This window comes from Spirillospora sp. NPDC052269 (assembly GCF_040679435.1).
GTDB lineage: Bacteria > Actinomycetota > Actinomycetes > Streptosporangiales > Streptosporangiaceae > Spirillospora.
This window is the reverse complement of the sequence record NZ_JBFAUU010000011.1, coordinates 1-230,686: the sequence shown is the minus strand read 5'-3', so window position 1 is coordinate 230,686 and position 230,686 is coordinate 1. Positions and strand designations below refer to the sequence as shown.

Below are 230,686 nucleotides of genomic sequence, written 5' to 3'. Positions count from 1 at the left end.
ATGAGGCGCTGTTCTCGTACCGGTTCGGGGACCCGGATGAGCTGAACGCGGCGGACTCGGCGCCGTTCATGCCGAAGAACGTGGTGATCAATCCGTTCTTCGACTGGGCGGACGACCGTCCGCCGCGGACGCCGTACCACCGGACGGTCGTGTACGAGACGCACGTGCGCGGGCTGACGATGCGGCATCCGGGGGTCCCCGAGGAGCAGCGCGGGACGTACGCGGGTCTGGCGCATCCGGTGGTGATCGACCACCTGGTCGGGCTCGGGGTAACGGCGGTCGAGCTGATGCCGGTGCACCAGTTCGTGCCGGAGCACGGCACGGTGGCCCGGGGGCTGACCAATTACTGGGGTTACAACACGATCGGGTTCCTCGCGCCGCACAACGCGTATTCGGCGTCCGGGCAGTGCGGTGAGCAGGTCCTCGAATTCAAGGCGATGGTGCGGACGCTGCACCAGGCGGGGATCGAGGTCATTCTCGACGTCGTGTACAACCACACGGCGGAGGGCGACCATCTGGGGCCGACGTTGTCGTACCGGGGAATCGACAACTCGTCCTACTACAGGCTGCGGGACGACGACCGCCGCTATCACCTCGACTACACGGGGTGCGGGAATTCGCTGAACGTGCGGAGTCCGCACGCGTTGCAGCTCATCATGGACTCGCTGCGGTACTGGATTCTCGAAATGCACGTGGACGGTTTCCGGTTCGACCTCGCGAGCGCGCTCGCGCGGGAGCTGCACGACGTGGACCGGCTCGCGGCGTTCTTCGACCTCGTCCAGCAGGATCCGGTGGTGTCGCAGGTCAAGCTGATCGCCGAGCCGTGGGACGTCGGGGAGGGCGGCTACCAGGTCGGGAACTTCCCGCCGCTGTGGAGCGAGTGGAACGGCAAGTACCGCGACACGGTGCGGGACTTCTGGCGCGGGTCGTCCTCGACGCTGCCGGAGTTCGCGTCCCGGCTGACCGGGTCGTCCGACCTGTACGAGCACAGCGCGCGGCGGCCGTTCGCGTCGGTCAACTTCGTGACCTGCCACGACGGATTCTCGCTCGCCGACCTCGTCGCCTACGAGGGCAAGCACAACGAGGCGAACGGCGAGGACAACCGGGACGGGACGGACGACAACCGCTCCTGGAACTGCGGTGTCGAGGGCCCGAGCGACGACCCGGCGGTGCTCGACCTGCGGGCGCGGCAGCGGCGGAACCTGCTCGCGACGCTGTTCCTGTCCCAGGGCGTCCCGATGCTGTCGCACGGCGACGAGCTCGGCCGGACGCAGCGGGGCAACAACAACGCCTACTGTCAGGACAACGAGCTGACCTGGATCGACTGGGACGCCGCGGAGGACGCCGCGGGCGACCTGGAGTTCGTCCGGATCGCGGCGCGGCTGCGGCTCGAGCACCCGGTGTTCCGGCGGCGGCGGTTCTTCCGGGGCGCCGGCCCCGGCTCGGACGGCCACGACGCCGACATCGCGTGGCTCACCCCGTCCGGCGAGCCGATGACCGACGAGGACTGGAACGTCGGGTTCGCCAAGTCACTCGGCGTCTACCTGAACGGCGAGGCGATCACCGAACCGGACGCGCGCGGACGACGCGTCCAGGACGATTCCTTCCTGCTGCTCATCAACGCGGGCTCGTCCGCCGTCGACTTCACCGTCCCCGGCCCCGAGTACGGCGAGCGCTGGGACGTCGCCCTCGACACCGCGGCCCCCGGGACCGTCGGCGAACGCCCCCGCGTGAAGCCCCACGACGAACTGGAGATCGTCGAACACTCCCTGACCGTCCTCCGCCGTTGCTAGCTGTGGGTCGTGGCGAGGGCGGTGAGGAGGACGAGGACGAAGGTGATGACGGCGACGAGGCCGTGCAGTGTCACGGCGGCTATGGGGAAGGGCTGGTCGGCACCGCGGGCGTGGCGTCCGCCGCCGTTCACGCCGACGAGCCAGCGGGTGAACAGGAGCACCCCCTGGAACACGACGGCGAGCAGGATCGCGAAGGCCAGCCAGGCGGACCAGGGCCGTCCGGTGACGCAGAAGAGGATCCAGGCGCACAGGCCGGTGAGCGCCGACAGCGGGTGCCCGACCAGGACGGCGACAGGGAAACGCGTCACCTTGGCCGGCTGATCGCGCAGGCCGCCCGCCGCCAGCCAGCGCACCAGCAGGTACGCCCCGGCAAGCGCCGCAAGGATCCATGCTCCGAGCGCGGCGAACTCCACCCCGGCTCCCCTCCGTGGGTCGTTCCCCCGCCTCGAGTGTCGCGCGTTCCCCTTCCGTTGACGACCGTTTCGTGAAGATCGCGGCACCGCCCGTGATCAGGACGCGGAACGTTCCACCTGGTAGCGGAGGAACAGGACGCCCTCGTCCTCGTACACGGCGGTCAGGCCGAGGTCGACGGGCGCGTCCAGGCCGGTCAGCAGGCGGGTGTGGAAGCGGGAGCCGAGCAGCGACGGCGCGATGTTGAGGCACAGCTCGTCCACCAGGCCCTCGCGGAGCAGCGCCGTGGTGAGCGCGGGCCCGCCCTCGCAGAGCAGGCGGCGCAGGCCGAGGCCGTCGCGCAGCTCGGTGACGGCCGTCCGCAGGTCAGGCGCGCGGACGACGCGGATCCCGGACGGCACGTCCCCGCCGGACGGCGTGACCACGATCGTCGGGGTCTCGGCGGCGGTGAACAGCGGCAGGTCCCAGGGCAGGTCGAGGGAGCGGCTGACCACGACGATCGGCGCGGGTGGCCCGCCCCGGCGTTCCCGCAGGTCGGACCGGAGGCGGGCGGGGCCGAGGCGTCCGGTGCGGGCGGTCGCGGCGCCGACCAGGATCGCGTCGGCGAGGGCCCGGAGCGTCCGGAACACGCGGAAGTCGGCGTCGCCGCCGAGGCCGTCCGTCCAGCCGTCGGGGTCGGCGACCGAGCCGTCCGCGCTCACCACCATCCCGACGCGCATCGCCGGAACATCCGCGTATGCGTCATAGGGATCGCTCTGTCCTGCGGGTTCGGGCAGCAGTCGGCGCATGCCGAGCACCCTAGCGGGAGCCCCGGCGGGCCGTTCTGTCGGTGCCGGGGGCCATGATGGTGCGCATGGACCTGCCGATCAGCCCGCCGCTGAAGCCGATGCTGGCCAAGGCCGTCAAGACCATGCCCGAGGGCGACCTGCTGTACGAGCCGAAGTGGGACGGCTTCCGCTGCATCATCTTCCGCGACGGCGACGAGGTGGAGCTGTCCAGCCGCGGCGAGAAGCCGCTGACCAGGTACTTCCCCGAGCTGGTCGAGGCCGTGAAGGCGGAGCTGCCCACCCGCTGCGTCGTGGACGGCGAGATCGTCCTGCGCCTCGGCACGCGGCTCGACTTCGACAAGCTGCAGCAGCGCATCCACCCGGCCGCGTCGCGCATCAAACTCCTGTCGGAGGAGACGCCCGCGTCCTTCGTGGCGTTCGACCTGATGGCCCTCGGCGACGAGTCCCTGATGGACCTCCCCCTCGGCGAACGCCGCCGCCGGCTCCTGGAGGCGCTCGCCGACTCGAAGCCGCCCATCCACGTGACCCCCGCGACGGAGTCGAGCGACGTGGCCCGGCGCTGGTTCACCGAGTTCGAGGGCGCCGGGCTGGACGGCGTGATCGCCAAGCCCCTCGCCACCCCCTACCAGCCGGACAAGCGCGCCCTGTTCAAGGTGAAGCACGAGCGCACCGCCGACTGCGTCGTCGCGGGCTTCCGCTGGCACAAGACCGGCCCGATCGTCGGCTCCCTCCTGCTCGGCCTCTACAACAGCGAGGGCCGCCTCCAGCACGTCGGCGTCGTGGGCTCCTTCCCCATGAAACGCCGCGCCGAGCTGGTCGAGGAGCTGAAGCCCTACAACCTGGACGACCTGTCCGAGCACCCCTGGGCGGGCTGGGCCGAACAGGACGAGGCCACCGTCGACCGCATGCCCGGCGCCGTCTCCCGCTGGACGGGCAAGAAGGACCTCTCCTGGGTCCCGCTGCGTCCCGAACTGGTCGTGGAGGTCGCCTACCAGGCCATGGAAGGCGACCGTTTCCGCCACATGGGCCAGTTCCGCCGCTGGCGCCCCGACCGCACCCCCGAGTCCTGCACCTACGAGCAACTGGAAGTCCCCGTCGACTACGACCTCGACGCCATCTTCCACACGCCGCACACAGCGGAGAACAACACCACCCTCCGCAAGAACTGACCGTCACCCCATCGACGTCGCGCGCGACAGCCAGCGCGTCGGACGCACCCGCACGAGAACGGCCTTCGGCGCGAAATCCGTGGTGGACGCGATGTACGCCGCGCCGCCCTCGACCCCGAGGTACCGCTCGGCGACGGCCTGCCGGTCCTCCGGGTCGGCGGGCTCCTCGTATCCGGACACGTCCCCCTCCACGGTCACGTACCGATACGGCGGCGCCTCGTCCTGGATGGTCAACGTGACCCGTCCCGCGGCTCGGATCAGCCGCATCTTCCGGCTGTCTCCCCCAGTGATGAACTGGATCTCGCCGCCCGGCTCGTACAGGTACCAGACCGGCATGGCCAGCGGCGCCCGCCCGTCCTCCGCCGCCACGCTCAGCACCCCGACCCGCTCCTCTGCGAGGAACCGCTCCCGCTCGTCCACCGTCATCACCCGCGTCACGCCGCACTCCCCTCGCCGACAGTGGTCAAGCGAAACAGCGGCCCGCTCCACCCATCCATTCCGCCGTCACCACCCGGCCCTGTCCGAAACCGCCGCGCGACCCATCACAAAACAGTTCGGGCCGGTCCCCCAAGGAACCGACCCGAACCAAAGCTCACGCCACCACACGGTCAGCCGGCCTTGATCTTCCGAACAGGCCTCGCGACCGCCCTTTTCCGTCAAGCCCCATGCACGCCGTGCACGGTCGGTCGCCCCGAGATGCGGCGTTCCCTTTCTCCCGGGTATCGCTGCACGCATTGCACAGCCAAACCGCACGCCGTGCATACCATTGCTCCGAGAAGTTGATCAATACTCTCGCTTAGCTGCAGGTCAACGCGAGGGAAGCACATGGGTTTCAAGCACGGCTCGGCGCGGTTCGCCGGGGTTCTGGGTGTGGCGGCGCTGAGCGTGACGCTGTCGGGCATGATGCCCGCGGCAGCGGACCAGGCGTCGGGCGGGGGTAAGGATGCCGTCGAGTCGGTTCCGTTCAGCCACATTCCCGCCGACATCCGGCAGAAGATGCATGACCAGGAGCCACTGAAGAAGGCCGCGTCCAAGATCTCCTGGGCGATGGAAAAGAACGGACACGGCGGGTTCGCGGGTATCGTCCTGCAACCCAAGTCGGTCGAATTGTGGTGGAAGGGCAAGCTCCCCGCCGCGGTGAGCAAGGCCGTCGGCCAGGCACGCGGCACGGCACCGGTCGAGGTGAAGCCCGCCCGCTACTCCCAGGCCGAACTCAAGGCAGCGGCCGCCGGACTGATCGCCGACATGAAGAAGGACCCGGCCTATCCCATCAGCCAAGTCGCCGGCTCGCTCAGGGGAGACGGACTCGTCCTCACCACCAATAACAAGACCAAGGCACTCGCGGCACAGGCCAAGACCATCTCCGGTGTCCCGGTGAGCTATGTCGAGGGTGACGTCCCCAGCGTCGCCGGCCGGTACGACGACTCACCGTCCTACTACGGGGGTGGCGCCATCCTCAACGACGACATCAAGGGCGACAACAAGTACCGGTGCACTGCGGGGTGGGCGGTCTCCGATGGCAGCGGACACAGCTACCTCTTGACCGCCGGTCACTGTGGCCGCGTCGGAGGCGGCTGGCACAACGGCGCCTGGACTACGGACGGGACCGGCCGGTGGATCGGGCGGGCCGTCCGGGAGAACGTCGAGCATGACCTGCTCCTCATCGACGCCGACTCACAGGGACGTATGTGGGACGGCAGTTGGCGGGGCGACTTCACCAAGGGCGTCATCGGCTGGGACTGGGCCTACGCGAACGAGTGGGTCTGCCAGTCCGGCTCGACCAGCGGCGCCGTCTGCGGAATCCAGAACACGACCAACTTCACCTACGTCGGCTGGTTCAAGCCCGACGCCTACGGCAACTCCGAGTGGTACACCGACTTGGTCGTCGCCCGTCGTACCGACGGCGGACAGCCGGCCCACCTTGGCGACAGTGGCGGACCGGTCTTCTCCACCAGCGGGACCTACGACGTCGTGGCCAAGGGGACGGTCACCGGTATCGACGGCGGCTCCACGCTCTACTACCAGGACTTCGGCACGGCCTGGCGCGACTTCGGGATCAACGCGAAGATGGGCTGACAACGGTCGTCCTCAACACGTCGGTTTCGATGACATGGCAACCCGGGACAGTCGCTTCGGTGGCCGTCCCGGGAGGCACAACGGTCAGGCCGACCACCACGGCCGTGGTCGATTCGAGCATCGGACCCCATTGGCAAGGGACTCACCCGGCGCTCTGCGCGGGACACACCGATCTCGCCGACGAGGGGTCTACGGGCGAGATCTACGATGACCACCATGGAACCGGTCCCCGCCGTCGTCCATCTGGACAGTCCCTTCATCAACTTCCGAGACTTCGACTTCGGCGAGGGCTCCCACGGCTTCCGCTGGGTCGACCTCAAGCGTTTCCGGCTGTCGCCCGAGGCGTTGGACGACCGAGACGTGCTGGCCGCCTTGATCGCGCATCCTCAGTTTCGGGACACCTACGACGGATCCGGCGTCCAGGACTGGCCGCGGCACGGTCAGTGGTGGCTCGACCGCATCGCCCCTGGGACGTACGAGGCCGTCGATGCCGCTACAGCCGTCGACAGCATCCGCTCGTGGGCCGACCAGCATGGCGCCGTCCCAGAACCACTCGCATCACGCCTGCGCCAGGAGATCTACGCCCCGATCCGCGAGGCGACCAGCAGGTACCTTCTGGGACGGCTTCCAGAGGATGCATTCCACGACTACGGCCCCATCCACATCGATTTCCACGAGCTACTCCTCATCAACCGTCCGGCAGCGACGCTCACCCTCCTCGTCGCAGCCGACGACTAACGCCCTCGGCACCGTCAGTTCCCTGTGGTCACGGCCGTCCGACGCCGCGACACTCACCGGCGGCGGATTACCGGCGATCGCCCGGATTTGTTCCGCTGCCAGTAGTGCCCCTCATCCGAGCCGCCGCCGAGTTCCCCCGAGTTCGTGCTGGCCGACTGCCGACATGTCCATAGTTCAGGGCGATGCCTCCCATGCCGGCGCACGGCGAAAGCGATGCGCATCTGCTCAGGCTTCGTTCGACGCGAGATTCTGATCAACGATGTGTCTTTGCTGTTGAAGGACCCGGGGCGCCATCCGGCCGGGCGGTGGGAGGATGCGCCAGCGTTCTTCGCGCATCTCCACCCGCCAGGACCTATGGGCCGTGCTCGATACAAAAGGTCGCGTCGCGACGTGGAAGTCCATTTCTCCCGGGAATCGCTGCACGCATCGCACAGCCGAACCGCACGCAGTGCATACCTTCGCTCCGAGAAGTTGATCAATACTCTCGCTTGGCTGCAGGTCAACGCGAGGGGAACTCATGGGTTTCAAGCACGGCCCGGCGCGGTTCGTCGGGGTTCTGGGTGTGGCGGTGCTGAGCGTGACGCTGTCGGGCATGGTGCCCGCGGCGGCGGACAAGGCATCCGGCGGCGGCAAAGACGCCGTCGAGGCGGTTCCGTTCAGCCACATTCCCGCCGACATCCGACAGAAGATGCATGACCAGGAACCACTGAAGAAGGCCGCGTCCAAGATCTCCTGGGCGGTGGAAAAGTCGGGACGCGAACACAGCGGGCTCGCGGGCATCGCCCTGCAGCCCAAGTCGGTCGAGGTGTGGTGGAAGGGCAAGCTCCCCGCCGCCGTCAGCAAGGCCCTCGGTCAGGCGCGCGGCATCGCGCCAGTCGAGGTGAAGCCCGCCCGCTACTCCCAAGCCGAACTCAAGGCGGCCGCCGCCGGGCTGATCGCCGATATGGAAAAGGACCCGGAGTATCCGATCACCCAGGTCGCCGGCTCACTCAGAGGAGACGGACTCGTCCTCACCACCAAGGACAAGACCAAGGCACTCGCGGCACAGGCCAAAACCATCTCCGGCGTCCCGGTGAGCTATGTCGACGGCGGCGTCCCCAGCCTCGACGGCCGGTACAACGACTCACCGCCCTACAAGGGGGGTGGCGCCATCCTCAACGACGACAACCAAAGGCGTTGCACTGCCGGGTGGGGCGTCATCGACGTCTACGGCAACAGTTTCCTCCTGACCGCCGGTCACTGCGGTCGCCCCGGAGGCGGCTGGCACAACGGCGAATGGTCGGGGGGTGGGACGGGCGAGTGGATCGGGACGGCTTCCCGGGAGCACGTCGGGCACGACCTGCTCCTCATCAACGCCGATTCGCAGGGACGTATCTGGGACGGCAGTAGTTGGGGCGACTTCACCAAGCGCGTCGCCGGCTGGGACTGGGCCTACGCCAACGAATGGATCTGCCAGTCCGGCTCGACCAGCGGCGCCGTCTGCGGAATCCAGAACACGGACAACTTCACCTATGCCGGCTGGTGGGACGACCTCTACGGCAACTATGAGTTCTACTACGACTTGGTCGTCGCTCGTCGTACCAACGGCGGACTGCCGAGCCAGGGTGGCGACAGCGGTGGACCGGTCTTCGCCGTCAGCGGCAGCGGCGACGTCGTGGCCAAGGGGACGGTCACCGCTCACGACGGCTCCACGATGTACTACCAGGACTTCGGCACGGCCTGGCGCGACTTCGGGATCAACGTGAAGATCGGCTGAACCAACGGCCAAGCCCGCTCGCGGTGGGCCGGGATCGGGGCACCGTCCGCGTCGATGAGGGTCCGGCTGGCGGGCGGGTCGTGTGCCCGCGGCCGGTCATCGCGGTGAGCGCGAGGCACAGATAGTTCGTTGACGAATAATTCTTTGACGAACTATATTGCGGCTCACGTTCAGAGCGGCGGCGGTCGCCCTCGTCCTGGGGCGACCGGATCCTCGTCCGGGCCGCCTTGATGCACGGATGGCCTCGCCGACGGTGATCTTCGAGGGAGAGGTCTCGTGGCCGAAGTCCTGAGTCCGCGCGAGGTGTTCCTGAAGCTCGTGTACGGCGTGTGTGAAGGGCGTGAGGAAGAGGTGCTCGGGCTGTACGCCGAGCAGACCCACGTGGAGCACCCGTTCCATCCGCTCGAGGCTCCCCCACTGCGGTCCGTCGAGGAGCTGCGCGCGCACTTCGGGGTCCGTTCTCCGGCCGGCGCCCCCGCGGGGCACACGTTGCTGCGGCGGCCGGCCGGGATCGTCGTTCACGAGACCGCGGATCCCGAGGTCATCGTGGCCGAGTTCCGGTACGAGGGGACCGTGGCGGAGACCGGCGAGGCGTTCGCCTTTCCGGGGATCTTCGTCATGCGCGTCCGCGACGGGAAGATCGTCGAGTCCCGCGACTACCTGGACCACCTGCGTTCCGCTCGGGCTCGCGGGCAGCTCGGCGAGGTTCTCGACGCGGTCAGGGAGCACCACACCGCATGACCGGACCGGCGTCCGCCCGGTGAGGCGGACGCCGGGAAACGCGGGTCAGGGTTGGGCGGTTTCGGCTTCGACGGTCTGGCGGTCGAGGTCGGCGTCGGTGCGGGCGAAGCCCTTGGGCGGGGTGTAGGGGCGGAGGTAGGTCTGCTTGAGGCCGGGGACGCGGTCCTCGATCACGTACGTGGCCTTGGTGGTGGCCGCCGCGCCCGGAGTCCGGACGGTCGGGACGGTCTTGAAGTCGGCCTTCATCTCGTCGCGGCCGATGCGGGTCAGGACGTAGCCGCGCTGGTTCGAGTAGAACTTCAGCGCCGGGTTGTTCTTGAACCAGGGGTGCGTGCCGTCGCCGTCCGTGCCGTCGCCGCCGGTGGTGATGGACGAGCAGACCAGTTCGCTGCCGACGGCCGGGGCGGACGGGTCGTCGTAGTCGAGCTTGAGGTCGCCCGCCCAGTGCGCGTGGACGTCGCCGGTCAGGACGACGGCGTTGCGGACGTTCGCGTCCGTCCAGCCGCGGGTGATGCGCTCGCGGGACGCGGTGTAGCCGTCCCAGGCGTCCATGCTGGTGACCTTGAGAGGGCCGGCGTCGCGGTCGCGCTGGCCGAAGAACACCTGCTGGCCGAGGACGTCCCAGCGCGCGGCGGACCGGCGGAACCCCTCGATCAGCCACCTCTCCTGGACGCCGCCGGTGATCGTCCGGGACGGGTCGTCCGCGGCGGCGCAGTTCTTGTAGCCGTCGCCGCACGCCTGGTCGTCGCGGAACTGGCGGGTGTCGAGCATGTGGAAGTTGGCGAGGCGGCCCCAGCGGACGCGGCGGAAGAGCTGCATGCCCGGCCCCTGCGGCAGTGAGCTGCGACGCAGCGGCATGTTCTCGTAGTACGCCTGGAACGCGGCGGCGCGGCGCTTGAGGAAGCCGGCCGTGTCCGGGGTGTCGGAGTCCTCCTCGGGGACGGCCCCGGCCCAGTTGTTCTCGACCTCGTGGTCGTCGAAGACGACCAGCCAGGGCGCGGCGGCGTGCGCGGCCTGGAGGTCGAGGTCGCTCTTGTACTGCGCGTACCGGTGCCGGTAGTCGGCGAGCGAGACGGTCTCCGGGCCCTCGTGGTCGCGGACGTTGCCGCCCGGGATCGTGTAGTCGCCCTTCTTGTACTCGTACTGGTAGTCGCCGAGGTGGAGGACGAGGTCCGGTTCGTCCTCGGCCAGGCGGCGGTACGACGTGAAGTAGCCGTGCTCGTACTGGGAGCAGGAGACGAAGGCCATCGCGAGGGCGCCGCCGAAGCTGTGCGGGTGCGGCGCGGTGCGGGCGCGTCCGGCGGGTGACACGTGGGCGTCGACGCGGAACCGGTACCAGTACTCGTGTCCGGCGGCCAGGCCGTTCAGCTCGACGTGGACGCTGTGCGCGGACGCGGGGCGCGCCTGCGTCGTCCCGCGCCGGACGATCCTGCGGAACCCCTCGTCCGCCGCGACCTCCCATTCGACCTGGCAGGCACGTGCGGGCATGCCGCCGAGGCCGTCTTCGGCGTGCGGGTCGACGGCCAGGCGCGTCCAGAGGACGAAGCCGTCGTGGTCGGGGTCGCCGGACGCGACGCCCAGCGTGAACGGGTCGCCGGGCAGGCCGCGTCCCGGCTTCGCGGCGGCCGTGGCGGACGGGGCGCCGGACACGGTCAGCGCGCCCGCCGCGCCGAGCGCGAGCGAACCGGCGAGCACGGATCGGCGTCCGAGAACAGGGGTGGGGGAAGCCGCGGCGGGGGTGTGAGGAGCTTCGGGCATGGAGACCTCTCGGGGGGATCCGACGGGTGATCGTCGGACAGCGTTCCGAGCGGCCGTGTCCCCGCCGCGGCCTGCGCGTGACGTGCGGAGGTACACGGGGGAAACGAAAAATGATCTTGCGAAGCGGGACGCAGGAGCCGGAGGGAGTGTTAAACTCGGGAACCTTGGCTCAACTACAGACAATAAACCCAGCCTGAAAACAAGGATAGCAAACGACATGGAGACACGTCAACCTCGTCCCGTCAAGCCGGACGGCGTGTCCTTCCAGGACGAGGGTGGGGCGAGGCCGGTGAACACGGAGAACACGGAAGCGGTGGACGTGGGAGCGGAGGACGTGGTCGTGACTGGCGCGGGGGCTGAGGATGCCGTCCGGATGGCGTTGCGCGAGGAGGCGGCGCGGGTCGGGTACATGTACGCGCGGCTGGACGCGGAGCGCGACGGGGCCGAGCGGGCGCTGCGCGAGGGGCCGCTCAGCGGAGGCGGCTCCGTACTGCAGGCGCACGTGGAGAAGACGGTCGCGACGGACGAGGCGGCGCGCACGCTGTCCCGGCTGCTCGGCGTCGAGCACGGGCTGTGCTTCGGGCGCGTCGACCACCGTCCCGACGTCCCCGGTGAGCAGGGCGACACGTTCTACATCGGACGGATCGGGCTGCGCGACGAGGACCGCGAGCCCCTGCTGATCGACTGGCGTGCCGCGGCGGCGCGTCCGTTCTACACGGCCACGCCGTCCTCCCCCGGGACGCTCGCGCGACGCCGCCACCTGCACACACGTCGCCGCGAAGTGGTCCGCGTCGACGACGAGGTGTTCGACCTCGACGGCCTCGGCGAGGACGCGCGCCGCTCGGTCGTCGGCGAGGCGGCGCTGCTCGCGACGCTGCGGCGCGGCCGGACGGGCCGGATGAGCGACGTCGTCTCCACCATCCAGCAGGAGCAGGACGAGGTGATCCGCTCCGGGCTGCACGGCGTCCTGGTCGTGCAGGGCGGACCGGGCACCGGCAAGACGGTCGCGGCGCTGCACCGCGCCGCCTACCTCCTCTACACCCACCGTGACGTGCTGGAACGCCGCGGCATCCTGGTCGTCGGGCCGAACCCGACGTTCCTGCGGTACATCGAGCAGGTGCTGCCCGGGCTCGGCGAGACCGACGTCGTCCTGACCACGGCCGGCGACCTGTACCCGGGGGTCCGCGCGACCGTGCACGACGTCCCGGACGTCGCGGTCGTCAAGGGCGACCACCGCATGGCCGACCTCGTCGAGGCGGCCGTCGAGGACCGGGAGCGGGCGCCGGAGGGCGGTTTGTCGGTCCCGCTGGACGACCTGACCCTGAACGTGGACGCCGAGGTCTGCGCCCAGGCGAGGCAGCGGGCGAAGGTGCTGCGCGCGCCGCACAACGTCCAGCGGCGGGTGTTCGTCCACGAGCTGCTGGAGGCGCTCGCGACCGACCGCGCCGAGCAGTACGAGCGGATGATCGAGGAGCCGCTGGAGGCGCTGATCGCCGACAGCGGCGGCAAGAAGCCCAAGTGGCTGCTGGAGCTGGAGGAGGACGCGGAGGAGACCCCGCTCCTGGACGAGACGGACCTGCGGCTCGCGAAGGCGGAGCTGTGGCAGCTGCCGCCCGTCCGCAAGGCGCTCGACGAGCTGTGGCCGGAGCTGACGCCGCAGACCCTGCTCACCGAGCTGCTCGCCGACGCCGAGGCGCTCGTCCGGCTGGGCGCGACGGCCGGCCTCACCGCGGACGAGGCGATGGCGCTGCACCGCGAGCCCGGTGCGGACTGGACGGTCGAGGACGTCCCGCTCCTGGACGAGGCCGCCGAGTGGCTCGGGCAGGACGACCCGGCCGCGCGGGCCCGGCAGCGCGCCGCCGCGGCCGAGCGCGCCGAGGAGGAGCGGTACGCGGCCGAGGTCATCAAGATGACCGAGGGCTGGTGGACGTCCCTGATGGACGCGTCCGACATCGCCGGCCGCCACCACGACGACGGCCCGGCCCGCACCACCGCCGACCGCGCCGCCGCCGACCGCGAGTGGGCGTACGGCCACGTCATCGTGGACGAGGCGCAGGAGCTGTCCGAGATGGCGTGGCGGATGGTGATGCGGCGCGTCCCGACGCGTTCGATGACGGTCGTCGGCGACACCGCGCAGACCGGCAGCCCCGCGGGCGCGCGAGGCTGGGGGCAGATGCTCGACCGGTACGTCCCCGGGCGCTGGCGTGAACAGCGCCTGATGGTCAACTACCGCACGCCGGCCGCCATCATGAGGGTCGCCGAGGACGTCCTGGCCGCCGTCGACCCGTCCCAGACGCCGCCCGAGCCCGTCCGCGACGACGGCCCGCCGCCCCGGGCCGTCCGGCTCGACCTCTCCGGCTCTCTCACGGGCCTGGCGGACCTGGTCGCGGAGGACTTCGCGGCCGTCGCCACCGGCCGCGACGGCGAGGGACGCCTCGCGGTGATCTCGTCGCTGTCGCACCACGCCGCCGTCCGCGCCGTCCTCCCGGACGCCCCCGCCGGTGCGACGCCGGAGGCCCTGGACGCCCCCGTCGTCGTCCTCACCGCCGAGGAGTCCAAGGGCCTGGAGTTCGACGCGGTGATCGTGGTCGACCCGTCCGGCATCACCACCGAACGCCCCCGCGGCGGCCACGACCTCTACGTCGCCGTCACCCGCGCGACCCGCAGCATGACCGTCGTTCACGACGACGACCTCCCCGAAAGCCTCTCCCGCCTCAAGAAGTAACCCCACCCCCCAGCCGCCGTGCCGCGCCCCCGCGATCCGGGACGCGGCACGGCCCGTTTCCGGCCGCTAGGACGCCAGGAGGCGGCGGAGGGTTGTGGGGGTTTGGTTGAGGTGTTGGCGGACGGTTCGGGTGAGGTGGGCCTGGTCGGCGTAGCCGAGGTCGGCGGCCAGGACGCTGAGGTTGGTCTCGCCGGATTCGAGGCGGTCGAGGGCCTGGGCCATGCGGACGCGGTGGCGGAAGCGGGTGATGGTGACGCCCAGTTCGCGGGGGAAGGCTCGGCTGAGGCGGTAGGGGGACGCGTCCAGCAGGGCGGCCAGGGAGATGAGGGTGTCGGAGGCGGGGTGGCCTTCGAGGATGGCGTCGCGGGCGGCGGCGACCAGGCGGCGGTCGGCGGGGCGCGGGCGGGTTCGGGACGGGGTGGAGGCGTCGACGGTGTCGCGGAGGGCGGTCGCGAGGAGGGTGAGCAGGTCCTCGCAGAGGGCGTAGTCGATGTCGCCGGTGCGGGCCGAGGCGAGGACGCGGCGGTGGGTCAGGTCGGTGCGGGCGTCGACGTAGAGGGTGTGGCGGTCCGGGGTCGTGGTGTCGCCGGCGAGGGTCCGCCAGAGGCGCGGGGTCACGGTGATGGACGTGCAGACGTCGCCGCCGGACGGGTGGGCGAACTGCTCCTCGTCGTCGGGGGCGCCGAGGTAGGCGCGGGTCGTGTCGAGGTCGGTGTGGTCGCCGGACGCGCGGCGGCGGAAGCGGCCGGTGCGGACGAGGACGAGGCGGTAGGCGTCGTGCACCTCGGCGGGCGACCAGTGCGCGTGGTCGGCGCGGCAGGTCACGGCGCTGACCGTGAAGTCGGGACGGATGGCCAGGGAATCGATGGTGAGCATCTCGGTCATTTCGGGCGCGCAAGGATGTTCAAGACGGGGGCCGCCGGGGTCGGCAGGCTGGTTCGGGTGCGGGGCGTTGGCCTCGCTACTCGTTCTGATGTTCGATTCTAGGAGTTCTCACCATGTCCGTCCTCACCAAGGTCGGCACGGTCATCATCGACTGCGCCGACCCCGCCGCCCTTGCCGACTTCTACCGGAAGGCCACCGGCTGGGAGGTCACCTACAGCGACGACGACGTCATCTACATCGGGGACGGGTCGGGTCCGCAGCTGGCGTTCCAGCGGATCGAGGGGTACGAGGCTCCGATGTGGCCCGGACCCGCCAAGCAGGCGCACCTGGACTTCAGCGTCGCGGACATGGAGGCCGCGGCGGAGGAACTGGTCGCACTGGGCGCCAAGCGGGCCGACGACCAGCCCGGCGACGGCGAGTGGATCGTGCTGATCGACCCCGCGGGGCACCCGTTCTGCATCGCGAGCTGATTTCCGGGAGGCCGGTGCGGGGTTTCCGCACCGGCCTTTCGTCCGGGCGATACCAAGCGTACGCTTGTTTGCCGGACGAACCGGAGGGACGGCGCATGCACGAGTACCGGAACCTGATCGGCGGGGAGCTGCGGGCGGCGGAGGGCGGCGGAACGCTCGACAGCGTGGATCCGGCGACGGGCGAGGTGTGGGCGCGGATCCCGCGGAGCGGGGCCCGGGACGCGGACGCGGCCGTCGTCGCGGCGCGCGCGGCGTTCCCCAAGTGGTCGGGGATGCCCGCGGCCGGGCGGGCGCACTACCTGCGGAAGGTCGCGGGGGTGTTCGCCAAGCACGCGCAGGAGCTGGCCGAGCTGGAGACGCGCGACAACGGCCGGACGATCAACGAGACCGCCAAGCGCGACCTTCCCGGCATGACCTACCTGTGGACGAACGCGGCGGCCGAGTGCGCCGCCGCCGTTGAGGGGCGGACGGTCGACTTCGGCCCGGGGAGCCTCGGGCTGACGCGGCGCGAGCCGTACGGGGTGACGCTCGGGATCATCCCGTGGAACTCCCCCATCTCGACGTTCTCGGCGAAGGCGGCGTTCGCGCTGGCGGCGGGGAACACCGTGATCATCAAGCCGGCGGAGCAGGCGACCGTGTCGTCGCTGCGGCTCGCCGAGCTGCTCAAGGACGTCCTGCCCGCCGGGGTGCTGAACGTGGTGTCGGGGCTCGGCGAGGAGGTCGGCGACCCGCTCGTCCGGCACCGCGGGGTCAACAAGATCAGCCTGACCGGGTCGGTGGAGACGGCGAGGCTCATCACCAAGGCCTCGGCGGACGCGCTGAAGCCGCTCGCGCTCGAACTCGGCGGCAAGTCTCCGAACATCGTGTTCGCCGACGCCGACCTGGACAGGGCCGCCGTCGGCGTCACCACGCAGGCGATCTTCACGGCGAACGCGGGGCAGATCTGCTACGGCGGGTCGCGCGTCCTGATCCAGCGTCCGGTCTACGACGAGATGCTGCACCGGATGAAGGGGATCGCGGCCACGATCCGGCTGGGCGACCCGATGTCGGCCGAGACGACGATGGGGCCGATCGTGTCCAAGGAGCAGTTCGAGCGCGTCACGTCCTACCTGGAGATCGGGCAGAAGGAGGGCGCCGAGCTGGTGTTCGGCGGACGCTCTGGGGCCGAGGCCGTCGGGGACGAGCGGTTCGCGGACGGCTACTGGGTCGAGCCGACGCTGTTCGCGACCGAGGACAACGGGCTGCGGATCTGCCAGGAGGAGATCTTCGGGCCGGTCGCGGTCGTCCTGCCGTTCGACACCGAGGACGAGGCCGTCGCGATCGCCAACGACTCGTCCTACGGGCTGGCGGCCGGGGTGTGGACGGCGGACCTCGGCACGGCGCAGCGGATGTTCCGCCGCCTGGAGGCCGGGACGGTCTGGGTCAACACCTTCCGCAAGGTCGTGTTCCCGCTGGAGGGCGTGAAGGACAGCGGCTACGGGCACGACTCCGTCCTCGCGTACACGCGCGAGAAGGCGGGCCTGATCGAGTTCTGATCCCTCAGCCGTCGAGGACAACGGCGACGGTGCGTGGGCCGCGCCGTCCGGCTCGTCCCCCGGTGACGAGCCGGACGAGGCCCTCGACGTGCGGCGGGCTACCTTCATAGGGGGCACGACGCTGCGTCGCGCCCTGGAGGGAGGACGCGGGGATGAGCGCGGAGACGGGCCGGGCGGCCGCGGATGTGGTGGGGCGGTTGCGCGGGGTTTTCGGGAGCGGGCGGACGAAGGGGCTCGCGTGGCGGCGGGAGCAGCTGCGTGAGCTGCGGGCGCTACTGACCGAGCGGGAGGCGGAGCTCGCGGAGGCGCTGCGCGCCGACCTCGGCAAGGGAGCGGTGGAGTCCTACGCCTCTGAGCTGGGGTTCGTCGTCAACGAGATCGACCACGCGCTGAAGCACCTGGAGCGCTGGACTCGGCCGGAGCGGGTCTCGGTGCCCCGCTCGCTGATGCCCGGGCGGGCCCGGACGGTGCGGGAGCCGCTCGGGGTCGTCCTCGTCATCAGCCCCTGGAACTACCCCGTGATGCTGGCGCTGGCGCCGATGGTCGGGGCGCTGGCGGCCGGGAACTGCGTGGTGCTCAAGCCGTCCGAGCTGGCCCCGGCGACGTCGTCCGCGCTGGCCCGGCTGATCCCCTTCTACCTGGACGACCAGGCGGTCACCGTCATGGAGGGCGCCGTCGAGGAGACGTCCGCGCTGCTGGAGCAGCGGTTCGACCACATCTTCTACACCGGGAACGGGCACGTCGGGCGGATCGTCATGCGGGCCGCCGCCGAGCACCTCACGCCGGTGACGCTCGAACTCGGCGGGAAGAGCCCGGCGATCGTCGAGTCCGGCGTCGACCTGGCCGCGACGGCGCGGCGGCTGGCGTGGGGCAAGTTCTTCAACGCCGGGCAGAGCTGCACCGCGCCCGACTACGTCCTCGCCGTGGGCGACGGGACGGCCGACGAACTCGAACGGCACCTCACCGACGCGATCCACGCGATGTACGGGGACGACCCGTCCGGCAGCCCCGACTACGGGCGGATCGTCAACGAGCGCCACTTCGACCGGCTCACCGCGCTCCTCGGCGGCGGACGCGTCGTCACCGGCGGCGAGCACGACCGGACGTCGCGGTACATCGCGCCGACCGTCCTCGGCGACGTGAAGGCGGACGCGCCGGTGATGGCCGAGGAGATCTTCGGGCCGATCCTGCCGGTCCTGCGCGTCCCGGACCTGGACGCGGCGCTCGCCTTCGTCAACGAACGCGACAAGCCGCTCGCGCTCTACGCCTTCACCGGCGACCCGGAGTCCAAGCGGCGGGTGCTGACCGAGACGTCCTCGGGCGCGGTCGGGTTCGGGCTGCCGAACGCGCACCTGACCGTCCCGGGGCTGCCGTTCGGCGGCGTCGGGGAGAGCGGGATGGGCGCCTACCACGGGCACCGCTCGTTCGAGACGTTCAGCCACGCGAAGGCCGTGCTCGACAAACCGCTCTCCCCCGACACGATGCGGGTCGTCTACCCGCCGTTCACCGCCCTCAAGGAGCGTCTGGTCCGGACCTTCACCTGAGCCGCGTCACTCCGCCGAGTATGAGCGGGACGACGTCGTGGCCGCCGTCCGCGACGTCGTCCCGCGCACGCTCGGGAAACAGGGTCAGGCGAGGGTGATCAGGTCGGCGTGGCCGGCGTTCCAGAGGTCCTCGGTGGCGTCCGGGAGGATCAGGACCCGGTCCGGGCGGAGGGCCTCGACGGCCGCCTCGTCGTGGGTGACCATGACGATCGCGCCCCGGTACTCGGCGACGGCGCGCAGCACCTCGGCGCGGGACGCCGGGTCGAGGTTGTTGGTCGGCTCGTCCAGCAGCAGCACGTTCGCGGACGAGGCGACCAGCCCCGCCAGCGCCAGCCGGGTCTTCTCGCCGCCCGACAGCACACCGGCCGGCTTGTCGACGTCGTCGCCGCCGAACAGGAACGATCCGAGGATCCCGCGCGCCTCGGCGTCCGCGAGGTGGGGCGCGGCGGCGGCGAGGTTGGCCGCGACGGAGCGCTCCGGGTCCAGGGTGTCGTGCTCCTGCGCGAAGTAGCCGAGCCGCAGGCCGTGGCCGTGGACGACGCGTCCGGAGTCGGGGCTCTCCACCCCGGCGAGGATCTTCAGCAGCGTCGTCTTGCCCGCGCCGTTCAGGCCGAGGACGACCAGCCTGCTCCCCCGGTCGACGGCCAGGTCGACGCCGGTCAGGACGTCGTGGCCGGCGTAGGACTTGGTCAGGCTGATCGCGCCGAGCGGCGTCCGGCCGGACGGCGCGGGCTCGGGCAGCCTGATCCGGGCGACGCGCGCGGTGCGCCGGACGGGCTCGGTGGCGGCGAGCATCCGGTCGGCGCGGCGGGCCATGTCCTTCGCGCGGGTGGCCGTGGAGTTGCGGGCGCGCATCCGGTCGGCCTGGGCGTGCAGTGCGGCGGCCTTGCGTTCGGCGGCGGCGCGGTGCCGGGCGCGGCGCCGGTCCTCGGCGGAGCGGTCGGCGAGGTAGGTGTCCCAGCCGGTGTTGTGGACGTCCAGGGACGCGGTGTCCGGATCGAGGTGCCAGACGCGGTTGACCGTCGCGGCGAGCAGGCCGGCGTCGTGGCTGATCACGACCAGGCCGCCCGCGTGGGACGCCAGGAACCCGCGCAGCCAGGCCACCGAGTCGGCGTCGAGGTGGTTGGTCGGCTCGTCCAGGAGGAGGACGCCGGTCTCGCCGAACAGCACGCGGGCGAGTTCGGCGCGGCGGCGCTGGCCTCCGGACAGGGTGCCGAGCGGCTGCCGCATCAGCCGGTCGGGCAGGCCGAGCCCGGCGGCGATCCGCGCCGCCTCGGCCTCGGCCGCGTAGCCGCCGCGCGCGACGAACTCGGCCTCGGCACGCGCATACCGGTCGAGGGCCTTCGGGTCTCCGGACGCCATGGCGGCCTCGGCGGCGCGCAGGGCGCGGACGGCCTCGTCCAGGCGCCGCGCGGACAGGACACGGTCGGTGACGGTCTGGGCGGGATCGGCGGCGGACGGGTCCTGCGGGAGGTAGCCGACCGGGCCGGTGCGGGTGATCGATCCGGCGGCGGGGGCGGCGGCCCCGGCGAGGGCCTTGAGCAGGGTGGTCTTGCCCGCGCCGTTGCGGCCGACCAGGCCGATCCGGTCGCCGGGAGAGATGTGGGCGGTGACGCCGGTGAGCAGGGGGCGGGCGGCGACGCGCACGTCGACACCACGAAGGGTGATCATGGGAAGGACGCTCCGAGACTGGATGAGGACACACGTGTGGCGTGGAAGCGGTGTCGTCCTCTAGTCCATGCGGCGCGTTGCCATGCGCATCACCCTAGGTGATGCCCCCTGGCCAGCGGCAAACGGTTTTCGCGCAAGGGCAACTTGTGCCCAAAAGCCGGAAGAGTTCGTCGGACGGCGACGATGACCGGCACCTGCGCGCGCGAGGAGCGTGTGGCACCTAGAGATCACCGTTGATGATCACGGAGGTGCGGTTTTGACCAGGCGGCCCCTCGCAAGAACGCGCAGAAGCGCGACGCTCGCGGCGCTGACCGGCCTCGCCGTCGTGGCGGCGGCGGGCGCGATGCCCGCCGCGAACGCGGCGCCCGCGACCACGCCGAAGATCGTGGTGAAGGACGGCGTGACGCAGCCCGTCTTCTCCTACCAGGACGCGATCCGCGAGCACGTCTACGTCCAGACGAACCTCGACTCCGACCATGACGGCAAGCCCGACCGGGTGAACGTCGACATCATCCGGCCGCGCGAGACCGAGCGCGGCCTGAAGGTGCCGGTCATCATGGACGAGTCGCCGTACTACGACAACATCGGGCGCGGCAACGAGGGCCAGCGCAAGAAGTACGACGCGAACGGGAACCCGAGCGCGTTCCCGCTCTTCTACGACAACTACTTCGTGCCGCGCGGGTACGCCTACCTCGCCGTGGACATGGTCGGGACGACCCGCTCGGACGGCTGCCCGACCAGCGGCGGGCCGACCGACGTGCTCGGCGGCAAGGCCGTCGTCGACTGGCTGAACGGCCGGGCGAAGGCGTTCACGCCGGACGGCAAACCGGTCGCGGCGTCCTGGACGACCGGGCACACCGGCATGATCGGCAAGTCCTACGACGGCACGCTCGCCAACGGCGTCGCGTCGACCGGCGTGAAGGGCCTCGACACCATCGTCCCGATCTCGGCGATCAGCAGCTGGTACGACTACAGCCGGATGAACGGCGTCAAGTACTGGACGGGCGAGCAGGACGGCCTGGCCGAGACCGTCGACACCCGCTACAAGACCAAGTGCGCCGACGTGCGCGCCTACCTCGGCAAGGCGCAGGACGACGAGACCGGCAACTACAACGCCTACTGGAACACCACGAACTACCGGACGGGCGCGATCACCAACGTCCGGAACGTCCACGCCAGTGTGTTCGCGATCCACGGCGTGAACGACTTCAACGTCAAGGACAACCAGTTCGCCGAGTGGTGGCAGGGGCTGAAGAAGCAGGGCGTCGCGCGGAAGGTGTGGCTGCACCAGCGCGGCCACGTCGACCCGTTCGACATCCGCCGCCAGGACTGGGTGAACACGCTGCACAAGTGGTTCGACCACGAGCTGCAGAAGATCCCGAACGACGTGATGAGCCGGCCGCGCGCGGACATCGAGGTCGGGCCGGACAAGTGGATCACGCAGTCCGACTGGCCCGCGCCCGCCGCCAAGTCGGTCGCGCTGCGTCCCGCCGCGGACGGCTCGCTCGGCCTGAAGCCCGCCACGGGCAACTCGACGGGGTCCTTCACCGACCTGCCGGGACCGGACAACGGCGGGTACACCGAGTCGGACCTGGCGTCCGACCCGACGACCGCCAAGCCGTACCGGGCCGCGTACGTGTCGGGACCGACGCCGAAGTCCCTCCGCATCTCCGGCACACCGGAGGCGAGGCTGCGCGTCAAGATGGACAAGCCGACCTCGAACCTGACCGTCCTGCTGGTCGACTACGGCACCGACACCCGCGTCGACTACCTGGGCGACGGCTCGGGCATCAAGACGCTGACCACGCGCAGCTGCTTCGGTGAGAGCACCGCCGACGACAGCGCCTGCTACCTGGACACCCAGACGACCACGACCACGGCCCCGCTGAACGTCGTGGCCCGCGGCTGGATGGACGCCCAGAACCGCACCTCGCTGAGCGACCCGACGCCGCTGACGTCCGGGAAGTACTACACGATCGACTGGAAGACGCTCAGCCAGGACTACGTGCTCAAGCAGGGCCACCGCCTCGGCCTGGTCATCGCGGGCACCGACTACGACAACACCACCGAGACCCCCACGGGCGCGAACGTGACCGTGGACCTCTCGGGCAGCTCCATCAGCGTCCCGGTCGTCCTGGCTCCGGACGGTGTGACCTCGCAGGTCGCCCCGGCGCCCACGGCCCCGTGGCGCGGACCGTCCAAGGTGAACCTGCCCCGCCAGGAGCGGAAGTTCTTCTAAGGACGTTCTTCCAGAGGGAGTTCTTCTGACCGCCTGAGCGGTCGGGCCGAAGCCCCGGGGACCGGTTCCGGTCCCCGGGGCTTCGGCCTGCCGGGGGTCAGGAGGGGACGCGGACGGTCTTGAGGAAGACCGGGAGCAGCCAGGGGCGGCGGCCGCCGATGACGACCTTGCGGGTGAGCGCGGCCCGGGGTTTGGACATGCGGCCGAACATCATGAGGTTGAAGGCGGCCGGGTCGAAGGTGACGCGGACGTCCGGAGTGCCGTCCGGCTCGTGGGCGGTGATCTCGCCGTTCTGGAGGCGCAGGACGACGGGGTCGGTGTGGGCCGATCGGAACTCCACCGTGATCGGGCGCGCGCGGGGGGCGCCGCCTCCGTCGAGCAGGGCGCCGACCCCGTTGCTCGCCATGCCGACGATGAACTCGCCGAAGAAGTAGGACGCGTCGCGGGACGGGATCTCCCAGGGGCGTCCGAGGGAGGCGGCGATGTCGTGGCCGTGCAGCAGCAGCTCGTTGATCATGTGGCCGACGAGCCCGGCGATCGGGAGCCGCGCCCCGCCGATCCAGGAGACGGTCTCGGACGGGTCCCGGCCCGTGGTCCGGTCGAGCATGAACCGCAGGCACTCGGCGAGGCGGTCGAGCAGGGCCTTGACGTCGCGCTCGGCGAAGGCGTCCAGGACGACGACGTTGAACGCGTGCACCCCGTCCACGGTCATGTCGGGCAGGCGTTCGATCAGGTCGGGGACGGGCGCCGGCGGGGCGTCCGGGCCGATGAGGACGGCGTCCATCCAGGCGATGGCGGTGACGTGGGCGACCGTGTCGGCGATCGTCCATGTGTCGGTGGCCAGGGCGGACGGGTCAGGGGCGGAGGTGACCAGGGCGGCGAAGCGCTCGCCGGTCTCGTGGAGCGACGCGCGGATCTCGTGCCACTTCTCGTGGGCCATGAGGCGAGATGACCACGGTTCCGCGGCGGAGGCAAGGTCAAAGGGACAGGAGTGTCTCAGAGGGGGATGTTGCCGTGCTTGCGGGGCGTCGGGGCGACGGCCTTCGCGCGGAGCATGGCGAGAGCGCGGGCCACCTCGGCGCGGGTGCGCGCGGGGTCGATGACGTCGTCGACGAGGCCGCGCTCGGCGGCGTAGTAGGGGTGCATGAGCTCGTCGCGGTACTCGGTGACGTACTTGGCGCGGAGCGGCGCGGGATCGTCGGCGGCGGCCAGTTCGCGGCGGTACACGACGTTCACGGCGGCCTCCGCGCCCATCACGGCGATCTCGTTGGTGGGCCAGGCGAGCGAGACGTCCGCGCCGATCGAGCGCGAGTCCATCACGATGTACGCGCCGCCGTAGGCCTTGCGCAGGATGACCTGGACGCGCGGGACGGTCGCCTCGCAGTACGCGTACAGCAGCTTCGCGCCGTGCCGGATGACGCCCGCGTACTCCTGCTCGGTGCCGGGGAGGAAGCCCGGCACGTCCACGAGCGTCACGAGCGGGATGCCGAACGCGTCACAGAACCGGACGAACCGGGCCGCCTTCTGCGCCGCGGCCGCGTCCAGGACCCCGGCGAGGACGGTCGGCTGGTTGGCCACGACGCCGACCACGTGCCCGTCGATCCGGGCGAGCGCGCAGACGACGTTGCGCGCCCAGTCCTCGTGGAACTCCATGAACTCCGCGTCGTCCACGAGCTCGGAGATCACCAGGCGGGTGTCGTAGGGCCGGTGCGGCTCGGCCGGGACGATCTCGGCGAGCTCCGGGCGCAGGTCGTCCTCCGCGCCGCGCGGCCCACCGGACGGCGGGGCCTCCAGATAGTTGGACGGCAGCAGCGAGACCAGGTAGCGGACGTCGGCGAGGCAGCTCTCCTCGTCGTCGTGGACGAACGTGGCGACGCCGGTGCGGCCGCCGTGCACGTGCGCGCCGCCGAGCTCGGCGTGCGTGACCCGCTCGCCGCTGACCGCCTCGATGACGTCCGGCCCGGTCAGGTACATCTGCGCGGTGCCGCGGACCATGAAGGTGGCGTCGGTCAGCGCGGGCGAGTACGCCGCTCCCCCGGCGCACGGCCCGAGCACCACGCTGATCTGCGGGATCACCCCGGACGCGCGGACGTTGCGGCGGAAGATCCCGCCGTAGCCGTCCAGCGCCATGACGCCCTCCTGGATCCGGGCGCCGCCGCCGTCGTTCAGCCCGATCAGCGGCGCGCCGTTCGCCACGGCCAGGTCCATCACCTTGTGGATCTTCGCGGCGTGCGCCTCGCCGAGCGAGCCGCCGAACACGGTGAAGTCCTGGGCGTAGACGAACACGCGGCGGCCGCCGATCGTGCCGGAGCCGGTGATGACGCCGTCGGTCGCGGGCCGGACGCCGTCCATCTTCGGGCCCTGCGCCCGGTGCCGCCGGAACAGGTCCAGTTCGAGGAAGGAGCCCTCGTCCAGGAGCAGGTCGAGGCGTTCGCGCGCCGTCCGCTTGCCCTGCCGGTGCTGCCGCTCGACCGCCGGCGCCCGGCCCTGGACGATCTCCTTCCGCAGCCGGTCGCGGCGCTCCCGCAGCGCGTCCATGGCCGGGAGCGCCGTGTCGGCGGGCGGGACCGGCGTGACCGGGTGGCCGTTCACCCGCAGCCCCGCGCCCTTCCCGTTCCCGTTCCCGTTGCCGTTGCCCGGGCGCGGAACGGGTATCGGGACGAAGTCGACCTCGCTCATGGGCGACCGTCCCGGCCGGACGTGAACTGCCCCGGAGTGCGGCCCTCCCCGGCCGGTCCCCGGTACGCCTGCGCGATGCCGAGCCAGCGGTCGGCCTCCGCGCCGGACGCGGTGACGGCCAGGTCGTCGCGGTGCCGCCGCTTGGTGACCAGCAGGCAGAAGTCCTCGGCGGGGCCGCTGACCCGCTGCGCGGCGTCCGCGGGGCCGAACCCCCAGAGCCGCCCGGACGGCGCGGTGATCTCGTAGCGGAACTCCTCGGCGGGCGGGGTCAGGCCGTGCGCCTGGTAGCCGAAGTCGCGGGTCAGGATCGCGAACCCGACCAGGTGGATCAGCCGGTCGGTGCGCTCCGGCCGGACGCCGAGGGCGTCGGCGATGTCCTGGCCGTGCGCGAACGTCTCCATGATCCCGGCGCAGGCGAGGATCGCCGGGGGCAGCGGGTTGACCAGCCACGGCACCGCGCCGTCCTCGGGGAAGGCGGCGAGCGCGTCGATGCCCATGGAGCGGTCGGCGTTCCAGCTCTCGACCAGCTCGCGCGGCGACTGGCGCGGGTACAGGTTCAGCGCGGCGTTGACCGCGCCGTCGAAGTCGCCCTTCGCGCCCTCCACGAGCGCCTGGAACCCGGCGGCGTCGGACGCGGCGGTCCCGGCCAGTTTGTAGATGAACGCCAGGTGCGCCACCTGGTCGGCGATCGTCCAGCCGGGGGCCGCCGTGGGCAGGCGCCAGCCCGCGTCGTCGAGATCGGCCACCAGCCGGTCGATCTGCTCGCTCTCGGCGGTCAGGTCTGCGATGACTGTCTTCAGGTCCGTCACGAGCAGCGTCCTCTCCTGGGAAACCGACTTCAGCATCACCTGGTGGGACCAGGGGTGCGCTATGCGAACGTGCGGTGCCTCACCCGAGGGGCCGGCTGAGGGGTCGGCTGAGGGGTCAGCCTTTGCCGAACTCGCCGGAGACGGCGGGCTCGGCGGGTTCCGGCCAGGGCGGGCCGAGGGTCTGGTGGTCCTTGCGGTCGACGCCCATGAGCTTCAGCGCGGGACCGGTCATCGCGGTCGTGACCAGCGCCATGACCACCATCAGCCCGTACAGGTCCTTGTCGAGGACACCCATGCTCAGGCCGACGCCGAGCGCGACCAGCTCGGTCAGGCCCCGGGTGTTCATCAGCACCGCCAGCAGCGCGGACGTCCGCGTGGGCAGCCCCTGGAGCCGCGCGCCGAGGAAGGCGCCGCCGAACTTGGCCGCGATGGCGGTGAGCAGGATCAGGCCGAAGTCGAGCAGATCGGTCATGCTGGTCTTCGCCAGGTTCACCTTCAGCCCGACGAGGACGAAGTAGGCGGGCAGCAGCAAAACCGTGCTCAGCTGGACGCCGTCCAGCATGGCGGTGCGCGCCCTGTTCCCCTCGCCGCGCGGCATGACCAGGCCGAACAGGAACGCGCCGAAGATGAAGTGCAGGCCGAGCGCCTGCGTGGCCGCCGCCGACAGCAGCACCCCGATCAGGACCACCGCGAGCGCGGCGGGCGAGCGGGCGGCCAGGGCGTCCGCCAGGGGCGACCGGCGCAGCAGCGGCCCCACGACGAGGAACATCGCCACGACGTAGGGGACGGTCAGCGCGATCTGCCAGGCCGTCGCGTCGCCGACCATGGCCTGGACGGCGGCGAGCAGCGTCCAGGCCACCACGTCGCAGATGGCGGCGGTGCTCAGCGCGACCGTGCCGAGGAGCGTCCCGCCCATCCCCCGGTCGCCGATGATCCGCGCGAGGACCGGAAACGCGGTCACCGACGTCGCCACCGCCATGAACAGGACGAATCCGGTCTGGTGCCCGCCCGCGTGGCGGGGCGCGAGGTACAGGCCGAGCAGCGCGCCGAGCCCGAGCGGCACCAGCGTGGAGCCCACCGCCGCGCCGACCGTGGCCCGGCCGACCTCCCGGACCGTCCGGCGGTCCAGTTCCAGGCCGACGACGAACATGAACACCACCAGGCCGAGGTTGGCGACGGCGGTCAGATACGGGCGCACGGTCGCGGGGAACAGCAGGTCGGCGACGCGTCCGTTCATCAGCGTGGGGCCGACGAGGATGCCGACGGCCATCTCGCCGATGACGTCGGGCTGGCCCAGCCTGCGCGCCACCCGGCCCGCGACCCTGGCCAGCACGACGACGAACGCCAGGGCCAGCAGAAACCTGAGGATCTGGGTGTCGGTCACCTTCCCACCTCTCCCACCTGCGACGGGACCGCCGCGCTTCCGGTCCCGCGCGGGACCGGCTCCGAACCGGCGGCGCCCATCCTCGAACAGGCTCCGCGCGGCGGGCTTCCTCTCGATTGCCGTCCCGATCACCCGCCCGGCGGTCCGCCGATCGAACGTCGGGCGGGACGGCGGGCGCCCACGGCCGGACGTCGTGCCGGGCCGCAATCCAGAAGGTGCCGGGGCCCGCGCGGACTGCGACGGTGAATGCCAGTGCGGACAGCGACTGAAGGAGATGATCGGGTGGGCGCCAAGCTAGGCAAGCGCGCGGTACTGCTCGGTGGAAGCATCGCGGCCCTGTTCGCGGCGCGGGCACTGGCCGAGGGATACGAGGAGGTCGTCCTGGTCGACCGGGACGAGCTGGTCGGCGTCCGGGAGGCCCGGCGGGGGGCGCCGCAGGGGCGCCACATCAACGGCCTGCTGGCCGCCGGCTCCCGGACCATGGAGGAGCTGTTCCCCGAGATCACCGCGGAGATGGTCCGGAACGGCTGCCCGCTGACGGACCTGGCGGGCACGGTCCGCTGGTACTTCAACGGGATCCCCCTCCAGCAGACCCGCGCCGGCCTCACCAACGTGGCGGCCCGGCGGCCGCTGATGGAGTGGCACGTCCGGGAGCGCGTCCAGGCGTACGACAACGTCACCTTCATGGAGAAGTACGACGTCCTCGGCCTGGTGGCGAACGACGACAACTCCCGGATCGTCGGGGCCCGGATCCAGCCGCACGGGCGGGACGGCGAGGAGATCGTGCTGGACGCCGACCTCGTCGTCGACGTCACCGGCCGCGGCTCGCGCGCCGCGGGCTGGCTCACCGAACTCGGGTACGGCCGGGTGGAGGAGGACGCGACGAAGATCGGCCTCGGCTACGCCAGCCGCCACTACGTCCTGAAGTCCGACCCGTTCGGCAAGGACCACTCCATCATCGCCGTGGCGTCGCCGGACCGTCCGCGCGGCTGCATCTTCACCAAGACCGACCACGAGACCGTCGAGCTGACGATCTACGGCATCCTCGGCGACCACCCGCCGACCGACCCCGAGGGTTTCACCGCCTTCGCCAAGACCCTCGCCGCTCCGGAGGTCTACGAGGCCATCGTGGACGCGGAGCCGATCGACGACCCCGTCCTCTACAAGTTCCCGACCACGCTGCGGCGCCGGTACGAGAAGCTCGGCCGCTTCCCCGAGGGCTTCCTCATCATCGGCGACGCGGTCTGCACGCCCAACCCCGTCTTCGCGCAGGCCCAGACGCTGGCGGTGTTGGAGGCCAAGGCGCTGCTGGCGCACGTCCGCGCCGGGAAGCTGCCGTCGTCGCTGGACTTCCAGCGCGAGGTCGGACGGATCATCGACCCCGCCTGGGAGATGACCCACGCCATCGACCTCAGCTTCCCCGGGGTCGAGGGGCACCGGGGCGCGAAGCTGAAGATGATGCAGGCGTACATGACACGGGTCATCATCGCCGCGACCGCGGACCCCAGCGTCACCGAGGCGTTCATGCGGTCGGCGGGCCTGGTCGACCTGCCCCAGGCGCTCATGAAGCCCGCCTTCATGATGCGGGTGCTCCGCACCTCAAGCCGTGTGATGGCCGCGGCGAAGGGGTGATCCGGGACGGCGGGAACCTCCTCTCCCGCCGCACCGTGAGCCGGGTCCGGGCCTGCCCCGGATCCGGCTCACGCGCGTCCGTCGACCCGAACCCGGAGGCCGCTCAGGCAGCTCGGGCGGCTCGGGCGGCTCGGGCGGCTCGGAAGGGGCCGGGCACGCGTCAGCGCGGCGTCCGGCCGGTGGCCCCCGATGGGCACCGGCCGGACGCCGCGTCCGTCTCACGTCGTGACGCGCTCGCGGCGGGCTCAGACCGGCGGCTTGGCCGGGTAGAAGAAGCCCTTGCCCGCGACGGCGTCGAAACCGGGGATGGGCTTGCCCGGGTTGAACATCGACACCTGCGGGAACGGCGTGCGGGTCAGGAAGACGTGCAGGTCCCAGAACCGGGGGTGGGCCTCGCCGACCTTGCAGCCGCACTCCTCCGCCGTCGGCGCGGTCGAGCCGGCGGCCTCGCCCTTCCAGTCCTCGGCCGGCGGCACCGGGATGTTCTGCCAGGTGTCGGCCGGGTGGACGCTGCGCTCGTGGACGAACCACTCGGTCGGCTTGACGCACCGCAGGCCCGTGTCCCCGGGATAGGACGGCGCCTTCCCCGGGGTGTACGGCCAGACGTACCCCCAGCCCGCGAGCCGGTAGGGGAAGTTGGGCACGTAGGGCTGCGTGACGTTCGTCGCCTTCGGGTCGGGACGGTAGAACAGCAGCGTCGGCATGCCCGCTCCCTGCATGCCGACGTTGACGATGGTCATCCCGACGCCCTTCATGCTGTTGTACATGTGCGCCAGGGCCGCGAACTGCGTGCCCGTCGCGGAGTTCGGCTTCGCGAGGCGGTCCACGTCGGCCTGGTTCCGCAGCACGGTGAAGCCCTTCAACAGCTTCGACACCCGCCGCTGTTCCGCGGCGAGGGTCATATACCGCTCCACTGGACTGCAGGACGTCCCGTTGTGCTGGGTGACGCCCGGTCGCCCGGCGTCGGACGCGGTGGCCGCGTTGGCCGCGTTGGCCGCGTTGGCGGCGGCGGGCACGGCCAGCGCGGCGATGCCGACGGCCGCGGCGACGACGTGGCGTCGCCTCAGGTGCTCGTTAGCCACGGAGCTTCCCTTCTAGGAGTGGTGCCGGATCCGCACACGACGCTAAGGAGGCGGGGTCCGCGCCACATCCGCCATCGTGCGATCTTCGTCCGCCCAGGCCGGTGACGCGCGGGACCGGGAATGCGCAATCGGGAGGATGTGGCCGGAAAGCCCGGGTGTGACCCTTCTGCTGTGGCCGGAACGGCCAGGCGAACCCTTCTTTTCCGTGGAGGTGGTGGCCGATGAGCGGCGATCTCGGTGAACGGGCGGTCGTCCTCGGGGGGAGCATCGCGGGCCTGCTGGCCGCACGGGTGCTCTCCGAGGCGTACGAACAGGTGGTGGTCGTCGACCGGGACGAGGTGCTCGGCGTGCGGGAGTCGCGGCGGGGAGCGCCGCACACGGTCCACGCGCACGGGCTGCACGCCCGGGGTCACCTCATCATGGAGGAGCTGTTCCCGGGCTTCACCGACGAGCTGACCGACGCGGGCGTCCCGGCCGGGGACCTCGGCGAGATGCGCTGGTTCTTCAACGCGCGCAAGCTGCGTCCGGCGCACACCGGGCTCGTCTCGGTGACCGCGCCCCGTCCCGTGCTGGAGTACCACGTGCGGGAGCGGGTGGCGGCGCTGCCGAACGTCCTGGTCCTGCAGCGGCACGACATCGACGGGCTGGTGGCCGACACGGCGCGCGGCCGGGTGGTCGGGGTGCGGGTCCGGCCGCGGGACGAGGGGGCCGAGGAGCAGCTGCTGGACGCCGACCTGGTGGTGGACGCCACCGGGCGCGGCTCGCGCACTCCCGCCTGGCTCTCGGAGATGGGCTACGACCGTCCGCCGGAGGAGAAGGTCAAGGTCGGGCTCGCCTACACCACCCGGCACTACCGGACGAAGCCCGAGTGGTTCGACGGGGTGCAGTCCATCAACCCGGTGGCCTCGCCCGCCCACCCGCGCGGCGCGTTCTTCGGCCAGGTGGGGCCGGACACCTGCATCCTGTCGCTGACCGGGCTCCTGGGCGACCACCCGCCCACCGAGGACGAGGCGTTCCTGGAGTTCGTCCGCTCGCTGCCGGTGCCGGACGTGTACGAGGCGGTCCGCGACGCGGTGCCGCTCGACGACGCCGTCTCCTTCCGCTTCCCGGCCAGCGTGCGCCGCCACTACGAGCGGCTGACCCGCCTGCCGGACCGGCTCCTGGTCATGGGCGACGCGGTGTGCAGCTTCAATCCCGTCTACGGCCAAGGGATGAGCGTCGCCGCACTGGAGGCGATGACGCTGCGCGAGCACCTGCGCCGGGGCGTCCCCGCGCCCGGGCCGTTCCAGGCCGACATCGCCAAGGTCGTGGACGTGCCGTGGGAGATCTCGGCGGGCGGGGACCTGGACTTCCCCGGCGTCGAGGGCCGCCGCACCCTCAAGGTCAAGATGGGCAACGCCTACATGTCCCGGCTGCAGTACGCGGCGACGAAGGACGCGAAGGTCACCGAGGGGTTCATGCGGGTCGCGGGGCTCATCGACCCGCCGCAGGCGCTCATGAAGCCCGCGATGCTGGCCCGCGTCCTGCGGCACGCCGTCCGGCGGCCGGCGCCCGGACCGTCCTGGCAGGGCGGTGGACGGCCGGCCGGCATGAGCTGACTCCGGCAGTACGACAGAGGGGGCGGGCGCCGCGGCGCCCGCCCCCTCTCCGCTGCCCGGACGTCAGGTGGCGGGCTGCTCCACGGTCTCGGCCGCCTCGGCGTCGGCCTCGGCCGCGGCCTTCTGGGCGCCGAACGGGGGCTGGTTCCGCAGGCCCACGAAGGCGATGACGGCGAGCACCACGTACAGGACCATCGTGACCACGGCGACCACGTGCAGGCCGCTGGTGAACGAGTCCTTGGCGGACGACAGCAGGTCGGTCCCGACCTTGCCCGGCACGTTGGGCGCGCCGTAGACCGCGCCCGCGAGGCCGTTCTTCGACGCGTCCGCGACCGGGCCGGGCGTCCCGGCCGGGATCACCAGGTCGTGGCGGTAGACGGAGGTGCCGACGATGCCGAGGACGGCGACGCCGAGGGCCGCGCCCAGCTCACCGGACGCCGAGGAGATCGACCCCGCCGACCCGGACTTCTCCTGCGGGGCCGCCGACATGACCAGGAGGCTGTTCATCATGCCGACGGGGCTGCCGCCGACGTAGACCAGGATCAGCCCGGTCATCAGGGTGGAGATGCCGGCGGTGGCCGTCACCTGCGTGATGACCACCAGGCCGGCGATCGCGACCACCGAGCCGACGACCAGGATGACCGCGGGCTTGATCTTCTGGGCCATGCCGAGGGACATGTTCCCGAAGATCACCATGGCCACCGACGGGGCGATCAGCCACAGCGCCACGTGCGTCGGGCTGATCCCCTTGACGAGCTGCATGTACAGCGTGACCGTGAGGCCGACGCCGCCCATCACCATGGCGACCACCAGGCCGAGCGCGACGCCCGTGCTCAGCGAGCGGATCCGGAACAGGCCGAGGTCGAGGAGCGGGTGCTCGATCGTCCGCTGCCGCCGGACGAACAGGGCGCCGAGCGTCAGGCCCGCCACGACGGCGACGACCGGCCACACGCCCCAGCCGTTGCGGCCGAGCTCCTTGATGCCGTACACGGTCGGCATGACGGCGCCGAGCGACAGCACCACGCTGATCAGGTCGAACGAGCCCGCCCGCGGGTTGCGCGACTCGGGGATGAGGAACGGCCCGGTGATCAGCAGCAGCGCCATGACCGGGATCGCGATGAGGAAGACCGACCCCCAGTAGAACGACCCGAGCAGCAGGCCGCCGATGATCGGGCCGCCGATCAGGCCCAGCATGATCGACGATCCCCAGGCGCCCATGGCGGCCGCGAGCTCCTTGGGGTTGCGGAACATGTCGGTGATGATCGCGAGCACCGACGGCATGATCGTCGCCCCGGCGAGGCCGATGACGGCGCGCGCCGCGATGAGCGTCGCGGTGGACTCGGCCGTGGCCGCCAGCACGGACGCGACGATGAACAGCGCCGCCCCCGCGAACAGGACGGTGCGGCGTCCGATCCGGTCGCCGAGCGTCCCCATCGTGATGAGGAAGCTGGCGATGACGAACCCGTAGATGTCGGTGATCCAGAGCTGCTGGATGCTGCTTGAGCCCAGGTCCTTCGCGATGTGCGGGAGCGCCAGGATCGTCACGTTGATGTCGAGGGTCGCCAGCATCGTGGGCAGGCAGAGCATCGCCAGCGCCACCCATTGCCGCGCGCCCGCCCGGGGCGCGGATTCCACCTCTGCGGTCATGCTCGTCCTCTCGTCGTCGGGGCCGCGACGGCGGCACGGCTAGGTCACCGGCTCGGTCATGTACGGCTCGGTTATGTGACGACGGTGCGGGACGAAACTCACCGGAGCATCTCCCCGATTGCGGAATCGGCGACCGGTCCCGGACGGGTCAGGCCCCCGGTGCGGCACGCACCGGGAGCCGGGGACGATCGGAGGCCAGGTCAGGAGCCCAGCTCGACGCGGGCGTGGTCGCCCACGACGATCTCGTGCGCGTCCCGGCCGCCCGCGCCGGGGCCGATCACCGCGGAGCGGCCGATCACCGAGCGGCGGAACGTGCCGGTGAAGGCGATCGACGCGCCGTCCAGGACGATCGAGTCGGCCAGGGAGGCCGAGCGCAGCAGGCAGCCCGCCCCCACGGACGTGCCGGGGCCGACCACGCTGTCCACGACCCGCGTGCCGGCGCCGATGACGACCGGCCCGCGGATCCGGGAGCGCACCACCGTGGCCCCCTCCTCCACCACGACCGGGCCGTGCAGCTCGCTGGCCGCGTCCACCGTGCCCGCGACCCGTGGGATCAGGTCTTCCAGGAGGCGGCGGTTGCAGTCCAGGACGTGCTCGATCTCGCCCACGTCCCGCCAGAAGCCCCCGTACTCCCGCGCCCGGACCCGCGCCCCCGCGTCCACGAGCCACTGCACGGCGTCGGTGATCTCCAGTTCGCCGCGGGCGCTCGGCGCGATGGCGGCGACGGCCTCGTGGATCGCCGCGGTGAAGAAGTACACGCCGACCACCGCGAGGTCGCCGACCGGATGCTCGGGCTTCTCCACCAGCCGGACGACCTCGCCGTCCGCGTCCACCTCGGCGACCCCGTACGCGCGCGGGTCGGCGACCTTGCGGACCACGAGCTGCGCCGCCGGGCGCGTCCGGCGGAACTCCTCGGCGATCTCCGCGACGCCCTCCCGCAGGACGTTGTCGCCAAGGTACATCACGAAGTCGTCCTCGCCCAGGAAGGACCGGCCCAGGCGCAGCGCGTGCGCGAGCCCGAGCGGCCGGTCCTGCCGCAGGTAGGTGATGCGCACGCCGAGGCGGGACCCGTCGCCGAGGACCCGCTCGATCTGCCCCGCCCAGGTCCCCACGACGACGGCGACGTCCGTCACGCCGACGTTCCTGATGTCGTCGATCACGTGCTCCAGCACCGGACGTCCGGCGACGGGGATCAGCTGCTTGGGCATGGAGTGGCTGAGGGGCCTGAGGCGGGAGCCGGAGCCGCCCGCCAGCACCAGGGCCTTCACGAGAGGTGCCTTTCGGTAGAGGACAGGTGCCAGTCCCACAGCCGCGCGCCGAGGCGGCGGGCCGCGGTCATGCTCGCCCAGGCCGTGGCCTCGACGAGCGCCCGGTCGCCTGGACGGGTCGCGCGGAAGGCCGCGACGTCCGACGGGACGACCTGGTAGGAGGCCATGGCGGTCAGCAGGGTGAGGACGGCGACGGGCGCCAGGTCCTCGTCCAGCCCGGCGGTCGCCTCACCGACCCAGGCGCGGCTCATGCCGGGCGGCCGTCCGTCCCAGTCGGAGAGGACGCCGCCGACGAGCTCGCGGACCGGTTCGGGCACCGCGCGGCGGCCCGCCGCGTCGATCGCCGCGGCCGACCGGGCGAACGCGTCGGCGACCGTGGGGCTGCCCGCCGCCCAGGCCATGTCCACGGGCAGGACGGCCTCGGGCAGCAGCCGCAGCGACCGCCCTTGGGGAAGGACCGCGTTCGGCCGCAGGAACCGTCCGATCCGGTCGGTCAGCGGGCCGCGCAGGACGCGGGGCACCTCGCTCGGCAGCACCGAGTCCTCGAGGAAGACGTTGACCATCCGGTTGAGGTAGTGGAACGTGACCGCCACCCCGGCCAGCTCGGCCGCCGTCTCCGCGGTGCACGGCATCGGTTCGTCCTGGAGCGCCCACGCGGCGGCCGGACGCTCCTTCCCCGCGGTCGCGGCGGAGTCCCGTTCAGGGGACAGCGTGCGCAGCGTCGAGGTGTGCACCTCCACGCAGTACGGGCAGGAGTTGGACGCCGAGACCGCGGCGGCCACCGCCTCCCGGTCCACCCGGCGGGTGGCGCCGACCAGCAGGGACTCGCGCAGCGTCATCCACGAGGCGGCCAGCGCCTCGGGCGCCGGGGAGTGCAGCGCGACGGGCGGCGCGAGCATGCCGAAGTCCGCCTCGAGCTGCTCGTAGACCTCCGCCACCAGCCCGTCCGCCGATCCGGCGGGAACCGGCCGCACATGCCTGACCTGCCGCACCGACCTTCGTAGCAGCCTCCTCACGGGTCAGCCCGCGAGGTCGCGCGCGAGCCCGGCCGTGCCGCGCCGCGCGCTGGTCTCGCCCTCGGGCGACGGCGCGCCGTAGCGGACGTCGATCCCGCGCTCCCGCGCCGCGGCGACGATGCCGGGGACGGCCCGCTCGGCCAGCGCCGCGATGGTCATGGCCGGGTTGACGGTCAGGGCGCACGGCACCGCGGATCCGTCGGTGACGAAGATGCCCGGGTGGTCGCGGAGCTCGTGCCGGTCGTCCAGCGCGGAGGTGGACGGGTCGTCGCCGATCCGGCAGGACGCCAGCGGGTGGACGGTGTAGGCGCCGACGACGTCGTTGGTCCAGGCCGCGACCTCGGCCAGCCCGTCGCGCTCCACGATGTCCTTGACCTCGGCGTCGGCCATGGCCCACGCGCGCAGCGTGTTGGCCGTGGGGTTGTACCGGAGGGCGCCGCGGCCGAGCATCTGCTGGGAGATCCGGGTGGCGTTGCCCGTCGGGGGAGGCGGCCCGAAGACGCCCTCGTTGTCGTCCTCGATCATCTGGAAGATGGTCAGCCAGGACGACCACTTCCCGAGCAGCTCCTTCTTCTCCGCGCCGAACCACGTCGGGTCCGCGCCGCCCGGGACCTGCGCGAGGATGGTCCCCAGGCCGGGCGGGAAGTAGAGCTGTTCGAGCGAGTAGCGGGAGTATTCGGGGAGCGAGGCGTCCAGCCGGTCCCAGTTGGCCACGCACGGGCCCTTGCCGATCTGGTTGGAGCCGTACGGCAGGCCGTCCTGGCGGCCGAGGCCCAGCACCTCGCGGACGCGGTCCTCGTCGATGACGGCGGTGTTGAGGCGTTCCCCGTTGCCGGAGAAGTACCGGCCGACGGCGTGCGGCATCTTCCCCAGGTGCGGCTCGCTGCGCTGGAGGATCACCGGGGTGGCCCCGGCGCCGGCGGCCAGGATCACCATCTTCGCGGCGATCGTCCCGCTGCCGGTGTGGATCCGGTAGTCCTCGTCGTCGACGACGTCGTAGTGGACCTCGTAGCCGCCGTCGCCGGTGCGCGTGAGGTGCTGCACCTCGTGCAGCGGCCGGATCTCGGCGCCGTGGGCGAGGGCGGCGGGCAGGTAGTTGAGCAGCAGCGACCGCTTGGCGTCGAACTTGCAGCCCGCCATCATCCAGTTGCAGTTGGTGCACTTCTCGTTGTCGATGGCGACCGGGACCGGGTTGGCGGTGCGGCCCGCGTGCGAGCACATCGCGCCCCACAGGCCGCCCGCGTAGGTCACGTCGTTCCAGTCCTGCGTGTGGACGGGCAGCGCCTCGGCGACCCGGTCGTACCAGGGGTCGAGCGTGTCGCGGTCGATCGCGCGCGGCCACATCCGGCGGCCGATGCTGCCGTGCCGCTCGAAGATGAAGCGGGGCGCGCGGGGCATCGCCGCGAAGTAGACGACGCTCCCGCCGCCGACGCAGTTGCCGCCCAGCAGGCTCATGCCGTCGCCGACGGTGAAGTCGAAGATCCGGGTGTAGGACGAGCCGAGCTTGAAGTCGTGCTCGAACTCGTCGCTGCCGAGCCACGGCCCGCGCTCCAGCACCACGACCTTCGCGCCGCCGGCGGCGAGGTGGTAGGCGGTGATCGCGCCGCCGAAGCCGCTGCCGATGACCAGGACGTCGGTCTGTTCCGTGGCGCTCATGCCGGGCTCCCCGAGGGCGTCGTGGCGGGGTGGAGGCGGGCCAGCGGCCTGCCGTAGGAGTAGCGGGGGAAGCGCCACAGCCCATCGGGGTCGGGCTGGGCGAACCCCATGGCGAGCAGCCCTGGATGCCCGTCCGCCATCGCGTCCGCGGTCTCCCGGTGGGCGGCCGAGTCGTAGGCCATGTTGCAGAAGAGCGTCAACAGCACCCAGAACTCCTTCTCCGGGTGGCCGGGCGCGAGCAGCCGGCGCACGAGCGCCGTGCGCTGGAGGTGGGTGAGCGCGACGAAGGGCGGGACGGACGGGTCGGGCGCCAGCCCCTCCTCGGCGGCGTACGCCTCCGCGTGCTCGCCGAGCCGGGTGACCAGGTCGCCGAGCATCGGGGTGACGCCGGTCGCGGACCAGTCCAGCAGTTCCAGGGCCCCCGCGGCGACGGCGCCGGGGCCGTCCGCCGCCCCCGCGACCGCGCGGTCCTCGGGGAAGCGTTTCTCGCCGGGGACGATGGTGTCCGCGAACGCCTCCAGCGTCATCGTCGCCTCCGGTGACCGGCCTGCCATGAGCATCGCCTCCGTCGTCGGTCGGCGGCCCCGGCCCTCGGGCGCCGGGCTCCGCACGGATTCATCGTCCGGGGCGGCCGTCGCGCCGCACATCCTCGGAATTGCCGTGCGGAGAGGGCACCGGAGGGGACGCCGTCGCAGGCGGTCCCCGAGCGACAGCGGTGAGTTTCGGACGCCGGACGGGTCTCATGATCGTGGGAGGGACGGGACGGAGGTGACCACGTGGATGAGAAATCCCCCCGAAGCTCGACGCGGCCCGCCCCGCGGATGTGATCATTTCTGGACGATGACAGGGTGAGTCAGTCCGCCCTGAGATGAAGCGACGGAACGGCGGGGATCGCGTGCAGGCGTTCGTGTTGGTCCCGGGGACCTGGATGGGTCCCTGGATTTGGAAGAAGGTCGCCGAGGGCCTGCGGGACCGCGGCCACTCGGTCCACCTCGTCACGCTGTCAGGACTGGACCGGAGCGGCGGCGAGGACGTCTCCCGCATCGGCCTGGACACCCACATCGAGGACGTCCACGCGGTCCTGCGCGACCTGGCCCCCGAGCGGGTCGTCCTGGTCGGCCACGGCACCTCGGGGATCGTCGCCGGGGCGGTCGCCGACCGCGAGCCGGGCCGCGTCGACCGGACGGTCTACGTGGAGGCGTCGCTCCCGCACGACGGGAGGTCGGCGATCGACGCGTTCGGCGAGCCGCTGCGCGGCGCCGAGCTGCGGCTGATCGAGGAGAACGGCGGGCGGTGGCCGGTCCCGGACGTGGAGGTGGTGGCCGACGACCAGGGGCTGACCCCCGAGCAGGCGAGGTGGCTGACGGACCGCCTCCGCGACCACCCGGGACGCCCGCTCACCGAGCCCGTCCGGCTGACCCGTCCGCTGGAGGAGCAGCGCGCGACCTACGTCGTGTGCGAGCTGGAGCACTTCCACGGGCGGCTCGCCGCGGACGTGGAGCGGATGCGGTCCGCCCCCACCTGGCGGTTCCGCACGCTGGACACCGGCCTGTGGCCGATGGTGTCGGCGCCGGACGAGCTGGTGGCGCTGCTGGACGAGGTCGCCGCCGAGATCGCCCTCGGCGACGCCCTCGACAAGGCCCTCGAGAGCGGCATGGACGACGACACGAACGACGGCGTGGACGAAGCCGTGAACGACGGCCGGTCCCGGCCAGCGTGGGACACGCCCGGGGATGGAGTGGGTCCGCAACGCGGAAGGGGCTAGCCTCCGGGGAGAAATCCTGCCTTTCCGTGATCAGGGGGGATGGGTCCATGGCCGGGGAAGCGTGCCGACCTGAACGCGACGGTGGCCGTGTCGCCACGGCGGGCTGATCCCGAGCTGCGCCTCGCGCTGATCGACATCGGCGCCCGGCTGCTGTCGGAAGGCGGTCCGCCCGCCCTGTCCACGCGCCGCGTGGCGGCCGAGGCGGGCTGCTCCACCCAGGCCGTCTACACCCATTTCGGCGGCATGACCGGGCTCGTCCGCGAGATGGTCCACGAGGGCTTCGACCGCCTCCAGACCCACTTCGCCCGCGTCGGCGACTCCCCCGACCCCGTCACCGACATGGCCCTGCTCGGCCACGCCTACCGGCGGAACGCCGCCCGCAACCCGCACCTGTACGCGATCATGTTCGGCACGACGACCCACACCGGGTTCCGCCTGACCGAGCCGGACCGCCAGTACGGACGCCACACGCTCGCACGGGTCATCCGCACCGCCGACCGCTGCATCGCCTTAGGCCGCTTCACCACCGCGGACCCCGACCTGATCGCCCACCACATGTGGACGGCCGTGCACGGCCTCGTCACCCTCGAACTCGGCGACTACCTCGTGCCGCCCTACGACGCCGACACCTGCTTCGAGTCCCAGCTCGTCAACCTCATGGTCTCCCAGGGCGACGGACGCGACGGCGCGACCCGGTCGGTCGCGGAGGCGTGCCTGCGCGTCCTGAGGTACGAGGAGAGGACGGGCGGCATGCCCGCCCCCTCCTGAACCCCCGTCCAAGGCGGTCGGCCCGGCCGGGGCGCCGGCGCGCGACGCCCCGGCCGGACGTCCGCCGGCGCGTGCTCAGTCGCCCGGCCGGTAGACGAGGGAGACGGCGCCGGTGGCGAAGGTCCTGCTCTCCACGAGCCGCAGCGGGACGCGGGAGGTGAACAGGGGGATCCCGGAGCCGAGCGCGACCGGGTAGACCATCAGGCGGTAGAGGTCGACGAGGCCCTGCTCGGCGACGTGGCGGGCGAACCGCGCGCCGCCGGGGACCAGGATGTCCCGGCCCGGCAGGCCCTTGAGCCGGTCGATCTCCGTGACGACGTCGTGCTCGGCGATCCGCGCGTTGGACCAGCGGGCCTCCTTGAGCGTCGAGGAGAAGACGACCTTCTCGGCCCGGTTGATGAGCGGGGCCTGGGCGTCCGGCGCGGTCGGCCAGTACCGCGCCTGCTCCTGGAAGTTGACCCGCCCGATGAGCTGGACGTCGGTCTCCGACACGTAGTCGATGATCCGGCGCTCCACCTCCTCGTCCAGGTGCGGGAAGATCCAGTCGATTCCGCCGTCCTCGGTCGCGACGAAGCCGTCGACCGAGACGGCCATCGCGAGCACGACCCTCCTCACGGTCTCTCCGGGACGACGAGCGTGGCCTCCGCGAGGGTGAGCGGCCGGTTCGGCAGGACGAGCGGCAGCCCGAACCGCGGGAACAGGTGCGGGTCGAACGCGGTGATCTCCACGATCAGGCCGTCCTCGACGCGCAGCACGTCCAGGACCTGCGCCTCGAACGCGGCGGCGCCGGGCGGCCGGACGTAGTGCGCGACGGCGGGCTGGAGGTTGGCGCGGGTCGGCACGCTGCGCCACTGCCCGGCGTAGAGGGGGGACGCCGGGTCGAGGTACGCGCTGACGCCGGTGTAGAACTCCTGCCGGTCGGCGTAGAAGAGCGGGAGCGGAGGCATGGTCACCCGGACGTCCTCGGCCATCAGGTCGGCCATGGCCTGGGCCACCGTGGTGAGGTCGCCGCGCTCCATGACGTCGATGTAGCGCTTGACGAGGCGGCGCTCGGCGGCGCTCGGGTCCTCCCCCGCCTGCCACTCGGCGCGGCGCGAGGGCAGCCGCTGCTTCAGCGTGGCGCGGGCGCGCTGCAGCGCGCTGTTCACCGAGATGACGCTGGTGCCCAGGATGTCGGAGGTGTCCTTGGCCGGGTATCCCAGCACGTCGCGCAGGAGCAGCACCGAGCGCTGCTTGGGCGGCAGGTACTGGATGGCGGCGATGAACGCCAGCTCGATGGTCTCCTTGGCGACGACGACGGCGTCCGGCCCGGCGGAGCCCTCCGTCGGGGGCTCGATCAGGCCGCCCGGGATGGGCTGGAGCCAGGGGATCTCGTCGGGGAAGTCGTGTCGGGTCGTCCCGCCGACGACCTTGCGCGGGACGGGACGGCGGGGGTTGGCGGAGAGGAAGTCCAGGCAGGCGTTGGTGGCGATGCGGTACAGCCAGGCGCGGAAGGTGGCCCGTCCCTGGTAGGTGTCGCGCTTCTTCCACGCGCGGAGGAAGGTCTCCTGCACCAGGTCTTCGGAGTCCTCGATGGAGCCGAGCATCCGGTAGCAGTGCACCTGGAGCTCGCGGCGGTGCTTCTCAGCCAGATCCGTGAACGCGGCCTCGTCGACGACGAGGGACTGATCTTCACTCATAGCGACGATTCTCATCGAAAAGGTGAGCACTTGGCGAGATGTCTCCATATCACGACATGCTGAATTCTGGCTCGTGGCCGGTTCACCCGCGCCTGGCCCACCGAGCCGAGGAGGACTGCCGACGATGCCCGACACCCCTGAGACGAGGCCCTACACGGGAGCGGAGTACACCGAGAGCCTGCGCGACGACCGCGAGGTGTACCTGGACGGCGAGCGGATCAAGGACGTCACCGTCCACCCCGCCTTCAGCAACCCGGTCGCCATGACCGCGCGGCTCTACGACTCGCTGCACGACGAGAAGACCCGTCCGTTGCTGACCGTCCCGAGGGAGGACGGCGAGGGCTACACCCACCGGTTCTTCACCACCCCGCACAGCGCCGAGGACCTGGTCGGCGACCAGGCCGCCATCGCCCACTGGGCGCGGATGAGCTACGGGTGGATGGGCCGCGGCCCCGACTACAAGGGATCGTTCCTGGGCACGCTCGGCGCCAACGCCGACTTCTACGGGGAGTACGCGGGCAACGCGCGCGCCTGGTACCGGAAGGCCCAGGAGCGCGTCCTGTACTGGAACCACGCGATCGTCCACCCGCCCGTCGACCGGAGCAGGCCGCCGGACGAGGTCGCCGACGTCTACGTCCACGTCGAGCGGGAGACCGACGCGGGCCTGGTGGTCAGCGGCGCCAAGGTCGTGGCCACGGGCTCGGCGCTGACCCACCACACCTTCATCGCGCACTACGGGGTCCCGGTCAAGCGCAAGGAGTTCGCGCTGATCGCCACGATCCCGACCGGCGCGCCGGGGGTGAAGCTCATCTGCCGTCCCTCGTACACGGCGAACGCGGGCGCGTCGGCGGGCGGTCCCTTCGACTATCCGCTGTCGTCCCGCATGGACGAGAACGACTCCATCCTCGTCCTCGACAAGGTGCTCATCCCCTGGGAGAACGTGTTCGTCTACGGCGACCTCGCGAAGGCGCAGACCTTCACGGGCCAGTCGGGGTTCGTCGAGCGCTTCACCTTCCACGGCTGCACCCGCCTGGCGGTCAAGCTGGAGTTCATCGCGGGGCTGCTCGCCAAGGCGCTGGAGCTGACGGGCACCGCCGACTTCCGCGGCGTCCAGACCAGGCTCGGTGAGGTCCTGGCCTGGCGGAACCTGTTCTGGGGCCTGTCGGACGCCGCCGCCCGCAACCCCGTCCCGTGGCGGAACGGGGCCGTCCTGCCCAACCCCGAGTACGGGATGGCGTACCGCTGGTTCATGCAGATCGGCTACCCGCGGATCCGCGAGATCGTGCTGCAGGACGTCGCCAGCGGCCTGATCTTCGTCAACTCCAGCGCGGCCGACTTCGGCAGCCCCGCGATCCGCCCGTACCTCGACCGGTACCTGCGCGGCTCGGGCGGCGCCGACTCCGTCGAGCGGGTCAAGGTGATGAAGCTGCTGTGGGACGCGGTCGGCACCGAGTTCGGCGGCCGGCACGAGCTCTACGAGCGCAACTACGCGGGCAACCACGAGAACACCCGCGTCGAGCTGCTCGCGGCCCAGACGCTCGGCGGACAGCTCTCGTCGTACAAGGACCTGGTCGACCAGTGCCTCGCCGAGTACGACCTGGACGGCTGGACCGTGCCCGACCTGAAGACCTTCTAGTCGAAGCGGAGAGGCCGCACGTCGCATGACGTGCGGCCTCGCGCTTTCGGTCAGGACGGGCGGGGGGCCGGGTGGGCCCAGTGCATCCCGTCGGCCGAGGGCACCAGGCCGCCCTCGCGCACCGGGGCGTACTCGTCGGCGTTCTCGCCGAGCGCCGCCTGGACCTGGATGCGGACGCCCTCACGCGACACCGAGCGGGCCAGCGAGGTCTTCAGCAGGTCGCGGTCCTCGCCCGACTCGACCACCGGCCGGTGGACGAAGTCCGACAGCTCCTGGATGGCCGCGCTCCGGTCCCCGGAGACCAGCGCGCCCTCGTGGGACGAGCCGCCGCCCACCAGTTCCACGAAGGACTCCAGCTCGGTGCCCAGGCCGTCGGTGACCTTCTTGGCCCGCCAGAAGTAGGACTGCTCGTCCTGGTGCATGTCGTAGAAGGCGACGAGGAAGTCGTGGAACCGGGCGTACTCCTGCCGGTACCGCGCCTCGAACTCTTCGAAGCAGAGCTGCTCGGGGACGTCCCCCGACAGCGTCGTGTTGATCGACCGGGCCGCCAGCAGGCCCGAGTAGGTGGCCAGGTGGACGCCCGAGGAGAACACCGGGTCGATGAAGCACGCCGCGTCCCCGGCCAGGACGAGGCCCGGCTTGTGGAAGGCGTCCTGGATGTAGGAGTAGTCCTTGCGGACCCGGACCTTGCCGTACGGCCCCTCGGTGACCCGCTCGGCGTCGGACAGGAACTCGGCGATCATCGGGCATTCCCGGACGAGGCTCAGCAGCGCCTCCGCGCGGTCGCCGCGCACCCGGTCCAGGGCCTCGGGCATCAGGACGACGCCGACGCTGGTCAGCTCGTCGGTGAGCGGGATGTACCAGAACCAGCCCGCGGAGAACGCGACGGCCAGGATGTTGCCCCGGTTGGGCGCGGGCAGCCTCTTGCCGCCGCGGAAGTACCCGAAGAGCGCGACGTTGCGGAAGAACTCCGAGTACTTGCGGTTGCCGCCGGTCCTGGTGTGGATGCGGCTGCCGTTCCCGGAGGCGTCCACGACGATCCTGGCCGAGGTCCGGTGCCGCGCGCCCTTGGAGTCCTGCCAGGTCACGCCGGTCACCCGCCCGTCCGCGTCCTCGATGACGTCGGAGACCGGCGACTCCTCCCGGACGTCCACGCCGTTGGCGCGGGCGTTGTCGAGCAGGATCTTGTCGAAGCGCATCCGCTCCACCTGGTAGGCGGTGGAGGACGGCCCGGCGAACTGCGGCGAGGAGGAGAAGGCGAACGTCCACGGCTCCGGATTGCTGCCCCAGCGGAAGGTGCCACCGCGTTTGACCATGAACGCCGCCCTCTCCAGCTCCTCGGTCACCCCCAGCAGGCGGCAGACTCCGTGGACGGTCGCGGGCAGCAGCGACTCGCCGATCTGGTACCGGGGGAAGCTCTCGCGCTCCAGCAGCAGCACGCGGTGCCCCTGCTTGGCGACCAGGGTCGAGACCGTCGACCCGCAGGGGCCGCCGCCGACGACCACCACGTCGTACTCGCTGTCGAACTCGTTCGTGTCGGTCATTCCAGGTCTCCCCTCAGCTCAGGACGGCGCCGGTCTCCGCGACCGCGGTCAGGAAGTCGCCGCGCGCGACCATGCCGGCCACCTCCTCGATCTCGTCGGCCATGTACCGGTCGTGGTCGAGCGTCGGCACCACGTTCCGGATCAGGTCGTAGGCGGCCCGGCTCGCGCCGCCGAGCCCGTCGCGGCGGCCCGCGATGTCGACCGCCTGCGCGGCCGCGAGGAGTTCCACGGCCAGGATGCTGTCGTTGTTGCGCAGCACGCGGCGGGCGTTCCGCGCGGCGATCAGGCCCATGCTGACGATGTCCTGGTTGTCGCCGTTGGACGGGATGCTCTGCGTGCTGGCCGGGCCGATCGTCCGGTTCTCGGCGACCAGCGCCGTCGCCGGGTACTGCGCTCCTGCGAACCCGCTGTTCAGGCCCGGGTCGCCGGTGACGAGGAACTCGGGCAGCCCGTAGCTGAGGTGCCGGTTGAGCATCCGGTTGGTGCGTCGCTCGGACAGCACGCCGAGCTGGGTGAGGGCGATCGTCACGAAGTCCATGGCGAACGCGACGGGCTGGCCGTGGAAGTTCGCACCGTGGAAGATCTCCATGCCCTCGAAGAAGAGCGGGTTGTCGTTGGCCGAGTTCAGCTCGATCTCGACCTTGGTCCTGGCGTGGTAGAGCGTGTCCCGCACGGCGCCGAGCACCTGCGGGATGCAGCGCATCGAGTACGCCTTCTGCATGTAGACGTCGGTGCGCTGGACGCTCGTCCCGGCCTCCTTGACGGCCTGCACCTGGCCCCGCAGCTCGGAGTGCGCGACCGTCAGGCCGCTGTCGGCCATCAGCGTGCGCAGGTTCGCGGCGGTGTCGATCTGCCCCGGGTGCGGGCGGGCGATGTCATGCCCCTCCGGCTGGAAGGGGCCGGTGGAGCCGCGCAGCGCCTCCACGACCAGGGCGGTGGCGATCTCGGCCTGCCGGACCTGCTCCAGCGCCCGTCCGACGACCAGCGCGCCGAGCCCGGTCATGCCGGCCGTCCCGTTGATGAGCGCCAGCCCCTCCTTGAACCGCAGCTCCAGCGGCTCGATGCCCAGCTCCCGCAGGACGGGGCCGGTCGGGACCTTGCGGCCGTCGCGGAGCACGTAGCCCTCGCCGATGACGGTGGTGGCGATGTGCGACAGCGGCGCGAGGTCGCCGCTGGCGCCCAGGGAGCCCTGCTCGGGGATGGCCGGGATGACGCCCAGGTTCAGGTAGAGGGCGAGCCGCTCGACGATCTCCGGCCGGACGGCCGAGTGCCCCTTGGCGAGGGCGTTGAGCCGGGCCGAGACGATCGCCCTGGCCTCGTCCTCGGCGAACAGCGGCCCCACGCCCGCACTGTGGCTGCGGACCAGGTTGGTCTGCAGTTCGACCTCGTTGGACGGGTCGACCAGCATGTAGATCATCTCGCCGTAGCCGGTGGTCACCCCGTAGACCGGGGTGCCGGCGTTGACCAGGTCCTCGAACTGGGCACGGCTCTTGGCGACGCGTTCCAGTGCGGCCGGCGCGACCTCGCACCGCGCCCGGTCCTCGGCGACGCGCCGCACGTCCGGGATGCTCAGGTTGTGGCCGTCGAATTCGACGGTCGCTGTGGTGTCCAACCGGATCGACCTCTCACTCGTTTCGTGGGCTGCCGCGGACGGGATCGGGCTCGGCGAGAGCCGCCATCCCGGCCAGCGAGGAATGCGACAGGCAGTCCCGCAGGGAGACCGCCGCGCCGAGCCGTTCACGGATCCGCTCGGCGAGCATGGGGAGGAGCAGCGAGTGGCCGCCGGCCGCGAAGAAGTCCTCCTCGACGGTGGCCGGGGCCGCGCCCAGCAGGTCCCGCCAGATCCCGGCGAGCTCCCGCTCGGCGGCCGTCCTCGGCGGACGGCCGCGACGGGCGAGCACCCGGGCCGGATCCGGCAGGCGGAGGCGGTCCACCTTCCCCGCGATGTTCCGCGGGAGGCCCGCCTCCAGGGTGTGGAAGGCGATCAGCCGCATCGAGGCCCCGAACCTCCGGTGGAGGTGCGCGCGCCACGCGTCGGGGTCGGGTGCGGCGGCGTCCACCGGGACGACGTGGGCCAGCAGGTGGGTGACCAGGCCGTGGGCGCCGGTCACGGGGACGACCGCGCACTCGCGGACCGACGGGTGCGCGGCCAGCTCGGTCTCGACGTCGGCGAGTTCGACCCGGTTGCCGCCGACCTTCACCTGGTGGTCGCGGCGCCCACGGAACTCCAGCCGACCGTCCCAGCGCCATCGGCCCAGGTCACCGGTCCGGTAGCAGCCGATCCCGTCGTCCTGGCCGTGCGGTTCCGGCAGCGGGCGGAAGGCGCTCGCGTCGTCGCCGCCGACGTATCCCCCGGCCGTGTACGGGCTGAGGATCACGATCTCGCCGGTGACGCCCGCCGGGCAGGAGCGGCCTCGCTCGTCGAGGACGAGGATCCGGCGGCCGGGGATGGGGCGTCCGATCGGGACGGTCGCCGGGACGGGCCCGGTCACCTCGTACCAGGTGGCCGCGATGGTCTCGGTGGGGCCGTAGGCGTTGAAGATCCGCGCGTGCGGGGCCGCCTCGCGCAGGTCGTTCACCAGCGCTCCGGACAGCGCCTCGCCCATCAGGACGACGCGGTCCAGCTTCCGGGGCCAGCCGTCCTCGCGGTCGCGCGCGGCCCGCAGCAGTTCGGCCGCGAAGCTGGGGACGGTCTGGAGGAACGTGACGCCCTCGTCCGCCAGCCATGCGAGCAGCGCCTCGGGGTTCAGCCTGATCCGCTCGGGGATCACGCACAGCGTGCCACCCACCGCCAGGGTCGCGAAGACCTCGCACAGGCTCGGGTCGTGCTCGGGCGTGACCCACAGGGCCACCCGCGAGCCTCGGTCGATGCCCCACGCGCCGGTCATCCAGGCGGCGAACTGCGCGAGAGCGCCGTGCGTCTGCGCGATGCCCTTGGGCTTGCCGGTCGATCCCGACGTGTACGCGACGTACGCGAGCCGGTCCAGGTCAAGGTCCGGATCGAGGACGGGCGGCAGCGGCTGGACGGCGTCCTCACCGGGTTCAGGGGCGAGGAGGGTGCCGCCGAGGTGGTCGGCGTACCAGCGTTCCAAGGGCGCGTCGGGGGTCTCGGTGACCAGGCACGCGGGCTTCAGCTCGGTGAGCACCGAACGGCCGCGCTCCCCCGCGTCCCCGGACCCGAACCAGACCACGTGGGCGCCGGCGAGGTGAGCAGCCACGGAGGCGGTGAGCTGCGCGGGACCGTGCGCCATGCGGACGGCCACGGGGGCCCCGTCGGCTCCGGCGTCGCGCAGCCGGGCGGCGAACGCCGTGGCGTCCTCCAGCAGAGCGCGGTAGTTCAGGCGTCCGCCCGGCCAGGTCATCGCGTCCCGGCCGGGGTGCCGTCCGAGCAGCGCGTGGACCGGCTCGCGCGGGGCGTCCGCGTCGAGCACGGAGCCCGAGTGCGGAGCGGCCTCGATCCGCGTCTTGTCCTCAAGTGGCAGGTCGCTAATAAGGGTGTCGGGACGGTCGGCGGCCGCTCGCAGAAGCGTCCGCAGGTGGCTGAGCATCGCCGCCGGTGCGGGATAGGCCGGATCCGCGCGGTGGCTCAGCCGTCCGCGCACCGATGCGTCCAGGTCGTCGAGGCTCAGGCACAGGTCGGCGAGCTCCGCGTCGGCCACCGGGTCGGGTTCGACCCGCGCGTCCCCGAGGACGAGCCGGGCCTCCGGAACCGGGGGGACGAACGTTGCGTCGCTCCACGGGACCCGGTCGCGTTCCGCGCCGACTGTGCGGACGACCTCGGTGAACGGTAGGAAACGGTGTTCGCGGGCGTCGGCGTGGGCGCGGTGGACCGCGGCGACCATCGCGGCGAAGGTCGGCTCGCCCTCCGGGCCGCCGCACACCACGACCGGGTTCTCCAGTGGCCCGACCGTGCGTTCGAACCCCGCCGGGCGCGCGTCCATCGGCACGGTGACCGGGATGACGCCGCCGCCGTAGCGGTGCAGCAGACTCTGGAAGGCCGCGAGGAGCACGATCGCGGGCGTCGTTTCGCACGCGCGGGCGAGCGAGGCGACGCGCACGGCGGTCCCAGGTCCCCAGTCGAAGGGCAGCGCGGACGGCGGCCCGGCAGGTTCGGGGTCGCGTTCGAAGGGCAGCACGGGCGGCGGGACGGTGAGCACGCCGCTCCAGTACCGGCGCGCGTCCTGCCACCACGGCGCGTCCCGCGCGTCCCGCTCCCACTCCACGTAGTGGGCGTAGGGTCGCGACCGTTCCGGGCCTCCGGCATGCCGCGACTCTTCGCGCGCGGCCCGGCCGTAGGTCTCGGACAGCTCCTCGACCAGCAGGGACAGCGAGACGCGATCGGCGACGGCGCGATGGACGGCCAGCACGACGCGGTGTTCGCGAGCCCCGGACCGCGTGACGGTGAGGGCGGCGACCGGGCCGGTGGACAGGTCGATCGGGCCGTCGCCGAGATCGAGGTCGGCGCGCGGCGTCGGGACTCCGGCCTCCAGCGGGATCCTCGTCCGGAGGACCTCGTTCCGGGCGAGGACGCGCCGCCACGCCGCGCGCAGTCCGCCCGCGTCGAGGTCTCCGGTCACCCGGAAGCCGCGCCTCAGGACGAGCGCGGACGTGTCGGAGCCGATCCGGTCGAGGAACCAGATCCCCTCCTGGGCGAGGGAAATGGCCGGTCGCCACTGCGCCGGGAAATTCGATACGGCCATTCACACCTCCTTCGACGCTCCGAATCCTCACACGCTCCCGAACGCGGCTGCTTCTCGTGAATTGCGCGGCGATTGCCCAGGTGACCGGGGTGGTGCGGACGTCGAAAGGCAATCGCCAGGATGCGCGGGCATTCCCCCGGACCGGACGATGGACGCCACCGAACAGGCCCCGAAACGCAAGGAGCCGAATGATGGCCGACTGGAGTCCGCAGGAGATCGAGGATCGGGTCAGGGAGATCTGGGCCGGCGTGCTGAACGCGGGAGAGGGCGAGGAGGACGCCACGTTCTTCGAGCTGCACGGGCAGTCGATCTCCGCGGCCCGCATCATCGCCCGGATCGAGGACGAGTTCGGGGTGGCGGTGGACATCGGCGTCCTGTTCCGCGACTGCGACGTCGCCATGCTGACCCGCGAGGTGATGGCCACCGAGCGGCGGCCCTGACCCGACAGAAACCGCTCAGGACAGCAGAAGGCGGGCGGTCCGGATCCCGGGTGCCGGTGCGTTGCCGGTGCCGAGCTGGCGGTGGGGGATCCGGACCGCCCGCGTTTCTGGGTCTCCCGCCGGTCCACACCGGCGGGAGACGATCAGCGCCGGTGCGGACCGGCGCTTGGGAAGGTCAGCGTCTGCGGGCGATGGTCAGGCCGTCGGCGATGGGGAGCATCACCGTGTCGAGCCGGTCGTCCGCCGCGAGCGCCGCGTTGAAGTCGCGGACCTGGCGGGCGCTGGCGCGCATGAGGGCGTCGCCCGCGAGGCCCGGGTCCAGGACGTACCCGTCGAGCAGGACGTTGTCGGCGATCAGCAGTCCCCCCGGCCGCAGCAGCGGCACGGCCAGGGGGAGGTAGTTCGGGTAGTTCATCTTGTCGGCGTCGATGAAGACGATGTCGGCGGTCCCGCCGGGGAGGGCCGGGTCGGCGGGCAGCGCGGCCAGCGTCCGTCCCGCCGCGCCGAGGCGGAAGTCGACGCGGTCCGCCACCCCGGCCTTCTCCCAGTGCTCGCGCGCCAGGCCGAGGTGGGTGTCGGACACGTCGCAGGTGATGACCGTGCCGCCCGGCCCGACCCCCAGGGCGAACGCCAGCGCTGACAGGCCGGTGAACGTTCCCACGTCCACGACGGTCCTGGCGCCGGCGGTCCTGGCGAGCAGGGTGAGCAGGGCGGCCTGTTCGAGCGGGACCATCATGCCGCCCTCGGCGCCGAGCGCGGCCGTCCGCTCGGCCAGGCCCGTCAGCACCGGGTCGGCCGGGCTGCACGACCGCACGAGATAGGCCCCCATGGCCTCGCTGATCGGAACGTGCTTGACCGCAGGGGGTGGCGTGCTGCCGTTCACGGTGTCTCCTCCCGCTCGGGTGTGGCCGGTCAGATGTAGAGCGAGTCGGGCTCCTGGCCCGTGAGGATCCGGCCGTACAGCTCGGCGTTGGTGTCGGGGTTCATCAGCGCGTGCAGGTTGACCGACTGGACGTCGGCGAGGATCCGGGCGATCGGGACGTCGCGGTAGATCGAGGAGCCGCCGCTCGCGCGGGCGTAGACCTCCACGGCCTCGCGGGCCCGGCCGCAGGCCGCGCCCAGCTCGCCGCGGGCGAGCACGCGGTCGGCGACCGACCACTCCTCGCCGGCGGCGGCCTTGTCGTCGACCAGCCCGGCCAGCCGCTCCGCGTGGAACCCCGCCTCGTCCGCGAGCTGCGCGGCCTTCGCGGCCTGCAGGTGGGTGACGGGGGCCTCGTCCTGCCGGTCGTAGCCGCTGTAGGTGATCTTCCGGCTGGGCAGCCGGTCGTAGAAGACGTCGCGGGCGGCCCGGGTGAGGCCGACGGTGACGCCCACCGACGACGCCGACGCCACCGGCACCAGCGGCGCGCGGTACATCGGGCGCTCGGCGCTCTTCGCGGAGACGGCCTGGCCGTTGAGCGCGGCGCCGAGCGGCAGCACCCGGGCGGCGGGGACGAACAGGTCCGTGGCCGCCGTGCTGACACTGCCGGTGCCGCGCAGCCCGGAGGTGTCCCAGTCGTCGATGATCGTCAGGTCCGACATCGGGACCAGCGCCATGACCGGCTGCGGCTCCTTGTCGGCGCTCAGCACCACGGCGATGATCTCCTGCCAGTGCGCGTGGTGCGCACCGGTGATGAAGCCCCACTTCCCGTTGACGACGATGCCGCCGTCCGCCTCGGTGGCCATGCCGGACGGGCTGAGCGTCCCGCACACGCGGACGTCCGGCGTCGAGAACACCTCGTCCTGCACCTCGTCGGGGAACAGGCCGGCCATCCAGGTCGGGATCCAGTACACCTGCGCCGTCCAGGCCAGGGAGCCGTCGACGGCGGCGAGCTCCGACGCCACGCTCACCAGCGTCCGGGCGCCGACCTCGTACCCGCCGTACCGGACGGGGGTGCGGAGCTTGAACAGGCCCGCGTCGGCGAGCGCGTCGATCTGCTCGTCGGCGAGCCGCCGGTTCTGCTCGGACCACGCCACGTGGTCGCGGGCGGCCTTCGCCGCCCGCGCCGCGCGCTCCACCAGTTCGTCGTGCGTCGGAACGTCCGTCGTCACCATCGCGTCCACCTCCGGAAGCCGATCAGGACCGTCACCTGCCCGACGCTCCCACCGCGGGCCGGGGCCCGGCATCCTCCCGAATGCTCACGGGCACCACGCCGCACGTGCCGAGGGCCGCGCACGCTGGAAGAAGTCCGGGCCGCGGAGCGGGTGCGATCGTTTCGGGGAACCCACCGAGACCGGGAGTGAACGTGACGATCTCCTCGACACCATCGGCGCGCTCGGCCGCCCTCCTCGAAGACCTGGACCGGCGTCATGTCCTCCATCCGCACGAACGCGGGCACCGCGACGAACGTCGCGTCATGGTGCGCGGCGAGGGCAGCACGGTGTGGGACGCGTCGGGCCGCGAGTTCCTCGACGCCCTCGGCGGCGGCATCTGGGTGGCCCAGGTCGGCCACGGCCGCCGGGAGCTGGCGGACGCGGCGGCCCGGCAGATGTCCGAGCTCGCCCACTTCACCAGCTTCTTCGAATACGGCACCGACAAGGGCGCCCTGCTCGCCGAGAGGCTGGTCGACCTCGCGCCCGCCGGGATGGACCGGGCGTTCTTCACCTCCAGCGGCTCCGAGGCCGTCGAGACGGCGATGAAGCTGGCCCGCCTCTACCACCACCACCGCGGCGAGCCCGACCGCAACTGGATCATCGCCCGGCACTACGGCTACCACGGCACGACGTACGGCAGCGGCACCGCGACCGGCATCCCCAACATGCAGGTCGCCGTCGGCCCGAACCTCCCGCACGTCGAGAAGGTCCTCCCGCCCTACCCGTACCACCCGGAGATGTACGGCGGCCAGGACGTCACCGGGTTCCTGCTGAACGAGCTGTCGGAGACCATCGAGCGGCTGGGCGCCGGGAACATCGCCGCGATGATCGGCGAGCCGGTGCTGGGCGGCGGCGGCGTGATCGCGCCCCCGGCCGACTACTGGCCGCGCGTGCGGGAGCTGCTGCGCTCGCACGGCATCCTGCTCATCGCCGACGAGGTCATCACCGGCTACGGCCGGATCGGCAGCTGGTTCGACTCGGCGCCGCGCGGCATGGACGCCGACATCATCACCACCGCCAAGGGCCTGACCAGCGGTTACCTCCCCATGGGCGCGGTGCTCATGGGCGAGGGGATCGCCGCGGCGGTGGCGGGAGGCGAGCGCGACTTCTTCCACGGCCACACCTACTCCGGCCACCCGGTCGCCGCGGCCGTGGCGCTGGCCAACCTGGAGATCATCGAGAAGGAGAGCCTGCTCGCCCGGTCGCTGGCGATCTCCGAGTGGTTCCGCACGGGCCTCGCCCCGGCCGCCGCGCTGCCGCCGGTCGGCGACGTCCGCGTCGAGGGGGCCATGGCCGGGATCGAGCTGGTGGCGAACAAGGAGACGCGCGAGCCGGTCCCCGAGGCGCTCGCCCTGGCCGTGGCCGACGACCTCTACGAGACGCACGGCGTCATCACCCGCAACTACGGGCCCACGCTGGTGCTCTCCCCGCCGCTGGTCTTCGAGCGCTCCGAGGCCGAGCGGACGACCTCCGCGATCGTCGAGGTCCTGGGCCGGGTGGACGTCGAGTCCGGCGTCATCGCCCCCCGCTGACGGGCTCCACGCCCGATCGGCGATCCCTCTGCGCCCGTGACGGACGGTTCACTCCCGTCCCGCCCGTCACGGGCTTCGCTCGCCCGTCCGTTCTTTCTGCTCCGTCCGTCCGTCAAGCCGTCCATGCCGAGCAAGGTGGTCGATATGAAGGCAGCCGTCATTCCCGAGGTCAACGCCACGTGGCGGATCCAGGAGGTGCCCACGCCGGAGCCGGGGCCCGGTGAGGTGCTGGTCAGGGTGCGCGCCTCGGGCATCTGCTTCAACGATGTGCTGACGACGCGGGGCATCATCCCGTTCCCGCCGTTCTCCCCCGCCGTCCTCGGGCACGAGGGCGCAGGCGAGGTCGTCCGGGTCGGCGCGGGGGTCACCTCGCGGCAGGAGGGCGACCGCGTCGGCGTGCCCTGGATCCAGGGCACCTGCGGACGCTGCGACTACTGCGCGCAGAACCGGCCGCTGTCCGGGCACGCGGCCTTCGCGTGCCGGATGCCCCGGATGACCGGCATCACCGTGCCGGGCGGCCAGGCCGAGTACGTGGTGGCGGAGGCGTCGGGAACCGTGCTCCTGCCGTCCGGGCTGGACTACGAGCTGGCCGCCCCGGTGCTCTGCGCGGGCAACACGGCCTGGGGCGCGCTGCGCAACGCCGAACCCCGGCCGTTCGACCGCGTCGCGGTGCTCGGCATCGGCGGCCTCGGCCACATGGCGCTCCAGTTCGCCGCGGCGGCGGGCCACGAGACCATCGCCATCACCCGGTCGCCCGACAAGCACGAGGCCGCCCGCGAGCTCGGGGCGGAGACGATCGTCGCGGACGGCGAGGGACTCCAGGCCGCGGGCGGCGCCGACGTCATCCTCGTCACCGCGCCGTCCTACACCGCCGCCTCGGACGCGATGCGCGGACTGCGTCCCGGCGGGCGGATCGTCCTGGCCGGGATCGACGGGATGTCGCCCTTCACCATCGCCCCCGACATGGCCCAGCCGTTCTTCGCGCGCGGGCAGCGCGTGCTCGGCGCCACCCACGAGGGCCCGGACGTCCTGCGCGAGGCGCTCGAGATCGTCGCGTCCGGCCAGGTCACCCCGCGCGTCGAGACGTACGGCCACCGGGACGTCGCCGACGCCTTCGACCGGGTGGCGAAGGGCGAGGCGCGGTTCCGCGCGGTCGTGACCTACTGACGGCCGGCGTGCCCCCATCGACGGCACGACGGCACGACGGCACGACGACCGAAAGGACCGGATCATGAACGGTAAGTGCAGGGTGTGCGGCGGCGCGGTCAGGGAGTTCATCGACCTCGGACGGCAGCCGTCCGCGAACGCCTTCCTCCTCCCGTCCGAGGTGGATGAGGAGTTCTTCTTCCGGCTCGCCGCGGGCGCCTGCGAGCGGTGCTCGATGGTGCAGCTGCTGGAGGAGGTGCCGCAGACCGTCCGCTACCACGAGGGCTACCGGTACCGGGCCTCCGGATCCGCGGGGCACCGCCGCCACTTCGAGGAGAACGCACGCCGGTTCCTGCGGGACGAGCTCACCGGCAAGGACGGGTTCATCGTCGAGATCGGCTGCAACGACGGCGTCATGCTCTCGACCGTCGCGGAGGCGGGCGTCCGGCACCTGGGCGTCGAACCGTCCTCGAACGTCGCGGAGGAGGCCAGGGCCAAGGGTGTCGACGTCCGCGAGGCGTTCTTCGACGAGACGACCGCGGCGGAGATCCGCGCCGAGCGCGGCCCCGCCCGGGTCGTGTTCGGCGCGAACACGATCTGCCACATCGCCCACATCGACTCGGTCCTGCGCGGCGTGGACGGCCTGCTCGGCCCGGGCGGGATCTTCGTGTTCGAGGAGCCGTACCTCGGGACGGTGCTGGAGCAGGGCGCGTTCGACCAGATCTACGACGAGCACGTCTTCTACTTCAGCGTGACCTCGGTGCGGGAGATGGCCGCGAGGTTCGGCTTCGAGCTGGTCGACGCCGAGCGCATCCCGCTGCACGGCGGGGAGATCCGGTACACGCTGGCGCGGGCCGGGGAGCGTCCGGTCCGTCCGTCGGTGGGGAACCTGATCGCCGAGGAGCGGGCCCGCGGGCTGTCCTCGCCGGACGCGCTGGAGCGCTTCGGGGAGAACGTCCGGCGCGTCCGGGAAGACCTGGTGGCCCTGCTGACCCGCCTGCGGGACGACGGCAAGCGGGTGGTCGGGTACGGCGCGCCCGGCAAGGCCACCACCGTCACCAACCTCTGCGGGATCGGCCCCGAGCTGGTCCCCTTCGTGTGCGACTCCACCCCGGACAAGCAGGGCAGGCTGGTGCCCGGGTCGCACCTTCCGGTCCGTCCGCCGGAGGACTTCTCGCGCCCCTACCCGGACTACGCGCTGCTGTTCGCCTGGAACCACGCCGAGGAGATCATGGCGAAGGAGCGGGACTTCCGGCGCGCGGGCGGGCGCTGGATCCGCTACGTGCCGACGGTCACCGTCACCTGACGGAAAGGTTCGCGGCGGGCGCCCCGGAAGGAGGGGCGCTCGCCGCGAGCTTTCGTCCGGCGCGAAAGCAAGGCTCACCCGAGGACGTGGCGGACCTTCCGGACGGCGGCCACGAGCGCGTCGACCTCCTCGGCGGTCGTGTAGAGGTGGAACGAGGCGCGGATCATCGAGGGCACGCCGTACCGGGTGCAGACGGGCGTGGCGCAGTGCCGTCCGACCCGGACCTGCACGCCCTCGGCGTCGAGCACCTTGCCCGCGTCGTCGTGGCCGATGCCGTCGAGCGCGAAGGAGACCAGGCCGCCCCGGCGCGCGGCGCCCGCCGGGCCGAAGACACGCAGGCCCGGGACGTCCGCCAGCCCGGCGAGTGCCCGCTCCGTCAGCTCGCGGCCGTGGTCGCGGACGGCGTCCATGCCGGCCGCGCTCAGGTAGTCCGCCGCGGTCCCGAGGCCCACGGCCTGCACGATCGGCGGGGTTCCGGCCTCGAAGCGGGCGGGCGGCGGGGCGTAGGTCGCCCCGGTCATCGACACCGCGTCGATCATCGAGCCGCCGCCGAGGAAGGGCGGCATGGCCCGCAGCAGCTCGCGGCGGCCCCACAGCACCCCGATCCCGGTCGGCCCGCACATCTTGTGCCCGGTGAACGCGGCGAGGTCCACGCCCAGGGCGGTCAGGTCGACCGGCATGTGCGGGACGGACTGGGACGCGTCCAGCATCACCAGCGCGCCGACCTCGCGGGCGCGGCGGACGATCGGCCCGACCGGGTTCACCGTGCCGAGGATGTTCGACACGTGCACGAAGGACACGAGCCGGGTGCGTTCGTTGAGGAGTCCGTCCAGCCCGGACAGGTCCAGCAGGCCGTCCTCGGTGAGCGGGATCCACCGCAGCGTGGCGCCCGTGCGCCGGCAGAGCAGCTGCCACGGGACGAGGTTGGAGTGGTGCTCCATCTCGGTGACCAGGATCTCGTCGCCCGGCCCGAGGCGCAGGCGCGGGTCGTCGAACCCGTCGGCGCCGCTCGTCCCGAGGGCGTGCGCGACCAGGTTGATCGCCTCGGTGGAGTTCTTGGCGAACACCACCTCGCCGGAGGAGCCCGCGCCGACGAACGCGGCCACGCGGGAGCGGGCCTCCTCGTAGGCCGCGGTCGCCTCGAGGCCGAGCGTGTTGACCGACCGTCCCACGTTGGAGGTGTGCCGGCGGTGGTGCCTGGCCATCGCCGCCACCACCTGGTCGGGCGTCTGGGAGGTGTTGGCCGAGTCGAGGTAGACCAGCGCGCGTCCGTTGACCCGCCGCCGCAGGTTGGGGAAGTCGGCCCGCAGCCGCTCCACGTCGTAGCCGCGTCCGGCGGCCGGTGCTGCTTGTGCCACGGAGTCCTCGCTAAGGATGAAGAAGACGGGAGAGGAGGGCGGGAAGGAGGCCGGAGACGGGAGGACCGGCCGCCGGTCCGACGGCCGGTCCTTGAGGGCGACGGGCGTGGGCCCGGCTCCCGTCAGCCCTGGTAGGAGGGCCCGAGGGGGGTGTTCTGGTAAGCGGTGATGAGCCACTGGCCGTCCTTCTCGACCAGCAGCCAGGTCGCCCGGATCGCCTCCTCCGCCGACGGCTCCGTCGCGCCCGCGGCGACCACGCCGCCCTTGCTGATCAGCACGACCGCGGTGTCGGACAGCGGCTTGACCATCTGCGGGGCCCCGGTGACGGTCGTCCCCTTGAGGGGGCCCGCGTACATCTCGGCCATGAAGTTCCGGATCTCCTCGCGGCCCTTGAGGAAGACACCGCCGGGCAGGATCAGCGTCCCGTCCTCGGTGAAGACCTCGGCGAAGGCCTTGGCGTCGTTCTTGGCCCACGCGGCGACGATGCGGTTGGGCACCTGCTGCACTTTCATGAGGTCGATCGACATCTTTCCGCCTTCCGGTGCGGTGGTCCTCCACTGAATCCCGCGGCGGTTCCGAATGCCGTCCCCGCCCGACCTCAGTATTGGCCGGGACGCCCATTCCCCCATCTCCGGAAATGCTCTTGACAGCGGCGGTCAACAGGGCATTCGGGAGGATGTGCGGGCGCGTTCCGCGGTCCTACCCTGCGGCTGGACTGTCGCTTCGTCCGCCTGCCGTCCCTCCGGCGGCAGGAGCCGACGGAAAGGGTGGGAACGTGCCTGGGCACACTCCTGCGAACGGAATCCTGGGCGTCCCCGGCGCCCACCTCTACCACGAGGTCAGGGGCACCGGGCCGGCCCTGCTCATCATCGCCACGGGCAATGGCGACGCCGCCCCGTTCGGCTACATGGCCGACCTGCTCGCCGACCGCTTCACGGTCATCACCTACGACCGGCGCGGCTTCTCCCGCAGCCCCCAGCACGAGGCGGTGCCGGACGAGCAACGGGTCGAGGTCGACGTCCAGGACGCCAAGGCCCTCCTCGACCACCTCACCGACGGGCCCGCCCACGTGCTCGGCACCTGCTCCGGCGGCGTCACCGCGCTGGCGCTGCTCGCCGCGTCGCCCGAGCGGGTCCGGACGGTCGTCACCCACGAGCCGCCGCTGACCTCCCTGCTTCCCGACTCCGGCGAGTGGGCCGCGTTCTACGACGACCTCTACGACGTCTACCGCACCGAGGGCGTGGACACCGCGAAGGAGATCTTCAAGGACACGATGGGCCTGGGCGAGACACGGCCGCCCAAGGGCGCCGAGCTGCCGCCCGACCGGCTCGCCGAGATGCTGGACCGGCTCCGGGTCAACCAGGTGTTCTGGTTCGAGCACGAGCTGCGCACCTTCACCAACCACGAGCTGGACGTGGACGCGCTGAAGCCCGCGGCCGACCGGCTCGTCCTCGCCGGCGGGACCGCGTCCCGCGACGACGTGAACTACCGGCCCAACCTCGTCCTCGCCGAACGGCTGGGCCTCGGGGTCGTCGACTTCCCCGGCGGGCACCTGGGCTACGTGACGCACCCCCACGAGTTCGCCGAGACGCTGACCGGCGTGCTGCACCAGAGCGAGCGGCCGGGCGAACCGGCGGCGGAATCACCGGCCGAATGAGCGGGCGTCCCGGCCCCTCCGCACGATCGGAGTAGTCCGAGGCATAACACCTGTCTAGTTTCAAAAAGGATTGCCGAACAACTGCGGACATGCCGCCGGACGAAGAGAACTCGTGCAAGTCCGGCAAGGCGGAACGACGGTTTTCCACCGGTCGGGTTCCGGCCGTCAGATACGGGTTCCACCCAGCTCAAGGGAAAGCGGAGACCATGTCCTCCTCCACCAGTTGGGCGAGAAGATCGATCCCAGGAGTCGCGGCGCTCGCGCTGATCCTGGTGATGTTCTTCGTCGCCAGAATCCCGTCGGCCTCGGGGACGCAGCTCGCCGACCGCTACCGGTTCACCGAGATGCCGATCGCCATGCCGCCGGGGTACCAGCCCACGCAGACCGTGCGGAAGGTGAATCCGAAGTACCACCACCTGCGGTCCTGGATCTCCTCGGTCGGCGCGGGCATCGCCCTCAACGACCTCGCCGGGAAGGGCCGGGACGACGGGATGTGCGTCGTCGACCCGAGGACCGACCAGGTCGTGGTCACCTACGCGCCGACCGCCCCGGCGTCCGACCGGTTCACGCCGTTCGCGCTGAACGCCGCGCCGCTGCCGATGGACGACCAGATGGCGCCGATGGGGTGCGTCCCGGGCGACCTCAACGGCGACGGGCGGATGGACCTGCTCGTCTACTACTGGGGCCGCACGCCGGTGGCGTTCCTCGCCAAGCCCGACGCGACGGCGCTCTCCGCGTCCGCCTACCAGCCGGTCGAGGTCGTCCCGCAGGCGGCCACCGACGGGCGCTACCACGGGCCGCGCTGGAACACCAACGCCGTGAACGTCGCGGACCTGCGCGGCACCGGGCACCCGGACATCCTGCTCGCGAACTACTTCCCGGACTCCGACGTGCTGGACCCGCACGGCCAGCCGAACGTGGTCATGAACTCCTCGATGTCGGACGCCAGGAACGCCGGCGGGACGCACGCGCTGCGGTGGGTCGGCGCGTCCTCGGGGGCGCAGCCGACCGTCCGGTACACCGAGGACGCGGCCGCGGTGCCCTTCCACTCCTCCAGCGGCTGGACGCTCGCCATGTCCAGCGCCGACCTCACCGGTGACGGCAAGCCCGAGGCGTACGTCGCCAACGACTTCGGCAAGGACCACCTGTTCTACAACCGGTCCACCCCCGACCGGATCCGCTTCACCGAGGTGACCGGCGACCGCAAGGCCACCACGCCCAAGTCGTTCGTCCTCGGCCACGACTCCTTCAAGGGCATGGGCGTGGACTTCAGCGACGTGGCGAACAAGGGCCGGTTCGACATCCTCGTCAGCAACATCACGGTCGCCTGGGGCCTGGAGGAGAGCAACTTCGCCTTCATGAACAAGTCGTCCGGCACCGCGGACATGGCCAAGCGGATGGACGGCGGGAAGGCGCCGTTCGACCAGCAGGCCCAGCAGCTCGGCATCGCCTGGAAGGGCTGGGGCTGGGACATCAAGACCGGCGACTTCCTCAACAGCGGCCGCCAGGACATCGTCCAGGCCGAGGGGTTCGTCAAGGGCAAGATCAACCGCTGGCCGTGGCTGCAGGAGATGGCCATGACCAACGACACGATCTACACCAACCCCGCCATGTGGCCGAACATGCAGCCCGGCGACGACATCGACGGCAGCCAGCCGATCGCGTTCTACGGCAAGAAGACCGACGACGGCCGCTACGTGGACCTGAGCAAGGAGCTCGGCCTGGACGAGCCGGTCCCCTCGCGCGGCATCGCCATCGCCGACACGCGCGGCAACGGCACCCTGGACTTCGCCATCGCCCGGCAGTGGGGCGCCCCCAACTTCTACGCCAACAACGCGCCCTCCCTGGGCGGCCACCTCGGCCTGCGGCTCTACCGTCCGGCGGAGGGCGGCGGCAAGCCGGGCACCGGGCTCACCGGGCCGGGCGTCCCGGCCTACGGCGCGACCGTGCAGATCCGCCTGCCGGGCGGCCACACCCAGATCCAGCAGCTCGACGGCGGCGGCGGCCACAGCGGCAAGCGCGGCTTCGGGCTCCACTTCGGCCTCGGCTCCTACAACGGGCCCGTCGCCGCGACCGTCCAGTGGTCCGACACCTCGGGCCGGCTCCACAAGCAGGACCTCCAGCTCACGCCGGGGGACCACGACCTACTCCTGACCAGCACCGCAACGGAGGCGGCGGGCCAATGACCACAGTCGTCGAGCAAGTGAACGCGCCGGTCCCGGCGGAACCCGCGAAGCCCGCCAAGAAGGCGCCGGACGTCCGCTACCTGGCGCTGCGCAACTTCGCGATCTCCCTGTCGGTCTTCAACATCCTCGGCTACACCGTGCTCGGGTTCGAGCAGCCCTGGCTGTGGCCCTTCCTGGCCCTGGCGACCGGGTACACGACGGAGATCGTCTTCGAGGTCATCAGCGCCTGGGCGACGCGCTCCACGCCGCGCTTCACCGGGCGGGGAGCGCGCGGGTTCATGGAGTTCATGCTCCCGTCGCACATCACCGCACTCGCCGTCAACATGCTGCTGTACGCCAACGACCAATGGTGGCCGATCATGTTCGGCGTCATCGTGGCGGTGGCGCAGAAGCACTTCCTCAAGGCGCCGGTGAACGGGCGCTGGCGGCACTTCATGAACCCGTCCAACTTCGGGATCACGGTGACGCTGCTCGCCTTCGGGACCTGGGTCAGCATCGCGCCTCCCTACCAGTTCACCGAATACGCCAACAGCTTCTTCCGGGTCACCGTCCCGATGCTCATCCTCATGGCGGGAACCGTCATCAACGCGGTCCTCACCAAGCGGGTCCTGCTCATCATGGGCTGGGTCGGAGGATTCGCCATCCAGGCGCTCATCCGGCACTGGATCTGGGACGTCGCCCTTTTCACCGCCTTCGGCGCGATGAGCGGAGTGGCTTTCGTCCTCTACACCAACTACATGGTCACCGACCCCGGGACGACGCCGTCCAAGGGCCGCGCCCAGTTCATGTTCGGCAGCTCGATCGCCGTGGTCTACGCGCTGCTGATGGTCGGCAACGTGGTCTACACGCTGTTCTACGCGACCACCATCGTGTGCGGGCTCCGCGGCCTCGGCTGGTGGGTGGCGCACCTGCTGCGCGCCCGCAAGGCCGCCGGCGCCACCGACGCGCAGACCGCCCCGGCCGGCGCCTGAAAACCATTCACCGATGAACGGCCCGACAGGGTCGTTCGCCAAGGAAAGGAAACCTGGTAATGGCTTCTGACGCTGAACATGCCGCCCCCAAGAGGACAAGGCGGCGGCGCCGAACCGTCCTGATGCTGCTCGTCCTGGGCGGGCTCACGATGGCCTTCCGGATGCTGCGGCAACAGGCCGGCTGACACCGGCGAAACGCCACAGAACGCGAGGGTGGCCGGAGGTTTCCACGGAGACATCCGGCCACCCTCGCACGTCTCTGCGGCGGCTTCTCGAGCGTTGGTGACCTGACTGGGAAAAGTCGGTGACAGGTGCGGTGAGTTTTCCCGCCTTGGACCGTCACAACTATTGAGGCTTCGCGAAGGGCGTCGCCCCCCGCATTGAAGGAGGACCCCCATGTCCGAGCAGACCCGAGTCACCGCCGGCAAGAGGCTCGCCACCAAGCTGGGCCTGGCCGGCGCGCTGACCCTTGGTCTCGCGGCCGCTTTCGGGAGCGCTCCCGCGAGCGCGGCCACGACCACCGCCGCGGCGCCGGCCGTGACCGTCACGCCTTCCACGGGCCTTTCGGACGGCCAGACCGTCGCCGTGGCGGCGACGGGCCTCACCCCCGACTCCACCCAGAACCTCGGGGAGTGCACGCTGACCCCGGCGAACGAGGCGGCGTGCGCCTCCCTTGGAAGCACCACGTCCGGGGCGGACGGTTCCGCGAACGCCTCGGTGACCGTCCACAAGACCTTCACCGCGACCGTGAACGGCACCGTCTACGGCACCGTGGACTGCGCCGCCGTGCAGTGCTTCATCGGCATCTCCGACACCGGCACCAGCGGCGGCACCGGCGCCGGCGCGTTGATCTCCTTCGCGTGACCCCGAACGACCGATACCGGCTGACCAGTACCTGCTAGCCAAGACCGGCTGACCCGTGCGGCCGGGCCACATCGGCCCGGCCGCACGCATGCTCAGGCGGACGGTACGGAGGAGCAGAGGTCAGAGAAGCGGGAGCAGGGAGCGGGCGGGGGCCGGGAGCAGGGCGGGTCAGCCGTCCAGCGCCTCCACGCGGACGTCGTACAGCGCCATCAGGACGGGCGGGTCCAGCACCCGCATCGGCCGCAGGCGCAGATCGGCTCGGCGCAGGCCGGTGCCGGAGCGGATGGTGATGGGGCCGTTGGCGCCGACGATGAGCGGCTCCTCCCCCGGGTCCAGGGCCCGTTCGAGGCCCGGCGGCATCGCGTGGGCGAGGACGTGCCAGGTGCCCGGCGGGACCCGGTCCAGCTCGTACGGCCCCGGACTGCGCAGCACGGTGCAGCTGACCGGCGACCCCTGGGGGATCCAGTCCGGGAACAGGCCGACGAAGACCGGGCCGACCGACCCCTCGTCGGGTGGCCGCACGTGGCCCGCGACCGTCGCGCTGGGCGTGGCCGGCCCCCTCCGGCGGCGGTCGCGGGGGATCGTGCTGGTGAAGCCGCCCAGCCTGCGGTACTCGGTCGGGGACAGGCCGACGGCCTCCTTGAAGCGGGTGCTGAACGTGCCGACGCTCGAGTAGCCGACCAGGTAGGTGATCTCGGTGATGCTGAGCGAGGTGGTCAGCAGCAGGCGCTTGGCCTCCTGCAGCCGCATCGCGGAGAGGAACCTCCCGGGCGACACCCCGGTGATCCGCTGGAAGACCCTGGAGAAATGGAACTTGCTGAACATGGCGGCCCGCGCCATGTCGTCTACGGTCAAACGCTCACCCAGCTTCTCTCGCATGGTCTCGATGACGCGGACGACCGCCTGTTCCAGCGCGGCGTCAACGGGGTCGTCACCTGCCTGAACCCAGCGCGGATCCATCACGTATTCCAACGCGTCTTCCACACCTCTCCCCTTTGCCGATCGGGTGAACCCGGACCGGCCGCATGACGGACACCCGGAGCCGGGGCGGCCGACACGACCACTACGCCTGCGGTTCACGTGTGTTCGGAACCGAAATATCTGAACCTCCGGGGCACGCCCCTTACGGCAGTCCGGAGGTCCGCGCCCACAAGGGCGGGGGGCTTTCCGCCCCGCTCGACACGGCCCGGCGGACGCGGGCGAAAGCCCAGCCCAGAGGCGCGTTCGACCGCGGGACACCGGCATTCGAACGCCACCGGGCGCCCCGCGGCCGGAGCGCGCCGATGGCGCTGGAGGAGAATGGTCGGCAATCAAAGGCATGGAACACCGGTAATCGCCACCTCACTATTCGTAACATCACATCGTAATATTACAGCGTGATATATACGGCTTATTCACGAACAGGGCACGGTAGTGACGAGCACTCCATCGGGCCATTTTTCGATCACAAGATACATCGATGTCTCCGCCTTTCCGCAAGCACATCAGATCGCCATTCTCAGGGAAACAAAAAGCTTCTGGCCCTGGAGTGACAGTCCGCTGGCCGGACCTTGACAGAGCGGGACACGTGTGGCGTATGGGGCGCGTCCGGAGGGCGCCGGCGGGACGCCGGAACCGCCCGGGCGGGCCGCATTCTGGAGGATGTCGCTGGTGGCGGGCCCGGCCCAGGATTTCCGGGGAAGCCCTCCCGCCGCTGAGCAAGGGGTAGCGACCATGACCCTGACACCCGCCGAACTGGCGAGCCTGCCGACCTACCCGATCTCCCGGGAGTGTCCCTACCGGCCGTCCACGGCGCACGATCCGCTGATGGCGTCCGGCCCGCTCACCCGGGTCCGGCTCTACAACGACCGCACCGCCTGGCTGGTGACCGGAGTCGCCGAGGCCCGGGCGCTGCTGTCGGACTACCGCCGCGTGTCCATCCGCAACCGGGGGCCGGGCTACCCGCTCCTCAACAAGGAGATGGAGAAGGTCGTCGACAGCGGCTACGCGGACGTGCTGTTCGGCGTGGACCCGCCCGAGCACACCCGGCAGCGGCAGATGATCATGCCGCCGTTCACGCTCCGCCGCACCGCGAGGCTGCGCCCCGACATCCAGGGGATCGTGGACGAGAAGCTGGACGCGATGGAGGCGCACGGCGGGCCGGCCGACCTGGTCACCATGTTCGCCCAGCCGGTGCCGTCCATGGTGATGAGCTTCCTGCTCGGCGTCCCCTACGAGGAGAACGAGCAGTTCGAGGTGCCGGCGCACAAGCTGTTCGTGCCCGAGCTCGCCGAGGAGGCGACCGCGGAGCTCGGCGAGTACCTCGACGGGCTCATCGGGCGTAAGGAGGCCGCCCCCGGCCAGGGGCGCACCGGGCTGCTCGACGACCTGATCACCGGCCACCTGCACAAGGGCGAGCTGACCCGGGACGAGCTGGTCCACATCGCGATGTCGATGCTCGTCGCCGGGACCGACACCACGACCAACGTCATCTCCCTCGGCACGCTGGCGCTGCTGGACAACCGGGAGCAGTGGGAGGCGCTGCGCGACGACATCGACCTGATCCCCGGCGCGGTCGAGGAGATCCTGCGGTACGTGTCGCTGGTCGAGGCGTTCGCCCGGGTCGCGATCGAGGACATCGAGATCGCCGGCATGACGATCCAGGCCGGGGACGGCATCCTCATCAGCTGCGCGGGCGTCAACTTCGACGAGGCGTGGGCGGCCGACCCCGACGCCTTCGACATCCGGCGCCCGGCCCGGCCGAGCTTCTCCTTCAGCCACGGCATCCACCGCTGCCCCGGCGACAACCTCGCCCGGCTGGAGCTGGAGATCTCCTTCCGGACGCTGGTGCAGCGCTTCCCCGACCTGCGGCCCGCCGTCCCGATCTCCGAGATGGAGAGCAACAACAACGACGGCACGCTGCAGCGCCTCTACTCCTTCCCGGTGACCTGGTAGCTCGGAGGATCGGCATGGCACACCAGCAAGGAAGCGTCGCCGCGCCGCCGGGCCGGTTCCCGCTCTCGCTCCAGCAGGAGTTCCTGCGGCTCATCGACTCCGGCGAGGAGTCCGGGCCGTTCGGCCCCTGGTACACGATCGTCGGCGGGTGGCGGCTCACCGGCCCCCTCGACGTGAACGCGCTCCAGGACGCCCTGGACGACCTGGTCGTCCGGCACGAGTCGCTGCGCACCTCGCTCGTCCGCGAGGGAGAGGACGCCTGCCAGGAGGTGACGGAGCCGACCCCGGCGCACCTGGACGTCCACGACATCCCGCAGCGCGAGGGCTCGCGCGACCTCCAGGCCGAGGAACTGGTCAACGAGGTCGAGGCCACGCCCTTCGGCATGGACCGGACACCGCTGATCGGCGCCGTCCTCGGCCGGTTCGACGAACGCGACGCGGTGCTCGCGCTGACCGCGCACCACACGGCCGTCGACGGCTGGTCGATGCAGCTGGTCGTCCGGGACCTGGCCGAGCTCTACGCGGCGCGGCGGTACGGCCGTCCCGCCGTGCTCCCCCCGCCGCGCCAGTACCGCGAGTTCGTGGCGTGGCAGCAGGAGTACGAGCGCGGCCCGGTGGCCGAGCGGGCGCGCGCCTTCTGGCGCGAGAACCTGCGCGACGCCCGGATCACGCCGATCCGCACCGACCTGTCGCGCGCCGACGGACACCCGGCGTCCACGGCCTGGCAGCGCTTCATGCTGCCCGAGAACTTCCGTGTCTCCGCCCTCCGCGTGGCGCGGGCGACGCGCGGCACGCCGTTCATGGTGCTGATGGCCGCCTACGTCCTGATGCTGCGCGACCTCGCCGGACGCGACGACATCGTCGCGCCGACGTTCACCCCAGGCCGGATGCAGTCGCGGATGCTCGACACCGTCGGGTCGTTCTACAACTTCATCCCGCTGCGAGTGGACCTGTCCGGGTGCCACACGTTCAGGGACGTCGTGGACGCGGTCCGCCGCACCTGCCTGGACGCGTACGCGCACGAACTCCCGTTCAACGACATCCTCGCCGAGGCGCCGGACCTGCTGGCCGACGCGAGCGCCGACCGGGCCGCCGACCTGGCCTTCCAGGTCGTCCAGTCGCCACTGATCATGGCCGACCAGGCCGTCGGCGACCTCCGCTGGAGCGCGATGCGCCGCCGCCTGCTGCCGCAGGCGGTCGGCTCGGCGCTCCCCGACGGCGCGCTGTGGAACCTCGAGCTCAACGCCCCCGGCATCGTCGGGAGCGCCGGCCACCTCACCAACCTCTTCAGCGACCGGACCATGACCGACCTGGTCATCGGATTCCAGCGGGTGCTTAGCCGGGTCCTCTCCGACCCGGACGTGCGCCTCGACCGACTCTGACCAGCGAACCCACAGAGCAGCGAACCGTATTTGAGGAGCGAAGGGAGAACGGCATGTCCGAGCGGGAGCCCGCGGGCGCGGCCCTCCGGGGCGTCGCCTACGACACCGGGACGAACTTCTCGACGGGCCAGGGCGACCTGTCGCGCGTCGTGTGGAGCGAGGCCCACATGATGGAGGAGATCTCCCTCATCGCCGACCAGCTGAACTGCAACGCCGTGACCGTCTACGGCAGCGACCACGGCAGGCTGGCCGCCGCGGCGCGCGCGGCCGCGGACCTGGACCTGCGGGTGCGGCTGCAGCCGCGGCTGGTCGACCATCCCCAGGAGGAGATCCTCGACCACCTCGCCGAGGGCGCCAGGCTGGCCGAGTCGCTGCGCGCGGACGGCGCGGACGTCGAGCTCACCGTCGGGGCCGTCCACCTGATCTTCACCCCGGGCATCGCCCCCGGCGAGCCGTATCACCAGCGCATGGCCAACGCCTACGCCGACCTCGACCACTACCTCCTCGAGCCGGACGGCCGGATCGACTTCAAGGAGGCCGCGCCGCGCCTGAACGACTTCCTCGGCCGCGCCGCGGCGACCGCCCGCGGCCTGTTCCGCGGGCCGCTCAGCTACTCGGCCGCCCTGTTCGAGGAGGTCGACTGGTCGCTGTTCGACAGCATCGGGCTGATGTACCAGTACCTCCCGGTGCACCTGCCCACGGCGGCGGAGCACGTGGCCGAGATCGCCCGCTACCACGAGTGGGGCAAGCCGGTCGACATCGCCGAGTTCGGCACCGCCACCTACCGGGGAGCGGAGGAGATGGCGTTCCGCTTCTACGACATCGTCGACCGCTACGTCGATCCCCCGGTCGTCCTCGACGCCTACACGCGGGACGAGAGCGCGCAGGCCGCCTACCACCTGAAGATGTTCGGCGTCTTCGAGCAGGCCCGGGTCAGGGGCGTGACGGTGTCCGAGCTGGTGCACCCGACCCATCCGCACTCCGAGGACCCGCGCCTGGACCTCGACACCGCCAGCATGTGCGTCGTCAAGACCATCCGCGACGACTTCGCCGACCCCGGCTCCGACTACCGGCTGGAGCCGAAGGAGTCCTTCCACGCGATCGCGGACCACTACGCCCACGTCGGTTTCCAGGAAGCGCTGCGCTGACAACCGCCAGGAGGATCCCCATGGCGGCTACGCCCGTCGACCCCATCGACTCGACAACCCCCGTTGCCCCGACGACCCCCGCCGACGCGCCGGACTATCCGCTCACCCGCGAGTGCCCGTACCGCGCGCCCGACGGCACCGCGGACCTGCACGCCGCCGGGCCGCTGCAGCGCGTCCGCCTCTACGACGGGCGGACGACCTGGCTGGCCACCGGCCCCGCCGAGGTGCGCGCGCTGCTGTCGGACAAGCGCATGTCCAGCAGGTCGGACTTTCCCGACTACCCGGTCCTCGACGAGCGCCACCTGCACATGCGCGGGACCCGGGAGATGGCCCAGGAGGAGGAGGGCGGGTTCGCGGGCGCCCTGTTCGGCGTCGACCCGCCCGAGCACACGCGCCAGCGGCAGCTGCTGATCCCGCACTTCACGGCCCGCCGGGTCGCCGTGCACGGCCCGGAGATCCAGCGGATCGTGGACGAGCGGATCGACGCGATGCTCGCCCAGGGCCCGCCCGCCGACCTGATGCCCGCCTTCGCCGCGCCGATCCCGATGATGGTGGTCTGCGCCTTCCTCGGCGTCCCGTACGAGGACCGCGAGCACTTCGAGAAGCCGGCCCGGGACCTGTTCGACCCGGGCCGGGCGGACGCGGCGATGGAGGAGCTGACCGGCTACCTGGAGCGGCTGGTCGGCGAGCGCCGGTCCGACCTGCGGAACGGCCTGCTGGCCGACCTGCTGGACGACCGGGTGGCGGGCGGCGCGATGGCCGTCGGCGAGGCCGTCCAGTTCGCCTTCGCCATCCTGGTCGCGGGCACCGTCACGTCCACCAGCGCCATCGCGCTCGGCACGCTCGCCCTGCTCGACACGCCCGGCCAGTACGACGCGCTGCGGGCCGACCCCGACCTGATCCCGGGGGCGGTCGACGAGATCCTCCGGCACGCCTCGCTGGTCGAGCAGCTCGCCCGGGTCGCCACCGAGGACGTCGAGGTCGCCGGGGAGGTCGTCAAGGCGGGCGACGGCCTGCTGGTGAGCTTCGCCGCGGCCAACCTGGACCCGAGCGTGACGTCCCACCCGGGCGAGTTCGACGTCACGCGTCCGCCGGACCACCACTTCGCGTTCGGCTACGGGCTGCACCGCTGCCTGGGCCACAACCTGGCGAGCCTGGAACTGGAGATCGTCTTCCGCTCGCTGACCGAGCGGCTCCCGGGCCTGCGTCCGGCCGTCCCGGTCGCCGAGATCCCGGCCTTCAACGACGCCACCGTGCAGAAGCTGCTGGCGTTCCCGGTCACCTGGTGAGGAGCGTCATGCAGGAACGACAACCGATCGCGGTGATCGGGCTCGGATACGTGGGCCTGTGCGTGGCCGCGGCGCTCGCCGAGTCGGGGTACGACGTCGTCGGCGTGGACACCGCGTCCGCCCTGGTCGGCGACCTGGGCCGGGGCGTGGTCCGCTCGCGGGAGCCCGGCGTGGCCGAGACCGCGCGGCGCGCGCTGGCGGAGGGACGCCTGCGCGCGACGACGGACTACGCGGCCGTCGCGGACGCCGGGGTCATCGTCATCACGGTCGGGACCCCGGTCACCGGCGAGCTGAAGCTGGCGGACGAGCAGCTCCGCGGCGCGTGCACGGAGCTGTCCCGGCACCTGCGCCCCGGACAGCTGGTGATCTGCAAGAGCACCGTCCCGCCGGGGACGACCCGGGACCTGGTGCTGCCGCTGCTGGAGCGCGGCGGCCTCACCGGCGGCCGCGACTTCTCGCTGGCCTTCTGCCCCGAGCGGCTGGCCGAGGGCACGGCGCTGGCCGACCTGCGCGCCCTGCCGATCGTGGTCGGCGGGCTGGACGAGCGCAGCACCGCGGCCGCCGCGGAGTTCTGGCGGACGTCGCTGAGCGTCCCGGCCATCCCGCAGGACACGCTGGAGGCCGCCGAGATCGTCAAGCTGGCCGACAACTGGTGGATCGACCTGAACATCGCGCTGGCCAACGAGCTGGCCCGGTTCTGCTCGCTCTTCCAGGTGGACGTCCTGGACGTGATCTCCGCGGCCAACTCCATCAAGAAGGGCAACGGCAGCGTCAACATCCTGCTGCCCAGCGTCGGGGTCGGCGGGTCCTGCCTGACCAAGGACCCGTGGATGGTCTGGCAGACCGCCGCGCGGCACGGCCTGGAGGTCCGCACCCCGCAGGTCGGACGGCTGTCCAACGACGAGATGCCCGCCTACACCGCGCGGCTCGTCCTCGACGACCTCGCGGAACGTGGCATCGAGCCGGGCGCGGCGACCGTGGCGGTACTCGGCCTGGCGTTCAAGAACAACACCGGCGACCTGCGGGAGACCCCCGTGAAGGGCGTGGTCGACGAGCTGGCCGCGGCAGGCGTGACGCTGCGGGCCTACGACCCGATGGTCGAGCCCGACCAGGCCGAGGCGCTGTTCGGGCTGCGGCCGGGCGATTCCCTGACCGAGACCGTCCGGGACGCCGACTGCGTCGCCGTCCTCGCCCTGCACAAGGAGTTCGAGGACATCGACTTCGCCGCGCTGCCCGTCGCCGAGGCGTGCCTGGTCCTGGACGGACGCGCCTACTACCCGAAGGAGAAGATCGCGATGCTGCGCGGACTCGGCTACCGCTACCGGGGGATCGGACGATGAGCGTCTCGCGCGCGGTCGTGACCGGCGGCTCGGGGTTCGTCGGGAGCCACCTGGTGGAGAGCCTGCTCGCCCAGGGGCACGAGGTGACCGTCTTCGACGGGGCCGAGCCGCCGCCCGACCGTGGCGGCGCCCAAGTCGAGCACGTCCGCGGGGACGTGCGGGACCCCGACGCGCTCGCCAGGGCGATCCGCCCTGGCGTGGACGTCGTCTACCACCTGGCGGCGATGGTCGGGGTGGACCAGTACCTCGCCAAGCCGCTGGAGGTCATCGACGTCAACTTCGGCGGGACCCGCAACGTGCTGGAGCTGGCGGCGAAGGCCGGGGCCCGGGTGGTGGTCGCGAGCACCAGCGAGGTGTTCGGCAAGAACCCGGCCGTCCCCTGGCGCGAGGACGGAGACCGTGTCCTCGGCCCGACCACCGCCGACCGCTGGGCGTACTCGTCCAGCAAGGCGCTCACCGAGCACATGACCTTCGCCTTCGCGCGCGCGCACGAGCTGGACGCGACCGTGGTCCGCTACTTCAACGTGTACGGCCCGCGCCAGCGTCCCGCCTACCTCGTCAGCCGCAGCCTGCACCGGGCGCTCAACGGCCTCCCCCCGGTGGTGTACGACCAGGGCCGGCAGACCCGCTGCTTCACCTACGTCGAGGACGTCGTCGCCGGGACCGTCCTGGCGGGGACGCACCCGGACGCCGTCGGCGACGTCTTCAACATCGGCAGCATGACCGAGACGACGATCGCGGAGGCCGTGCGGCTGATCGCGTCCCTGACCGGGAGCGCGGCGCCCGTCCCGGTGGACACGGCCAGCGTGCTCGGCAAGGCCTACGAGGACCTGCCCCGGCGCGTCCCCGACAACACCAAGGCGCGCAAGGTCCTCGGCTGGGACTGCGCCACGACGCTGCGGGACGGGCTCGCCAGGACCGTCGAATGGGCCCGCGCCAACCCGTGGTGGCTGGCGCAGTCCGACAGCGGCGCGGCCTGAGCCGCCGGAACCCGGGAAGGAAGGGAGAGTTCGGTGGGGGAAATGGTGCCGGTCCCGGGAGGGACGTTCCAGCAGGGGTCGCCCCCGTGGGTGCTGGACCTGCTGGAGGCGAGCGACCAGCCGCTCCCCCGCGTCTGGTTCGCCGACGAGACGCCCCCGCACACCGTCACCGTCCGGCCGTACTGGATCGACCGGCACCCGGTCACGGTGGCCGAGTTCGCCGAGTTCGCCGAGCGGACCGGCCACGTCACCGACGCCGAGGAACGCGGGTTCGGCCTGGTCTACACCGAGAAGGGGTGGCGGGAGGTCGACGGCGTGTGCTGGCGCGCGCCGGGCGGTCCCGGCACCTCGTCCGCGGGCATGGGCGACCACCCGGTCGTCCATGTCTCCTGGTTCGACTGCGTGAGCTACGCCGAGTGGGCGGGCAAGCGGCTGCCGACCGAGTCCGAGTGGGAGTACGCGGCGCGCGGCGGCGCGGAGTTCCGGCTCTGGCCGTGGGGCGACGAGTGGGACGTCCGCAACGCCAACACCGCCGAGTTCCACGCGGGGGCGCTCAACGCGCTCGGCGGCTGGAAGGCGTGGTGGGAGGCGACCTGCGCCGAGGACGGTCCGATCCCCCGGACGACCCCGGTCGGGGCCTTCTCCAAGCAGGGCGACAGCCCCTTCGGCTGCGCCGACATGGCCGGGAACGTCTACGAGTGGACCTCGACGCTCTCGCACCTCTACGACGACGCCACCGAGTGCGACCCCAGCGTCCGGGCGGCCATGGGCCGCTACCGGGTCATCCGCGGGGGGTCCTGGATGAACTTCCGGCACCAGACCCGGTGCAGCGAACGCATGCACGGCGACCCGACCGGGTGGTCGTCCTTCGCGCACGGCTTCCGCTGCGCGAAGGACGCCTGACACCTGACGTCCGCCCCGCGCCCTTCCCGAAATGAGGAACCGATGATCAGGATCCTGATCCCCTCGGTGTGGAGCCCCGACGGCCGCACCGCCTACGAGGGCGCCGAGGGACCGCTGCCCGACGTCGTCCGGCGCTTCGCCGACGACCACCCCTGGATCAAGGGACGGCTGTTCGGCCCGGACGGCGCGCCCCTGCTCCACGTCAACCTCGTCGTGGACGACGAGCTCGTCCCCCGGCGCAAGCGCGACGCCGCGGTGGTCGGGGCCGGGAGCACCGTCACCATCCTCGCGCCGATGGCGGGGGGCTGACCGTGCGCCGGATCGTCCTCTCGCAGCAGGGTGCGCCGGACGTCATGCGCGTCGCCGAGGCCGCCGAGCCCGAACCGGGCGACGGCGAGGTCCTGGTGCGGGTGACGGTCGCCGGGGTCAACATGACCGACCTCTTCCAGCGGTCGGGCGCGTACAAGGTCGCGCTGCCCTTCACCCCGGGCATGGAGGGCGCGGGCGTGGTGCTGCGCACGGGCCCGGGTGTCACGGACGTGCGTCCCGGCCTCCGTGTGGCGTGGGCCGTGCCCTCGGCCTCCTACGCCACGCACTGCGTCGTTCCCGCCGGGCGCCTCGTTCCTCTTCCGGACGACGTCACGGACGAGGACGCCGTCGCCGCGCTCGTCCAGGGGATGACCGCGCACATGCTCGCCACGGACGTCGTCCCGCTGGCGGAGGGCGACACCTGCCTGGTGCTCGCGGCGGGCGGTGGCGTGGGCGGGCTGCTCTCCCAAATCGCCGTGCTCCGCGGGGCCCGGGTGATCGGCACGGCCTCCGGCCCCGCCAAGGCGAAGGCCGCCGCGGAGTCGGGCGCCGAGCACGTCGTCGACTACTCCGACGGACGGTTCGCCGAACGCGTCCTCGAACTCACCGGGGGCCGGGGCGTGGACGTGGTCTACGACGCGGTGGGCCGGGACACCTTCGACCAGGGCCTGGCCTGCCTGCGCCCGCGCGGCACCTTCGTGTCGTACGGGCAGACCGGCGGCCCCGTCGGGGCGGTGGACCTGGGCGCGCTCCAGGGAACGCTGTTCCTCACCAAGCCCTCGCTCGGACGGTACGACACCACCCCTGACCTGGTGCTCCGCCGCGCCGCCGCCGTCCTGGGGCTGGTGCGCGAGGGCGCGCTGCGGCCCCGGATCCACGGCGTCCACCCGCTCGCGGACGCCCCCGCCGCGCACCGCGCCGTCGAGTCCCGCGAGGCCGCGGGCAAGGTGCTCCTCTCCCCCACGGCCTGAGACACACGGACTGAGGGCCTGGACGGGACGCCGTCCCTACTGGCAGCCCTCGAACTGGGGGACGGCGACCACCGACATGTCCAGGCCGGAGCCGCCGAACCAGTGGCGCATGGTCTTCGCCATCGTGCCGTCCTGGTACATCCGGGTGATCGCCTTGTTGACGGCCTCGCAGCCGTCCGGGTCGCCGGGACGCATGCCGATGCCGGTGGGCTGCTCGCCGAAGCGCGCGCCGAGCAGCCGGAACGCCGTGCCCTGCTGGTTGCGCAGCCCGGCCAGGATGGTGTCGTTCGTGGTGATCGCGTCGATCCGGCCGTCCCGGAGCATCGCGGTGCACGTCGCGTACCCGTCGGTCCGCACCGGGACGGCCGGGACGCGCAGCCCCTTGACGACCAGGTCGGCCGCGCCCGCGCCCTGCACCGCGCAGATCCGGCGCCCGGCGAGGTCGTGCACGTTCCGGATCCGCTGCTCGTCGGAGCGGACCAGGAGGTCCTGATAGGTCGGCACGTACGGCCCGGCGAAGGTGATCCGCGTCTTCCAGTCGGCCCGCACCCAGTACGTGAGGATCATGTCGACACTCCTGTCCTTCAGCAGGAGCCGCTCGCGGTCGGCCGCCGCCACCGGGACGATCCGGACGCGTTTCCCGAGCGCCTTGGCGATGTAGGTGGCGACGTCCACGTCCAGTCCCTCGAACGTGCCGCCCCGCCCGCGCAGGCCGATCCCCGGCAGATCCGGCCGTACCCCGGCGACCAGGGTCCCCTTCGCAAGCAGACCCGACTGGGCCCCTGCGAAGGACACGCAGCCGGTCATGGCGGTGCTCGCCGCCAGCCACGCCGCGAGACCGGGCGTGATCATTCTCCGCATGGCGCGCACGCTAGCAACGCCGCCGGATCCGCGCCGGAAGAACGGCCACATAGGGCCATATAGCACCGGCCTGCGTGCTCAGCCCGAGACGGCCACCAGGTCGATGCGGCCCGCGAGCAGCGCCAGGTGGATCCGGGCGGACCACGAGTCCGCGTCGGCTTCCAGGCCGGGGCCGTCCCGCCAGTCGGCCGGCACTCGGACCGCGACCGGCCGCCCGGACTCGGCCCGGATCGCGGACGCGTAGCGCACGGTCTCGTGCCATCCCTCCCACGACGGCCCGTCCGTCCCGACGACGATCGCGTCCGCTTCCGGGAAGGACGGGACGACGTCGTTCTCGCTCCAGTCCGGGTCGTCGGGGCACCGCAGTTCGAGCAGGCGCAGGCCCGTGGCGGGCAGGGAGAGCAGGCGGTTCGGCAGGGTGGACGGGCCAAGGCGGAGCGGCGTGTCCACCGCGTGCCGGGCGTGGTCAGGATGGAGGTCGCCAGCGCGGCGACGGAAGGCCGTCTCCGCCTCGGCGAGACGGTCCGGGCACCGGCGTCGCAGCGCGCCGTACGTCATGGCGGGCGTGCGCGTCAGGAAGTGCAGGCCGAACTCCTCCGGAGGCAGGTCCAGTCGCCGTCCGAAGGTCTCCCACCAGCGCATACTCGGCGCGGCCAGCCGCTGGGTGCGCTCCACCGGGCCGCGCCGCGCGCGCTCGTAGGCGTCGAACGCCTCCGCCCGGCCCGGGTGCGCGCGCAGTGCCGAGGCCAGCGCGATCGCGTCCTCCAGCGCGAGCTTGGTGCCCGACCCGACCGTGAAGTGCGCGGTGTGCGCGGCGTCGCCCAGCAGGACCGTGTCGCCGTCCGACCAGCGCCGATTGGTCACCACGGTGAAGCGGCTCCACCGGGCCCGGTCGCCGACCAGCTTCCGCCCGCCGAGGTGCTCGGCGAACACCTCGCTGAGCATCCCGAGCTCGTCGTCGCCGAGCGGGCCGTCCGCGCCTTCGGCGAACCCCGCGGCGCGCCAGGTCGCCTCGTCCATCTCCGCGACGACCGTGCCGCCCGCGTCGGCGTGCGGGTAGCAGTGCGCGGCCATCGGGCCGTGGGGCGTCCGGACGAAGGCGAAGGACGTGCGGTCCTCGAAGGGCGCCGCCGTCCCCAGCCATACGAACCGCGCTGCCCCGGTCAGGGTCGTGGTCCCGAACCCGTCCGCGCGGGCGGCGCGGTGGGCGGACGCGGCGCCGTCCGCGAGGACGACGACGTCCGCGCGGGGCGGCGCGTCCGGCGGAACCGCGCGGCGGTACCGGACGCGCGCGCCGGCCGCCTCGGCCTGCTCCCGCAGGATCGCCAGCAGCGTGTGCCGGGAGATGCTCGCCACCTCGAAGCCGTCGTAGCGCAGGGTCGTCCCGGGCAATGCGATCTCGATCCCCGACAGCGGACGGCTCGCCGCGACGATCCGGCGGTGCGTGTCCGGGTCGGCCTCGGCGATCCCGCCGAGCGTCCGCGCGGACAGGGTGACGCCGAAGCCGGACGCCTCCCCCGGCCCGCCGCGCTCGTGCACCTCGACCTCGGCGCCGGGCAGCAGCAGGCCCGCCATGCGCGCCGCGAAGAGGCCCGCCGGCCCCGCCCCCACGATCGCCACCCGCCGCGGTCCGGGCGCGGCCACCTCGCCGACTCCCACATCGCCTCCCCTCACCGTCTCCCGCCCATGATCCGCACCTGAGGCGGCGACCGGAACCGCGGGAGCACCGCACTTCTCGAGGTGCCGGGGCCGAACGGCCGAACTGACCATGGGGATCGTCCCCTACCGGTTCGTGCTCAGGCCGCTCTCCGGGCCCACCCGGTGAGCGTCCGGAAAGGCTCTCGGCTGATGGACTCACTCGAACCCGTCGCCGTCATCGGGATGGCCTGTCGCCTCGCGGGAGGGGTGAGCTCGCCGGGCGGGTTCTGGACGCTCCTCCGCGAGGGCCGCGTCACCGCCGGCGACCTCCCCGAAGGGCGGTGGGACTGGTACGCCGCCCAGGGCCCGGACCACGCCGCCGCCGTCCGGGACACCCCCGGCCGCGGGTCCTACCTCGACGACGTGGCGGGCTTCGACGCCGACTTCTTCGGCATCACGCCCCGCGAGGCCGCCCTCATGGACCCCCAGCAGCGGATCATCCTGGAGCTGTCCTGGGAGGCGCTGGAGCACGCGGGCGTCCCGCCGCACTCCCTGGCCGGCACGGACGCCGGCGTGTTCATGGGGGTGGGCTCGGACGACTACGGCCGCCGCCTGCTGGAGGACCTGCCGCGGATCGAGGCGTGGTCGGGCATCGGCGGCGCGTACTGTGCCGTCGCCAACCGGGTCTCGCACGTGCTCGACCTGCGCGGTTCGAGCATGGCGATCGACACCGCCTGCTCGTCCTCGCTGGTGGCGGTGCACCTGGCCGCGCAGGCGCTGCGCGCGGGCGAGTGCCCGGTGGCGCTCGCGGGCGGCGTCCTGGTGGTGGCCGCGCCCGGCCTGTCGCGGGTCCTGGACGCGGCGGGCGCGATCTCCCCGGACGGCCGCAGCAAGTCGTTCCAGGCGGACGCCGACGGGTACGGCCGGGGCGAGGGCGGCGGGGTCGTCGTCCTCAAGCGGCTGAGCGACGCCCGGCGCGACGGCGACCGGGTCCTCGCGGTCATCCGCGGCAGCGCCGTCCACCAGGACGGCCGGACCAACGGCATCATGGCGCCCGACGCGCACGCGCAGGCCCATCTCCTGCGCCGGACGTACGCGCGCGCGGGCATCGACCCCGCAACGGTCGACTTCGTGGAGGCCCACGGCACCGGGACGCGCGTCGGGGACCCGCTGGAGGCGTCGGCGCTCGCCGAGGTCTTCGGCGCGGACCGTCCGGCCGGGCGGCCGCTGCTCATCGGGTCGGTCAAGCCCAACGTCGGCCACCTGGAGGCCGGTGCGGGCATGGCCGGTCTCATCAAGGCCGTCCTGGCGCTCCGTCATCGCGAGATCCCTCCCAACCCCGGGTTCGCCGATCCCAACCCGGCCGTCCCCTGGGACACCGCCGGGCTGCGGGTCGTGGACGAGCCGACGCCCTGGCCGTCCGAGGGGGACGGCCCGAGGCGCGCGGGGGTCTCGGGGTACGGGTACGGCGGCACGATCGCGCACGTCATCCTCGAAGAGGCCGACGAGGAACCCGCCTCCACCGGGGACGACGGCGAAGGTCTCCGGGTGTTCCCGGTGTCGGCCGCGTCGGCCGAGACGCTGGAACGCCGGACGGCCGAGCTCGCCGACCTTGTCGAGGACCCGTCGTCCGCGTCGCTGCGCGACCTCGGGCACACCCTCGCCCGCCGCCGCACCCACCTCGCGCACCGGGCCGCGGTGGTCGCGTCCGACCGCGCCGGACTCGCCGAGGGACTGCGCGCGCCCGCCGCGACCGGGACCGCCGGATCGGCCGGGCAGGGACTGGTGTGGGTGTTCTCCGGCCACGGCTCGCAGTGGCTGGGCATGGCCGCCTGGTCCCTCGCGAACGACCCGGACTTCGCCGCGGTCATGCGCGACCTCGACCCCGTCTTCCGCGAGGAGATCGGCTTCGCGCCGACCGAGGTCATCGAGCAAAGCCTGCCGCTGCCGGTGGACGTCGCGCAGCCGATGATCTACGCGGTGCAGGCCGCGCTGGCCGCGTCCTGCCGGGCGGGCGGGCTCCGTCCGGACGCGGTCGTCGGGCACTCGGTGGGCGAGATCGCCGCCGCCGTCACCGCCGGGGTCCTCACCCTGGAGCAGGGCGCGCGGCTGGTCTGCCGCCGCTCGCTGCTGCTGCGGCGGGTCGCCGGGCAGGGCGCCATGATCATGGTCGCGCTGCCGCCCGAGGAGGTCGCCGGACTACTCGGCGACCGGACGGACCTGGCCGTCGCCGTCGCGGCGGCGCCCCGGTCGACGGTCGTGTCCGGGGACCCGGCGGCGGTGGAGGCGCTGGCCGGACGGCTGCGGGACGACGGCGTGACCGTGCGCGAGGTCGACTCCGACGTCGCCTTCCACAGCCCGTCCATGGATCCCCTGCTGGCCGACCTCGCGGCCGCGGCGGCCGACCTGACGCCGCGCGCGCCGGAGATCCCGCTGTACACGACCGCGCTCGAGGACCCGCGCTCCACCGCGCCGCGCGACGGCGCCTACTGGGCCGCCAACCTGCGCGGGACGGTCCGGTTCGCGCAGGCCGTGGCCGCCGCGGCCGAGGACGGCTACCGGATGTTCCTGGAGGTCGCGCCGCATCCGGTGGTGGAGCACTCCATCATCGAGACGCTGGACGGCACGACCGGTCTCTGCACGGCCCACACCATGCGGCGCGGCCGCCCGGAGCGGCGGATCCTGCTGGAGAACCTCGCCGTCCTGTACTGCCACGGCGCGCCCGTCGACTGGGAGGCGCTGTGGCCGGACGGCCGTCCCGTCGACCTGCCCCCGTCGCCGTGGCGCCACCGCCCGTACTGGATCGAGGACACGGCCGCCGTCACGCGGGTGGCCGAGCGGCACGCCCCCGGGTCCCACACGCTGCTCGGTGGACGCACCAACGTCCACGGCTCCACGCCCGCCACGGTCTGGCTGACCTCGCTGGACCGCGAGACGCGGCCGTACCCCGGCGACCACCCGGTGCGCGAGGTCGAGATCGTGCCCGCCGCGGTGCTGCTCAACACCTTCCTCACCGCCGCGTCGTCCGCGGGCGGACGGCCCGATCTGAGCGGCGTCGCCCTGACCGGTGTCGCGCTGCACGTGCCCGTCACGGTCACCCGGCCGCGCGAGGTGCAGATCGTCCTCCAGGACGGCATGCTCCGGCTGTCGTCGCGGATCGTCGACAGCACCCCCGACGACCGGGCCTGGGTCACGCACACGACGGCCACCGTCGAGACCCGCACCGAGCCACTCCCGGCGGGCGGGCCCGCGCCCGAAGCCGGTGAGGAGCTGCCGCCCGCGTACGTGGTCGACCGGCTCGCCACGCTGGGCGTCGCGGCGATGGGGTTCCACTGGGAGCTGCCGCGGATCCGCCGGGAGGACGGACGGCTCGCCGTGACCGTCCAGGTCGGGGAGGGCGAGGACGCGCCGTCCACCTGGGCTCCGCTGCTCGACGCAGCACTGTCGGCCGCCTCGGTCGCCTTCTCCGGGGACCCCGTCCTGCGGATGCCCGCGCACGTCCAGCGGGTCGCGCTCGACGGGCCGAGTCCCGCGCGGGCCCTGGTCCTGGTCCGGGTGACGGGCGAGGACACGGTCGACGTGGAGATCCGGGACCGCGGCGGCGCCGTGGTCGGACGGCTCGACCGGCTGCGCTACGGCGTCCTGGAGGGCGACACCGCCGTCCTGACCAGCCCGCGCCGCCTGGTGCACGAGCTGGTCTGGCGTCCGCTGCCCCGGACCCCGGCCACCGGACGGACCCGGGTCGTCCTCGTCGGACCGGACACCGCCCTGCTGGGCCGGATCAGCGAACGGCTGGGCGCGGCCGGCGTCCCCTTCCGGGTCGCGTCCACCCCCGACGACCTGCGGGGACCCGAACTCGCGGGCGGCCACACGGTCGTCGTCGTCCCGCCGCTCGGCCCGTCCGCCGACCCGGACGAGTCGGCGGTCGACGCCGCCTGGCTGCTCGCCCGGACGGCCCGGCGGCTGGCGGACTCCGGTCACGCCGCGCCCGCCCGGCTGTGGTGCGCGACCCAGGGCGTCCGGGAGTGCGACGAGGAGCGCTCGCTCGGCCACAGCGCCCTGTGGGGACTCGGCCGGATCATCGGCGGCGAGCACCCGGAGTTCTGGGGCGGGGTCGTGGACATCGGCGGCTCGCCCCGGGACGTCCCGGCCCTGGTGGAGATCGTCGGATCGGCGCCTCCGGGCGACGACGTGGTCGTGGTCCGCGACGGCGAGCCGTCGGTGGCGCGGCTCCGGCTGCTGGAGGGCGACCCGGTGCGTCCGCCGCTGAGCTGCCGCCCGGACGGCACCTACCTCATCACCGGCGGGCTCGGCACGCTCGGCCTGGAGGTCGCCCGCTGGCTCGCCGACCGGGGCGCGCGGCGGCTCGTCCTCGTCGGCCGGCGCTCGCTGCCGCCCCGCGACACCTGGCCGGACCTGACCGACCCCGCCGAGGCCGCGCGCGTCGAGGCGATCCGCGAGATGGAGCGGCTCGGCGTCACCGTGGCCACGGTCGCCCTCGACATCGCCGACGCCGAGGCCGCGCGGAAGCTGCTGTCGCCCGCCGCGCTCGGCCTGCCGCCGATCCGCGGCGTCGTGCACGCGGCGGGCGTGCTGGACGACCGCACGCTCCGGGCGCTGGACGAGGAGTCGCTGCGCACCGTCATGCGGCCCAAGGTGAAGGGGGCGCTCGTCCTGCACGAGCTGTTCCCCCCGGGAACGCTCGACCACTTCGTCCTGTTCTCCTCCTGCGGGCAGCTCCTCGGCCTGCCCGGCCAGGCCGCCTACGCCGCGGGCAACGCCTTCCTCGACGCGCTCGCCGCGCACCGCCGGGCCGCCGGGGACACCGCCACGACCAGCTTCGGCTGGACGTCCTGGCGCGGCATGGGCATGTCCACCTCGTCGGCCGTCATCGACGCCGAGCTCGCCGCCCGCGGCACCTCCGACATCAGCGGCACCGAGGCGTTCAGCGCGTGGTGGCTGGCCGACCGGCACGCGCTGGCCTATGCGGCCGTGCTCCGGACCGTCCCGCTCGGGCCGGGCGACCGCAGGCCGCCGCTGCTGAGCGACCTCGACGACGCGCCGCCGGAGCCGTCCGAACCGTCCGCCGCCGAGTCCCCCTGGCAGGGCCTCGAACCGGACGCGCTGCACGAGTTCCTGGTCCAGGAGGTGCGGCGGCAGGTCGCGGAGGAGACCCGGCTCTCGGTGGACGACGTGGACGCCGACCGTCCGGTCGCGGAGATGGGGGTCGACTCGGTCATGACCGTCCGGATCAGGCGCGGGATCGAGCGGCGGTTCCGCGTCCCGCTCCCCGCGACGCTCTTCTGGGACCGGCCGACGGTCGACGCCGTCGCGGGCCTGCTGGCCGAGCTCCTCGGCCCGGCGCCGGAAGGAACGCAATGACGATGGAGCCGATGGTTCCGTGGCCCGCCGACGTGGCCGCGGCCTACCGCGAGGCGGGATGCTGGCGCGGACATCCGCTCGGCGCCTACCTGTGGGACGCGGCCGACCGCTTTCCCGACCGGACGGCCGTGGTCGACGGCGGCACCCGGCTGACCTACCTCGAGGTCGCCGAACGCGCGGACCGGCTCGCGGAGGGGCTGGCCGGTCTCGGGCTCGCGCGGGGCGACGGCGTCCTCGTCCAGCTGCCGAACTCGTGGGAGTTCGTCGTCGTGACGATGGCCTGCTTCCGGCTGGGGCTCGTCCCGGTCATGATGCTGCTGCCGCACCGCGAGTACGAGCTGACCTCGATCGCCGGGCACGTCCGGGCCAGGGCGCTGTTCGTGCCGTCCCGGTGGCGGGGCTTCGACCACGAGGCGCTGGCGCACCGGGTCGCCGCCCGGCTGCCCTCGCCGCCGCTGGTGCTGACAGCGGGCGAGCCGGCCGGACCGGGGAGCATCGGGCTGCGGCCGCTGATGGAGGGGCGGGGCGGCGTCGCCGAGCGCCGGGCCCTGCTGGACGCGCGGGCGCCCTCGTCGTCCGAGCCCGCGCTGTTCCTGCTGTCCGGCGGAACGACCGGCCTGCCCAAGCTGATCAGCCGGACGCACGACGACTACGAGTACAACATCCGCCGCATCACCGGCGTCTGCGGCTTCGACGCGGAGACCGTGTACCTCGCCGCCCTGCCCGCCGGGCACAACTTCCCGCTGGCCAACCCGGGCATCCTCGGCACGCTGCTGGCGGGCGGACGGGTCGTCCTGCTGCCCTCGCCCCGGCCCGCGCCGGTGTTCGAGGCGATCGAGGCCGAGCGCGTGACCGTCACCTCGGCCACTCCGGCGATCGCGCTGCGCTGGATGGAGGAGGCACGGGAGACGGGCGGGGCGCGCGACCTGTCCAGCCTCCGGTACGTCCAGGTGGGCGGGTCCATGCTGTCGCCCGAGGTCGCCGCCCGCATCGGACCCGCGCTCGGCTGCGGGCTCCAGCAGATGTACGGCATGGCCGAGGGACTGATCTGCTGCCTGCCCGCCGACGCCCCCGACGACGTCGCCCACACGACCCAGGGCGCGCCCATCAGCCCGTACGACGAGCTGATGGTGGTGGGACGAGACGGAACCCCGGTGCCCGAGGGCGGCGTCGGCGAGCTGCTGACCCGCGGCCCCTACACGCCGCGCGGGTACTACGCGGCCCCGGAGCAGAACGCCGTCTCCTTCACCCCGGACGGCTGGTACCGCACCGGCGACCTGGTCCGGATCACGCCCGAGGGCATGGTCGTGGTCTGCGGCCGGGTGAAGGACCTGGTCAACCGGGGCGGCGAGAAGATCGCACCGGGTGAGGTCGAGGTGCTCGTCCAGGAGATCCCGGCGGTGGCCGAGGCCGCCGTCCTCGGACTTCCCGACCCGGTGCTCGGGGAGCGGGTGTGCCTGGTCGTCCGGCTCCACCCGGGTCACTCGATGGGCCTCGCCGACGTCCGCGCGGCCCTGACCGCGCGGGGCGTCGCGGCGTTCAAGCACCCCGACCGGCTGGAGGTCTTCGCCGACCTCCCGCACACCCCACTGGGCAAGCCCGACAAGAACGTCCTGCGCGACCTCCTGGCCCCGTCGGCCGCCCGTCCGGACGGCCAGGGAACCGCCGCATAGAAGGCTCCCGGGGAGCGGACGAAGACTCCCCGGGGATGAGGAAACCCGGGGCGGCCGCGCGGGGTACGGCCGCCCCGGGTGCTCTTCCGGGGCGCGCGACTACCCTCCGGGGGCGGGCTCCAGGTCCATCTCACCGACGCCGCCGACGTCGCCGACGGAGACGTCCTCGCGCTTCGCCAGGCCGCTCGGCAACCAGACGAACCGGCCCATGTCGAGCGTCAGCGCCGTCACCAGCACCGACCGCACGACGAAGGTGTCCAGCAGGATGCCGATCGAGACCGCCGCGCCCATCTCGATGAACGAGATCACCGGCACGGTCGTGAGCACCGCGAACGTGCCCGCCAGCACCAGTCCGGCCGAGGTGATGACGCCACCGGTCGCGGTCAGACCGGTCAGGGCCGCGCGCCGGGTGCCGAGCTTCCGCGCGTCCTCACGCACGCGTGTCATGAGGAAGATGTTGTAGTCCACGCCGAGCGACACGAGGAACACGAACACCAGCAGCGGGAACGAGGTGTCGGTCGCCTTGAACCCGAACACGTCGTGGAACAGCACCGAGCTGATCCCGATCGCGGCCAGGTACGACAGGACGACCGTCCCGATCAGCAGCAGCGGCGCCACCAGCGCGCGCAGCAGCAGCGTGAGGATCACCATGACCGCGACCAGGACGAGCGGGATCAGCAGCAGGGTGTCGTGGTCGTAGGCGCTGTTGGTGTCCTTGGTGAGCGCGGTCTGGCCGCCGACCCTGGCGTCCGCGCCGCCGATCGCGTGCACGGACGTCCGCAGCCGGGAGACCGTGTCGAACGCCGCCCGCGTGTCCGGCTGGGCCTTCAGCGTGCCCTCCAGGTAGACCAGCCCGTCCTTCGCCACGGGGTCGGTCACCGACGCGATCCCGCGATCGCCGCTCAGCGCCTGCCGCAGCGGTGTCGCGGCGGAGGCGTTGCCGATCACCACGACGGGCTGGCCGTTCTGGCCCGCCGCGAAGTGCCGGGCGATGACCTCCTGGCCGACGACCGACCGCGGCTTGTCCAGGAAGGCGTCCTGGGACGCCAGTCCGCTCGCGTGCATCTGGAAGATGCCGAACGACAGGAAGCCCAGCACGACGGCGGTGCCGATCCAGATCGCCCGCGGCCGCCGCGCGATGCGCGTCCCGGCCCGCGCCCACAGCCGGGCGCTGGTGACCTCGGCCGACCCGACCTCCGGCTTCCTCGGCCAGAAGATCCACCGGCCGAGGATGACCAGCAGGGCCGGCATCAGGGTCAGGGAGATGACCAGGCCGACGACGATGCCGATCGCCAGCACCGGGCCCAGGCCCGCGGTGTTGTTCATCTGCGCGAACTGCAGGCAGAGGAGGGCGACCGAGACGGTGGCGGCGCTCGCGACGATCGGCGGGGCGGCGCGCCGGAGCGCGACGGCCATCGCCACGTGCCGGTCGGCGTGCCGCCGCAGCTCCTCGCGGTAGCGCGACAGCAGGAGCAGCGCGTAGTCGGTCCCGGCGCCGAACACCAGCACCAGCAGGAAGGCAGTGTCCTGGGCGTTGACCGTCAGCCCGGCGTGCTTGGCCAGGAGGTAGATGAAGCCCTGCGAACCGGTCAGCGCGAGCATCGCGCACAGGAAGGGCAGGATCCACAGCACCGGGCTGCGGTACGCGAACAGCAGGATGACGACGACCACGAGGATCGTGCCCAGCAACTGCGTGGAGTTGAGGCCCGAGTACGCCTTGGTGGTGTCGGCCACGTAGGTGCCCATGCCCGCGAGGTGCACCGACATGCCCGCGCCGCCGGTGCCGGTGATCTTCTCGACCCCGTCGACCCGCTTGACGATCTTGGACGAGCCGTCCTTGCCCATCTTGATCGGGACGACGGTCTGCAGGGCCTTGCCGTCGGACGAGGGGATCGGGCCGGTGACCCGTCCGACCACGCCGTCGGCCCCGGCCAGCGCCTTGGCGTCCGCCGCGGCCTTGGCCTGGTCGGCCGGGGTGATGCCGGACGTCCGCTCGTAGACCACGACGGCGGGGACGTCGTCGCCGGTCTGGAAGCGCTTCTGGAGGTCCAGGACCCGGGTGGCCTCCGCCTTCCCCGGGAGCCACTGGGAGTAGTCGTTGTTCTCGGCGCTCGTGAGCTTCCCGGCCAGCGGACCGGCCACCATCATCGTCAGCAGCAGCCAGATCACCAGGACGACCCACTTGCTCCATCGTCCGCAAACGAACCGGGTGATCCCGTTCTCTGTGTCCATGCACGCTCCACTCGGAGAGGCTCACGTAGGGGGTGGATTCCTCTGTATGACGGCACGCCCCCCGGAAACTCACCGCGGCCTTCGCCCTCCCCGGCGGGAGGGACGCAGCAATCCATGAGGTGCGCGGGGCGGACGGCCCGCAGGACGATGTGCGCAGCCGAGGAGCCGTGACCGAAGGAGAACCGATGCGCGTTCTGTTCACGATCTACCCCAACTCGCTCGCGCACCTCTACCCGGTCGTGCCGCTCGCGTGGGCGCTGCAGAGCGCCGGACACGAGGTCCGGGTGGCGGCGCACCACAGCGCCGCGGAGCAGATCACCACCACCGGCCTGTCACCCGTCGCGCTCGGCGACCCCGACGTGGCGGAGGTGCGGCTGACCGACGAGGCCAAGCCGCCGAAGACGCCCGAGGAGGTCGACCGGTACGCGCGGATCCTGGGGCTCACCGAACGGGAGCGCGAGCACTGGATCACCTACTTCCAGTACCTGTTCGTCCCGATGTCGGACTACATCCGGGTCGACCGCTCCGAGGCGTCCGACCTCGTCGAGTTCGCCCGCTCCTGGAAGCCGGATCTGGTCCTGTGGGACGTCACCGTGCCGAGCGGCGCGGTGGCCGCGCGGGCCTGCGGCGCCGCGCACGCGCGCCTGGTGAACGGCGAGGACGTCTTCGCCTTCAGCCTGGACCGGCTCACCGAGCGCGCCGAGGACCTCCGGGCGGCGGGCCTGGACGAGAACCCGCTCGCGACCATGATGCGTCCGCTGGCCGACAAGTACGGCGTCGAGATCGACCGGGAGCTCCTGCTCGGCGAGTTCAGCGTGGACACCATCCCGGACGGGCTGCAGCTGCCCACCCGGGTCAACCGGGTGCACATGCGCCACATCCCCTTCGCGGGCGCCCAGACCTTCCCGAAGTGGCTCTACGAGAAGCCCGAGCGGCCCCGGGTGGCGCTGTCGCTGGGCGAGTCGACGCGCCGCTTCATCCGCGGCGACTGGGACCGCACACCCAAGATCATGAAGGCGCTGGAGGGCCTGGACATCGAGGTCGTCGCGACCCTGAACAGCCTCCAACTCGACGACGTGGAGAAGATCCCCGACAACGTGCGCGTGATCGAGTGGGTGAACCTCACCCACCTGATGCCGACCTGCTCGGCGATGATCCACCACGGCGGCATCGGCACCTACTCGGCCGCGGTGCCCGCGAAGGTGCCGCACCTGGTGTGCGACATCGAGGGCGAGTCCCTCATGCTGCAGCCCGTCCAGGACACCGACGCCTCGCGGACCGGCACGCTCCTGCCCGGCCTGGAGATCGGCAAGCGCGAGGAGCGGGAGGCGGACGGCCCGCCGCCGGTCTTCGAGCTGCCGGCCAAGAAGGTCGAGGCCACCCCGGTGTCGGAGTTCGTCATCGCGCAGGGCTCCGGCGCGCGCCTGGACCACCGGGCCCAGACCGTCGAGGAGATGCGCGCGCTGATCCTCGAGGTCACGACCTCCGACGCCTACCGCAGGGGCGCGGAGTCCGTCCACGAGCAGTGGCTCGCCACCCCGAGCCCGAGCGACGTCGTACCCATCCTGGAGCGGCTGGCCACCGAGCACAAGCAGCGCGGCTGAGACCCGGCGGGCCCCCGGCCGGATCGTCCCGGCCAGGGGCCCGCCCTTCCGCGCCGTCCCACACGCGCCGTGGGACGGCCGTCCTCCGCGAATGTCATCCGCGGCCGTCTGCCGTGGGTGTCAGCCGTGGGTGTCAGTCCGCAAATGTCAGCTGCGGGTGTCAGGCGCCCATCTGCTGCAGCGCCCAGCCGTTGCCGTCCGGGTCCTGGAAGTAGGCGTAGAAGACGCTGGGCGTGCCCGGGGAGCCCATCTCGGTGATCTCGCTGATGTCCAGACCTCGTTCGACGAACGCGTTCCGCACCTCGCGGATGTCCTTGACCACCAGGTGCAGGTTCTGGATCGCGCCGGGCGGCGTCTCGACCCAGCCGGAGCCGAAGCCGATCGAGCACGCGGAGCCGGGCGGCGTCATCTGCACGATCCGGAAGCCGCCGCCCGGGTTGACGTCGTGGTCCAGGGAGAAGCCGGCCTTCTCGTAGTAGGCGATCGACCGGTCCGGGTCGGAGACCGGGATCGGCACCAGTTCGAGCTTGAGCTCCATGGCGGGTGTCCTTTCACTTGGCGATGCGCTGGGTGACGCGCTTGGCGGTGCGCCTGGTGATGCGACGCGCGGCGTCCTCGGGATGTCCGCGGGACGCCACGCGCGCCGGTCCGTGCCCGGACCGGCGCCGGGCCCAGCAAACCACGCCGACCCCGGCGGCCGTCACAGGAACGCCCACTCCGGGTGCAAGCGCCGCACTCCGGACTGGATCGCCGCCGCAGGCCGGGACGGATCGCCGCCGCAGCAGGGACGGATCGCCGTCGCAGGCCGGAGCCGCACTCCGGGAGAAGCGCCGCCGCGGGGTCCGCCACGACCATGAGGACCGAACGCGCGTCGGCCTCCTGAGCGCCGTACGGCCGGCGCCGTCCGCTGACGGTCCCGAGCTGAGGGGTGTCCATGACCGAGAACGCGGAACCGCCCGTCGAGCCTCCGGCCTCCCCGGTCCCGTGCCGTCCGCACGCCGCCGGACGGGTCGTCCGAGGGGCCGCGGCGAGCGCCCTGGCCGCGCTGGTGACGCTGGTGAGCGCCGCGCCTCCGGCCCTGGCGTCCCCGGCGGTGCAACCGGTGACCACGTTCGGGAAGGTCCCGCAGATGGGCCTGACCATGGTGGACGGCGCGGCCCTGCACTGCCCCCAGGGGGTGGCGACATGGTCGCCGATGATCGTCCCGATCGAGATGACCATCCCCACGGGCACCCCGAACGGGACCATCGACCCCGCCGACGTCCACAACATGATGGACGACTCGGCGCTCTGGTACCGCACGCTCGGCAGCACGAAGGCGGGCGGGCCCATGATCCTGGACAAGGACTGGACGCAGGACGGCCGGCGCGTCGTCCCGATCACCGCCACCGGGCTGCGGTCGGGCACCTACCTGCTGGGCGCGCTGTGCGCCAAGCCCTCCAAGGGCCGGCACGTCTACCCCCTCGACGCCCACGGCGACCTCATCGGCGAGTGGTACGTCGTGACCTTCACGTGGGTGGACCGGACCCCCGCGGAGGGGACCTTCCGCTTCGAGCGGCAGTACACCGCCGCGACCGGCTCCGCCCCCGCCTCGGACCCGACGCCCGCCCCGGCCTCCTCGGCCGCGCTGCCGCACCACCACGGGTCCGGCGGCCTGGGATGGCCGGGCTGGCTGGGGATCGCGGCGGTCCTCGCCGCGGCCGCGGGGATCGGCATCGGCCTCAGCCGCCGCGGCCGCACGCCCGCGGCCGCGCGTGCGGGTGACCTGCCGTCCCCGGTTCCTGGAGCAGCACAACCCCGACGACGTCCGGAGGACAAGTGAAGCGCTTTCTCGTATGGCCAGGGCTGCTGGTGGCCCTGCTGGCCTCGACATCGTTCGTCCCGGCGGGCGCGGCGTCCGGCCCGGCCACGGCGGCAGCGGCGGCGCACGCGGCCCAGGCCGGCGGCGGCCAGGTGACCGCGCTGGTCGCGGGCGCGGCGCACACCTGCGCGCTGTACGGCGACAAGACCCTGCGCTGCTGGGGCGACAACCAGTACGGCGAGCTCGGCATCGGCTCGAACAACCCCACACCGCAGCCCTCCGCCGTCCAGGGCCTGGCCGCGTCCCCGACGGTCACGCTGTCCCGCGCGGTGCACAACTGCTCGCTCCTGGACAACGCGACGGTGCAGTGCTGGGGCATGAACAAGTACGGCCAGCTCGGGGACGGCACCCTCACCAACTCCAAGAACCCCATCACGGTCAAGGCGCTGCGCCAGAGCGTCCGCCTCCTGGCGGTCGGCGGCGACCACACCTGCGTGGTCTACCAGGACGACAGCACCTGGTGCTGGGGGCAGAACAAGTACGGCGAGCTCGGCGACGGCCAGCTCACGCCCGGCTCCGAGAAGCCCGTCGAGGTCAAGGGCCTGCCCTCGCCGCCGGAGAGGTTCGCGACCGGCGTGTGGCACACGTGCGCGATCCTCAAGAACGGGGCCACCTGGTGCTGGGGGCACAACGAGGAGGGTGAGCTGGGCGTCGGCACCAAGAGCCTGGGCTCCCCCAAGCCCGTCCAGGTGAAGGGCCTGCCCGCGACGCCCGTCCAGCTCGCGGCCGGGAACTTCCACACGTGCGCGGTGGAGCCGGACGGCTCCACGTGGTGCTGGGGCGAGAACAAGTACGGGCAGCTCGGCGACGGCACCATCAAGATCGCGACGAAGCCCGAGCGCGTCGTGGGACTGGCCGCCAACCCCGTCCACCTCGTCACGGGCGGCTACCACACGTGCGCGACGTTCGCCGACGGCACCATGTGGTGCTGGGGGCAGAACAACTTCGGGCAGGTAGGCAACGGCACGAACGTGAACGCCCACAAGCCCGTCCAGGTGAAGGGGCTCCGGCCGAGTCCGACGCTGGTCGTGGCGGGGGGCCTGCACACCTGCGCGGCCTACTCCGACGGGGCGATCGACTGCTGGGGCCTGAACGCCACCGGCCAGCTCGGCAACGCCACCGTCAAGCCGATCTCCACCACGCCGGTCGCGGTGGACGGGTCGGCCAAGCCGGCCGCCGCCGCGCCCGCGGCCGCCAGCACCAAGCACGACTCGGGCGGATCCTCGACCACCGCCGAGGTGACCGGGATCGCCCTGGCCGTCCTGGCCGTCGCCGGGTTCGTCGCCTTCCTGGCGTCGCGCCGGCGCCGCGCCTAGAGGGAAACGGGTCGAAGGCCCTGTCGTGAACGTGACGGCCCGCCATCGCGGCGGGCCGTCACGCTGCGTCGCTCGACCGGAGACCCGCGGACGCCTACGCTCGGCCCGGTATCCGCCGAGTCGCTACGCAGTCGTACCGCCGAAGAAGGGATCCCGGGCATGCCCGACGAGCCGACCGCCGACCAGTTCGTGGCGAGGTTCCTGACCCTCGTCCCGGAGGAGAACCGGGCGCTCGCCGAGCGCAACGCGCTGGTCCGCGAGGACGACGGCGACGAGGACATCTGGGCGGGCGCCCGGATGGGGAAGATGTTCGCCCTGGCGAAGGAGTTCATCGACCTGCCGCCGGCCGAGATCGAGCGGATGCTGGAGAGCACCGTCCACGACATCCGGATCGGCGCGGTCAGCGTGATGGGCCACCAGGCCGTCCGGAAGCGGACCACGGACGAGCGCCGGAAGGAGCTGTACGAGCTCTACCTGCGGCGCACCGACCGGATCAACGACTGGGGCCTCGTCGACGTCAGCGCCCACAAGGTGGTCGGCGGGTACCTGGTCGACCGCCCCCGCGACGTGCTCTACGAGCTGGCCCGCTCCCCCCACTTCTACGAGCGGCGGATCGCGATGTTCGCCACCATCCCGTTCATCGCCCGCGGCGACCTGGACGACACGTACCGGATCGCCGAGATCCTCGTCGACGACGACGAGCACTTCGTCAACACCGTGGTCGGCAGCACCCTGCGGGAGGCCGGGAAGCGCGACCGGGCGCGCCTGGTCGAGTTCCTGGACCGGCACGCGGAGACCATGCCGCGCATCACGCTGCGCTTCGCGATCGAGCACATGGACGCCGCGCAGCGCAAGGACTTCATGGGCCGCGCGAAGCTCGCGAAACAGCGCAAGGCCGCCGAATAGCGGCCCGGGGTCAAGAGACGCCGAGTAGCGGCCCGGGGGGCAGGAGACGCCGAGTAGCGGCCCGGGGGGCAGGAGACGCCGAGTAGCGGCCCGGGGGTCAGGGGACCCCGAGAGGTCCCCCGACTTCCCGGGTCAGGCGCTCGCGGGAGACGCGGACCGAGTGCCCGGCGTCCTCCCGGGCGTCCCCGGCGCTGACCATCAGCCCGGTGAGCTGGGCCTCGAAGCACTGGTCGGCGTCGTACGGCTCGACCAGGTAGCCGCCGAGTTCGAGGGCGACGACGCCGTGCACGGCGATCCACATCTGGTTCGCCACCAGCATGGGGTCGTCGTCCTCGAAGCGCCCGACGTCGATGCAGCGCCCGGCGCACCGGGCGACGCCCGCCAGGGTGTAGCGGCCGTGCTGGCGGTCGCTCTCCGACAGCGAGAAGCTCGCCAGGGAGGACGCCCCGAACATCACGGCGTACAGGTGCGGGTTCTCCAGGCCGTTGTGCCGGTAGGCGCGGCCCAGCAGGGCCATGTCGGCGACCGGGTCGCCGGTCTCGGCGACCCGGTCCAGGCAGTCCCTCAGCCGGGTGAACCCGACGTGGACCATCTCCTGCACCAGCCCGCTCATCCCGCCGAAGTGGGTGTAGACCGCCATCGTGGAGCAGCCGACCTCGCCCGCGACGCGGCGCGCGGACAGGGCCGTGGGCCCCTCCTCCGCCAGCAGCCGCGCGCCGACGTCGATCAGCGCGGGACGGACGTTGGGGTCGGCTCGGCGTGGGCTCACGTTCTCGTCCCCGGGGCAGCGTTCCGGCTCTTCATCACAATTACTCCCAAACGCCGCACAAAGGACCATTCGCCTCACACGCTAGTCACCCGGGCCGTCACTCCCCGCTCCCAGATTGCGGTTTCCGCCGCCGCCGTCCCGGCGGGTGGGCCGGGACGGCGGCGCCTCTTCAGGCGTCTTGTCACGCCCCTTCGGCCGGGACGACCGTGACCGGGACGCCGTTGAAGACCGCGTTGCCGGACAGGCGGTCGAGCACCGCGCCGTCGGTCAGCGCGTTGGCGTTGGCCCCGGCGTGTTGCGCCGCGACCTTCTGGGCGGAGCCCTCATGCCCCCAGCCGTGCGGCAGGCTCACGACCCCCGGCATGATCGCGTCGGTGGGCTCCACGGGAACCACGACCTCGCCGACGGCCGACCGCACCCGGGCGTGCCCGCCGAGCCCGAGCCGCGCGACGTCGGCCGGGTTGACGTGCAGCGTGCACTGGTTGCTGCCGCCCACCAGGGACGGGACGTTGTGCAGCCAGCTGTTGTTGGAGCGCAGCTGCCGCCGTCCGATGAGCAGGGTGTCGGCGGGCGGCTCGGTCAGCCGTCCGCGCAGCCGCCCGACCTCATCGGCGAGTTCGGCGGGCGCGAGACGGATCCGGCCGTCGTCGGTGCAGACGATCTCCTCGAGCCGCGGTTCGAGCGGGCCCAGGTCGATGCCGTGCGGCTTGGCGCGCAGGTCGGCCAGGGACAGCCCGTACGGCCCGAGGCGGAGCAGCGCGTCCAGCAGCAGCTCGGGCCCGCTGTCGCCCGAGAGCTTCGCCCGCGCGGTCGCCACGTCCAGCCCCTCGAACGGTGACCCGGGGATCTGGACGCCCGCGCCGAGCAGCCCCGCGAGGAGCTGCTCGTCCAGCTCGCGCGGATCGGCCTGCGCGCCCCGGCCCGAGGCGATCAGCGCCAGCTTGGCCATGATGTCGGCCTCGGAGGGCTGCCCCGGCTCCAGCGGCAGAACGGGCGGGGAGAACCGGGTGTAGTTCCGCACGGTGACCATGAGCAGCAGCAGGTCGTAGTGCGGCATCTGGAGCATGCGCGGCGGCGGGAGGATGACGTCGGCGAGCCGGGTCGTCTCGTTCAGGTACGGGTCGACGCAGACCATGAAGTCCAGATCCGCCAGCGCCCGGCCGAGCCGCGGGCCGTCCGGCGCCGAGAGCACCAGGTTGCCCGCGACCGTCACCAGCGCCCTGACCTGCCCGTCCCCGGGGGTCTCGATCTCGTCGGCGAGCGTGCCCACCGGGAACTCGCCGAGCACCTCGGGCAGTCCCCGCACCCGGCTGCGCCAGCGCCCGGACTCGAACGGCTTCGGGCCCCACGGGACCTCCAGCGTGGCGGGCTTGGTGAACATCACCCCGCCCGGCCGGTCCATGTTGCCGGTCAGGACGTTGACGACGTCCACCAGCCACTGGGTCACGGTGCCGAAGTCGGACGTGCACGTGCCGACCCGGGTGTAGACGGCGGCGCTGTCGGCCTCGGCGAGCTGCCGGGCCAGCCGGACGATGTCCTCGGCGGGCACCCCGCACAGCGGCGCCACCGCCTCCGGGGCGAAGGCGGACGCCATCTCCCGCAGCTCCGCGAGGCCCGACACCTCGGACCGGATCGTGGTGAGGTCCTCGTCCAGCAGGGTGTGGACGATGGCGAACAGCAGGTACGCGTCGGTGCTCGGACGGATGAACAGGTGCTGGTCGGCGAGGGCGGCGGTGCGGGTGCGCCTGGGGTCGACCACCACCAGCCTGCCGCCGCGCCGGCGCAGCGCCCGCAGCCGTCCCGGGAAGTCGGGCGCCGCGCACAGCGACCCGTGCGACTCGGCGGGGTTGGCGCCGATGACGAGGAGCATGTCGGTCCGGTCCAGGTCCGGCACCGAGATCGCGAGCGAGTTGCCGAACATCAGGCCGACCGCGACGTGCTTCGGCAGCTGGTCGATGCTGCTCGCGCTGTAGAGGTTGGTGGTGCCGAGCGCCTCGGCGAGCGGGCCGCGGTAGAAGATGCCGCCCATGGTGTGGAAGGTGGGGTTGCCGAAGTACGCGGCGAGCGCGTCCCGGCCGTGGCGCTCGATCACGCCCGTCAGGCCGCGCTCGACGGCCTGGAACGCCTCGTCCCAGCTCACCTCGCGCCACTGGTCGCCGGTGCGGACCATGGGCGCCCGCAGCCGGTCCGGGTCCTCGTCCAGCTTCCCGAGGCTGGCGCCCTTGGGGCACACGTAGCCGCCGGAGAACGGGTCGTCGGCGTCCCCCCTCACCGACAGCACCCGGCCGCCGTCGTCGAGGGTCATGCTCAGTCCGCAGACCGCGTCGCAGATGGGACAGGTTCGGAGGGCTTCTCGCATCGGCGCTCCCGGAGTTGGACGGCCCTGGCGCGCCCGCGCGCGCCCCTGCGCCCAGCCTCGCGAGGCGCCCGGTGTCCGGCATCCTCCGGAATGCGCTGCGCCTTCGGCGCGCGCCCGGCCCCGGGGACGGACGAGGGCGGCCGGTCGCGGGGAACGACCGGCCGCCCGCCTAGCGTGCGGTCGCGGGGACGACCGGCCGTCCCAGGCGTGCGGTCGCGGGGGACGACCGGTCGCCTCTGGCGTGCGGCGCGTCCGTCAGGACACGCAGTTCGCCAGGTCGGACGAGGGGGCCGGGACGCCCGCCGGGCCGAAGAACAGGCCGGCGCACTGGCCGAGGAAGGCCGGGTTCTCCTCGGGGATCCAGTGGCCGCTGTCGGGGGCGACGACGGTGCGCACGTCGGACGCGACGTTCGCGAAGGACTGCCCGACGGCCGGGCCGAAGACGTCCGACGCGCCCATGGCCATGACCGGGATCGTCAGCTTCTGCTCGGCGAGCCGCTTGTTGTCGGTCGCGTTGGTCGGATAGGCCCGGTAGTAGTTGAAGCCCGCGCTGCGGTGCGCGGCGTCGGCGTACGCGTCGATGTAGGTGGACTGGGCGATCGACCCGGCGTGCTTGGCCGAGCTGAACAGCCACGTCAGGTAGGTCGCGGTGTGCGCCCTGTCGTTGATGAGCTGCTCGGGCACCGGGTTGGCCGTCATGTTGAACATGAAGTGCCAGCTCAGGCCGTAGGCGTTCTCCAGGCCGAACCCGTTGAGCGGGGCCTCCAGGACGGCCATGCGGGAGACCTCGCCGGGGAAGTTCCGCGCGTAGGGGTAGGCGACCAGCGAGCCGACGTCGTGGGCGAGGAGGGCGACGCTCTGGTATCCGAGCGCCTTCACGCCCTGGTGGACCTTCGCCGCGACGCTGATCGTGTCGTACTTCCCATCGGTGGAGACGGCGGAGGCGCCGAGACCTGGCAGGTCGAAGGCGATGACCGTGTGCGACTTGGCGAGGTCGGGCATGACGTCATGCCATTCGTACCAGGTCTCCGGCCAGCCGTGCAGGAGCACCAGTGCGGGCCCGCTGCCGCCCCGCACATAGTGCAGGGATCCGCCGTCGACATTGACGAATCCCTCACGGAAGCCCGGCAGCCCCGAAAGAGCGCCCGACGGTGTGGGCGAGGCGCCCGCCGTGATGGTCGAACCGATGAGCAGGGCGGCGGCGGCGACAAACGTGCCGACGGCAATACGCAGCCTGCGGACGCCCGAGAGCGCCCTGGAACCGAGATTTCGCTGGGAATACATGCCAGGCTCCCTCTCAGAGACGGGGAAACGTGGTACGGCGATCAGGCCGACAATGGGATCAGATATTACGTTGGCGACGTGCGATGCGCATTAGGTGGGACGTGTCAATTTGATGCCATCCCGCCACTGCGGCCGGCCCCGCGATCGGCGGGCGCACCGGCGGGGCGCACGGCCCCGGGGACGGCGCGCACACCCGTTCCCCGGGACGGCGTGGATCACCATGGGAGCGCTCTCGCCTGCGTGCCGCCGGGCCGGAGACGTTCCCCAGGCCTCTCCGGACCACCCCGGACGCCCGGGTCGCACGGCCTCCGGCATCGAATCGTCTTGTCGGCGGTTTCACCTTCCCGCCAACTGGATAAGAAAGACTGAATAGCCTGCAACCCCCCGCCCGGACGAAACCGCTCCCCCTCCACCGGGCGACCATGATCCGCACCCCGCGACCCGCCATTGTCGAAACGCTGCGCATTTATTCCCGGACACGAGTCCGTCACTCAGCGTCACCCACCCTGCCATGTCCGCGATATAACCCGGCATCATCTGCGTAAATGTTCGCTGATTGAAAAAGAACAACTGATCAGTAACTCTCACTTTCGGTGACAGTCGCGTGCATGCGGGACGAAGGGTTGCGCAAAACCTGCGAATCGGTCTGTAATGGCCCGTGCACCCCCACTCGGGACCACGGCAGACGTCCGAGTGCGGGCACCACGGGGCTCGTTCCGTTCCGTTCCGGAAGCGTGGAGGAAATCCATGACACGCGGCACCGCGCGTTGGACCGAACCGAAGACGACAGAAACGCGTTCGCCCGATACTTCCGACAGCCCCGAAAGCGTCGACGCCCCTGGCCTTGCCGACGGCCCCGGCGCCGTCGACGCCCCCGACGCCGTGTGCGAGGGCGAGGGCGAGGGCGAGGTCGTCCGCGTGACGATCGCGTCCCTGTTCCCGGCCGACTCCCCGCGACTGCGGGGCGTGGACCACGAGCACGTGCTCCGCATGGCCGGCGTCGAGGCGCGGCTGCCCCCGATCCTGGTGCACCGCCCGACGATGCGGGTGATCGACGGGATGCACCGGCTGCGCGTGGCGAAGCTGCGCGGCGACATCGAGATCGAGGCGGTGTTCTTCGACGGCAGCGCCGCCGAGGCGTTCGCCCGCGCGGTGGAGCTGAACATCGCGCACGGCCTCCCGCTCACCCTGACCGACCGGCGGGCCGCCGCCGCGCGCATCCTGGCCGCCGAGCCGCAGGCGTCCGACCGGATGGTCGCCGCCCGGACCGGGCTGTCGGCCCGGACGGTCGCGGCGGTGCGGCGTTCGACCGCGCGGATTCCGCAGACGAACACCCGCGTCGGCGCGGACGGGCGGGCGCGCCCGGTGAGCGGCGCCATCGGACGTCGGCTGGCCGCGCAGATCATCAACGACCGCCCGGCGGCGTCGCTCCGCGAGGTCGCCCGGACGGCGGGCATCTCACTGTCCACCGCGCACGACGTCCGAAGGCGGCTGCGCGAAGGCCGGGACCCGGTCCCGGACGGCGGCACGCCCCGGCCCGGCGGCGGAGCGCCTCAACCAGGCGGCGGCACGCCTCAACCAGTCGGCAGGACGCCGCAGCTCGACGGCGGCGCGGCCCGGCCCGGCGACTCCGTCCGGTCGAGCGCCGCGCCCGTCCGGACTGGCGCCACCTCCCGTCCGGCCAGGCCCGCGCCGCCTGACGTCCCGTCCTCCATGTCCAGGCCCGCGCCGCCGGACGCCGCGCAGCGGCCGATCGAACCGGCTCAGGTGCGGGAGGTCCTGCTCCGGCTGATGAAGGACCCGGCGCTGCGGCACACCGACCCCGGCCGCGAGCTGCTGCGGGTGCTCAACTCCCAGGCGCTGGCGGCCGACGACTGGACGGGCCTGGCCGAGGCCGTGCCGAGCCACGCCCGGGAGGCGGTGGCGGGCCTGGCGCGCCGGAGCGCGATGGCGTGGGCGTGGTTCGCCTCCGTCCTCGACGCGGAGAGCGCCGAGCAAGACCCGAGCTGACGGCGCGCAGCCCCCGGACCGACGACCGGTCCGGGGGCTGCGTGTTCCAGAGGTGGTCAGGCGTCGTGGACGGTCATGTGGAGTCCGCCGCGGATGCGGAGCGACAGCATCGGCTCCGGCACCACCGGCCGCTCCGGGACCGTCCTGAGGCGCAGGTCGCGGGAGATCAGGGCGAGGACGAACACGGCCTCCAGCATCCCGAGGTTGTTGCCGACGCAGAACCGCGGCCCGGCGCCGAACGGGATGTAGGCGTACCGGGGCCGCTCGTTCGGACGCGCCGGATCGAACCGCTCGGGGTCGAACCGGTCCGGATCGTCCCAGTACTCGGCGTTCCGGTGCAGGGTGTAGGGGCTGACCAGCACGTCCGAGCCCGCCGGGACGTGGTAGCCGCCGACCTCGTCGTCCTGGAGCGCCTGCCGGGTGAGGATCCACACCGGCGGGTACAGCCGCATCGCCTCCTGGACGACCATGGCCGTGTAGGTCAGCCGGTGCAGGTCGTCATGGACGGGCGGCCGGTCGCCGAGCACCTCGCGGGCCTCGTCGCGCAGCCGCCGCGCCACCTCGGGATGCCGGTCCACCAGGTACAGCGACCAGCCGAGCGTGCTCGCGGTGGTCTCGTGCCCGGCGAGCAGCAGCGTGACCAGCTCGTCGTGCAGCCGCCGCGCGCCCACCGCCGGGTCCGGTTCGGCCCGGGTGGACGCCACCAGCCGGGACACCACGTCGTCGGCCGCGGGCGACCAGCCGGGGCCGCGCTCGGCGACCAGCCGGTCCACGACCCGGCGCAGGTCGGCCCTGGCCCGGCGGAACCGGAGCTGCTTGGGCAGCGGCACCCAGGTCGGCACCTTGCTGAGCGAGACCATCTCGAACATCGCCTGGTCCTGGACGGCCTCGAAGGCGTGCCCGACCGACGCGTCCGACGCGCCGAGGTCGGCGTCCAGCAGGGTGCGGCCGAGCACGCCGAGGGTCAGCCCGGTCAGCTCGCCCGTCACGTCCACCGGACCGCCGCCGCGGCGGGACCGCAGCCGGTCCGCCAGGCCCGCCGCCTCCTCGGCCACGACGCCCGCCTGCGCGGCGATCCGGGCGCTCTGGAAGGCGGGCTGGATCGTCCGGCGCTGCTTGCGCCACAGCTCGCCCTCGCTGGTCAGCAGCCCGTCCCCGAGGGCGCGGCGGGCCTGCTGGAGGCCGAGGCCCTTGTGGTAGTTGGCGGCGTTGTCGGCGAGGACGTGCTTGGCGTGGTCGGGGTGGTTGAAGATGTACATCGTCCGGGGGCCGGCGGCGACCCGCACGGCGTCCCCGTACTCGGTCACCGCCTCGGTCATCAGCGCGAGCCGGTCCCGGACGAGCCGGGCCAGCACCCCCGGCATCGCGCGCCGGGGCGGACCGGGCGGCACCCGTCCCGTCCCCGCGGCGGGCCGCTCCTGGTGCACGGTCATCGCGGTTCCCTCCTCCTTCCGGATCCGGATCCGGGGCCGGTCACAGCCGCACCTGCGTGGGCTCGGGGCTGAGCCTGCGGAACCGCCCGTCGTGGAACACCAGGGCGTCGGGGTCGCGGCGGCTCGCCGCCAGCAGGCGCCCGACGAAGATGGTGTGGTCGCCGCCGTCGTAGCCGCGCCACCTGCGGCACTCGAACGTCGCGAGCGCGTCCGAGACGAGCGGCACGCCGGTGCACTCGCCGGGCGCCCAGTCGATCGCGTCGAACTGGGCCATGCCGAGTGGACGGCGCCGGTCGGCGAAGTGCCGCGCGACCTTCTCCTGGTCGGCCGCGAGCACCGAGACGCCGAAGTACTCGGTGTCGAGCAGTGCCGCGTGCATCACCGCCTCGCGGTCCACGCAGACCAGGACGAGCGGCGGGTCGAGCGACACCGAGCTGAACGAGTTCGCCGTCATCCCGTGCGGTCGCGCTCCGCCGCAGGTCAGGATGGTGACGCCGGTCGCGAACGCGCCGAACATGCGGCGCAGCTCCTTGGTGTCGAGCCCCGCCTCGAACGCGTCCAGCTCATCGTCCGGCGATTCCGGTGACGAGAAGGAACGGGCGGGATCGGAGGAGGCCGGGGTCATGCCGCCCCACCCGCCTCGGTGAGGGCGGCAGGCCGGAAGGGCCGCAGCGCGCGGACCAGGGCCTCGGGCACCCGGGACGGGACGGTCCGCGTGTTGGGGCCGCGCATGCACGCCACCCGCTGCCGTCCCCGGGCGATGAGGGTCTCGCCGCCGCCCGGGTCCAGCCGGACGTAGTCGAAGCCGAACTCCAGCTGCGTCTGGGCCAGCTCGACCAGCCGCATCCGGACCGACAGCTCGTCGAACGCGGTGATCTCGGCGAAGAACTCGCAGTCGACCTTGAGGGTGAAGAGCTTGAGGTCGGCGTACAGCTCGGCGAGCACCTCCGGGGCGAGGTCCTTGAGGAACATCTCCCGGCAGCGGCCCTGCCAGCGCAGATAGTTGACGTAGTAGACGTTGCCGACGAGGTTGGTCTCCTCGAAGCCGACGGTGTGCCGGTACTCGAAGTAGTCGCTCACTGGCTGCCTCCGGTCAGGACGGCGAACACGACCGGTCCGGGACGGTCCCGCAGGGTCGTGGCGAAGGTGGCGACCCGCGAGCCGCCGGAGGCGAACACCGCCCAGCCCGCGCGGGGCCGCCCGGCGGCGGTCAGCGGCGCGTCGTCGGGCAGGCCCGCCTTGCGCAGGCACTCGGCGGCGGCCCAGACCCGGGTCGCCGCGACGTCGGGCTCCTCCTCGCCGTCGCGGGCGAGCACCCCGGCGAGCCCGTGGCGGACGCCGAGGAGCCCGGCCCAGTCGCGGTCCGAGCGGGCGGCGACGGCCTCGACGTCGCAGCTCACCGTCGTGTCGGACGCGACGCACAGCGTGAGTCCCGCGCCGTGCGCGGCGGACAGGACGCCGATCTCGTCGGTCTCAGGCCGTCCGTCGGCGCGGTACCGCACCGCGACCGGACGTCCGAGCGCCCGCCCGGCCGCCCGCGCCGTCCGGGCCCGCCGGGCCGCCACGTCCCCGCCCGAGCCGCCCGGCTCGTTCGGTTCCACGGCGACGGCGGCCTTCAGGCCGAGGAGTTCCTCGACGGTCCGCTCCAGGTAGGAGCCGAGTAGCGGAGGCACCCATGGGCCCCGGCCGTCGGTGCGGCGGACGGCCTGCAGCCGCAGGCCCTCCCAGCGTTCGACGGTGCGTCCGCCGGCGTCCCGGACGGCGATGTCGTAGACGAAGGTGTCGCCGTCGCGCTCCCGCTCGGTCGCGCAGTACCGCAGGACGCCCTGCCCGGACGCCCGGTCGCCCGCCGGGTACAGCCGCTCGATGCCGGTCGGCAGCAGGGTCGCGTCGGGGACGCAGACCTGGTTGCCGTGCATCAGGGCGTCCCGCATCCCGGGGTCGCCGAGCAGAAGGCGGTCCGGGAGGAATCCGGCGAACCAGTCGGTGGGCTCGATCGCGACGTCCGCGTCCACGTGCCGGGCCGCCGCGCGGTGGTAGCCGCGCAGCCGGTGGAAGCGCCCGCCCTGGAACAGCACCCCGCCGTACAGCTCGGCGGCCGGGTCCAGCGGGACTGCGGGCAGCCCGTCGGCCACCTGGTCCGGCGGCCCGTCCGGCGCGTCCCCCGCGGAGAAGCGGAGGCGGGCCCGGAAGTGGTCGGTCGCGAAGCCGGTCTCGGCGCTGCGCAGCGCGACCTCGACGGTGTCGTCGCCCGTGACGGCCGCCGCGACGCGGACGACCGTGGTGCCCTCCGGCGGGACGACGACCGGGCGCTCGAACTCGGCGGCCTCGATGACCGGGAGGTCGGTCCGTCCGGCGGCGGCGGTCCCGGCCTGGACCATCGCCTCCATCCCGAACACGGCGGGCAGCAGCAGGTTCCCATCCAGGAGGTGGTCGGCCAGGTAGTGGTCGGTGCCCGCGTTCAGCTCCACCTCGGTGACCAGCTCGACGCCCGGGTAGTGGACGAGCGGGCGGCCGAGGAACCGCAGCAGCGGCAGCTCCTCCTCCGCGCGCCGGACGGTGTCGACGCGTCCGGTGCGTCCGCTGACCACGACCACGCGCGGGGCGTCCGGGTCGGCCAGCAGCCGCCGCATCACCTGAACGCCCTGGTCCGGCGGGATCGGGGTGATCCCGTCCCGGGTGAGGGACTCGACGACCGACAGCCGCTCGCCCATCCCGACGCCCGACCAGACCGACCACTCCAGGCAGAGGGAGCGGCAGCCGGGGTACCGGCCCGCGACGGACTCGGTGAGGTCGGCGAGCCACTGGTTGGCCTGCGCGTAGTGCGCCTCGCCCGCCAGGCCGGCGCGTCCGATGATGCTGCCGAAGGTGACGAGCAGGCGCAGCCGGTCCATGTCCACGGCGGAGAGGACGGCCTGGAGGCCGCCGACCTTGGGGGCGAGAGCGCCCCGCAGGTCCGATTCGTCCAGCCCGGCCAGCGCGGCGGGCTCGTTGCGCCCGGCGCCGTGCAGGACGCCGGTCACCGGGCCGAGCTCGCGCTCCGCCTCGGCGACGGCGGCGCGCACGCGGCCGGCGTCGGTGACGTCCGCGCGGACGTAGTGGACGCGCACGCCGCGCTCGGTCATCCGGGCGAGGTTCCCGGCCAGTTCGGCGTCCGCGTCCGGGGCGGAGCGGCCGAGCACGGCGAGCGCCGCGCCGGTGTCCTCGGCGAGCGCCAGCGCGCACTCGGCGGTGATGCCCTTGCCGCCGCCGGTGACCAGCACGACGTCCTCCGCGCCGAGCGGCGCGACGGTCCGGGCGGCCCGGACGGGCAGCGGACGCAGGGTCGGCACGCGCCGCACCCCCGCCGCGTCGTACCGGGCCTCGGTGAACCCGGTGGTCGCCGCCGCCTCGGCGACGATCCACGGAACCGCCGCGGCATCGTGCGGGACGGTCACGACGCTGACCTTGACCCGCGGGTCCTCGAGCCGCAGCGTCTTGGCCATCGCCGCCGCGCCCCGGTCGTGCTGGACGAGCACGAGCCGCGCCCCGCCCAGCGCCGCCTTGGCTCCGGCGAGCATCGTCCCGAGGTCTTCCTCCGCGCACTCGGGCGGCAGGCAGACCAGCACTCCATCGCCGATCCGGGCCTCCCGCAGCGCCCGCGCGAGCGGCGCGGCGAGCGGGTGGTCGTCGGGGGCGAACACCCGCCACTCCCCCGCCGTCCCGTCGGGCGCCGCACCTGTGACGGGCACGGGCGTCTCGTCGAGGTCGATCGAGAACGCGCGGACCCAGGAGGCGGCGCCCTCGACGACCGGGATCTCCGCCGCGCCGCCGCCGCCCGACTCGGCGAGGGTCTCGAGGACCTCGGCGAGCTCGGAAAGCGTGGCGGTGGCGAAGTTGGTGGGCGCGCTGCCCGGCCGGACGCCGAGGGCGACCGCGGCCTGGTTCATGATCTGGCCGACCGTGATGGAGCTGAGGTGCAGGTCGTCCAGGAAGCGGCTGTCGTCGCGGACGGTCTCGGGCGGCAGCTCGGCCCGCTCGGCGGCGAGCCGCCGGAGGATCTCCAGGCCGCCGCCCTCCCCGACCTCGGCGGGCGCGACATCCGGCGCGGCGCCCCCTGTGCTCCCGGCGGGGCGGGCGACCGGCGCGACGCTCACCTCGGGGGCGCGCTCGCACGGGCTGGCGAGGAACGAGAACTCCGCGCCGATCTCCACGGGCCGGACGAGCCGTCCGAGGAACAGCGCGCCGTGGTCGACCGGGACGCCGCGGACGAAGGCCGTACCGACCACGCGCAGCAGCGAGGTCATCGACTCGTCGTCGGTGTCCAGGGCGACGGCCGGGACGTCCAGGACGGTCCCGGCGAGCGTGCTGAGGGTCCGGCCGGGCCCGACCTCGACGAACAGGTCGACGTCCTTGCCCGCCAGCTCGAGCGCCTGGCTGAACCGGACCGGGTCGGCGATCTGGCGGCGGAGCAGGGCCCGCAGGTCGGTGCCCGGGGCCAGCGGCTCGCCGGTCACCGTGGAGACCACCCGGCCCTCGACCGGGCCGAACTCCCGTCCGGCCAGCCACGCCTCGAACGCGTCGGCGGCCGGGGCGACCAGCGGCGAGTGGAAGGCGTGCGAGACGGCCAGGCGGGTGCAGCCGATCCCGGCGCGCTCCGCGCCGAGGACGACCGCGTCGACGGCGTCCGCCGGACCGGCGACGACGGTCTGGTTCGGGCCGTTGTACCCGGCGATGACGACCGGGGCGTCCACGAGCAGCGGCGCGACCACGTCCGCCGGGGCGGCGAGGCCCGCCATGGCCCCGGCCCCGGTGCTGTGCTCGGCCATGGCCCGGCCGCGCGCGGCGGCGAGCTCGGGCAGCGCGTCCGCGCCGACCGCGCCCGCCCAGTGCAGCGCGGTGATCTCGCCGAGGCTGTGCCCGACGGCGACGTCCGCGCGCAGGCCGAGGCCCGCCAGCACCCGCAGCCCGGCGAGCGAGCCGGTGGCGATGCGGGGCTGCGCGACCTCGGTCGCGGTCATGTCCCCGGTCTCGGGGAGGCGGACCCGGGAGTACACCTCGTCCGCCTCGGCGAACCGGCGGCGGAGCGCGCCCCCGGTCGTCGAGCGCCCCGAGCCCTGGCCGGGGAACAGGTACCCGACCCGGGCGGGACGGGTGACGTGGCCGAGGAACGCCGAGCCGTTCGGGGCGAGCAGCGAGGTCTCGCCCGCGTCCAGCGTCTCCAGCAGCCGCCGCAGGCCGCGTTCGGCCTCGGCGGGCGAGGGCGCGATGACCGCCGCCCGGTAGGGGCGTCCGGCCAGCCGCCGCCGCGCCGCGTCGGCCACGTCCGCGAGCTGCGCGTACGACAGGGACGGAACCCAGTCGGCGAGTTCGGCGACGCGGTCGCGCAGCTCGTCCGGGGACCCGGCGTCGAGCAGCAGCAGCTCGGCGTCCTGCGGGGACGCGGCGAGCGCGCGGGTCGTGGCGTCCAGGCCGGACCCGCGGGCGGCCGCGCCCTCCACGACGATGTGGGTGTTGATGCCGCCGAAGCCCATGGCGGTGATCCCGGCGCGCACCGGGGCGTCCTGCGGCCACGGTTCGGCCTTGCGGAGCGTACGCAGCAGCGCGCCGTCCTCGGTCAGGACCGGGTGCGGGTCGACGCTGCCGATGCTCGGGGGCAGCACCTGGGCGTCCACGGCGAGGACGGCCTTGATGAACCCGGCGACCCCGGCGGCCGCCTTGGTGTGCCCGATCATCCCCTTGATCGAGCCGATCGCGGCGGGCGTCCCGCCGGACGCGCCGCCGTCGGCGCGGGCATCGGAGAGCGCGGTCAGCTCGGTGGTGTCGCCGACGGCGGTCCCGGTGCCGTGCCCCTCGAACATCGGGACGGTCTCGACGCCGAACCCGGCCTTCTCGTACGCGCGCCGGAGCGCCAGCCGGTACCCGCTCACCTCCGGACGGGTGATGCCGCCCTTGCCGTCGGACGAGACGCCCCACCCGGCGACGGTCGCGTAGACGCGGCGGCCCTGCGCGACGGCGTCCTCCTCGCGCATCAGCACGACCATGCCGCAGCCCTCGCCGGGCCAGAAGCCGTTGGAGTCGCGGTCGTACACCCGCATCTCGCGGCGGGCGAGCGCCCCGGTCTTGGCGAACCCGATGATCTCGAACGGGTCGATCGACAGGTCCACGCCCCCGGCGACCACGACGTCCAGCTCGTCCTCCAGCAGCGCCCGGCACCCGGTCGCCACCGACAGCAGCGAGGACGAGCAGGCGCCGTCGACGGTGTAGCCGCCGCCCTTGAGGTCGAAGTAGTTGCAGACGCGGCCCGCGATCGTGTTGGACAGGCCGCCCGCGAGGCTGTCCTCGTCGATGGCCGGGAACGGCTCCTTGTAGCGTTCCTCCAGCTCCGCGAGGAACGTCCCGAGGCGCTCGTCCGCCCAGCCCTCGTCGCGCAGCGCGGCGGCGAGGGTCCGGCGCACGTACGGCCAGCGCAGCCGCATCAGGTTCGCGCGGGCGAACTCGCCGGTGAGGGTGTTGCCGACGACGACGCCGGTCCGCTCGCGCGGCAGGCCCTCGCCGCCCGGGAACCCCGCGTCGACCAGCGCCCGGCCCGCCACGTCCAGCGCCAGCCAGTGGGTCAGGTCGGTGGAGCGGTAGGTGCTCCCGGCGATCCGGTGGCCGACGCGGTCGAACTCGTAGCCCTCGATGACGGCGGCGTTGCTGGCGTAGAAGCGGTCGGGGGCGGCGGGGTCGGGGTCCCAGTAGTCCTCCAGCCGCATCCGCTCGTCCGGCAGCCGCCGGAACGCGCGCCGCCCGGCGAGGACGTTCTCCCACAGCTCGTGCGGCGAGGCGGCGTCGGGGTACCGGCACGCCAGGCCGACGACGGCGATCCTGCTCATGCGTTTTCCCTGTTCTCCCTGCTCGTCCGGCACGCCGCCCTCGGGGGCGGCGCTCCTCCTCACGGCGCTCTCGCGCGGGGGGCCCGCGCGCGGGGCGCTCCTGCGCCGGGCGCTCACGCGAACTCGGCGGCGATGCGCTGCCGCCACGTCTCGTAGGCGGGCGCGAGGCCGTTCCTCCCCTGGGGAGGGTGCTCGGCGTCGTCCGGCAGCTGCTCGGCGCAGACCAGGGCGGCGCGCTCCGGGGTCGTCCCGCAGAACACCCGCGTGGCCATGCCGACGTGCGGCACCATCAGGTCGGCGCGGAGCCGCGCCTCGGCGCCGAACGCGCTGCCCTGCGCGAGGATCGGCCGGTGCCTCCCGGCGCGGTCGCGCAGCCGGACCAGCTCCTTCTCCTCGACCCCGCCCGCGTAGGTGGCGGCCAGGCCGACGCCGCCGTAGAGGTCGGCGCGGCGGTGCTCGGGGAAGCCCTCGACGGTGTCGGCGACGAGCTCGGCGTCGGTGCCGCACACGAACCACAGCGCGCGGCCGATGCCCTGGTCGATCACCCGGAGCGGGTAGCCGTCCGGTCCCGAGCGCGGCCACGGGAACGACGCCTCGCGGAACTGCTCGCGGACGTACCTGCCGGTGTGGAAGTACGCCTGGTGGAAGCCGTAGCCGTCCAGCACGAGCCAGCGCAGCAGCGGGTCGGGCGCGTGCAGCGTCCCCCACCGGAACCGGGGCAGCCGGGCCATCGCCCAGCCGATCCCCACGTAGGCCATGTAGACGTGCGGGGCGCCGGGGCCGGCGAGGAACTCCTCGGTCCGGCCTCCGCCGCCGAACGGCAGCCCGTCCAGGACGGCGAGACCCATCGTCGCGCCCTCGTAGGCGAACCCGCGGAAGCGCGTCGGCACCTGGTCGAGCCGTTCCTTCGCGGCGGCCGCCGAGGGCGCCTCCATCGCGCCCGCATAGCCGTCCAGGAAGGTCCCGCCTACCGTCTCCAGCAGGCCCCGCGCCTCAGGGTTCTTCACATGGAAACCGCGGACGTCGAGATGCGTCTCGGACTTCTTCGGCGTGAGAATCCGGCTGCGGAGCCTGCGCCACTGATTCGCCAAGATGTGCTCCCCGCTTCGGTGCCCGGTCGGGCTTTTCTCCGTACGAATCTGCACGTGTCGGGAACCCGGCGGCTACTTCGCGTGTGCTCCGCGGCCCCCTGGACGGAAAATGGCCCGGAAACGGCGAATGCCGTTCCCGGGCCACCCCGGCAATCTCAAAGAAAACAGGTCCAAAGAAATGCGCTCAGCCGGAGGCGGGCGCCGTTTCCAGTGCCTCGCGCACATTCCGGCGCCACCGCTCGTAGGCGGGCACGGCCCCGGCGGCCCCCGTCACCGCGGTGTCGTCGGCGAGGAGGACGGCCCGCTCGACCGGGAGCCCGGCGAGCCGTCCGGCGGCGGCCTCGGCGTGCTCGGGGACGAAACCGGAGTAGTGCCGGGCCTTGACCGCGAACACCGAGCCCTGCGCGAGTTCGGGCCAGTGCTCGCCCGCCTCGCGGCGGAGCGTGTCGTAGCCCGCGTCCCCGGTGCCGCCCGCGAAGGTCGCGGCGAGGCCGACGCCCGCCCACAGGTCGGCGTGCCGCTCGGGCGCGAACCCCCGGACGGCCGCCGCGACATCGCCGCAATTCCCGCCGCGAATGAACCAGAGCGCCCGTCCGATCCCCTGGTCGACCGCACGCGGGAAGTAGCCCGCGTCGCCTTCCCAGGGGTAGGCGGCGGGCCGTTCCTGCCGGTCGACCCACCGCTCGGTATGGAAATAGGCGAGGTCGAAGCCGTAGCCGTCCACGGCGAGCCAGGACATCTCGGGGTAGTAGCCGCCGTCCTCCGGCAGATTCGGCGCGATTTTGCGCCAGAGGACGCGCGGCAGCCGGGCCATCGCGAACCCGATGCCGATATAGGCGAGGAAGATGTGCGGACGTCCGGGCCCGAGCAGCAGGTCGCGGGTGCGGTGGCCGCGCCTCGGGCCCATCGCGTCGAGGACGGCGCAGGCCATCGTCGCCCCCTCGTACGCGAACCCGCGCTGCTCGGGATCGACGAGCGCGAGCCTGCGCTCCAGCTCCCAGGGGCTGCGCGGGTCGATCCCCCACTCGAACCCGCACACCACCGCCTGCGGAATGGCCTCCAGACGTTCGGTCGCCTCCGAGGGCGACACCGGGAACCCCCTCCCGGCGAAGCTCACCTTCTCGAGCGACGGCGCCAGCACGAGCCTGCGCAGCGAACCGATGACCGGCACGATGGCCTCCCCCTCCGCGACGGGTCCGTCACCCCATGCTGTGCCCCGGCCTCTCGCCCGGCTTCTCCCTGCTTGCCGTGTTCCCACCATCCCACGGGGATTCGGGCGCGCGAAATGCCGGCGGGGCCCGCTCAGCCGCCATGGCTGAACGGGCCCCGCGCGAGGTCATCGGCCTAGTGGTGCTTACCCTGCCCGATGACGGTGATGGTGTTGTCGGCGGAGCAGTCCCGCCGGGCCGCGTGTCCCTCCCCCGCACCGCAGTGCCAGGTGACCCGGTTCCTCATGGCGCCGGCCTTGCGCGCGAGGACGCTGTAGGTGACCGTGGCGTTCGCGCCGGAGGCCAGGTCACCGGCCCAGTGGAGCTTGGGCGCGCGGTAGGTGAGATGAGGGCTGCTGGCCTGGGCGGATCCGGCCATGAACTTCCCGCTGCCCGACACGCCGGACAGATCGTTGGTGAACTCGGCGTCGTGGTTGGGACGCGTACAGGTGTCGGTGACCCGGATCGTGTAGCGGACCCTCTGCCCGACGTGGACCTTGCTCCCCTCGGCGGCCATGTTCACCTTCACCTTGCCCACGCATGGCTCGGGCAGCCGCGGGTGATCGGTGATGGTGGCGGTGACCGAGTCGGACGTCGAGGACGGGCAGGTCCCGTCGCCCTGATAGCGGGCGATGATGTGGTGCGGCCCAGCGCGCAGCCCGCTGGTGTCGAAGGTCGCGGTGCCGACCTTGCCCAGTTCGCCGGTCTCGGTGGCGAGGCGGCCGGTCCCGATGACGCGGTCGCCGTCCAGGAAGGCCGCCGTCCCCTTCGGACGCGCTTCGTTGCAGGTCACGGTCGCGGCCAGGGTCACCTTGTGCCCGGGAACCGCCTGGACGGGCGCGGCGGTCAGCGCCGTCCCGGTGCTCCGCGGCTCGGTCAGCACCAACGTGTGGTCGCTGCCGACGTCGATGGCGGTCACCTTCCGTCCCTGCAGGACCATGAAGACCGGGGTCCGGCGGTTGGTCGTGCTGCCGTCACCCAGCTGCCCCGAGGTGTTGAGGCCCCAGGCCTGCACATGGCCGTGCTCGCCCACCGCGACGCCGCCGTTGGTGGCGGAGATCTGGACGGCGGTGGCGCCCTTGGCCAGGCGCACCTCACCCGGGGTGCGGCGGTCGGTGGTGGTGCCGTCCCCGAGCTGCCCGTACTGGTTCCGGCCCCACGACAGCACCCGGCCGCGCGAGGTCAGCACCATGCTGTGGTCCCAGCCGGCGGCGAGCTGGGTGACGGTGGCGCCCGCGGGCAGGCGCACCTGGACCGGGACGTGGCGCTCGGCGGTCGTGCCGTCCCCCAGCTTCCCGTAGCTGTTCTGTCCCCAGGCCAGCACGTGGCCGTCCGAGGTCAGCGCCAGGTTGTGGAACCGGCCCGCGCCGACCCGGGTGACGGTGGCGCCCGCGGGCAGGCGCACCTGGACCGGGACGCGGCGGTCGGTCGTGGTGCCGTCCCCGAGCTGGCCGCTGGCGTTGTGGCCCCAGGCCAGCACACGGCCGTCCGAGGTCAGCGCCAGGCTGTGAAGGTGCCCGGAGTAGACGTGGGTGGCGATGGCGCCTTCGGGCAGCATCGTCCGCACCGGGACGTTGCTGTCGACGACGCGGCCATCACCCAGCGCCCCCTGGCTGTTGCGGCCCCAGGCCAGCACGTGGCCGTCCGCCGTCAGCGCCAGCGCCTGGCTCCGTCCGGCGGAGACCTGGGTGACGCGGGCACCCCGGGGCAGAGCCACCCATACCGGGATGTTCCTCGGGGTGTTGGTGCCGTCCCCCAGCTGCCCGGAGTCGTTGGCCCCCGCGGACAGCACCCGGCCGTCCGAGGTCAGCCACAGGCTGAAGCCCTGACCGGCGGAGGCCTGGGTGACGGTGACGCCCGCGGGCAGGTGCGCCCGGACCGGGGTGGCGGCCCTCTTGGCGGCGCCGTCTCCCAGCGGCCCGGCGCTGTCGTCACCCGAGCCGAAGGCGAGGTCGGTGGGCGGGACCCCGGTGTTCGGACGGCGGTCCCCCGCCCCGAGGTCCCGGGTCGCGGCCGCCGCGCTGACCCCGGGCGCACACGTCACCGCCGCCAGCACGGCCATCAGGCCGGCCACCCCTGCCCGCCCCCGTCCCCGCGGCCGTCTCTCCGGCCGCCTGCGGGCGCCCTCCGCCCCGAACCTCACACCGACCCTCATCGCGCATTCCCCCTGATGACGCTCACTCGTGATGATCTCCGACGGTCCTACCAGGGAGATACCGGCCGTCACTGTCCGTGATTGCTCTGATCACCGAAAAATGTGGAGATCTTGATCCGGGGCGTGACGGGCCCCACCGGCCATGAACCGCGCGTTGAGGGTCGCCGCCCCCGAGCGGGAGGTCGGCGGCCCGTCCGGACGGCCGAAGTCTCCGGGGCGCGTTCACCGTGACGATGGAAGTCATGCATGTTCGAGACGAGAAGACACAGGTGGAACCCCCCGTCACGGCGTCCCGGCGGGTGTGGTGGACGCTCGCGGTGGTCAGCGCCGCGCAGCTCCTGGTGGTGCTGGACGGGACGATCGTGAACATCGCGCTGCCCTCGGCGCAGCGCGCCCTCGGAATATCGGACGGCGACCGCCCGTGGGCCGTCACCGCCTACGCGCTCGCCTTCGGCGGCCTCCTCCTGGTCGGCGGACGGGTCAGCGGGGCGCTCGGCCACCGGCGCGCGTTCCTGACCGGGCTGCTCGGCTTCGCCGCCGCGTCCGCGCTCGGCGGAGCCGCGCCGAACCCCGGGACGCTGTTCGCGGCGCGGGCCGTCCAGGGCGCGTTCGCCGCGCTGCTGGCCCCGGCCGGGCTCGCGCTGCTGACCACGACGTTCACCGGGCCGAAGGAGCGCGGACGGGCGTTCGGGGTGTTCGCGGCGGTCGGCGCGGCCGGGTCGGCGGTCGGCCTGATCGCGGGCGGCCTGCTGACCGAGTACGCGAGCTGGCGCTGGTGCCTGTACGTGAACGTCCCGCTCGCGCTGGCGGCCGCCGCCGGTGTCGCGGTCGTCCCGAAGGACCGTCCGCTCGGCGCGGGCCGCGGACGCCTGGACGTCGCCGGAGCGCTGCTCAGCCTGGGCGGATTCGCCGCGCTGGTCTACGGCTTCGCCCGAGCCGACGCCCGCGGCTGGGGCTCCGCCGAGGTCACCGGCCTCCTGGCGGGCGGCGCCGCGCTCCTGGTCGCGTTCGTCGCGGTCGAGTCCCGCGCGGCGCGGCCGCTGCTGCCGCCCCGGGTGCTGCGGCACCGGGTGCGCGCCGCGGCGTTCGTGGCGATCACGCTGCTGTTCGTGGCGATGTTCGGGTTCTACCTGTTCATGAGCTACTACACGCAGGCCGTCCTGGGCTACTCACCCGTCCGGGCCGGGCTGACGCTGCTGGTGAACGCGGTCGCGGCGCTGGTCGGGTCGACGCTGGTCGCCGGACGGCTGCACGGCCGCGTCCCGCCCGCGCTGGTCGTCGTCCCCGGCCTGCTCGCGGCGGCCGCCGGGGTGCTGATCCTGACCCGCCTGACCGTGGACGGCTCGCACGTGTTCACGCTCTACCTGCTGCCCGCGCTCGTCCTCACGGGCCTGGGCCTCGGCTGCGTCCTGCCGCCGACCGCGAGCCTCGCCACCGCGGGCATGGAGGGCCACGACATCGGCGCCGGCGCCGCCGCCTACAACGCGGCCCAGCAACTGGGGGCCGCGTTGGGCACGGCACTGCTCAACACGCTGGCGTCCAGCGCCGCCGCCTCGTACCTCGCGAGCCACCGGAACGCGCCGCAGGCGTCCTCGGTCCACGGCTACACCCACGCGCTGACGGTCGCGTTCGGCATCCTGCTGGCCGCCGCGTGCGTCACCGCCGCTCTATTCGCCACGCGGCGGCGGCCACTGGAACAGGGCGAGGGCCGCTAGTACGTTCCGCTAGTACGCAACGCGTGTGCGTTGCGGAGCCCTGCCCCGCGTCGGCCGACAGAGGAGCTGCCATGCGCAAGGTCACCGCCGGACTGATGATGACGCTCGACGGCGTGACGGACACGCCGTCCAATTGGTCCGGTCCGTACTTCGTGCCGGAGATGGGCGCGGCGATGGCCGAGGGGATCGCGAGCGCCGACGCGATCCTGCTCGGCCGCCGCACCTACCTCGAGTTCGCCGAGCTGTGGCCGCCGCAGGGCGACGGCAACCCGATGGCGGCGTTCCTGAACAACACGGCGAAGCACGTCGCGTCCGCGACGCTGGACAAGGTCGAGTGGAGCGGCTCGGAGCTGATCCGGGGCGATGTCGTCGAGGCCGTCCGGGAGTTGAAGGCACGGCCGGGGAAGAACATCCAGGTCCCGGGCAGCCCCCGGCTGGTGCGGTCGCTGCTGGCCGCCGGGGTGCTGGACGAGCTGTCCCTGATGATCTTCCCGGTCGTGCTCGGCTCCGGCCCGCGCCTGTTCGACGACGTCACCGACCGGATGGCGCTGGAGCTGACGGGGTCGGGCGCCTACAGCTCCGGCGTCATCAGCGCCCAGTACCGTCCGGCCCGCTGACCACGGCCGGACGAACCGCCGGCGGGGCCCGTCCAGCCACCGTGGCTGGACGGGCCCCGCCGGGGTTCGCCGGATCAGTGGTGCTTACTTGAAGCCGGGGAACCGGTGACCGTGATGCTTGTGGCCAGGACGCCCGGGGCGGTGATGCCCGGGGCCGACGACGACGAAGACGATGGTGGCGGCCGCGCACTCACCCCATTCCTGCCCGTCCCCGCCGTCCGCGTGCTGCTGCGGTGCCTCACAGTGCCAGGTCACCCGATTCCTCATGGCACCGATCCTGTGCGCGACCACGGTGTAGGTGATCGTCGCGGTCGCACCGGGAGCCAGGTCACCGACCCAATGGAGCAAGGGCCGGTGATAGGTCACATGACCGCTGGTGGCATGGAAGGACCCGACGAGCCGCCCACGGTGCAACACACCGGCCAGATCATCGGTGAACCCGGTGGCGTGCAGAGCCGACGCGCACAGGTTGGTGACACGGATCGCGTACCGGACCCTGCCCCCCACCTGAACCGTGACCGGCTCAGCGGACTTGGTCACCTCCAGCTTGCCCACACACGGCTCAGGCGGATGCTCGAAGATGTGGACGAAGACCGGCTCGGACTCCGAAGCCGGGCAGTTCGCGTCGCCGCCGTAGCGGGCGGTGATCTGGTGCGTCCCCAGACCCAGCTGGGTGGTGGTGAGGGTCGCGATGCCGTCGGGGACCACCCCGGCGGACCCGATCTCGGTGCCGTCGACCAGGAACACCACCGTGCCGGTCGGCGTCCCCCTGGCGCAGCTCACCGTCGCGGTCAGCCGCACCTCGTGCCCCGGAGCCGCATAGGTGGGCTCGGCGGCCAGCGTCGTGTCGCTCGTCCGCGGCTCGGCCAGCACCAGGGAGTGGTAGGCGCCGGGAGCGACCTCGGTCGCCGCCCGTGCCCCCAGCTCCATGTAAACCGGGGTACTGCGGCTCAGCACGGTGCCGTCCCCCAGCTCGCCGTCGCTGTTGGTGCCCCAGCCCAGCACATGACCGTGCGAGGTCACCGCCAGGTTCGAGTGGAAACCGGCGTCCATCTGGGTGATGGTGACGCCCTCGGGAAGCTGCACCGGAACCGGGGTGTGGCGGTTGGTGTACGTGTCGTCCCCCAGCTGCCCGTAGCCGTTGTGCCCCCAGGCCAGCATCCCGCCCTGCGAGGTCAACGCCAGACCGTGCTCGAACCCGGCGGCGATCTGGGTGACGGAAACCCCCTCGGGCACGTGCACCAGGACCGGGACGGTGCGGTTGGTGGTGGTGCCGTCCCCCACCTGCCCGGAGGAGTTGAAGCCCCAGCCCAGCACCTGGTGGTCCGAGGTCAGCGCCAGACTGGAGAAGCTGGTGGCCGCGACCTGCGTGACGGTGACGCCCGCGGGCAGCTGCGTCTGGACCGGGCGGGTGCGGGGCGTGGTGGTGGTGTTGTCCCCCAGCTGACCGTGGACGTTGTTGCCCCAGGCCAGGACCTGGCCGCCCGAGGTGACCGCCAGGACGTGGTTGGTCTTGGCGGCGACCTGGGTGACGTAGGCGCCCGCGGGCAGGTCCACATCGCCCGGGGTGTACCGGGTCGTCGTGGTGCCGTCACCCAGCTGACCGTTGTTGTTGTAGCCCCAGGACAGCACCCGGCCGTCCGCGGTGACCGCCAGGCTGACCCATCCGGCGGCGACGACCTGGGTGACGGTGACGCCCGGGGGCAGATGCGTCTCCACCGGGGTGTCGCTCGAGGTCGTGGTGCCGTCCCCGAGCTGGCCGTAGTTGTTGGCGCCCCAGGCCAGGACCCGGCCGTCCGACGTCAGGCCCAGGCTGTGGTACCACCCGGCGGAGACCTGGGTGAGGGCGACCCCCGCGGGCAGGTGCACCGGGCCTGGAATCGTGCGGTTGGTGGTGGTGCCGTCACCCAGCTGGCCGTTGTTGTTGTTGCCCGTGCCGAGAGCGAGATCGGTGGGCGGGGCGGCCGCGACCGGACGGCGGTCCGCCGCCGCCGGGCTCCCGGCCAGGCACGTCACCGCCATCAGCACGGCCGTCAGACCGGACAGCCACACCCGTCCCCGTCCGTCCGGCCATTTCCGGGGACCTGGTTCCCCGCCCCTCGCACCGACCCGCCACACCCTCATCGCACATCCCTCCGGTGATCGAATGATCACCGAAAGTAACAGCGGGTGCGGCCTGCCGTTACCACCGGAGCTCGCTTGATCGTCGAGAGTTGTGCAACGTTTGGTGGCGGCGCCCCCAGCCCACGTTCGCTAGGGCAGGACGAGCTGCCGGACGGCGTGACCCGCGGCCAGTGACTCCAGCGCGTGGTTGAGGTCGGCCAGCGGCAGGGTGCCGGAATGCAGCAGGTCCACCGGCATCCGGCCCGCGCGCCACAGGTCGATGAAGCGCGGGATGTCGCGGCGCGGCACCGCGTCGCCCATGTAGGAGCCGAGCAGCGACTTGCCCTCCCCGGCGAACGCGAGCGCCTGGACGGCGTCCAGCGTGCGGTCCGGGGCGGGCAGGCCGACGGACACGACCCTGCCGCCGCGGTCGACGGCGCGCAGGGCGTCCGCCATGACGGGCGCGGCGCCGACGGCCTCGACCGCGACGTCCGCGCCGCCGCCGGTGAGGTCGCGGATCGCGGCCTCCGCCTCGTCCGGGGCGAGGGCGTGGGACGCGCCGAGCCGCAGGGCCAGCTCGCGCTTGGCGGGCACCGGGTCCACGGCGATGATCGGGAAGGCCCCGGCCGCGGCCGCGCCGAGCACCGCCGACAGGCCGACGCCGCCGAGCCCGTACACAGCGACCGACTGCCCGGGACGGACCGCCGCCGTGTTCACGACCGCGCCCGCGCCCGTCAGGACGGCGCAGCCGAACAGCGCCGCCACCTCGAACGGCACGTCGTCCGGGATCGGCACGGCCGACTCCTCCGCGACGACCGCATACTGCGCGAACGCCGAGACGCCCAGATGGTGGTGGACGAGTTCGCCCGACGCGTCCCGCAGCAGGGACGGCCCGTGCAGCAGCGCGCCTGAACCGTTCGCCGCCGCCGCGTTCGCGCACAGGGCCGGACGGCCCTCGTCGCAGCGCCTGCAACGTCCGCAGCTCGGCACGAACACCAGGCAGACGTGCTGTCCCTCGGTCAGCCCGCGCACGCCCGGCCCGACCTGCTCGACGACGCCGACGGCCTCGTGGCCGAGCGCCATCGGCAGCGGACGGACCCGGTCGCCGTTCACGACCGACAGGTCGGAGTGGCACAGCCCGGCGGCGGCGACGCGGACGAGCACCTCTCCCCCGCGCGGCGCGCCGAGTTCGATCTCCTCGATGCCGAGCGGAGCGCTGTCGGAATAGGGCCGCGGCCGCGCGATGTCGCGCAGGACCGCGGCCGTCGTCCGCATCAGAGCTCTCCGCGCGGGTTCAGCCGGAACACCTCGCGGCTCTCCAACCTCGGGACGATCTGCCCGAGGACGATCCGCTGGAAGTGCTCGGTCTCGCAGTGCGCCTTGAAGGCGTCCTCCGAGTCGTACTCCTCGTACAGGACGACGAGCCGGTCGTCCTCGGAGCCGAGGTGGGCGCGGTAGACGCGGTTGCCCGGCTCCTTGCGGGACTCGTGGGCCATCTCGTCCAGGAGCGGGAGCAGGCCGTCCCGCTCACCCGGGGCGGCGAGGTAGCGGGCGACGACGACGAAGCTCATGACGTGCCTTTCTTGGTGGTGGCGGCCCCGGCCGTGCTCGCCGCGCTGACGAGGTCCGAGCGGCGGAGGCGCCAGAGCCGGGGGTCGGAGGTGGCCACGGCCGCCGCGCCCTGGGCGAGCGCGGCGGCCGCGTCGCGCTCGGTCTCGACGAAACCGGCGGCGACGTAGGGGCTGAGCAGGCGCTTGGCCTCGGGGTCGAGCCGCGCCGCGATCGGCGCGGGCATGACCTCGACCAGGTCGGGACGGCCGCGGGACACCGCGTCCAGGCTGCGCCGCAGGTTGGACCGGTCGGTGACGAAGACCTTCATCATCGTCAGCAGGTCCAGCGAGTGGCCCTTCTCGACCAGCGAGAGCCGGGTGCTCACGGCGCCCTGCGCGCCGTGGTCGCGCAGGAACTCCAGCGCGCCCCGGTCCTGGGCGAGACCGGGGCAGCTGTCCACGTTGACGAACACGGTCTTGTCCGCGCCGCGCAGGGTGGCGAGGACGCCGCCGAGCTGCCCGACGGCCACGTTCGCGAGGATGCACACGTGGGCCGGGGAGTCCACGAAGCCGCGCACCCGCTGGGTGCCGACGACCGAGCCGATCACCGGCGTCTCGTTGAGCGCGGCGGCGAGGCGGGGCAGCATCCGCGTGACGGCGGACGCGGCGGACGGCCTGCTGGAGTTCATGATCTTGCCCCCGTGGCGGGTGAGGTCAGTACGTCAGGACAGCGGTGACGTGCCGAAACGGCTGGGAAGTCCCAGCTTGCCAGGGTTGAGGATCCCGGCGGGGTCCAGGGCGTCCTTGACCGCGCGGAACGTCGCGAAGCCGGCGCCGAGCGCGTCCTCCATGTAGGGGCCGCGCAGGAGGCCGCAGCCGTGGTGGTGGCTGATCGCGCTGCCGTGCCGGATCAGGACGCCGTTCGCGGCGTCCCAGACCGCGCGGTACCACTCGCGGCGCTGGTCCGGGGCGACGTTCCCGCGCAGCGAGAAGTAGACGCAGGCGCCGTCGGTGTAGGCGTGCGACTGGTGCGCGGACGCGGCGAGGGTGCCCGGGACGCCCTGGATCGCGGCGACCACGTCGTCGTACACGGCCGGGAGGGCCGTCCAGGTCGCGGCCATCTCCAGGGTGTCGGCGACGAAGCCCGGCCCCGGCTTGAAGCCGTCGGCGGACTTGCCGACCAGCATCCGCTCGTCCAGCCAGCGCTCGAACACGGCCTTGCCGTCCAGCTCGGTGCCGCTGGTCTCGCGGCAGACGGCGTCGCTGATCCGCAGCCCGGCGTCGACGAGTTCGGGGTCGCCCTCGTCGGCGATGAGCAGCAGGTTCGTGTCCGGGTGCCCGAAGTGGACGCCGCTCTCCAGCGTGTCGTACAGCCGCAGGACGGCCGGGGTCGCGCCGCGCTGGAGGATCTTGCGGCAGGCGTCCAGGCCCTCCGCGAAGGTCTCGAACCCGAACGCGAGCGCGCTCGCGTACTCGGGCAGCGGGTGGACGCGCAGCCGCGCCGACACGATCACGCCGAGCGTGCCCTCGGACCCGACGAACAGCTGCCGCAGGTCCGGGCCGATCGCGGCGCGCGGGTAGTCGCCGTAGGTGGCGCGGGTGCCGTCGGCGTGCACGACGTCCACGCCGAGGACCATGTCCTCGATCTTGCCGTAACGGGTGGACAGCTGCCCGGCGCCGCGGCAGGCGATCCAGCCGCCGACCGTGGAGATCGCGAACGCGGACGGCCAGTGCCCGGTCGTCGCGCCGAACTCCTCCTGGAGCTGCTTCTCGAACAGGTCGCCGAACATGCCCGCCTGGACGTCGACGATCAGCGACTCCTTGTCGAAGGAGGTGATCTGGTTCAGCGCGCACAGGTCCAGGACGACGCCGCCGAAGACGGGCAGGGCCGCGCCGGTGACGTTGCTGCGTCCGGCGGACGGCGTGACCGGGATGCCGTTCTCGTGGCAGATCCGCAGGACGGCCGCGACCTGGTCGGCGTCGGCGGCCTCCACGACCACCGCGTCCGGGGTGGCGGGGCGCCCGTCGGTCTCGCCGATCATCGACCCGGCCCACCAGTCGCGGGTGCGGGTCACGATCTCGTCCCGCGCGGTGTGGACGGCCTTCGCCGCGCCGCGCAGGGCCTCGACCACGGCGTCCGGGACGGTCACGACCTCGCCCTGGAGCGCCGCCGGGCCGTCCCCGATCTCGGTGTTCCGGGCCCAGCGGGACGGGCTCGGCGCGCCCACGACGTAGTCGCCCCGGTTGAACGGGTGGGTGATCGTCTGACGGCTGATCATGCGGAGACTCCTTCGAGCAGGACGGACTTCTCGTGGGCGACGGCGGCGCGGTACTCCGCGACCTGCGCGTCGATCTGCTGGGGGGTGAGGCCGAGCTCGGCGCCGAGCAGCTCGCCGACGACCTGCGCGGCCTCGGCGGACGCGTCCCGGCCGAACAGCCGGGCACGGGTGCGGCGGGACAGCACGTCGTCCACCGACCGGGCCAGCTCGCAGCGGGCCGCGTACACGACCTCGGCCTTGGTGTAGGGCATCCCGGGGACGACGGGCCCGGCGAGCGAGGCGTCCTCGGCGATCAGGTCGTGCACGAACCGGGCCTCGGTGCCGTACCGCTCGCCCAGGTGCGCGGCGATCCCGCCGGACGCGGCGACCGCCTCGGCGTCGTAGCCCGCGCCGCCGAGCAGCGGCAGGTTCACGGTGCGGCTGCGGCCCTTGCGGCCGAGCACCTCCATGACCTTGTCCACGACCAGCTCGCCCATGTGGCGGCTGGTGGTGAGCTTGCCGCCGGTGACGGTGACCATGCCGGACGCGCCGACCGTGATCCGGTGGTCGCGGCTCATGTCGAGCGTCGCGCCCTCCTTGCCGCCGACCAGGGGGCGCAGCCCGGCGATGCTGCCGAGGACGTCGTCCGGGGTGAGGCGCACGTCGAACGCGGTGTTCGCGCCCGAAAGGAGGAAGTCCATCTCCTCCTTGGTGCACTGGACGTCCTCCAGCGACCCCTGGTAGTCCTCGTCGGTCGTCCCGAGGACGACCGCGTCGCCCCAGCGGGTGCAGGTCGCGCGGCGGGCCCGTCCGGGGATCGGGACGGTCACGGTGCAGTCGATGCGCAGCTTGCTCCACGGCACCACGATGTGGACGCCCTTCGCTGGCCTGACCTGCGGGGAGTGCCCGGCCTCGGCCATCGCGTCCAGGGTGTCGGTCCACACGCCGGTCGCGTTCACCACGGCCGACGCGCGGATCTCGAACTCCTCGCCGCCCGACACGACCCGCGCTCCGGTCGCCCGGCCGGACGCGTCCGTCGTGACGTTCTCGACCTTCGTCCCATTCAGGACGGCCGCGCCGAGCGCCGCCGCCGTCCGGACGATCGTCAGCGTCAGCCGGGCGTCGTCGGTGCGGCTGTCGTAGTACAGGAGCCCGCCGGTCAGCTGGTCGGCGCGCAGCGTCGGCGCGTGCGCGAGCACCTGGTTCACGGTGAGCCGCTGGTGCAGCTTGCCGATCCGCCAGCCGCCGAGCAGGTCATAGGTCCACAGCAGGCCCTCGAACGCCTTGGCCAGCCGCGGGTCGAACACGCCGTCCCGCTTGAGCAGAGGGAACAGGAAGGGCAGCCGCTGCACCAGGTGCGGCGCGTTCTTCCGGAACCGCTGCCGCTCCAGCAGCGAGTGCCGGACGAGCCCCAGATTGCCCTGCTCGATGTAGCGGAGTCCGCCGTGCACCATCTTGGACGACTTCGACGACGTGCCCGAGGCGAAGTCGTCCTTCTCGACCAGCGCGACCTTCAGCCCGCGCGACGCCGCGTCCAGCGCGGTGTACGCGCCGGTCACGCCGCCGCCGACGACCAGCAGGTCGAAGCGCTCGGCCGCCAGCCGGCGCCGTGTCGACGCGCGGTCCAGCGCCAGCGGGCGGGCTCGGGTGGCCGCCGCCTTCCGGCTCGGCCTGCGGGCGGGCATGGTGATCAAGGGACATCAACTCCTGGGTGGTTCACGGGTGCCGGGACGCTCGGGAGACGCGTCAGCCGGTCTGGTGCTCGCCGGCGGCCCCGGCGAGGTGCGGCGCGAGGACGGTCCGCCATTCGGCCCGCCTCCCGTCGCGCTCCGCCGGGCCGAGCGCCGGTTCGAAGACGCGGCCGATCGGCTGCGCCTCCACGATGGTCTGCAGGGACGGCCAGAGGCCCAGGCGGGCCCCGGCCAGGTAGGCGGTGCCGCGCAGGCTCGCGGTCGCCGAGTCGGCGTCGCGCTCCAGCGGCAGCCCGATGAGGTCGGACTGGATCTGCATCAGCGTGTCGCTGCCCGCGACGCCGCCGCCGACCCGGATGCGGCGCAGCGGCTCCCCGGTGGTGGCGGTCACGCCGTCCACCAGGTCGCACACCGAGTGCGCGATGCCCTCGAGGATGGCGCGCGCGAGCTGGGCGCGCCCGGTCGCGAGGGTCAGCCCGGACAGCGCGGCCGTCGCGCGCGGACGCCACTCCGGGGTGCGGACCCCGGCCAGCGCGGGCACGAACCACGCGCCGCCGGAGGAGTCCGCCTTCGCGGCCAGCAGGCCGATCTCCGCCGGGGTCTGGAAGAACCCGAGGTCCTCGCAGAACCAGCGGAGCGCCGAACCGGTCGTGGAGCAGTACGCCTCCAGGCTGAACTGCGTGGTGTCGCCCTCGCGCCGTCCGACGTGGGCGAGGACGCCGTCCGCGCCGGGGACCGGCGGGTAGACGTCGGTGCCGGTCGCGGCGTCGGCGAACGTGCCGGTGCCGTACATGCACATGGCGTCGCCCGCCTCCAGGCCGCCGAGCGCGACCAGGGCGGCGTGCTGGTCGCCCATGGACGCCGCGATCGGCACGGCCAGGCCGAGGACGGCCTCGTCGGTCACGCCCATGCCCTCGTCGTCGGAGCGCAGCTCGGGCAGCAGCCGGGCGGGGAACCCGAGCCGCTCGATCCACGCGGTGTGCCAGGCGTGCTCGCGCAGCAGGTAGCCGCCGGTGGAGCACGCGTTGGTGGGAGTCGTGGCGTACGTCTTCCCGCCGGTGAGGTTCCAGGCGAGCCAGGTGTCGACCGTCCCGAAGAGCAGGCGGCCGTCCTCGGCGGCCTCGCGGACGCGCGCGTTCCCGGCGATCTGCCGCGCCGCCCAGTAGAACGGCGAGCGGCTGCCGACCGGGCGGCCCGTCCGGGCGAGCAGGTCGGCGTCCCAGTCGTCCTCGAAGGCGAGCAGGTCACCGGCGTGCCGGCGGTCCTGCCAGACGACGGCCGGGGTGAGCGGACGGCCGGTCACCCGGTCCCAGAGGACGGCGGTGGCGCGCTGCGTGGACAGCGCCACGGCCGTGACCTCGACGCCCTCGGCGTGCGCGGCGGCCAGGGCCTCCCGGCACACCGCGAGGGTGGTCGTCCAGATCTCGGCGGCGTCCTGCTCGACCGAGTCGTGGTCGGGATGGTCCACGCCGATCGGCCGGTAGACGACGTGCGCCACCGAGCCGTCCTGCCGGACGACGCCCGCCCGGGTTCCGGTGGTGCCCTCGTCGACGGCCAGCACGCCCGGTCGCCGCGGCGTGCGGCTCCGAACGGGGGTGGTGCTCGGCGTCATCGTGCGGACCCCTCCTTCGTGGGGTGGGCCCGCCGGCCCGGACGGGCCGGCGGGACTTGCGTGACAGAGGTGGGGATACCCGGATCAGCCCGCGGCCGGGGCGGGGACGGCCTCGCCGGGGAGCGGATCCTCGTCCTCGGCGGGGGCCCGGGTCGGGTCCCACTTGATCAGCAGGCAGGTGATCAGCCCGCTGAGCGGCACCACGGCGAGGACCAGGAAGGTGTGCCCGAGTCCGAGGTTGTCCTTGATCTGCGGGAACAGGTAGAGGCCGACGACGCTGCCGAAGCTGCCGATCATGCCGGTCACGCCGGTGCCGAGCGTGCGCACCTCGCTGCGGTAGGACAGCGCGGCGATCGACTTGCCGTTCGCGCCGGGTCCGGCGGAGTGCGCGAAGATGAACAGCACCGGGAGGATGAACGCGAACCAGGTCGGGACGTGTCCGAAGGTCAGGCCCATGACGACGAGCACGACCAGGACGATCGCGAACCCGGCCGCCGAGCTCAGCCGCAGCCCCATCCGGCGTCCGACGTAGGCCGACAGCAGGCCGCCCGCGATGCCGAACGCGTTGAAGATCATCGAGCCGACGGTGGCCTTCTCGAAGCTCTGCCCGAAGATCGCCAGGCTGATCACCGGCAGGTACCAGCCGACCGCGAAGTACTGCATGGCCTGGTCGAGCGAGATGACCGAGGACAGCACCGTCCGGGGCAGGTACCTCCCGCGGAACAGCACGCCCGCCTGCCGGAACCCGACCGCCGGACGGGCTCCCTCGGCCTCCGCCGGGTCCTCGGGCTCACCGGCCTCGGCCTTGATCCCGTAGAGCCGTCCGAGGTTGCGGGCCGCGTCCGCGAGCCGTCCGCGGCTGGCCAGCCAGGACGGGCTCTCGATCAGGAACTTCAGCTGGAGCAGGAAGAGCGCGGCGGCGAACACGCCCGCCGAGCCGACCGACCAGCGCCAGATGTCCGCGCCGGCGTCGAGGTTGAAGAACAGCAGGGTCAGGGCGAGGTTGCCGGTGGTCGCGATGTACCAGACGCCCTGCCAGAGGTTGAGCCGTCCGCCGAGCTTGGCCGGGGTGTACTCGGCCAGCAGCGCCATCGCGACCGCGAAGTCGACGCCGTAGGCGACGCCGACCAGGACGCGGCCCAGCCAGACCGTGGTGAAGTCGCCCGCGAACGCGGCGAGCAGGGCGCCGCCCAGCGCGAACAGCTTCGCGGCCAGCAGCGGGGGGACGCGGCCGATCCGGCCGGCGAGCCAGCCGCCGACCGGGTTGAACACGATGGCGAGCGCGGGGGCGGTGGCCGTCAGGATCGACACCTGGTCGGTGCTCAGGTGCATCTGCTTGGTCATCGGGGCCAGGCCCGCGCTCAGCGCGGCGTTGGAGTAGGCGTCCAGGAAGAGGCCGCCGAACACCAGGATCCAGACCAGCCGCGCGCGACCGGTGATCCTGCCGTGTCCGTCGATGAGCGCTGCGACGTCTTTGACGCCGCGGACGAGGGGGTGGTGCGCCATACGACCGTCCTTCGGGGTACAGGCCCGTCGGGGGGTACGTCAGCGCTTGAGGGCACGGCGAAGCCACCGACAGGTGGTCTTCGTCTGTGCCTGTCAAACAATGCCCGGATGCTAGGAAACCGTGAACTCCCATGTCAAGCCCCACTTACGTGCGAATCAGCGGATCGTCCCTGCTCAACGGCACCGATCCGGTCGGAATCGCCCACAGGCCAGGCGATCCGCTGATCCGGGCATGATGTTCCCCCGGCGCCGAACACACCCGGCGCCCCGCCCCACATCCGAACCCCGAAGGGCCGAACCTTGTCCGCTGACGAGAACCTGCTGAAAGCGGCCGCCCAGGGCGACGCCGCCGCCGTCCGGGACGCCCTGACCGCAGGCGCCGACGTCGAGACCCGCGACTCCCACCGCCGCACCCCGCTCCTCCTGGCGTCCGCCGCCGACCACGTGGAGGCCGCGAAGGTCCTGGTCGCCGCCGGAGCCGACCCGGACGCCCAGGACGACCAGCGCGCCAGCGCGTTCCTGGTCACGGGCGTGACCGGCAGCGTCGCGATGCTGAACGCCCTGCTCCCGGCCAAGCCCGACCTCACCCTGACCAACCGCTTCGGCGGCGTCGCCCTCATCCCGGCCTGCGAACGCGGCCACGTCGACTACGTCCGCGAGATCCTCAAGACCGGCATCGACGTCGACCACGTCAACAACCTGAACTGGACGGGCCTCCTCGAAGCCATCGTCCTCGGCGACGGATCGACCCCCTACCAGCGGATCGTCCGGCTCCTCATCGACGCCGGCGCGAACGTCGACCTCGCCGACGGCGAAGGCGTGACCCCCCTCCAGAACGCCGTCCGCAGGAACCAGCCCGAGATCGCCGCCCTCCTCCAATCCGCCGGCGCCCACTAGGAACGAACACCTCCGAGGTCAGGAAGGCCGGAGGTCGTGACGTTCGCCGGGTGGCAGGGCGGCGACGTCCTGCTTTCCGGCGGCGAGGCGGACGGTGTCCGCGGTCGTCCCGTGGGGGCGGAAGTACCACGAGAGCGGGTCGTGCCCGTGGGCGTCGTGGATCGGCACGAGCACGCGCGCGCCGAGGACGGACGTCCCGGCCAGCGCGTCCGCCGGCCGCATGACCAGGCGCGGCCCGAGGAGCGGACGCAGCCCGTTGACCGGCAGGAGCGCGACGTCCACCTCCGGGCGCTCGGCCCGGTAGCGCTCCAGCAGGGCCACCTCGGCGATCTCGCCGCCGAAGAACACCCGTCCGCCCGGCGCGTTCAGCACGTAGGCGTTGTTGGGCCAGACGAGCGTCTTCCCGGCCGGGACGACCTCCATCGACAGTCCCGGCGCGATCTCGCGAACCTCCCCCGCCCGTACGCGCTCCGCGCGGTGGAAGCCCAGCTTGCGGGCACGCCGGGCCATCCCGGCGGTCGGGACGAACAGTGGTGTCGTGGCCTTGTTCGGCAGGGCGCGGAGCCCGCGCAGGTCCCAGTGGTTGGTGGCCAGGTTGGTGACGACGATCGCGGTGAGCGGCGGCAGCTCGTCCGCCCGCAGCCCGAGCGGCTCGCCCCGGCGCAGCCACCACCGCTCGGTGAACCAGGGATCGGTGAGCACGGTGTGGCCGCCCAGCTCCAGCAGGACGCAGGAGTTCACCACGCGGGTGACGGCCAGGTTCTTGTTGTCCATGGCCGGAGCGTGAGCGTTAATGCATACATGAAGTCAACGGCGTCGCTCACGATCGGCGAGATCGCGGAACGCTTCGGGCTGCCCACGCACGTCCTGCGCTACTGGGAGTCCATGGGACTGCTCGAACCCGGCCGGGACGGCTCGGGCCGGCGCGCCTACGACGAGTCCGACCTGGCCCGCGTGGCGCTGATTCTCATGGGCAAGGAGGCGGGCCTCACCCTGCGCGAGATGCGCACGCTGATGTCCACGCCGAGCCCCATGGACCACCCTGACCTGCTGCGACGCCACGTCACCGAGCTGGAACGCCGCATCGCCCAGAGCCAGGCCGCCAAGGAGCTCATCGAGCACGCACTGGCCTGCCCGCTGAGCTTCGCCGAATGCGACCACGCCCGCGAACGCATAACCGCCCGCATCCCCCCACCCAAACCCGCCACCCACTGACGACTCGGCGCATACGAATCACCGCGCGCGGGCAGCGCGCGCGGGCGACGCCAGATCAGTCGTCGTGGCGGGCCTTGCTGGGCTGGACGCGCTTGGGCTCGCCCTCCATCTTCGGGTAGTTCGGTGGGTAGGGGGCGTCGCCGAGGTCATGGTCCTTCTCGTCGCGGTCGGCCATCTCCAGGAGCGGCTCCAGCGAGAACGCGCGGTCGTCGATCGAGGCGTGCGGGTCGCCGATCTCCGCGAACCGGGCGGGCATGGTCGCGATGGTGAAGTCGTGCGGGTCGGCGTCGGGCAGCTCGTCCCAGGTCAGCGGGGCCGAAACGGGCGCGTACGGGAGCGGCCGGACGCTGTAGGCGGACGCGATCGTGCGGTCGCGCGCGTTCTGGTTGAAGTCGATGAAGACCTGCTCGCCGCGCTCCTCCTTCCACCACTTGGTGGTGACGTCGGCGGGGGCGCGCCGCTCGACCTCGCGGCCGAACGCGAGCGCCGCGCGGCGGACCTCGGTGAACGTCCAGTTCGGCTCGATCCGGACGTAGACGTGCACGCCGCCCTTGCCGGACGTCTTGACGTAGCCGGTGAAGCCGAGCTCGTCGAGCAGCTCGCGCGCGGGGCCGAGTGCGACCCGGACGGCGTCGGAGAAGTCGGTGCCGGGCTGCGGGTCGAAGTCGATGCGCAGCTCGTCGGGGTGGTCGACGTCGGCGCCGCGCACCGGCCACGGGTGGAAGGTCAGGGTGCCGAGGTTGGCGGCCCACGCGATGGTCGCGACCTCGGTCGGCATGACCTCGTCGGCGGACCGTCCGCTCGGGAAGGCGATCCGGGCCGTCCGGACCCAGTCGGGCGCGCCCTTCGGGATGCGCTTCTGGTAGAAGGCGTCGGACTTGCCCGCGCCGCCCCCGGCCTGCCCGCGCGCGTAGTCCTCGCGGGTGGCCATCTTCGCGCCCTCGAACACGCCGCCCGGCCAGCGTTCGAGCGTGGTCGGACGGTCGCGCGTGGCGCGCAGGATGCCGTCCCCGACCGCGATGAAGTACTCCACCAGCTGCCGCTTGCTGTATCCGCATTCCGGAAAGTACGGCTTGTCCGGGTTGGATACCTTGACGATCCGGTCCCCGACGGGGATCTCGATGTAAGGCGAGGCCATACCGGCACGCTAACCCACCCCTCCGACACTCCCCGGCCCCGAGCCCCGCCCGCCTCGACGCGGCGTGCCGTCGTGCCGTGCCGCGGCCGCCCCGTCGTCCCCCTGAAGGCCATCGACCCCCGGACGGCCGTCCACCCCCAGCCGCCACCCCGCACCACCCGGCCACCCTGGGCTTTCCTTATTCCTCAGGAGAAGGAACCCCAAGGCGCACAGACGCCACAAGAGGCCGGGGCTAGCGTGGAATTCATGACCCTGGTCAGCGCCGCGTTCCGCAATCTATTGATCGGACTGGTGGCCGTCATCGCCTTGGCGACGTTCCTGCTGTGGGACCGAATCCCGGGGCCGCGGACGATCCGTCTGGCGGTTCGCGGCATTCTTCTCCTAACCGGACAGTTCTTCGGAATCGTGGCGTTGCTGGTGACACTGAACATCTCCTACGGCGGCCTGGTGGTCACCTGGGCCGATCTCATGGGAGAGCAGACCACCCAAGGCGCGCGCATGGCGGGCCAGCCGGGGAAAGTGACGATGAACCCGGTCGCCAAGGTCACCTCCCGTCCGATCATCGAGTCGCAGGGTTTCGGCGAGCCGGACGAGGACGGCTTCCTCAAGACCACCCTCAGGGGACCGTCCTCCGGGGTGACGTCGCAGGTCTACGTCCTGCCCCCACCCGGATACGACCAGCACCCGGACCATTACTATCCGGTGCTCGAACTCCTGCACGGCGTCCCCGACTCGCCCGGCGCGTGGATGAGGCAGATGCGCGTGGCGTCCCATCTGGAAAGCGGCGTGGACGCCGGAGCATTCCATCCGTTCATTCTCGTGATACCGAACGCCACCCCCTATCCCGACCATTCCTCACCGCGTTCCACCGAGGAGTGCACCGACCTTTCCAGTGACGACAGAATAGAGACCTGGATCACCCGGGACGTCCGGAATCTGATCATCGGCAGTTTTCGCGCCATCGAGGATCCGTCCGGCTGGGGGCTCCTGGGATACTCGGCCGGAGGATTCGCCGCCGTGAACCTGGTACTGAAACACCCCGACCTCTACAAGGCGGCGGTCTCCATTTCGGGCTACTACTCCCCCGAATCGCCGCTCGTCACCGCCGACCCGGAATTCGCCCGCGAGAACGACCCGGTCTGGCGCGTGTCCCACACCCGCACCCCGCCCGTCTCGATCCTCATGACGGCGAGCGCGCAGGACGCCGTCGACCCGCCGTCCGAGTCCCACCGCATGCTGGCCGCCGCGAGGACGGGCGCCCGGGACACCGAGCTGCAGGAGTACGTCGCGCCCCTCGGCGGCGGCCACAACCAGGGCGCCTGGGAGAAGATGCTGCCGACGGCGTTCCGCTGGTTCACCCGGCGGCTGAGCGGACCGGTGACCCCGTCATGAGCCTCACCGGCCAGACGTTCCAGCTCCTCACCATCCTCGCCACCGCCGTCCTGACCGCCGCGACGCTCCTGCTCTGGAACCGCGTCCGCGGCCCGCGCCCGGTCCGGCTGCTGGCCAGGGCGGGCATGCTGACGTCCAACTACGTCGTCGCCGCGGTCGCCGCCCTGGTCTCCATCAACATCGCCTACGGAGGCCTGATCGCGGGCTGGGGCGAACTCATGGACAACCTCGCCCCGCCTCCCAGCACCACCCACCACGCCCCCTGACGGAACGCGCGCCGCACCCGTGCCCGGAAAGCGGCCTTGGGCTCCCACGGCATTTCCGGCGACGCGCTGCCCATCCGTCCCACGTGACGGCAGGGCCGCGCCGATTCCGGACTTCTGGAAGATGCCCGGGAGTTTCCGCAGGTAGGCACCCTAATTCTCCGATGGCGACGGCTCTGCGGAAGGCCCCGCACCCGAACTCGGCGACGTCGGGCATCGAAGGGCCGGGCCCTTCCCCTGCCAGCCGGGGATGTGCATGCAGAGCGCGATGTATCCGCGGTTCGAGGTGATCTGCCGGTAACCGCGGTAGACCCTGCAGGTCACCGACGAGGACATGTCGGGCGCGGACGCCTGGACGTTGCAGTCGCCGGGAGAATCCGGATAGCCCGTCATCTTCCACGGCAGCCTGACGTTCTTCAGCTCGTCGTGCTCGTGGCCCAGGCTGTAGGTGATGTCGACCCGTCCGCGGCCGGTGACCTTGAGCGTGACGGCGTTGTCGCCGAGCCCCGGCTTGGCGGTCGTCGGCCGGACGCTCGGCACGGGCGGCGGCACGAACGAGGGCGGCGCGCTGGTCACCGGCGCGCTGGACGAGGACGCCGCGTCCGCCGGATGCCCGCCCCCGGAACCACCGCACCCGGCCAGCGCCCCGAGAACCAGAAGCCCCGCGCCGCCACCCCACCGCCGAACCCGCACGTCGCCCTCCGTCCGCTGGAACACCACAGACAGCCGACTATGGGACGTCCCGGAATATGTCCGGTACATGCGCAGGGAGCGGGCGGACGGACCGTGGCCATCGCCACGGTCCGTCCGGCATCCGCGTGCTCACGCCCGCAGGGGCGCTGAACAGATCACTCCATGTGCTGCTGCGGCAGGCAGGTGGAGATCACGGTGACCGTGCCCGAGTTGCCCGTCGTCAGGAAGAAGGTGCCGCTCCAGGTGTTGTAGAGCGTCGGCGACGGACGGTTGTCGCGGTTCTCCACGGTCTGGCCGGGGATCTCCCAGTAACCGCCGATGACCACCGAGTTCGGCGGGCACTCACCCCCATTGACCGTCACGGGAGTGGCGCCGGTGATCGTGATGGTGGTACCCCGGGAGAACACGGCCGCCTCGACGACGCCACCCGGCCCGGTCGGTCCGGGCTCGCCGCCCGTGCCCTCCGGCCCCGTAGGCCCCGTCGGCCCGGTCGCACCGTCCTGACCGGGCACACCCGCCGGGCCCGTCGTCCCTGCCGCTCCCTCCGGCCCTGTCGGACCGGTCGGCCCCGTTTCACCGCCGCCGCCACCGCCGGCCGGGCCGGTCGGACCGGGCACGCCCTGCGGACCTGTCGGCCCGGTCGCACCGTCCAGGCCAGCATCCCCCGGTTGGCCCGCCGGTCCCGTGGGACCGATCGCACCGTCCAAGCCAGGCATGCCCTCCGGGCCGGTCGAGCCGGGAGCACCGTCCAGACCCGGGACACCCTCCGGTCCCGTCGGGCCGGTCGCGCCGTCCAGGCCAGGTGTGCCCTCTGGACCGGTGGGCCCCACAGGTCCTGTCACACCATCCACCCCGGGTAGTCCCGTCGGCCCGGTCGGTCCTGCCGGGCCGGTCGCGCCATCCAGGCCCGGCGTGCCTTCCGGCCCAGTCGGACCTGCGGGTCCCGTCACGCCGTCCAGCCCCGGAAGTCCCTCGGGTCCGGTCGGACCGGTAGCACCGTCCAAACCAGCCGGACCCGTCGCACCGTCCAGACCCGGCACACCCTCCGGTCCTGTCGGGCCAGTCGCGCCATCCAGACCCGGCACACCCTCCGGTCCGGTCGGCCCCGTCGCACCGGACGGACCGGTCGCGCCGTCCGCTCCTGGCACACCCTCCGGCCCTGTCGGACCCGCCGGACCCGTCGCTCCGGGATCACCCGGAAGCCCCTGAGGTCCCGTCGGACCGGTAGCACCATCAAGACCAGCCGGACCCGTCGCACCGTCGAGACCTGCGGGTCCCGTCGGACCGGTAGCACCGTCCAGACCAGCCGGGCCTGTCGCGCCGTCCACGCCCGGCGCACCCTCCGGTCCCGTCGGACCGGTCTCCCCACCGCCACCACCAGCCGGACCGGTCGGCCCCTGCGGCCCTGTCGGACCAGTCGCGCCATCCAGACCCGCAGGCCCCGTCGCACCATCCTGACCCGCGGGCCCCGTCGCACCGTCCAGACCCGGACTACCTTCCGGACCGGTCGGGCCGTCGAGCCCCGGCAAGCCCTCAGGGCCCGTCGGGCCCGTGGCACCATCCAGACCAGGAATGCCCTCCGGTCCTGTCGGGCCGGTCGAACCGTCCACGCCCGGCGAACCCTCGGGACCGGTCGGACCATCCAAGCCAGGTGTGCCCTCAGGACCGGTTGGACCCGCCGGGCCGGGCGCGCCGTCCACCCCAGGCAGCCCCTCCGGTCCTGTCGGGCCTGTCTGACCGTCCAGCCCCGGAACACCCTCGGGTCCGGTCGGACCGGTCGGGCCGGTCTCCCCACCGCCACCACCAGCCGGACCGGTCGGCCCTTGCGGCCCCGTCGGACCAGTAAAACCAATGCCAGGAGCACCTTGCGGGCCTTCTGGTCCCGTTGGACCGGTCGCGCCATCAAGACCCGCCAAGCCTTCCGGACCCGTCGGACCGGTCGCGCCGTCCAAGCCAGGCAGCCCCTCCGGGCCCGTCGGACCTGTCATACCGTCCAAACCCGGCAAGCCCTCGGGCCCGGTCGGGCCGGTGGCACCATCCAAACCAGGAAGACCCTCAGGTCCCGTCGGACCGGTCGGGCCGGTCTCGCCGGTCCCGCCGCCGGACGGGCCGGTCGGACCGGGTATGCCCTGCGGCCCCGCAGGGCCGGCGGCGCCGGTCGGGCCGGGCGCGCCGTCCGCGCCAGGTAAACCCTGCGGTCCGATCTGCCCCTGCGGTCCGACAGGGCCGGTGGCGCCGTCCAGTCCAGGAAACCCTTGCGGCCCCTGTGGCCCGACCGGACCCGTCGGGCCGGTCGTACCCGTCCCACCTCCGGCCGGACCTGTCGGCCCCGTCGGGCCGGTCGCGCCGGTTCCACCGCCGCCGCCCGGGCCAGTTGGCCCCGTCGGGCCGGTGTCGCCCTTCTCACCCGGACGCCCCTTCGGCCCCTTGGGACCAGTGGGGCCCGTCGGTCCGGTGGGCCCCCGCTTCCCGTGGCAGCGCGGACATTTAGGACGACATTGCCACTTGTGGCAGCTGGGCCAGCCCCCATCCGTCAACGTGGCATCTGCCGACGTCTGCACCGACATCGCAATGGCCGCCGCCGACACCGGTAGAAGAACGGACGTCGCAAAGAGTGTCAACTTCGACAATTTGCGGTGCATCATGAGGACTGTCCCGATCTCGTCCGGTCGATGGAATGCGATTATCCCAGCCGCATCCACCCGAACCCCGCGAACCCGAGTCCAAGATCTGGTTCCCTAACGCCAAAGCGAAGGGCAATCCAGTTCTCCAGGAATGCCGACGGAACGTCAATGGATCGACTTCCCGACGCCAAATACGGCGGCGCCGACGCGTCCTGAGAGACCAGTGGCCCTACGCTCACCGGCCATGACCGCCGTGGAATCCATCAGCGCGAGACTGGTCGATCGCTCACGCAGGGTCGTGCGGCACTCGAGCCCACACCGATGGCACTTGTTGCTGGTCGGGGGCTTCCTCGTGCAGGTGCTCGTCCGACTGGTCCTCGGGGCCGGGCAGACGGGCCCCGTCCTGATTCCCGACGAAACGGGATATCTTCTGGCCGCCCGCCTCCTGTCCGGCGGTGCGTTGGGAGACCTTTCCGGACGCGTTTTCTACCATGCCGGATACTCCCTTCTAATCTCGCCCGCGTATTGGTTCACCAGCGATCCAGGCACCGTCTACCACCTCGTCATCGCCCTGAACGCACTCCTGAGTTCCACCCTCCTCTTTCCCGCGTATCTGGGCGCCCGCCGCATGGGATTGAGGCGAAGTCACTCATATGCGCTCGCCCAGGGCGTGGCGCTTCTGCCGGGGGTCCTGTACTACGCGCAGTTCGCGCTGAGCGACGCGATACTGCCGACCCTCGTGGCGTGCTGGCTGCTGCTGATCCATTCGTGGCTTCGCCGAGGAGGCGCGCTCTTCGGAATCGCGGCGGCCGGGCTCGCGGCCTTCGCGTACTGCACCCACCCCCGGGGCCTGATCGTCCTCCTCGTCCAGGTGGCCCTCCTGACCGTCCTCCCGTTCATCAGCCGCCGGACGAACGGACGGGACGTCGCGCTGGTCGGACTCTTCCTGACGCTCTGCGCGATCCTGGCCTGGAACCTGAACCTCTGGACGCGTCACCAGCTCTATCCCGCGGGCGCCGCGTCCGTCGGGCACCTGCTGGTGCACCGGCTCACCAGCGTCGACGGAATCCTCTGGACGATCTCACTGACGGCCGGAAAGGTCTGGTACCTGGTCGTTTCGACCTGGGGTCTCGCGGGGGTCGGCCTGACGGCGACCGTCGCGCTCATCGTCCGCCCCAGGGTGAGCAGGGCGACGAAGGCGACTGCGGGAGTCGCGCTGCTCACCCTCGCCGGAATCGCGGTCGCCACCTCGGCCGCAGTGCCGGACGAGGGGACGGTCGCCAACCACGCCTACGGCCGCTACCTCGCCTGCCTGATGCCCTTCTTCGTGCTGGCGGGCGGCGCGGCGCTGCTGCGCGCGAAGCCGATCGACCGGGTGCGCCTGACACTCGGCGCCACCGCGATCGCCGTCGCCTCGGCCGCGGTCGTCGTCCTGCAGAGCGGCGACCGGCTCCGGACGGGCTTCTTCGGCCCCTTCGACTTTCCGGAGATCTGCTTCCTGACCTGGAACTGGTCCGAGCTCCACCTCTGGTCGGCGACCTGGACCGCGCTGCTGATCCTCATGGTCACGGCACTCGCGTCGGCTTCCGTGAGCGAACTCCACGCCCGACGCGGCCTGCTCGCCGCCCTGGTCGTCCTGAACCTGACGGCCGCCGTCGTCACAACCGACCGCGTCTCGTCCTACTGGGTGAAACAGCTGACCCCGAAGGTCTCCCTCAAAGCAGCCGACCTGAAGCCCCAGGACCGCGTGGCGATGAGCTACCGAGGCATGGGATGGCGGATCTGGGTGTCGCAGGCGTTCGAGGTGCACTCGGGCCTGGTGCCCTTCGACCGCTTCACCCGCAAGCCGCCGGCGCCGTCACTCACAATGATCGTCGTCCCCTGGAACCGCAGACAACGAGTGGAGGACAGCTGGCCCGCGGCGAAGCCGGGCTGGCACGTCGTCACCGCACTCGAAAGCAGCGTAGGCGGCTGGGCCGCCTGGCGCCGCCGCTAACGATCGCCCCGCCGAACCCGCACCATCAACGCCCGGACGTCGGACGCCCGCAAACACAAGCAGCCGCCGTCCGGACACCGACTGTCCCGCACACCAACCAGCCCAGCCCCCAACCGAGCCAACTCAACGCAAGCACCCTGCTCACCATCGGAGTGACTGGACTTCCGCCACACGACCATCGCCCCGCCTCCCGCCAGCGAAACGCCCTCCCGCAGAAGAGCGGTTTCCCGAGATCAGACGCCCTGCCGAATCCGCGCCACCAACTGGCCCAGCTCGGACGGCCGCAAGGACAAGCAACCACCCTCCGGACACTTGCTGTCCCGGATGCCGACACTGCCCGGTTCCAGCCCGGCGCCCGGTTTTACTTCCCCGGACGCCCACCTATCCGAGCCCAAGGCTTCCCAGCCCCACGCATGCCGCCATTCGCGCTGCCCTCACTGAAGCGGAACCTGCCCCCGGGCTTTGGCTCACCTCTGTCGTCGGCGGAACTTCCTGCAAGAAGAGCGGCTGCCTGAGGTCAGACTTCCTGCTGAATCCGCGCCAGCAACACGGCCAACTCGGACGGACGCACCGTGAAGTGGCCGTCTTCGGGGTGCTTGCTGTCCCGAATGCCGATCTTGTCCGCACCGGGCTCAGCAAGCTCCCACGCAGTTGGCACCACCAGCGTCGCCGCAACTGGACTTGCGCCAGGGGGACATCAACCGGCCTCCCCGTCGTCAACTACTGGCGGCATGCAATGTCCCATGCCGAACGCAGTTCAACAACAGCGCCAGCTCGACCGTCGAGAGGACAAGGTGCCCAGCGGCCGGCACCTTGCTGTCTCGGACGCCCACCATGCCCGGTTTGAGACTTCCCAGCTCCACGCATGCGCCGTTGACGCTTCCCTCGCTGTAGCTGGACGTTCGCCATCTAGGCATTCGCCTGCTCCCTCGCTCGGTGCAATCGAACCAGCGACTCCCGCATGCTGAGAGCCACGTCGCTGACTCGGTCGAAAGCCGCGCAGTAGGTCGCGACTTCGCCGGGTTCCCGGATCAGTCTGCCTGGACCCACCGTGCTCGTAAACGGGTAGTCCCGGCCGTCCGGAGCGGTGTAGATGACGAAGGAGCCATCTCTGCCGATGTGCGCCCCCGCTGACAGCTCGACCACCCTGACCGTGACCGTCTCAGCCATAGCGATGAGGTGGCCGAGTTGCTCGCGCCAGACATCCGGAGCACCCACCGGCATGGTCAGCGCCCCCTCGTCCATGATGATCCGGACGTTGGGCATCGGCTTTCGCGCAAGGATGCTCTCCTGGAGCTTCACCCTCCGCTGCACCGCCTGGTCCAGGTCAGTGCGTCCAGCTGAGACAAAAGACGCGCGAGCGTATTCCGGCGTCTGGAGGAGTGTGGGTATCCAACCGAGGCTCCAGACACGGGCCTGAGTCGACTCCATCGCGAGCGCATCCACCTGCGCACGCCATGTGGAGGAATGTCGCGCCTTCCCGGTGCGCACGATTCTCGCCAGAGTTCCGCCCGTCTGGCATGCTTCGTCAATCTTGACTGCATGCTCCTCCTGGAGCGGGCTGACTCCATTTTCAACCTTGGAAACCAGAGACTTCGTCTTCCCAATGATCTCCGCCACGTCCAGGATCGTGAGGCCACGCACTTCACGAAGTTTTCGCAGCTCAACCGCCGCCCAGTCGAAGGGGTCGCCGTCCGGGTCGAGCATTCTGTCGCGGTAGGACATCCCTTCTCCAAGGCATTTTCGAGTTGAAAGCGTTGAATTGGAGTCAAGGTACACCCACCAAGTCCATTCTGTAGCCGGAAACGCAAATTCCTTCCGTGGAGGAGGTCCGATGACCCCTGCCGCCACTGCTCGTACGCACCTTCTGGACGTGACGTTGGCCGCTGAGGAGGTGTCGGTGGGGGTGGCTCGGAAGGGCGTCTGGGATGTCCTTCGGGTGGCTGGGTACTCCGAGGAGCTCGTCGACAACGCGGGGACGGTCGTGACCGAGCTCGCGTCGAACGCCGTCCGCGCGGCTGTGGAGGAGGCGATCAGGGTGCGGGTGTCGCCCGTCCGGAATGGTGTCTGGGTCGAGGTGTGGGACGACCAGGACGCCGACCCCGTCCCGCGCATCGCCGTCCAGACCCTCGACGACCTGGACGAACTCCCCTGCGACGAGCTCATCGGCGGATGGGGGCTCGGCATCGTCGAATCCCTGTCCGTCGCGCAGGAGGTCCGCTCGACCGAACCTCACGGCAAGTGGGTCGGCGCGCTCATCCCCTGTGAGCCGGACGGAACGACACCGCGATGACGCCCGCGCCCTACTCCCTCGGCGTGGCCGGGTGCCTCCCGTTGGACCCGCTCGCCCCGACTCCGGCCGATCGGCTGCCGCAGGTCATCCTCTACGCCGTCCCGTCCGAACCTCACCTCGTGAACGCCGCGACGGCGGAAATGCGAGAGCTCTTCGAACACCCCCGGGTGCGCGCGGACATGATCGTGTCCATCAGCGAACCGGACGACTTCCCCGTCGGCGCGTCCATCGCCGGCAAGGACTCCCTGGCAATCCGGTATCGCGAGCATCGGGAACGGCATCCGGTGCCCGCCGGGCTGGTCACCGCCATCCTGGAACGCCGTCGCTTCATGATCACGCTGATCGGACGGCCGTGGCCGTTCCCGGCGGCGCACCGACAGGACCGGGCGCTGCTCAGCGCCTTCCTCAACGACCCGGCGACGCGTCCTCGGGCCGGACTCGTCGTGCCGCTGATCCGGGAGGCCCGCCGCTCCGAACAGAGGCTGCGGGCTAGGAGTGCTCGGTGACCTCGACCCGGTAGGCCTCCAGGCGGTCGGCCAGCTCTGCGGGGTGGCTGAGCATGGGCATGTGGTCGCCCGGCATCTCGTCCGGGACGATCCCCAGGCGCTCCCGGACGACACGGCGCAGGAAATCGGCCGGGAAGAACCTGTCGTCGCGGGCCAGCAGGAACCGCGTCGGGACGTCCGGCCACTCAGGCAGCGGCCACGGCTTCATCATCGGCGTCCCGGACTGGCCGCGCGGGTGCTTCGCCGCCTCGGCGATCAGCTCCGCCGGAGTGTCGAAGTAGAACAGCGTCTCGTCGTCGTCGGGCGCTCGTCCGTCGCGCTCGTCCTGCTCGCGCCGCGCCTGCTCGTACCCCGTCGCGCCCCACCACTCGCCCGGGCTCTCCCCCGGCTTCGGGACCATCGCCTGGAGCATCACCAGCAGGTCGACCTTCACCCGCTCGCAGATCAGCGGACCCGTGAAACCGCCCAGGGAGTGCGCGACCACCACGAGGTCCCCGCGGTCACCGAGGTCCGACCGGTCGCCGATGGCGTCCACGGCGGCGTCGGCGTACTCGGCCAGGCCCGCCGAGTCGTCCTCGGACGGCAGGTCGACGGGCACCGCGTCATGGCCCCGGCGGCGCAGCTCGTCCGCCAGCAGGTGCCAGTACCACGGGTCGGCCCCGCCTCCCGGGATCAGCACGTACGTGGCCATGTGAAACGCCCCCTCAGCCGCGGACTTCCTCCAGGCCGCACCCTAGCCGGGCCCACCGACAGAACACCTGGTCCGCGAGGTACCTTCGAAGTCATGGAGAAGATCAGCAGGACCGAGGACGAGTGGCGGGCCGTCCTCAAGCCGGAGGAGTTCCGGGTGCTCCGCGAGGCGGGCACCGAGGCCCCCTTCACCGGCGAGTACACCGACACCAAGACCGTCGGGGTCTACCGCTGCCGCGCCTGCGGCGCCGAGCTGTTCCGGTCGGAGACCAAGTTCGACTCGCACTGCGGTTGGCCCTCGTTCTTCGAGCCGTCGGAGAGCGACGCCGTCACGCTGATCGAGGACCGGTCGCTCGGCATGGTCCGGGTCGAGGTGCGCTGCGCGACCTGCGACTCGCACCTCGGGCACGTCTTCCACGGCGAGGGGTACGACACCCCGACCGACGACCGCTACTGCATCAACTCGGTGAGCCTCAAACTCGAGCCCGCCGAGTAAGGCCATAGAAAACGCCTCCGGCCCGTCCCCACGCAAGGAGACGGGCCGGAGGCGTTTCGGCGCTGCTACGGCAGGGAGGCGATCAGTTCCGCGACCGGCTTGCGGCGGCCGGTGTAGAACGGGACCTCCTCGCGGGTGTGGCGGCGGGCCTCGGCGCCGCGCAGGTGGCGCATGAGGTCCACGATGCGGTGCAGCTCGTCCGCCTCGAACGCGAGCATCCACTCGTAGTCGCCGAGCGCGAACGACGACACCGTGTTGGCGCGGACGTCCGGGTAGCCGCGGGCCATCTTGCCGTGCTCGGCGAGCATGGCGCGGCGCTCCTCGTCCGGCAGCAGGTACCACTCGTACGACCGGACGAACGGGTACACGCACACGTACCCGCGAGCCTCCTCCTCGGCGAGGAACGCCGGGATGTGGCTCTTGTTGAACTCGGCGGGCCGGTGCAGCGCCATCTGCGACCAGACCGGCTCGCTGGCGCGGCCGAGGGCGGTGCGCCGGAACCGGGAGTAGACCTCCTGGAGGTCGTCGGAGGACGGCGCGTGCCACCAGAACATGTAGTCGGCGTCGGCGCGCAGGCCGGCGACGTCGTACAGGCCGCGGGTCACCACGTCCTTCTGGGCGGCCTGGTCCAGGACGTCCTGCACCTCGGCGGCGTCCTTCTCGGTCACCGCACCCGGCTGGGACACCCGGAACACCGACCACATGGTGTAGCGGATCACCTGGTTAAGGTCGCGCGCCTTCGGCTTCGCGGGCTTGTCCGTCATTCTCGTCTCCCCGACTCTCCAGAAACTCCAGTATGCGTCCGGCCGCGGACCGGGCGTTCGCGATCACCGCGGGGATGCCGACCCCGTCGTAGGCGGCGCCCGCGACGGCGAGCCCCGGCTGCGCGGCGACCGCGGACCGGATCCGTGCGATCCGGTCGGCGTGTCCCACGTCGTACTGCGGCAGGGCCCCGCCCCAGCGGGTCACCCGCGTCTCGACGGGCAGTTCGGCGACCCCGCAGGTCACCGACAGTTCGGTCATCGCGGCGGCGGTGAGCTCCTCGTCGGAACGCTGGAGCGTGTGCTCCTCGCCGACGCGGCCGATCGAGGCGCGCGCCACGATGATGCCCGGGTCGCGGTCGCGCAGGTGCGGCCACTTCACCGAGCTGAAGGTCACGGCCTTGACCTGCCGGCCCTCCACGGACGGGACGAGGTAGCCGCTGCCGTGCGGGGCGCGCCGGAAGGCCGAGGCCGGGTAGGCGAGCGTGATCAGCGCCATCGACGCGGTCTCGATCCGCTCCAGCTCGCGGGCGGCGGCCGGGACCTCCGCGGCGAGCAGGCGCGCGGCGGGCGGGGCCGGGCAGGCGACCACGACGGCGTCCACGTCCAGGGCCTCGGGGTCGCGGGCGGAGCCGATCGTGAGGCGCCAGCCGTCCGGCGTGCGGCGCAGCTCGCGGACGGTCGCGGCGGTGCGGATCTCGCCGCCCGCCTCGGTCACCGCGTCCGCGATGAGGTGCGGGAACCGGCCGAGGCCGCCGTCCAGGGTCGCGAAGACCGGGCCGGAGTCGGCGGGCGCGTGCTCGCGGACGCCCTTCACCGCGTTGATCAGGGATCGCTGGCCGCGCGCGGCGGCGGCGACGCCGGGCAGCGTGGACTCGAACGACAGGCGGTCGGCGCGTCCGGCGTAGACGCCGCCGAGCAGCGGCTCGACCAGGCGGTCCACGACCTCCTGGCCCATCCGCGCGCCGATGTAGTCGGCGACCGACACGTCGTCCCCGCGCGGCGTCTCCGGCAGGACGAGGTCCAGCGGCACGCGGGCGAGGCCGGCGGGCGACAGCACCTGCGAGGCGGCGAGGGCGCGCAGGTCGGACGGGACGCCCATGACCTGCCCGGCGGGCAGCGGGCGCAGCGCGCCGAAGCTGAGGATCGAGGCCGAGGTGGTGCCGGGGTGCACCAGGTCGTCACCGTGGCCGAGCTCGCGGACCAGGCCGACCGCCTCGGGACGGCGGGCGAGGATCGCCTCGGCGCCCTCGTCCACCGGCAGTCCGGCGATCTCGGAGACCTGGAGCTTGCCGCCGATCTTCGGCGAGCCCTCCAGGAGGGTGACCCTGGCGCCGCCGCCGAGCAGCCGCCACGCGGCCGCAAGTCCCGCGACGCCGCCACCGACGACCGCCACATGCGGGGTGGGTTTGGCGCTCATGCCTCCACCTTCCCAGATGCCTTCCGAAACCTGCTCAAGGGGTGGCCATCTCGCAGTATGAGATGCCTCGCACGGACGGTGGGGATCCCCCGGCGCGTGACGTGCGAGATCCTCCGGCCGCGGACCGCGTCCGGGCAGCCGAAGGCCGACCGGTGAGGACGTCACCGGTCGGCGCAGGTCAGACGGCCCTTGGCGCTACCGGGCGGAGTACTCGTGGACGAAGTCGGTGAGCCGCGCGAGGACGTCCGGATCGATCGACGGCGTGACGCCGTGTCCGAGGTTGAAGACGTGCCCCTCGGCCGTCCGGCCGCGGTCGACGACGTCCTTCACGCGGCGCTCGATGATCTCCCACGGCGCGAACAGCAGCGCCGGGTCGAGGTTGCCCTGGAGGGCCTTGCCCGCCGGGACGCGCCGGGCGGCCTCGTCCAGCGGGACGCGCCAGTCGACACCCACGACGTCCGCGCCGGCCTCGCCCATCAGGCCCAGCAGCTCGCCGGTGCCGACGCCGAAGTGGATGCGCGGGACGCCGAGCGACTCGATCTCGCGGAAGATCCGGCTGGTGTGCGGGAAGACCGACTCGCGGTAGTCCTCGGGCGCGACCGCGCCGACCCAGGAGTCGAAGAGCTGGAGCGCGCTGGCACCGGCCGCGACCTGCACCTTCAGGTACTCGATGGTCAGGTCGGCGAGACGTTCCATGAGCCGGTTCCACAGCTCCGGCTCGCCGTACATCATGGCCTTGGTGTGGTCGTGGGTCTTCGACGGCCCGCCCTCGATCAGGTAGGACGCGAGGGTGAACGGCGCGCCCGCGAACCCGATCAGCGGCGTGCTCCCCAGCTCACCCACCAGGCTCTGGACGGCCTCGGTCACGTAGGGGACGTCGTCCGGGGTCAGCTCGCGGATGGCGTCGAGGCCGGACGCGTCCCGGATCGGGTCGGCGATCACCGGGCCGACGCCCGGCTTGATGTCCAGGTCGATGCCGATCGCCATGAGCGGCGTCATGATGTCGCTGAAGAAGATCGCCGCGTCGTTCGCGTACCGGCGCATCGGCTGCATCGTGATCTCGTGGATCATGTCCGGCCGGGTGCACGCCTCCAGCATCGGCACGCCCTCGCGGATGCGCAGGTACTCGGGCAGCGACCGGCCCGCCTGGCGCATGAACCACACGGGCGTGTGCGGCACCGGCTGCCGGCGGCAGGCCAGCAGGAAGGGACTCTCCGCAAGCCCGGGAGCGGGTTGCGCACCGGTGCTCGGTCGGACGGCAGCGTTCGGTTGGACAGCGTCTTCAGCCACCAGCCGATGGTCCCACGGATCCCGCCGCCCCCGGATGCGGGGTCACCGTCACGGCCCCGGGGGCACGAGCCGGAGCATCGCCCCGGACGGTGCACACTGACTCCCGCACCGGACACCCGGCACGGCGTGTCCAAACGTCGCGCCTGGGCGTCGCATTCAGGTGCCGAACCCCCGTGGGACGACGACCGGCCGCTCCAGGGCGTAGCGGCAGGACGCCCGGCCCGGTGCGCTGCGTCCTCGCGCGGGCACGGAACGTTCCGGTGCGGGATGAAGTTCCGGACACGCCGAGCGAAGTCCCGCATTCTGTCCCCACCGCGTGCGAACGTGATTCGCGTCATAGCCGAGGAGGTCCCCCGTGTACTGCTCCACCTGCGGCGACGAGCGCCGGTTCGAGCGGACGCCGTGCCTCGACGGGCACGGAGCCGACTGTCCCGAACGGGCCTGCGTCGAGTGCGGCGCGGCCGTGCTCGTCGGACCGGACGCCACGGCGGGTGACCACCCGGCCGTCACGCCCGGTGACCAGGTGGACGTCACGTTCGGTGATCGGACGGACCGCACGCCGGGTGACGGCGGAACGTCCCGTCCCGCCCCCTCCCGGGCCACCGCGCGGCCGGAGATCCCCGGCCCCCTCCCCTCGGCCTCCTCCTCTTCCGTGTCCACCCCCACCTCCGCCCCCGCTTCCACCCCCGCTCCCGCTTCGTCCACCCCTTCCGACCCCACGTCCGGCGAGCCGGGCCGCGCGGAACGCGCCCTCGCGCGGGCCGTGGCCTGACCCCGACGCCACTGAAGACGAGACCTGTGCTGTGCCCCCAACCCCGCTCTCCCCGCCGCTCAGCGCGACCGGCGGACCTCCCGGTGTGCCCGTGACCCGCGACGACGATCCTGCCGCCGACCTGCCGCCGGCCGCGTTCCAGCGCGCCCGCGAGGCGCTCCAGGCCGTCCTGGACGGCCCGCCGCCGCGCCCTGAACTCGATCTCGAGGACATGCCCGCCCCGCAGCGCCTGGCCCCCTACGCGGCCGCGCTGTCCGGCTCGGTCTACCGCGAGGACGACACCGAGGTGGCGTCCGGACGGCTGATCGTCCTGTACGACCCCGCGGGCCGGGACGGATGGGAGGGCGGCTTCCGGGTCGTCGCCTACATCCGCGCCGACCTCGAGCCGGAGTTCGCCGCCGACGAGCTGATCGGCTCGGTCGCGTGGAGCTGGCTGCTGGAGGCGCTCGAGCCCGCCGGCTACACCGCGGTGTCGGGGACGATCACCCGCGCGGTGTCGGAGAGTTTCGGCGACAAGAGCGACGAACCGTCCGCGACCGAGCTGGAGCTGCGCGCGTCCTGGTCCCCGACCGACTCCGGTTCGGGCATCGACATGGCCGGGCACGTGGCCGCATGGTGCGAGGTCATGAGCACGACGGCGGGCCTGCCGCCCGCCGGGGTCACCGCGCTGCCGGACGGCTCCGGCGGCACGGGCCGCTGAGCGACGTACGGTAGGGGCGTGGGAAGCAGAGCGCCGGGCACCGAGACCGCCGGGGAGAACACCGAGACCGTGGCAGCGTCCGAGACACCGCAGACCGCCGCGCGCGCGGGCACGACCGGGCCCGTGGGCGCGGACGACGCCGGATCCGCGGGAGCCGCGACGGGCCCGCCCGCCCGGGCCGCCGGGCACGCGGGCACCGGCTCGCCGTCCGGCGGCGCGTCCGCCGGAGCCGGCGGTCGCGCCGGGGCGGGCGCCGCCGAGGGCGAGGTGGGTGAGGAGCGGCACTCGACGCCGCTCCTGGAGCCGCGGGAGGGCGTCCCGCCGGTCCTGGCGGACGAGTCCGGGCTGTCCCGGATCGTGGAGGCGTTCGCGCACGGCTCCGGTCCGGTGGCGGTGGACGCCGAGCGCGCGTCCGGCTACCGGTACGGGCAGCGGGCGTACCTGATCCAGCTGCGCCGGGCGGGCGCGGGGACGGCCCTGATCGACCCGATCGAGTGCCCCGACCTGACCGGCCTGAACGCGGCGCTGGCCGACACCGAGATGGTGCTGCACGCCGCCAACCAGGACCTTCCCTGCCTGTCCGAGGTCGGCCTGAAGCCGGCGTCGCTGTTCGACACCGAGCTGGCCGGGCGGCTGCTCGGCTACCCGAGGGTCGGGCTCGGCTCGATCGTCGAGAACGTCCTCGGGTTCGCGCTGGAGAAGGGCCACTCGGCGGCGGACTGGTCGACGCGTCCCCTGCCCGAGGACTGGCTGAAGTACGCGGCGCTGGACGTCGAGCTGCTGGTGGAGCTGCGCGACGCGCTGCACGAGGAGCTGGAGCGCACGGGCAAGCTGCCGTGGGCGATGGAGGAGTTCGCCGCGATCCTGGCGACGCCGCCGAAGACGCCGCGCGCCGACCCGTGGCGCCGGACGTCCGGCATCCACCGGATCCGGAACCGGCGCGCGCTGGCGATCGTCCGCGAGGTCTGGGAGACCCGCGACCGGATCGCCCAGGAGCGCGACCTGTCCCCCGGGCGCGTCCTGCAGGACGCCGCGATCGTCGAGCTGGCGCTGAAGACGCCGAAGACCCCCGCCGAACTGCTCGCGCTGCCGACCATGAAGGGCCGCGGGGCGCGCCGGCACCAGTCGGCGTGGCTGCGCGCGGTGTCCCGGGCGCGGGGCGTTCCCGAGCGCGGGCTGCCCGAGGCGAACCTCCCCGGGGACGGCCCGCCGCCCGCGCACCGCTGGGCCGAGCGCGACCCGGCCGCCGCCGAGCGGCTCACCGCCGCCCGCGCGGTGGTGACGACGCTGTCGGAGCAGTTCACCGTCCCGGCCGAGAACCTGATGCAGCCGGACGCGGTGCGCCGCCTGTCGTGGTCGCCGCCGCCCGGTCCGATCGCCGCCGAGCCGCTCGCGGACGCCCTGCGCGGCCTCGGCGCGCGCGAGTGGCAGATCGGGCTGGTGGTGCCGCCGCTGGCCAGGGCCTGGAGCGAGCTCTAGCCGGATCTCACCGGCCCACGCCGCCGGAGCATCGCCGCGGGTACCTCTCCGCCGGGTCAGATCACAGACGCCCCCTGTTGGGATAAATCGGGAATTAGGTTAGCTTTACCTAAGCATCCTGGTTTCGCCGCAGGGAACCCGTCCCGTGGCCCGACCCCCGAGGAGCGTGGCGATGCTACTGGGCAACTTCCTCATCGGACTGCGGGAAGGGCTCGAGGCGGCCCTCGTGGTCAGCATCCTGATCGCCTACCTGGTGAAGACCGGGCGGCGGGAGGCGCTGCTGCCGGTGTGGACGGGCATCGGGGTCGCGATCGCGGTGTCGGTCGGGTTCGGGCTGGCGCTGTCCGCCGCGTCCTCGGAGATGCAGTTCAAGACCCAGGAGCTGTTCGGCGGGATCCTGTCGATCATCGCGGTCGGGCTGGTCACCTGGATGGTGTTCTGGATGCGCCGCACGTCCCGGTTCATGAAGAAGGAGCTCGAGGGCAAGCTCGGAGCCGCGCTGGACGTCGGCCCGGTCGCGCTCGGGACGGTCGCGTTCCTCGCGGTCGGCCGGGAGGGCCTGGAGACCGCGCTGTTCCTGTGGACGAACATCACCAGCTCGTCCGAGGGGTCGACGCAGCCGATCCTCGGCGCGCTGCTCGGCCTGGCCTGCGCGGTCGCCCTCGGGTACCTGCTGTACCGGGGCGGGCTGAAGCTGAACCTCAAGCGCTTCTTCGCCTGGACGGGCGGCGCGCTGATCGTGGTCGCGGCCGGGGTGTTCGGCTACGGCTTCAAGGACCTGCAGGAGGCGGATCTCCTGCCCGGCCTGCACACCGTCTGGCTCGAGCCGCACGTGTTCTTCGCCAAGTTCGGCTCGGCGGGCGACTGGCTGCAGACCGCCTTCCAGGGCGTCCTGAACGTCACGCCGCAGATCACCGCGCTCCAGCTGATCATGTGGGCGCTGTACCTGGTCGTGGTGATGGGCTTCTTCCTGCGCCCGCAGGGCGGCCCGAAGAGCGCCCCGGTCAAGCCCGCCTCCGAGCCGGCCGCCTCCTCCTGAGCCGAGCTGAACTCCGCGCCCTTTTCCCGGCCTAGAGGTCGGGGAGGGGGTCGCGCGGGAGGATGCCGGGGTCGAACACCTCGGCGTCCGCCGCGTTGATCACCGGCACGTACTCGTCGTCCACCTCGAAGAACGCCCCGGCGAACTCGAAGCACGCGCCCGCGCCCGTCTCGACCGGCCCGATGCGGCGCTCGCGCGGGTAGCTGCCCCACACGCCGCTCGGGCCCGTCCGGCCGCCGGACCCGGTGCAGAGCACGGTGACCCGCTCGCCGGTCACCACGAACAGGAAGCCCGCGCCGCCGCCGCGGCTCAGCGCGGGGAACGCGTAGCGGATCTCCACCTCGCCGCCGAGGAACTCCCGGCAGCGCCGGCGCAGCGGACCCGGCAGCGGCATGCGACGTCCGACCCTTCACACTCCTGGGGCGGCCGGGGAGCCCGGCCTCCCCCATCATCCCGTCCTCCGCTCCCCCGGACCACCGCGTCGCGCAAGCCCGCCGCTCACGCGCGGGACGGCGATTCCGGCGGGCTCAGGCGGTCCGGGACGATCTTGCCCGTGGCGTTGCGCGGCAGGCTCCGGACGAGGTGGACGTCGCGCGGGACGGCGTACCGGGCGACCTCGGCGTGGACGTGGGCGCGGACGTCCGCGGGGTCGATCCGGGCGCCCGGCCTGGGAACGACGTAGGCGGCGACGCGCTGGCCCCACTCGGGGTCCGGGACGCCGACGACCGCGACCTCGTGGATCTCGGGCATCCGCAGCAGGGCGTCCTCGACGTCACGCGGGACGACGTTCTCGCCACCCGAGACGATCACGCCGTCGGCCCGTCCGGCGACGAACAGCAGGCCGCGGCGGTCGACGCGGCCGAGATCGCCGGTCGCGAGCAGCCCGTCCCGGACGGGCAGCGGCTCCCCGCCGGTGTACCCCTCGAACAGCAGCTCGTTGGCGGCGTGGATGTGGCCGATCTCGCCGCGCGGGACCGTCCGGCCGCCGGGGTCCAGGATCGACAGCGACGTCCCGGCGGGCGGACGGCCGGCCGTGCGGGGGTCGAGCCGCAGGTCGCGCGGGGTCGCGATGGACACCCAGGACGTCTCGGTCGAGCCGTACACGTTGTAGAGGCGGTCGCCGAACGCGTCCATGAACCGGACCGCGAGGTCGCCCGGAAGGGCGGAACCGCTGACGGCGACGATCCGCAGCGTGGACGACGCGTCGTACCGGGCGCGCGTCGCGGCGGGCAGGTCCAGGATGCGCTGGAGCATCACCGGGACGGCGAACAGGACGGTGTCCCCCTGCCCGGCGACGGCCGCGAGCGTCCGCACGGGGTCGAACCGCCGGTGCAGGACGACCGGGGCGCGCAGGGCCCACGCCATCTGGAGCGCCGAGTATCCCCACATGTGGAACAGCGGAGCCTCGACGACCATCGTCTGCCGCGACCGCAGCGGGATCCGGGACGCCATCGACGCCAGCGGCCACAGGCCCGGCCGGGGCGGGCGGCGGGCTCCCCGGGGCCGTCCCATGGTGCCGGAGCTGAGCATGATCGTCCGGCTCTGCACCTGCGGCGGCCCGGACGCCCGGGACGGCGTCGCCTCGATGATCCGCCCGATCGTCGCCGCCGGGGTCGTCGCCAGCCCTCCCCGGGGCCGCGCCGACGCACGGTCGGACGGGGCGTGGTCCGCCCACAGGACGCGGCGGCGGAGCGCGACCGGGACGGCGGAGAGCAGCGGCTCGAACTCGGCGTCCGCGATGATCAGGTCCATGCGCAGCTCGGACAGGACGTCGCGGAGGCGGCCCGTCCCGAAGCCGGTGTTCAGCGGGACGACCTCGGCGCCGCGGCGGCTGCACGCGACCAGGGAGAGCACCAGGCCGCGGTGGTTGCGGCACAGCAGGCCGACGCGGGGGCGGGGCCCGGCCAGGGGCAGGCCGTCGGCGAGCCGCGCGGACCGGTCGTCCAGCTCGGCGAAGGTCAGCTCGCCCTCGTCGTCGGTCAGGGCGAGCCGGTCGGGGACGCGGGCGGCGGCGGCCACCAGGAGCCCGGCCAGGGTGGTGCCCCAGGTGCGGAGCGCGCCGATCTGGGACAGGACGCGGTGCGGCGGGCCCGCGACGAGGCCGGTGCGGAGCAGCATGCCGGTGAGGTCGCGCGCGTGCCCGAGCCTGCGGCGCAGACCGGGGCGGTAGGCGGGCCTCGCGTGCGTCACCGGCGTCCTCCTCGGTGCGTCACCGTCAAGGTAACCGGCGGAAGGGAGGGGAACAAGGGACGTCCGGGACGGCCGCCCGTACGGAACGTCCGGTTTTCCGAGGTCGGTCATCCGGGACCGCGTGGCAAACTGGATCGAGGCTGATCGGCAGGATCGGCCGACCGGATCCCGGGAGGTGGCCCCTTGGCGGGTGCGGACGGACGGCGCGCTTCGGGCGCGCTGGAAACCGAGATCATGTCGGTGCTCCAGCGGGCCGGGCGGCCGCTTTCCACGACCGACGTCCAGCGGCTGCTCACCGACGACCTCGCCTACTCCACGGTCGTCACGATCCTGACCCGCATGCACGACAAGGGCCTGCTCGTGCGCGCGAAGACCGGGCGCGCGTTCCGGTACGCGCCGGTCAGCGACGAGCCCGGCCTCGTGGCGCGGCGCATGCACCAGGCCCTCCAGGAGCGTCCGGACCGGCACATGGTGCTGGCCCGCTTCGTCGACACCCTCTCCGACCAGGACGAACGCCTCCTCCGCGAGCTCCTCGAAGGACGCCCGGAGTGATCACCCCGACGCCGGGACGGCGGGGGGACGGGCGGCCGGGGCCGTGATGACCGACCCCGACACCTACCTCGCGCTCCTGCTCCCGGTGGTGGCGGCCCTGGCGGCGCGGCCGCTGTCCGAGCGGCTCTCGCCGCGCACCGCGGTCTGGTCGCTGACCGGGACGGGCGTGGCGCTGGCCGTGGCGAGCCTGGCGACGCTGGCGGTCTCGGCGCTGGGCAGCGCGCTGCGGCTGCCGCCGATCGCGGCGCTCGGGCACATGTCCGAGGCCGTGCTGCGGCGCGCGCCCATCACCGACCCGGTGTACGGGACGGCGGCGGCCGTCCTGCTGACGGTGTGCCTGGTCGCGGTGGCCTGCGCGGCGGTCCGGCAGGGGTACCGGCTGGCGGCGTCCGCGCGGACGGCCCGGTCCCTGCCCGGCGACGGCCTGATCGCGATCATGGACGATCCGGAGGCCGAGGCGTTCGCCCTACCCGGGCGTCCCGGACGCGTCGTCGTCACCACCGGCATGCTGGACGTCCTGACCCCGGCGCAGCGCGACGCGCTGATCGCGCACGAGCGGGCGCACCTGGCCGACCGGCACCACCTCTTCCGGGCCCTCACGACCGTCGCCGTCGCGGCGAACCCGCTGCTCTGGCCGCTGCGCTCCGCGGTCGTCTTCGCCACCGAGCGCTGGGCGGACGAGCGGGCCGCGGCGTCCATCGACGACCGGGAGCAGACCGCGCAGGCGATCGGACGCGCCGCCCTCGCCCACAGCCGGCGTCCCCGCCTCAGCCATGCCGCGGCCCTCGGCATCCGCGGCAGGGAGGGCATCGGCGCCGAAAGGAGCGGCGGGCGGAGCATCCGCGCCGGGCGGGGGCCGCGGCGGCTCACCCGGCGGCCCGGGCCGCTGCCCCGGCGGGTGGCGGCGCTGCTGGGGCCGCCCCCGGCGCGGCGTCCGCTGCTGATCGCGGCGCTGGTCGGGCTGGTGCTGGTGTCGCTGCTGGCCACCCAGGACGCCGCGTTCGACCTGCACGAGCTGGTCGAACACGCCCAGGCCGCCGACTAGATCGTTTCGACGGGCCGCAGGACCGGTCTCGGCTACGCTGGCGTCCCATAAAATCTACATAGATGTAGATATCTCTTCGGCGCAGGCTCAGGGAAACGGGGTTCCGGGTGATCGAGAAGGCAGCGGCGGCGACGCTCGCCGGACGCGACGCGTTCGACGCGGGGCTGTACCGCGCGGTGGTCGGCGTCTCCCACCACACGAGCGGCCTGAACGGCCTGGTCAACTGGTGGAGCGACTACGGGCTCGCGCTGTTCGCCGTCCTCGCCGGACTGGCCTGGTGGACGGCCCGGGACCGGGGCCTGCGCACCGCCCTGACCGCCCTGTGGGTGCCCGGCGCGATGGTCGCGGCGTTCGTGGTGAGCAGCGTTCTGAAGTTGATGATCCAAGAGCAGCGGCCGTGCCGCGCCATGCCCACGGTACACATCGCGGCCTCGTGCCCCGGCGCGTCCGACTACTCGTTCCCGAGCAACCACGCCGTCCTGGCCGGGGCCGCCGCGGTCGCGGTCTGCTTCGCCGCCGGACGGCTCCTCGCCGCGATCGCCGTGGTCAACGCCCTGGTCATCGCCGCCTCGCGCGTCTACATCGGCGTCCACTACCCGCACGACGTGGCCGTCGGCCTCCTGGTGGGCGCGCTGGTCGCCGCCGTCGGCGCCCTCCTGCTGACCAGGATCCTCGACCGCGTCGCGCCGGCCCGCCGCGCGGGGACGCACGCCGCCGCCCGCTGAGAGTCCGCTCGTCGGCTTCCTCCTCCAGGGCATCGCCCGCACCCGGCGCCGCCGCCGGGCCGCCGTCCGTGAGGAGGCCACCCACCACACCCCGCGCTAGCGCCGCACCGAATCCGCCACACTGAGATTCAGGCCACGATTCGGACCGGGGAGCGGTGTCGGTGACGCGCGGGGGCATTACCGACGAGTAGGATGGCGAGTTACCAGTGAGTAACCACCTTCCGAGGGAGGGCGACCCGTGCCTCGTACCGCACGTGACGTCGTGTTCGTGGACGGCGTCCGGACGCCGTTCGGCAAGGCGGGCCCCAAGGGCCTGTACGCGGAGACCCGTGCGGACGACATGGTCGTCCGGGCCATCCGCGAGCTGATGCGCCGCAACCCGTCCCTGCCGCCGGAGCGGGTGGACGAGGTCGCCGTCGCCGCCACCACGCAGACCGGCGACCAGGGCCTGACCATCGGCCGCAGCGCCGCCGTCCTCGCGGGCCTGCCCAAGAGCGTCCCCGGCTACGCCATCGACCGCATGTGCGCGGGCGGGATGACCGCGGTCACCACGACCGCGGCCGGAATCTCCTTCGGCTCCTACGACGTCGTCCTCGCGGGCGGCGTCGAGCACATGGGCCGGCACCCGATGGGCGAGGGCGTCGACCCGAACCCGCGCTTCCTGGCCGACAAGCTCGTCGACCCGACGGCGCTGGTCATGGGCACGACCGCGGAGAACCTGCACGACCGGTTCCCGCAGATCACCAAGGAGCGCGCGGACGCCTACGCCGTCCGCAGCCAGGAGAAGGTCGCCGCCGCGTACGAGGCCGGGAAGATCCAGCCCGACCTGGTACCGACCGCGATCCGGTCCGCCGAGAAGGGCTGGGGCCTCGCCACCGAGGACGAGCCGCCGCGGCCCGGCACCTCCATGGAGGACCTCGCCAAGCTGAAGACCCCGTTCCGGGTGCACGGCAACGTCACCGCCGGGAACGCCGCGGGCCTGAACGACGGCGCGACGGCCTGCCTGCTCGCCGCCGAGGACGTGGCCCGCGAGCTCGGCCTCACCCCGCGCATGCGGCTGGTCGACTTCGCCTTCGCGGGCGTCGAGCCCGAGGTCATGGGCGTCGGCCCGGTCCCGGCGACCGAGAAGCTGCTCGCCCGCAACTCCCTCACCATGGACGACATCGGCCTCATCGAGATCAACGAGGCGTTCGCCGTCCAGGTGCTGGCGTTCCTGGAGCACTTCAAGATCGCCGACGACGACGCGCGCGTGAACCCGTGGGGCGGCGCGATCGCCTTCGGCCACCCGCTGGCCTCGTCCGGCGTCCGCCTGATGACCCAGCTCTCGCGGCTGTTCGAGGAGCGGACCGACGTCCGCTACGGCCTGACCACGATGTGCGTCGGCATGGGCATGGGCGGAACCGTCCTCTGGGAGAACGTGAACTGGGAGGGCGACAAGTGAGCGCCGGAATCACCGAGATCTTCGCCGGCGAGGTCGTCACGCACGCCCGCGTCCGCGACGTCCAGCTTCCGTTCGGCGCGGGCACGCTCGCGCTGATCACGCTGGACAACGGCTTCGACCACACCAAGCCGAGCACGTTCGGGCCGGGCGGCCTGACCGAGCTGAACGCCGCGATCGACTCCATCGCCGGACGCGACGACATCGTCGCCGTCGGCGTGACCGGCAAGCCGTTCATCTTCGCCGTCGGCGCGGACCTCAAGGGCGTCCCGCTGGTGGAGAAGCGCGAGGACGCGCTGGCCATCGGCAAGCTCGGCCACGACGTGTTCCGCCGCCTCGGCGAGCTGAACGTCCCGTCGTTCGCCTACTACAACGGCGCGGCGATGGGCGGCGGCGTCGAGATCGGCCTGCACTGCACCTACCGGACGGTCTCCCGCAACGTCCCGGCGATGAGCCTGCCCGAGGCGTTCCTCGGCCTCGTCCCCGGCTGGGGCGGCACGTACCTGCTGCCGAACCTGATCGGCGTGGAGAAGGCCCTCAAGGTCGTCATCGACAACCCGCTCGCCCAGAACAAGCAGCTCAAGGGCCAGCAGGCGTACGACCTCGGCATCGCCGACGCGATCTTCGACGCCGCCGACTTCCTCGAGGAGTCGCTGGCCTGGACCGCCCACGTCCTCCAGGGCGACATCGAGGTCAAGCGCCCCGAGGTCGACAAGGGCAAGGCCTGGGACGACGCGGTCAACATGGCCCGCTGGACGCTCGAGGGCAAGCTGCACGGCGCCGCCCCGTCCTACGTCCGCGCGCTGGACCTGGTCGCCGCCGCCAAGGACCGCAGCCGCGACGAGGGCTTCGCCGCCGAGGACGAGGCGCTCGCCGACCTCATCATGAGCGACGAGCTGCGCGCCGGCCTGTACGCGTTCGACCTGGTGCAGAAGCGCGCCAAGCGTCCCGCGGGCGCGCCGGACAAGGCGCTGGCCCGCAAGGTCACCAAGGTCGGCGTCGTCGGCGCGGGCCTGATGGCCTCGCAGCTTGCGCTGCTGTTCGCGCGCCGCCTGGAGGTCCCGGTCGTGCTGACCGACCTCGACCAGGAGCGCCTGGACAAGGGCGTCGGCTACGCGCACGGCGAGATCGACAAGCTGCTCGGCAAGGGCCGGATCTCGGCCGACAAGGCCAACCGGCTCAAGGGCCTGATCAGCGGCTCGCTGACCAAGGACGCCTTCGCCGACGCGGACTTCGTCATCGAGGCCGTGTTCGAGGAGATGTCGGTCAAGCAGAAGGTGTTCGCCGAGGTCGAGGAGCACGTCTCCCCCGAGGCGATCCTCGCGACCAACACCTCCTCGCTGTCGGTGTCGGAGATGGCGAGCAAGCTGAAGCACCCCGAGCGGGTCGTCGGCTTCCACTTCTTCAACCCGGTCGCGATCCTGCCGCTGCTGGAGATCGTCCGCGGCGAGCAGACCGACGACGCGGCCCTCGCGACCGCGTTCTCGGTCGGCAAGCAGCTGAAGAAGTCCTGCGTGCTGGTCAAGGACGCCCCGGCGTTCGTGGTCAACCGGATCCTGCTGCGCCTGATGGCGGAGATCATCCAGACCGTGGACGAGGGCACCCCGATCGAGACGGCCGAGCGCGCCGCCAACCCGCTCGGCCTGCCGATGCCGCCGTTCGTCCTGATGGGCCTGGTCGGCCCGGCGATCGCGCTGCACGTCAACGAGACGCTGCACGGCGCGTTCCCGGAGCGGTTCCCGCTGTCGGAGAAGTTCGGCAAGTTCGTGGCCGAGGGCAAGCGGGGCGTCTACATGCCCGACTTCACCCTCGACCCCGAGGCCGTCGAGCTGTTCGCCGGCGGCGACAAGGCGTCCACCGAGGAGCAGGTGCTCGAGCGGGCGCTGAAGGCCCTGGCCGAGGAGATCCGGCTCATGCTGGACGAGGGCGTCGTGGCCGCCCCCGAGGACATCGACCTGTGCATGATCCTCGGCGCCGGCTGGCCGTTCCACCTGGGCGGGATCACCCCGTACCTGGACCGCAGCGGGATCGCCGAGCAGGTGACCGGCCGCCGGTTCCTCGAGCCGGGCGTAGCGTCCCTGCCCGCCTGACCCGACAGCCCGCTTGAACGCGGGCCCCGCTGGAACAGGGGCCCGCTCGAGCGAACGGCGCGCGCGTGAACAGCGCGCGCGCCCGAACGCCGGTGTCACCACGCCGACGTGAACACGGAGATGCCGTCCCGAACCATCGGGACGGCATTTTCGCGTTTTCATTGCGCATCCCGGACGGAACCGGAGTTTTGGTGGCCGTGATCCCGCCTAAAAACTCTGTATCACCCACTGCAGCCATCCCGTCACCAGCCGAGAGGACGCCAGGTGGACCTGTTCCGGACGAAGTCGGTCGAACAGTCGATCAGCGACACCGAGGAGCCGGACCACCGGCTGCGCCGGGACCTGGGGCCCCTGGACCTGCTCATCTTCGGCGTCGGCGTCATCATCGGGACCGGCATCTTCGTCCTCACCGGCCAGGTCGCGCGGGACAAGGCCGGGCCGGCGGTCGCGATCTCGTTCCTGCTGGCCGCCGTGGTGTGCGGCCTGGCGGCGCTCTGCTACGCCGAGTTCTCCTCGACGGTCCCGGTGGCGGGATCGGCCTACACCTTCTCCTACGCGACGCTCGGCGAGTTCCCGGCCTGGATCATCGGCTGGGACCTGATCCTGGAGCTGGCGCTCGGCGCGGCCGTGGTGTCGGTCGGCTGGTCCGGATACCTGGCCTCCCTGCTGAGCGGCATCGGGATCCATCTGCCCGCCTCGGTCCTGAATCCGCCCGGGTACAACGGCGGGGTGCTGAACATCCCGGCGGTGCTGATCGTCCTCGCGGTGACGGGGCTGCTGGTCACGGGCGTCAAGGTCTCAGCGCGGGTGAACGCGGTGGTCGTGACGATCAAGGTCGCGATCGTGCTGCTGGTGATCTTCGCGGGGCTGTTCTTCATCAAGGGGGCGAACTACCACCCGTTCATCCCCCCGTCGCAGTCGAACCCGTCGGTCTCGGGCGCCGCCGCGCCGCTCCTCCAGGTGCTGTTCGGCATCAGCCCGGTGTCCTTCGGCTGGCTCGGCATCTTCGCGGCCCTGTCCATCGTCTTCTTCGCCTACATCGGCTTCGACATCGTGGCCACGGCCGCCGAGGAGGCGCGGCATCCGCAGCGCGACCTGCCGATCGGGCTGCTCGGCTCGCTGGTCGTCACGGCCGTCCTGTACGTGGCGGTCTCCCTGGTCGTGGTCGGCATGCAGCACTACACCGAGCTGAGCGTCGCGGCGCCGCTGGCGGACGCGTTCAAGGCCGTCGGCCATCCGGCGTTCGCGACGATCATCAGCATCGGCGCGGTCGCGGGCCTCATGACGGTCGTGCTGATCATGCTGCTCGGGCAGAGCCGGGTGTTCTTCGCGATGAGCCGGGACGGCCTGCTCCCGGCCTGGCTCTCGGCCGTCCACCCGCGGTTCGGCACGCCCTACCGGTCGACGCTCATCATGGGCAGCATCGTCGCGATCCTCGCCGGGCTGATCCCGCTCGCCAAGCTCGCCGAGCTGGTGAACATCGGCACGCTGTTCGCGTTCGTGGTCGTGTCCGTCGGCGTGGTGATCCTCCGCCGCACCCGGCCGGACCTGCCGCGCGCGTTCCGGACGCCGCTCGTCCCGGCCGTCCCGGTGCTGTCCGTCCTGGCCTGCCTGTTCGTCATGCTGAACCTGCCGGTCGAGACCTGGTACCGGTTCTTCGCCTGGATGGCGGTCGGCGTGATCGTCTACTTCGGCTACGGCCGCTCCCACTCCCGGCTCCAGGCGGCCCGATCCGGGGTGTGACGGCGCTCACGCTGTCACTTTCGGCCGCGACGAGGGCACAATGCCCCCATGACGGGACACCTGCGGGTCGCGGTCGTCGGTTCCGGTCCGGCCGGGTTGTACGCGGCCGAGGCCCTGCTCAAGCAGGCCGGGGACGGAGTCCGCGTGGACGTGTTCGACCGCCTCCCGTCGCCGTACGGGCTCGTCCGGTACGGGGTCGCGCCGGACCACCCGTCCATCAAGTCGATCGCGAACTACCTCCAGGGCGTCCTGGAGCGTCCCGGGGTGCGGTTCTTCGGCTGCGTCGAGCTCGGCCGGGACGTGTCGCGCGCCGAGCTGCTCGACCACTACGACGCCGTGATCTACTCGACCGGCGCGATGGTCGACCGGCATCTGGGCATCCCCGGCGAGCACCTGCCCGGCAGCTTCGCCGCCACCGACTTCGTCAACTGGTACTGCGGCCACCCCGACGCCGCCGACCACGGCTTCGCGCTGGACGCCGAGGAGGTCGCCGTCATCGGCGTCGGGAACGTCGCCGTGGACGTCGTCCGCATCCTCGCCCGGACGGTGGACGAGCTGCGTCCGACGGACGTGCCCGAGCAGGTCCTGGACGCGCTGTCGCGCAGCCGGGTCCGGCGCGTCCACATGATCGGGCGGCGAGGCCCGGCGCAGGCCAAGTTCACCACCAAGGAGCTGCGCGAGCTGGGCACGCTCGCCGAGGCGTCCGTGCACGTCCCGGCCGGGGACATGGACCTGGACGAGGCGAGCGCCGCGGCCGCCGAGGCCGACCGGCACGTGCGCGGCAACATCAAGGTCCTCAACGGCTGGACGGACGCCCCGAACGACCGTCCGCGCCGCATCGACGTGCGGTTCTGGCGCGCGCCCACCGAGATCCTCGGCACCGACCGGGTCGAGGGGCTGCGCCTGGAGCGCACCCGCCTGGACGACACCGGGCGCGTCACCGGCACCGGCGAGTTCGAGGACCTGCCCGTCGGCATGGTGCTGCGCTCGGTCGGGTACCAGAGCGTCCCGCTGGCGGGGCTGCCGTTCGACGAGCGCAGCAAGGTCGTCCCGAACGACGGCGGGCGCGTCCTCGGCCCCGACGGGTCCCCGCTCCCCCGCGAGTACGTGGCGGGCTGGGTCAAGCGCGGCCCGACCGGCGTGGTCGGGACGAACAAGTCCGACGCCGCCGAGACCGTCCGGAACCTGCTCGCCGACCTCGGCGACACCCGCACCGAACCCGCCGGGACGATCGAGAACCTGCTGGAGCGCTGCGAGCTCCCCGCCGTCCGCTACGAGGACTGGCTCAACCTCGACGCCGCCGAGATCGCCCTCGCCCGCTCCCTGGACCGCGGCGAACGCGTGAAACTGGCCCGCTGGGACGCCATGCGCACCGCCTGCCACGGCGCCTGACCGCTCACTCCGCGCTCATCGCCCGACCCACCTGAGCCGCACTCCGCGCCGCCCCACGGGCGTCGGACGAGCCTCTGAGCGCCTGCCTCACAGGGTTCCGGGGGGATGTGGCCCACGCGGTGCGGACGCGGCCCTGGTCGCGTTCTGGGGCAAGGGGGGCGATTCAGACGGGCCGCGCGGGCGGGCGGCGGGGAATCGGAGACGGCCACGTGAGCGAAGAGTTACCGTGCGTGTGTGATCGGAGGTCCTGAGCGACGCACGACGGCCGAGGGCGCGTGAGCGCCCCCGGCCGGCCGGAGTGCGGGGCGTCAGTCGCTGACGGCCTCGGCGTGGTGTTCGGCGTGGGACGCGTTGCCGTGCCCGGCGACGTGCGCGGTCGCGGCGGTGATCTCGCGGGCCAGGTCCTGCGGGGTGAGGCCGAGGTCGGCGAGGATCTGCGCGCGCGAGGCGTGGTCGAGGAACTCCTGCGTGATGCCGTAGGTGCGGACCGGGACGTCCACGGCGTGGTCGCGCAGCTCGCGGGCGACGGCGTCGCCGACCGCGCCGGTGCGGCCGTTGTCCTCCACGACCGCGACCAGGGTGTGCCCGGCGGCGAGCCCGACCAGCTCCGGGTCGAGCGGCTTGACCCAGCGCGGGTCGACGACCGTGACGCCGATGCCCTGCGCGGCGATCAGCTCGGCGGCCTCCAGCGCCGTGGCGGCCAGGGATCCGGCGACCACGAGCAGCACGCGGGTGCCGTTCGCGCCGTCGAGCCGGGCCAGGACGTCCATGTCGCCGATCTTGTCGACGGCCGGGACGTCGGCGGCGGCCGAGCCCTTCGGGTACCGGATCGCGGACGGGCCGCCCTCGATGGCGACGCACTCGCGGAGCAGCTCGCGCAGCCGGGTGCCGTCGCGCGGGACGGCGATGCGCATGCCCGGCACCAGCGACAGGATCGACAGGTCCCACATGCCGTTGTGGGACGCGCCGTCGTCGCCGGTCACGCCGGACCGGTCGAGCGCGAACGTCACGGGCAGTTTGTGGAGCGCCACGTCCATCAGGACCTGGTCGAACGCGCGGTTCAGGAAGGTCGCGTAGACGGCGAAGACCGGGTGCATGCCGCCGAACGCGAGCCCGGCGGCCGAGGTCGCGGCGTGCTGCTCGGCGATGCCGACGTCGTAGATGCGGTCCGGGTAGGCCTCGGCGAACGGGGCGAGCCCGGTCGGGTGCAGCATCGCGGCGGTGATCGCGACCACGTCGGGGCGCTCGGCGCCGATCGCGACCATCTCCTCGCCGAACACCGACGTCCAGCCGGGGGCGGCGCCGGGCTTGGCGATGGACTTGCCGGTGGCGGGGTCGAACGCCCCGGCGCCGTGCATGTGGTCCTCGTCGTTGGCGAGGGCGGGCTCGTAGCCCTGGCCCTTGCGGGTGAGCGCGTGGACGATCACCGGGCGGCCGTACGAGCGCGCCTTGCGCAGCGCGTGCTCCACGGCCTCGGTGTCGTGGCCGTCGATCGGGCCGACGTACTTCATGCCGAGGTCCTCGAACATGGCCTGCGGCTGGAGGACGTCCTTGATGCCCTTCTTCATGCCGTGCAGCGCCTCGTAGGCGACCGCGCCGACCACGGGGGCCTTCGGCACCGTCCGCTTGATCAGGTCGAGGGCGCGCTCGTAGCCCTGGGTGACGCGCAGGTCGGCGAGGTGGCTGGCGAGGCCGCCGATCGTCGGCGAGTAGGACCGGCCGTTGTCGTTGACGACGATGATCACCGGGCGGTCCTGGGCGCCGGCGATGTTGTTCAGGGCCTCCCAGCACATGCCGCCGGTGAGCGCGCCGTCGCCGACCACCGCGACCACGGCCCGCTCGGACTCGCCGCGCAGCTGGAACGCCTTGGCGATGCCGTCGGCGTAGGACAGGACGGTCGAGGCGTGCGAGTTCTCGATCACGTCGTGCTCGGACTCGGCCTGGCTCGGGTACCCGGAGATGCCGCCGCGCCGCTTGAGGGCGGAGAAGTCCTGCCGTCCGGTCAGCAGCTTGTGGACGTACGCCTGGTGGCCGGTGTCGAACATGATCCGGTCGCTGGGCGAGTCGAAGACCCGGTGCAGCGCGATGGTGAGCTCGACGACGCCCAGGTTCGGCCCGAGGTGCCCGCCGGTCTTGGAGACCGCGTCCACCAGGAACTCGCGGACCTCCCCGGCCAGGCGGGGAAGCAGCGTGGCGTCCAGTCGCTTGAGGTCTTCAGGACCCGTGATCGACTCCAGCAGGGTCACGCTTGTCAACTCCTCCATCAGGGGCTTTCGGAGGCCCCTGGTCGTCGGGCCGTTCCGAGTTTAGTGCGGCTTGACCGACCCGGTGCCCCGCCCCGGCGCCTGGGACGATTTCCGCACCGAATCGCCACAACCACCTACCGGACCACCATCTCCGGCCCACGGCCGCGGGCCGGGGTCACCACTCCCAACGAAAGGAACCGCGTGTCCGTTCACACCGAGGAGATCGTGCTGCTGAACGCCGCCGACGAGGCGATCGGGACGGCCCCCAAGCTGGCCAGCCACCACCGGGACACCCCTTACCACCTGGCGTTCTCCTGTTACGTGGCCGCTCCGGACGGCCGGGTGCTGATCACCCGGCGGGCGCTGGACAAGAAGACCTTCCCGGGCGTCTGGACGGGCAGCTGCTGCGGCCATCCGGCCCCCGGGGAGGGCCTGCGGGACGCCGTGCGGCGGCGGCTGTCGGCCGAGCTCGGGATCACCGCGGACGCGATCACGTCCGTTCTGCCCGGGTTCAGATACCGGGCGGTCGCCGAGGACGGCGTGGTCGAGTACGAGCGCTGCCCGGTCGTCCGCGCGACCGTGACCGACACCACGACGGCCCCCGCCCCGGGCGAGGTCGAGAACGCCGAGTGGTGGACGTGGAAGGAGTGCCTCGAGCTCGTGGGCCGGCCCGAGGCGTCCCCCTGGTACAGGCTCCAGATGGCCGAGCTCGTGCCGCTCGGCGAGCCCCTCGACTGGCCGGACGCGGGGACCGATGGGCTCCCCCCGGCGCTCGCGTGGTGACGTCGGCGACTCAGGAGCCCCAGGCGGTGACTCAGATCACTGGAAGATCACTATTCGGGGCGGAGTGTTGACCTGATCACATCTTGAACGGACGCTTGTGCCTCGGGTATCCGAAGGGACGGGCGATGCTGGGATCAAGAGTGCGCGCGCACCGGGCTCGCGGGCGCGGCGGTCTCACCGCGTTGACGGCCGTCGCGCTCGGCGGGGCACTGGTCCTCGCCGGCTGCGGCGGGGGCGGTGACAAGAAGTCGTCGGACAAGTCCAAGGTCGAGGTCTTCTCGTGGTGGACCGGTCCCGGCGAGGCGGACGGCCTGGCCGCGATGAAGGCCGACTTCGAGAAGAACAACCCCGGCACCACGTTCGAGAACGCGGCCATCGCGGGCGGCTCGGGCACGCAGGCCAAGGCTGTGCTCGCCAGCCGCCTGCAGAACCGCAAGCCGCCGGACTCCTTCCAGGGGCACGCGGGCGCGGAGCTGCTGGACTACATCAAGGCCGGACAGATCGAGCCGCTGAACTCGTTCTACGACGAGAACGGGATGACCAAGGTCTATCCCAAGCAACTGCTCGACCAGATCAGCTACCAGGGCAAGATCTACTCGGTGCCGGTGAACATCCACCGGTCGAACATGCTCTGGTTCAACCCGGGCGTGCTCAAGGAGGCGGGCATCGCCGGGCCGCCGAAGACGGTCGCGGAGTTCATCGCCGACCTCAAGCTGGTGCAGTCCAAGACCAAGAAGATCCCGCTGTCGCTCGGCGCGCAGTGGACCGCGGACCACCTGCTGGAGAGCGTCCTGCTCGGTGATCTCGGCACGGACGGCTACAACGCGCTGTGGAAGCCGGGCGCGGACTGGTCCGGCCCGCAGATGACCAAGGCGCTGGGCGACTACGCCGAGATCGTGAAGTACACCTCGGTCGAGGCCGCGTCCACCGACTGGCAGGGCGCGTCCAAGGCCGTGGTGGACGGCAAGGCCGCGTTCAACATCATGGGCGACTGGGCCTACGGCTACTTCATCGGCAGCGCCCCGAACGGGCTCGGCAAGAAGCTCGGCACGGACTTCAACTACGCGCCCTCGCCGGGCACGGACGGCACGTACATGTGGCTGTCGGACAGCTTCACCCTCCCCAAGGGCGCCCCGCACCGCGCGGGCGCGATGGCGTGGCTGAAGGAGGCGGGCAGCAAGCAGGGCCAGGACCTCTTCAACCCGAAGAAGGGCTCCATCCCGGCGCGCACCGACGCTGACAAGAGCCTGTACACCGGCTACCTCGCCTACGCGTTCGAGCAGTGGAACAACCCGGCGACCAAGCTGGCCGGGTCGATGTGGCACGGCGTCGTCGCCAACAACAAGTTGCACACCGACATCGACACCGCCGTCGGCCTCTTCCTCCAGAGCAAGGACGCCTCGAAGCTCCAGAAGGCGCTGGCGGACGCGGCCAAGAACGACGCGCAGTGACCCGAGTCCAATCCGCGCGCGGTTCGTCCGGGCGGGCACGGCCGGCAGGCGGCCCACCCGGACGGCTGCGGAGGCTCCGCCGGGCGGGATGGCTGCCCGGCCTGCTGCTGCTCTCGCCGTCCATCGTCGCGATCGGCCTGTTCGTGTACGGGCTGATCTTCTGGAACACGCGGGTCGCGGTGAGCGGCAAGCACGACGAGATCTCGCCCTACAAGTTCGACAAGGGCAAGAACTTCATCGACCTGTGGCACCAGCCGTCCTGGCCGGGGGCGGTGCGGCACGCGCTGATCTTCACCGCCGTGTTCGTCGGGGGCGCGCTGCTGCTCGGCGCGTTCCTGGCGTTCCTGATGGAGAAGGGCATCCGGGGCGAGGCCGGGTTCCGGATCATCTACCTGTTCCCGATGGCGATCTCGTTCATCGCGTCCGGGGTGGTGTGGCGGTGGCTGATGAACCCGGCGCCCGCCGACCGGGCGGTCGGGCTGAACCAGCTGTTCCACAAGGTCGGCCTCGGCGACCTGGCGAACTCGTGGTGGCAGGACAAGACGTGGGGCATGGCCGCGATGGCGATCCCCGCGATCTGGCAGATGTCCGGGTACGTGATGGCGCTGTACCTGGCCGGGTTCCGCAGCGTCCCGGACGACCTGCGCGAGGCGGCCCGCGTGGACGGCGCGTCCGAGTGGCAGGTCTACCGGTACGTGGTGTTCCCGCAGCTGCGGCCGGTGACGCTGTCCGCGCTGATCATCCTCGGGCACATCTCACTGAAGGTGTTCGACCTGATCATGGCGATCGCGGGCAAGCAGATCATCACCTACGTCCCGGCGATCGCGACGTACGTCGAGGTCTTCGACCGGCACGACCCCGCGAACGGCGCGACGATCGCGACGTACCTGCTGCTGGCGGTCGCGGTGCTGGTCATCCCCTACCTGGTCTGGTCGGTGCGGACGGAGCGGACGCGATGAGCACGACGGCGGACGCCGGAAGCCCGATGGGCATGGAGGCGGGACTGTGAGCGCGGCGGCGGGGATGGTGGCGCGGGCGCCCCGGGAGCGGTCGGGCCGGGCCCGGGCGATGCGGGCGCTGCGGTTCGCGGTGCTGCTGGCGTTCGTCCTGGTGTTCCTGCTCCCGGTGTACGTGCTGGTGGTGACCAGTTTCAAGTCGCTCCAGGAGGCGGACCCGTCCACGGCGTGGGACCTGCCGAAGCACTGGGGGCTCGACGGCTGGCGGGCGGCGTGGTCGTCGCTGAAGCCGGGCCTGGTGAACAGCGTCAAGATCGCGGTGTCGGGGTCGCTGATCTCGGCGGTGCTGGGGTCGCTGAACGGCTACGTGCTGAGCAAGTGGCGGTTCCCGGGCGCGGACGCGGTGTTCACGCTGTTCCTGTTCGGGATGTTCATCCCCTACCAGGCGGTGATGATCCCGCTCGCCGGGCTGCTCACCCAGATGCAGCTGGTCGGGACGATCCGGGGCCTGGTGCTCGCGCACGTCGTGTACGGGATCCCGATCTGCACGCTGATCTTCCGGAACTACTACGTGACGATCCCGAACGAGCTGATCGAGGCGGCCCGGGTGGACGGCGCGGGCATGCTGCGCACCTACTGGTCGGTCGTGCGGCCGGTGTCCGGTCCGGCGTTCGCGGTCGTGCTGATCTGGCAGTTCACCTCCGCGTGGAACGACTTCCTGTTCGCGGTGTTCCTCGGGGCGCCGGACAGCTGGCCCGTGACCGTCCTGCTGAACAACACGGCGGGGTCGGGCGCGGCGGCGGTGAACTACAGCCAGCAGATGGCCGAGGCGCTGCTGGCGTCACTGCCGACGCTGCTGGTCTACCTGCTGCTCGGACGGTTCTTCATGCGTGGGCTGATGGCGGGCGCTCTCAAGGGCTGACGCTCAAGGGCTGAATCTGACAAGAAACGGGCCCCGGCCGGACAATAAGTGATCACTTCTGTGACTGAGCGCACAGCAGCGGTTCCGATCTCTACACTGCCGCGTTATCGGCACGCTCGAATCGCAGGGAGTCCCATGGGCAGCAGTTCCGTCCGACGCATCACGGCCGCCGGGACCGCGTCCGGGGCCGTCCTCGTGGGCGCGCTGGCGTCCGGGACCGTCCCCGCGCTGGCGGCCGATCCGGGTCTGTCCGAGGTCGGCGTGGCCGGAGTCGGTGTGGCCGGGGCCTCGTCGGGTGCGCCGTCGGCGTCGATCGAGCCGACGCGGTTCACGCCGGGTGAGAACGTCACGGTGCGGATCAGCGGGTGCGCGAGCGAGCCGTCCGTGGGCGGCCAGAACGAGGTGTTCGTCCAGGGCGACCCGTCGGGCTTCGACAAGACGGGCGCGACGTCCTGGGCGGGTGTCGCCTCGACCCTGCCGGGGCTCAAGCCGGGCAACTCCTACGTCACCAAGTTCACCTGCACGACCGCGTCCGGGCCGCGCACGATCACGCTGTTCGCGACCGTCCCGGAGAAGCACACCACTCCGCCCCCGCTCCCGCTCCCGTCTCCGCCGGGCGGCGGGCACGGCGGAGGCGGCGGTGGGAAGCGGTTCCACTTCGGCTTCGACGACGTGGACCTGTCGACCCGGACGGTCGTCCCCGGCGGACGCCTCGGGATGAAGGTGCACTGCCCGACCGAGGCGAGCGCGACCTCGCCGTCCTTCGTCTCGGACCCGCGGTTCGAGGAGACCGACAAGGACACCTGGGAGGCCACCGGGACGTTCGAGCGGTCGCTGCCCTCGGTCGTCCGGGTGACGATCCGGTGCGCCGGGTACGGGCACGTGGTGTTCAGCACCCGTCCGGGGAGGGACGAGGTGTCCCCCGGCCCGACGATCCCGCGCGGCGCCCCCGAGACCGGCGACGGCAGCACCGTCACCGGCCCCCGGAACGACCGCGCGCCGTACGTCGGCGCGGGCGCGGCGGCCTTCGCGCTCGCGGGGACCGGACTCGCGCTGCGCCGCCGCCGGGTCGCGAGGGGGCGGTCCTGACCACGGCGTCCCGGCGGCTCTCCGGCGGCCTCGCCGCGGTGGTGCTGGCGGGTGCGTTGCTGAGCGGGTGCGGGGACGACGGGCCCTATGCGGACGGTCCGACCGATCCCGGGGCGAGTAAGAGCAGCGGCACCGCGGGGCCGGTTCGGTATGCGACGTCCGCGCTGGCCCGGTCGGAGCCCGTGACGATCAGGATCCCGCGGCTGGGGGTGACCGCGCCGATCACCGGCCTCGGGCTCAGGCCGGACGGGACGATCGAGGTGCCGCCCCTGGACCGTCCCAACCTCGCGGGCTGGTGGAAGGACGGCGCGACGCCCGGTGAGAAGGGGCCGTCGGTGATCCTCGGGCACGTGGACGCGCGCGGGAAGGCGGCCGTGTTCAATCGGCTCAAGGACCTGCGGGAGGGCGACCGCGTCCTGGTCGTCCGGAAGGACGGACGCACCGCCGCGTTCGCCGTGCAGCGCGTCGAGCGGGTCGCCAAGGCGGCCTTCCCGGGTGAGAGGGTCTACGCCGAGGACCTGGACTACGCGGCCCTGCGGCTGGTGACCTGCGGTGGTGACTTCGACCGCGGCACCGGCCACTACGTCGACAACGTCATCGCGTACACGCGCCTGGTGCGGAACTGAATCGGTGCGGGACTGAAGGAACTGAACCATCCGGGCCCGTGGTTCGTTGTCCGGGCATCAGGGACGACTGTCCCGCCGGACACCGGCGTCTTTCCCGACGGTGCGGATACGTCCGGCATGGCCGGGTTCTCACGGAGACCGCACGACGTCCGCCGCCTCCACCGGACAGGATGGAGCGGGGGCCAGCACAGGAGGTGACCGGGTGAGGGCGATCAGTGTCCAGCAGCCGTGGGCGTTCGCGATGACGCGGGGCGGCAAGGGCGTGTTCAACCAGCCCGCGCCGACCGGATACCGGGGCCCGGTGCTCGTGTACGCCTCGTTGCGCGTGGACCTCGGCGCCTGCGACTCCCCGCTCGTCCTCGCGGCGGGCTGGGATCCGGGCGACCCGCTCGCGACGGTCGGCGCGGTGATCGCGGTCGCCGGCATCGAGGACGTCTGCTCGGGCGCGGTCCTGGATGGAGCGTGCGACTGCGGGCCCTGGGCCGAGGCGGAGGCGCACCACTGGCGGCTGGCGAACGTGACGCCGCTGCCGCGGCCGGTGGTGGCGCTCGGGCAGGTCGGGCTGTGGGAACCGTCCGCGACGCTGGTCACCGAGGTCCGGACGATGCTGGCGTCCGGCGCGCCCGGCCTGTCCGCGGCGCCCGCGGCCTCCGCGGCGTCCAGGGCGGGCTGACCCGGGTCAGGCTCCGGCGGCCTCGCGGAGGCGGGCCAGCTCGGCGGCGATGCGGTCCAGGGGCCAGCTCGCGTTGAGGCCGCTGGGGTTCGGCAGCACCCAGATCCCGGCCGGGCCGAGCGTGTCGTCCTGGAGGCCGATCCGGGCCTTCGGACGGCCGAACGCCGTGCGGTACGCGGTGACGCCCTGGACGGCGAGGAAGCGCGGACGGCGGCGCTCCACCAGCTCGGCGAGGCGGCGTCCGCCCTCGCGCAGCTCGTCGGCGGTCAGCTCGTCGGCGCGGGCGGTGGTGCGGGGCGCGAGGTTGGTGAGGCCGAGGCCGAGCGCGCCCAGATCGTCCTGCTCGGAGGGGTGCAGCAGGCGCGGGGTGAAGCCGGAGCGGTGCAGCGCGGGCCAGAACCGGTTGCCGGGGCGGGCGAAGTGGTGGCCGGTCGCGCCCGAGTAGAGGCCGGGGTTGATGCCGGTGAACAGCACGCGTAGCGGGACGTCCTCGGGCGGCAGGACGTCCGGGAGGAGCCTGTCCCGGGCGGCCTCCAGATCGGCCTTCGTCGGCTTCGGCGGCTTCGGTTTCGGAGGGTGAGGGGCGGTCGGCATCAGACCAGGTTACGCACGACGAGGGCGGTGGCGGACACGCCGACCAGCACCAGAACGGCCGTCCGCGTCCGGCCGCCGTCCAGGTAGCGGCGCAGCGGCCCGGCGGCGAAGAACCCGGCGGTGACGAACGGGGTGAGCGTGAGCCCGGCGACGAACTGGCGCTGCGGCAGCTGGTGCAGGGCGGTCAGGGTCAGCACCGAGATCAGCGTCCCGATCGTGAAGAAGATCGCGAGGGTGGCGCGGACCATCGGCCCGGACTCGCGCTGGTAGAGCAGCGCGATCGGCGGGCCGCCGATCGCGGTCGCGGTGCCGCTCAGCCCGGCGAACATCCCGGCGGCGGCGAGGGTCGTCCGGTTGCGCGGGACGACCCCGGAGTAGGCGGTCCCCGCGAGCGCGACGAGCACCAGGCCGCCGGCCACCAGGCCCATGCCCCGCGCCGACAGGACGGCGACGACCCACACCCCGAACGGCGTCGCGGCGAGCCGTCCGGCGAAGGCCCAGCCGAGGCCCCGGAGGTCGGCGTGCCGGATCTCGCGGACCAGCGTGAACATCGGCGTCACGGTGGCCGCGATGAGCAGCGAACCCGGCATCAGGTCCGGGAACAGCAGCGCGACGACGGGCGTCGCGACCACGCCGACCCCGAACCCGATGCTGCTCTGGACGATCGCGCCGACGAGCACGGCGAGACCGCCGGCGACGAGGAACAGGGTGGACGGGAACACGACCGAGTGCACGATTTGGAACGATACATCCACCCTGATCCGGCTATGCGGAGGCCTCGGTGAGCCGCTCCGCCTCGGCGTCGGTCAGGGTGAGGTCGGCGATCGCGAGCAGGGCCGGGAGCTGGTCGACCGAGCGGGCGCTGGCGATCGGCGCGGCGACGGTCGGACGGCCGGCGAGCCAGGCGAGCGCGACCGTGGCGACCGGGACCTCCCGCTCGACCGCGATCGCGTCCAGGGCGGCGAGCACCCGCTGCCCGCGCTCGGTCTCCAGGTACTTGCCCGCGCCCCCCGCGCGGGGGCTGTCCACGGTCTGCCCGGGACGGTACTTGCCGGTCAGGAACCCGGACGCGAGCGCGTAGTACGGCATGGCGACCAGGCCGTGCCGCTGCGCGATCTCCAGCCGCCCGCCCTCGTACCCGTCCCGGTGGACGAGGTTGTAGTGCGGCTGGATCGCGACGTACTTGGCCAGGCCGTCCCGGTCGCTGACGGCCAGGGACGCCTCGAGCCGCTCGGGCGAGATGTTGGAGACGGCGATCTCGCGGACCTTGCCCGCGCGCTTCAGCTCGTCCATCGCACCGATGATCTCCTCGACCGGCACCGACTCGTCGTCGAAGTGGGTGTAGTAGAGGTCGAGGTGATCGGTGCGGAGGCGGCGGAGCGAGTCCTCGGCGGCGGCGCGGATGTTGGCGGCGGACAGCCCCTTGCGCTCGGGGTGCGCGCCGACCTTGGTCGCGATGACCATCGCGTCGCGGTTGCGCCGCGACTCCATCCACTCGCCGATGATCGTCTCGGACTCGCCGCCGTGGTTCCCCGGCACCCACGCCGAGTAGCCGTCGGCGGTGTCGACGAAGTTCCCCCCGCCCGCGGTGAAGGCGTCCAGAACGGCGTACGAGGCGTCCTGGTCGGCCGTCCATCCGAACACGTTGCCGCCGAGCGACAGGGGAAAGACGGTCAGGGATCCGATCTTGGTGGTGTCAGCCATATTTTGATCCAATCACTTTGAATCCGCTTATTTTCCGGGAGCCCCCCATGCCCGAGACCCCGCCCGCTCCCCCGGGCCAGGCCGCGTCCGATCTCGTGATCAGTTCCGGCCGGCTGCAGGCGTTCAGCGACGCCGTGATCGCGATCGCCGCGACACTGCTGATCCTGGACGTCCACCGGCCCGGACGGGACGAACCGGTCTGGTCCGTCCTGCGCCACGAGTGGCCCGCGCTGGACTCCTTCGCGGTGACGTTCCTGGTGATCGGGATCGCCTGGGTCCACCACCACAACCTGTTCCACAGCGTCGTCCGGGTGGACCGGACGCTGCTGTTCCTCAACCTCGGCCTGCTGGGGACGATCAGCTTCCTGCCGCTGCCCACGGCCACGCTGGGCGAGCACCTGACCCATCCGCACGCGACGGACGCGGCGGTCTTCTACACGCTGTCCATGGCGGTGTCGTCGGCCTGGTTCACGCTGTTCTGGCACCATCTCACGCGCCACCCCGAGCTGTTGCACGAGGCCGCGCGCGGGACGGCCTCCCGGGCGCGGCGGCAGTCGCTGCTCGGCCCGGTCGGCTACCTCGTCGCGGCGCTGGTCGCCCTGGTCAGCCCGATCGGCGCCCTCGCGCTGAGCGCGCTGATCGTGCTGTACTTCATCGTCGGACGCCGCAACCCCGCGTCCCGCACGGGGCCGGACGGCTTCCCGGACGGCGCCCAGGAGGGCTGATCCGCTCGGACCTCCCTGTCAGATCAGGGTGTCCAGGATGGGGATGACCTTGTCGGCGCGGGTCATCGGGTTGACGAAGGCCAGGCGCAGGACGGTGCGCCCCTCGAACTTGGTGGGGACGCAGAGGATCACGCCGTCCACGGCGTTCCGCCGCGACCAGGCCGAGTACTGCTCCTCGGTCCAGCCGACCCGCTCGAACAGCAGGACGGACAGGGTCGGCTCCTGGAGCAGCCGCAGGTGCGCGGACTCGCGGATGTGGTCGGCGACGCGGCGGGAGGTCGCGAGGGTCGTCTCGACGGCCTCGGTGTACCGGGCGGTGCCGTGCGTGGCGAGGCCGAACCAGAAGGGGAGGCCGCGGGTGCGGCGGGTGAGCTGGACGGCGAGGTCGGCGGGGTTCCACTGCTCGCGGTCGATCTCGTCCAGGTACCCGGCGTGCTGAGTGTGCGCGGCGCGGGCGAGGCGCGGCTCGCGGTAGATCAGCGCGCAGCAGTCGTAGGTGGAGAACAGCCACTTGTGCGGGTCCACGATGAAGCTGTCGGCGTCCTCGATGCCGCGATACCGGTCCCGGACCGAGGGAGCGGCGAGCCCGGCCCCTCCGTACGCGCCGTCCACGTGCATCCAGGCGCCGAACTCGCGGCACGCCGCGGCGACGCCCTCGAGGTCGTCGATCAGGCCGCCGTTGGTCGTCCCGGCGGTCGCGACGACGGCGAAGACCGTCCGGCCCGCCTCGCGCTCGGCCTCGAGGACGGCCCGCAGGGCGTCGCCGGTGAGGCGGCCCTGGACGCCTGGGACCTCGACGACGTCGGCGTCCAGCAGCCGGACGGCCGACTTGATCGACGAGTGCGCCTCGGCGGTGCAGGCGAGCCGCCAGCCGCCCTCGGGGCGTCCGCCGAGCCGGTGCCGGGCGGTCTCGCGGGCGGTCGCGAGCGCGGACAGGTTGCCCATCGTGCCGCCGGAGACGAACGTCCCGCCCGCGGTGGACGGCCAGCCGAGCAGCTCGACGAGCCAGGCGATGGCCTCGTTCTCGGCGTGGATCGCGCCCGCGCCGGTCTCCCAGAGCCCGCCGAACACGTTCGCGGCGCCGACCACGCAGTCGAACGCCATGGACGTGCGGGACGGCGCGGCGGCGATGTAGGCCAGGTTCAGCGGGTCGTCCATCGAGCGGGTGGCGGGGAGCAGCACCTCCTCGAACACGCGCATCGCCTCGGGGGCGCCGATCCCGGACGGGGTGACGGTCTTCCCCGCCGCGTTCCGCAGCTCGGACGCGGGCCGCGCGGTGGTCTTGGGGTCGCTCGACCGCACCACCCGTCCCCGGGCCCACTCCAGGAGCGCGTCCACCACGGCCGTCTCGTCGCCCCACGGCGAACCCAGGGCCTGGTCCATACCGCCGCCCATGCCACCTCCATCGCTGACACACCGCCGACACCAACTGCCGAAAAGGGCAGCAAACACACTAAGAGGCCCCATAACTCTCGTTTGGCCTCAAAAGAAAAGTACCCTGTCGCGCCCCCGTCCGTAAGAGCCGACCCCGGCCCTACCCCGGGCACGCGGAACGGGCCGTCCCCTGAGCAGGGGACGGCCCGTCCGTCGTGCGGTGCGTCGGTCGTGCGGCGCGTCCGTGACGCGCGTTCCCGCTACTTGCGGAGCAGGTTGCGCAGGACGTACTGCATGATGCCGCCGTTGCGGTAGTAGTCGGCCTCACCGGGGGTGTCGATCCGGACGACGGCCTGGAACTCCCTGCCGTCCGCCTTCACGGTCACCTCGCGCGGGGTCTCGCCCTCGTTGAGCTTCTCCACGCCGGTGATCTCGAAGGTCTCGGTGCCGGTCAGGCCCAGGGACGCGGCGGACTCGCCGTCCTTGAACTGCAGCGGCAGCACGCCCATGCCGATCAGGTTCGAGCGGTGGATGCGCTCGTAGGACTCGGCGACGACGGCGCGGACGCCGAGCAGCGCGGTGCCCTTGGCGGCCCAGTCGCGGGACGAGCCGGAGCCGTACTCCTTGCCCGCGATCACGACGAGCGGGGTGCCCTGCGCCGCGTAGTTCTGGGCGGCGTCGTAGATGAACGACTGGGGCGCGCCGTCCTTCGTGAAGTCGCGGGTGTAGCCGCCCTCCACGCCGTCCAGCAGCTGGTTGCGCAGCCGGATGTTGGCGAAGGTGCCGCGGATCATGACCTCGTGGTTGCCGCGGCGCGAGCCGTAGCTGTTGAAGTCGCGGACCTCGACGCCGTTCTCCTGCAGGTACTGCGCGGCCGGGGTGCCGACCTTGATCGAGCCCGCCGGGGAGATGTGGTCGGTGGTGACCGAGTCGCCCAGCTTGGCGAGCACGCGCGCGCCGGAGATGTCGGAGACCGGGGCCGGCTCCATCTGCATGCCCTCGAAGTACGGGGCCTTGCGGACGTAGGTGGAGTCGGCGTCCCACTCGAAGGTGCCGCCGGTCGGGATGTCCAGGCCGCGCCAGCGCTCGTCGCCCTTGAAGACGTCGGCGTAGGTGCGCAGGTACATCTCCTGGCCGATGGCGGACTCGACGATCTCGGCGACCTCGTCGGTCGAGGGCCAGAGGTCCTTCAGGTAGACCGGGTTGCCCTCGGCGTCCTCGGCGATGGCGTCGTTGAGGATGTCGATGTCCATCGTGCCCGCGAGCGCGTAGGCGATGACCAGCGGCGGCGAGGCCAGGTAGTTCATCTTCACGTCGGGGCTGATGCGGCCCTCGAAGTTGCGGTTGCCGGACAGCACCGCGGTGACCGCGAGGTCGTTGTCGTTGATCGCCTTGGAGATCTCCGGCTGCAGCGGGCCGGTGTTGCCGATGCAGGTGGTGCAGCCGTAGCCGACCAGGTTGTAGCCGATCTTGTCGAGGTACGGGGACAGGCCCGCGCGCTCGAGGTAGTCGGTGACGGCCTGGGAGCCGGGGGCGAGGGAGGTCTTGACCCACGGCTTGCGGGTCAGGCCCTTCTCGACGGCCTTCTTGGCGAGCAGGCCCGCGCCGACCATCACGTACGGGTTGGAGGTGTTGGTGCAGGACGTGATGGCCGCCACCGCGACGATGCCGTGGTCGATCGTGAACTCGGCGCCGTCGTCCATCTTCACGACGGTCGGACGGTGCGGGCGGTCGCCGTTGGCGTGCTCGGCCGGGGCGTCGGACGCCGGGAAGGACTCGATGCCCGCCTCGTCGCCGTTCGTGACGTAGTTCTGGACGTCGCGGCGCCAGGTCTCCTTGGCGGCCGAGACGGAGATGCGGTCCTGCGGGCGCTTCGGGCCGGCCAGCGACGGGACGACCGTCGACAGGTCGAGCTCGAGGTACTCGGAGAACTCCGGCTCGACGGCCGGGTCGAGCCACATGCCCTGCTCCTTGGCGTACGCCTCGACGAGCGCGATCTGCTCGTCGGAGCGGCCGGTCAGGCGCAGGTAGGACAGGGTCTGGTCGTCGATCGGGAAGATCGCGCAGGTGGAGCCGAACTCGGGGCTCATGTTGCCGATCGTGGCGCGGTTGGCCAGCGGCAGCTCGGCCACGCCCTCGCCGTAGAACTCGACGAACTTGCCGACGACGCCGTGCTTGCGCAGCATCTCGGTGACGGTCAGCACCAGGTCGGTGGCGGTGGTGCCGGCCGGGAGCTGGCCGGTCAGCTTGAAGCCGACGACCCGCGGGATCAGCATGGAGATCGGCTGGCCGAGCATCGCGGCCTCGGCCTCGATGCCGCCGACGCCCCAGCCGAGGACGCCGATGCCGTTCTCCATCGTGGTGTGGGAGTCGGTGCCGACGCAGGTGTCGGGGTAGGCGACGCCCTCGGTGTCGAAGACCACGCGGGCCAGGTGCTCGATGTTCACCTGGTGGACGATGCCGGTGCCCGGGGGGACGACCTTGAACTGGTCGAACGCGGTCTGGCCCCAGCGCAGGAACTGGTAGCGCTCCTTGTTGCGCTCGTACTCGACCTGGACGTTGCGCTCGAACGCCTCGGGGGTGCCGAAGTAGTCGACGATGACCGAGTGGTCGATGACCATCTCGGCCGGCGCGAGCGGGTTGATGCGGGTCGGGTCGCCGCCGAGGTCGCGCACGGCCTCGCGCATGGTCGCCAGGTCCACCACGCAGGGCACGCCGGTGAAGTCCTGCATGATCACGCGGGCCGGGGTGAACTGGATCTCGTGGCTCGGCTGGGCCTTGCTGTCCCAGCCGGCGAGGGTGCGGACGTGGTCGGCGGTGACGTTCGCGCCGTCCTCGGTGCGCAGCAGGTTCTCCAGCAGCACCTTCAGGCTGTACGGGAGACGGGCCGAGCCCTCGACGGCGTCCAGCCGGTAGATCTCGTAGGACTTCTCGCCAACCCGCAGCTCACTGCGGGCACCGAAGCTGTTCGCGGACACGGACTCCTCCTCCGTCACCGCCGCGCGTCCGGTCCGGGACACGACTGCGCGGCGAAATCTCTGTTCGTCTTGTCGGGGCGGGCCGTCCCGCTCGGCGGCGGCCGGTCGTGGAGTGCGACCCGGGCCGGTCAGGGCCGGGCGGACGCTGTCACTCGCCCAAGGAGAATCCTCCCGCACCCGGATACCTGCTCGGGACCCGGCCCCACCCAACTTCCGCCGATTTTCTCTCGACATCAAGCTATCTCGAATTTATCTCGACATCAACATACATCGGAACCGGACCGCCCCGGGAACCGTCCTGGACCGCCGAACGTCTTCGATATATCGTTGTCGTATCGCGAGGGGTCAAAGAGATCTCTCAGAAGGCGGTGGTGAAGATGGGATGGGGACACGAGCACCGACGGCAGGGCGAACCCGGCCACGGCTCGGGCGGCTGGCCGTTCGGCGATCCCCGATCCTGGGCGAACGCCGGGCCCTGGGGCGGTCCGGGCCCGTTCGGGCCGGGCGGGCCGCCGTGGAAGCGCGGCCACTTGGGCGGTCCCGGCGGACGGGCGCGCAAGGGCGACGTCCGGGCCGCGATCCTCGCGCTGCTCGCCGAGCAGCCGCGCAACGGCTACCAGGTGATCCAGGAGATCGCCGAGCGCAGCGACGGCGCGTGGCGGCCCAGCCCCGGAGCCGTCTACCCCGCGCTCCAGCAGCTGGCCGACGAGGGCCTGGTCGCGTCCGAGGAGGACGCCGGCCGCCGCGTCTACCGGCTCACCGACGAAGGCCGCGCCTACATCGAGGCGCACGCCGACGAGCTCGCCGAGCCGTGGGCGCGGATGAACGAAGGGGCCCCCGAGGGGGTCCCGGAGCTGTTCAAGGCGATCGCGGGCACCGGCGCGGCGGCGGTGGAGGTGCTGCGCTCCGGCACGCCGGACGGCGTGGAGCGGGCCGTCGCGATCCTCACCGACGCCCGCCGCGACCTGTACCGGATCCTGGCCGACGACGCCCCCGGAGCGGGCGGCCGGGCCGACTCCGAGGAGCAGCCATGACGAACTCCAGAGCCCCTGGCACACCCGACGGACTGCGGGTCGGTGACGCCGAGCGGGACGCGGTCGCGCTCGCGCTGCACGAGCACTTCGCGGCGGGGCGTCTCGACCGGGCCGAGCTGGACGAGCGGCTCGACGCGGCGCTGGCCGCCAAGACCCTGGGCGACCTGCGCGACGTCGTCCGCGACCTGCCGGAGCCGAACGGGCTTCCCATGTCCGGGCGGGAAGCGGTCACGTCGTCCTCCGGGCACGGCCCGTACGGCGGACGCGGCCCGCACGAGCGGCATCCGGGCATGTGGGCGGGCGCCGGGCATCCGGCGTGGCGCGGCCACCGCCGGCGGCCGCCGTTCTTCCCGGTGCTCGCCGTGCTGTTCGCGGCGGTGGCGCTGAGCACGGGCGCGGGCGCGGGTTCGGCGCTGCTGACGGTGTTCCACGTCGTGGTGATCCTGTGGATCGTCCGCATGCTGGCGATGCTCGTCCACACGCGCCGACACCGCGGCGCACCGCGCTGACGCCCGTTCAACGGCACGCCCGCTCAACGGCACACGCCGTTCGGCGGCACACGCCATCGGCGGCGCGCTGAGTGTCATCGCGGCCTCCCCGTCCTCACCCCCATGGGACGGGGAGGTCGCGAGTCTTGGGTCAGGCCGCCAGGGCGGCGGCCTGCTTCGCGAGGGACGCGATCCGGTCCCAGTCGCCCGCGCGGACGGCGTCCGCCGGGGTGAGCCAGCTCCCGCCGACGCAGCCGACGTTCGGCAGCGCCAGGTAGCGCGGCGCCGACTCGGGCGTGATGCCGCCGGTCGGGCAGAACCGCACCTGCGGCAGCGGGCCGCCGAGCGCCTTCAGGAAGGGCACGCCCCCGGCCGCCTCGGCCGGGAAGAACTTCATCGCGGTGACGCCGTGCTCCAGCAGCGCCATCGCCTCGGACGCGCTGGACACCCCGGGCAGGAACGGCAGCCCGGTCGCGGTCATCGCGTCCCGCAGCGCGGGCGTGCACCCCGGGCTGACCAGGAACCTCGCGCCCGCCTTGAGCGACCGCTCGGCGTCGGACGGCGCGACGACCGTGCCCGCGCCGACCACGGCGTCCGGCACCTCGGCGGCGATCCGCTCGATCGCGCCGATCGCCGCGTCCGTGCGCAGCGTCACCTCGATCGCGCGCAGCCCACCCGCGACCAGCGCGCGGGCGAGCGGGACGGCCGCGTCCGCGTCGTCCAAGACGACGACGGGGACGACCGGGGCGAGGTCCAGCAGTTCGTGCGCGTTCATGCCTGCTCCTGAGGGATCACGCGTTCGCCTGCGTCAGCAGGACGGAGGCGCCGACCAGCGCCGGGTACGGGTGGACGATCAGGGCGGTCGGGATGCCCTTGAGGTAGTCGGTGACCGGCGGCTTGTCCTCGAACCGGCGGCGGAAGTCGCTCGACTGGAGCACGCCCGGGATGCGGGGCAGGATGCCGCCCGCCAGGTAGACGCCGCCGGTCGCGCCGGTCGTGAGCGCGACGTTCCCCGCGAACGAGCCGAGCAGCCCGCAGAAGGCCGCGAGCGCCTCGGCGCAGGCGGGCTCGTCCCGGCGTTCGACGATCATCGCGGCGTCCAGCGGCTCCACGCGGACGCCGTCCAGCATCGCCAGCAGCCGGTACAGCCGGGCGAGGCCGTCGCCGGAGAGCAGGTACTCGGCGTTCGCGACGCCGAGTTCGGCGCGCACCAGCCGCATGACCTCGATCTCGCGGTCGGTGCCCGCCGGGACGTCCACATGGCCGCCCTCGCCGGGAACAGGTATCCAGCCGCCTCCCGCGCTGTTCGGTACTGGGACCAGGCCCGCCACCCCCATGCCGGTGCCGGGTCCCAGTACCGCGCGCGGTCCGCCGGCGGGCGGAAGCGCCCCGCCGACGGCCATCAGGTCGTCCGCCCCGAGTCCGGGCAGCGACCAGGCCAATGCCTCGAAGTCGTTGATGACCTTGAGGTTCTCGATGCCGAGGTGGGCGCGGGTGCGCTCGACCGTGTCGTTCGCCCAGCCCGCGTTGGTCAGCCGGATCCGGCCGTCCACGACCGGGCCGGCGACCGCCAGGCAGGCCGCGGCGGGCCGCGCTCCCCCGCCGTGCTCGGCGAGGTAGGCGGCCGCGGCCTCGGCCAGGCCCCGGTGCCCGCGGGTGGGCAGCGCGGCCACCCGCTCGGGCGCGGCGCCCGGGCCGTCCACCAGCGCGAACCGCGCGTTGGTGCCGCCCACGTCGGCGACCAGCCACGGCATCGTCATGTCTTCTTCCTCCTCGCCTGCGGGCGCTCAGCCGGCCACGCCGTCGAACACGCCCGCGCCGCGCTCGGCCGGGCCGACGGCCCGGCGGAACGCCCCGAACAGCTCACGTCCGGTCCCGTGGACCGCCTCGGAGGGCGGCGCGACGGGCTCGCGCGCGGCGAACTCGTCGTCCGGGACCAGGACTTCCAGGAGCCCCTTGTCCGCATCCAGCCGTACCACGTCCCCATCGCGCACGCGCGCGAGCGGACCACCGGCGGCGGCCTCGGGGGACACGTGAATCGCGGCGGGGACGGACCCGGAGGCTCCGGACATCCGGCCGTCCGTGACGAGAGCCACACGGTGCCCGCGGTCCTGGAGGACGCCGAGCGGCGGGGTGAGCTTGTGCAGTTCGGGCATCCCGTTCGCGGCGGGCCCCTGGAACCGGACGACCGCGACGACGTCCCGGCCGTCCAGCTCCCCGGCGGCGAACGCGGCATGGAGCTCGTCCTGCGAGCCGAACACCCGCGCGGGCGCCTCGATCGTGCGGCGCTCGGGCGTGACCGCCGAGACCTTCACGACCGCGCGGCCGAGGTTGCCGTCGACCGTGTGCAGGCCGCCGTGCTCGTCGAACGGCTCGGCGGCCGGGCGCAGCACCTCGGCGTCACCGGACGTCGCGGGCGCGTCCTGCCAGGTCAGCTCGCCGTCCTCCAGGGTCGGGACGACCGCGTACTCGGCCAGGGACGCGCCGCCGACCGTCCGGGCGTCGCCGTGGACGAGGCCCGCGCCGATCAGCTCGCGGATGAGGAAGCCGGTGCCGCCCGCCGCGTGGAAGTGGTTCACGTCGGCGGTGCCGTTCGGGTACAGCCGGGTCAGCAGCGGCGTGACGCGGGACAGCTCGTCGAAGTCGTCCCAGGTCAGCTCGATCCCGGCGGCGGCGGCCATGGCGACCAGGTGGAGCGTGTGGTTGGTGGAGCCGCCGGTCGCCAGCAGCGCGACGACGCCGTTGACGAACGCGCGCTCGTCCAGCAGCTCGCCGATCGGCGTGTAGCCCGCGCCGCGCACGTCGGTGATCTCGACGACGCGGCGGCCGGCCGCGCGGGTCAGCTCGTCGCGCAGGGCGGTGTGCGGCGGGACGAAGCTGGCGCCCGGCAGGTGCAGGCCCATGACCTCCATGAGCAGCTGGTTGGAGTTCGCGGTCCCGTAGAACGTGCAGGTGCCGGACGAGTGGTACGAGCTCGCCTCGGCGGCGAGCAGCTCGTCCCGCTCGATCTCCCCGGCGGCGAACCGCTTGCGGATCGCGGCCTTCTGCGCGTTCGGCAGCCCGGACGCCATCGGCCCGGCCGGGACGAGGATCACGGGCAGGTGCCCGAACGCCAGCGCGCCGATCACCAGGCCCGGGACGATCTTGTCGCAGACGCCGAGCAGCAGCGCGCCGTCGAACATGTCGTGGGACAGCGCGACCGCCGTGGCCATCGCGATGACGTCCCGGCTGAACAGCGACAGCTCCATCCCGGCGCGGCCCTGCGTGATGCCGTCGCACATCGCGGGCACGCCCCCGGCGAACTGCGCGCAGCCGCCCACCTCGGCGACGGCGGCCTTGAGCGCGTCCGGGTAGTCCTTGAGCGGCGCGTGCGCGGACAGCATGTCGTTGTAGGACGACACGATCGCGATGTTCGGCGTCACGTCCCCGCGGAGCTGGAGCTTCACGTCGGGGGCGCAGGCGGCGAAGCCGTGCGCCAGGTTGGCGCAGCCGAGCCCGCCGCGGGCGGGTCCCGCCGTGCGCGCGTCGGCGATACGGCCCAGGTAGGCGGCGCGGCGGTCGGCGCTGCGTGCGGCGATCCGCTCGGTGACCCGTGCGACGACGGGGTGCGGTGGGACCGGCACAGCGCTCATCAGACACTCCAACCCGAGGGGACGGACAACGACACACACGCAACTTAGCGGGGATAGGTCATGCAAGTCATCAGACTTACGCAGTAATCTTTACAGAAGTTTCCGCCTTAGAGCCAACTCGGCGTCGTTAGTCGCCGGGGCGCTCACCGACGCCGCCCGCCGGCGTCACACTCCGACCGGCCTGTCCGGTCCGCTCGCCCCGACCCCGTCCACGTGCTTGGATGATCCGATGCCCCACCGGCCCGTCTATCCGCCCGCGCGGCGCCCCGCCACCTGCGGGGACGTGCTGCGCCTCGTCCGCGAGGACGGCATCGCCACCCGCGCCGAGCTGGCCCGCGTCACCGGGCTGTCCCGCCCCGCGGTCGCCGCCCGGGTGACCGAGCTGATCGCGCACGGGCTGCTGGTCGAGCACGCCGACGGGCCGTCCACCGGCGGCCGCCCGCCCGCGCGGCTGGCGTTCGGCGCGGCGGGCGGCGCGGTCCTGGTCGCCAACCTCGGCCAGTCCCGCGGCCAGCTCGCGGTCTGCGACCTGGCCGGGACGATCCTGCGCCGCGCCGACGCCGACCTGCCGCCCGGACGGCTGCCCGAGGTGGCGCTGCCCGCCCTCGTCGAGCAGTGGACGGCCCTGCTCGCCGACTGCGGCCTGCCCGCGTCGGCCGTGCGCGGGGCCGGGATCGGCGCGCCCGACCCGGCCGACTTCGACCTCTGGGGCACCGCCCAGGTCGCCGAGCACCTCGGCGCGCCCGTCCTGCTGGACAACGAGGTCAACGTCGCCGCCCTCGGCGAGCACCGCGTCCACCACGCGGACGTCGCGGACCTGCTGTTCGTGAAGGTCTCCACCGGCATCGGCGCGGGCCTGGTCTCCGGCGGGCGCGTCCAACGCGGCGCGCAGGGCGCGGCCGGGGAGCTCGGGCACGTCCCCGTCGCGGACGGCCCCGGCGTCACCTGCCGCTGCGGCAACCTCGACTGCGTGGAGGCCGTCGCCGGCGGCGCCGCCCTCGTCGCCCTGTCCAGCGCGCCCGACCTGCCCACGCTCGTGTCGCGCGCGCAGGAGGGGGACGCGGAGGCCGTCCTGATCGTCCGGGACGCGGGCCGCCGCCTCGGCGAGGTCATCGCCGCCGCCGTGAACATCCTGAACCCGGCCGTCGTCATCCTCGGCGGGGACCTCACCGCCGCGTACGAACCGCTGGTCGCGGGCGTCCGCGAGGTCGTCTACCGGCGTGCGACGGCGCTCGCCACCCGCACCCTGCGGATCGAGCCGAGCCGCCTCGGGGAGCTGGCCGGCCTCACCGGCTGCGCCGCGATGGTCCTCGACCACACCCTGGCCCCGGAGGCGATCGACGCCGTCCTGGCCTCCGCCTGACGCCCTTCGCCCCACCGGCCTTCAACCCACTGGCCTTTTGCCCTGCCCGGCCTTTGCCCTGGCGGCCCTCGGTTTACCGGCCTTCGACACACTCCCTGGGGCTTTCCGCCCCGTTCGCGTCCGGCGCGAATTAGCGACCCGCGACCCTCGGAATGCCGTAATCGGCACGCCGGCGAGCCCTGCGCCCAGACGTCCGCCAAAGTTCGCCGCGCCTTGCGACAGGCTTAACGCATCGTTTACGCTCTCACGCCCCATCCCTTAATTCCGTCACGGGGGCGAACTGTGTTCGATCAGTCTCCCGAAGCCGTTCAGAAGGCTTTGGAGAACCTGACCAAGGACGCGCAGGAAAAGCTGGAGCGCTACGCCGAGATGCGCCAGCAGATCGCCGCCATGCGCGGCACCGCGCATTCCGCCGACGGCAACGTCACGGTCACCGTCGCCCCCGGCGGCGCCATCACCGACATCAACCTCAGCGAGCGCGCGCTCCGGCAGAGCGCCTCGCAGCTCTCGGCGACGCTGATGAGCACCATCTCGGCGGCCAGCGCCGACGTCTCCCGCCGGATGGCCGCGACCGTCGCGCCGCTCGCCCCGGCCGGGATGGACATCGAGGCGCTCGTCAGCTCCCGGCTCCCCGCCCCGCCGCGCGACGACATGGACGGACGCCGATGACCGAGACGACGCACGACGTCGACAAGCTGCTGTCGGCCGCGGAGAGCGCGGACCGGCTGAGCGACGCCGCGGTGTCCATCCAGGGCGACGCCAAGGGCATCAGCATCTCCGGCCACGAGTGGGGTGCCGTCGGGATCGGCTTCAGCTCCTACTACGACCGGGCGACGAAGGACATCGGCGAGCACCTTGACCTGCTGGTCCAGTCGCTGAAGGGAATCGAGAGCGGGATCGAGCAGACCGCGCGCAACTACGCGGGCGCGAACGAGAAGATCCTCGCCAAGATCTCCGCGCTGGAGGCCGACCGCCCGCAGATCTCGCAGGGCCCGGCGAGAAAGGACTGATCGCGCGATGGTGGAGATCTTCGACGACCCGTACGACGCCGCCAAGGGCAACGTCCCCGGCTGGAGCCAGGTCGACAAGGGCATCGAGCACTACCAGAACGAGGACTACACCTCGATCGCCGGCGACATCGCCGACCTCGGGTACACCGGGTTCACCGCGTGGATGGACCCGCTCGGCGCGCTGGTGGGCGCGGGCGTCGGCTTCCTGGTCGACGTCATCAAGCCGCTGCACGACATGCTGACCTGGGTCACCGGCGACGACGGCGCGATCAGCGAGCACCGCGGGGAATGGGACGGCGTCGCCAAGAACCTCGTCTCGCTCGCCGACCAGATGGACAAGGACCTCTCCAGGGATCTGGAGACCTGGACCGGTCCCGCCAGCGAGCTGGGCAAGACGCGGATCAGCGAGTTCATCCAGGGCGCCCGGGACACCGCCAACGCCATCGGCGACGTCAAGGGCCTGCTCGCGTTCACCGCCTCGCTCTGCGACACCGCGATGTCCCTGATCAAGGACCTGATCTCGCAGTTCGTCGAGTGGCTGATCATCACCTGGCTGGCCGCGCAGGCCGCCGCGATCCCGACCCTCGGCGCCAGCGAGGCCGCCGCCGCGGGCGCGACGACCGCGGAGGTCGCCGTCGCGACCAGCCGCGGCGCCCGGATCGTCCAGAGGGTGCTGGCCGTCTTCAGGAAGATGGCCGAGATCGTCCGCAACATCATCACCAAGCTCAAGGCGCTGCGGAACTCCGCGGTGTGGAAGCTGACCGGCAAGGGCGGCAACACCACGCTCGGCCCCCGCGGCCTCGGCCGCGACCTGGTCTCGGACGGCCGGGACGCGCGGAACGCCCTCCGCGGCGCCGACGGCGCGAGAACCCCGTTCAAGTACGACCCGAAGGACGGCGGCATCGCCGCCGGCACCAAGATCGGCACCGGGCTCGGGCAGAGCGAGGAGGACGACCACAGCAACGTCCCGGAGCCCGGCGAGATCAACCGGAAACTGAATCTCGGTGTCTGATCCGGCCCCGCCCACGACGACCTGGACCGGGCTGCGCTGGCCGCCGCTCGGCCTCACCGGGCTCTTCGTGGTCGCCCTCCTCGCGGCGACCGGCGGAGATCCGGGCGAGCTCACCGACGGGTCCCCGTCGAACCTGGTGTGGATCCTGTGGTTCCTTCTCCTGGTCGTCCTACCCGTGGCCGCGACGATCCGACGCCGGATCATCCTCGATCCGGCGTCGCTCGTCGTGCGCAAGACCTTCAGGACCCACACGTTCCCGCTGAACGAGATCACGTTCCTGCAGACCCAGATGCCCTCGTCCGGGGGACCGAGGTGGCCCAAGCTCCTCATCCGGGGCTCCGGGCAGCAGTGCTACACCTGGAACCTCGGGCCGGACCACGAGCGCATCGTCCAGACCATCCGGAATGCCGTGACCCAGGCGAGCGGCGCCGACCCCATGAAGTAAGGGGACGAGCGGGCCACCCCTGCCCCGTTGCCGAATCGGCAACGGGGTTTGCCTGTTCCTGACGCCGCTGGCGATGCTGTGCGCATGGCAGAGGAACCGACCAACGAAGAATTCTGGGACGAGCGCTACGGCGGCCATGGGCACGGCCACGGCCACGGGCACATCTGGAGCGGCAACCCGAACGCCGCCCTGGTCGAGGAGATCTCCGGACTCGCCCCCGGGACGGCGCTCGACCTCGGCTGCGGCGAGGGCGCGGACGCCGTCTGGCTGGCCCGGCGGGGCTGGAAGGTCACGGCCGTGGACGTCTCGGGCGTCGCCATCGGACGCGCCGAGCAGCACGCCGTGGACACCGGGACGGCGGACGCGATCGACTTCCAGCGCCGGGACCTGTCCGAGTCGTTCCCCGAGGGCGTTTACGACCTGGTGACCACGCAGTTCCTGCACTCCCCCGCCGCGCCCATCTCCGAGGAGATCCTGCGCGCGGCACGCGACGCCGTCGCCCCCGGCGGGACGCTGCTGGTCGAAGGGCACGCGGGCCCGCCGCCCTGGGCCCCGGACGCCCACAACTTCCTCCCGACGGCCGCCGAGGTCGTCACCGTCCTCGACCTGAACCCGGACGAGTGGGAAGTACAGCGCGCCGTCGAGCACGAGCGTGAGCAGACCGCCCCGGACGGCACGCTCGTGATCCGCCTCGACTGCACCGTCAAGGCCCGCCGGAAGGCCTAACCCACCCGAAGGCCCAACCCACCCGAAGGCCTGACCCACGGAAGGCCTGACCCACCGGAAGGGTTGGCCTGCCGGAAGGCTCAGGCAGACGTCCGTTCCGCTTCCACGTCCAGCCCCGGGGGCTTCGCCGGGGCCTTGGCCTGGCTCAGGCCCCTGGCCAGGGCGGTCGGCGCCTTGGCCTGCACCGGCGCCTGCGCCTTCGCCGGCTCCGGGGCGTGGTCGTCCCCGGGCTCGGACGGCGGCGGCGGGACGGGGATGAGAAGCTGGCGCGGATGGTCTCCGGTCCCCGGGAGGGCGCGGCGCTGGCGTTCCAGGCCGCGCAGGATCTCGCGGATGCCGTTGACCTGGTCGTCCAGCCCGGCGCGGAGGTCGGCCTCGAAGCGGACGACCTCCTCGGCCGAGCGGACGGCCTCCGAGTGCCGGGCGCGCGCGTCGGCGAGCAGTTCACCCGCGGAGGCGCGGGCCTCGTCCTCCAGCGTGGACGCGCGCCCGCGCGCCCGCTCGACGATCTCGCACGCCTCGCGCTTGGCCGCCTCGAGCAGCCGGTCGGAGGTCTCCTGCGCGAGGCGCATGACGCCCGCCGCGGTCTCCGGCGACTCGGGCGGCCGGGACCGCAGTGCGTCGATCTCTCGTTGCAGCGCGGTCAGGGTGGTCTCGACGTCGGCGAGGAAGTCGTTCACCTCGACCGGGTCGTACCCCTCCCGCAGCCGCACGGTGGTGAACACCTTCCGGGCGACCTCGGACGGTGTCAGCATGTCGGCCCCTTCCGCCGGGCATGTTGTCACGCTTTGCATTCCCATGACAACCGCTTGTAAACGGGATGGGGCCGCCATGATCAGACGAGACCCTGGCCGCCGTCCACGGTGACGACCTGGCCGGTCATGTAGGTGTTGGCCATGAGGAACACCGACACGGCGCCCGCCTCCTCCGCGGTTCCGAACCGTCCGAGCGGGGTGCCCGCCCCGGCGTCCCGGACGGCCTCGTCCGTGTCGGCCCCGATGGCCGAGCGCATCAGCGGGGTGTCGAACGCCCCGTAGCGGACGGCGTTGACGCGCAGCCGCCGCGGCGCGAGCTCGACCGCGAGCGCGCGGGTCAGCGTCTCGACTCCGCCGATCGAGGGGATCGCGCCCGCCATGCCGGGCACCGGGCGGACGGCGAGGCTGCCGGAGGTGAGGGTGAGCGAGCCTCCGGCGGGCATCCGCTCGGCGGCGAGGCGGGCGACGACCAGCGCGGCCCAGACCCGCTGGTCGTAGGCCGCGTGCACGCCCTCGGACGTGACCTCGGCCAGCGGGGCCGCCCCGCCGAGGCCGCCCGCGGTGATCAGGACGTGATCCACCCCGCCAGCCAGGTCGAACGCGGCGCGGACGGCGTCCTCGTCGGCGGCGTCGGCGACCGCGCCGAGCACCTCGGCGCCGCCCTCGGTGGTGACGGAGCCGACCGCGGCGTCCAGCCGGGCCTTGTCGCGGCCGACGAGGACGACGCGGGCGCCGAGGCCGTGCAGCAGCCCGGCGGCGCCGAGGCCGATGCCGGACGAGCCGCCGAGGACGATCACGGTGGATCCGGCGAGACCGCCGGGCAGCGGCGAGCGGACCGGGGCGGGGGCGTCGGACACGTGGGACATGAGGGGTCTCCGTTCGAAATAAACCATCCGGTTGTTTTAGATCATGATCGCGTTCGGGCGGGCTTGTCAACCGGGTGGTTTAATTTCGGTATGAGCTACGACGCCGACGCCACCCGGAAGCGGATCTTCGAGGCGGCCGCCGACGAGTTCGCCACGCACGGCCTGGCCGGGGCCCGGGTCGAGCGGATCGCCGCCGCCGCGCAGGCCAACAAGCAGGCGATCTACCTGTACTTCGGCAACAAGGAGGCGCTGTTCGGCGCCGTCGTCCGGGCCAAGATGGACGAGGTCTGCCACGAGGGCCCGCTCGACACGAACGCGGTCGCCGACACGGTGGGCCTCCTGTTCGACTGGTACCAGGAGCACACCGAGTTCATCCGGCTGCTGATGTGGGAGGCGCTGGAGTCCCGCGCGCCCGAGACCCTCGGCGAAGAGGAGCGCCGCGCGGCCTACCGCGGCCACGCCGGCGCCCTGGTCGCCGCCGGTGTCGGCGCGGACGCCCCGGACGAGGAGTCCCGCACCCGCGCCGCGCAGGACTGGCTGTTCACCCTGCTCGGCCTGGTCGCGTGGAACTTCACCGTCCCGCAGCTGTGCCGCATGGTCCTGGACGAGTCGGACGAGAAGGCGGCCCTCGCCCGCCGCCGCGCCGCGGTCGTGGAGGCCGTCCGCATCCTCGCCGCGTCCCGCTGAGCCCCTGCCGCGCGCCGCCGCCGACGCGGGTATTTCACTTCCGCATCAGCTGGCGCGGGCATGTAAATGATTTGTAAGGGAAACCGCCGGACCCTCGCCCGCGCGGCCCGCGCTTCCTAGCGTTGGGGTGCAGCTACGGCACGTTCTCGTCGGTGCCGAACCGAGCCGGCGGCGCACAGCGGTTGAAGCGCCACCGGCGGGCGCGAAAGGCCACTCCCCCCGGCCTTTCCGCGCCTCACGGGCCCGTCCGCGCCCCCCGCGACGAGCCCGATGGCCGGGAGGCGCCCTCCCAGGACGCCTCCCGGCCCCACACCCCGTCACGCGCAGGCGCCCGCCGCCCCGCACGCGCGTGACGTCCGATCCCGCGCACAGCACTCCGTCAACGTGTAGGCCCCCTTGTGGCACGTGGGTGATTTCCGGCACGCGCACTGTCAGTGCTGGGAGGCCGCCCAGGCCTTGGTCTCGCGAAAGTAGCGGGCCGCGCCCGGATGCAGCGGCAGGGGGTAGGTGGCCAGCGCGGCCCGGCGGTCCAGCCGCCGCGCCTGCGCGTGGACGGCGGCGAGCCGCGCCTTGCTCGCGAACAGCAGCGCGGTCAGCTCCCGGGCCTCCCCGGACGGCATGTCGGCCCGGACGACCAGCACGTTCGGCACGGCGACGGTCGGAACCTCCCGTCCCATGCCGTAGGTCCCGGCCGGGATCGACCGGGCCAGGTACACCTCCCCGAAGGACCGCTGCAGGCCCGCGACCAGCGCCCCGACCGGCAGCAGCCGCACCCGGACGGTCCGGGCGAGGTCGGCGACGGCGGGCGTCGGCAGGCCGCCGGTGAAGAAGAACGCGTCGATCCGCCCGGTGCGCAGCGCCTCCCCCGACCCGCTCGCCGACAGGCGGGACCGGACGATCGCGTCGTGTCCGCGCAGGCCCGCAGCCGCGAGCACCCGGCCCGCGACGACCTCCGTCCCGGACCCGGCCGCGCCCGTCGACACGCGACGTCCGCGCAGGTCGGCGACCGTCCGGATCGGCGCGTCCGCCCGGACCACGATCTGCAGGTAGTCGTCGTACAGCCCCGACAGCGCCGCGATCCCGCCGGCGGCACCGCCCGGGACGGGACCCCCGAAGGGTCCGGCGCCGCGTGCGGCGAGGTCGGCCGAGTCGACGGTGCTGAAGGCGAGGTCGGCGCGTCCGGCGGCGAGCAGGCGCAGGTTCTCGATGGACGCGGCCGTGGTCAGCACGGTCGCGTGGACCTTCCACCGGCGGTGCAGCGTGGCCGCGAACGCCTCGCCGAGCGCGTGGTACACGCCGCCGCGCCCGCCGGTCGCGATCACGACCGGCGGCAGCGGCGTCCCGTCCGTCCGGCACCCGGACGCTCCCAGCGGCACCCCCGCCAGCAGCCCCGCCAGCACCGTCCGCCGCCTCACGGGCCGGGCTCCACCGCGGCCGGGACCTCGATGCGGACGCGGAGCCCGCACGGGTCGGCGGCGGCCAGGTGCAGGCGTCCACCCGAGGCCGTGACCAGGGCGTTCGCGATCGTGAGGCCGAGACCGGAGCCTTCGACGTTCTGGTCGGCGGGACGTCGCCAGAACGGCTGGAGGGCGTCCCGGGCCTCGGTCTCGGTCATGCCGGGCCCGCTGTCGGTGACCACGAGGGCGGCACGGTCCGGCGGGACGGCCTCGGTCGCGATCCGCACCTCGCCGCCGTCCCCGGAGAACTTCACCGCGTTGTCGATGATCGCGTCGAGCGCCTGCTCCAGCGCGTCCGGCGCGGCCCGCGCGAGCAACCCAGCCGAGCAGGAGCCAGCGGCGGCGCCGGAGTCGGCGCCCGAGCCTGAGCCGGGGCCGGAGGCGGCGCCCGAGCCCGAGCCGGGGGCGTCGTCGGAGTCGGGGCCGAGCAGGCGGACGCCCCGGCGGTCCGCGACGTCCCGCCAGCCGTCGGCGCGGGCGCGGGCGAGCGCGGTGAGGTCCACGTCGTCCACCTTCGCCTCGTCCGCCTTCACCGCGCTGGCCTCGGCGGACGCGTAGGCGAGCAGCGCGTCGTAGAGGTGCGCCATCCGGTCGACCTCCTCGAGCGCCATCGCGTGGTCGGTCCGGCCGTCCGGCCCGACCTCGGGCTCGAGGTTCTCCAGCCACAGCCGGAGCGCGGCGAGCGGCGTGCGCATCTGGTGGCTGGCGTAGGACACGAACGACCGCTGCCGTTCCACCAGCGCGGCGGTCTGCCCGGCCATCGCGTTGAACGACTCGGCGAGCCGCCGCAGCTCGGACGGGCCCGCGCCGCTCGCGACGCGTTCCTCGAACCGGCCCTCGCTGAGCGCGTGCGCGGCGAGGTCCAGCTCCGCGACCGGCCGCAGCACCCACCGCGCGACCATCGCCACCACCACGACGCCGACGAGGACGACCAGCAGGAGCGCCGCGAACAGCCGCGTCCAGGCGTCCAGCAGGCCCTGCCGCAGCCGTCCGGTCGGCGACACGGTCACGGCGACGCCGATGATCTCGCCGCCGCTGCCGACCGGCTCGACGACCACCATCGGGCCGTCCTGCCAGGGCCAGATGGTCGGGGTGGTGCGGGCCGCCTCGCCGGACAGCGCCTCGGCCACCCGCTCCCGGACGTCCCCCGCGTTCAGGTCCAGGTCCGGACGGGAGCTGATCGCGACCGCGCCGTCCCGGTCCACGACCACGGCCGGGATGCCGAACAGCGCGTCGTACTGCTCCAGCTCGCCGTGCAGCGCGGACGTGCGCCCGGTGCGCAGCGCGGTCTCGGCGAGCGAGGCGAACCGCGCGGTGTCCCCGGCGCGGTCCATGTACATGTCCTGGGTGTCGCGGGCGGCGGTCCCGGTCGCCAGCGGGACGGCCAGGGCGAGCAGGGCCGCGCCGAGCAGCGGCAGGTAGGTCAGGTAGAGCCGCCGCCGCATCCCCGGCTCAGCCCCCGCCGCCCGCGACGAGCCGGTACCCGACGCCGTGCGCCGTCTCGATCCGCGCCGCGTCGCCGAGCTTGGCGCGCAGCGTCGAGACGTGCACGTCGAGGGTGCGGGAACGGCCCTGCCAGGACGTCCCCCACACCTCGCGCAGCAGCGTCTCGCGCTCCACCACCGCGCCGGGCTCCCGGATCAGCCGCGCCAGCAGCGTGAACTCCTTGGGCGTCAGCCGGACCGGCGCGGCGTCCAGGGTGAGGGTGCGGGCGGCCGGGTCGACGGTGAGCCGCCCGAGCGCCCGCACGCCGTCGCGGTGCCGCGGCCGGGCCCGCCGCAGCACCGCCTCCATGCGCGCCTGGAGTTCGGCCATGCCGAACGGCTTGACGAGGTAGTCGTCCGCGCCCGCGCGCAGCCCGGTGACCCGGTCGCGCTCGGTGCTGCGCGCGGTCAGCACGATGATCCCGACCTCGCCGCGCTCGCGCAGCCGCCGGCACACCTCCAGGCCGTCCAGGTCGGGCAGCCCGAGGTCGAGCAGGACGATGTCGCACGGCGGCGCGGCGAGCGCGGACGCGGCGTCCGGCGCGTGCTCCACCTCGTAACCGCACCGGGCCAGCGCCTTGACCAGCGCCGCCGCGAACCGGCGGTCGTCCTCGACCAGCAGAGCCCTCGGCATCTGCCCTAGCGCCCGTTGATCAGCCGCATCGCGAGGTCCGGGCCGAACGTCCCCGCCTGGACCTTCGGGCCGGTGCCGCACGGGCCGTCCGACTCACCGGGGATCTTGACCCACAGCAGGTAGTCCGCGCCCGAGCCGCCCGCCTGCGGCGCCGTCCCGAGCTTGGCGCCCGCGGGGTTGCACCAGACGCCCGGCTTGCCGCCGTTGCCGTTCCGGCTGGTGTCGATGACGAACCCGCGCGTGTAGCGGTACTTCGACGACAGCGACGCGTTGACCTTCTTCGCGTAGGCGGCCGACTCGGCCGTCTTGAAGAAGTTGGACACGTTCACCGAGAAGCCGCGGACGTTCTTCACCCCGGCCGCGTTCAGGCGGCTCGCCATGGTCGCGGGGGCCACCCAGTGGGAGTTCCCGCCGTCCAGATAGACCTTCGCCTTCGGCGCCTTGCTCTTGAACTGCTGCGTCGCGTACCTCAGCAGCGCCGTACGGTTCGCCTGCGCCGCCTTCGGCAGGCAGTCGAGCTGCGCGACCGCGTCCGGCTCGATCACCACGATCGCCGGACGACTACCGACCGCCCCCGCGAACTTGGAGATCCACGTCCTGTACGCGGCCGACGAGCCGGCCCCGCCGTGCGACGCGCCGCCGCAGTCCCGGTCGGTGATGTTGTAGGCGACGAGGACGGGCGTCCTGCCCTTGGTCTTCGCCGCGCCGACGTACCCGGAAACGGCGCGGGTGATGTCCCCGCTCCAGTTCCCGAACCACCGCGCGCCGGGCCGCGCGACGATCGACGCCTTGATCTTCGCCGTCCGCGCGTCCTTCGGGTGGGCCTTCACCCAGGCCGCGGCCTGGGTCCCCGGATCCACGTAGAACGGGCTCGCCGCCGCCGCGTCACTCGCGTCCGACGCACTGAGCCGCGCGCCATCGCTCCCGCCTGAGGAGCAGGCGGCCGCGCCCACTGCGACAGCGGCCACCACCAGCGGAAACACCTTGCGCATTCTGTCCTCCTCGCTCAGCATGATCGACTCGAACGGCCGACATTCTGGCGCGAATCAACCACCCACGTCCGCGAAACGGACTTATCGGCCCGCTCTCAGCCGTCCGGCCGGTCAGGCCCGGGTGATGCTTCTTCGGCGGACGGAGTGGAGGAGGGCGTCGACGCGGGCGCGGTCGGGCTCGTCCGGGAGGGGGGTGCGGGCGAGCGCGTCGTCCATGCGGGCGGTCAGGGACGCGCGCCACGCGGTGACCTCGTCCAGGGGCATGGCGCCGGCGCGGACGGCCATCAGCCGGTCCCGGTGCTCGTCGACGCGGACCATCGGCTCGCCGTGTTCCAGCAGGTGAAGCCCGCTGAGCAGGAGCCGCAGCATGTGCATGACGTGCTTGGGGTTGCGGCCCTCGTGGTTCTCCATCTTGCGGAACTGGCTGTCGGCGTACCCGAGGAACGAGCGGTGGGCGCGCAGTGAGAGGAACGCCGTGCGGGCGTCCAGGAGCTCCTGGCCGAGCGGGGTGACCTTCTCGACCAGCGGCGACCAGAGGCACTCGAGGATGGTCGGGTTCGCGACGAGCGCCAGCTCGCAGAAGCGCTCGAACTCCCAGGAGAACTGCTCCTCGAGCGGGCCGGTGACGTGCGTCGGCGGCTTGTCGAGGTGCCAGAAGAGCTCGGTCGGCGCGACGAAGACGCCGCGGCGGTCGGTGTCGCTGGCGGCGGTGTCCAGGCCGTAGGCGCGCGAGCCCACGACCACCGCGAGGACGGTGTGGTCGGTCACGAGGCTCTCGGGTGTGGTCACGACGGAAAGCGTCCCGCACCTGTTCGCCCCTCGTCGACCTGTTTGTCGCCTTGCAGAAACTTTCTGCAAGACCTTTACGTTCCTTACGGCCCGTTGCTACCTTCACCGCACCACCCCCACGAGGAACAGGTGAAACGGGTTGTCCTCCACGTCAATCCCGTTTCACAGAGGAGGACCCCCATGCGGCGTACCATCACGGCCGGAGCGCTGACCTGTCTGGCGCTCGCGGCGCTGACGGCCTGCGGCGGAGGCGACGACAAGAAGGACTCCGCCCCGTCTGCGGCGCTCGACGGACGCGGCCCGATCACGTTCGTCACGGGCAAGGACCGCTCGGGCAACCTGCAGAAGCAGCTCGACGGCTGGAACTCCGGGCACCCCAAGGAGCAGGTCCGGCTCGTCGAGATCGCGGACGAGCCGAACGAGCAGCGCCAGCAGTTCATCCAGAACGCGCAGACCAAGTCCGACGCGTACGGCATCATCAACCTGGACGTCGTCTGGACCGCCGAGTTCGCCGCGAACCGCTGGCTGACGCCGCTGCCCAAGGACATCGACACCTCGAAGCTGCTGCCCGCGACGGTCGCGACCGGGAAGTACCGCGACACCCAGTACGCCGTGCCGGTCACCTCCGACGCCGGGATGCTCTACTTCCGCAAGGACCTGCTCGACAAGGCCGGCATCAGCGCGCCGCCGAAGACCTACGCCGAGATGTGGGCCGACTGCGACAAGGTGAAGGCGCTGCCCGAGGGCAAGGGCGTCGACTGCTTCTTCACCGAGGTCAACAAGACCGAGAGCCTGACGATCAGCGCGGTCGAGGCGATCGAGGCCCAGGGCGGCTCGATCATGGACGCGAGCGGCAAGCCGTCGCTGAACACGCCGCAGGCCAAGGCCGGCCTCCAGTGGCTGGTCGACACCCGCAAGAACCGCATGCCGAAGGAGGCCGTCACCCTCGACACCGAGGGCGGACGCCGCTACTTCCAGGGCGGCAAGCTGCTGTTCCAGCGGCAGTGGCCGTACCAGTACGCGATGGCCAACGCGACCGACGGCTCGTCCAAGGTCGCGGGCAAGTTCGGCGTCGCGCCGCTGCCCGGCCTGAACGGCCCGGGCGTCGCCAACCTCGGCGGGCACAACCTGGCGATCTCCGCTTTCGCCAAGAACAAGGCCACCGCGCTCGACTTCATCAAGTACCTCACCGGTGAGCCCGCGCAGCGCGCGAACCTGCTGGCCACCTCGATGGCCCCGACCAACGCGTCCCTGTACGACGACCCTGAGCTGGCCAAGAAGTACCCGTACCTGCCGACCCTGAAGCAGGCCATCACCACCGCCAAGCCGCGTCCGGTCGTGGTGAAGTACGGCGACGTCACGACCGCCATCCAGAGCTCGGTGTACGACGCGGTCAACGCCGGCAAGCCCGTCGACCAGGCGCTCACCGACCTGCAGGGCAAGCTGACCACGCTGACCGCGGGGCAGTGAGTCGCACCGTGAGCCGTGCTGTGAGCTCTGAGATCGGCGGAGTCTCCCAGCGCGCCACCGCCCGCTCCTCGCGCCCGCGCCACCACGGTGGCGCGCGGCGCGGGGAGCGGCGGATGGCCGCGCTGCTGCTCTCCCCCACCCTGCTCGTCCTGGGCCTGGTCGTCGGCTACCCGGTCCTCTCCGGGCTGCGCGAGTCGCTGTACACGCGCGGCAACGGACTGGACGCGAACGGCTTCGTCGTCGAGGGCAGCAAGTTCGTCGGGGTGGACAACTACACGTCCATCTTCGACGGCGACAGCGCCGACGCGTTCTGGAACGCCTTCTTCAACACCACGTTCTTCACCGTGACCACGGTCGTCCTGGAGACGCTGATCGGCGTCGGGATGGCACTGATCATGCATCAGGCGTTCCGCGGCCGGTCGGTCGTCCGCGCCAGCATCCTGGTCCCGTGGGCGATCCCCACCGCGATCTCCGGACTGCTGTGGCGGTGGATCTTCCAGGCGGACGGCGCGGCCAACGCCGTCATCGGCCACCAGGTGCTGTGGACGGCCGACGGGTTCAGCGCCAAGGTCGCGGTGATCATCGCCGAGGTCTGGAAGACGTCCCCGTTCATCGGCCTGCTCGTGCTCGCCGGGCTCCAGATGATCCCGCGCGAGGTGCACGAGGCCGCGAAGGTGGACGGCGCGAGCGTGTGGCAGCGGTTCGTCTACGTGACGCTGCCGCTGATCAAGCCCGCCCTCCTGGTCGCCGTCCTGTTCCGGATGCTGGACGTGCTGCGCATGTTCGACCTGCCGGCCGTCCTCGTCGGCGTCAACCAGAAGTCGGTGGAGACCCTGACCATGCTCGCCTGGACCGAGGCGACGAACCTGCGGTACGGATCCGCGGCGGCGTACTCGACGATCCTGTTCACCTACATCGTCCTGATCGCCTACCTGTTCGTGAAGCTCCTCGGCGCCGACATCATCGGCGAGGCCCGGCAGGTGCGGAAGGCGGCGAAGCGATGAAGCGCGCGCTCTCCTACCTGGGCCTGGCCGCCGTCGCGGTCTACTGCCTGGCGCCCTTCTACTGGATGCTCGTCTCGGCGTTCCGGCGCCCCCAGGACCAGTTCGACAACTCGGCGGTGCCGTCGCCGGTCTCGACCAAGAACTTCAGCGCGGTGTTCGGCGGGCACAACGACTTCGGCCGGGCGCTGGTGAACAGCGTCATCGTCGCCGGGACGACCACCGTGATCACGCTGATCGTCGGCGTGTTCACCGCGTACGCGCTGGCCAGGCTGGAGTTCCGGTTCAAGAACCTCGTCCTCGGCGTGATCATCGGAACGACGATGTTCCCGAGCGTGTCCCAGCTCGTCCCGCTGCTGAAGCTGTTCACCGACATCCACTGGATCAACACCTACCAGGCGATGATCGTGCCGAGCCTCGGCTTCGCGCTGCCGCTGTCGGTGTGGCTGCTCACCGCGTTCTTCCGCCAGCTGCCGTTCGAGCTGGAGCACGCCGCGATGGTGGACGGCTGCACCCGCGGCCAGGCGTTCCGGAAGATCATCGTCCCGCTGGCAGCGCCCGGCGTGTTCACCACCGCGATCCTGACCTTCATCGCGGCGTGGAACGAGTTCCTCATCGCGCTGTCGATGGTCAACCGCAAGGAGATGCAGACCGCGACGGTCGCGATCTCCAAGTTCAGCGGCGTGGCCGGCATGGACCAGCCGTTCGGCACGCAGATGGCGGCGGGCGTGGTCGTGACCGTCCCGCTCATCCTGGTCGTCCTCATCTTCCAGCGAAAGATCGTCGCGGGCCTCACCGCCGGCAGCGTCAAGTAGCACCCCACCAACGTTTTCGCTTCACGTGACCCGAAGGGACGACATGACCGACACGCCGACCACCGCCTGGTGGCGCGACGCGGTGATCTACCAGGTGTACGTGCGCAGCTTCGCGGACGCGAACGGCGACGGCATCGGCGACCTGGCGGGCATCCGCTCCCGGCTGCCGTACCTGGCCGACCTGGGCGTGGACGCGCTGTGGGTCACCCCGTTCTACGTCTCGCCCATGGCCGACTTCGGCTACGACGTCGCCGACTACCGCGACGTGGACCCGCTGTTCGGAACCCTGGACGACGCGCGCGCCCTCATCGCCGACGCGCACGCGCACGACCTGCGCATCATCGTCGACATCGTGCCGAACCACAGCTCCGACCTGCACCCGTGGTTCCAGGCCGCCCGCGCCGCCGCGCCCGGCTCGCCCGAGCGGGACCGCTACGTCATCCGCGACGGACGCGGCGCGGACGGCTCCGAGCCGCCGAACGACTGGGAGTCGGTGTTCGGCGGCCCGGCATGGACGCGACTGCCCGACGGGCAGTGGTACCTGCACCTGTTCGACCCCGGACAGCCCGACCTGAACTGGGAGAACCCGGCCGTCCGCGCCGAGTTCGAGGACATCCTGCGGTTCTGGCTGGACCTCGGCGTGGACGGCTTCCGGGTCGACGTCGCGCACGCCATGATCAAGGCCGAGGGCCTCCCCGACGTCGGCCACACGGGCCAGGCCGCGATGCTCGGCCACGCTCCCCTGCCCTACTTCGACCAGGACGGCGTCCACGAGATCCACCGCTCCTGGCGCAAGCTGCTCGACACCTACCCGGGCGACCGGATGGCCGTCGCCGAGGCGTGGGCCCCGGACATCTCCCGGCTCGCGAAGTACACCCGCCCGGACGAGCTGCACCAGGCGTTCAACTTCCACTACCTCGGCTCGCCCTTCGAGGCGGCGAAGCTGCGCGACGTCATCGACGAGACGCTGCGCGCGGCCGGGGACGCGCCCGCCACCTGGGTGCTGTCGAACCACGACGTCAAGCGGCACGTCACCCGGTTCGGCGACGGCGAGGCCGGCCTGCGCCGCGCCCGCGCCGCCGCGCTGCTCACGCTCGCGCTGCCCGGCTCCGCCTACGTCTACCAGGGCGAGGAGCTGGGCCTGCCCGAGGTCCTCGACCTGCCCGCGGAGTTCCGCAAGGACCCGCAGGCCGGACGCGGTGAGGAGGACGGCCGCGACGGCTGCCGCGTCCCGGTCCCGTGGAGCGGCGACGAGCCCCCGTTCGGGTTCACGGGCGGCCCGTCCACCTGGCTGCCGATGCCCCCGGCGTGGCGCACGCTGACCGTCGCCGCCGAGGAGGGCGACCCGGACTCGACGCTCTCCCTCTACAAGGCGGCCCTGCGCATCCGGCACGCCGAGCCGGCGCTCGGCGACGGCACGCTGACCTGGCTGGACGTCCCGGACGGCGCCCTCGCCTTCACCCGCACGGCGACCGACGGCTCGTCCGTGCACTGCGCGGTCAACACCGCCGCCGAGCCGGTCCGCATCCCCGCCGCCGGCGAGCCGCTGCTGTCCAGCGCCCCCGTCACCCGCGACGCCGACGGCTCCCTCCTCCTGCCCTCCGACACGGCGGTGTGGTGGAGGTAGGTTCGTGACCTTGACGCTCTCCCCCCGTTCGGGGGGAGGGTCTCAGGCGCGGCCGCACGTCCGGATGCGGGCGCGCGGCGGCATGGCCTCGGCGAGGCCACCGCGAGTGGAGCACAGTTCGTACAAGGGAAGAAGCGGTCGGCCACGATCACTTCGCGGCCGCACCAGCCCGCCCTGAAGGGCGGAGTATCCACGGGGGGATCCGATGACGACGCGGCTGGCCGATATCGCCGAGCACGCGGGGGTCAGCGAGGCGACGGTCAGCCGCGTCCTCAACGGGCGCCCCGGCGTTTCGGCGGCGACCCGGCAGGCGGTGCTCGCCGCGCTGGACGTGCTCGGGTACGAGCGTCCGCCGCGGCTGCGGCAGCAGCGGGCCGGGCTGATCGGGCTGATCATCCCGGAGCTGACCAACCCGATCTTCCCGGCGTTCGCCGAGGTGATCGAGAGCGCGCTCGCCCGGCACGGGTACATGGCGGTGCTCTGCTCGCAGACACCGGGCGGCGTGAACGAGGACGAGTACCTGGAGATGCTGCTCGAGCGCGGCGTCGCGGGCGTCATCTTCGTCAACGGCCTGCACGCCAACGCCAACACCGACCCGGCGCGGTACGCGCGGCTGACCGAGCGCGGCCTGCCGATCGTGCTGGTCAACGGATACCGTCCGGACATCGACGCGCCGTTCGTGTCCAACGACGACGTCGCGTCGCTGGAGGCGGCCGTCGCCTACCTCGGCTCGCTCGGGCACCGGCGGATCGGGCTCGCGATCGGGCAGGACGTGTACGTCCCGACCCGGCGCAAGACCGAGGGGTTCCTGCGCGGGCTGGAGACGCTGCTCGGGCCGGGCGCGGACACCGAGGGCCTGGTCGTGAACACGATGTACACCGTCGAGGGCGGGCACGCCGCCGCGCAGAAGCTGCTCGACCGCGGCTGCACGGCGATCTGCTGCGGCAACGACATCATGGCGCTCGGCGCGATCCGGGCCGCCCGCCAGCGCGGGCTGCGGGTGCCGGAGGACGTGTCGGTCATCGGCTTCGACGACTCGCCGCTCACCGCGTACCTGGACCCGCCGCTCACCACGATCCGGCAGTCGGTGCGGGAGATGGCGCTGGCCGCGGTGGGCACGGTGCTGGAGGAGGCCGGGGGCGGACGTCCGCCGCGCACCGAGCTCCTCTACCGTCCTGAGCTGGTCGTTCGCAGCTCGACGGCGCCGGCGCCGGCCCCCGCCGTTCCCGCTCCGCCGGATCCGGAGCACTTCGTCGGCTAGCCCCGCGAACGCCCCGGCCTCGAGAGGCCGGGGCGTTCGCGTTGGTAACGGTTGCGTTGCGGAGGATTGACAGTGAGCCGGGTCACGCTCTTTCCTTCGTGGGAGCGCTCCCACACTCCCACCCAGAACGAACGAGAGGGACCTGCGATGAGGGGTATCCGGCTGAGGGCCGTGGCCGTGCTGGCGGCGGCCGGCGTCCTCGCGGCGGCATGCGGAGGCGGAGGCGACTCCACGTCCGCCAAGAACTTCACGCTGACCGTCGACGTGTTCGGCGAGTTCGGCTACGAGACCCTCTACAAGGGGTTCGAGCAGGCGCATCCCGGCGTCACGGTCAAGCAGCGCAAGGTGTCCTCGCTGGACGACTACAAGCCGCGGCTCCAGCAGTGGATCGCGACCGGCAGCGGGGCGGGCGACGTGGTCGCGCTGGAGGAGGGCATCCTGCCCACCTACATGCAGCAGCGCGCCAAGTTCGTCAACCTCCTCGACTTCGGCGCGCGCTCGATGCAGGCCGACTTCCTGCCCTGGAAGTGGCAGAACGGGCTCAGCCCGGACGGCTCTCAGCTGGTCGGCCTCGGAACCGACGTCGGCCCGCTCGCCATGTGCTACCGCAAGGACCTGTTCAAGAAGGCGGGCCTGCCCACCGACCGCGACGAGGTCGGCAAGCTCTGGCCGACCTGGGACCAGTTCCTCGCCACCGGCCAGAAGTTCCAGGGCAAGGTCTCCGGCGCCAAGTGGCTGGACGGCCCGACCGCCGTCCTGCGCGCGACCGTCCTGCAGAGCGCGGGCAGCGGCCCCGGCTACAGCTTCTTCGACAAGGACGACAAGCTCGTCTTCGACTCGAACCCGGCCGTCAAGCAGGCGTTCGACACGACGCTGAAGTTCGAGCAGAACAAGATGACCGCGGACATGTCGATCTTCACGCCGCCGTGGCAGACGGCGCTGAAGCGCGACACGTTCGCGACCGTGCCCTGCCCGTCCTGGATGCTCGGCGGCATCAAGCAGTTCTCCGGCGACTTCGGCAAGGGCAAGTGGGACGTCGCGACCACGCCCGGCGGCGCGGGCTACTGGGGCGGGTCCTGGCTGGCCGTCCCGAAGCAGAGCAAGCACCAGAAGGAGGCCGCGGCGCTCGCCGAGTACCTGACGAGCGCGCAGAGCCAGGTCGGCGCGTTCAAGGACAAGGACACCTTCCCGTCCAACGTGAAGGCCGAGCAGGACCCGGCCGTCTCCGGCGCCTCGAACGACTACTTCAGCGGCGCGCCGACCGGGAAGATCTTCGGGCAGCTGGTCTCCTCGGTGAAGCCGGTCCACCTCGGCCCGAAGAACGAGGACGTCCGGCAGGCCGTGGAGAACGTCCTGATCGCGGTCGGCCAGGGCAAGGTCAAGCCCGAGGACGCCTGGGCGAAGGCCGTCGACGCGGCCAAGAAGGCCGCCCGGTGACCTGCGTGGACACGGACCGGCCGAGCGCAGCCCTCCCCCGGCCGAGCGCAGCCTTCCCTCGGCTGGCCGCAGCCCTCTCCCTGTCGACCGCCGCCTTCCCCTGGCGGAGGGCTTCCCGATGACCAGTGTGGGCACGCGTCCCGTCCGTCCGGCCTCCCGGGCGGACGGGGCGCCGCGGGCGGGCCGGTGGCGGGCGCGCCTCGCGCGGCTCGACGTCAAGGCGAGCCCGTACGCGTTCGTCGCGCCCTTCTTCCTCGTCTTCCTCGTCTTCGGCGGCTACCCGCTCGTCTACACGCTGTGGGTGTCGCTGCACGACTGGGGGCTGGCGTCCGGGACACGGAAGTGGGCGGGCTTCGGCAACTACACCTACCTGTTCGGCGACGAGCAGTTCTGGCACGCACTGGTGAACACGGTCGGGATCTTCGCGCTCTCGACCGTCCCGCAGCTGCTGCTGGCGCTGCTGCTCGCCAACGCGCTCAACCGGCGGATGCGGGCCGCGACGGTGTTCCGGATCGGGGTGGTCGCGCCGCTGATCACCTCGATGGCGGCGGTCGCGATCGTGTTCGGCCAGCTCTTCGACACCGACTACGGGTTCGTCAACTGGCTCCTGCACAGCCACGTCGACTGGCACACGAACCGCGCCTGGTCGTGGACGGCGATCTCGGTGATGGTCGACTGGCGCTGGACGGGCTACAACGCGCTGATCTTCCTGGCCGCGATGCAGGCGATCCCGAAGGACCTGTACGAGGCCGCCGCGATCGACGGCGCGTCCCGGACGCGGCAGTTCTGGCGGATCACCGTCCCGCTGCTGCGCCCGACGATCCTGTTCACGGTGATCATCTCGACCATCGGCGGGCTGCAGCTGTTCACCGAGCCGGTGCTGTTCGGGAGCGGGACGTCCAACAAGATGGACGGCGGCGCGACGCACCAGTTCCAGACGCTGACGATGTACATGTACGACAGCGCGTTCGGGCACGACCGGTACGGGTACGGCGCGGCGATCGCCTGGGCGCTGTTCCTGCTCATCATCGTGTTCTCGCTGCTGAACTTCCTGTTCGTCCGGCGTGCGGGAGGCACCAGATGACGATCCCCGCTCCCCTGTCCCGGCCCGCGCGGACGACCGCGCGGCGGCTGCACGGCCTCTGGGAGGCCAGCCCGCTGACGTACCTGACGCTCCTGGTGGCGGTGGTGCTGTCGGTGGCGCCGATCTACTGGATGTTCGTGGTCGCGACGCGGACCAACGACGTGGTCGCGAACGTCCCGCCGCCGGTGGTGCCGGGCGGCCACCTCGGCTCCAACCTGAACCGGCTGTTCGACAACCCGGACGCCTACTTCGCCAGGGGCCTGCTCAACTCGGCGATCGTGTCGTCCTGCGTGACGGTCTCGACGGTGTTCTTCGCCTCGCTGGCCGGGTTCGCGTTCGCCAAGCTGCGCTTCCGCGGCCGCAACGCGCTGCTGCTCATGATCGTGGCGACGATGATGATCCCGGTCCAGATGGGCATCATCCCGCTCTACATGATCATGGTGAGGCTGGGCTGGCAGAACCACCTCCAGGCGGTGGTCGTCCCGTTCCTGGTCACCGGGTTCGGGGTGTTCATGATGCGGCAGTACGCCGCCCAGGCCGTCCCGGACGAGCTGGTCGAGGCCGCCCGCGTGGACGGCTGCACCACGTTCGGCGTGTACTGGCGGGTCGTCCTGCCCGCGCTGCGCCCGGCCGCCGGCGTGCTCGGCCTGTTCACGTTCATGCAGACCTGGAACGACTTCATGTGGCCGCTGGCCGTGCTGAACCCGGAGAACCCGACCGTCCAGCTGTCCATCAACAACCTGGCGAACGCCCACTTCAACGACTACACGCTCATGTTCGCCGGCACGTCGGTCGCGGTGCTGCCGCTGCTGCTGGTCTTCGTGGCGTTCGGCCGCCAGATCATCGGAGGAATCATGGAAGGCGCGATCAAGGCATGAGCGGGCACGACATGACCGGGGGCGTCGCCTTCCCGGACGGGTTCCGGTGGGGCGCGGCGACGGCCGCCTACCAGGTGGAGGGCGCCACGGACGAGGACGGCCGGGTGCCGTCGGTCTGGGACACCTTCGTCCGGCGCCCCGGCGCGGTGCTGGGCGGCGACACCGGGGATGTGGCGGTCGACCACTACAACCGGTTCCGCGAGGACGTGGCGATCATGCGCGACCTGGGGCTGAAGGCGTACCGGTTCTCGGTGGCCTGGCCCCGCGCGGAGGCGCCCGGCGGCAAGGGCCTGGCGTTCTACGACCGGCTCGTGGACGCGCTGCTGGACGCCGGGATCGAGCCCTGGCCGACCCTCTACCACTGGGACCTGCCGCAGACGCTGGAGGACGCGGGCGGATGGCCCGTCCGCGACACCGCGTTCCGCTTCGCCGACTACGCGGCCCAGGCGCACCTCGTCCTCGGCGACCGGGTGAGGAACTGGCTGACGGTGAACGAGCCGTGGTGCGCGGCGTTCCTCGGGTACGCCTCTGGCGACCACGCGCCCGGACGCCGTGAACCGGCCGCCGCGCTGTCCGCCGCGCACCACCTGATGCTGGGGCACGGGCTGGCCGTCCAGGCGATGCGGGCGCAGCGGCCGGACAACAGGTTCGGCGCGGCCGTGAACCTGTACGCGATCTCGCCCGCGTCCGAGGCGGAGGCCGACGTGGACGCCGCGCGCCGCGTGGACGGCCTCCAGAACCGGTTCTTCCTGGATCCGCTGCTGCTCGGCCGCTACCCCGAGGACGTCCTGGCGGACGTGGAGCGGTTCGGGTTCGTGCCGCCGGACGCCGATCTCGCGGTCATCAACCAGCCGATCGAGCACCTCGGCGTCAACTACTACTCGCGGCACACCGTCAGCGGCGATCCGGACTCGGCGCCGCAGGCGGCGTCGTCGCCGTTCGCCGAGCACTCGCCGTGGGTCGGCAGCGGGCACGTGCGGTTCCCGTCCACCGGGCGGCCGGTGACCGGGATGGGCTGGGAGATCGACCCGTCCGGGCTGACGGAGGTGCTGGTCAGGCTGCACGAGGAGTACCCGGCGGTGGATCTCTGCGTCACCGAGAACGGCGCGGGCTACCAGGAGGAACCGGCCGGCGGAACGGTCCACGACGCCGAGCGGATCGCCTACCTGGACGGCCATCTGCGCGCCTGCCACGACGCGATCTCCGCGGGCGTCCCGCTTCGCGGCTACTTCACGTGGTCGCTGCTGGATAATTTCGAGTGGGCGTGGGGGTACTCACGGCGCTTCGGGCTGGTCCACGTCGACTACGCCACGTTGCGCCGCGCGCCCAAGGACAGCGCGCGCTGGTACGCGGAGGTGATCCGCCGGGGCGGGCTCGGGGACCGCGAGTAAACGGGGCGAAACGGGAGGGCGGGCGGGATGGCCGGACGGGGAACACGCCCCACCCTGGAGGAGGTCGCCGCCCTGGCCGGGGTCGGGCGCGGCACCGTCTCCCGGGTGATCAACGGCTCGCCGCGGGTCAGCCCGCGCGCCCGGGACGCGGTGCTCGCCGCGATCGACGAGCTCGGGTACGTGCCGAACCGGGCCGCCCGCGCCCTGGTCACCCGGCGCACCGAGACGGTCGCGCTGGTCGTCGCCGAGTCCGAGCTGCGGCTGTTCGACGAGCCGTTCTTCGCGGGCATGATCCGCGGCGTCAGCGCGGCGCTGAACGAGACCGGCCTGCAGCTGCTGCTCGCCCTCGCCCGCTCCCCCGCCGAGTACGAGCGGCTGGAGCAGTACCTGACCCCGCAGCACGTGGACGGCGTGCTGCTCACCTCCCTGCACGCCGAGGACCCGCTGCCCGGACGGCTGGAGGCGAGCGGCGTGCCGACCGTCCTCGGCGGCCGGCCGCCCGGCCTCGAGCCGGTGTCGTACGTGGACGTCGACAACCGCAGCGGCGCGCGGCAGGCGGTCGAGCACCTGGTCGGCCGGGGCCGCCGCCGCATCGCCACCATCGCCGGGCCGCAGGACATGGGCGTCGGCATCGACCGGCTGACGGGCTACCGCGCCGCGCTCGCCGAGGCCGGGCTGCCCGAGCTGGTCGTCCACGGCGACTTCAGCGAGGCCAGCGGGATCGCGGCGGCCGAGGAGCTGCTCGCGCTCGACCCGGGCCTGGACGCGATCTTCGCGGCGGACGACCCGATGGCGCTCGGCGCGATGCGGGTGCTGCGGCGGCACGGACGGGCCGTCCCGGCCGACGTCGCGGTCGTCGGCTTCGAGGACTCGCCGTCCGCGGCCCTCGCCGACCCGCCGCTCACCACCGTGCACCAGTCGGCCGAGGAGATGGGCCGCGAGATGACCCGGCTGCTGCTGACCCGGGTCAACGGCGAGCCGATGGACGAGCCGGTCGTCATCCTCCCCCCGCACCTGGTCGTCCGCGCGTCCAGCTGACCCGCTCCACCCGGCCGACCGGCCGGCTGACCCGCCTGGGCTGCCGACCCGCCCGGCCCCACCCGGTCCGGTCGTCCCCACCCGTACCACCCGGCCCACCCGGCCCACCCTGCCCGGCCGGGCTCCGGCGTCCCCCTCGCCACCTGCGCACACGCGCTCCGGGGCGCCGATATATCGGCCCCAACCCCTCAGATCCACAGGTCCACGAATTGCTCGACAATTCGCGGGGCAAACGTCGTCCCGCGCGATAAAACCCTCGCCCACCCACCTCTTCACCCGTGTCATTTACCGTTGTTAACCTGGCGCTCGGCCGGGGATGACCGGACCGAAAACCCCGCCAAAAACCCCTGCGGGAAACGACACCGGAGACCACGGGAGACGCGATGTGGAGCACCGGGCCGAAGCCGCCCAGCGACGTCAGCAAGCACAGGAACGTCCATACCGTCCGGCAGATCCAGCACCTTCTGGTGCTGTGCTCACTGCTCAAGCAGGACGGGCCACTGGCGAAGGCGCTGGCCGGCGCTCTGACGCTCGACCCCCTCCCGATGGCGGTGCGTGTGGAACCGGCGCCGAGCGTGCACCCGCAGGAGACCAAGGACTGGCTGGAGTCCTTCTGGGATCCGGCCGCACTGACCCCCGACGAAGTGGAGGTTGCCGCCTGGCAGAACAACATCACCGAGATGGTGACCGCCGTGGAGGAGATCCACGCCATCGAGAAGCTCATTGGAATTCGACTGGCCACCGAGATGAACGGCTAGCCGAAAATCTGCAGGCAAGAAACATCGACAAGGAGGATTCAATGCCCCCCACGTCCATTCTGCGGTACGCCGCCGCCGACGCCGACTTCCGCAGCGAACTGCTGGAGCGGCCGACCGACTTCGGTGTCACCGCTGTGCCCGAGGGCGTCGAGCAGCCGGACGCCGACGCGCTCGGGTACTGGACCGAGGGCGTCGCGGCCATGGACATCTACGCCTGCGCGTCGACGTGCAGTTCGGGTCCCTTCACGGTCGTCTGCGACGGCACCACCAAGGCCGGCTGACGGCGGGGCCGGCATGTCCATGGTGATGTGCCAGGCCCCGTCCATGCGGTCCGCGGTCTGACCGCCGGCCGAGTGTGCTGACGGTGGGCCGACCGAGGTCGGCCCACCGTCCCCCGTCCCCCGTCCCCCGTCCGCCCGCGCCCGTCCGCCTGCCCGTCCGTCCCCTCCCGAGGAGCACCCGTACGTGATGGAGCACCGCCTCGACCTCGCAGCCCGCGCAGCCAACCTGGCCGAACGGCGGCGGGTGGTGGACGCGCTCGGCCCGCCGCCGGACCCGCCCGCCCTCGGCGAGTTCGACACCTGGCTGGCCGATCGGCAGGCGCGCAAGCTGGCCGAGCGCGGAGCGCAGGCGAAGCGGCGCGACCTGCCCGGACGCGACGATCACGAACGCGACGACCTGGCCGCCCTCCTGACCGCCTACCGGCGGCACGAGCTGCTCCTCGCGTCCGCCGGCTCGCCCTTCGGCCGGTTGCTGGAGGAGCTGGCCGCCGAATGGCTGCCGACGTACCGGGCGGCGCTCGACGGCCCGCGCGACGACGCGGCGTCCGGCGACGGGCTCTGGTGGCGCGATCCCGAGGTGCTGTACGGCAGGCACGCCATCGTCTGCGCGCCCTTCCTCGCCGAGCTCGACCGCCGACTCAGCGCCGTCCTCGCTGAGAGCGGCGGCGCGCCGGTGTTCGACCGGCGGTTCGTGACCGGGTTCCAGGAGCGGCTGCTCGCCCGGTTCCGGCTGGCGGTGGCCTGGGCGGTGGAGACCGACGCGAAGGCGTACTGCGCGCAGCAGGGCATCGACCCGGAGGCCGCGTCCGCCGCCGACTTCACCGCGCACCTCGACTCGACGTTCTCCGGCCCCGAGGGGCATCACCGGTTCTTCCTGGACTTCCCCGTCCTCGGGCGCTGGCTCGCCCTGGTGACCGCGCTGCTCGCCGAACACGGCCGCGAGCTGGTGGAACGGCTGCGCGCGGACGCGGCGGACGTCGGTTCGGCGTTCTACGGCACGCCGGTCACGGCGGTGCGGGGCGCGGCCCTCGGCCTGGGCGACGACCACGCCGGCGCGCGCAGCGTGGTGATCCTCGACATCGAGACGGCGGACGGTCCGGAGAAGCTCGTCTACAAGCCGCGCAGCGTCCACGGCGAGGCCGCGCTCCAGGGCCTGCTGGACCGGCTGCGCACCGACGGCGCGCTCGACTTCGCCTCCCGGCCCGTCCTGCCGCGGGACGGCTACGGCTACGAGGCGTTCATCCCATCCGGCCGCAACCACGTCGCGGACCGGGCCGCCGCGGCCGCCGTCCATGCCGAGCTCGGCGGGTACTTGGCGCTGTTCTACGTGCTCGGCGGCGGTGACCTGCACTTCGAGAACATCCTGGTCGCGGGCGGGCACGCCTTCATCTGCGACGGCGAGACGATCCTCGGGGCCGTCCCCGGCGAGCGTCCGGACGGGGCGGGCACCGTCATGGACTCGGTGTTCCGGACGGGCCTGATCGAGTGGCCGTCCGGACGCGGCGCCGCCGAGGGCTCGATGCGGCTCTCCGGCTACGCGGGCGGCGGCGCGTACGAGATGCCGGTCGGCGTCCCGCAGCTGGACGACCGGGGCCCGTCGTTCGCCGCGTCCGTCCGGCACGTGTCCGGCCTGCTGGTCGACCCGGGCGCGAACAACCGGGTGTTCGTCGACGGCGAGATCACCCGGGCCGAGGACTTCGCCGAGGACGTCGGCGCCGGGTTCGACGCGGTCTACCAGTGGTTCGCCCGGGGCGGTGAGGACGCGGTCCGGGTCGTGCGGGAGCTGTTCGGCGGGGCGCGCGTCCGGTTCCTCAACTGGAGCACGCAGATCTACGCGCAGCTGCTGCTGGCCGCCCGGCATCCGCGGTGCCTGATGGACCCGATCGAGGTCGACCTGCTGATCGACACCGTCCGACACTTCCCGCGCGTCTGGGACCACGACCTGGCCTGCCCGGACCGCGAGGCCGAGTCCATGTGGCGGCTGGACGTCCCGCTGTTCGACACCGCCGCCGAGGCCGACCGGGTGACGCACGACCACGGCCCGGCCGTCCCGATCCGGCTGGCCGGGGCGCCGCTGGACATCGCGGCCGAGCGGATCACGGCGCTGACCGAGGAGAACCGCCGCAGGCAGCGCCAGTACATCTCCGCCGGGCTCTCCGGCGGCGACGTGAGCAGCGAGGACTTCGCCGCGACCTGCCTGGAGCAGGCCGAGGCCGTCGCGATGCGGCTGTGCTCGGAGGCGCGGGTCACCGGAGCGCCCTGGACGTCCTTCGTCGTCACGCGGGACGGCCACGAGGAGGTGGACATCGAGGCCGACCTCTACAACGGGTCGGCCGGCGTCGCCCTGTTCCTCGGCTACCTCAACGACCTGAGCCCGCGTCCGGAGTACGAGCGCACCGCGCGGCTCGCCCTCGCCCACGCGCTGGAGCACACCGACCCCGGACGGATCGGCACGTACCCCGGCATCGGCGGGCTGATCTACACGCTCGTCCACCTGCACCGGCTGTGGGACGAGCGGGAGCTGCTCGACCAGGCCGTGGCCCTCGCGGGCGACCTCGCCCCGAGCGTCGAGCGCGACGAGCGCCTGGACGTCTACTTCGGCGTCGCGGGCCTCATCCCCGTCCTGCTCGGGCTGGCCGACGCGACCGGCGGGCACGGCGCGGACCTCGCGGAGCGCTGCGCCGAGCACCTGCTGAAGACGGCGAACGCCGACGGCGACGCCCTGTCCTGGCCGGGCGACGACGGCGCGACGCTGGCCGACCTCACCGGCTTCGCGCACGGCGCGGGCGGCGTCGGCTGGGCGCTGGCGATGCTCGGCGCGCGCCTCGGCAAGGACTCCTACGTCGAGGCCGCCCACCGAGCCTTCGCCTACGAGGACCGGCACTTCGACGAGCTCGTCCAGGACTGGTACGACCTGCGGTCCACGCCCGGCGGCCCGATCTGGAACGACCGGCACTTCGCCAACGCGTGGTGCAACGGCGCGGCCGGGATCGGGCTGGCCCGCCTCGCGACCTGGGACCTCCTCGGCCGCGAGGACGAGGACGTGCTCCGCGGCGCCACCCGCGGGCTGGTCGCGACCGTCCGCAACTTCCCCCGGCTGATGAACGACTCGCTCTGCCACGGCAGGTCCGGGAACGCCGAACTGCTGCTGCGGCACGCCCTGCTGTGCGAGGAGCCCGCGTACCGGGTGGAGGCCAACCTGCACGCGCAGAACCAGTGGCGGAACCTCGCCGAGGCCCGGCCCGGTCCCGAGTCGGGGTTCTTCCCGGGACTCATGCTCGGCATGGCGGGCTTCGGCCAGCACTTCCTGCGGCTGGCCCGTCCCGACCACGTTCCGTCGGTGCTGCTGCTCGACCCGCCCACCCGCCCCTGAGGAGTGATGACGAGAATGTCCGTAGACGCCTGCCAGGAGTTCATGCACGCCGTCGGAACCGATCCCGACCTCGCGCTGCGGATGCGGGCGATGACCGGGGTGGAGGAGCTGATCCGGCTCGGCCGCCGCCACGGGTACGAGTTCTCCGTCCCCGACCTCGCCGCCGTGTCCACCGCCTCGGTCGACGGGCCCGAGAAGCCGGACGGCGGGCCCGGCGGTCCGTCCGCCGAAACGTCCGTGCTGCACTCCGAGTACATGCTGGACGACCTGCCCGGCTTCGCCGAGGTGCTCGAACTGCTGCCGCTGGTCAAGATCCGTCCGCCGTCGGTGAACCTGGACCGGTTCGGGGACGCGTTCGACCCGGCCGACCTGGCGTCCACCGACGTGGCGCCGAGCGGCCCGGAGTACCGGCGCTGGCGGGCCGGCGTCAGGCCCGTGCCCGGCGACCGGCGCGACTTCCACCTGGTCAACCTGGACGACCATGTGACCCACCCCGGCTACGAGTCCTACCTGGACGCCAAGGTCCGGCTGGTCGGGGCCCTGGAGAAGGTGTTCGGTCCGGAGGTCCGGTTCTCCGGGAGCATGTGGTACCCGCCGTCGTCCTACCGGCTCTGGCACACCAACGAGGACCAGCCCGGCTGGCGGATGTACCTGATCGACTTCGACGACGACTTCGCCGACCCGTCCGGCACCTCGTTCTTCCGGTACCAGAAGCCCGGCACGGACGAGCTGGTCACGCTGCGGGAGCGGCCGCGCATGGCGCGGTTCTTCCGGATCGAGCAGGAGCCGGAGCGGCTGTTCTGGCACTGCATCGTGAACCCGACCGAGCGGCACCGGTGGAGCTTCGGCTTCGTCGTCCCCGACCACTGGAAGGCCGCGCTGGAGGCCGCCGCGTGACCGCGCCCCCCGCCCTCCCGGACGCGGCGGACCCGGCGGACGCCGCTGCCGCCCCACCCGCGATCGCCGCGTCCGGGCTGCGCAAGCGGTACGGGGACGTCGTCGCCGTGGACGGCGTGGACCTGTCGGTCGCCGCCGGGGAGTGCTTCGCGTTCCTCGGCCCGAACGGCGCGGGCAAGTCCACCACGATCGCGATGCTGTGCGCGCTGACCCGGCCGACCGGCGGCCGGGTCGCGATCGCCGGGCACGACACGCTCGCCGACCCACTGGAGGCGCGCCGCCGGATCGGCCTGGTGTTCCAGGAGTCCACGCTCGACCTGGGCCTGACCGCCGCCGAGAACCTGCGCTTCCACGCCGACCTGTACGACGTGCCGCCGGAGCTGATCCCCGAGCGCGTCGACCGCGCGCTCGACCTGGTCGGCCTGGCCGCGGAGCGCGACCGGATCGTCGGGACGTTCTCCGGCGGGATGCGCCGCCGCCTCGAGATCGCCCGCGCGCTGCTGCACCGGCCGCGCCTGATCGTCCTGGACGAGCCGACGCTCGGCCTCGACCCCCACGCGCGCGCACGAGTCTGGGAGCACCTGCGGGCCGTCCGGGAGCGCGAGGCCGTCACGATCTTCCTCACCACGCACTACCTGGACGAGGCGGAGCAGTGCGACCGGGTCGCGATCATCGACGCCGGGCGGATCGTCGCGCAGGGCTCCCCCGCCGAGCTGAAGGCCGAGCTGACCTCGCCCGGCGCGGACCCGCCGTCCCTGGACGAGGTGTTCCTGCACCACACGGGCCGTCCGCTGCACGACGACCCGGCGCTCGGAACGCCCTCCGGCCCAGGGGCCTCGCCGGTCAAGCCGGAGGACACGTCCCTCCCCCCGGCGCGGCGGCTGGCGGCGGAGCTCCGGGCCGTCCGCATGGTGTGGCGGCGCGACCTGCTCATCTATCGCCGGGAGGGTGGCGGGGCGCTGCTGGCGATGGTGCAGCCGCTGCTGTTCCTGTTCATCCTCGGAGTCGGGCTGTCCCAGCTGATGGCGGGGGGCGGACGCGGCTCGTACCAGCTGTTCGTCTTCTCGGGCGCGCTCGTCACGGCCGCGCTCGGCCCCGCCGCGGCGGTCGGCGCGTCCCTGCTGTGGGAGAGGCAGGCGGGGTTCCTGCGGGAGATGCTGGCCGGACCGGTCCGGCGCGAGTCGCTGCTGCTCGGCAAGTGCCTGGGCGGCGCGACCATCGCGACCGTCCAGGGAACACTGCTGCTCGTCGCCGGGCCCCTCATCGGCGTCCCGGCCGATCCGGCGCTCATCGTGATGCTCGCCGCGCAGCTCGCGCTGACGTCGCTGACGATGACGGCCTGCGGCGTGCTGGCCGCGACGTTCGTCCGGCGCCCGCCCACCTACGGGACGGCCATGTCGGTGCTGATCGCGCCGCTGACCTTCCTGTCCGGCGCGATGTTCCCGCTCGCGGGCCTGCCCGCCTGGCTGCGCGCCCTCGCCCTCGCCGACCCGCTCACCTACGCGGTGGACGCGCTGCGCCGCACGGTCGCGTCCCGGCTGCCGTCCGCGCCGCCGAACCTGTTCCGTCCGCTCACGATCGGCGGCTGGCACCCGCCGATCGTCGCCGAGTGGGCGCTGCTCGTGCTGCTCGCGCTCGTCCCGCTCGCCTGGTCGGCCCGCCGCTTCTCCCGCGCCGACTGATCCCGGGCGTCCCGGACGCCCCGGCCCCTTTTCGCGGGCCGGGGCGTTCCTGTGCCCGAACCCCTCGCCCGCACGCGTGTTCCGTGCTCCCATGTGGCCATGGAGGCCTGGCCCGCGAGAGCGAGGACGTCCTGCTCCTCTACTTCGTCGGTCCCGACGTCCTTCACCGGCCGGTTCCTCGCGCTCGTCCGCGACGGCGTCCAGGACGGCCCGGAGACCCTCACCCTCGGCGATCTGCACGTCCACCTGCGCCGACGCCTGGCCGCGCACGACCTCCCCGCCCCGAACCGGCGCGGCACCGACACCGCCGACCGCCACCCGTTCACCCGTTCACCCGGAACCCTGCCCACCGCCCGTCTGGAATCTCGAAGCGGCGTCGTCCGTTGATCCATTGAGGGGTAGTGAGCGGACGCGGGCCGTCGCGTTCACGCCGGACGGGTCGTCGGTGGCCGTGGGGGACGCCGTCGCGCCGGTGCGGTTGTGGCGTCCCGCCTGAACGGACGGGGCTACGGACGGTAGGTCAGGGGGGCGTAGTTCATCACATGGTCATGGAGCATCTGCGGGGCGGCCGGGTCCTGCTGGCGGATCGCCTCGATGATGCGGGCGTGCTCGGCGGACTTGGAGTAGATCTCGGTCTTGTGGAGGCGCAGGGACAGGGTCGTCCAGACCTCGATGCCCAGGCCCTCCCAGACCGAAGTAAGCAATTGGTTACCGCTGAAGCCGACCACGAGCCGGTGAAAGTGGATGCTTTCGCGGATCTGCTCGTCCAGATCGCCCGCCGTGGCGGCCTCGGCGAGCCGGGCGTTCTGCGCCTCCAGCTCGTCCAGGTGGGCGGTGAGACTCGGGAGGGCGAGTTCGACGGCGGTGCGTTCGAGCCCGGCCCGGACGGGGAAGATCTCCGCCAGGTCGCGTTCGTCGAACGGGCGGACGCGGGCGCCGCGGTTGGGCAGTGTCTCGATCAACCGCAACGTCTCCAGCAGGCGCAACGCCTCGCGGACCGGGCCCTGGCTGACACCCAGCTCGGTGGCCACACGACGTTCGACGATGCGTTCACCGGGCTGCCAGCGGCCGCTGGAGATGCCGTCCACGATGAACTCGCGGATCTGGTCGACCAGGCCGGTGCGGCGCAGGAGGGCGGGCTGGTCGCCGGAGGCGGCGACGGACTCGGACGGAGCGGCGGACGGGGCGTTCACGTTCCCCATGGTAGAGGGATCGCGGGAATGAACACTGGTCCAGACCTCTTGACCTAGGGCATATGATCGATCATTGATCAATGATGATCGGTGATGAGTGGCGCGGCGACCCCGCGGCACCCTCTCCCCGTACGGAGGAAGAACGCCGATGGCTGAGACCACGAAGGCAGCCCCGGACCGCGCCCGCCGGACCCCCGGCGCGACGAGTACCAGGGGCACGGCGGCCAAGGGAACCCCCAAGTCCGCCGACAACCGCGCCAGCGCCGTCAACCGCCGCAAGGCCGACGACGCGGCGCGCGTTGAGTACTTCCGGCAGATGCTGCTGGTGCGCCGCTTCGAGGAGCGGACCGCCCGGGCCTACACCGAGGCCAAGATCGGCGGTTACTGCCACCTGAACCTGGGCGAGGAGGCCACGGTCGTCGGCCTGATGGCCGCGCTGCGCCCCACCGACTACCTGTTCACCAACTACCGCGAGCACGGCTACGCGATCGCCAAGGGCATCGAGCCGCGCCGCGTGATGGCCGAGCTGTTCGGCCGCTCCACCGGTGTGTCCAAGGGCTGGGGCGGGTCGATGCACATGTTCGACACCGAGGCCCGCCTACTGGGCGGCTACGGCATCGTCGGCGGCCAGCTCCCGCTCGCGACCGGCGCCGCGATGGCCGTGTCCTACCGCGGCGGCGACGACGTCGTGATGGTCCAGATGGGCGAGGGGACGGCCGCGATCGGCGCGTTCCACGAGTCGCTGAACATCGCCGCGCTGTGGAACCTGCCGGTGGTCTTCGTGATCATCAACAACGGCCTGGGCATGGGCACCACGGTCGAGCACTCCGCCGCCGAGCCCGAGCTGTACAAGCGCGGCGCGGCGTACCGGATGGCCAGCGCCCGGGTGGACGGTACGGACGTGATCGCCGTCCGCGACGCGGCCCGCGTGGCCGTCGAGCGCGCCCGCGAGGAGAGCAAGCCGTACCTGCTGGAGCTGACCAGCCCCCGGCTGCGCGGGCACTCGGTCGTCGACCCGGCCAAGTACCGCACCAAGGAGGAGAAGGAGGCCCTCAAGGCCGCCGACCCCCTCGCCAAGGCCCAGCTGGACCTGCAGGAGGCCGGGCTGCTGTCCGCCGAGGACGTCGAGCGCCTGGAGGCCGAGGTGGCCGAGATCGTCGCCGACGCGAACACGTTCGCCGACGAGTCCCCGCACCCCGAGGTGTCGACCCTGTTCGACTACACCTACGCGACGCCGGTGCCGAACGACCTGCCGCGTCTTCCCGCCGACCCGCTCTTCCGCGTCTGAGGATTCGACTTCCATGGCAACCATCACCTACCGCCAGGCCCTGCGCGACACGCTGCGGGCCGAGATGCTCCGTGACGAGAACGTCCTGCTCATGGGCGAGGAGATCGGCGTCTTCGAGGGCTCCTACAAGATCACCGAGGGGCTGCTGAAGGAGTTCGGGGAGCGCCGCGTGCGCGACACCCCGATCGCCGAGGAGGGCTTCGTCGGCGCCGCGATCGGCGCGGCCATGCTGGGCCTGCGGCCCGTCGTGGAGCTCATGACGATCAACTTCTCGCTGCTGGCGCTGGACCAGATCGTCAACCACGCCGCCAAGATCTACGGCATGTTCGGCGGGCAGAAGTCCGTCCCGATGGTGATCCGCACGCCCGGCGGCGGCGGTCAGCAGCTGGGCGCGACGCACTCGCAGAACGTCGAGCTGTACTACTCGTTCGTACCGGGCCTGAAGGTCGTCGCGCCGTCCACGCCGCTGGAGGCGTCCGCGCTGCTCAAGGCCGCGATCCGGGACAACGACCCGGTCCTGTTCCTGGAGAACCTCGCGCTCTACAACACCAAGGGCGAGGTGCCGGACGACATCAACGACGTCCAGCCCGCGGAGATCGGCCGCGCGGCCGTGACCCGCGAGGGCACCGACATCACGATCATCGGCTACTCGCGGATGGCGCACGTCGCGTCCGAGGTGGCCGAGAAGCTGGCGGCGGAGGGCGTGTCCGCCGAGGTCGTCGACCTGCGCAGCCTGCGCCCGCTCGACCGCGAGACCATCGTGGCCTCGGTCCGCAAGACCGGCTCCGCGGTCGTCGCCGAGGACGACTGGCTGACCTACGGGATCGGCGCGGAGATCGCCGCGACGATCCAGGAGGGCGCCTTCGACTGGCTGGACGCCCCGGTCCGCCGGGTCGCCATGGCCGAGGTCCCGCTGCCGTACAGCAAGCCGCTGGAGACCGCCGCCCTGCCGTCCGCCGATTCCCTGCTCACCGCCGTTCGCGAAACGCTCCGCGCGACCGGCCGTACCACCATGGAGACCGTCCGATGACCGAGATCCTGATGCCCCGCCTCTCCGACACCATGGAGGAGGGCGTCATCGCCGCCTGGCAGAAGAAGCCCGGCGACGAGGTGGCCGTCGGCGACGTGCTCTGCGAGATCGAGACCGACAAGGCCGTCATGGAGTACGAGGCCTACGAGGCCGGCGTGCTGACGGAGATCCTCGTCGGCGAGGGCGAGACGGCCGCGATCGGCGCCCCGATCGCGATCATCGGCGGCAAGGGCGACGCCCCCGCCGAGGCGAAAGCCGAGGCCCCGGCCCCGGCTGCGGCCGAGGCTCCGACTCCGGCCGCCGCCCCCGCGCCCGCTCCGGCCGCCGAGCCGGAGCCCGCGAAGGTCCCGGCGACCGTCGGCGCCGAGCGTCCGTCGGCGAACGGCGTGTCGGGCACCCGCCCGCCGTCGTCCCCGCTGGCCCGCCGCCTGGCCCGCGACCACGGCCTCGACCTGCACACGATCACCGGCACCGGCCCCGGCGGGCGGATCATCCGCGCCGACATCGAGACCGCGATCCGCGGTGGCGCGCAGCCCGCCGCGGCCCCGGCTCCGGCCCCGGCCGCCCCGGCCCCGGCCACCGCGTCCGCGCCGAAGCCCGCCGCCCCCGCTCCGCAGGTCGCGGACGAGGACGTCGAGCGCGTCCCGCTGAACCGGTTCCGCAAGGTCGCCGCGCGCCGCCTGACCGAGAGCAAGCAGAACGCGCCGCACTTCTACCTGAACCGCGACGTGGACGCCGAGGCCCTGGTCGCGTTCCGCAAGACCCTGAACGAGGCGCTCGCCCCGGTCAAGGTCAGCGTGAACGACCTGATCGTCAAGGCGTCCGCGCGGGCGCTGCGCGAGCACCCGCAGGTCAACACGTCCTACACCGAGGACGCCCTGCTCGTGCACAAGCGCGTCCACATCGGCGTGGCCGTCGCGGTCGCGGACGGCCTGCTGGTCCCGGTGATCAAGGACGCGGACCGCAAGTCGGTGTCCCAGATCGGCGCCGAGACCCGCGAGCTGGCCACCAAGGCCCGGGACGGCAAGCTGTCCCCCGCCGAGATGTCCGGCGGCACGTTCTCGGTCAGCAACCTCGGGATGTTCGGCGTGTCCTCGTTCTCCGCCGTGATCAACCCGCCGGAGGCGGCGATCCTCGCGGTCGGCGCCGTCCGCGCGGAGCCGGTGGTCAAGGACGGCCAGGTCGTCCCCGGCCAGCGCATGACGATCACCCTCTCGGTGGACCACCGCGCCGCCGACGGCGCCACCGCGGCCAAGTTCCTCGACCGCCTGGCCCAGCTCCTGGAGAACCCACTCCTGATCGTCGCGTAACGTGGCATGGCCGATTTCTTCGGCCACCACGCGACCACCTCAACCCGCGCGAGCGCGTTACCAACCGCACGGGGGCGACGCCGAAGGCGAGCCCCCGGGCGGTTGATCGCGAAGCGATGCCGCGCTCGCACGAGCATCCGGGCTGAGGGCGAGCCGCCAGGCGAGCCCTCAGAGCCGGAGGCTCAATAAATACAGCCGCCCATGGCGCACCCCGTGGGGCGGCAATACGGCCCCGTGCCCTCACCGGTGATCCCGGTCGGGCGCGGGGCCGCGTCATTTGCTGGGCTCGGGCAGTTTCCTGCAGGAGATCTTCGGGTTGAGGCCGATGTAGTTGAGCGGCCCGGCGATCACCGTGACCGCGATCGTCCCGCTGCGACTGCAGTCTTTGACCTGGTCCTTGACGGGACGGTCGTAGTAATGGCGCTGGCCTGCGGCGACGGCGCCGATCACGAGCCAGAGGAGCAGCACGACCGAGGAGATCCGCATAGCCTCATCGTGCAATCCGAATCGCGTGACGACAAGCGGTTCACGCCTGACGACAGGGTGTTCCGTCCAACGTGAACGCGTCCGGGCGGGGTTCGGGGGCGCTGCCGGAGGCCGTTCCGAGAAATCCGAACTCGGCGCTCGCGTGCGGGGCGATGCTCCGGTTGTAGTCGGCCGTGGTGACGGTGACGTCCGCGCCGTCCTGCCGCTGGGTGCCGTTCCAGATCTGGGTGATCCGCTCGTCCCGGCCGAACGTCCAGCTGAGCCGCCAGCCGTCGAGGGCCTTGGCGCCCAGGTTGGTGATCCGGACGCTCGCCTGGAATCCGCCGGGCCACTGCCCGGTCACCGCGTACGCGACCGCGCAGGTCGTCCCGGCGGGCGTGGACGGCGGCGCCGTGGTCGCGCGGGTGGACGGTCCGGCCGACGCGCCGGGCCGTCCGTTGCCGGAGAGCGCGGCGAGCATCACGAGGGCGGCGAGCAGCACGGCGGCCGCTCCACCGCCGATCAGCAGCGTCCGCCGGGACGTCCCGGGACCGCCGGACGGCGCGCACGGGACCGGTTCGTCCAGAATGCGCGTCGGATTCGCCGGAGCGGGAGCGTCGTCGTCGATCACCCCGGTGGGCTCGTCCGCGCCGTCCGAGGCAGCGCCGTCCGAGGCAGCGCCATCCGGAGCAGCGCCATCCGGAGCAGCGCCATCCGGAAACGAGGCCGGAATCGGCGGAAGATGAGCGGCGTCCGCGAGGATGTCGCCCGCCTCTGCGGCGGTCGGACGCCGGTCAGAGCCAACATCCAGGCAACGCCCCACAAGGGCCGCCAGAACAGACGTCACGGGCGTAGGCAGCGTCTCACGCAGCAGGACGCCAAGGGCGTAGACATCGGCGGCAGGGCCCGGATCAGCTCCGGCGAGGACTTCAGGCGCGACGTAGGCGGGGGTGCCGAGGAGCGCCCCGCCGTCGGTGCGGGCCCCGAACGCGAGGCCGAAGTCGACGACCCTCACCCCTGCCGAGGTGAGCATGACGTTGGCGGGCTTGACGTCGCGGTGGACGACGCCCGCCGCGTGCGCGGCCGCCAGCGCGCGGGCGATCTGGGCGCCCACGGCGGCGGCCTCGCGGGACGGCAGCGGCCCGCGCGCGAGCCGTGCGGCGAGGGTCTCGCCGTCCAGCAGTTCCATGACGACGTACGGAACGCGGACGCCGCCGGGAAGGTCGGCCTCGCCGTAGTCGTAGACGCCGGTGATGCCGGGGTGGGTGAGGCGGGCGGCGGCCGTGGCCTCCCGGCGCAGCCGCCGCGCGGACCGGCCCGGGCCGTCCGCGCGCGGGACCTTCACCGCGACCGGACGGGACAGCACGCCGTCGAAGGCGCGCCAGACCGAGGCCATGCCGCCGTCGCCGACGCGGGCCTCGAGCCGGTACCTGCCGCCGAGCAGCAGTCCGGGGCGCAGCGGATCGTCCACCGGGCGCTCCCGTCTCTCCCTTGGGACGTGCTTGACCCTACCGGGCCCGGCCGCGCCGTCCGGGCCCGGAAGCGATCAAGGTCACGGCGTGGCGGCGGCCTGGGCGGGTAGGGCTGGAACCGAGACCCATCAGGAGAAAGGCGTCGCCATGACCGAACCCCAGGGACGCGGGAAGCTGTCGGTGCTCGACCGCGACGAGTGCCTGAAGCTGATCGCCCCGGGCGGTGTGGGCCGGGTGGCCTACGACGACGGCGAGGGGCCGACGGTGACCCCGGTCAACTACGTCCTGGACGGCGACGCGATCATCTTCCGCACCTCGCTGGCCGGGCGGCTCAACCAGAACCTCGCCGGGCTGCTGCGCGGCGCGGAGGTCCGGATCGCGTTCGAGGTGGACCGGCTCGACCCCGAGCTCCGCGAGGGCTGGAGCGTGCTGCTGCGCGGCGGCGCCCGGCAGCTGGAGGACGACGAGGAGTCCGCGGACGTGGATCCGTGGCCGGCCGAGTCGCGGCCCGCCCGGATCCGGCTCGCCCCGAAGGAGATCACCGGCCGCCGCCTCGGCGGTGGGTGACCGAAACCTACAAGACCGGCCGGAGAGGGCCGTCCAGGATGGGTTTATGAGCATCGACCTGAACAAGGCCGCCGACTTCATGGCCACGCACGCGCGGCTCCTGGACCGGCGGCGTTTCGACCTCCTTCGCGGCGAGAGGAACGACGTCGAGTCCGTCGTCTCGGCCCTCGACGCCTACCGCAACACCGACGCCGGCTACGGCTGGGGCCTGGAGCCCGACCTGCGCTCGCAGGAGAGCCAGACCGGCGCCGCCGCGCACGCGTTCGAGGTGTTCGCCGAGGTGGGCGGGCATCCGCGGGCCGTCGAGCTGTGCGACTGGCTGGAGTCGGTGTCGCTGGCGGACGGCGGCCTGCCGTTCGCCCTGCCGGTGACCAGCGAGGCGGGCAACGCGCCGTGGTGGTCGACGGCCGACACGTCCGTCTCGTCCCTGCAGATCACCGCGTTCACGCTGGTCGCCGCGCGCCAGGTCGCGGAGGTCGACCCGGGCGTGGCCGAGCACCCGTGGCTGGAGCGCGCCGCCAACTACTGCGTGGGCGCGGTCGGCGCCCTGGACGGCCCTCCCCACGCCTACATCCTGGCGTTCGCCGTGCGGGCGATGGACGCCCTCCTGGACGTCCATCCGCAGGCCCCCGAGCTGCTCGAATGGCTCTCCAAGCACGTCCCGGACGACGGCCGGGTCCGGGTCGAGGGCGGCACCGAGGACGAGTACCTGCACCCGCTCGACTTCGCCGCCGTCCCGGGCCGCCCGCCGCGCGGCCTGTTCGCCCCCGAGGTCGTCGCCGCCGACCTGGACCGCCTCGCGGCGGGCCAGCAGGAGGACGGCGGTTGGACGGTCGAGTACGCCAAGATCTCGCCCGCGGGCGCGCTGGAGTGGCGCGGCTACGAGACCGTCCGCGTCCTGCGCACCCTCCGCAACGCCGGGTTCCTCAAGGACTGAGCCGTCAGTCGAGGTCGTCCAGGGCCTTCTCGATGTCGGGGTCGCCTGGGGCCAGGTCCCGCGCGCGCACGAGGTCCGCACGGGCTTCGGCCGGACGTCCCAGGGCGACCAGGACGACCGCGCGGTTGAACAGGACGGCCGCGTCCTCGGCCAGGTCCAGCGCACGGGTCAGGTCGCGGACGGCGGCCTCGGCATCGCCCGTCTCATAGGCGAGGACGCCCCGGCTCGCCCACGCCGCGGCGAACGTCGGGTCATGGCTCAGGGCCCGGTCGAAGGCGTCCCGGGCGCTGTCGGTGTCGCCTTCGACGGCCTTGATCTGGCCGAGGACGCAGAGCAGGTGCGGGTCCCCCGGATGGCGGACGAGACCGGCCATGCAGTCCTCGAGGGCCTCGGCGTTGCGGTCGAGTGAGGCCAGGAGCCCGGCGCGGTTCGTCCTGGCCTCGGCGAAGCCCGGGTCCAGTTCGAGCGCGCGGTCGAGGTCGGCGAGCGCGCCGTCGACGTCGCCGTCCGCGAACCGCACCTCCGAACGGTTGAAGTACGGCTCGGGGAACGGCGGGCCCACCGCCATCGCGGTCTCGTAGTCGGCGACGGCCTCGTCCGCGCGGCCGAGGCGCAGCAGCAGGTTGCCCCGGTCGATGTAGTAGTCGGGGTGGACGGGGTCGGCGTCGATCACGGCCGTCCAGTCGCCGAGCGCCTCGTCGGCGCGTCCGAGCCGGTCCAGGACCATCGCGCGGTTGGCGCGCAGCACCATCCGGTGGACGGGCTGGGCGTCCGGCGGCAGGTCGCGGTCGGCGAGGTCGATCGCCTCCTGGACGAGCCGCAGCGCCTCGTCGTCCCGTCCGCGGCGGGACTCGACCAGCGCGCGTCCGTTGAGGTCGAAGCCGAGCTTGATCGCGCGCTCGGCCCGGTCCGGCAGCAGCCCGCAGATCGCGATCGCGGTGTTCGTCCAGGCCAGCGCGGCGGTCAGGTCGCGGCGCGCGGGATCGTGGTGGCGGACGGCCAGCATCGCCAGCGCGTAGGCGATCGTGGAGTGCCACACGGCCGAGCCGGTGGCCGCGCGGGCGCGGTGCAGCAGGTGTTCGGCCTCGTCCTCGCGGCGCAGCGCGGCCAGCGCCATCGCGGTCGCGTGGACGAGCTCCCACCACACGGCCGGGTCGCCGTCCGGGTGCTCTTCGGGATCGGCGTGCTCGATGCCGCGCCGTCCGAGCTCCGCAACGGCGTCGTGGCAGCCGTGGTCGAGGCACCAGCCGACCGCGTACGCGTAGGAGGCGGCGGCGCGGACCGGGTCGCCCGCGTGATCCCGGTGCCGCAGGACGGTCCCGAGGCGCGGCCCTACCAGGCCGGACGCCTCCAGCTCGTCCGCGCGCGCGGCATGCTCGGCGGGGTCGAGTTCGTCGCCGGGCGGCTCCGGCACGGCCTCGTCGTCCATCCGGACGGTCAGCAGCTCTTCGTCGACACGGCGCCCCAGCACGGTGAACAGCTCGACGTCGGCGGGGTCGGCCTCGGCGAACCCTTCGAGCACGACCGTGCGCGGACGCCCGGACGCGCGCAGCCACTCGCGGACGAACTCGGCCACGCCGTTCGCGACGCGCAACGTCCGGCGCGCGGCGGGGACGAGGACGCGTTCCTTGCGTTCGACCCTGTCCATCAGCGTGATGCGCCGCGCCGGGACCAGATCGCCCAGGTCGGGCGCGACCGCGAGCAGTTCGATGTCGTACGCGGCGAGCAGATCGGAACGTTCCGCGGCGGCGGCCTCGCGGGCGAGCGCGCCGACCAGCGCGGCGCCGGCCGTGTACGGCCCGCCGACCCGCCGGTCGGCCGAGATCCGCACGTCAGACGATGTCCGCATGTCAGACGATGTCCGCATGTCGGCGGGTGTCCGCATGTCGGCGGGTGTCCGCGGATCCGCCGGCGCCGGTATCCGGAGTTCGGCCGGTATCCGAAGGCCGGCCGAGATCGGCCGCTGGGCCGGGATCCGCCGCTCGGCCCTCACAGGCCGGCGTGCCTGGCGCTGGCCTTGCCGCGCAGGGCGACCGGCCCGGTTCTGTGCACGAGGATCCGCTTCATCGTCCGCCCCTCACCCGGTGTGAACCCGATGCACCCATGCGTATCCCGTGCGGTGCGTCCTTCACAACGTCCGAACGGACGGTGACCTGTATCGGTCAGTTTTCCGGGTTTCGGGGGCCGATCGCGCGCTCACGACCGGCCCCCTCAGGGCCTCCATCCGGAGTCGAACCGGACCCTCCAGGGCCACGACCTGGTGTGCGGACCGCCACACCATGGAGGCCGTGTCTCCGGCAGGATTCGAACCTGCGCCCTTCGGGTCCGCAACCCGACGCGCTTTCCACTGCGCCACGGAGACTGGTCATAAGAAATTGTGCGCACATGCCTTTCACACACGTGGCGGATGCGGGAATCGAACCCGCCTGCAACGGTTTATGAGGCCGCCGAGAGCACCAGCTCTCCTATCCGCCTTGCGCGGAGGGTGCGAGATTCGAACTCGCGCGGGGCGAACCCCGACCACGGCTTAGCAAGCCGCTGCCTTTCCACTCGGCCAACCCTCCCCGGGCGGCCGTGGAAAACACGAAACCGCCCGCCGGGCTCCGGGCCCGCGGGCGGCGATGGACGTCAGGACGCGCTGGTCACGTCCGTCTGACACCGCTCCCGAGACCGGAGAGACGACTACTGTGCGGCATTCGGCTATGACGTCGCATGGTCCCTCTCCTCTCGTTCGGCGGACGGTGTCCGCTGCTGACAACGATCACTATGCCGGTCCCCTTCCGCGCCCGCAACCCTTTTTCCGCCCGACGTGACGGCACCCCCTTCTCAACGCTCCGATACGCTCCGGAGCCGCCCGAGCAGCGGCAAATACCTTTCGCAAACAGGATGTCGTGGAACGACGATTCGAGCGCGCCCGCGCACCGGCGGTCCGGCACGGAATGATCACATGCGGCGGCCCGCCGGACGAGGTCCACGTCCGGCGGGCCGGTATCGTTCAGCGGGTGTCAGCCCGCGTGTTTGGTGCTCGCCGAGCCACGCAGCGCGACCGGTCCCGTCCGGTGGATGACGACTTTCTTCATCACTTCTGCCCCTTCAGTCACTTTTGTCCTTCGACCGTTCCACTATCACCGGCGACCTCATCCGGGGACCACTGTCAAGCGGACATGTGACCTTAAGCGGCCAATCAGTGGCGATAGGTGAGCCCGAACCCGTAAGGGAACAGCGGGGACTTCCCGTCACCCCTGTTCACCGGCTCCTGGGACGCGCTGCGCGGCCAGCTGACGGGCAGCCGTCCGGTCGGCCGGACGCTCCCGAACAGCACGTCCGCGACGCCCTGCCCCTCGGTCCCCGGCAGCCACGACTCGACGAGCGCGTTCCAGCCGGGCAGCTGCGCGGCGATGTCCAGCGGACGTCCCGACACCAGCACCACCACGACCGGCACCCCGGACGCGCGCAGCGTGGCGAGGGTGGCGAGGTCCTGGTCGGAAAGGCCCATGCCGTCTGGGCGGTCTCCCATGAACTCGGCGTACGGGGTCTCCCCCACCACCGCCACGGCGGCCTTGTAGGACGAGTCGACGCCCGTGCCGTCCTTGCTGTAGGTCACGGTCGTCCCCGGCCGGACGGCCTGCCGGATGCCCTGCAGGATCGTCGTGCCCTTGGTGATCGGCCCGGACGAGCCCTGCCAGGTCAGCGTCCATCCGCCGGTCTGGTCGCCGATGTCGTCGGCGTTCTTGCCCGCCACGAAGATCTTCCCGCCGCCCTTCGGCAGCGGCAGCACGTTCCCGGCGTTCTTCAGGACGACCTGCGACTCGGCGACGGCCCGCCGTGCCAGCGCGCGGTGCGCGTCCGACCCGAACGTGCGCTGCCACGACCGGTCCGCGAACGGGTGCTCGAACAGGCCCATCTGGAACTTGACCGTCAGGATCCTGCGGTTGGCGTCGTCGATCCTCGACATCGCGACGTGACCGTTCGCGATCTCGCCGCGCAGCGTGTCGATGAACTCCTTCCAGTCCCACGGCTGCATGAACATGTCGATGCCCGCGTTGACCGCCGCCGTGACGCGCTCCGGCGTCAGGCCGGCCGTCCCGCCGCCGATCTGGTCGATGCCGTTGTAGTCGCTGACCACCAGGCCCTTGAAGCCCAGCTCGCCCTTCAGCACGTCCGTGATCAGATACCGGTTCCCGTGCATCTTGACGCCGTTGAACGAGCTGTAGGAGATCATCACCGAGCCGACGCCGCGCCTCACCGCCTCGCGGAACGGCGGCAGGTGGATCTTCCGCAGCTCGGCCTCGGAGATCTGGGTGTCGCCCTGGTCCTTGCCGCCGGTCGTCCCGCCGTCGCCGACGTAGTGCTTGGCGGTCGCCAGGATCGACGCCGGTCCCGCGCCGAGCCGCTCGCCCTGGAGCCCGACGATCTCGGTCGTCATCGCGGACGGCAGCTCCGGCACCTCGCCGAACGACTCGTAGGAGCGTCCCCAGCGGTCGTTGCGCTCCACGCACAGGCAGGGCGCGAACGTCCACTGCACGCCGGTGCCCGCGACCTCCTCGGCGGTCGCGCGCCCGATCTTCCGGACGAGCCCGGGGTCGCGGGTCGCGCCGAGCCCGATGTTGTGCGGGAAGATCGTCGCGCCGTACACGTTGTTGTGCCCGTGCACGGCGTCCGCGCCGTAGATCATCGGGATCCGCAGCGGGGCCGCCAGCGCGCCGCGCTGGTAGCCGTCGACCATGTCGGCCCAGCCCTGCGGGGTGTTCTCGGCGGGCACCGACCCGCCGCCGGACAGCACCGACCCGAGCCGGTACGCCGTGACGTCCGCCGGAGTGGCGCCGCCGCGCTCGGCCTGGGTCATCTGGCCGAGCTTGTCGTCGAGCGTCATGCGTTTCAGCAGGTCGTCGACGCGTTCCTTGATCGGACGCCGGGCGTCGAGGTAGGGCGCGTCCGCCGGCGCGGCCCGTTCCTGGAGCCGTCCGGCGGCGGGCGCCGCGTGCGCCGGGAGGGCCGCGGCCCCGAGCGCGCCGAGCGCGGTCGCGAGGCCGAGGACGAGGACCCGCGGCGGGGTCCGCAGAGGGGATCGGGAGGTGGATCGGGGTGCGGATCGGGGTGTGAAGGTGCGCAAGGATGCCTCCGCGCGGTCGGATTTGTTGCCCCCGACAACAAGCGCACGGTAGGCCGATCACCAGCCCCCGGCAAGCCCCTCCGGCCCCACCCGTCCGCATCCGGACGCCCGGCCCGTCCACCCCCACGGACGCCGCGTCCCCTCGAAGGGACGCGGCGTCCGCACGGAGATCAGTCCTCGAAATCGGTGCCGCGGGAGACCTTCTCCCAGGTGGCGGCGTCCTCCCGGTCGCGGGCGAAGGACGCCTCGATCGCGTCCACCGCGTCGTTGCCGAGCGGCAGGCGCAGCGGCGTCTCGTCCGCGTCCAGCGCGGCGACGATCGCGGCGGCGGCCTTGGCCGGGTCACCCGGCTGCTTGCCGTCGCTGTCCGGAAGGTTCTTGCGGACCGGCCCGACGGTGTCGGCGTACTCCGGCAGCGCGGCGGTCTGCGACAAGGAGTTCGGCCCGGCGAACGACGTCCGGAAGCTGCCCGGCTCCACGATCATCGTCCGGACGCCGAACCCGGACACCTCGTCAGCCAGCGCGAGCGTCAGCCCTTCGAGGGCGTGCTTGCTCGCCGAGTACGGACCGACGCCCGGGAACGACATCCGCCCGCCCATGCTGCTCATCTGCACGATCGCGCCCGTCCCCTGCCGCCGCATGTGCGGGAGCACCGCGCGGACGAGCGCCGCCGGGCCGAAGAAGTGCAGCTCCATCAGCTCGCGCAGCTCCCGGTCGGACGTCTCCTCGACCGCCCCGACCAGGGCCCGCCCGGCGTTGTTCACCAGGACGTCCACCCGCCCGTGCCACAGGACGGCCTCGGCGACGGCCGCCGAGATCGCGGCCTGGTCGGTGACGTCCAGCGCGACCGCCCGCACCCGGTCGGGGTGCGCGGCCACCAGGTCGTCCAGGGCCTCGGGACGGCGCGCCGCCGCCACCACGACGTCGCCCGCGGCGAGGGCCGCCTCCGCGATCGCCCGCCCGAACCCCGACGTCGCACCCGTGATCAACCACACTCGCTGTTCGCTCATGACCACTGTTATCCACCCGAGCGCACCGCCACGTCCAAGACAGAAGATCACTCATGCCATAAACAGCGTTTATCATCCCAGCGTGGAGCTGAGAGAACTGCGCTACCTCGTCGCCATCGCGGACGCCGGGAACGTCGGCCGCGCCGCCGCGTCGCTGTACGTCAGCCAGCCCGCCCTGTCGTACGCGCTGCGCCGCCTGGAGTCCGAGCTCGGCGTCCGCCTGTTCGACCGGCACCCCGGCGGCGTCACCGCGACCCCAGCCGGACGCGACGTGGTCGCCGAGGCGCGCCGGACGCTCACCGCCGCGGGCGGCGTCCTCGCCGCCGCCGAACGCCACCGCCGCGCCGTGTCCGGCGTGCTGCGCGTCGGCTTCGAGGCGACCGGCGCGGGCGAGCTGACCACCCGCGCCCGCGCCGAGTTCGCACGCCGGCATCCGGGCGTCCGGGTCGAGCCGAAGCGGTTCGACTGGGGCGGCGAGGTCCCGGCGCTCCGCGACGGACGCGTGGACGTGGCGTTCGCCTGGTTGCCCGCCGACCTGTCCGGGCTGCGCTCCGAGGTCGTCCACACCGAGCCGCGCGTGGTCGGCCTGCCCGTCGCGCACCCGCTGGCGTCCCGTCCGGGCCTGTCGGTCATGGACGTCGCGCACGAGCCCCTCATGTGGACCGAGCGCGCACCCCGCCCCTGGGTCGACTGGTGGGCGGTCAACCCCCGCCCGGACGGCTCGTCCCCCGTCTGGGGCCCCACCAACGACAACGTCGAGGAGATGCTCGAGCAGGTCGCCGAGGGCGCCGCCATCTGCTTCGCGCCCGCCAGCATGGGCCACTACTACACCCGTCCCGACCTGGCCTGGATCCCGCTCACCGACGTCGATCCCCTCCGCGTCGCCCTCGCCTGGGCGGCCCCGGCCCCCCTCGTGGACGGCTTCGTCGAAGTCGTCCACGACCTGCTCAACGCGGAAACCGGCTGACCCCCGGGCGCGGTCCGCTGCGGCTGGCCACGATAGGCCGTTCACCCATCCCTGACCGCACTTGTTCTGAATCGCCTGAAAAATCCCTGAAAAGGGCATTGACAGGCGTCCGAACTGATCGCACTGTATGGGTCGGCGGCAGGGGCGATCATGCTCCCCGGCCCCCGCCGCCCGGCCAGCGCGCGCCCGCCGACCTCCGTCCCCCGCCTCCCAAGGAGTCGAGTGATGCAGCGACGAACCCTGCTCGCGTGCCTGCTCCCGACCGTCCTCGTAGCCGCCCTCACCACCGCCCCCGCGACGGCCGCGCCCAGCGCGCCCACCGCGTCGCCGAACCCGAACGCCCCCAGGTCCGGACGCGTCGCGGGCGCCCGTCCCGTCCCCAACACCCCGGGAACCGCGAAGGCCGCCCGCGCCTTCCGCGCACTCCACCAGGCACGTCTCGGCAGGAACGCCCCCGACGCGCTCCGCGAGCAGGTCCACGAGTTCTGGGGCGTCGAACCCGCCGCCGGAACCCACGACGGCCTCATGGCGACCCACAGCGTCGACCCGTCCTACCAGGTCTCCTACGCCGACGACTTCACCTACGCGCCGACCACCAAGGCCGCCTCCTCCTGCATGGAGGTCACCACGGTCTACTCCCAGGCCGTCGGCAACGAACTGTGGGCGTGGGACTGGTGCGGCAGCGGCGGCCCCGCCGTCGAGATCCCCATGGACGCCTCGTTCGAGCACACCTACACGACACAGGTGAACGGCCACGCCGCCTACACCGTCCAGCTCGTCCGGACGAACGCGTCCACCAACGCCTGGACGGCCTACCTGTACAACTACACGACGAACACCTGGAGCTCGTTCTTCAGCCAGTCCGGCCAGGACACCAGCGCACTCCCCTACGGCTGGGACATCTTCGAGATCTACGCCAGCCGCGACTCGTCCACCGGCAACGCCTACTACTGCGCGGACGCCAAGAACGTCGTCTTCGAAAGCAGCTCGATCGAACTCCGCCACAACGGCGCCTGGACCCCGGCGACCTCGTCCGACTCCCCCTGGGAACCGGTCACCTCGCCCAACCCCTCCGACTACATGTGCCCGACCCTGAAATTCACCCGCGCGAGCGCGAACGACCACTGGCTGGTCGACCAGTAGAAGCGACCGCCGGGCGACAGCGGCGCCCGGCGGCCTCGCGCTGACTAGAGTCGACCACCATGACCAATCCCCCCGAGCTCCGCTCCGAACGCCTCATCCTGCGCCACTGGCGCGACGAAGACCGTGCCCCCTTCGCCGCGCTGAACGCCGACCCCGAAGTCATGGAGTATTTCCCGAACCTCATGACCCGCCCGGAAAGCGACGCGCTCCTGGACCGCCTCGAAACGGCCATCAACGAACGAGGCTTCGGCTTCTGGGCCCTGGAGGTCGCCGAAACCGGACGATTCATCGGCTTCACCGGCCTGTCCGTCCCACGCTTCGACGCCCACTTCACCCCGACGGTCGAGGTCGGCTGGCGCCTGACCCGCGAAAGCTGGGGCCACGGCTACGCCTCCGAGGCCGCCCGCCGCTCCCTGGACCACGCCTTCACCGAACTCGGCCTCTCCGAGGTCGTCGCGTTCACCGCCGAGAAGAACGCCCGCTCCCGCGCCGTCATGCACCGCATCGGCATGACCCACGACCCGGCGGACGACTTCGACCACCCCGCCCTGCCCGAAGGCAGCCCCCTCCGCCGCCACGTCCTCTACCGAGCCAACCGCCCGGCCTAGGAAGTCGCCTCCTCCGGGTGAAACCGCAGGTTGATGGCCGCGGTGGGACCGTCCCCTCCCACCCGCCGAAGCCGAACGGGCACCCCGCCCGGCCGGTCGAACAACCGAATCCCGTCCCCCAGCAGCACCGGCAGAACATGCAGGTCGATCTCATCGATCAGCCCCCGCTCGATGAGCTGCCGCCCGATGGACGCCGAGAACACCTCGACGTTCTTCCCGCCCGCCGCGTCCAGCGCGATCCGCACAGCCTCCGCGACACCACAGCTCAGAAACGTGACGCCCTCAGCAGGCTCCGCATCGTCCGGATGATGCGTCAGCACAAAGATCGGCCCCTCCCAAGCACCCCCATAAGGCCGGCTTTTCCCAATGGCCGCGTCCCACCCGTCCCGCCCACCCAGAATCGCCCCGGTGGTCCGGACGTACTCCTCATGCAGCCCCGGCCGGACGGTCGCCCCCGTCATCCACCCCATGTCGTGCTCCGGACCCGCCACGAACCCGTCCAACGACATCGCGAAATGCCAGAGCACCTTCCCCGCCGCCGTCTGCGCCACGAACTCGTCCACGCGAAACCCTCCTCTTGGCGTCGTTCCTCCACCCATCTAGACTCGTCACAAGGCGCTGATTCATCGCCCAACCTCCTTCGGCCCTCCCCGGCAGGGCCGCCCGGCGGAGGCAAAGGGGACACGTTTCCTCGGATCGCTCGTCATCCGCCCGTCACGGGCCGCACGCCGGGGGACGGCGCCGTGACGTCGAGGGCCTGATGACAGCGAACAAGAACTTCAAGCGCCGCGTCCGAGCGCGCGCCCGCCGCACCGGCGAGTCCTACACCGCCGCCCTCAGGCACCTCCGACACGAGGACGCCGAGGAGCGCCCCATGCAGCACACCTGGCGACGCGTCGCCAAGCCGGAGTTCGGCTACGCCCTCCAGATCCCGGACGGCTGGGACGAGCGCCCGCCGAACCTCCGGAACAGCCCCATCGAGACCGCCCGCTTCGTCGACCCCACGGACCGCCGCCACAGCGTCATCGTGTTCCGCGCGATGCCGCAGCCCGGCGCGACCGCCCTCGATGCCGCCGAACGCGTCCGCCCCGTCCTCGCCGCGAGCGGCTTCGACGACTTCCAGATCACCCCGGCCGAGGTCGCGGGCCGCCCCGGCGCCCGCCTCGACTGCGCCAAGCACGACGCCGGCCGCACCTGGACCGTCCGCGAGTACTTCGTCGTCGAAGGCGAAACCCCCTTCGCCCTAGGCTGCGGCACCTTCACCCCCGAAGCCGACGACCCCCTCTTCACCACCCTCGCCACCCACTTCGAACTCCTCCCCCCACCCGCCTGAAATGAAGGAAGCCCCCGCCGCGGCGGGGGCTTCCTTCATTTCAGGCGACGTCTCAGGCCAAGTCGACATCCCCACACTTGATCAGAGCCACGACCCCGGCCAGGTCGCCACGAGCGAGAACCAGGAATCCGCCTTCAGGATGCTTGCTGTCACGGACTCCGACACCGGACGCCATGTCGGCCAGTTCGACGCACTGACCGGCGTCCCCACCACTGTGGCTGCTCTTGCGCCACTTCGGAGCGCTGCTACCCATCAACGTGCCTCCCATACTTCCCGGATCAGGGCCGCTGAGTCCGGGGGCGCCAGTGCCACTGCCCTGATCTGCTCGAACAGTGTGGCCATGCGGGCGACCTCGCGCCCGGCTTCGATGAGCGCGCCCCGCCCGCCCAGCCCTTCCTGGTAAGCACTGTCCGGGCCGTCGATGAACGACAGTAGCGTGGCGGACGATTCGGGGTACACCGCCGCATCGTCCGGCACGATCTGGATCGTGACGTGCGGCTCGCGGCACAACTCCAGCAACCGCGCGAGCTGCCCACGTGCGATCTCCCGTGACCCCACGATCTTGCGCACCACGTGCTCCTCCAGGAGCGCGACAACGCTCGGTGGCTCGTCCCGCACCAGAATCTCCTGCCGCTCCATTCGCGTGGCGAGCAGCTCGTCGATCCGGTTCGCCCGGTTGGCCGCGCCCAGGACCGCGCGAGCATAGTCGACGGTCTGGAAGATCCCCGGCACCATGTACTGGAAGTACATCCTCAGCTGCGAAGCGCGGGCCTCCTCCTCCAGATAGTCCAGGAAGCCGGGCGGAAAACCGATCTCCTCCTCGATGCGCGGGATCAGCGGAGTGAACATGTCCGGGGGGACGTTGGGCAGGCCGTCCAGCGCCCCGGCCAAGCGAAGCGTGGGACGCCGCGCCTTGTTCTCGACATTGGAGATCTGCCCCTTCGTGCAGTTGATCCGCTTGCCGAGCGCTTCTCCGGAGATCCCCAGCTCACCTCTCACGCGCTTCATGTGCGTAATGAAGTAGTCCCAACTCGATGAATTCGGGTCAAGTTCGGTCATCTCACCGGGCCCCCTCGGAGTTCACAACGCGCTGTGAACTTGCAGAAACCTGTGCCACGTCCTTTCCGTGGTCACGGTAACCAGCGCGGGTTCACCATGTGTGCCATACGAAGCAGACGACAGCCCCGACAGGTGATCCCATTGACGCTCCGCTCCGGCCCGTCGACCCGCATCCCTCGCCAGAACGAAACCCGGTCCTTCGAGCAGGCGGTGACCGGTCTCGCGGCCGCAGCCGTGCTCGTCCGCAACCTGGTCGAGGCCCACCTCAACGAGTGGGACCTCAAGGACATGGTGGACGACGCGATCCTCGTCGCCGACGAGCTCTTCGCCAACGCCATCCAGGCGGCCCCCGGACGGACGATCGGCCTCCGTGTGATCCTCCTCAGGCCGTTCCTCCTCATCGAGCTGGACGACCCGTCCCCCAAGAAGGCCGCCCACCGCACCCCCGACGACGAGGGCGGACGCGGCCTCATGATCGTCGAGGCCCTGTCCGTCCACTGGGGTCAGCGCTCCGAACGCACCGGCGGCAAGACCGTCTACGCCCTCCTCGCCACCCCGAACCCCCGCCCGGCCGACGCCGACACCGTCCCTGGTCCGGCCCCGTCGCGTCCGCCGGGCGGGCCACACACCCTGACCGAGGGGAGGCGGCCCTAACCCCCACCCTCTCGTCACCCCCGGGGCGGGCCGTCCAGACAGCCCGCCCCACCCTTCCCCTCCAAGGAGCCCAACATGGGAAAGCACAACAACGACAACGAGACCGACGAGAAGAGCAGCGACGGCAACAGTCCCCAGGGCGGCGGCGGCCACGGCGGCAAGGGCGACGGCACCAAAGGCAACCCCAGCGACGGCCAGCGAAAGTAGGAACCCCCAACATGACCGACGCCCACGGCGCCGAATCCCTGAACCGCATCCTGCGGAACCAGGGCGACCTCACCCGCCCCGAATGGGCCGAAGCCTTCCTCACCCACCGCCGAGAATTGTTCGTCCCCGACCGCGCGTGGGTGAACCCGGACTACGACGCCCCCGGCTACTCCATCGACAAAACAGCCCGCCCGGACGAGTGGCGAAAAAGCCGTCTACTCCGACGCCAGCATCATCACCCAAGCGAACGACGGTGAAGGCGACCCGACCACCGGCGAGGGACGCTTCACCTCATCCGTCTCAGCCCCCGGCGTCGTCGCCCAGTTCGGCGAACTCCTCGCCCCTCGCCCCAGCGACCGCGTCCTCGAAGTCGGCACCGGCTCCGCCTGGACGGCCTGCCTCCTCAGCTCGATCGTCGGCCGCCACGGCACCGTCACCACCCTCGAAGTGGACGCCGGACTCGCCGAGGCCGCGGACATCCGCACCACTCACCTCGGCGCCGGCAATGTCCAGGTCCTCACAATGGACGCACTCGACTTCAGCTCCGACGACCTCCACGACGGACTCCACATCACCGCCGGAGTCTCCGACATCCCCTGGTCCCTGCTGACCGCCCTCCGCCCCGGCGGCACAGCCGTCCTCCCCTGAACCCCGCCCTGGGGCTACGGCCACAAACTGAAACTCACCATGCTCGGCGACAAGGCCATAGGACGGCTGACCACGACCGCGAGCTACATGATGCTGCGTTCCCAACGCCCCGAGCCCGGCCCCCTCGCGTCCTTCCTCCACCACGAAAGCGACGCGAAACAGTACACGACCCGCATCAACCCCAGGGCCGTCAGCTGGAACACCTACGGCAGCGGAGTCGTCATCTCCGCACTCGCCCCCGGCATCCGCTACGACCTGTGTGACGCCGAGGACGAGAGCGGCGAAGCCACCCTGTGGCTGCGTGAGTCCTACCGCGGCTCGCGTGGGTTCGGCTCCTGGGCGACCGTTGAGTACGCGCCGAACTCCACCGAATACGAGGTCACCACCTACGGCGATCGTGACCTGTGGGCCGAGGCGTCCAACGCCTGGCTGCACTGGTGTTCCCTCGGTCAGCCCACCCGGGACCGTTTCGGCCTGACCGTCTCCGCCACCGGCCAATCCATCTGGCTGGACGTGCCGGCCAACATCATCGCCTGAACACGAAAAGACCTCTGAAAGCAAAAAGGGCCCCGCCATATTCATGGCGGGGCCCTGAAAAGTGGTGAGGCCCGCCACTTTCGTGGCGGGCCTCACTCAATATAAGTCCGGCGGCG

The 230,686-nt window shown here is 72.3% G+C and carries 196 protein-coding genes and 3 tRNA genes (1 of these 199 cut by a window edge); 109 read left to right on the top strand and 90 right to left on the bottom strand.

All coding sequences use genetic code 11. The features are described from left to right. On the top strand, window positions 1–1,793 hold the 3' portion of the coding sequence (glgX, locus tag AB0L06_RS24540; protein WP_500233407.1) for a glycogen debranching protein GlgX. Its footprint begins 319 nt before the window's first position; the window shows 1,793 of its 2,112 coding nt (coding positions 320–2,112); its start codon lies beyond the left edge, outside the window; it ends in the stop codon at window positions 1,791–1,793. Here the strand turns inward: glgX and AB0L06_RS24535 are convergent. Then, window positions 1,790–2,206: a hypothetical protein gene (locus tag AB0L06_RS24535; RefSeq protein WP_500233406.1), complete on the bottom strand. Its 417-nt coding sequence runs from the start codon at window positions 2,204–2,206 to the stop codon at window positions 1,790–1,792. The two genes, glgX and AB0L06_RS24535, sit on opposite strands and share 4 nt — an antisense overlap. 96 nt (window positions 2,207–2,302) lie before the next feature. After that, on the bottom strand, window positions 2,303–2,992 hold the full coding sequence (locus AB0L06_RS24530) for a dihydrofolate reductase family protein (RefSeq protein WP_500233405.1): 690 nt from the start codon (window positions 2,990–2,992) through the stop codon (window positions 2,303–2,305). Window positions 2,993–3,057: 65 nt separating this feature from the next. On the opposite strand from AB0L06_RS24530, the gene AB0L06_RS24525 reads away from it, so the two are divergent. After that, window positions 3,058–4,161 carry an ATP-dependent DNA ligase gene (locus tag AB0L06_RS24525; protein ID WP_500233404.1) on the top strand — a complete coding sequence of 368 codons (1,104 nt, stop codon included), beginning with the start codon at window positions 3,058–3,060 and terminating at the stop codon, window positions 4,159–4,161. Window positions 4,162–4,164: 3 nt separating this feature from the next. Here AB0L06_RS24525 and AB0L06_RS24520 read toward each other — a convergent pair whose 3' ends face one another. Then, entirely contained in the window at window positions 4,165–4,599 is a 435-nt protein-coding gene (locus tag AB0L06_RS24520; protein ID WP_500233403.1) for a TIGR03618 family F420-dependent PPOX class oxidoreductase, read from the bottom strand. 387 nt (window positions 4,600–4,986) lie between these two features. Here AB0L06_RS24520 and AB0L06_RS24515 point away from each other — a divergent pair, with 387 nt between their 5' ends. The 4 genes from AB0L06_RS24515 (at window position 4,987) to AB0L06_RS24500 (ending at window position 9,472) form a co-directional block, all read left to right on the top strand. Next, window positions 4,987–6,237, top strand: coding sequence for a chymotrypsin family serine protease (locus AB0L06_RS24515; RefSeq protein ID WP_500233402.1), 1,251 nt, complete (start codon window positions 4,987–4,989; stop codon window positions 6,235–6,237). 216 nt (window positions 6,238–6,453) lie between these two features. After that, window positions 6,454–6,975: a hypothetical protein gene (locus AB0L06_RS24510; protein WP_500233401.1), complete on the top strand. Its 522-nt coding sequence runs from the start codon at window positions 6,454–6,456 to the stop codon at window positions 6,973–6,975. Between the two features lie 562 nt (window positions 6,976–7,537). Further along, window positions 7,538–8,731 carry a S1 family peptidase gene (locus AB0L06_RS24505; protein WP_500233400.1) on the top strand — a complete coding sequence of 398 codons (1,194 nt, stop codon included), beginning with the start codon at window positions 7,538–7,540 and terminating at the stop codon, window positions 8,729–8,731. A gap of 276 nt (window positions 8,732–9,007) precedes the next feature. Beyond that, window positions 9,008–9,472, top strand: a complete 465-nt coding sequence (locus tag AB0L06_RS24500) for a nuclear transport factor 2 family protein (RefSeq protein ID WP_500233399.1) — start codon at window positions 9,008–9,010, stop codon at window positions 9,470–9,472. Between the two features lie 45 nt (window positions 9,473–9,517). Here AB0L06_RS24500 and AB0L06_RS24495 read toward each other — a convergent pair whose 3' ends face one another. Then, window positions 9,518–11,230 (bottom strand): alkaline phosphatase D family protein, encoded by a 1,713-nt coding sequence (locus AB0L06_RS24495; RefSeq protein ID WP_500233398.1) that lies wholly within the window; start codon window positions 11,228–11,230, stop codon window positions 9,518–9,520. Between the two features lie 373 nt (window positions 11,231–11,603). Between AB0L06_RS24495 and AB0L06_RS24490 the strand changes: the two genes are divergently transcribed. Next, on the top strand, window positions 11,604–13,955 hold the full coding sequence (locus AB0L06_RS24490) for a HelD family protein (protein WP_500233539.1): 2,352 nt from the start codon (window positions 11,604–11,606) through the stop codon (window positions 13,953–13,955). Window positions 13,956–14,021: 66 nt separating this feature from the next. Here the strand turns inward: AB0L06_RS24490 and AB0L06_RS24485 are convergent, their stop codons facing one another. Next, entirely contained in the window at window positions 14,022–14,831 is an 810-nt protein-coding gene (locus tag AB0L06_RS24485; RefSeq protein WP_500233397.1) for a helix-turn-helix transcriptional regulator, read from the bottom strand. 122 nt (window positions 14,832–14,953) lie between these two features. Between AB0L06_RS24485 and AB0L06_RS24480 the strand changes: the two genes are divergently transcribed. From AB0L06_RS24480 to AB0L06_RS24470, 3 genes are all read left to right on the top strand, one after another. Next, a complete protein-coding gene (locus AB0L06_RS24480; protein WP_500233396.1) occupies window positions 14,954–15,310 on the top strand; it encodes a VOC family protein in 357 nt (118 codons plus the stop codon). A 95-nt stretch (window positions 15,311–15,405) separates the two neighbouring features. After that, window positions 15,406–16,845 (top strand): aldehyde dehydrogenase family protein, encoded by a 1,440-nt coding sequence (locus AB0L06_RS24475; protein WP_500233395.1) that lies wholly within the window; start codon window positions 15,406–15,408, stop codon window positions 16,843–16,845. Window positions 16,846–16,997: 152 nt separating this feature from the next. Next, window positions 16,998–18,389 carry an aldehyde dehydrogenase family protein gene (locus tag AB0L06_RS24470; protein WP_500233394.1) on the top strand — a complete coding sequence of 464 codons (1,392 nt, stop codon included), beginning with the start codon at window positions 16,998–17,000 and terminating at the stop codon, window positions 18,387–18,389. Window positions 18,390–18,473: 84 nt separating this feature from the next. On the opposite strand, the gene AB0L06_RS24465 is transcribed toward AB0L06_RS24470, so the two are convergent. Continuing rightward, window positions 18,474–20,060, bottom strand: coding sequence for an ABC-F family ATP-binding cassette domain-containing protein (locus AB0L06_RS24465; protein WP_500233393.1), 1,587 nt, complete (start codon window positions 20,058–20,060; stop codon window positions 18,474–18,476). A 256-nt stretch (window positions 20,061–20,316) separates the two neighbouring features. Between AB0L06_RS24465 and AB0L06_RS24460 the strand changes: the two genes are divergently transcribed. Continuing rightward, window positions 20,317–22,299 carry a Xaa-Pro dipeptidyl-peptidase gene (locus AB0L06_RS24460; RefSeq protein ID WP_500233392.1) on the top strand — a complete coding sequence of 661 codons (1,983 nt, stop codon included), beginning with the start codon at window positions 20,317–20,319 and terminating at the stop codon, window positions 22,297–22,299. 97 nt (window positions 22,300–22,396) lie between these two features. Here the strand turns inward: AB0L06_RS24460 and AB0L06_RS24455 are convergent, their stop codons facing one another. From AB0L06_RS24455 to AB0L06_RS24440, 4 genes are all read right to left on the bottom strand, one after another. Further along, window positions 22,397–23,239: a maleylpyruvate isomerase N-terminal domain-containing protein gene (locus AB0L06_RS24455; RefSeq protein ID WP_500233391.1), complete on the bottom strand. Its 843-nt coding sequence runs from the start codon at window positions 23,237–23,239 to the stop codon at window positions 22,397–22,399. A 56-nt stretch (window positions 23,240–23,295) separates the two neighbouring features. Next, entirely contained in the window at window positions 23,296–24,978 is a 1,683-nt protein-coding gene (locus AB0L06_RS24450; protein WP_500233390.1) for an acyl-CoA carboxylase subunit beta, read from the bottom strand. Further along, window positions 24,975–25,787, bottom strand: coding sequence for a TIGR03084 family metal-binding protein (locus AB0L06_RS24445; protein ID WP_500233389.1), 813 nt, complete (start codon window positions 25,785–25,787; stop codon window positions 24,975–24,977). The genes AB0L06_RS24450 and AB0L06_RS24445 overlap by 4 nt, the downstream gene beginning before the upstream one ends. A 115-nt stretch (window positions 25,788–25,902) precedes the next feature. Continuing rightward, window positions 25,903–27,171: a cation:proton antiporter domain-containing protein gene (locus AB0L06_RS24440; RefSeq protein ID WP_500233388.1), complete on the bottom strand. Its 1,269-nt coding sequence runs from the start codon at window positions 27,169–27,171 to the stop codon at window positions 25,903–25,905. Between the two features lie 282 nt (window positions 27,172–27,453). On the opposite strand from AB0L06_RS24440, the gene AB0L06_RS24435 reads away from it, so the two are divergent. Next, complete coding sequence (locus tag AB0L06_RS24435; protein ID WP_500233387.1) at window positions 27,454–28,803, top strand: FAD-dependent monooxygenase family protein; 1,350 nt, start codon at window positions 27,454–27,456, stop codon at window positions 28,801–28,803. 245 nt (window positions 28,804–29,048) lie between these two features. Here AB0L06_RS24435 and AB0L06_RS24430 read toward each other — a convergent pair whose 3' ends face one another. Further along, window positions 29,049–29,885 carry a hypothetical protein gene (locus tag AB0L06_RS24430; protein WP_500233386.1) on the bottom strand — a complete coding sequence of 279 codons (837 nt, stop codon included), beginning with the start codon at window positions 29,883–29,885 and terminating at the stop codon, window positions 29,049–29,051. A 221-nt stretch (window positions 29,886–30,106) separates the two neighbouring features. Between AB0L06_RS24430 and AB0L06_RS24425 the strand changes: the two genes are divergently transcribed. Then, the gene (locus tag AB0L06_RS24425; protein ID WP_500233385.1) at window positions 30,107–31,483 is read left to right on the top strand and encodes an FAD-dependent oxidoreductase; all 1,377 of its coding nucleotides are present in this window, start codon (window positions 30,107–30,109) and stop codon (window positions 31,481–31,483) included. 63 nt (window positions 31,484–31,546) lie between these two features. Here AB0L06_RS24425 and AB0L06_RS24420 read toward each other — a convergent pair whose 3' ends face one another. The 5 genes from AB0L06_RS24420 to AB0L06_RS24400 all read right to left on the bottom strand — a co-directional run bounded on the left by AB0L06_RS24420 (window position 31,547) and on the right by AB0L06_RS24400 (window position 37,624). Further along, window positions 31,547–33,130: an MFS transporter gene (locus AB0L06_RS24420; RefSeq protein ID WP_500233384.1), complete on the bottom strand. Its 1,584-nt coding sequence runs from the start codon at window positions 33,128–33,130 to the stop codon at window positions 31,547–31,549. A gap of 200 nt (window positions 33,131–33,330) precedes the next feature. Continuing rightward, entirely contained in the window at window positions 33,331–34,398 is a 1,068-nt protein-coding gene (locus AB0L06_RS24415) for a glucose-1-phosphate thymidylyltransferase (protein ID WP_500233383.1), read from the bottom strand. Further along, entirely contained in the window at window positions 34,395–35,372 is a 978-nt protein-coding gene (locus AB0L06_RS24410) for a carboxymuconolactone decarboxylase family protein (protein ID WP_500233382.1), read from the bottom strand. Before AB0L06_RS24410 ends, AB0L06_RS24415 begins: the two co-directional genes overlap by 4 nt. 45 nt (window positions 35,373–35,417) lie before the next feature. After that, window positions 35,418–37,070 (bottom strand): FAD-dependent oxidoreductase, encoded by a 1,653-nt coding sequence (locus AB0L06_RS24405; RefSeq protein WP_500233381.1) that lies wholly within the window; start codon window positions 37,068–37,070, stop codon window positions 35,418–35,420. Further along, entirely contained in the window at window positions 37,067–37,624 is a 558-nt protein-coding gene (locus tag AB0L06_RS24400) for a DUF5987 family protein (RefSeq protein WP_500233380.1), read from the bottom strand. The genes AB0L06_RS24405 and AB0L06_RS24400 overlap by 4 nt, the downstream gene beginning before the upstream one ends. A 314-nt stretch (window positions 37,625–37,938) precedes the next feature. On the opposite strand from AB0L06_RS24400, the gene AB0L06_RS24395 reads away from it, so the two are divergent. Then, the gene (locus tag AB0L06_RS24395) at window positions 37,939–38,835 is read left to right on the top strand and encodes an alpha/beta fold hydrolase (RefSeq protein ID WP_500233379.1); all 897 of its coding nucleotides are present in this window, start codon (window positions 37,939–37,941) and stop codon (window positions 38,833–38,835) included. Window positions 38,836–38,922: 87 nt separating this feature from the next. Continuing rightward, a complete protein-coding gene (locus AB0L06_RS24390; protein WP_500233378.1) occupies window positions 38,923–39,603 on the top strand; it encodes a TetR/AcrR family transcriptional regulator in 681 nt (226 codons plus the stop codon). Window positions 39,604–39,678: 75 nt separating this feature from the next. On the opposite strand, the gene AB0L06_RS24385 is transcribed toward AB0L06_RS24390, so the two are convergent. Both AB0L06_RS24385 and AB0L06_RS24380 read right to left on the bottom strand, forming a co-directional pair. Then, window positions 39,679–40,218 (bottom strand): dihydrofolate reductase family protein, encoded by a 540-nt coding sequence (locus tag AB0L06_RS24385; protein ID WP_500233377.1) that lies wholly within the window; start codon window positions 40,216–40,218, stop codon window positions 39,679–39,681. Continuing rightward, window positions 40,215–41,282, bottom strand: a complete 1,068-nt coding sequence (locus AB0L06_RS24380) for a sigma-70 family RNA polymerase sigma factor (protein WP_500233376.1) — start codon at window positions 41,280–41,282, stop codon at window positions 40,215–40,217. Before AB0L06_RS24380 ends, AB0L06_RS24385 begins: the two co-directional genes overlap by 4 nt. 124 nt (window positions 41,283–41,406) lie before the next feature. On the opposite strand from AB0L06_RS24380, the gene AB0L06_RS24375 reads away from it, so the two are divergent. Next, entirely contained in the window at window positions 41,407–42,918 is a 1,512-nt protein-coding gene (locus AB0L06_RS24375) for a 4-hydroxyphenylacetate 3-hydroxylase family protein (protein WP_500233375.1), read from the top strand. Between the two features lie 50 nt (window positions 42,919–42,968). On the opposite strand, the gene AB0L06_RS24370 is transcribed toward AB0L06_RS24375, so the two are convergent. Genes AB0L06_RS24370 through AB0L06_RS24360 form a run of 3 tightly spaced genes read right to left on the bottom strand, consistent with a single transcriptional unit; the run spans window position 42,969 to window position 49,162 of the window. Further along, the gene (locus AB0L06_RS24370; protein WP_500233374.1) at window positions 42,969–44,462 is read right to left on the bottom strand and encodes a tryptophan 7-halogenase; all 1,494 of its coding nucleotides are present in this window, start codon (window positions 44,460–44,462) and stop codon (window positions 42,969–42,971) included. 13 nt (window positions 44,463–44,475) lie between these two features. Beyond that, complete coding sequence (cmdF, locus tag AB0L06_RS24365) at window positions 44,476–46,074, bottom strand: tyrosine 2,3-aminomutase (RefSeq protein ID WP_500233373.1); 1,599 nt, start codon at window positions 46,072–46,074, stop codon at window positions 44,476–44,478. 13 nt (window positions 46,075–46,087) lie between these two features. After that, a complete protein-coding gene (locus AB0L06_RS24360; RefSeq protein WP_500233372.1) occupies window positions 46,088–49,162 on the bottom strand; it encodes a non-ribosomal peptide synthetase in 3,075 nt (1,024 codons plus the stop codon). A gap of 191 nt (window positions 49,163–49,353) precedes the next feature. Between AB0L06_RS24360 and AB0L06_RS24355 the strand changes: the two genes are divergently transcribed. Next, window positions 49,354–49,602: an acyl carrier protein gene (locus AB0L06_RS24355; protein WP_500233371.1), complete on the top strand. Its 249-nt coding sequence runs from the start codon at window positions 49,354–49,356 to the stop codon at window positions 49,600–49,602. Between the two features lie 175 nt (window positions 49,603–49,777). Here the strand turns inward: AB0L06_RS24355 and AB0L06_RS24350 are convergent, their stop codons facing one another. Then, a complete protein-coding gene (locus AB0L06_RS24350) occupies window positions 49,778–50,485 on the bottom strand; it encodes an O-methyltransferase (RefSeq protein ID WP_500233370.1) in 708 nt (235 codons plus the stop codon). A 29-nt stretch (window positions 50,486–50,514) separates the two neighbouring features. Continuing rightward, window positions 50,515–51,696: an acyl-CoA dehydrogenase family protein gene (locus tag AB0L06_RS24345; protein WP_500233369.1), complete on the bottom strand. Its 1,182-nt coding sequence runs from the start codon at window positions 51,694–51,696 to the stop codon at window positions 50,515–50,517. Window positions 51,697–51,887: 191 nt separating this feature from the next. On the opposite strand from AB0L06_RS24345, the gene AB0L06_RS24340 reads away from it, so the two are divergent. The 3 genes from AB0L06_RS24340 to AB0L06_RS24330 all read left to right on the top strand — a co-directional run bounded on the left by AB0L06_RS24340 (window position 51,888) and on the right by AB0L06_RS24330 (window position 55,719). After that, a complete protein-coding gene (locus tag AB0L06_RS24340) occupies window positions 51,888–53,267 on the top strand; it encodes an aminotransferase family protein (protein ID WP_500233368.1) in 1,380 nt (459 codons plus the stop codon). 144 nt (window positions 53,268–53,411) lie between these two features. Then, on the top strand, window positions 53,412–54,434 hold the full coding sequence (locus tag AB0L06_RS24335; protein WP_500233367.1) for an alcohol dehydrogenase catalytic domain-containing protein: 1,023 nt from the start codon (window positions 53,412–53,414) through the stop codon (window positions 54,432–54,434). A gap of 64 nt (window positions 54,435–54,498) precedes the next feature. Further along, window positions 54,499–55,719, top strand: coding sequence for a methyltransferase domain-containing protein (locus AB0L06_RS24330; protein ID WP_500233366.1), 1,221 nt, complete (start codon window positions 54,499–54,501; stop codon window positions 55,717–55,719). A gap of 74 nt (window positions 55,720–55,793) precedes the next feature. Here the strand turns inward: AB0L06_RS24330 and AB0L06_RS24325 are convergent, their stop codons facing one another. Together AB0L06_RS24325 and AB0L06_RS24320 are read right to left on the bottom strand one after the other, a co-directional pair. Further along, window positions 55,794–57,077: an aminotransferase class V-fold PLP-dependent enzyme gene (locus tag AB0L06_RS24325; protein WP_500233365.1), complete on the bottom strand. Its 1,284-nt coding sequence runs from the start codon at window positions 57,075–57,077 to the stop codon at window positions 55,794–55,796. Between the two features lie 122 nt (window positions 57,078–57,199). Further along, window positions 57,200–57,604: an SgcJ/EcaC family oxidoreductase gene (locus tag AB0L06_RS24320; protein ID WP_500233364.1), complete on the bottom strand. Its 405-nt coding sequence runs from the start codon at window positions 57,602–57,604 to the stop codon at window positions 57,200–57,202. A gap of 248 nt (window positions 57,605–57,852) precedes the next feature. Here AB0L06_RS24320 and AB0L06_RS24315 point away from each other — a divergent pair, with 248 nt between their 5' ends. The 5 genes from AB0L06_RS24315 (at window position 57,853) to AB0L06_RS24295 (ending at window position 62,755) form a co-directional block, all read left to right on the top strand. Continuing rightward, complete coding sequence (locus AB0L06_RS24315; RefSeq protein WP_500233363.1) at window positions 57,853–58,734, top strand: alpha/beta hydrolase; 882 nt, start codon at window positions 57,853–57,855, stop codon at window positions 58,732–58,734. A 206-nt stretch (window positions 58,735–58,940) separates the two neighbouring features. Further along, complete coding sequence (locus AB0L06_RS24310; protein ID WP_500233362.1) at window positions 58,941–60,920, top strand: FG-GAP repeat domain-containing protein; 1,980 nt, start codon at window positions 58,941–58,943, stop codon at window positions 60,918–60,920. Beyond that, complete coding sequence (locus AB0L06_RS24305; RefSeq protein WP_500233361.1) at window positions 60,917–61,891, top strand: enediyne biosynthesis protein; 975 nt, start codon at window positions 60,917–60,919, stop codon at window positions 61,889–61,891. Before AB0L06_RS24310 ends, AB0L06_RS24305 begins: the two co-directional genes overlap by 4 nt. Window positions 61,892–61,950: 59 nt before the next feature. Beyond that, window positions 61,951–62,076 carry a hypothetical protein gene (locus AB0L06_RS24300; protein ID WP_500233360.1) on the top strand — a complete coding sequence of 42 codons (126 nt, stop codon included), beginning with the start codon at window positions 61,951–61,953 and terminating at the stop codon, window positions 62,074–62,076. 211 nt (window positions 62,077–62,287) lie between these two features. Beyond that, window positions 62,288–62,755, top strand: coding sequence for an enediyne antibiotic chromoprotein (locus AB0L06_RS24295; RefSeq protein ID WP_500233359.1), 468 nt, complete (start codon window positions 62,288–62,290; stop codon window positions 62,753–62,755). Between the two features lie 168 nt (window positions 62,756–62,923). On the opposite strand, the gene AB0L06_RS24290 is transcribed toward AB0L06_RS24295, so the two are convergent. Next, window positions 62,924–63,739, bottom strand: a complete 816-nt coding sequence (locus AB0L06_RS24290) for a helix-turn-helix domain-containing protein (RefSeq protein WP_500233358.1) — start codon at window positions 63,737–63,739, stop codon at window positions 62,924–62,926. A 729-nt stretch (window positions 63,740–64,468) separates the two neighbouring features. Here AB0L06_RS24290 and AB0L06_RS24285 point away from each other — a divergent pair. From AB0L06_RS24285 to AB0L06_RS24245, 9 genes are read left to right on the top strand one after another with little or no spacing between them, the layout of a single operon-like run. After that, window positions 64,469–65,689 carry a cytochrome P450 gene (locus AB0L06_RS24285; protein WP_500233357.1) on the top strand — a complete coding sequence of 407 codons (1,221 nt, stop codon included), beginning with the start codon at window positions 64,469–64,471 and terminating at the stop codon, window positions 65,687–65,689. Between the two features lie 14 nt (window positions 65,690–65,703). Further along, entirely contained in the window at window positions 65,704–67,071 is a 1,368-nt protein-coding gene (locus AB0L06_RS24280; protein WP_500233356.1) for a condensation domain-containing protein, read from the top strand. A gap of 53 nt (window positions 67,072–67,124) precedes the next feature. Continuing rightward, a complete protein-coding gene (locus AB0L06_RS24275) occupies window positions 67,125–68,219 on the top strand; it encodes a hypothetical protein (protein ID WP_500233355.1) in 1,095 nt (364 codons plus the stop codon). Between the two features lie 20 nt (window positions 68,220–68,239). Continuing rightward, a complete protein-coding gene (locus AB0L06_RS24270; protein WP_500233354.1) occupies window positions 68,240–69,508 on the top strand; it encodes a cytochrome P450 in 1,269 nt (422 codons plus the stop codon). 8 nt (window positions 69,509–69,516) lie between these two features. After that, the gene (locus tag AB0L06_RS24265) at window positions 69,517–70,848 is read left to right on the top strand and encodes a nucleotide sugar dehydrogenase (protein ID WP_500233353.1); all 1,332 of its coding nucleotides are present in this window, start codon (window positions 69,517–69,519) and stop codon (window positions 70,846–70,848) included. Further along, window positions 70,845–71,828, top strand: a complete 984-nt coding sequence (locus tag AB0L06_RS24260; protein WP_500233352.1) for an NAD-dependent epimerase/dehydratase family protein — start codon at window positions 70,845–70,847, stop codon at window positions 71,826–71,828. The genes AB0L06_RS24265 and AB0L06_RS24260 overlap by 4 nt, the downstream gene beginning before the upstream one ends. Before the next feature lie 33 nt (window positions 71,829–71,861). Beyond that, entirely contained in the window at window positions 71,862–72,731 is an 870-nt protein-coding gene (locus tag AB0L06_RS24255; protein WP_500233351.1) for a formylglycine-generating enzyme family protein, read from the top strand. Between the two features lie 42 nt (window positions 72,732–72,773). Further along, on the top strand, window positions 72,774–73,040 hold the full coding sequence (locus tag AB0L06_RS24250; protein WP_500233350.1) for a ubiquitin family protein: 267 nt from the start codon (window positions 72,774–72,776) through the stop codon (window positions 73,038–73,040). Window positions 73,041–73,042: 2 nt separating this feature from the next. After that, window positions 73,043–74,011 (top strand): quinone oxidoreductase family protein, encoded by a 969-nt coding sequence (locus AB0L06_RS24245; protein WP_500233349.1) that lies wholly within the window; start codon window positions 73,043–73,045, stop codon window positions 74,009–74,011. Between the two features lie 36 nt (window positions 74,012–74,047). On the opposite strand, the gene AB0L06_RS24240 is transcribed toward AB0L06_RS24245, so the two are convergent. Together AB0L06_RS24240 and AB0L06_RS24235 are read right to left on the bottom strand one after the other, a co-directional pair. Then, window positions 74,048–74,872 (bottom strand): transporter substrate-binding domain-containing protein, encoded by an 825-nt coding sequence (locus tag AB0L06_RS24240; RefSeq protein WP_500233348.1) that lies wholly within the window; start codon window positions 74,870–74,872, stop codon window positions 74,048–74,050. Between the two features lie 78 nt (window positions 74,873–74,950). Beyond that, window positions 74,951–76,531: an FAD-dependent monooxygenase gene (locus AB0L06_RS24235; RefSeq protein ID WP_500233347.1), complete on the bottom strand. Its 1,581-nt coding sequence runs from the start codon at window positions 76,529–76,531 to the stop codon at window positions 74,951–74,953. 189 nt (window positions 76,532–76,720) lie between these two features. Between AB0L06_RS24235 and AB0L06_RS24230 the strand changes: the two genes are divergently transcribed. Both AB0L06_RS24230 and AB0L06_RS24225 read left to right on the top strand, forming a co-directional pair. Further along, window positions 76,721–81,892 (top strand): type I polyketide synthase, encoded by a 5,172-nt coding sequence (locus AB0L06_RS24230; protein WP_500233346.1) that lies wholly within the window; start codon window positions 76,721–76,723, stop codon window positions 81,890–81,892. Next, on the top strand, window positions 81,889–83,565 hold the full coding sequence (locus AB0L06_RS24225) for a (2,3-dihydroxybenzoyl)adenylate synthase (protein WP_500233345.1): 1,677 nt from the start codon (window positions 81,889–81,891) through the stop codon (window positions 83,563–83,565). The genes AB0L06_RS24230 and AB0L06_RS24225 overlap by 4 nt, the downstream gene beginning before the upstream one ends. A gap of 99 nt (window positions 83,566–83,664) precedes the next feature. Here AB0L06_RS24225 and AB0L06_RS24220 read toward each other — a convergent pair whose 3' ends face one another. Next, the gene (locus AB0L06_RS24220) at window positions 83,665–85,797 is read right to left on the bottom strand and encodes an MMPL family transporter (protein ID WP_500233344.1); all 2,133 of its coding nucleotides are present in this window, start codon (window positions 85,795–85,797) and stop codon (window positions 83,665–83,667) included. 185 nt (window positions 85,798–85,982) lie between these two features. Here AB0L06_RS24220 and AB0L06_RS24215 point away from each other — a divergent pair, with 185 nt between their 5' ends. Beyond that, window positions 85,983–87,401, top strand: coding sequence for a nucleotide disphospho-sugar-binding domain-containing protein (locus tag AB0L06_RS24215; protein ID WP_500233343.1), 1,419 nt, complete (start codon window positions 85,983–85,985; stop codon window positions 87,399–87,401). Between the two features lie 160 nt (window positions 87,402–87,561). On the opposite strand, the gene AB0L06_RS24210 is transcribed toward AB0L06_RS24215, so the two are convergent. Beyond that, window positions 87,562–87,939: a VOC family protein gene (locus tag AB0L06_RS24210; protein WP_500233342.1), complete on the bottom strand. Its 378-nt coding sequence runs from the start codon at window positions 87,937–87,939 to the stop codon at window positions 87,562–87,564. 396 nt (window positions 87,940–88,335) lie between these two features. On the opposite strand from AB0L06_RS24210, the gene AB0L06_RS24205 reads away from it, so the two are divergent. The 3 genes from AB0L06_RS24205 to AB0L06_RS24195 all read left to right on the top strand — a co-directional run bounded on the left by AB0L06_RS24205 (window position 88,336) and on the right by AB0L06_RS24195 (window position 91,484). Then, window positions 88,336–89,223, top strand: coding sequence for a hypothetical protein (locus tag AB0L06_RS24205; RefSeq protein ID WP_500233341.1), 888 nt, complete (start codon window positions 88,336–88,338; stop codon window positions 89,221–89,223). Beyond that, complete coding sequence (locus AB0L06_RS24200) at window positions 89,220–90,578, top strand: RCC1 domain-containing protein (protein ID WP_500233340.1); 1,359 nt, start codon at window positions 89,220–89,222, stop codon at window positions 90,576–90,578. Before AB0L06_RS24205 ends, AB0L06_RS24200 begins: the two co-directional genes overlap by 4 nt. A 159-nt stretch (window positions 90,579–90,737) precedes the next feature. Further along, entirely contained in the window at window positions 90,738–91,484 is a 747-nt protein-coding gene (locus AB0L06_RS24195) for a DNA alkylation repair protein (protein ID WP_500233339.1), read from the top strand. Between the two features lie 97 nt (window positions 91,485–91,581). Here AB0L06_RS24195 and AB0L06_RS24190 read toward each other — a convergent pair whose 3' ends face one another. From AB0L06_RS24190 to AB0L06_RS24180, 3 genes are all read right to left on the bottom strand, one after another. Then, complete coding sequence (locus AB0L06_RS24190; protein ID WP_500233338.1) at window positions 91,582–92,253, bottom strand: TetR/AcrR family transcriptional regulator; 672 nt, start codon at window positions 92,251–92,253, stop codon at window positions 91,582–91,584. A gap of 181 nt (window positions 92,254–92,434) precedes the next feature. Continuing rightward, window positions 92,435–94,612 carry a molybdopterin-dependent oxidoreductase gene (locus AB0L06_RS24185; RefSeq protein ID WP_500233337.1) on the bottom strand — a complete coding sequence of 726 codons (2,178 nt, stop codon included), beginning with the start codon at window positions 94,610–94,612 and terminating at the stop codon, window positions 92,435–92,437. A 255-nt stretch (window positions 94,613–94,867) separates the two neighbouring features. Then, complete coding sequence (locus tag AB0L06_RS24180) at window positions 94,868–95,896, bottom strand: alpha/beta fold hydrolase (protein WP_500233336.1); 1,029 nt, start codon at window positions 95,894–95,896, stop codon at window positions 94,868–94,870. Window positions 95,897–96,643: 747 nt separating this feature from the next. Here AB0L06_RS24180 and AB0L06_RS24175 point away from each other — a divergent pair. Next, a complete protein-coding gene (locus AB0L06_RS24175; RefSeq protein ID WP_500233335.1) occupies window positions 96,644–97,906 on the top strand; it encodes a ParB/RepB/Spo0J family partition protein in 1,263 nt (420 codons plus the stop codon). 56 nt (window positions 97,907–97,962) lie between these two features. On the opposite strand, the gene AB0L06_RS24170 is transcribed toward AB0L06_RS24175, so the two are convergent. From AB0L06_RS24170 to AB0L06_RS24140, 7 genes are all read right to left on the bottom strand, one after another. Further along, window positions 97,963–99,339 (bottom strand): cytochrome P450, encoded by a 1,377-nt coding sequence (locus tag AB0L06_RS24170; protein ID WP_500233334.1) that lies wholly within the window; start codon window positions 99,337–99,339, stop codon window positions 97,963–97,965. Between the two features lie 40 nt (window positions 99,340–99,379). Next, window positions 99,380–99,964: a flavin reductase family protein gene (locus tag AB0L06_RS24165; RefSeq protein ID WP_500233333.1), complete on the bottom strand. Its 585-nt coding sequence runs from the start codon at window positions 99,962–99,964 to the stop codon at window positions 99,380–99,382. After that, window positions 99,961–100,419 (bottom strand): acyl-CoA thioesterase, encoded by a 459-nt coding sequence (locus AB0L06_RS24160; protein ID WP_500233332.1) that lies wholly within the window; start codon window positions 100,417–100,419, stop codon window positions 99,961–99,963. The genes AB0L06_RS24165 and AB0L06_RS24160 overlap by 4 nt, the downstream gene beginning before the upstream one ends. After that, window positions 100,416–106,196 carry a type I polyketide synthase gene (locus tag AB0L06_RS24155; RefSeq protein ID WP_500233331.1) on the bottom strand — a complete coding sequence of 1,927 codons (5,781 nt, stop codon included), beginning with the start codon at window positions 106,194–106,196 and terminating at the stop codon, window positions 100,416–100,418. Before AB0L06_RS24155 ends, AB0L06_RS24160 begins: the two co-directional genes overlap by 4 nt. 113 nt (window positions 106,197–106,309) lie before the next feature. Continuing rightward, window positions 106,310–107,287 (bottom strand): DUF1702 family protein, encoded by a 978-nt coding sequence (locus tag AB0L06_RS24150; protein WP_500233330.1) that lies wholly within the window; start codon window positions 107,285–107,287, stop codon window positions 106,310–106,312. A gap of 184 nt (window positions 107,288–107,471) precedes the next feature. After that, a complete protein-coding gene (locus AB0L06_RS24145) occupies window positions 107,472–108,458 on the bottom strand; it encodes a DUF1702 family protein (RefSeq protein ID WP_500233329.1) in 987 nt (328 codons plus the stop codon). A 173-nt stretch (window positions 108,459–108,631) separates the two neighbouring features. Further along, entirely contained in the window at window positions 108,632–110,557 is a 1,926-nt protein-coding gene (locus AB0L06_RS24140; RefSeq protein WP_500233328.1) for an RCC1 domain-containing protein, read from the bottom strand. A gap of 362 nt (window positions 110,558–110,919) precedes the next feature. Here AB0L06_RS24140 and AB0L06_RS24135 point away from each other — a divergent pair, with 362 nt between their 5' ends. Both AB0L06_RS24135 and AB0L06_RS24130 read left to right on the top strand, forming a co-directional pair. Next, entirely contained in the window at window positions 110,920–112,365 is a 1,446-nt protein-coding gene (locus tag AB0L06_RS24135) for an MFS transporter (RefSeq protein ID WP_500233327.1), read from the top strand. 71 nt (window positions 112,366–112,436) lie between these two features. Next, a complete protein-coding gene (locus AB0L06_RS24130) occupies window positions 112,437–112,982 on the top strand; it encodes a dihydrofolate reductase family protein (RefSeq protein ID WP_500233326.1) in 546 nt (181 codons plus the stop codon). 84 nt (window positions 112,983–113,066) lie between these two features. On the opposite strand, the gene AB0L06_RS24125 is transcribed toward AB0L06_RS24130, so the two are convergent. The 8 genes from AB0L06_RS24125 to AB0L06_RS24090 all read right to left on the bottom strand — a co-directional run bounded on the left by AB0L06_RS24125 (window position 113,067) and on the right by AB0L06_RS24090 (window position 123,702). Further along, window positions 113,067–115,034, bottom strand: a complete 1,968-nt coding sequence (locus AB0L06_RS24125; RefSeq protein WP_500233325.1) for an RCC1 domain-containing protein — start codon at window positions 115,032–115,034, stop codon at window positions 113,067–113,069. 201 nt (window positions 115,035–115,235) lie between these two features. Next, a complete protein-coding gene (locus tag AB0L06_RS24120; RefSeq protein ID WP_500233324.1) occupies window positions 115,236–116,360 on the bottom strand; it encodes a zinc-binding dehydrogenase in 1,125 nt (374 codons plus the stop codon). Further along, a complete protein-coding gene (locus AB0L06_RS24115) occupies window positions 116,360–116,656 on the bottom strand; it encodes a putative quinol monooxygenase (RefSeq protein ID WP_500233323.1) in 297 nt (98 codons plus the stop codon). The genes AB0L06_RS24120 and AB0L06_RS24115 overlap by 1 nt, the downstream gene beginning before the upstream one ends. Further along, window positions 116,653–117,324 carry a glycerol-3-phosphate responsive antiterminator gene (locus tag AB0L06_RS24110; protein WP_500233322.1) on the bottom strand — a complete coding sequence of 224 codons (672 nt, stop codon included), beginning with the start codon at window positions 117,322–117,324 and terminating at the stop codon, window positions 116,653–116,655. The genes AB0L06_RS24115 and AB0L06_RS24110 overlap by 4 nt, the downstream gene beginning before the upstream one ends. A gap of 33 nt (window positions 117,325–117,357) precedes the next feature. Then, on the bottom strand, window positions 117,358–118,914 hold the full coding sequence (locus AB0L06_RS24105; protein ID WP_500233321.1) for an FAD-binding oxidoreductase: 1,557 nt from the start codon (window positions 118,912–118,914) through the stop codon (window positions 117,358–117,360). Beyond that, window positions 118,911–120,578 (bottom strand): glycerol-3-phosphate dehydrogenase/oxidase, encoded by a 1,668-nt coding sequence (locus AB0L06_RS24100; RefSeq protein ID WP_500233538.1) that lies wholly within the window; start codon window positions 120,576–120,578, stop codon window positions 118,911–118,913. Before AB0L06_RS24100 ends, AB0L06_RS24105 begins: the two co-directional genes overlap by 4 nt. Before the next feature lie 61 nt (window positions 120,579–120,639). Continuing rightward, window positions 120,640–122,196 carry an FGGY family carbohydrate kinase gene (locus AB0L06_RS24095; protein WP_500233320.1) on the bottom strand — a complete coding sequence of 519 codons (1,557 nt, stop codon included), beginning with the start codon at window positions 122,194–122,196 and terminating at the stop codon, window positions 120,640–120,642. A gap of 84 nt (window positions 122,197–122,280) precedes the next feature. After that, window positions 122,281–123,702, bottom strand: a complete 1,422-nt coding sequence (locus AB0L06_RS24090; RefSeq protein ID WP_500233319.1) for an MFS transporter — start codon at window positions 123,700–123,702, stop codon at window positions 122,281–122,283. A gap of 300 nt (window positions 123,703–124,002) precedes the next feature. Between AB0L06_RS24090 and AB0L06_RS24085 the strand changes: the two genes are divergently transcribed. Then, window positions 124,003–124,599 carry an ankyrin repeat domain-containing protein gene (locus tag AB0L06_RS24085; RefSeq protein WP_500233318.1) on the top strand — a complete coding sequence of 199 codons (597 nt, stop codon included), beginning with the start codon at window positions 124,003–124,005 and terminating at the stop codon, window positions 124,597–124,599. A gap of 18 nt (window positions 124,600–124,617) precedes the next feature. Here AB0L06_RS24085 and AB0L06_RS24080 read toward each other — a convergent pair whose 3' ends face one another. Next, window positions 124,618–125,373 carry an MBL fold metallo-hydrolase gene (locus AB0L06_RS24080; protein ID WP_500233317.1) on the bottom strand — a complete coding sequence of 252 codons (756 nt, stop codon included), beginning with the start codon at window positions 125,371–125,373 and terminating at the stop codon, window positions 124,618–124,620. A gap of 27 nt (window positions 125,374–125,400) precedes the next feature. On the opposite strand from AB0L06_RS24080, the gene AB0L06_RS24075 reads away from it, so the two are divergent. Beyond that, window positions 125,401–125,814: a MerR family transcriptional regulator gene (locus AB0L06_RS24075; RefSeq protein ID WP_500233316.1), complete on the top strand. Its 414-nt coding sequence runs from the start codon at window positions 125,401–125,403 to the stop codon at window positions 125,812–125,814. A gap of 55 nt (window positions 125,815–125,869) precedes the next feature. Here AB0L06_RS24075 and AB0L06_RS24070 read toward each other — a convergent pair whose 3' ends face one another. Beyond that, window positions 125,870–126,952: a DNA polymerase domain-containing protein gene (locus AB0L06_RS24070; protein ID WP_500233315.1), complete on the bottom strand. Its 1,083-nt coding sequence runs from the start codon at window positions 126,950–126,952 to the stop codon at window positions 125,870–125,872. Between the two features lie 246 nt (window positions 126,953–127,198). On the opposite strand from AB0L06_RS24070, the gene AB0L06_RS24065 reads away from it, so the two are divergent. Both AB0L06_RS24065 and AB0L06_RS24060 read left to right on the top strand, forming a co-directional pair. Further along, window positions 127,199–128,344 carry an alpha/beta hydrolase gene (locus AB0L06_RS24065; protein ID WP_500233314.1) on the top strand — a complete coding sequence of 382 codons (1,146 nt, stop codon included), beginning with the start codon at window positions 127,199–127,201 and terminating at the stop codon, window positions 128,342–128,344. After that, window positions 128,341–128,610, top strand: coding sequence for a hypothetical protein (locus tag AB0L06_RS24060; protein ID WP_500233313.1), 270 nt, complete (start codon window positions 128,341–128,343; stop codon window positions 128,608–128,610). The genes AB0L06_RS24065 and AB0L06_RS24060 overlap by 4 nt, the downstream gene beginning before the upstream one ends. A 150-nt stretch (window positions 128,611–128,760) precedes the next feature. Here the strand turns inward: AB0L06_RS24060 and AB0L06_RS24055 are convergent, their stop codons facing one another. Together AB0L06_RS24055 and AB0L06_RS24050 are read right to left on the bottom strand one after the other, a co-directional pair. Next, on the bottom strand, window positions 128,761–129,300 hold the full coding sequence (locus AB0L06_RS24055; RefSeq protein WP_500233312.1) for a hypothetical protein: 540 nt from the start codon (window positions 129,298–129,300) through the stop codon (window positions 128,761–128,763). A gap of 155 nt (window positions 129,301–129,455) precedes the next feature. Further along, complete coding sequence (locus tag AB0L06_RS24050) at window positions 129,456–129,707, bottom strand: hypothetical protein (RefSeq protein ID WP_500233311.1); 252 nt, start codon at window positions 129,705–129,707, stop codon at window positions 129,456–129,458. A gap of 2,461 nt (window positions 129,708–132,168) precedes the next feature. On the opposite strand from AB0L06_RS24050, the gene AB0L06_RS24045 reads away from it, so the two are divergent. Then, window positions 132,169–133,920 (top strand): hypothetical protein, encoded by a 1,752-nt coding sequence (locus AB0L06_RS24045; RefSeq protein ID WP_500233310.1) that lies wholly within the window; start codon window positions 132,169–132,171, stop codon window positions 133,918–133,920. Here AB0L06_RS24045 and AB0L06_RS24040 read toward each other — a convergent pair. The 4 genes from AB0L06_RS24040 to AB0L06_RS24025 all read right to left on the bottom strand — a co-directional run bounded on the left by AB0L06_RS24040 (window position 133,917) and on the right by AB0L06_RS24025 (window position 135,645). Next, the gene (locus tag AB0L06_RS24040) at window positions 133,917–134,099 is read right to left on the bottom strand and encodes a DUF397 domain-containing protein (protein WP_500233309.1); all 183 of its coding nucleotides are present in this window, start codon (window positions 134,097–134,099) and stop codon (window positions 133,917–133,919) included. The two genes, AB0L06_RS24045 and AB0L06_RS24040, sit on opposite strands and share 4 nt — an antisense overlap. A 338-nt stretch (window positions 134,100–134,437) precedes the next feature. After that, the gene (locus tag AB0L06_RS24035; protein ID WP_500233537.1) at window positions 134,438–134,578 is read right to left on the bottom strand and encodes a DUF397 domain-containing protein; all 141 of its coding nucleotides are present in this window, start codon (window positions 134,576–134,578) and stop codon (window positions 134,438–134,440) included. Between the two features lie 58 nt (window positions 134,579–134,636). Beyond that, on the bottom strand, window positions 134,637–134,837 hold the full coding sequence (locus AB0L06_RS24030) for a DUF397 domain-containing protein (protein WP_500233308.1): 201 nt from the start codon (window positions 134,835–134,837) through the stop codon (window positions 134,637–134,639). Beyond that, window positions 134,830–135,645: a helix-turn-helix domain-containing protein gene (locus AB0L06_RS24025; protein WP_500233307.1), complete on the bottom strand. Its 816-nt coding sequence runs from the start codon at window positions 135,643–135,645 to the stop codon at window positions 134,830–134,832. The genes AB0L06_RS24030 and AB0L06_RS24025 overlap by 8 nt, the downstream gene beginning before the upstream one ends. A gap of 109 nt (window positions 135,646–135,754) precedes the next feature. Here AB0L06_RS24025 and AB0L06_RS24020 point away from each other — a divergent pair, with 109 nt between their 5' ends. Both AB0L06_RS24020 and AB0L06_RS24015 read left to right on the top strand, forming a co-directional pair. Next, window positions 135,755–136,213 carry an ATP-binding protein gene (locus AB0L06_RS24020; protein WP_500233306.1) on the top strand — a complete coding sequence of 153 codons (459 nt, stop codon included), beginning with the start codon at window positions 135,755–135,757 and terminating at the stop codon, window positions 136,211–136,213. Further along, a complete protein-coding gene (locus AB0L06_RS24015) occupies window positions 136,210–136,719 on the top strand; it encodes a hypothetical protein (RefSeq protein ID WP_500233305.1) in 510 nt (169 codons plus the stop codon). The genes AB0L06_RS24020 and AB0L06_RS24015 overlap by 4 nt, the downstream gene beginning before the upstream one ends. Here AB0L06_RS24015 and AB0L06_RS24010 read toward each other — a convergent pair. After that, entirely contained in the window at window positions 136,703–137,410 is a 708-nt protein-coding gene (locus AB0L06_RS24010; RefSeq protein ID WP_500233304.1) for an alpha/beta hydrolase, read from the bottom strand. The two genes, AB0L06_RS24015 and AB0L06_RS24010, sit on opposite strands and share 17 nt — an antisense overlap. Before the next feature lie 93 nt (window positions 137,411–137,503). On the opposite strand from AB0L06_RS24010, the gene msrB reads away from it, so the two are divergent. Further along, entirely contained in the window at window positions 137,504–137,905 is a 402-nt protein-coding gene (gene msrB / locus AB0L06_RS24005) for a peptide-methionine (R)-S-oxide reductase MsrB (RefSeq protein WP_500233303.1), read from the top strand. Between the two features lie 65 nt (window positions 137,906–137,970). Here the strand turns inward: msrB and hemQ are convergent, their stop codons facing one another. The 3 genes from hemQ to hemE all read right to left on the bottom strand — a co-directional run bounded on the left by hemQ (window position 137,971) and on the right by hemE (window position 141,289). Further along, the gene (gene hemQ / locus AB0L06_RS24000) at window positions 137,971–138,669 is read right to left on the bottom strand and encodes a hydrogen peroxide-dependent heme synthase (RefSeq protein ID WP_500233302.1); all 699 of its coding nucleotides are present in this window, start codon (window positions 138,667–138,669) and stop codon (window positions 137,971–137,973) included. Beyond that, window positions 138,629–140,086: a protoporphyrinogen oxidase gene (gene hemG, locus AB0L06_RS23995; protein ID WP_500233301.1), complete on the bottom strand. Its 1,458-nt coding sequence runs from the start codon at window positions 140,084–140,086 to the stop codon at window positions 138,629–138,631. Before hemG ends, hemQ begins: the two co-directional genes overlap by 41 nt. 195 nt (window positions 140,087–140,281) lie before the next feature. Then, window positions 140,282–141,289, bottom strand: coding sequence for a uroporphyrinogen decarboxylase (gene hemE, locus AB0L06_RS23990; protein WP_500233536.1), 1,008 nt, complete (start codon window positions 141,287–141,289; stop codon window positions 140,282–140,284). Window positions 141,290–141,731: 442 nt separating this feature from the next. Between hemE and AB0L06_RS23985 the strand changes: the two genes are divergently transcribed. The 4 genes from AB0L06_RS23985 to efeU all read left to right on the top strand — a co-directional run bounded on the left by AB0L06_RS23985 (window position 141,732) and on the right by efeU (window position 145,366). Beyond that, window positions 141,732–142,148, top strand: coding sequence for a hypothetical protein (locus AB0L06_RS23985; RefSeq protein ID WP_500233300.1), 417 nt, complete (start codon window positions 141,732–141,734; stop codon window positions 142,146–142,148). Window positions 142,149–142,239: 91 nt separating this feature from the next. After that, entirely contained in the window at window positions 142,240–142,848 is a 609-nt protein-coding gene (locus tag AB0L06_RS23980; RefSeq protein ID WP_500233299.1) for a DUF3000 domain-containing protein, read from the top strand. 267 nt (window positions 142,849–143,115) lie between these two features. Continuing rightward, window positions 143,116–144,327: a ribonuclease D gene (locus AB0L06_RS23975; protein ID WP_500233535.1), complete on the top strand. Its 1,212-nt coding sequence runs from the start codon at window positions 143,116–143,118 to the stop codon at window positions 144,325–144,327. 172 nt (window positions 144,328–144,499) lie between these two features. Then, window positions 144,500–145,366, top strand: a complete 867-nt coding sequence (efeU, locus tag AB0L06_RS23970) for an iron uptake transporter permease EfeU (RefSeq protein WP_500233534.1) — start codon at window positions 144,500–144,502, stop codon at window positions 145,364–145,366. A 31-nt stretch (window positions 145,367–145,397) separates the two neighbouring features. Here efeU and AB0L06_RS23965 read toward each other — a convergent pair whose 3' ends face one another. Continuing rightward, window positions 145,398–145,760 carry a hypothetical protein gene (locus AB0L06_RS23965; RefSeq protein ID WP_500233298.1) on the bottom strand — a complete coding sequence of 121 codons (363 nt, stop codon included), beginning with the start codon at window positions 145,758–145,760 and terminating at the stop codon, window positions 145,398–145,400. Between the two features lie 104 nt (window positions 145,761–145,864). Beyond that, the gene (locus AB0L06_RS23960; RefSeq protein WP_500233297.1) at window positions 145,865–147,556 is read right to left on the bottom strand and encodes an AMP-binding protein; all 1,692 of its coding nucleotides are present in this window, start codon (window positions 147,554–147,556) and stop codon (window positions 145,865–145,867) included. A gap of 183 nt (window positions 147,557–147,739) precedes the next feature. On the opposite strand from AB0L06_RS23960, the gene AB0L06_RS23955 reads away from it, so the two are divergent. From AB0L06_RS23955 to AB0L06_RS23925, 7 genes are all read left to right on the top strand, one after another. Continuing rightward, window positions 147,740–148,108 (top strand): BlaI/MecI/CopY family transcriptional regulator, encoded by a 369-nt coding sequence (locus AB0L06_RS23955; protein WP_500233296.1) that lies wholly within the window; start codon window positions 147,740–147,742, stop codon window positions 148,106–148,108. Between the two features lie 46 nt (window positions 148,109–148,154). Beyond that, window positions 148,155–149,153, top strand: coding sequence for a M56 family metallopeptidase (locus AB0L06_RS23950; protein WP_500233295.1), 999 nt, complete (start codon window positions 148,155–148,157; stop codon window positions 149,151–149,153). A 107-nt stretch (window positions 149,154–149,260) separates the two neighbouring features. Further along, window positions 149,261–149,878, top strand: a complete 618-nt coding sequence (locus tag AB0L06_RS23945) for a phosphatase PAP2 family protein (RefSeq protein ID WP_500233294.1) — start codon at window positions 149,261–149,263, stop codon at window positions 149,876–149,878. 238 nt (window positions 149,879–150,116) lie between these two features. After that, the gene (locus AB0L06_RS23940) at window positions 150,117–151,319 is read left to right on the top strand and encodes a thiolase family protein (protein ID WP_500233293.1); all 1,203 of its coding nucleotides are present in this window, start codon (window positions 150,117–150,119) and stop codon (window positions 151,317–151,319) included. After that, window positions 151,316–153,406 carry a 3-hydroxyacyl-CoA dehydrogenase NAD-binding domain-containing protein gene (locus AB0L06_RS23935; protein WP_500233292.1) on the top strand — a complete coding sequence of 697 codons (2,091 nt, stop codon included), beginning with the start codon at window positions 151,316–151,318 and terminating at the stop codon, window positions 153,404–153,406. Before AB0L06_RS23940 ends, AB0L06_RS23935 begins: the two co-directional genes overlap by 4 nt. Before the next feature lie 264 nt (window positions 153,407–153,670). Then, window positions 153,671–155,149 carry an amino acid permease gene (locus AB0L06_RS23930; protein WP_500233291.1) on the top strand — a complete coding sequence of 493 codons (1,479 nt, stop codon included), beginning with the start codon at window positions 153,671–153,673 and terminating at the stop codon, window positions 155,147–155,149. 48 nt (window positions 155,150–155,197) lie between these two features. Beyond that, window positions 155,198–156,541 carry an FAD-dependent oxidoreductase gene (locus tag AB0L06_RS23925; protein WP_500233290.1) on the top strand — a complete coding sequence of 448 codons (1,344 nt, stop codon included), beginning with the start codon at window positions 155,198–155,200 and terminating at the stop codon, window positions 156,539–156,541. Window positions 156,542–156,849: 308 nt separating this feature from the next. On the opposite strand, the gene dxs is transcribed toward AB0L06_RS23925, so the two are convergent. Continuing rightward, window positions 156,850–158,787: a 1-deoxy-D-xylulose-5-phosphate synthase gene (gene dxs, locus AB0L06_RS23920; protein WP_500233289.1), complete on the bottom strand. Its 1,938-nt coding sequence runs from the start codon at window positions 158,785–158,787 to the stop codon at window positions 156,850–156,852. 201 nt (window positions 158,788–158,988) lie between these two features. Here dxs and idi point away from each other — a divergent pair, with 201 nt between their 5' ends. The 7 genes from idi to AB0L06_RS23885 all read left to right on the top strand — a co-directional run bounded on the left by idi (window position 158,989) and on the right by AB0L06_RS23885 (window position 165,287). Beyond that, complete coding sequence (idi, locus tag AB0L06_RS23915) at window positions 158,989–159,570, top strand: isopentenyl-diphosphate Delta-isomerase (RefSeq protein ID WP_500233288.1); 582 nt, start codon at window positions 158,989–158,991, stop codon at window positions 159,568–159,570. A gap of 125 nt (window positions 159,571–159,695) precedes the next feature. Next, the gene (locus tag AB0L06_RS23910; protein ID WP_500233287.1) at window positions 159,696–161,021 is read left to right on the top strand and encodes an ABC transporter substrate-binding protein; all 1,326 of its coding nucleotides are present in this window, start codon (window positions 159,696–159,698) and stop codon (window positions 161,019–161,021) included. Next, window positions 161,018–161,980, top strand: coding sequence for a carbohydrate ABC transporter permease (locus AB0L06_RS23905; RefSeq protein WP_500233286.1), 963 nt, complete (start codon window positions 161,018–161,020; stop codon window positions 161,978–161,980). The genes AB0L06_RS23910 and AB0L06_RS23905 overlap by 4 nt, the downstream gene beginning before the upstream one ends. 64 nt (window positions 161,981–162,044) lie before the next feature. Next, the gene (locus tag AB0L06_RS23900; RefSeq protein WP_500233533.1) at window positions 162,045–162,899 is read left to right on the top strand and encodes a carbohydrate ABC transporter permease; all 855 of its coding nucleotides are present in this window, start codon (window positions 162,045–162,047) and stop codon (window positions 162,897–162,899) included. A 135-nt stretch (window positions 162,900–163,034) separates the two neighbouring features. After that, on the top strand, window positions 163,035–163,988 hold the full coding sequence (locus AB0L06_RS23895; protein ID WP_500233285.1) for a hypothetical protein: 954 nt from the start codon (window positions 163,035–163,037) through the stop codon (window positions 163,986–163,988). A gap of 38 nt (window positions 163,989–164,026) precedes the next feature. Next, complete coding sequence (locus tag AB0L06_RS23890; protein ID WP_500233284.1) at window positions 164,027–164,614, top strand: class F sortase; 588 nt, start codon at window positions 164,027–164,029, stop codon at window positions 164,612–164,614. 202 nt (window positions 164,615–164,816) lie between these two features. Further along, entirely contained in the window at window positions 164,817–165,287 is a 471-nt protein-coding gene (locus AB0L06_RS23885; RefSeq protein WP_500233283.1) for an ASCH domain-containing protein, read from the top strand. Window positions 165,288–165,293: 6 nt separating this feature from the next. On the opposite strand, the gene mug is transcribed toward AB0L06_RS23885, so the two are convergent. Genes mug through AB0L06_RS23870 form a run of 3 tightly spaced genes read right to left on the bottom strand, consistent with a single transcriptional unit; the run spans window position 165,294 to window position 167,585 of the window. Next, a complete protein-coding gene (gene mug / locus AB0L06_RS23880) occupies window positions 165,294–165,881 on the bottom strand; it encodes a G/U mismatch-specific DNA glycosylase (RefSeq protein WP_500233282.1) in 588 nt (195 codons plus the stop codon). Next, window positions 165,881–166,615, bottom strand: a complete 735-nt coding sequence (locus AB0L06_RS23875; protein ID WP_500233281.1) for a sulfite exporter TauE/SafE family protein — start codon at window positions 166,613–166,615, stop codon at window positions 165,881–165,883. The genes mug and AB0L06_RS23875 overlap by 1 nt, the downstream gene beginning before the upstream one ends. Before the next feature lie 31 nt (window positions 166,616–166,646). Then, window positions 166,647–167,585 (bottom strand): aldo/keto reductase, encoded by a 939-nt coding sequence (locus AB0L06_RS23870; RefSeq protein WP_500233280.1) that lies wholly within the window; start codon window positions 167,583–167,585, stop codon window positions 166,647–166,649. 47 nt (window positions 167,586–167,632) lie between these two features. Between AB0L06_RS23870 and AB0L06_RS23865 the strand changes: the two genes are divergently transcribed. Beyond that, window positions 167,633–168,310 (top strand): TMEM175 family protein, encoded by a 678-nt coding sequence (locus tag AB0L06_RS23865; protein ID WP_500233279.1) that lies wholly within the window; start codon window positions 167,633–167,635, stop codon window positions 168,308–168,310. 18 nt (window positions 168,311–168,328) lie between these two features. On the opposite strand, the gene AB0L06_RS23860 is transcribed toward AB0L06_RS23865, so the two are convergent. Both AB0L06_RS23860 and acnA read right to left on the bottom strand, forming a co-directional pair. Further along, entirely contained in the window at window positions 168,329–169,705 is a 1,377-nt protein-coding gene (locus AB0L06_RS23860; RefSeq protein WP_500233278.1) for a pyridoxal phosphate-dependent decarboxylase family protein, read from the bottom strand. A 239-nt stretch (window positions 169,706–169,944) separates the two neighbouring features. Continuing rightward, window positions 169,945–172,662 (bottom strand): aconitate hydratase AcnA, encoded by a 2,718-nt coding sequence (gene acnA / locus AB0L06_RS23855; protein ID WP_500233277.1) that lies wholly within the window; start codon window positions 172,660–172,662, stop codon window positions 169,945–169,947. Window positions 172,663–173,039: 377 nt separating this feature from the next. On the opposite strand from acnA, the gene AB0L06_RS23850 reads away from it, so the two are divergent. Together AB0L06_RS23850 and AB0L06_RS23845 are read left to right on the top strand one after the other, a co-directional pair. Then, a complete protein-coding gene (locus tag AB0L06_RS23850) occupies window positions 173,040–173,696 on the top strand; it encodes a PadR family transcriptional regulator (protein ID WP_500233532.1) in 657 nt (218 codons plus the stop codon). Continuing rightward, on the top strand, window positions 173,693–174,205 hold the full coding sequence (locus AB0L06_RS23845) for a DUF1707 SHOCT-like domain-containing protein (protein WP_500233276.1): 513 nt from the start codon (window positions 173,693–173,695) through the stop codon (window positions 174,203–174,205). Before AB0L06_RS23850 ends, AB0L06_RS23845 begins: the two co-directional genes overlap by 4 nt. Window positions 174,206–174,335: 130 nt before the next feature. On the opposite strand, the gene eda is transcribed toward AB0L06_RS23845, so the two are convergent. From eda to edd, 3 genes are read right to left on the bottom strand one after another with little or no spacing between them, the layout of a single operon-like run. Continuing rightward, window positions 174,336–174,959 (bottom strand): bifunctional 4-hydroxy-2-oxoglutarate aldolase/2-dehydro-3-deoxy-phosphogluconate aldolase, encoded by a 624-nt coding sequence (gene eda, locus AB0L06_RS23840; RefSeq protein WP_500233275.1) that lies wholly within the window; start codon window positions 174,957–174,959, stop codon window positions 174,336–174,338. A gap of 16 nt (window positions 174,960–174,975) precedes the next feature. Then, complete coding sequence (gene glk / locus AB0L06_RS23835; RefSeq protein WP_500233274.1) at window positions 174,976–175,944, bottom strand: glucokinase; 969 nt, start codon at window positions 175,942–175,944, stop codon at window positions 174,976–174,978. Between the two features lie 27 nt (window positions 175,945–175,971). Beyond that, on the bottom strand, window positions 175,972–177,816 hold the full coding sequence (edd, locus tag AB0L06_RS23830; protein ID WP_500233273.1) for a phosphogluconate dehydratase: 1,845 nt from the start codon (window positions 177,814–177,816) through the stop codon (window positions 175,972–175,974). Between the two features lie 229 nt (window positions 177,817–178,045). On the opposite strand from edd, the gene AB0L06_RS23825 reads away from it, so the two are divergent. The 6 genes from AB0L06_RS23825 (at window position 178,046) to AB0L06_RS23800 (ending at window position 182,372) form a co-directional block, all read left to right on the top strand. Next, entirely contained in the window at window positions 178,046–179,179 is a 1,134-nt protein-coding gene (locus AB0L06_RS23825) for an ROK family transcriptional regulator (RefSeq protein ID WP_500233272.1), read from the top strand. 282 nt (window positions 179,180–179,461) lie between these two features. Further along, the gene (locus AB0L06_RS23820; RefSeq protein ID WP_500233271.1) at window positions 179,462–179,848 is read left to right on the top strand and encodes a YbaB/EbfC family nucleoid-associated protein; all 387 of its coding nucleotides are present in this window, start codon (window positions 179,462–179,464) and stop codon (window positions 179,846–179,848) included. Then, on the top strand, window positions 179,845–180,189 hold the full coding sequence (locus AB0L06_RS23815) for a hypothetical protein (RefSeq protein ID WP_500233270.1): 345 nt from the start codon (window positions 179,845–179,847) through the stop codon (window positions 180,187–180,189). The genes AB0L06_RS23820 and AB0L06_RS23815 overlap by 4 nt, the downstream gene beginning before the upstream one ends. 7 nt (window positions 180,190–180,196) lie before the next feature. Beyond that, window positions 180,197–181,201 (top strand): WXG100 family type VII secretion target, encoded by a 1,005-nt coding sequence (locus AB0L06_RS23810; RefSeq protein ID WP_500233269.1) that lies wholly within the window; start codon window positions 180,197–180,199, stop codon window positions 181,199–181,201. Then, window positions 181,194–181,646, top strand: coding sequence for a hypothetical protein (locus tag AB0L06_RS23805; protein WP_500233268.1), 453 nt, complete (start codon window positions 181,194–181,196; stop codon window positions 181,644–181,646). The genes AB0L06_RS23810 and AB0L06_RS23805 overlap by 8 nt, the downstream gene beginning before the upstream one ends. 84 nt (window positions 181,647–181,730) lie before the next feature. Then, window positions 181,731–182,372, top strand: coding sequence for a class I SAM-dependent methyltransferase (locus AB0L06_RS23800; protein WP_500233267.1), 642 nt, complete (start codon window positions 181,731–181,733; stop codon window positions 182,370–182,372). Window positions 182,373–182,452: 80 nt separating this feature from the next. On the opposite strand, the gene AB0L06_RS23795 is transcribed toward AB0L06_RS23800, so the two are convergent. Next, complete coding sequence (locus AB0L06_RS23795; RefSeq protein ID WP_500233266.1) at window positions 182,453–183,127, bottom strand: DivIVA domain-containing protein; 675 nt, start codon at window positions 183,125–183,127, stop codon at window positions 182,453–182,455. A gap of 80 nt (window positions 183,128–183,207) precedes the next feature. Next, window positions 183,208–183,993, bottom strand: a complete 786-nt coding sequence (locus AB0L06_RS23790; protein WP_500233265.1) for an SDR family NAD(P)-dependent oxidoreductase — start codon at window positions 183,991–183,993, stop codon at window positions 183,208–183,210. Between the two features lie 90 nt (window positions 183,994–184,083). Between AB0L06_RS23790 and AB0L06_RS23785 the strand changes: the two genes are divergently transcribed. Next, complete coding sequence (locus AB0L06_RS23785) at window positions 184,084–184,680, top strand: TetR/AcrR family transcriptional regulator (RefSeq protein ID WP_500233264.1); 597 nt, start codon at window positions 184,084–184,086, stop codon at window positions 184,678–184,680. Between the two features lie 431 nt (window positions 184,681–185,111). Here the strand turns inward: AB0L06_RS23785 and AB0L06_RS23780 are convergent, their stop codons facing one another. From AB0L06_RS23780 to AB0L06_RS23760, 5 genes are all read right to left on the bottom strand, one after another. Then, on the bottom strand, window positions 185,112–186,095 hold the full coding sequence (locus AB0L06_RS23780; RefSeq protein WP_500233263.1) for a TAXI family TRAP transporter solute-binding subunit: 984 nt from the start codon (window positions 186,093–186,095) through the stop codon (window positions 185,112–185,114). Further along, a complete protein-coding gene (locus AB0L06_RS23775) occupies window positions 186,092–187,582 on the bottom strand; it encodes a sensor histidine kinase (RefSeq protein ID WP_500233262.1) in 1,491 nt (496 codons plus the stop codon). Before AB0L06_RS23775 ends, AB0L06_RS23780 begins: the two co-directional genes overlap by 4 nt. A 7-nt stretch (window positions 187,583–187,589) precedes the next feature. Next, entirely contained in the window at window positions 187,590–188,255 is a 666-nt protein-coding gene (locus AB0L06_RS23770) for a response regulator transcription factor (protein WP_500233261.1), read from the bottom strand. A 5-nt stretch (window positions 188,256–188,260) separates the two neighbouring features. After that, a complete protein-coding gene (locus AB0L06_RS23765; protein WP_500233260.1) occupies window positions 188,261–189,247 on the bottom strand; it encodes a glycoside hydrolase family 6 protein in 987 nt (328 codons plus the stop codon). Between the two features lie 111 nt (window positions 189,248–189,358). Further along, on the bottom strand, window positions 189,359–190,036 hold the full coding sequence (locus AB0L06_RS23760; protein ID WP_500233259.1) for a nucleotidyltransferase domain-containing protein: 678 nt from the start codon (window positions 190,034–190,036) through the stop codon (window positions 189,359–189,361). 180 nt (window positions 190,037–190,216) lie between these two features. Between AB0L06_RS23760 and AB0L06_RS23755 the strand changes: the two genes are divergently transcribed. From AB0L06_RS23755 to AB0L06_RS23680, 16 genes are all read left to right on the top strand, one after another. Then, the gene (locus tag AB0L06_RS23755; protein WP_500233258.1) at window positions 190,217–191,506 is read left to right on the top strand and encodes an ABC transporter substrate-binding protein; all 1,290 of its coding nucleotides are present in this window, start codon (window positions 190,217–190,219) and stop codon (window positions 191,504–191,506) included. A gap of 20 nt (window positions 191,507–191,526) precedes the next feature. Further along, a complete protein-coding gene (locus tag AB0L06_RS23750) occupies window positions 191,527–192,510 on the top strand; it encodes a carbohydrate ABC transporter permease (RefSeq protein WP_500233257.1) in 984 nt (327 codons plus the stop codon). Further along, window positions 192,507–193,322 carry a carbohydrate ABC transporter permease gene (locus AB0L06_RS23745; protein WP_500233256.1) on the top strand — a complete coding sequence of 272 codons (816 nt, stop codon included), beginning with the start codon at window positions 192,507–192,509 and terminating at the stop codon, window positions 193,320–193,322. Before AB0L06_RS23750 ends, AB0L06_RS23745 begins: the two co-directional genes overlap by 4 nt. A 43-nt stretch (window positions 193,323–193,365) precedes the next feature. Beyond that, complete coding sequence (locus AB0L06_RS23740; protein ID WP_500233255.1) at window positions 193,366–194,949, top strand: glycoside hydrolase family 13 protein; 1,584 nt, start codon at window positions 193,366–193,368, stop codon at window positions 194,947–194,949. A 205-nt stretch (window positions 194,950–195,154) separates the two neighbouring features. Continuing rightward, entirely contained in the window at window positions 195,155–196,210 is a 1,056-nt protein-coding gene (locus AB0L06_RS23735; RefSeq protein WP_500233254.1) for a LacI family DNA-binding transcriptional regulator, read from the top strand. Window positions 196,211–196,357: 147 nt separating this feature from the next. Beyond that, window positions 196,358–197,647: an ABC transporter substrate-binding protein gene (locus AB0L06_RS23730; protein WP_500233253.1), complete on the top strand. Its 1,290-nt coding sequence runs from the start codon at window positions 196,358–196,360 to the stop codon at window positions 197,645–197,647. A gap of 118 nt (window positions 197,648–197,765) precedes the next feature. Next, entirely contained in the window at window positions 197,766–198,731 is a 966-nt protein-coding gene (locus AB0L06_RS23725; RefSeq protein WP_500233252.1) for a carbohydrate ABC transporter permease, read from the top strand. Beyond that, window positions 198,728–199,609, top strand: a complete 882-nt coding sequence (locus AB0L06_RS23720) for a carbohydrate ABC transporter permease (protein WP_500233251.1) — start codon at window positions 198,728–198,730, stop codon at window positions 199,607–199,609. The genes AB0L06_RS23725 and AB0L06_RS23720 overlap by 4 nt, the downstream gene beginning before the upstream one ends. An 11-nt stretch (window positions 199,610–199,620) precedes the next feature. Then, entirely contained in the window at window positions 199,621–201,000 is a 1,380-nt protein-coding gene (locus AB0L06_RS23715) for a GH1 family beta-glucosidase (RefSeq protein ID WP_500233531.1), read from the top strand. A gap of 27 nt (window positions 201,001–201,027) precedes the next feature. After that, window positions 201,028–202,038 carry a LacI family DNA-binding transcriptional regulator gene (locus AB0L06_RS23710; protein ID WP_500233250.1) on the top strand — a complete coding sequence of 337 codons (1,011 nt, stop codon included), beginning with the start codon at window positions 201,028–201,030 and terminating at the stop codon, window positions 202,036–202,038. A 383-nt stretch (window positions 202,039–202,421) separates the two neighbouring features. Next, complete coding sequence (locus AB0L06_RS23705; protein WP_500233249.1) at window positions 202,422–202,796, top strand: DurN family substrate-assisted peptide maturase; 375 nt, start codon at window positions 202,422–202,424, stop codon at window positions 202,794–202,796. 41 nt (window positions 202,797–202,837) lie between these two features. Then, window positions 202,838–203,077, top strand: a complete 240-nt coding sequence (locus AB0L06_RS23700; protein ID WP_500233248.1) for a cinnamycin family lantibiotic — start codon at window positions 202,838–202,840, stop codon at window positions 203,075–203,077. A gap of 187 nt (window positions 203,078–203,264) precedes the next feature. Continuing rightward, entirely contained in the window at window positions 203,265–206,450 is a 3,186-nt protein-coding gene (locus AB0L06_RS23695; protein ID WP_500233530.1) for a type 2 lanthipeptide synthetase LanM family protein, read from the top strand. Window positions 206,451–206,465: 15 nt separating this feature from the next. Next, complete coding sequence (locus tag AB0L06_RS23690) at window positions 206,466–207,347, top strand: Nif11-like leader peptide family natural product precursor (RefSeq protein WP_500233247.1); 882 nt, start codon at window positions 206,466–206,468, stop codon at window positions 207,345–207,347. Further along, complete coding sequence (locus AB0L06_RS23685; RefSeq protein ID WP_500233246.1) at window positions 207,344–209,029, top strand: ATP-binding cassette domain-containing protein; 1,686 nt, start codon at window positions 207,344–207,346, stop codon at window positions 209,027–209,029. The genes AB0L06_RS23690 and AB0L06_RS23685 overlap by 4 nt, the downstream gene beginning before the upstream one ends. 99 nt (window positions 209,030–209,128) lie before the next feature. After that, the gene (locus AB0L06_RS23680; protein ID WP_500233245.1) at window positions 209,129–209,416 is read left to right on the top strand and encodes a hypothetical protein; all 288 of its coding nucleotides are present in this window, start codon (window positions 209,129–209,131) and stop codon (window positions 209,414–209,416) included. 119 nt (window positions 209,417–209,535) lie between these two features. Here AB0L06_RS23680 and AB0L06_RS23675 read toward each other — a convergent pair whose 3' ends face one another. Beyond that, complete coding sequence (locus AB0L06_RS23675; protein WP_500233244.1) at window positions 209,536–210,222, bottom strand: GntR family transcriptional regulator; 687 nt, start codon at window positions 210,220–210,222, stop codon at window positions 209,536–209,538. A gap of 148 nt (window positions 210,223–210,370) precedes the next feature. Between AB0L06_RS23675 and pdhA the strand changes: the two genes are divergently transcribed. From pdhA to AB0L06_RS23660, 3 genes are read left to right on the top strand one after another with little or no spacing between them, the layout of a single operon-like run. Continuing rightward, window positions 210,371–211,510, top strand: a complete 1,140-nt coding sequence (gene pdhA, locus AB0L06_RS23670) for a pyruvate dehydrogenase (acetyl-transferring) E1 component subunit alpha (RefSeq protein WP_500233243.1) — start codon at window positions 210,371–210,373, stop codon at window positions 211,508–211,510. Between the two features lie 13 nt (window positions 211,511–211,523). Further along, window positions 211,524–212,540, top strand: a complete 1,017-nt coding sequence (locus AB0L06_RS23665; RefSeq protein ID WP_500233242.1) for an alpha-ketoacid dehydrogenase subunit beta — start codon at window positions 211,524–211,526, stop codon at window positions 212,538–212,540. Then, complete coding sequence (locus tag AB0L06_RS23660) at window positions 212,537–213,850, top strand: dihydrolipoamide acetyltransferase family protein (protein ID WP_500233241.1); 1,314 nt, start codon at window positions 212,537–212,539, stop codon at window positions 213,848–213,850. The genes AB0L06_RS23665 and AB0L06_RS23660 overlap by 4 nt, the downstream gene beginning before the upstream one ends. A gap of 273 nt (window positions 213,851–214,123) precedes the next feature. On the opposite strand, the gene AB0L06_RS23655 is transcribed toward AB0L06_RS23660, so the two are convergent. Together AB0L06_RS23655 and AB0L06_RS23650 are read right to left on the bottom strand one after the other, a co-directional pair. After that, window positions 214,124–214,336 carry a hypothetical protein gene (locus AB0L06_RS23655; RefSeq protein ID WP_500233240.1) on the bottom strand — a complete coding sequence of 71 codons (213 nt, stop codon included), beginning with the start codon at window positions 214,334–214,336 and terminating at the stop codon, window positions 214,124–214,126. 40 nt (window positions 214,337–214,376) lie between these two features. Beyond that, window positions 214,377–215,786 (bottom strand): protein kinase domain-containing protein, encoded by a 1,410-nt coding sequence (locus AB0L06_RS23650; protein ID WP_500233239.1) that lies wholly within the window; start codon window positions 215,784–215,786, stop codon window positions 214,377–214,379. A gap of 148 nt (window positions 215,787–215,934) precedes the next feature. On the opposite strand from AB0L06_RS23650, the gene AB0L06_RS23645 reads away from it, so the two are divergent. Both AB0L06_RS23645 and AB0L06_RS23640 read left to right on the top strand, forming a co-directional pair. Continuing rightward, window positions 215,935–216,354 (top strand): pyridoxamine 5'-phosphate oxidase family protein, encoded by a 420-nt coding sequence (locus AB0L06_RS23645; RefSeq protein WP_500233238.1) that lies wholly within the window; start codon window positions 215,935–215,937, stop codon window positions 216,352–216,354. Window positions 216,355–216,400: 46 nt separating this feature from the next. After that, window positions 216,401–217,291: a prenyltransferase/squalene oxidase repeat-containing protein gene (locus AB0L06_RS23640; RefSeq protein WP_500233237.1), complete on the top strand. Its 891-nt coding sequence runs from the start codon at window positions 216,401–216,403 to the stop codon at window positions 217,289–217,291. Between the two features lie 4 nt (window positions 217,292–217,295). On the opposite strand, the gene AB0L06_RS23635 is transcribed toward AB0L06_RS23640, so the two are convergent. From AB0L06_RS23635 to AB0L06_RS23610, 6 genes are all read right to left on the bottom strand, one after another. Next, window positions 217,296–219,140: a tetratricopeptide repeat protein gene (locus tag AB0L06_RS23635; protein ID WP_500233236.1), complete on the bottom strand. Its 1,845-nt coding sequence runs from the start codon at window positions 219,138–219,140 to the stop codon at window positions 217,296–217,298. A gap of 440 nt (window positions 219,141–219,580) precedes the next feature. Beyond that, window positions 219,581–219,653: transfer RNA gene (locus AB0L06_RS23630), tRNA-Arg, on the bottom strand. Between the two features lie 39 nt (window positions 219,654–219,692). After that, window positions 219,693–219,765, bottom strand: a tRNA-Met gene (locus AB0L06_RS23625). 5 nt (window positions 219,766–219,770) lie between these two features. After that, window positions 219,771–219,855, bottom strand: a tRNA-Ser gene (locus tag AB0L06_RS23620). A 620-nt stretch (window positions 219,856–220,475) separates the two neighbouring features. Beyond that, entirely contained in the window at window positions 220,476–222,404 is a 1,929-nt protein-coding gene (locus AB0L06_RS23615) for a glycoside hydrolase family 3 protein (RefSeq protein ID WP_500233235.1), read from the bottom strand. Window positions 222,405–222,574: 170 nt separating this feature from the next. Then, entirely contained in the window at window positions 222,575–223,414 is an 840-nt protein-coding gene (locus tag AB0L06_RS23610; protein WP_500233234.1) for an oxidoreductase, read from the bottom strand. Window positions 223,415–223,496: 82 nt separating this feature from the next. Here AB0L06_RS23610 and AB0L06_RS23605 point away from each other — a divergent pair, with 82 nt between their 5' ends. From AB0L06_RS23605 to AB0L06_RS23595, 3 genes are all read left to right on the top strand, one after another. Next, the gene (locus AB0L06_RS23605) at window positions 223,497–224,381 is read left to right on the top strand and encodes a LysR family transcriptional regulator (protein ID WP_500233233.1); all 885 of its coding nucleotides are present in this window, start codon (window positions 223,497–223,499) and stop codon (window positions 224,379–224,381) included. Window positions 224,382–224,606: 225 nt separating this feature from the next. Further along, window positions 224,607–225,524, top strand: a complete 918-nt coding sequence (locus tag AB0L06_RS23600) for a hypothetical protein (protein ID WP_500233232.1) — start codon at window positions 224,607–224,609, stop codon at window positions 225,522–225,524. 59 nt (window positions 225,525–225,583) lie between these two features. After that, complete coding sequence (locus AB0L06_RS23595; protein ID WP_500233231.1) at window positions 225,584–226,132, top strand: GNAT family N-acetyltransferase; 549 nt, start codon at window positions 225,584–225,586, stop codon at window positions 226,130–226,132. Here AB0L06_RS23595 and AB0L06_RS23590 read toward each other — a convergent pair. Next, on the bottom strand, window positions 226,129–226,695 hold the full coding sequence (locus AB0L06_RS23590) for a dihydrofolate reductase family protein (protein ID WP_500233230.1): 567 nt from the start codon (window positions 226,693–226,695) through the stop codon (window positions 226,129–226,131). The genes AB0L06_RS23595 and AB0L06_RS23590 overlap by 4 nt on opposite strands. A 197-nt stretch (window positions 226,696–226,892) precedes the next feature. On the opposite strand from AB0L06_RS23590, the gene AB0L06_RS23585 reads away from it, so the two are divergent. Further along, window positions 226,893–227,465 (top strand): hypothetical protein, encoded by a 573-nt coding sequence (locus AB0L06_RS23585; RefSeq protein WP_500233229.1) that lies wholly within the window; start codon window positions 226,893–226,895, stop codon window positions 227,463–227,465. Between the two features lie 52 nt (window positions 227,466–227,517). On the opposite strand, the gene AB0L06_RS23580 is transcribed toward AB0L06_RS23585, so the two are convergent. Then, window positions 227,518–227,718: a DUF397 domain-containing protein gene (locus tag AB0L06_RS23580; RefSeq protein ID WP_500233228.1), complete on the bottom strand. Its 201-nt coding sequence runs from the start codon at window positions 227,716–227,718 to the stop codon at window positions 227,518–227,520. Further along, on the bottom strand, window positions 227,718–228,524 hold the full coding sequence (locus tag AB0L06_RS23575; RefSeq protein ID WP_500233227.1) for a helix-turn-helix domain-containing protein: 807 nt from the start codon (window positions 228,522–228,524) through the stop codon (window positions 227,718–227,720). Before AB0L06_RS23575 ends, AB0L06_RS23580 begins: the two co-directional genes overlap by 1 nt. A gap of 141 nt (window positions 228,525–228,665) precedes the next feature. On the opposite strand from AB0L06_RS23575, the gene AB0L06_RS23570 reads away from it, so the two are divergent. The 5 genes from AB0L06_RS23570 to AB0L06_RS23550 all read left to right on the top strand — a co-directional run bounded on the left by AB0L06_RS23570 (window position 228,666) and on the right by AB0L06_RS23550 (window position 230,570). Then, window positions 228,666–229,178, top strand: coding sequence for an ATP-binding protein (locus AB0L06_RS23570; protein ID WP_500233226.1), 513 nt, complete (start codon window positions 228,666–228,668; stop codon window positions 229,176–229,178). A 75-nt stretch (window positions 229,179–229,253) separates the two neighbouring features. Continuing rightward, a complete protein-coding gene (locus AB0L06_RS23565) occupies window positions 229,254–229,385 on the top strand; it encodes a hypothetical protein (protein WP_500233225.1) in 132 nt (43 codons plus the stop codon). A gap of 11 nt (window positions 229,386–229,396) precedes the next feature. Further along, window positions 229,397–229,642 (top strand): hypothetical protein, encoded by a 246-nt coding sequence (locus AB0L06_RS23560; RefSeq protein WP_500233224.1) that lies wholly within the window; start codon window positions 229,397–229,399, stop codon window positions 229,640–229,642. Continuing rightward, complete coding sequence (locus AB0L06_RS23555) at window positions 229,617–230,033, top strand: protein-L-isoaspartate O-methyltransferase family protein (RefSeq protein ID WP_500233529.1); 417 nt, start codon at window positions 229,617–229,619, stop codon at window positions 230,031–230,033. The genes AB0L06_RS23560 and AB0L06_RS23555 overlap by 26 nt, the downstream gene beginning before the upstream one ends. A 39-nt stretch (window positions 230,034–230,072) precedes the next feature. Beyond that, a complete protein-coding gene (locus AB0L06_RS23550) occupies window positions 230,073–230,570 on the top strand; it encodes a hypothetical protein (RefSeq protein WP_500233223.1) in 498 nt (165 codons plus the stop codon). Window positions 230,571–230,686: the final 116 nt, after the last annotated feature.

Bases quoted from the DNA above. Each gene is read 5' to 3' on its own strand.
- AB0L06_RS24210 (WP_500233342.1), bottom strand. From the start codon at position 87,939: ATGGAGCTCAAGCTCGAACTGGTGCCGATCCCGGTCTCCGACCCGGAC.
- AB0L06_RS24065 (WP_500233314.1), top strand. From the start codon at position 127,199: ATGACCCTGGTCAGCGCCGCGTTCCGCAATCTATTGATCGGACTGGTG.
- AB0L06_RS24470 (WP_500233394.1), top strand. From the start codon at position 16,998: ATGAGCGCGGAGACGGGCCGGGCGGCCGCGGATGTGGTGGGGCGGTTG.
- AB0L06_RS24530 (WP_500233405.1), bottom strand. From the start codon at position 2,992: ATGCGCCGACTGCTGCCCGAACCCGCAGGACAGAGCGATCCCTATGAC.
- AB0L06_RS24420 (WP_500233384.1), bottom strand. From the start codon at position 33,130: ATGACCGCAGAGGTGGAATCCGCGCCCCGGGCGGGCGCGCGGCAATGG.
- AB0L06_RS23745 (WP_500233256.1), top strand. From the start codon at position 192,507: ATGAAGCGCGCGCTCTCCTACCTGGGCCTGGCCGCCGTCGCGGTCTAC.
- AB0L06_RS23765 (WP_500233260.1), bottom strand. From the start codon at position 189,247: ATGCGCAAGGTGTTTCCGCTGGTGGTGGCCGCTGTCGCAGTGGGCGCG.
- AB0L06_RS24205 (WP_500233341.1), top strand. From the start codon at position 88,336: ATGACCGAGAACGCGGAACCGCCCGTCGAGCCTCCGGCCTCCCCGGTC.
- AB0L06_RS23550 (WP_500233223.1), top strand. From the start codon at position 230,073: ATGCTCGGCGACAAGGCCATAGGACGGCTGACCACGACCGCGAGCTAC.
- AB0L06_RS24275 (WP_500233355.1), top strand. From the start codon at position 67,125: ATGTCCGAGCGGGAGCCCGCGGGCGCGGCCCTCCGGGGCGTCGCCTAC.
- AB0L06_RS24120 (WP_500233324.1), bottom strand. From the start codon at position 116,360: ATGCGGACGACGGCCGCGGTCCTGCGCGACATCGCGCGGCCGCGGCCC.
- AB0L06_RS23775 (WP_500233262.1), bottom strand. From the start codon at position 187,582: ATGCGGCGGCGGCTCTACCTGACCTACCTGCCGCTGCTCGGCGCGGCC.
- glk (WP_500233274.1), bottom strand. From the start codon at position 175,944: ATGACGATGCCGTGGCTGGTCGCCGACGTGGGCGGCACCAACGCGCGG.
- AB0L06_RS24265 (WP_500233353.1), top strand. From the start codon at position 69,517: ATGCAGGAACGACAACCGATCGCGGTGATCGGGCTCGGATACGTGGGC.
- AB0L06_RS24240 (WP_500233348.1), bottom strand. From the start codon at position 74,872: ATGCGGAGAATGATCACGCCCGGTCTCGCGGCGTGGCTGGCGGCGAGC.
- AB0L06_RS24215 (WP_500233343.1), top strand. From the start codon at position 85,983: ATGCGCGTTCTGTTCACGATCTACCCCAACTCGCTCGCGCACCTCTAC.
- AB0L06_RS23635 (WP_500233236.1), bottom strand. From the start codon at position 219,140: ATGCGGACATCGTCTGACGTGCGGATCTCGGCCGACCGGCGGGTCGGC.
- AB0L06_RS24455 (WP_500233391.1), bottom strand. From the start codon at position 23,239: ATGGCCCACGAGAAGTGGCACGAGATCCGCGCGTCGCTCCACGAGACC.
- AB0L06_RS24020 (WP_500233306.1), top strand. From the start codon at position 135,755: ATGACCCCTGCCGCCACTGCTCGTACGCACCTTCTGGACGTGACGTTG.
- AB0L06_RS24090 (WP_500233319.1), bottom strand. From the start codon at position 123,702: ATGGCGCACCACCCCCTCGTCCGCGGCGTCAAAGACGTCGCAGCGCTC.
- AB0L06_RS24105 (WP_500233321.1), bottom strand. From the start codon at position 118,914: ATGATCAGCCGTCAGACGATCACCCACCCGTTCAACCGGGGCGACTAC.
- hemG (WP_500233301.1), bottom strand. From the start codon at position 140,086: ATGAGCGCCAAACCCACCCCGCATGTGGCGGTCGTCGGTGGCGGCGTC.
- AB0L06_RS23610 (WP_500233234.1), bottom strand. From the start codon at position 223,414: ATGAGCGAACAGCGAGTGTGGTTGATCACGGGTGCGACGTCGGGGTTC.
- AB0L06_RS23665 (WP_500233242.1), top strand. From the start codon at position 211,524: ATGGCAACCATCACCTACCGCCAGGCCCTGCGCGACACGCTGCGGGCC.
- AB0L06_RS23790 (WP_500233265.1), bottom strand. From the start codon at position 183,993: ATGTCCCACGTGTCCGACGCCCCCGCCCCGGTCCGCTCGCCGCTGCCC.
- AB0L06_RS24080 (WP_500233317.1), bottom strand. From the start codon at position 125,373: ATGGACAACAAGAACCTGGCCGTCACCCGCGTGGTGAACTCCTGCGTC.
- AB0L06_RS24270 (WP_500233354.1), top strand. From the start codon at position 68,240: ATGGCGGCTACGCCCGTCGACCCCATCGACTCGACAACCCCCGTTGCC.
- AB0L06_RS24360 (WP_500233372.1), bottom strand. From the start codon at position 49,162: ATGGCCGTATCGAATTTCCCGGCGCAGTGGCGACCGGCCATTTCCCTC.
- AB0L06_RS23740 (WP_500233255.1), top strand. From the start codon at position 193,366: ATGACCGACACGCCGACCACCGCCTGGTGGCGCGACGCGGTGATCTAC.
- AB0L06_RS23660 (WP_500233241.1), top strand. From the start codon at position 212,537: ATGACCGAGATCCTGATGCCCCGCCTCTCCGACACCATGGAGGAGGGC.
- AB0L06_RS23850 (WP_500233532.1), top strand. From the start codon at position 173,040: ATGGGATGGGGACACGAGCACCGACGGCAGGGCGAACCCGGCCACGGC.
- AB0L06_RS24525 (WP_500233404.1), top strand. From the start codon at position 3,058: ATGGACCTGCCGATCAGCCCGCCGCTGAAGCCGATGCTGGCCAAGGCC.
- edd (WP_500233273.1), bottom strand. From the start codon at position 177,816: ATGAGCGCTGTGCCGGTCCCACCGCACCCCGTCGTCGCACGGGTCACC.
- AB0L06_RS23565 (WP_500233225.1), top strand. From the start codon at position 229,254: ATGGGAAAGCACAACAACGACAACGAGACCGACGAGAAGAGCAGCGAC.
- AB0L06_RS23815 (WP_500233270.1), top strand. From the start codon at position 179,845: ATGACCGAGACGACGCACGACGTCGACAAGCTGCTGTCGGCCGCGGAG.
- AB0L06_RS24345 (WP_500233369.1), bottom strand. From the start codon at position 51,696: ATGGTGACGACGGACGTTCCGACGCACGACGAACTGGTGGAGCGCGCG.
- AB0L06_RS23770 (WP_500233261.1), bottom strand. From the start codon at position 188,255: ATGCCGAGGGCTCTGCTGGTCGAGGACGACCGCCGGTTCGCGGCGGCG.
- AB0L06_RS23865 (WP_500233279.1), top strand. From the start codon at position 167,633: ATGCCCGAGACCCCGCCCGCTCCCCCGGGCCAGGCCGCGTCCGATCTC.
- AB0L06_RS23860 (WP_500233278.1), bottom strand. From the start codon at position 169,705: ATGGGCGGCGGTATGGACCAGGCCCTGGGTTCGCCGTGGGGCGACGAG.
- AB0L06_RS24260 (WP_500233352.1), top strand. From the start codon at position 70,845: ATGAGCGTCTCGCGCGCGGTCGTGACCGGCGGCTCGGGGTTCGTCGGG.
- pdhA (WP_500233243.1), top strand. From the start codon at position 210,371: ATGGCTGAGACCACGAAGGCAGCCCCGGACCGCGCCCGCCGGACCCCC.
- AB0L06_RS23720 (WP_500233251.1), top strand. From the start codon at position 198,728: ATGACGATCCCCGCTCCCCTGTCCCGGCCCGCGCGGACGACCGCGCGG.
- AB0L06_RS24305 (WP_500233361.1), top strand. From the start codon at position 60,917: ATGACCACAGTCGTCGAGCAAGTGAACGCGCCGGTCCCGGCGGAACCC.
- AB0L06_RS24165 (WP_500233333.1), bottom strand. From the start codon at position 99,964: ATGACCCCGGCCTCCTCCGATCCCGCCCGTTCCTTCTCGTCACCGGAA.
- AB0L06_RS24175 (WP_500233335.1), top strand. From the start codon at position 96,644: ATGACACGCGGCACCGCGCGTTGGACCGAACCGAAGACGACAGAAACG.
- AB0L06_RS23870 (WP_500233280.1), bottom strand. From the start codon at position 167,585: ATGGCTGACACCACCAAGATCGGATCCCTGACCGTCTTTCCCCTGTCG.
- AB0L06_RS24370 (WP_500233374.1), bottom strand. From the start codon at position 44,462: ATGACCGACACGAACGAGTTCGACAGCGAGTACGACGTGGTGGTCGTC.
- AB0L06_RS23735 (WP_500233254.1), top strand. From the start codon at position 195,155: ATGACGACGCGGCTGGCCGATATCGCCGAGCACGCGGGGGTCAGCGAG.
- AB0L06_RS24285 (WP_500233357.1), top strand. From the start codon at position 64,469: ATGACCCTGACACCCGCCGAACTGGCGAGCCTGCCGACCTACCCGATC.
- eda (WP_500233275.1), bottom strand. From the start codon at position 174,959: ATGAACGCGCACGAACTGCTGGACCTCGCCCCGGTCGTCCCCGTCGTC.
- AB0L06_RS24075 (WP_500233316.1), top strand. From the start codon at position 125,401: ATGAAGTCAACGGCGTCGCTCACGATCGGCGAGATCGCGGAACGCTTC.
- AB0L06_RS24400 (WP_500233380.1), bottom strand. From the start codon at position 37,624: ATGGCAGGCCGGTCACCGGAGGCGACGATGACGCTGGAGGCGTTCGCG.
- hemQ (WP_500233302.1), bottom strand. From the start codon at position 138,669: ATGACGGACAAGCCCGCGAAGCCGAAGGCGCGCGACCTTAACCAGGTG.
- AB0L06_RS24310 (WP_500233362.1), top strand. From the start codon at position 58,941: ATGTCCTCCTCCACCAGTTGGGCGAGAAGATCGATCCCAGGAGTCGCG.
- AB0L06_RS24335 (WP_500233367.1), top strand. From the start codon at position 53,412: ATGAAGGCAGCCGTCATTCCCGAGGTCAACGCCACGTGGCGGATCCAG.
- AB0L06_RS23575 (WP_500233227.1), bottom strand. From the start codon at position 228,524: ATGACCGAACTTGACCCGAATTCATCGAGTTGGGACTACTTCATTACG.
- AB0L06_RS24405 (WP_500233381.1), bottom strand. From the start codon at position 37,070: ATGAGCGCCACGGAACAGACCGACGTCCTGGTCATCGGCAGCGGCTTC.
- AB0L06_RS23810 (WP_500233269.1), top strand. From the start codon at position 180,197: ATGGTGGAGATCTTCGACGACCCGTACGACGCCGCCAAGGGCAACGTC.
- AB0L06_RS24170 (WP_500233334.1), bottom strand. From the start codon at position 99,339: ATGACCGTGCACCAGGAGCGGCCCGCCGCGGGGACGGGACGGGTGCCG.
- AB0L06_RS24280 (WP_500233356.1), top strand. From the start codon at position 65,704: ATGGCACACCAGCAAGGAAGCGTCGCCGCGCCGCCGGGCCGGTTCCCG.
- AB0L06_RS23725 (WP_500233252.1), top strand. From the start codon at position 197,766: ATGACCAGTGTGGGCACGCGTCCCGTCCGTCCGGCCTCCCGGGCGGAC.
- AB0L06_RS24100 (WP_500233538.1), bottom strand. From the start codon at position 120,578: ATGCCCGCCCGCAGGCCGAGCCGGAAGGCGGCGGCCACCCGAGCCCGC.
- AB0L06_RS24295 (WP_500233359.1), top strand. From the start codon at position 62,288: ATGTCCGAGCAGACCCGAGTCACCGCCGGCAAGAGGCTCGCCACCAAG.
- AB0L06_RS23800 (WP_500233267.1), top strand. From the start codon at position 181,731: ATGGCAGAGGAACCGACCAACGAAGAATTCTGGGACGAGCGCTACGGC.
- AB0L06_RS23690 (WP_500233247.1), top strand. From the start codon at position 206,466: ATGTCCGTAGACGCCTGCCAGGAGTTCATGCACGCCGTCGGAACCGAT.
- AB0L06_RS24025 (WP_500233307.1), bottom strand. From the start codon at position 135,645: ATGTCCTACCGCGACAGAATGCTCGACCCGGACGGCGACCCCTTCGAC.
- AB0L06_RS23655 (WP_500233240.1), bottom strand. From the start codon at position 214,336: ATGCGGATCTCCTCGGTCGTGCTGCTCCTCTGGCTCGTGATCGGCGCC.
- AB0L06_RS24475 (WP_500233395.1), top strand. From the start codon at position 15,406: ATGCACGAGTACCGGAACCTGATCGGCGGGGAGCTGCGGGCGGCGGAG.
- AB0L06_RS23560 (WP_500233224.1), top strand. From the start codon at position 229,397: ATGACCGACGCCCACGGCGCCGAATCCCTGAACCGCATCCTGCGGAAC.
- AB0L06_RS23825 (WP_500233272.1), top strand. From the start codon at position 178,046: ATGCCCCACCGGCCCGTCTATCCGCCCGCGCGGCGCCCCGCCACCTGC.
- AB0L06_RS24220 (WP_500233344.1), bottom strand. From the start codon at position 85,797: ATGGACACAGAGAACGGGATCACCCGGTTCGTTTGCGGACGATGGAGC.
- AB0L06_RS24490 (WP_500233539.1), top strand. From the start codon at position 11,604: ATGGCGTTGCGCGAGGAGGCGGCGCGGGTCGGGTACATGTACGCGCGG.
- AB0L06_RS23700 (WP_500233248.1), top strand. From the start codon at position 202,838: ATGCCCCCCACGTCCATTCTGCGGTACGCCGCCGCCGACGCCGACTTC.
- mug (WP_500233282.1), bottom strand. From the start codon at position 165,881: ATGCCGACCGCCCCTCACCCTCCGAAACCGAAGCCGCCGAAGCCGACG.
- AB0L06_RS24110 (WP_500233322.1), bottom strand. From the start codon at position 117,324: ATGAACTCCAGCAGGCCGTCCGCCGCGTCCGCCGTCACGCGGATGCTG.
- AB0L06_RS24480 (WP_500233396.1), top strand. From the start codon at position 14,954: ATGTCCGTCCTCACCAAGGTCGGCACGGTCATCATCGACTGCGCCGAC.
- AB0L06_RS24510 (WP_500233401.1), top strand. From the start codon at position 6,454: ATGGAACCGGTCCCCGCCGTCGTCCATCTGGACAGTCCCTTCATCAAC.
- AB0L06_RS24485 (WP_500233397.1), bottom strand. From the start codon at position 14,831: ATGCTCACCATCGATTCCCTGGCCATCCGTCCCGACTTCACGGTCAGC.
- AB0L06_RS24140 (WP_500233328.1), bottom strand. From the start codon at position 110,557: ATGGCCGTGCTGGCGGCGGTGACGTGTGCGCCCGGGGTCAGCGCGGCG.
- AB0L06_RS23925 (WP_500233290.1), top strand. From the start codon at position 155,198: ATGACGGGACACCTGCGGGTCGCGGTCGTCGGTTCCGGTCCGGCCGGG.
- AB0L06_RS23695 (WP_500233530.1), top strand. From the start codon at position 203,265: ATGGAGCACCGCCTCGACCTCGCAGCCCGCGCAGCCAACCTGGCCGAA.
- AB0L06_RS24115 (WP_500233323.1), bottom strand. From the start codon at position 116,656: ATGAGCTTCGTCGTCGTCGCCCGCTACCTCGCCGCCCCGGGTGAGCGG.
- AB0L06_RS24045 (WP_500233310.1), top strand. From the start codon at position 132,169: ATGACCGCCGTGGAATCCATCAGCGCGAGACTGGTCGATCGCTCACGC.
- AB0L06_RS24040 (WP_500233309.1), bottom strand. From the start codon at position 134,099: ATGGTCGTGTGGCGGAAGTCCAGTCACTCCGATGGTGAGCAGGGTGCT.
- AB0L06_RS24375 (WP_500233375.1), top strand. From the start codon at position 41,407: ATGCCCGACACCCCTGAGACGAGGCCCTACACGGGAGCGGAGTACACC.
- AB0L06_RS23785 (WP_500233264.1), top strand. From the start codon at position 184,084: ATGAGCTACGACGCCGACGCCACCCGGAAGCGGATCTTCGAGGCGGCC.
- AB0L06_RS23705 (WP_500233249.1), top strand. From the start codon at position 202,422: ATGTGGAGCACCGGGCCGAAGCCGCCCAGCGACGTCAGCAAGCACAGG.
- AB0L06_RS23580 (WP_500233228.1), bottom strand. From the start codon at position 227,718: ATGGGTAGCAGCGCTCCGAAGTGGCGCAAGAGCAGCCACAGTGGTGGG.
- AB0L06_RS23600 (WP_500233232.1), top strand. From the start codon at position 224,607: ATGCAGCGACGAACCCTGCTCGCGTGCCTGCTCCCGACCGTCCTCGTA.
- AB0L06_RS24380 (WP_500233376.1), bottom strand. From the start codon at position 41,282: ATGAGTGAAGATCAGTCCCTCGTCGTCGACGAGGCCGCGTTCACGGAT.
- AB0L06_RS23950 (WP_500233295.1), top strand. From the start codon at position 148,155: ATGACCGACCCCGACACCTACCTCGCGCTCCTGCTCCCGGTGGTGGCG.
- AB0L06_RS24330 (WP_500233366.1), top strand. From the start codon at position 54,499: ATGAACGGTAAGTGCAGGGTGTGCGGCGGCGCGGTCAGGGAGTTCATC.
- AB0L06_RS24425 (WP_500233385.1), top strand. From the start codon at position 30,107: ATGAGCGGCGATCTCGGTGAACGGGCGGTCGTCCTCGGGGGGAGCATC.
- AB0L06_RS24320 (WP_500233364.1), bottom strand. From the start codon at position 57,604: ATGTCGATCGACCTCATGAAAGTGCAGCAGGTGCCCAACCGCATCGTC.
- AB0L06_RS24130 (WP_500233326.1), top strand. From the start codon at position 112,437: ATGCGCAAGGTCACCGCCGGACTGATGATGACGCTCGACGGCGTGACG.
- AB0L06_RS24300 (WP_500233360.1), top strand. From the start codon at position 61,951: ATGGCTTCTGACGCTGAACATGCCGCCCCCAAGAGGACAAGGCGGCGG.
- AB0L06_RS23795 (WP_500233266.1), bottom strand. From the start codon at position 183,127: ATGCTGACACCGTCCGAGGTCGCCCGGAAGGTGTTCACCACCGTGCGG.
- AB0L06_RS24495 (WP_500233398.1), bottom strand. From the start codon at position 11,230: ATGCCCGAAGCTCCTCACACCCCCGCCGCGGCTTCCCCCACCCCTGTT.
- AB0L06_RS23680 (WP_500233245.1), top strand. From the start codon at position 209,129: ATGGAGGCCTGGCCCGCGAGAGCGAGGACGTCCTGCTCCTCTACTTCG.
- efeU (WP_500233534.1), top strand. From the start codon at position 144,500: ATGCTACTGGGCAACTTCCTCATCGGACTGCGGGAAGGGCTCGAGGCG.
- AB0L06_RS23710 (WP_500233250.1), top strand. From the start codon at position 201,028: ATGGCCGGACGGGGAACACGCCCCACCCTGGAGGAGGTCGCCGCCCTG.
- AB0L06_RS24180 (WP_500233336.1), bottom strand. From the start codon at position 95,896: ATGTATTCCCAGCGAAATCTCGGTTCCAGGGCGCTCTCGGGCGTCCGC.
- AB0L06_RS23895 (WP_500233285.1), top strand. From the start codon at position 163,035: ATGGGCAGCAGTTCCGTCCGACGCATCACGGCCGCCGGGACCGCGTCC.
- AB0L06_RS24185 (WP_500233337.1), bottom strand. From the start codon at position 94,612: ATGCGAGAAGCCCTCCGAACCTGTCCCATCTGCGACGCGGTCTGCGGA.
- AB0L06_RS24250 (WP_500233350.1), top strand. From the start codon at position 72,774: ATGATCAGGATCCTGATCCCCTCGGTGTGGAGCCCCGACGGCCGCACC.
- AB0L06_RS24030 (WP_500233308.1), bottom strand. From the start codon at position 134,837: ATGCCTAGATGGCGAACGTCCAGCTACAGCGAGGGAAGCGTCAACGGC.
- AB0L06_RS23755 (WP_500233258.1), top strand. From the start codon at position 190,217: ATGCGGCGTACCATCACGGCCGGAGCGCTGACCTGTCTGGCGCTCGCG.
- AB0L06_RS23715 (WP_500233531.1), top strand. From the start codon at position 199,621: ATGACCGGGGGCGTCGCCTTCCCGGACGGGTTCCGGTGGGGCGCGGCG.
- AB0L06_RS24355 (WP_500233371.1), top strand. From the start codon at position 49,354: ATGGCCGACTGGAGTCCGCAGGAGATCGAGGATCGGGTCAGGGAGATC.
- AB0L06_RS24225 (WP_500233345.1), top strand. From the start codon at position 81,889: ATGACGATGGAGCCGATGGTTCCGTGGCCCGCCGACGTGGCCGCGGCC.
- AB0L06_RS24015 (WP_500233305.1), top strand. From the start codon at position 136,210: ATGACGCCCGCGCCCTACTCCCTCGGCGTGGCCGGGTGCCTCCCGTTG.
- AB0L06_RS24155 (WP_500233331.1), bottom strand. From the start codon at position 106,196: ATGAGCAGGATCGCCGTCGTCGGCCTGGCGTGCCGGTACCCCGACGCC.
- AB0L06_RS23730 (WP_500233253.1), top strand. From the start codon at position 196,358: ATGAGGGGTATCCGGCTGAGGGCCGTGGCCGTGCTGGCGGCGGCCGGC.
- AB0L06_RS24070 (WP_500233315.1), bottom strand. From the start codon at position 126,952: ATGGCCTCGCCTTACATCGAGATCCCCGTCGGGGACCGGATCGTCAAG.
- msrB (WP_500233303.1), top strand. From the start codon at position 137,504: ATGGAGAAGATCAGCAGGACCGAGGACGAGTGGCGGGCCGTCCTCAAG.
- AB0L06_RS23645 (WP_500233238.1), top strand. From the start codon at position 215,935: ATGACCGAACCCCAGGGACGCGGGAAGCTGTCGGTGCTCGACCGCGAC.
- AB0L06_RS23640 (WP_500233237.1), top strand. From the start codon at position 216,401: ATGAGCATCGACCTGAACAAGGCCGCCGACTTCATGGCCACGCACGCG.
- AB0L06_RS23595 (WP_500233231.1), top strand. From the start codon at position 225,584: ATGACCAATCCCCCCGAGCTCCGCTCCGAACGCCTCATCCTGCGCCAC.
- AB0L06_RS24395 (WP_500233379.1), top strand. From the start codon at position 37,939: ATGAAGCGACGGAACGGCGGGGATCGCGTGCAGGCGTTCGTGTTGGTC.
- AB0L06_RS23585 (WP_500233229.1), top strand. From the start codon at position 226,893: ATGACAGCGAACAAGAACTTCAAGCGCCGCGTCCGAGCGCGCGCCCGC.
- AB0L06_RS24010 (WP_500233304.1), bottom strand. From the start codon at position 137,410: ATGGCCACGTACGTGCTGATCCCGGGAGGCGGGGCCGACCCGTGGTAC.
- AB0L06_RS24450 (WP_500233390.1), bottom strand. From the start codon at position 24,978: ATGAGCGAGGTCGACTTCGTCCCGATACCCGTTCCGCGCCCGGGCAAC.
- AB0L06_RS23910 (WP_500233287.1), top strand. From the start codon at position 159,696: ATGCTGGGATCAAGAGTGCGCGCGCACCGGGCTCGCGGGCGCGGCGGT.
- AB0L06_RS23900 (WP_500233533.1), top strand. From the start codon at position 162,045: ATGGTGGCGCGGGCGCCCCGGGAGCGGTCGGGCCGGGCCCGGGCGATG.
- AB0L06_RS24195 (WP_500233339.1), top strand. From the start codon at position 90,738: ATGCCCGACGAGCCGACCGCCGACCAGTTCGTGGCGAGGTTCCTGACC.
- AB0L06_RS23965 (WP_500233298.1), bottom strand. From the start codon at position 145,760: ATGCCGCTGCCGGGTCCGCTGCGCCGGCGCTGCCGGGAGTTCCTCGGC.
- AB0L06_RS24095 (WP_500233320.1), bottom strand. From the start codon at position 122,196: ATGACGCCGAGCACCACCCCCGTTCGGAGCCGCACGCCGCGGCGACCG.
- AB0L06_RS23845 (WP_500233276.1), top strand. From the start codon at position 173,693: ATGACGAACTCCAGAGCCCCTGGCACACCCGACGGACTGCGGGTCGGT.
- AB0L06_RS24230 (WP_500233346.1), top strand. From the start codon at position 76,721: ATGGACTCACTCGAACCCGTCGCCGTCATCGGGATGGCCTGTCGCCTC.
- AB0L06_RS24060 (WP_500233313.1), top strand. From the start codon at position 128,341: ATGAGCCTCACCGGCCAGACGTTCCAGCTCCTCACCATCCTCGCCACC.
- AB0L06_RS24465 (WP_500233393.1), bottom strand. From the start codon at position 20,060: ATGATCACCCTTCGTGGTGTCGACGTGCGCGTCGCCGCCCGCCCCCTG.
- AB0L06_RS24515 (WP_500233402.1), top strand. From the start codon at position 4,987: ATGGGTTTCAAGCACGGCTCGGCGCGGTTCGCCGGGGTTCTGGGTGTG.